217 protein-coding genes, 3 tRNA genes, 4 pseudogenes and 1 riboswitch are annotated in these 230,686 nt (G+C 55.2%); of the genes and pseudogenes, 114 read left to right on the top strand and 110 right to left on the bottom strand.

Going from position 1 to position 230,686, the window contains the following annotated elements; translation table 11 throughout:
- Positions 1-90 precede the first annotated feature (90 nt).
- Entirely contained in the window at positions 91-339 is a 249-nt protein-coding gene (locus HFD87_RS09935) for a hypothetical protein (RefSeq protein ID WP_167423315.1), read from the top strand.
- A gap of 65 nt (positions 340-404) precedes the next feature.
- Here the strand turns inward: HFD87_RS09935 and HFD87_RS09930 are convergent, their stop codons facing one another.
- Complete coding sequence (locus tag HFD87_RS09930; RefSeq protein ID WP_167423314.1) at positions 405-1,037, bottom strand: helix-turn-helix domain-containing protein; 633 nt, start codon at positions 1,035-1,037, stop codon at positions 405-407.
- A 136-nt stretch (positions 1,038-1,173) separates the two neighbouring features.
- Here HFD87_RS09930 and HFD87_RS09925 point away from each other — a divergent pair, with 136 nt between their 5' ends.
- The 3 genes from HFD87_RS09925 to HFD87_RS09915 all read left to right on the top strand — a co-directional run bounded on the left by HFD87_RS09925 (position 1,174) and on the right by HFD87_RS09915 (position 2,303).
- Positions 1,174-1,557, top strand: coding sequence for a hypothetical protein (locus HFD87_RS09925; RefSeq protein WP_010247627.1), 384 nt, complete (start codon positions 1,174-1,176; stop codon positions 1,555-1,557).
- Positions 1,544-1,885: a hypothetical protein gene (locus HFD87_RS09920; RefSeq protein ID WP_010670838.1), complete on the top strand. Its 342-nt coding sequence runs from the start codon at positions 1,544-1,546 to the stop codon at positions 1,883-1,885. The genes HFD87_RS09925 and HFD87_RS09920 overlap by 14 nt, the downstream gene beginning before the upstream one ends.
- Positions 1,886-2,036: 151 nt before the next feature.
- A complete protein-coding gene (locus tag HFD87_RS09915; RefSeq protein ID WP_010670837.1) occupies positions 2,037-2,303 on the top strand; it encodes a hypothetical protein in 267 nt (88 codons plus the stop codon).
- A gap of 38 nt (positions 2,304-2,341) precedes the next feature.
- Here the strand turns inward: HFD87_RS09915 and HFD87_RS09910 are convergent, their stop codons facing one another.
- Positions 2,342-2,581, bottom strand: a complete 240-nt coding sequence (locus tag HFD87_RS09910) for a DinI-like family protein (protein ID WP_003854508.1) — start codon at positions 2,579-2,581, stop codon at positions 2,342-2,344.
- Between the two features lie 174 nt (positions 2,582-2,755).
- Between HFD87_RS09910 and iraP the strand changes: the two genes are divergently transcribed.
- Positions 2,756-3,055, top strand: coding sequence for an anti-adapter protein IraP (gene iraP / locus HFD87_RS09905; RefSeq protein ID WP_010247621.1), 300 nt, complete (start codon positions 2,756-2,758; stop codon positions 3,053-3,055).
- 202 nt (positions 3,056-3,257) lie between these two features.
- Here iraP and HFD87_RS09900 read toward each other — a convergent pair whose 3' ends face one another.
- On the bottom strand, positions 3,258-3,581 hold the full coding sequence (locus tag HFD87_RS09900) for a DUF6388 family protein (protein WP_008926858.1): 324 nt from the start codon (positions 3,579-3,581) through the stop codon (positions 3,258-3,260).
- Positions 3,582-3,835: 254 nt separating this feature from the next.
- On the opposite strand from HFD87_RS09900, the gene yedD reads away from it, so the two are divergent.
- A complete protein-coding gene (gene yedD / locus HFD87_RS09895; protein WP_064691422.1) occupies positions 3,836-4,309 on the top strand; it encodes a lipoprotein YedD in 474 nt (157 codons plus the stop codon).
- A 100-nt stretch (positions 4,310-4,409) separates the two neighbouring features.
- On the opposite strand, the gene amyA is transcribed toward yedD, so the two are convergent.
- From amyA to fliD, 4 genes are all read right to left on the bottom strand, one after another.
- Positions 4,410-5,891: an alpha-amylase gene (gene amyA, locus HFD87_RS09890; RefSeq protein ID WP_064691421.1), complete on the bottom strand. Its 1,482-nt coding sequence runs from the start codon at positions 5,889-5,891 to the stop codon at positions 4,410-4,412.
- A 101-nt stretch (positions 5,892-5,992) separates the two neighbouring features.
- A complete protein-coding gene (fliT, locus tag HFD87_RS09885; protein WP_010247612.1) occupies positions 5,993-6,358 on the bottom strand; it encodes a flagella biosynthesis regulatory protein FliT in 366 nt (121 codons plus the stop codon).
- The gene (fliS, locus tag HFD87_RS09880; protein ID WP_010247609.1) at positions 6,358-6,765 is read right to left on the bottom strand and encodes a flagellar export chaperone FliS; all 408 of its coding nucleotides are present in this window, start codon (positions 6,763-6,765) and stop codon (positions 6,358-6,360) included. The genes fliT and fliS overlap by 1 nt, the downstream gene beginning before the upstream one ends.
- Positions 6,766-6,776: 11 nt before the next feature.
- Positions 6,777-8,189 (bottom strand): flagellar filament capping protein FliD, encoded by a 1,413-nt coding sequence (gene fliD / locus HFD87_RS09875; RefSeq protein WP_167423313.1) that lies wholly within the window; start codon positions 8,187-8,189, stop codon positions 6,777-6,779.
- A 335-nt stretch (positions 8,190-8,524) separates the two neighbouring features.
- Between fliD and HFD87_RS09870 the strand changes: the two genes are divergently transcribed.
- The 10 genes from HFD87_RS09870 (at position 8,525) to HFD87_RS09825 (ending at position 18,867) form a co-directional block, all read left to right on the top strand.
- Positions 8,525-9,724 (top strand): FliC/FljB family flagellin, encoded by a 1,200-nt coding sequence (locus HFD87_RS09870; protein WP_022625486.1) that lies wholly within the window; start codon positions 8,525-8,527, stop codon positions 9,722-9,724.
- 159 nt (positions 9,725-9,883) lie between these two features.
- On the top strand, positions 9,884-11,086 hold the full coding sequence (gene fliB / locus HFD87_RS09865) for a flagellin lysine-N-methylase (protein ID WP_163798620.1): 1,203 nt from the start codon (positions 9,884-9,886) through the stop codon (positions 11,084-11,086).
- 305 nt (positions 11,087-11,391) lie between these two features.
- Positions 11,392-12,360 carry an HNH endonuclease signature motif containing protein gene (locus HFD87_RS09860; protein WP_010247595.1) on the top strand — a complete coding sequence of 323 codons (969 nt, stop codon included), beginning with the start codon at positions 11,392-11,394 and terminating at the stop codon, positions 12,358-12,360.
- Between the two features lie 144 nt (positions 12,361-12,504).
- Positions 12,505-13,227, top strand: coding sequence for an RNA polymerase sigma factor FliA (locus HFD87_RS09855; protein ID WP_003854529.1), 723 nt, complete (start codon positions 12,505-12,507; stop codon positions 13,225-13,227).
- A 50-nt stretch (positions 13,228-13,277) separates the two neighbouring features.
- Positions 13,278-13,781: a flagella biosynthesis regulatory protein FliZ gene (gene fliZ, locus HFD87_RS09850; protein ID WP_010247591.1), complete on the top strand. Its 504-nt coding sequence runs from the start codon at positions 13,278-13,280 to the stop codon at positions 13,779-13,781.
- A 218-nt stretch (positions 13,782-13,999) separates the two neighbouring features.
- Complete coding sequence (locus HFD87_RS09845) at positions 14,000-14,986, top strand: D-cysteine desulfhydrase (protein WP_022625488.1); 987 nt, start codon at positions 14,000-14,002, stop codon at positions 14,984-14,986.
- A gap of 113 nt (positions 14,987-15,099) precedes the next feature.
- Positions 15,100-15,900 carry a cystine ABC transporter substrate-binding protein gene (gene tcyJ / locus HFD87_RS09840; protein ID WP_010247584.1) on the top strand — a complete coding sequence of 267 codons (801 nt, stop codon included), beginning with the start codon at positions 15,100-15,102 and terminating at the stop codon, positions 15,898-15,900.
- Positions 15,900-16,568, top strand: coding sequence for a cystine ABC transporter permease (gene tcyL, locus HFD87_RS09835; RefSeq protein ID WP_003854540.1), 669 nt, complete (start codon positions 15,900-15,902; stop codon positions 16,566-16,568). The genes tcyJ and tcyL overlap by 1 nt, the downstream gene beginning before the upstream one ends.
- Positions 16,565-17,317 carry an L-cystine ABC transporter ATP-binding protein TcyN gene (gene tcyN / locus HFD87_RS09830; RefSeq protein ID WP_010247571.1) on the top strand — a complete coding sequence of 251 codons (753 nt, stop codon included), beginning with the start codon at positions 16,565-16,567 and terminating at the stop codon, positions 17,315-17,317. Before tcyL ends, tcyN begins: the two co-directional genes overlap by 4 nt.
- A gap of 464 nt (positions 17,318-17,781) precedes the next feature.
- Positions 17,782-18,867: an acyltransferase family protein gene (locus HFD87_RS09825; protein ID WP_010247569.1), complete on the top strand. Its 1,086-nt coding sequence runs from the start codon at positions 17,782-17,784 to the stop codon at positions 18,865-18,867.
- Positions 18,868-20,620: 1,753 nt separating this feature from the next.
- Here HFD87_RS09825 and putA read toward each other — a convergent pair.
- A complete protein-coding gene (putA, locus tag HFD87_RS09820) occupies positions 20,621-24,568 on the bottom strand; it encodes a trifunctional transcriptional regulator/proline dehydrogenase/L-glutamate gamma-semialdehyde dehydrogenase (RefSeq protein ID WP_167423312.1) in 3,948 nt (1,315 codons plus the stop codon).
- Between the two features lie 451 nt (positions 24,569-25,019).
- Between putA and putP the strand changes: the two genes are divergently transcribed.
- From putP to phoH, 5 genes are all read left to right on the top strand, one after another.
- Positions 25,020-26,504, top strand: a complete 1,485-nt coding sequence (putP, locus tag HFD87_RS09815) for a sodium/proline symporter PutP (RefSeq protein WP_167423311.1) — start codon at positions 25,020-25,022, stop codon at positions 26,502-26,504.
- Positions 26,505-26,693: 189 nt separating this feature from the next.
- Positions 26,694-27,518: an iron uptake transporter permease EfeU gene (efeU, locus tag HFD87_RS09810; RefSeq protein WP_010258496.1), complete on the top strand. Its 825-nt coding sequence runs from the start codon at positions 26,694-26,696 to the stop codon at positions 27,516-27,518.
- Positions 27,519-27,570: 52 nt separating this feature from the next.
- Positions 27,571-28,686 (top strand): iron uptake system protein EfeO, encoded by a 1,116-nt coding sequence (gene efeO / locus HFD87_RS09805; protein ID WP_033757969.1) that lies wholly within the window; start codon positions 27,571-27,573, stop codon positions 28,684-28,686.
- A gap of 2 nt (positions 28,687-28,688) precedes the next feature.
- The gene (efeB, locus tag HFD87_RS09800) at positions 28,689-29,966 is read left to right on the top strand and encodes an iron uptake transporter deferrochelatase/peroxidase subunit (protein ID WP_167423310.1); all 1,278 of its coding nucleotides are present in this window, start codon (positions 28,689-28,691) and stop codon (positions 29,964-29,966) included.
- A gap of 571 nt (positions 29,967-30,537) precedes the next feature.
- Entirely contained in the window at positions 30,538-31,326 is a 789-nt protein-coding gene (phoH, locus tag HFD87_RS09795) for a phosphate starvation-inducible protein PhoH (RefSeq protein ID WP_010258505.1), read from the top strand.
- A 170-nt stretch (positions 31,327-31,496) separates the two neighbouring features.
- On the opposite strand, the gene HFD87_RS09790 is transcribed toward phoH, so the two are convergent.
- From HFD87_RS09790 to eptA, 6 genes are all read right to left on the bottom strand, one after another.
- Positions 31,497-31,584, bottom strand: a tRNA-Ser gene (locus tag HFD87_RS09790).
- A gap of 264 nt (positions 31,585-31,848) precedes the next feature.
- On the bottom strand, positions 31,849-32,382 hold the full coding sequence (gene msrA, locus HFD87_RS09785; RefSeq protein WP_031594591.1) for a peptide-methionine (S)-S-oxide reductase MsrA: 534 nt from the start codon (positions 32,380-32,382) through the stop codon (positions 31,849-31,851).
- Between the two features lie 59 nt (positions 32,383-32,441).
- The gene (locus HFD87_RS09780; protein WP_181955678.1) at positions 32,442-33,008 is read right to left on the bottom strand and encodes a flavin reductase family protein; all 567 of its coding nucleotides are present in this window, start codon (positions 33,006-33,008) and stop codon (positions 32,442-32,444) included.
- 310 nt (positions 33,009-33,318) lie between these two features.
- A complete protein-coding gene (gene pmrB, locus HFD87_RS09775; RefSeq protein WP_167423309.1) occupies positions 33,319-34,377 on the bottom strand; it encodes a two-component system sensor histidine kinase PmrB in 1,059 nt (352 codons plus the stop codon).
- A complete protein-coding gene (gene pmrA, locus HFD87_RS09770) occupies positions 34,374-35,054 on the bottom strand; it encodes a two-component system response regulator PmrA (protein ID WP_010670822.1) in 681 nt (226 codons plus the stop codon). Before pmrA ends, pmrB begins: the two co-directional genes overlap by 4 nt.
- Positions 35,054-36,682, bottom strand: a complete 1,629-nt coding sequence (eptA, locus tag HFD87_RS09765; RefSeq protein ID WP_167423308.1) for a phosphoethanolamine transferase EptA — start codon at positions 36,680-36,682, stop codon at positions 35,054-35,056. The genes pmrA and eptA overlap by 1 nt, the downstream gene beginning before the upstream one ends.
- Positions 36,683-37,136: 454 nt before the next feature.
- Here eptA and otsB point away from each other — a divergent pair, with 454 nt between their 5' ends.
- The 18 genes from otsB (at position 37,137) to HFD87_RS09675 (ending at position 58,054) form a co-directional block, all read left to right on the top strand.
- Positions 37,137-37,925 carry a trehalose-phosphatase gene (otsB, locus tag HFD87_RS09760; protein WP_167423307.1) on the top strand — a complete coding sequence of 263 codons (789 nt, stop codon included), beginning with the start codon at positions 37,137-37,139 and terminating at the stop codon, positions 37,923-37,925.
- Entirely contained in the window at positions 37,922-39,358 is a 1,437-nt protein-coding gene (gene otsA, locus HFD87_RS09755) for an alpha,alpha-trehalose-phosphate synthase (protein WP_060680405.1), read from the top strand. Before otsB ends, otsA begins: the two co-directional genes overlap by 4 nt.
- Positions 39,359-40,376: 1,018 nt before the next feature.
- On the top strand, positions 40,377-40,730 hold the full coding sequence (gene flhD / locus HFD87_RS09750; RefSeq protein ID WP_010258528.1) for a flagellar transcriptional regulator FlhD: 354 nt from the start codon (positions 40,377-40,379) through the stop codon (positions 40,728-40,730).
- Positions 40,727-41,305 carry a flagellar transcriptional regulator FlhC gene (gene flhC / locus HFD87_RS09745; RefSeq protein WP_010258532.1) on the top strand — a complete coding sequence of 193 codons (579 nt, stop codon included), beginning with the start codon at positions 40,727-40,729 and terminating at the stop codon, positions 41,303-41,305. The genes flhD and flhC overlap by 4 nt, the downstream gene beginning before the upstream one ends.
- A 133-nt stretch (positions 41,306-41,438) precedes the next feature.
- Positions 41,439-42,326 (top strand): flagellar motor stator protein MotA, encoded by an 888-nt coding sequence (motA, locus tag HFD87_RS09740; protein WP_003849139.1) that lies wholly within the window; start codon positions 41,439-41,441, stop codon positions 42,324-42,326.
- Positions 42,323-43,264 carry a flagellar motor protein MotB gene (gene motB, locus HFD87_RS09735; protein WP_010258536.1) on the top strand — a complete coding sequence of 314 codons (942 nt, stop codon included), beginning with the start codon at positions 42,323-42,325 and terminating at the stop codon, positions 43,262-43,264. The genes motA and motB overlap by 4 nt, the downstream gene beginning before the upstream one ends.
- A gap of 11 nt (positions 43,265-43,275) precedes the next feature.
- Positions 43,276-45,258: a chemotaxis protein CheA gene (gene cheA / locus HFD87_RS09730; RefSeq protein WP_181955681.1), complete on the top strand. Its 1,983-nt coding sequence runs from the start codon at positions 43,276-43,278 to the stop codon at positions 45,256-45,258.
- Positions 45,259-45,281: 23 nt separating this feature from the next.
- Complete coding sequence (cheW, locus tag HFD87_RS09725; protein WP_010258541.1) at positions 45,282-45,779, top strand: chemotaxis protein CheW; 498 nt, start codon at positions 45,282-45,284, stop codon at positions 45,777-45,779.
- Between the two features lie 161 nt (positions 45,780-45,940).
- Positions 45,941-47,614: a methyl-accepting chemotaxis protein gene (locus HFD87_RS09720; RefSeq protein WP_167423305.1), complete on the top strand. Its 1,674-nt coding sequence runs from the start codon at positions 45,941-45,943 to the stop codon at positions 47,612-47,614.
- Between the two features lie 194 nt (positions 47,615-47,808).
- On the top strand, positions 47,809-49,371 hold the full coding sequence (locus HFD87_RS09715) for a methyl-accepting chemotaxis protein (protein WP_022625501.1): 1,563 nt from the start codon (positions 47,809-47,811) through the stop codon (positions 49,369-49,371).
- A 106-nt stretch (positions 49,372-49,477) separates the two neighbouring features.
- Positions 49,478-51,154 (top strand): methyl-accepting chemotaxis protein, encoded by a 1,677-nt coding sequence (locus HFD87_RS09710; RefSeq protein ID WP_167423304.1) that lies wholly within the window; start codon positions 49,478-49,480, stop codon positions 51,152-51,154.
- A gap of 80 nt (positions 51,155-51,234) precedes the next feature.
- On the top strand, positions 51,235-52,107 hold the full coding sequence (gene cheR / locus HFD87_RS09705) for a protein-glutamate O-methyltransferase CheR (protein WP_010258551.1): 873 nt from the start codon (positions 51,235-51,237) through the stop codon (positions 52,105-52,107).
- Positions 52,107-53,156, top strand: a complete 1,050-nt coding sequence (locus tag HFD87_RS09700; protein WP_010258555.1) for a chemotaxis response regulator protein-glutamate methylesterase — start codon at positions 52,107-52,109, stop codon at positions 53,154-53,156. The genes cheR and HFD87_RS09700 overlap by 1 nt, the downstream gene beginning before the upstream one ends.
- Positions 53,157-53,195: 39 nt before the next feature.
- Complete coding sequence (cheY, locus tag HFD87_RS09695) at positions 53,196-53,585, top strand: chemotaxis response regulator CheY (protein ID WP_010258559.1); 390 nt, start codon at positions 53,196-53,198, stop codon at positions 53,583-53,585.
- A 9-nt stretch (positions 53,586-53,594) separates the two neighbouring features.
- Positions 53,595-54,236 (top strand): protein phosphatase CheZ, encoded by a 642-nt coding sequence (cheZ, locus tag HFD87_RS09690; RefSeq protein ID WP_003849160.1) that lies wholly within the window; start codon positions 53,595-53,597, stop codon positions 54,234-54,236.
- A 188-nt stretch (positions 54,237-54,424) separates the two neighbouring features.
- Positions 54,425-55,576 (top strand): flagellar biosynthesis protein FlhB, encoded by a 1,152-nt coding sequence (gene flhB, locus HFD87_RS09685; RefSeq protein WP_010258565.1) that lies wholly within the window; start codon positions 54,425-54,427, stop codon positions 55,574-55,576.
- Entirely contained in the window at positions 55,569-57,662 is a 2,094-nt protein-coding gene (gene flhA / locus HFD87_RS09680; RefSeq protein ID WP_010258569.1) for a flagellar biosynthesis protein FlhA, read from the top strand. The genes flhB and flhA overlap by 8 nt, the downstream gene beginning before the upstream one ends.
- Positions 57,662-58,054: a flagellar protein FlhE gene (locus HFD87_RS09675; RefSeq protein ID WP_010670816.1), complete on the top strand. Its 393-nt coding sequence runs from the start codon at positions 57,662-57,664 to the stop codon at positions 58,052-58,054. The genes flhA and HFD87_RS09675 overlap by 1 nt, the downstream gene beginning before the upstream one ends.
- A 162-nt stretch (positions 58,055-58,216) precedes the next feature.
- Here HFD87_RS09675 and HFD87_RS09670 read toward each other — a convergent pair whose 3' ends face one another.
- The 6 genes from HFD87_RS09670 to HFD87_RS23065 form a co-directional block, all read right to left on the bottom strand.
- The gene (locus HFD87_RS09670) at positions 58,217-58,549 is read right to left on the bottom strand and encodes a HigA family addiction module antitoxin (protein WP_010258577.1); all 333 of its coding nucleotides are present in this window, start codon (positions 58,547-58,549) and stop codon (positions 58,217-58,219) included.
- Positions 58,550-58,629: 80 nt separating this feature from the next.
- A complete protein-coding gene (locus HFD87_RS09665; protein WP_167423303.1) occupies positions 58,630-58,947 on the bottom strand; it encodes a type II toxin-antitoxin system RelE/ParE family toxin in 318 nt (105 codons plus the stop codon).
- 74 nt (positions 58,948-59,021) lie between these two features.
- Entirely contained in the window at positions 59,022-60,020 is a 999-nt protein-coding gene (locus HFD87_RS09660) for an aldo/keto reductase (RefSeq protein WP_167423302.1), read from the bottom strand.
- Positions 60,021-60,231: 211 nt separating this feature from the next.
- Positions 60,232-61,167 carry a LysR family transcriptional regulator gene (locus tag HFD87_RS09655; protein ID WP_167423301.1) on the bottom strand — a complete coding sequence of 312 codons (936 nt, stop codon included), beginning with the start codon at positions 61,165-61,167 and terminating at the stop codon, positions 60,232-60,234.
- Between the two features lie 87 nt (positions 61,168-61,254).
- Positions 61,255-62,985, bottom strand: a complete 1,731-nt coding sequence (gene argS, locus HFD87_RS09650; protein WP_010258588.1) for an arginine--tRNA ligase — start codon at positions 62,983-62,985, stop codon at positions 61,255-61,257.
- A gap of 209 nt (positions 62,986-63,194) precedes the next feature.
- A complete protein-coding gene (locus HFD87_RS23065; protein ID WP_009089698.1) occupies positions 63,195-63,317 on the bottom strand; it encodes a hypothetical protein in 123 nt (40 codons plus the stop codon).
- Between the two features lie 284 nt (positions 63,318-63,601).
- Between HFD87_RS23065 and HFD87_RS09645 the strand changes: the two genes are divergently transcribed.
- Positions 63,602-64,192, top strand: coding sequence for a VOC family protein (locus tag HFD87_RS09645; RefSeq protein ID WP_371742430.1), 591 nt, complete (start codon positions 63,602-63,604; stop codon positions 64,190-64,192).
- Here the strand turns inward: HFD87_RS09645 and HFD87_RS09640 are convergent.
- The gene (locus HFD87_RS09640; protein WP_167423299.1) at positions 64,189-65,334 is read right to left on the bottom strand and encodes a MalY/PatB family protein; all 1,146 of its coding nucleotides are present in this window, start codon (positions 65,332-65,334) and stop codon (positions 64,189-64,191) included. The genes HFD87_RS09645 and HFD87_RS09640 overlap by 4 nt on opposite strands.
- Before the next feature lie 85 nt (positions 65,335-65,419).
- Here HFD87_RS09640 and cutC point away from each other — a divergent pair, with 85 nt between their 5' ends.
- Positions 65,420-66,172 (top strand): copper homeostasis protein CutC, encoded by a 753-nt coding sequence (cutC, locus tag HFD87_RS09635; RefSeq protein WP_010258601.1) that lies wholly within the window; start codon positions 65,420-65,422, stop codon positions 66,170-66,172.
- Positions 66,173-66,595: 423 nt separating this feature from the next.
- Entirely contained in the window at positions 66,596-67,444 is an 849-nt protein-coding gene (locus tag HFD87_RS09630; protein ID WP_010258604.1) for a hypothetical protein, read from the top strand.
- Between the two features lie 30 nt (positions 67,445-67,474).
- On the opposite strand, the gene HFD87_RS09625 is transcribed toward HFD87_RS09630, so the two are convergent.
- Positions 67,475-68,572 carry a glycerol dehydrogenase gene (locus HFD87_RS09625; RefSeq protein WP_060680392.1) on the bottom strand — a complete coding sequence of 366 codons (1,098 nt, stop codon included), beginning with the start codon at positions 68,570-68,572 and terminating at the stop codon, positions 67,475-67,477.
- 154 nt (positions 68,573-68,726) lie between these two features.
- Between HFD87_RS09625 and HFD87_RS09620 the strand changes: the two genes are divergently transcribed.
- Positions 68,727-69,347, top strand: a complete 621-nt coding sequence (locus HFD87_RS09620) for a LysE family translocator (protein WP_010670807.1) — start codon at positions 68,727-68,729, stop codon at positions 69,345-69,347.
- 4 nt (positions 69,348-69,351) lie between these two features.
- On the opposite strand, the gene cmoB is transcribed toward HFD87_RS09620, so the two are convergent.
- The 4 genes from cmoB to HFD87_RS09600 all read right to left on the bottom strand — a co-directional run bounded on the left by cmoB (position 69,352) and on the right by HFD87_RS09600 (position 72,413).
- On the bottom strand, positions 69,352-70,320 hold the full coding sequence (gene cmoB / locus HFD87_RS09615) for a tRNA 5-methoxyuridine(34)/uridine 5-oxyacetic acid(34) synthase CmoB (protein ID WP_010258611.1): 969 nt from the start codon (positions 70,318-70,320) through the stop codon (positions 69,352-69,354).
- A complete protein-coding gene (cmoA, locus tag HFD87_RS09610; protein WP_010670806.1) occupies positions 70,317-71,045 on the bottom strand; it encodes a carboxy-S-adenosyl-L-methionine synthase CmoA in 729 nt (242 codons plus the stop codon). Before cmoA ends, cmoB begins: the two co-directional genes overlap by 4 nt.
- Positions 71,046-71,126: 81 nt before the next feature.
- Positions 71,127-71,522 carry an MAPEG family protein gene (locus HFD87_RS09605; RefSeq protein WP_010258617.1) on the bottom strand — a complete coding sequence of 132 codons (396 nt, stop codon included), beginning with the start codon at positions 71,520-71,522 and terminating at the stop codon, positions 71,127-71,129.
- A 69-nt stretch (positions 71,523-71,591) separates the two neighbouring features.
- Positions 71,592-72,413, bottom strand: a complete 822-nt coding sequence (locus HFD87_RS09600) for a DUF72 domain-containing protein (protein ID WP_033772006.1) — start codon at positions 72,411-72,413, stop codon at positions 71,592-71,594.
- Between the two features lie 211 nt (positions 72,414-72,624).
- On the opposite strand from HFD87_RS09600, the gene aspS reads away from it, so the two are divergent.
- The 6 genes from aspS (at position 72,625) to ruvB (ending at position 78,160) form a co-directional block, all read left to right on the top strand.
- Entirely contained in the window at positions 72,625-74,412 is a 1,788-nt protein-coding gene (aspS, locus tag HFD87_RS09595) for an aspartate--tRNA ligase (RefSeq protein WP_167423298.1), read from the top strand.
- Complete coding sequence (gene nudB, locus HFD87_RS09590) at positions 74,412-74,843, top strand: dihydroneopterin triphosphate diphosphatase (RefSeq protein ID WP_033769243.1); 432 nt, start codon at positions 74,412-74,414, stop codon at positions 74,841-74,843. Before aspS ends, nudB begins: the two co-directional genes overlap by 1 nt.
- Before the next feature lie 284 nt (positions 74,844-75,127).
- Positions 75,128-75,871 (top strand): YebC/PmpR family DNA-binding transcriptional regulator, encoded by a 744-nt coding sequence (locus HFD87_RS09585; RefSeq protein ID WP_010258633.1) that lies wholly within the window; start codon positions 75,128-75,130, stop codon positions 75,869-75,871.
- A gap of 37 nt (positions 75,872-75,908) precedes the next feature.
- Entirely contained in the window at positions 75,909-76,436 is a 528-nt protein-coding gene (gene ruvC, locus HFD87_RS09580) for a crossover junction endodeoxyribonuclease RuvC (protein ID WP_003849205.1), read from the top strand.
- A gap of 96 nt (positions 76,437-76,532) precedes the next feature.
- Positions 76,533-77,147: a Holliday junction branch migration protein RuvA gene (gene ruvA / locus HFD87_RS09575; RefSeq protein WP_010670803.1), complete on the top strand. Its 615-nt coding sequence runs from the start codon at positions 76,533-76,535 to the stop codon at positions 77,145-77,147.
- Between the two features lie 8 nt (positions 77,148-77,155).
- Complete coding sequence (ruvB, locus tag HFD87_RS09570; protein WP_010258640.1) at positions 77,156-78,160, top strand: Holliday junction branch migration DNA helicase RuvB; 1,005 nt, start codon at positions 77,156-77,158, stop codon at positions 78,158-78,160.
- Here the strand turns inward: ruvB and znuB are convergent, their stop codons facing one another.
- Positions 78,161-78,946, bottom strand: coding sequence for a zinc ABC transporter permease subunit ZnuB (znuB, locus tag HFD87_RS09565; protein WP_010258643.1), 786 nt, complete (start codon positions 78,944-78,946; stop codon positions 78,161-78,163).
- Positions 78,943-79,698, bottom strand: coding sequence for a zinc ABC transporter ATP-binding protein ZnuC (gene znuC / locus HFD87_RS09560; protein ID WP_022625516.1), 756 nt, complete (start codon positions 79,696-79,698; stop codon positions 78,943-78,945). Before znuC ends, znuB begins: the two co-directional genes overlap by 4 nt.
- Before the next feature lie 77 nt (positions 79,699-79,775).
- Here znuC and znuA point away from each other — a divergent pair, with 77 nt between their 5' ends.
- From znuA to lpxM, 3 genes are all read left to right on the top strand, one after another.
- Positions 79,776-80,723, top strand: coding sequence for a zinc ABC transporter substrate-binding protein ZnuA (gene znuA / locus HFD87_RS09555; protein WP_010670802.1), 948 nt, complete (start codon positions 79,776-79,778; stop codon positions 80,721-80,723).
- A gap of 13 nt (positions 80,724-80,736) precedes the next feature.
- Positions 80,737-82,068 (top strand): murein DD-endopeptidase MepM, encoded by a 1,332-nt coding sequence (gene mepM, locus HFD87_RS09550; protein WP_010258653.1) that lies wholly within the window; start codon positions 80,737-80,739, stop codon positions 82,066-82,068.
- A gap of 125 nt (positions 82,069-82,193) precedes the next feature.
- On the top strand, positions 82,194-83,168 hold the full coding sequence (lpxM, locus tag HFD87_RS09545) for a lauroyl-Kdo(2)-lipid IV(A) myristoyltransferase (RefSeq protein ID WP_022625518.1): 975 nt from the start codon (positions 82,194-82,196) through the stop codon (positions 83,166-83,168).
- Between the two features lie 120 nt (positions 83,169-83,288).
- Here lpxM and HFD87_RS09540 read toward each other — a convergent pair whose 3' ends face one another.
- The 3 genes from HFD87_RS09540 to HFD87_RS09530 form a co-directional block, all read right to left on the bottom strand.
- Positions 83,289-84,521, bottom strand: a complete 1,233-nt coding sequence (locus HFD87_RS09540; protein WP_022625519.1) for an MFS transporter — start codon at positions 84,519-84,521, stop codon at positions 83,289-83,291.
- Positions 84,522-84,605: 84 nt separating this feature from the next.
- Positions 84,606-86,048, bottom strand: a complete 1,443-nt coding sequence (pyk, locus tag HFD87_RS09535) for a pyruvate kinase (protein ID WP_031591426.1) — start codon at positions 86,046-86,048, stop codon at positions 84,606-84,608.
- Between the two features lie 107 nt (positions 86,049-86,155).
- Positions 86,156-87,034 (bottom strand): MurR/RpiR family transcriptional regulator, encoded by an 879-nt coding sequence (locus HFD87_RS09530; protein WP_167423297.1) that lies wholly within the window; start codon positions 87,032-87,034, stop codon positions 86,156-86,158.
- A 364-nt stretch (positions 87,035-87,398) separates the two neighbouring features.
- Between HFD87_RS09530 and zwf the strand changes: the two genes are divergently transcribed.
- A complete protein-coding gene (gene zwf / locus HFD87_RS09525; RefSeq protein WP_010258671.1) occupies positions 87,399-88,874 on the top strand; it encodes a glucose-6-phosphate dehydrogenase in 1,476 nt (491 codons plus the stop codon).
- Positions 88,875-89,088: 214 nt separating this feature from the next.
- Positions 89,089-89,727, top strand: a complete 639-nt coding sequence (locus HFD87_RS09520) for a bifunctional 4-hydroxy-2-oxoglutarate aldolase/2-dehydro-3-deoxy-phosphogluconate aldolase (RefSeq protein ID WP_010258674.1) — start codon at positions 89,089-89,091, stop codon at positions 89,725-89,727.
- Positions 89,728-89,761: 34 nt separating this feature from the next.
- Here HFD87_RS09520 and purT read toward each other — a convergent pair whose 3' ends face one another.
- Positions 89,762-90,940, bottom strand: a complete 1,179-nt coding sequence (gene purT, locus HFD87_RS09515; RefSeq protein WP_167423296.1) for a formate-dependent phosphoribosylglycinamide formyltransferase — start codon at positions 90,938-90,940, stop codon at positions 89,762-89,764.
- Between the two features lie 166 nt (positions 90,941-91,106).
- On the opposite strand from purT, the gene HFD87_RS09510 reads away from it, so the two are divergent.
- Entirely contained in the window at positions 91,107-91,763 is a 657-nt protein-coding gene (locus HFD87_RS09510) for a tellurite resistance TerB family protein (protein ID WP_010258682.1), read from the top strand.
- Positions 91,764-91,889: 126 nt separating this feature from the next.
- Positions 91,890-93,953 (top strand): prolyl oligopeptidase family serine peptidase, encoded by a 2,064-nt coding sequence (locus tag HFD87_RS09505; RefSeq protein WP_167423295.1) that lies wholly within the window; start codon positions 91,890-91,892, stop codon positions 93,951-93,953.
- Here HFD87_RS09505 and exoX read toward each other — a convergent pair.
- A complete protein-coding gene (exoX, locus tag HFD87_RS09500) occupies positions 93,947-94,618 on the bottom strand; it encodes an exodeoxyribonuclease X (RefSeq protein WP_022625523.1) in 672 nt (223 codons plus the stop codon). The genes HFD87_RS09505 and exoX overlap by 7 nt on opposite strands.
- Positions 94,615-94,848 carry a DNA polymerase III subunit theta gene (locus HFD87_RS09495; protein ID WP_010258692.1) on the bottom strand — a complete coding sequence of 78 codons (234 nt, stop codon included), beginning with the start codon at positions 94,846-94,848 and terminating at the stop codon, positions 94,615-94,617. The genes exoX and HFD87_RS09495 overlap by 4 nt, the downstream gene beginning before the upstream one ends.
- A gap of 151 nt (positions 94,849-94,999) precedes the next feature.
- Between HFD87_RS09495 and copC the strand changes: the two genes are divergently transcribed.
- From copC to HFD87_RS09470, 5 genes are all read left to right on the top strand, one after another.
- Positions 95,000-95,377, top strand: a complete 378-nt coding sequence (copC, locus tag HFD87_RS09490; protein WP_010258695.1) for a copper homeostasis periplasmic binding protein CopC — start codon at positions 95,000-95,002, stop codon at positions 95,375-95,377.
- A gap of 5 nt (positions 95,378-95,382) precedes the next feature.
- Positions 95,383-96,258, top strand: coding sequence for a copper homeostasis membrane protein CopD (gene copD / locus HFD87_RS09485; protein ID WP_167423294.1), 876 nt, complete (start codon positions 95,383-95,385; stop codon positions 96,256-96,258).
- Between the two features lie 28 nt (positions 96,259-96,286).
- Positions 96,287-96,634, top strand: a complete 348-nt coding sequence (locus HFD87_RS09480; RefSeq protein WP_010258700.1) for a YebY family protein — start codon at positions 96,287-96,289, stop codon at positions 96,632-96,634.
- A 564-nt stretch (positions 96,635-97,198) separates the two neighbouring features.
- The gene (locus tag HFD87_RS09475) at positions 97,199-97,861 is read left to right on the top strand and encodes a hypothetical protein (RefSeq protein ID WP_243207471.1); all 663 of its coding nucleotides are present in this window, start codon (positions 97,199-97,201) and stop codon (positions 97,859-97,861) included.
- Between the two features lie 21 nt (positions 97,862-97,882).
- The gene (locus HFD87_RS09470) at positions 97,883-98,323 is read left to right on the top strand and encodes a hypothetical protein (RefSeq protein WP_167423293.1); all 441 of its coding nucleotides are present in this window, start codon (positions 97,883-97,885) and stop codon (positions 98,321-98,323) included.
- Positions 98,324-98,477: 154 nt separating this feature from the next.
- On the opposite strand, the gene HFD87_RS23155 is transcribed toward HFD87_RS09470, so the two are convergent.
- The 8 genes and pseudogenes from HFD87_RS23155 to HFD87_RS09430 all read right to left on the bottom strand — a co-directional run bounded on the left by HFD87_RS23155 (position 98,478) and on the right by HFD87_RS09430 (position 103,021).
- Complete coding sequence (locus HFD87_RS23155) at positions 98,478-98,849, bottom strand: hypothetical protein (RefSeq protein WP_371742429.1); 372 nt, start codon at positions 98,847-98,849, stop codon at positions 98,478-98,480.
- A gap of 20 nt (positions 98,850-98,869) precedes the next feature.
- Positions 98,870-99,465: pseudogene (locus tag HFD87_RS09455) on the bottom strand (phage baseplate assembly protein V).
- Between the two features lie 76 nt (positions 99,466-99,541).
- Positions 99,542-101,062 carry a caspase family protein gene (locus tag HFD87_RS09450; RefSeq protein WP_167423292.1) on the bottom strand — a complete coding sequence of 507 codons (1,521 nt, stop codon included), beginning with the start codon at positions 101,060-101,062 and terminating at the stop codon, positions 99,542-99,544.
- 26 nt (positions 101,063-101,088) lie between these two features.
- Positions 101,089-101,535: pseudogene (locus HFD87_RS09445) on the bottom strand (phage virion morphogenesis protein).
- Positions 101,532-101,948: a phage tail protein gene (locus tag HFD87_RS09440; RefSeq protein ID WP_243207478.1), complete on the bottom strand. Its 417-nt coding sequence runs from the start codon at positions 101,946-101,948 to the stop codon at positions 101,532-101,534. Before HFD87_RS09440 ends, HFD87_RS09445 begins: the two are co-directional and overlap by 4 nt.
- Positions 101,932-102,148, bottom strand: a pseudogene (gene lysC / locus HFD87_RS22980) (Rz1-like lysis system protein LysC); the annotation flags it as partial. The gene HFD87_RS09440 and the pseudogene lysC, both read right to left, overlap by 17 nt.
- Positions 102,145-102,588, bottom strand: a pseudogene (locus HFD87_RS09435) (phage regulatory CII family protein); the annotation flags it as partial. The pseudogenes HFD87_RS09435 and lysC, both read right to left, overlap by 4 nt.
- A gap of 31 nt (positions 102,589-102,619) precedes the next feature.
- Positions 102,620-103,021 carry a hypothetical protein gene (locus HFD87_RS09430; RefSeq protein ID WP_167423290.1) on the bottom strand — a complete coding sequence of 134 codons (402 nt, stop codon included), beginning with the start codon at positions 103,019-103,021 and terminating at the stop codon, positions 102,620-102,622.
- Between the two features lie 71 nt (positions 103,022-103,092).
- On the opposite strand from HFD87_RS09430, the gene HFD87_RS23150 reads away from it, so the two are divergent.
- The 3 genes from HFD87_RS23150 to HFD87_RS09420 are packed head-to-tail and all read left to right on the top strand — an operon-like array spanning position 103,093 to position 105,591.
- Positions 103,093-103,365 carry a helix-turn-helix domain-containing protein gene (locus HFD87_RS23150; RefSeq protein ID WP_371742428.1) on the top strand — a complete coding sequence of 91 codons (273 nt, stop codon included), beginning with the start codon at positions 103,093-103,095 and terminating at the stop codon, positions 103,363-103,365.
- A 12-nt stretch (positions 103,366-103,377) separates the two neighbouring features.
- The gene (locus HFD87_RS09425; protein WP_371742432.1) at positions 103,378-103,977 is read left to right on the top strand and encodes a phage repressor protein CI; all 600 of its coding nucleotides are present in this window, start codon (positions 103,378-103,380) and stop codon (positions 103,975-103,977) included.
- A gap of 27 nt (positions 103,978-104,004) precedes the next feature.
- The gene (locus tag HFD87_RS09420; RefSeq protein WP_167423289.1) at positions 104,005-105,591 is read left to right on the top strand and encodes a P-loop ATPase, Sll1717 family; all 1,587 of its coding nucleotides are present in this window, start codon (positions 104,005-104,007) and stop codon (positions 105,589-105,591) included.
- Positions 105,592-105,851: 260 nt separating this feature from the next.
- Here HFD87_RS09420 and HFD87_RS09415 read toward each other — a convergent pair whose 3' ends face one another.
- Both HFD87_RS09415 and HFD87_RS09410 read right to left on the bottom strand, forming a co-directional pair.
- A complete protein-coding gene (locus tag HFD87_RS09415; RefSeq protein WP_045139896.1) occupies positions 105,852-106,151 on the bottom strand; it encodes a DUF1493 family protein in 300 nt (99 codons plus the stop codon).
- Entirely contained in the window at positions 106,145-106,603 is a 459-nt protein-coding gene (locus HFD87_RS09410) for an STM2901 family protein (RefSeq protein ID WP_033771981.1), read from the bottom strand. The genes HFD87_RS09415 and HFD87_RS09410 overlap by 7 nt, the downstream gene beginning before the upstream one ends.
- Before the next feature lie 966 nt (positions 106,604-107,569).
- Here HFD87_RS09410 and adhP point away from each other — a divergent pair.
- Both adhP and HFD87_RS09400 read left to right on the top strand, forming a co-directional pair.
- Positions 107,570-108,592 carry an alcohol dehydrogenase AdhP gene (gene adhP / locus HFD87_RS09405; protein ID WP_010258714.1) on the top strand — a complete coding sequence of 341 codons (1,023 nt, stop codon included), beginning with the start codon at positions 107,570-107,572 and terminating at the stop codon, positions 108,590-108,592.
- A 213-nt stretch (positions 108,593-108,805) separates the two neighbouring features.
- On the top strand, positions 108,806-108,943 hold the full coding sequence (locus HFD87_RS09400; protein WP_010258717.1) for a hypothetical protein: 138 nt from the start codon (positions 108,806-108,808) through the stop codon (positions 108,941-108,943).
- 97 nt (positions 108,944-109,040) lie between these two features.
- Here HFD87_RS09400 and HFD87_RS09395 read toward each other — a convergent pair whose 3' ends face one another.
- From HFD87_RS09395 to betI, 8 genes are all read right to left on the bottom strand, one after another.
- Positions 109,041-109,226, bottom strand: coding sequence for a hypothetical protein (locus HFD87_RS09395; RefSeq protein ID WP_033779017.1), 186 nt, complete (start codon positions 109,224-109,226; stop codon positions 109,041-109,043).
- 102 nt (positions 109,227-109,328) lie between these two features.
- Entirely contained in the window at positions 109,329-109,589 is a 261-nt protein-coding gene (locus HFD87_RS09390) for a hypothetical protein (RefSeq protein ID WP_010258727.1), read from the bottom strand.
- 180 nt (positions 109,590-109,769) lie between these two features.
- A complete protein-coding gene (locus HFD87_RS09385) occupies positions 109,770-110,912 on the bottom strand; it encodes an acyltransferase (protein ID WP_010258734.1) in 1,143 nt (380 codons plus the stop codon).
- A 200-nt stretch (positions 110,913-111,112) separates the two neighbouring features.
- The gene (gene mdtI, locus HFD87_RS09380) at positions 111,113-111,442 is read right to left on the bottom strand and encodes a multidrug/spermidine efflux SMR transporter subunit MdtI (RefSeq protein WP_010258739.1); all 330 of its coding nucleotides are present in this window, start codon (positions 111,440-111,442) and stop codon (positions 111,113-111,115) included.
- The gene (mdtJ, locus tag HFD87_RS09375) at positions 111,429-111,779 is read right to left on the bottom strand and encodes a multidrug/spermidine efflux SMR transporter subunit MdtJ (protein ID WP_010258741.1); all 351 of its coding nucleotides are present in this window, start codon (positions 111,777-111,779) and stop codon (positions 111,429-111,431) included. The genes mdtI and mdtJ overlap by 14 nt, the downstream gene beginning before the upstream one ends.
- Before the next feature lie 429 nt (positions 111,780-112,208).
- On the bottom strand, positions 112,209-113,891 hold the full coding sequence (betA, locus tag HFD87_RS09370) for a choline dehydrogenase (RefSeq protein WP_010258743.1): 1,683 nt from the start codon (positions 113,889-113,891) through the stop codon (positions 112,209-112,211).
- A 23-nt stretch (positions 113,892-113,914) separates the two neighbouring features.
- Positions 113,915-115,387, bottom strand: a complete 1,473-nt coding sequence (gene betB, locus HFD87_RS09365) for a betaine-aldehyde dehydrogenase (RefSeq protein ID WP_167423288.1) — start codon at positions 115,385-115,387, stop codon at positions 113,915-113,917.
- 14 nt (positions 115,388-115,401) lie between these two features.
- Positions 115,402-115,995, bottom strand: coding sequence for a transcriptional regulator BetI (betI, locus tag HFD87_RS09360; protein ID WP_010258750.1), 594 nt, complete (start codon positions 115,993-115,995; stop codon positions 115,402-115,404).
- Between the two features lie 255 nt (positions 115,996-116,250).
- On the opposite strand from betI, the gene HFD87_RS09355 reads away from it, so the two are divergent.
- The 4 genes from HFD87_RS09355 (at position 116,251) to HFD87_RS09340 (ending at position 121,060) form a co-directional block, all read left to right on the top strand.
- A complete protein-coding gene (locus tag HFD87_RS09355) occupies positions 116,251-118,281 on the top strand; it encodes a choline transporter (protein ID WP_010258753.1) in 2,031 nt (676 codons plus the stop codon).
- Between the two features lie 141 nt (positions 118,282-118,422).
- On the top strand, positions 118,423-119,772 hold the full coding sequence (locus HFD87_RS09350) for an MFS transporter (protein ID WP_167423287.1): 1,350 nt from the start codon (positions 118,423-118,425) through the stop codon (positions 119,770-119,772).
- Positions 119,773-119,919: 147 nt separating this feature from the next.
- Entirely contained in the window at positions 119,920-120,132 is a 213-nt protein-coding gene (locus tag HFD87_RS09345) for a DUF1272 domain-containing protein (protein ID WP_132499946.1), read from the top strand.
- Positions 120,133-120,412: 280 nt separating this feature from the next.
- Positions 120,413-121,060 carry a metallophosphoesterase gene (locus tag HFD87_RS09340; protein WP_132499947.1) on the top strand — a complete coding sequence of 216 codons (648 nt, stop codon included), beginning with the start codon at positions 120,413-120,415 and terminating at the stop codon, positions 121,058-121,060.
- A 1-nt stretch (position 121,061) separates the two neighbouring features.
- On the opposite strand, the gene rsmF is transcribed toward HFD87_RS09340, so the two are convergent.
- The 3 genes from rsmF to yebS form a co-directional block, all read right to left on the bottom strand.
- The gene (gene rsmF / locus HFD87_RS09335; protein WP_197904521.1) at positions 121,062-122,489 is read right to left on the bottom strand and encodes a 16S rRNA (cytosine(1407)-C(5))-methyltransferase RsmF; all 1,428 of its coding nucleotides are present in this window, start codon (positions 122,487-122,489) and stop codon (positions 121,062-121,064) included.
- Positions 122,490-122,651: 162 nt separating this feature from the next.
- Complete coding sequence (locus tag HFD87_RS09330; protein WP_045139900.1) at positions 122,652-125,285, bottom strand: PqiB family protein; 2,634 nt, start codon at positions 125,283-125,285, stop codon at positions 122,652-122,654.
- A complete protein-coding gene (gene yebS, locus HFD87_RS09325; protein ID WP_167423286.1) occupies positions 125,254-126,498 on the bottom strand; it encodes a membrane integrity lipid transport subunit YebS in 1,245 nt (414 codons plus the stop codon). The genes HFD87_RS09330 and yebS overlap by 32 nt, the downstream gene beginning before the upstream one ends.
- A 214-nt stretch (positions 126,499-126,712) precedes the next feature.
- Between yebS and HFD87_RS09320 the strand changes: the two genes are divergently transcribed.
- From HFD87_RS09320 to htpX, 4 genes are all read left to right on the top strand, one after another.
- Positions 126,713-127,213: a GAF domain-containing protein gene (locus HFD87_RS09320; protein WP_010258773.1), complete on the top strand. Its 501-nt coding sequence runs from the start codon at positions 126,713-126,715 to the stop codon at positions 127,211-127,213.
- Between the two features lie 96 nt (positions 127,214-127,309).
- Positions 127,310-128,011: an RNA chaperone ProQ gene (gene proQ / locus HFD87_RS09315; protein ID WP_010258776.1), complete on the top strand. Its 702-nt coding sequence runs from the start codon at positions 127,310-127,312 to the stop codon at positions 128,009-128,011.
- 19 nt (positions 128,012-128,030) lie between these two features.
- A complete protein-coding gene (prc, locus tag HFD87_RS09310) occupies positions 128,031-130,070 on the top strand; it encodes a carboxy terminal-processing peptidase (protein ID WP_010670770.1) in 2,040 nt (679 codons plus the stop codon).
- Between the two features lie 244 nt (positions 130,071-130,314).
- Positions 130,315-131,196, top strand: a complete 882-nt coding sequence (gene htpX, locus HFD87_RS09305; RefSeq protein ID WP_003852678.1) for a protease HtpX — start codon at positions 130,315-130,317, stop codon at positions 131,194-131,196.
- A gap of 262 nt (positions 131,197-131,458) precedes the next feature.
- Here the strand turns inward: htpX and HFD87_RS09300 are convergent, their stop codons facing one another.
- A complete protein-coding gene (locus HFD87_RS09300) occupies positions 131,459-132,829 on the bottom strand; it encodes an MFS transporter (protein ID WP_167423285.1) in 1,371 nt (456 codons plus the stop codon).
- A gap of 187 nt (positions 132,830-133,016) precedes the next feature.
- On the opposite strand from HFD87_RS09300, the gene kdgR reads away from it, so the two are divergent.
- Entirely contained in the window at positions 133,017-133,808 is a 792-nt protein-coding gene (gene kdgR, locus HFD87_RS09295; RefSeq protein ID WP_167423284.1) for a DNA-binding transcriptional regulator KdgR, read from the top strand.
- A gap of 30 nt (positions 133,809-133,838) precedes the next feature.
- Here kdgR and HFD87_RS09290 read toward each other — a convergent pair whose 3' ends face one another.
- On the bottom strand, positions 133,839-134,075 hold the full coding sequence (locus HFD87_RS09290; protein WP_010258788.1) for a YobH family protein: 237 nt from the start codon (positions 134,073-134,075) through the stop codon (positions 133,839-133,841).
- Between the two features lie 212 nt (positions 134,076-134,287).
- Here HFD87_RS09290 and HFD87_RS09285 point away from each other — a divergent pair, with 212 nt between their 5' ends.
- The 4 genes from HFD87_RS09285 (at position 134,288) to rlmA (ending at position 137,402) form a co-directional block, all read left to right on the top strand.
- A complete protein-coding gene (locus tag HFD87_RS09285) occupies positions 134,288-134,560 on the top strand; it encodes a YebO family protein (RefSeq protein ID WP_010258793.1) in 273 nt (90 codons plus the stop codon).
- Between the two features lie 18 nt (positions 134,561-134,578).
- The gene (locus tag HFD87_RS09280) at positions 134,579-135,577 is read left to right on the top strand and encodes an MBL fold metallo-hydrolase (protein ID WP_167423283.1); all 999 of its coding nucleotides are present in this window, start codon (positions 134,579-134,581) and stop codon (positions 135,575-135,577) included.
- A gap of 668 nt (positions 135,578-136,245) precedes the next feature.
- A complete protein-coding gene (cspE, locus tag HFD87_RS09270) occupies positions 136,246-136,455 on the top strand; it encodes a transcription antiterminator/RNA stability regulator CspE (RefSeq protein WP_003852684.1) in 210 nt (69 codons plus the stop codon).
- A 137-nt stretch (positions 136,456-136,592) separates the two neighbouring features.
- On the top strand, positions 136,593-137,402 hold the full coding sequence (rlmA, locus tag HFD87_RS09265) for a 23S rRNA (guanine(745)-N(1))-methyltransferase (protein ID WP_132499951.1): 810 nt from the start codon (positions 136,593-136,595) through the stop codon (positions 137,400-137,402).
- Here rlmA and HFD87_RS09260 read toward each other — a convergent pair.
- The 4 genes from HFD87_RS09260 to manX all read right to left on the bottom strand — a co-directional run bounded on the left by HFD87_RS09260 (position 137,399) and on the right by manX (position 140,636).
- Positions 137,399-137,857 carry a DUF986 family protein gene (locus tag HFD87_RS09260; RefSeq protein ID WP_022625541.1) on the bottom strand — a complete coding sequence of 153 codons (459 nt, stop codon included), beginning with the start codon at positions 137,855-137,857 and terminating at the stop codon, positions 137,399-137,401. The two genes, rlmA and HFD87_RS09260, sit on opposite strands and share 4 nt — an antisense overlap.
- A 91-nt stretch (positions 137,858-137,948) precedes the next feature.
- On the bottom strand, positions 137,949-138,794 hold the full coding sequence (locus tag HFD87_RS09255; protein ID WP_010260523.1) for a PTS mannose transporter subunit IID: 846 nt from the start codon (positions 138,792-138,794) through the stop codon (positions 137,949-137,951).
- A gap of 15 nt (positions 138,795-138,809) precedes the next feature.
- Positions 138,810-139,610 carry a PTS mannose/fructose/sorbose transporter subunit IIC gene (locus tag HFD87_RS09250; RefSeq protein WP_010670765.1) on the bottom strand — a complete coding sequence of 267 codons (801 nt, stop codon included), beginning with the start codon at positions 139,608-139,610 and terminating at the stop codon, positions 138,810-138,812.
- 63 nt (positions 139,611-139,673) lie between these two features.
- Positions 139,674-140,636, bottom strand: a complete 963-nt coding sequence (manX, locus tag HFD87_RS09245; protein WP_052270527.1) for a PTS mannose transporter subunit IIAB — start codon at positions 140,634-140,636, stop codon at positions 139,674-139,676.
- Between the two features lie 507 nt (positions 140,637-141,143).
- Here manX and HFD87_RS09240 point away from each other — a divergent pair.
- The gene (locus HFD87_RS09240; RefSeq protein WP_154210020.1) at positions 141,144-142,724 is read left to right on the top strand and encodes a TerC family protein; all 1,581 of its coding nucleotides are present in this window, start codon (positions 141,144-141,146) and stop codon (positions 142,722-142,724) included.
- Positions 142,725-142,864: 140 nt separating this feature from the next.
- Here HFD87_RS09240 and HFD87_RS09235 read toward each other — a convergent pair whose 3' ends face one another.
- From HFD87_RS09235 to pabB, 4 genes are all read right to left on the bottom strand, one after another.
- Positions 142,865-144,427 carry an EAL domain-containing protein gene (locus HFD87_RS09235; RefSeq protein ID WP_154210019.1) on the bottom strand — a complete coding sequence of 521 codons (1,563 nt, stop codon included), beginning with the start codon at positions 144,425-144,427 and terminating at the stop codon, positions 142,865-142,867.
- 224 nt (positions 144,428-144,651) lie between these two features.
- On the bottom strand, positions 144,652-146,016 hold the full coding sequence (locus HFD87_RS09230; protein ID WP_010260538.1) for an L-serine ammonia-lyase: 1,365 nt from the start codon (positions 146,014-146,016) through the stop codon (positions 144,652-144,654).
- Between the two features lie 182 nt (positions 146,017-146,198).
- Positions 146,199-146,762, bottom strand: coding sequence for a CoA pyrophosphatase (locus HFD87_RS09225; protein WP_022625545.1), 564 nt, complete (start codon positions 146,760-146,762; stop codon positions 146,199-146,201).
- Positions 146,746-148,125, bottom strand: coding sequence for an aminodeoxychorismate synthase component 1 (gene pabB, locus HFD87_RS09220; RefSeq protein WP_045139907.1), 1,380 nt, complete (start codon positions 148,123-148,125; stop codon positions 146,746-146,748). Before pabB ends, HFD87_RS09225 begins: the two co-directional genes overlap by 17 nt.
- 110 nt (positions 148,126-148,235) lie before the next feature.
- On the opposite strand from pabB, the gene HFD87_RS09215 reads away from it, so the two are divergent.
- On the top strand, positions 148,236-148,430 hold the full coding sequence (locus HFD87_RS09215) for a YoaH family protein (RefSeq protein WP_010260545.1): 195 nt from the start codon (positions 148,236-148,238) through the stop codon (positions 148,428-148,430).
- 11 nt (positions 148,431-148,441) lie between these two features.
- On the opposite strand, the gene HFD87_RS09210 is transcribed toward HFD87_RS09215, so the two are convergent.
- Entirely contained in the window at positions 148,442-148,786 is a 345-nt protein-coding gene (locus HFD87_RS09210) for a RidA family protein (protein ID WP_003852699.1), read from the bottom strand.
- Positions 148,787-148,853: 67 nt separating this feature from the next.
- A complete protein-coding gene (locus HFD87_RS09205; protein WP_010260549.1) occupies positions 148,854-149,213 on the bottom strand; it encodes a hypothetical protein in 360 nt (119 codons plus the stop codon).
- A gap of 350 nt (positions 149,214-149,563) precedes the next feature.
- Here HFD87_RS09205 and HFD87_RS09200 point away from each other — a divergent pair, with 350 nt between their 5' ends.
- Positions 149,564-149,731 (top strand): hypothetical protein, encoded by a 168-nt coding sequence (locus HFD87_RS09200; protein WP_010260551.1) that lies wholly within the window; start codon positions 149,564-149,566, stop codon positions 149,729-149,731.
- A gap of 382 nt (positions 149,732-150,113) precedes the next feature.
- On the opposite strand, the gene HFD87_RS09195 is transcribed toward HFD87_RS09200, so the two are convergent.
- Complete coding sequence (locus HFD87_RS09195) at positions 150,114-150,788, bottom strand: ATP-dependent Clp protease proteolytic subunit (protein WP_167423282.1); 675 nt, start codon at positions 150,786-150,788, stop codon at positions 150,114-150,116.
- A 1,857-nt stretch (positions 150,789-152,645) separates the two neighbouring features.
- On the opposite strand from HFD87_RS09195, the gene HFD87_RS09190 reads away from it, so the two are divergent.
- From HFD87_RS09190 to rnd, 6 genes are all read left to right on the top strand, one after another.
- The gene (locus HFD87_RS09190; protein WP_033771955.1) at positions 152,646-153,383 is read left to right on the top strand and encodes a carbonic anhydrase; all 738 of its coding nucleotides are present in this window, start codon (positions 152,646-152,648) and stop codon (positions 153,381-153,383) included.
- A gap of 242 nt (positions 153,384-153,625) precedes the next feature.
- A complete protein-coding gene (locus tag HFD87_RS09185; RefSeq protein WP_010260556.1) occupies positions 153,626-155,542 on the top strand; it encodes an ATP-dependent DNA helicase in 1,917 nt (638 codons plus the stop codon).
- Between the two features lie 44 nt (positions 155,543-155,586).
- Positions 155,587-156,285, top strand: coding sequence for a tRNA (adenosine(37)-N6)-threonylcarbamoyltransferase complex dimerization subunit type 1 TsaB (gene tsaB / locus HFD87_RS09180; protein WP_045139911.1), 699 nt, complete (start codon positions 155,587-155,589; stop codon positions 156,283-156,285).
- A 60-nt stretch (positions 156,286-156,345) separates the two neighbouring features.
- A complete protein-coding gene (locus tag HFD87_RS09175) occupies positions 156,346-156,942 on the top strand; it encodes a Slp family lipoprotein (RefSeq protein ID WP_167423281.1) in 597 nt (198 codons plus the stop codon).
- A gap of 209 nt (positions 156,943-157,151) precedes the next feature.
- A complete protein-coding gene (fadD, locus tag HFD87_RS09170; protein ID WP_010260565.1) occupies positions 157,152-158,828 on the top strand; it encodes a long-chain-fatty-acid--CoA ligase FadD in 1,677 nt (558 codons plus the stop codon).
- A 98-nt stretch (positions 158,829-158,926) separates the two neighbouring features.
- Complete coding sequence (gene rnd / locus HFD87_RS09165; RefSeq protein ID WP_061703877.1) at positions 158,927-160,048, top strand: ribonuclease D; 1,122 nt, start codon at positions 158,927-158,929, stop codon at positions 160,046-160,048.
- 53 nt (positions 160,049-160,101) lie between these two features.
- Here the strand turns inward: rnd and minE are convergent, their stop codons facing one another.
- The 3 genes from minE to minC are packed head-to-tail and all read right to left on the bottom strand — an operon-like array spanning position 160,102 to position 161,928.
- Positions 160,102-160,371: a cell division topological specificity factor MinE gene (gene minE / locus HFD87_RS09160; protein ID WP_008925314.1), complete on the bottom strand. Its 270-nt coding sequence runs from the start codon at positions 160,369-160,371 to the stop codon at positions 160,102-160,104.
- Between the two features lie 3 nt (positions 160,372-160,374).
- Positions 160,375-161,187: a septum site-determining protein MinD gene (gene minD, locus HFD87_RS09155; protein WP_010260569.1), complete on the bottom strand. Its 813-nt coding sequence runs from the start codon at positions 161,185-161,187 to the stop codon at positions 160,375-160,377.
- A 33-nt stretch (positions 161,188-161,220) separates the two neighbouring features.
- Positions 161,221-161,928, bottom strand: coding sequence for a septum site-determining protein MinC (minC, locus tag HFD87_RS09150; protein ID WP_010260571.1), 708 nt, complete (start codon positions 161,926-161,928; stop codon positions 161,221-161,223).
- 155 nt (positions 161,929-162,083) lie between these two features.
- Here minC and HFD87_RS09145 point away from each other — a divergent pair, with 155 nt between their 5' ends.
- The 3 genes from HFD87_RS09145 (at position 162,084) to HFD87_RS09135 (ending at position 163,847) form a co-directional block, all read left to right on the top strand.
- The gene (locus HFD87_RS09145) at positions 162,084-162,359 is read left to right on the top strand and encodes a YcgL domain-containing protein (protein ID WP_010260572.1); all 276 of its coding nucleotides are present in this window, start codon (positions 162,084-162,086) and stop codon (positions 162,357-162,359) included.
- Positions 162,360-162,675: 316 nt separating this feature from the next.
- Positions 162,676-163,335, top strand: a complete 660-nt coding sequence (locus HFD87_RS09140; protein WP_010260576.1) for a fumarylacetoacetate hydrolase family protein — start codon at positions 162,676-162,678, stop codon at positions 163,333-163,335.
- 65 nt (positions 163,336-163,400) lie between these two features.
- Positions 163,401-163,847: a YcgN family cysteine cluster protein gene (locus HFD87_RS09135; protein WP_010260578.1), complete on the top strand. Its 447-nt coding sequence runs from the start codon at positions 163,401-163,403 to the stop codon at positions 163,845-163,847.
- 643 nt (positions 163,848-164,490) lie between these two features.
- On the opposite strand, the gene HFD87_RS09130 is transcribed toward HFD87_RS09135, so the two are convergent.
- The 3 genes from HFD87_RS09130 to HFD87_RS09120 form a co-directional block, all read right to left on the bottom strand.
- A complete protein-coding gene (locus HFD87_RS09130; RefSeq protein ID WP_010671501.1) occupies positions 164,491-164,835 on the bottom strand; it encodes a hypothetical protein in 345 nt (114 codons plus the stop codon).
- Between the two features lie 22 nt (positions 164,836-164,857).
- Complete coding sequence (locus HFD87_RS09125; protein WP_010253425.1) at positions 164,858-166,204, bottom strand: sodium:proton antiporter; 1,347 nt, start codon at positions 166,202-166,204, stop codon at positions 164,858-164,860.
- A 61-nt stretch (positions 166,205-166,265) separates the two neighbouring features.
- Positions 166,266-167,468, bottom strand: a complete 1,203-nt coding sequence (locus tag HFD87_RS09120; RefSeq protein WP_010253427.1) for an MFS transporter — start codon at positions 167,466-167,468, stop codon at positions 166,266-166,268.
- 93 nt (positions 167,469-167,561) lie between these two features.
- Between HFD87_RS09120 and HFD87_RS09115 the strand changes: the two genes are divergently transcribed.
- Positions 167,562-168,530, top strand: a complete 969-nt coding sequence (locus HFD87_RS09115) for a LysR family transcriptional regulator (RefSeq protein ID WP_033766585.1) — start codon at positions 167,562-167,564, stop codon at positions 168,528-168,530.
- Between the two features lie 34 nt (positions 168,531-168,564).
- Here the strand turns inward: HFD87_RS09115 and HFD87_RS09110 are convergent, their stop codons facing one another.
- The 9 genes from HFD87_RS09110 to HFD87_RS09070 form a co-directional block, all read right to left on the bottom strand.
- On the bottom strand, positions 168,565-169,068 hold the full coding sequence (locus tag HFD87_RS09110) for a TIGR00645 family protein (RefSeq protein ID WP_010253431.1): 504 nt from the start codon (positions 169,066-169,068) through the stop codon (positions 168,565-168,567).
- A 54-nt stretch (positions 169,069-169,122) separates the two neighbouring features.
- Positions 169,123-171,798 carry a two-component system sensor histidine kinase KdpD gene (gene kdpD, locus HFD87_RS09105; RefSeq protein WP_010253433.1) on the bottom strand — a complete coding sequence of 892 codons (2,676 nt, stop codon included), beginning with the start codon at positions 171,796-171,798 and terminating at the stop codon, positions 169,123-169,125.
- A gap of 16 nt (positions 171,799-171,814) precedes the next feature.
- Positions 171,815-172,381: a potassium-transporting ATPase subunit KdpC gene (kdpC, locus tag HFD87_RS09100; protein ID WP_010253435.1), complete on the bottom strand. Its 567-nt coding sequence runs from the start codon at positions 172,379-172,381 to the stop codon at positions 171,815-171,817.
- 10 nt (positions 172,382-172,391) lie between these two features.
- Positions 172,392-174,440, bottom strand: coding sequence for a potassium-transporting ATPase subunit KdpB (kdpB, locus tag HFD87_RS09095; protein ID WP_010253438.1), 2,049 nt, complete (start codon positions 174,438-174,440; stop codon positions 172,392-172,394).
- On the bottom strand, positions 174,437-176,125 hold the full coding sequence (gene kdpA / locus HFD87_RS09090; RefSeq protein WP_010253440.1) for a potassium-transporting ATPase subunit KdpA: 1,689 nt from the start codon (positions 176,123-176,125) through the stop codon (positions 174,437-174,439). Before kdpA ends, kdpB begins: the two co-directional genes overlap by 4 nt.
- On the bottom strand, positions 176,125-176,214 hold the full coding sequence (gene kdpF / locus HFD87_RS09085; protein ID WP_167423280.1) for a K(+)-transporting ATPase subunit F: 90 nt from the start codon (positions 176,212-176,214) through the stop codon (positions 176,125-176,127). The genes kdpA and kdpF overlap by 1 nt, the downstream gene beginning before the upstream one ends.
- Before the next feature lie 108 nt (positions 176,215-176,322).
- Entirely contained in the window at positions 176,323-177,489 is a 1,167-nt protein-coding gene (locus HFD87_RS09080; RefSeq protein ID WP_010253446.1) for an HD-GYP domain-containing protein, read from the bottom strand.
- A 159-nt stretch (positions 177,490-177,648) separates the two neighbouring features.
- Positions 177,649-178,605, bottom strand: coding sequence for a 2-hydroxyacid dehydrogenase (locus HFD87_RS09075; protein WP_137241478.1), 957 nt, complete (start codon positions 178,603-178,605; stop codon positions 177,649-177,651).
- Entirely contained in the window at positions 178,586-179,977 is a 1,392-nt protein-coding gene (locus tag HFD87_RS09070) for an MFS transporter (protein WP_010253452.1), read from the bottom strand. Before HFD87_RS09070 ends, HFD87_RS09075 begins: the two co-directional genes overlap by 20 nt.
- Positions 179,978-180,397: 420 nt before the next feature.
- Here HFD87_RS09070 and HFD87_RS09065 point away from each other — a divergent pair, with 420 nt between their 5' ends.
- On the top strand, positions 180,398-181,315 hold the full coding sequence (locus tag HFD87_RS09065; protein WP_061704377.1) for a sugar ABC transporter substrate-binding protein: 918 nt from the start codon (positions 180,398-180,400) through the stop codon (positions 181,313-181,315).
- 35 nt (positions 181,316-181,350) lie between these two features.
- On the opposite strand, the gene HFD87_RS09060 is transcribed toward HFD87_RS09065, so the two are convergent.
- Positions 181,351-181,851: a GNAT family N-acetyltransferase gene (locus tag HFD87_RS09060; RefSeq protein ID WP_010253457.1), complete on the bottom strand. Its 501-nt coding sequence runs from the start codon at positions 181,849-181,851 to the stop codon at positions 181,351-181,353.
- A gap of 72 nt (positions 181,852-181,923) precedes the next feature.
- On the opposite strand from HFD87_RS09060, the gene HFD87_RS09055 reads away from it, so the two are divergent.
- A complete protein-coding gene (locus tag HFD87_RS09055) occupies positions 181,924-183,756 on the top strand; it encodes an ABC transporter ATP-binding protein (RefSeq protein WP_033759129.1) in 1,833 nt (610 codons plus the stop codon).
- Here the strand turns inward: HFD87_RS09055 and HFD87_RS09050 are convergent.
- Positions 183,753-184,877, bottom strand: coding sequence for a GNAT family N-acetyltransferase (locus HFD87_RS09050; RefSeq protein WP_010253462.1), 1,125 nt, complete (start codon positions 184,875-184,877; stop codon positions 183,753-183,755). The genes HFD87_RS09055 and HFD87_RS09050 overlap by 4 nt on opposite strands.
- A gap of 141 nt (positions 184,878-185,018) precedes the next feature.
- Between HFD87_RS09050 and HFD87_RS09045 the strand changes: the two genes are divergently transcribed.
- From HFD87_RS09045 to HFD87_RS09035, 3 genes are all read left to right on the top strand, one after another.
- A complete protein-coding gene (locus tag HFD87_RS09045; protein ID WP_132499631.1) occupies positions 185,019-185,930 on the top strand; it encodes a LysR family transcriptional regulator in 912 nt (303 codons plus the stop codon).
- Between the two features lie 98 nt (positions 185,931-186,028).
- Complete coding sequence (locus HFD87_RS09040; RefSeq protein WP_132499630.1) at positions 186,029-186,970, top strand: glutathione S-transferase family protein; 942 nt, start codon at positions 186,029-186,031, stop codon at positions 186,968-186,970.
- Between the two features lie 10 nt (positions 186,971-186,980).
- A complete protein-coding gene (locus tag HFD87_RS09035; RefSeq protein WP_167423279.1) occupies positions 186,981-187,586 on the top strand; it encodes an alpha/beta hydrolase in 606 nt (201 codons plus the stop codon).
- Here the strand turns inward: HFD87_RS09035 and HFD87_RS09030 are convergent.
- Positions 187,583-188,398 (bottom strand): sugar phosphate isomerase/epimerase, encoded by an 816-nt coding sequence (locus HFD87_RS09030; protein ID WP_167423278.1) that lies wholly within the window; start codon positions 188,396-188,398, stop codon positions 187,583-187,585. The two genes, HFD87_RS09035 and HFD87_RS09030, sit on opposite strands and share 4 nt — an antisense overlap.
- A 132-nt stretch (positions 188,399-188,530) precedes the next feature.
- Entirely contained in the window at positions 188,531-188,908 is a 378-nt protein-coding gene (crcB, locus tag HFD87_RS09025) for a fluoride efflux transporter CrcB (protein ID WP_010253476.1), read from the bottom strand.
- An 88-nt stretch (positions 188,909-188,996) separates the two neighbouring features.
- Positions 188,997-189,072, bottom strand: a riboswitch (Fluoride riboswitch).
- Between the two features lie 117 nt (positions 189,073-189,189).
- Here crcB and HFD87_RS09020 point away from each other — a divergent pair.
- On the top strand, positions 189,190-190,110 hold the full coding sequence (locus HFD87_RS09020) for a nucleoside hydrolase (protein WP_060681270.1): 921 nt from the start codon (positions 189,190-189,192) through the stop codon (positions 190,108-190,110).
- Positions 190,111-190,133: 23 nt separating this feature from the next.
- Here the strand turns inward: HFD87_RS09020 and HFD87_RS09015 are convergent, their stop codons facing one another.
- Positions 190,134-191,162 carry a zinc-binding alcohol dehydrogenase family protein gene (locus HFD87_RS09015; RefSeq protein ID WP_167423277.1) on the bottom strand — a complete coding sequence of 343 codons (1,029 nt, stop codon included), beginning with the start codon at positions 191,160-191,162 and terminating at the stop codon, positions 190,134-190,136.
- Positions 191,163-191,299: 137 nt separating this feature from the next.
- Here HFD87_RS09015 and HFD87_RS09010 point away from each other — a divergent pair, with 137 nt between their 5' ends.
- Both HFD87_RS09010 and HFD87_RS09005 read left to right on the top strand, forming a co-directional pair.
- Positions 191,300-192,202 (top strand): GntR family transcriptional regulator, encoded by a 903-nt coding sequence (locus tag HFD87_RS09010; protein WP_010671481.1) that lies wholly within the window; start codon positions 191,300-191,302, stop codon positions 192,200-192,202.
- Between the two features lie 170 nt (positions 192,203-192,372).
- Positions 192,373-193,725 carry an MFS transporter gene (locus HFD87_RS09005; RefSeq protein WP_010671480.1) on the top strand — a complete coding sequence of 451 codons (1,353 nt, stop codon included), beginning with the start codon at positions 192,373-192,375 and terminating at the stop codon, positions 193,723-193,725.
- A gap of 21 nt (positions 193,726-193,746) precedes the next feature.
- On the opposite strand, the gene HFD87_RS09000 is transcribed toward HFD87_RS09005, so the two are convergent.
- The 5 genes from HFD87_RS09000 to HFD87_RS08980 all read right to left on the bottom strand — a co-directional run bounded on the left by HFD87_RS09000 (position 193,747) and on the right by HFD87_RS08980 (position 197,699).
- Positions 193,747-195,138: a hypothetical protein gene (locus HFD87_RS09000; protein ID WP_167423276.1), complete on the bottom strand. Its 1,392-nt coding sequence runs from the start codon at positions 195,136-195,138 to the stop codon at positions 193,747-193,749.
- On the bottom strand, positions 195,131-196,042 hold the full coding sequence (locus HFD87_RS08995) for an alpha/beta fold hydrolase (protein ID WP_167423275.1): 912 nt from the start codon (positions 196,040-196,042) through the stop codon (positions 195,131-195,133). Before HFD87_RS08995 ends, HFD87_RS09000 begins: the two co-directional genes overlap by 8 nt.
- Positions 196,043-196,576: 534 nt before the next feature.
- Positions 196,577-196,789 carry an RNA chaperone/antiterminator CspA gene (gene cspA / locus HFD87_RS08990; protein ID WP_010671477.1) on the bottom strand — a complete coding sequence of 71 codons (213 nt, stop codon included), beginning with the start codon at positions 196,787-196,789 and terminating at the stop codon, positions 196,577-196,579.
- A gap of 346 nt (positions 196,790-197,135) precedes the next feature.
- Positions 197,136-197,282 (bottom strand): hypothetical protein, encoded by a 147-nt coding sequence (locus HFD87_RS08985; protein WP_167423274.1) that lies wholly within the window; start codon positions 197,280-197,282, stop codon positions 197,136-197,138.
- A gap of 153 nt (positions 197,283-197,435) precedes the next feature.
- A complete protein-coding gene (locus HFD87_RS08980; protein WP_010253502.1) occupies positions 197,436-197,699 on the bottom strand; it encodes a DUF2798 domain-containing protein in 264 nt (87 codons plus the stop codon).
- A 128-nt stretch (positions 197,700-197,827) separates the two neighbouring features.
- Here HFD87_RS08980 and HFD87_RS08975 point away from each other — a divergent pair, with 128 nt between their 5' ends.
- Positions 197,828-198,730 carry a LysR family transcriptional regulator gene (locus HFD87_RS08975; protein ID WP_022623963.1) on the top strand — a complete coding sequence of 301 codons (903 nt, stop codon included), beginning with the start codon at positions 197,828-197,830 and terminating at the stop codon, positions 198,728-198,730.
- Between the two features lie 227 nt (positions 198,731-198,957).
- Here HFD87_RS08975 and HFD87_RS08970 read toward each other — a convergent pair whose 3' ends face one another.
- The gene (locus tag HFD87_RS08970) at positions 198,958-199,971 is read right to left on the bottom strand and encodes an NAD(P)-dependent alcohol dehydrogenase (RefSeq protein WP_033759154.1); all 1,014 of its coding nucleotides are present in this window, start codon (positions 199,969-199,971) and stop codon (positions 198,958-198,960) included.
- Positions 199,972-200,139: 168 nt separating this feature from the next.
- On the opposite strand from HFD87_RS08970, the gene HFD87_RS08965 reads away from it, so the two are divergent.
- Positions 200,140-201,045, top strand: coding sequence for a LysR family transcriptional regulator (locus tag HFD87_RS08965; RefSeq protein ID WP_031292101.1), 906 nt, complete (start codon positions 200,140-200,142; stop codon positions 201,043-201,045).
- Between the two features lie 314 nt (positions 201,046-201,359).
- On the opposite strand, the gene azuC is transcribed toward HFD87_RS08965, so the two are convergent.
- Both azuC and mntP read right to left on the bottom strand, forming a co-directional pair.
- On the bottom strand, positions 201,360-201,437 hold the full coding sequence (azuC, locus tag HFD87_RS23145) for a stress response protein AzuC (protein WP_111534772.1): 78 nt from the start codon (positions 201,435-201,437) through the stop codon (positions 201,360-201,362).
- 117 nt (positions 201,438-201,554) lie between these two features.
- Entirely contained in the window at positions 201,555-202,130 is a 576-nt protein-coding gene (gene mntP, locus HFD87_RS08955) for a manganese efflux pump MntP (RefSeq protein WP_031593031.1), read from the bottom strand.
- Between the two features lie 316 nt (positions 202,131-202,446).
- Here mntP and HFD87_RS08950 point away from each other — a divergent pair, with 316 nt between their 5' ends.
- Positions 202,447-202,689, top strand: coding sequence for a DUF1158 domain-containing protein (locus tag HFD87_RS08950; RefSeq protein WP_010253517.1), 243 nt, complete (start codon positions 202,447-202,449; stop codon positions 202,687-202,689).
- On the opposite strand, the gene HFD87_RS08945 is transcribed toward HFD87_RS08950, so the two are convergent.
- A complete protein-coding gene (locus HFD87_RS08945; protein WP_167423273.1) occupies positions 202,679-204,115 on the bottom strand; it encodes a PLP-dependent aminotransferase family protein in 1,437 nt (478 codons plus the stop codon). The two genes, HFD87_RS08950 and HFD87_RS08945, sit on opposite strands and share 11 nt — an antisense overlap.
- 59 nt (positions 204,116-204,174) lie before the next feature.
- Between HFD87_RS08945 and HFD87_RS08940 the strand changes: the two genes are divergently transcribed.
- The 3 genes from HFD87_RS08940 (at position 204,175) to HFD87_RS08930 (ending at position 209,269) form a co-directional block, all read left to right on the top strand.
- Positions 204,175-204,630, top strand: a complete 456-nt coding sequence (locus HFD87_RS08940; protein ID WP_039389685.1) for a carboxymuconolactone decarboxylase family protein — start codon at positions 204,175-204,177, stop codon at positions 204,628-204,630.
- Positions 204,631-205,141: 511 nt separating this feature from the next.
- Positions 205,142-206,758, top strand: coding sequence for a malate dehydrogenase (quinone) (gene mqo, locus HFD87_RS08935; RefSeq protein WP_167423272.1), 1,617 nt, complete (start codon positions 205,142-205,144; stop codon positions 206,756-206,758).
- Positions 206,759-206,884: 126 nt separating this feature from the next.
- Positions 206,885-209,269, top strand: coding sequence for a phosphoketolase (locus HFD87_RS08930; protein ID WP_167423271.1), 2,385 nt, complete (start codon positions 206,885-206,887; stop codon positions 209,267-209,269).
- Here HFD87_RS08930 and HFD87_RS08925 read toward each other — a convergent pair.
- Complete coding sequence (locus HFD87_RS08925; RefSeq protein ID WP_031593770.1) at positions 209,266-209,853, bottom strand: LysE family translocator; 588 nt, start codon at positions 209,851-209,853, stop codon at positions 209,266-209,268. The two genes, HFD87_RS08930 and HFD87_RS08925, sit on opposite strands and share 4 nt — an antisense overlap.
- Positions 209,854-209,987: 134 nt before the next feature.
- On the opposite strand from HFD87_RS08925, the gene HFD87_RS08920 reads away from it, so the two are divergent.
- Complete coding sequence (locus HFD87_RS08920) at positions 209,988-211,475, top strand: PLP-dependent aminotransferase family protein (RefSeq protein WP_022623956.1); 1,488 nt, start codon at positions 209,988-209,990, stop codon at positions 211,473-211,475.
- Here HFD87_RS08920 and HFD87_RS08915 read toward each other — a convergent pair.
- Positions 211,442-212,065 carry a glutathione S-transferase family protein gene (locus HFD87_RS08915; protein WP_010253536.1) on the bottom strand — a complete coding sequence of 208 codons (624 nt, stop codon included), beginning with the start codon at positions 212,063-212,065 and terminating at the stop codon, positions 211,442-211,444. The two genes, HFD87_RS08920 and HFD87_RS08915, sit on opposite strands and share 34 nt — an antisense overlap.
- A 107-nt stretch (positions 212,066-212,172) precedes the next feature.
- On the opposite strand from HFD87_RS08915, the gene HFD87_RS08910 reads away from it, so the two are divergent.
- The gene (locus HFD87_RS08910; protein ID WP_010253539.1) at positions 212,173-213,021 is read left to right on the top strand and encodes a PhzF family phenazine biosynthesis protein; all 849 of its coding nucleotides are present in this window, start codon (positions 212,173-212,175) and stop codon (positions 213,019-213,021) included.
- A 44-nt stretch (positions 213,022-213,065) separates the two neighbouring features.
- Here the strand turns inward: HFD87_RS08910 and HFD87_RS08905 are convergent, their stop codons facing one another.
- On the bottom strand, positions 213,066-213,824 hold the full coding sequence (locus HFD87_RS08905) for an SDR family NAD(P)-dependent oxidoreductase (protein ID WP_010671464.1): 759 nt from the start codon (positions 213,822-213,824) through the stop codon (positions 213,066-213,068).
- 115 nt (positions 213,825-213,939) lie between these two features.
- On the opposite strand from HFD87_RS08905, the gene HFD87_RS08900 reads away from it, so the two are divergent.
- The 3 genes from HFD87_RS08900 to HFD87_RS08890 all read left to right on the top strand — a co-directional run bounded on the left by HFD87_RS08900 (position 213,940) and on the right by HFD87_RS08890 (position 217,508).
- A complete protein-coding gene (locus tag HFD87_RS08900) occupies positions 213,940-214,839 on the top strand; it encodes a LysR family transcriptional regulator (protein ID WP_010253546.1) in 900 nt (299 codons plus the stop codon).
- A gap of 45 nt (positions 214,840-214,884) precedes the next feature.
- Complete coding sequence (yhjD, locus tag HFD87_RS08895) at positions 214,885-215,904, top strand: inner membrane protein YhjD (protein WP_010671463.1); 1,020 nt, start codon at positions 214,885-214,887, stop codon at positions 215,902-215,904.
- A 272-nt stretch (positions 215,905-216,176) separates the two neighbouring features.
- On the top strand, positions 216,177-217,508 hold the full coding sequence (locus HFD87_RS08890) for an MFS transporter (RefSeq protein WP_010671462.1): 1,332 nt from the start codon (positions 216,177-216,179) through the stop codon (positions 217,506-217,508).
- Positions 217,509-218,003: 495 nt separating this feature from the next.
- Here the strand turns inward: HFD87_RS08890 and ilvC are convergent, their stop codons facing one another.
- On the bottom strand, positions 218,004-219,479 hold the full coding sequence (gene ilvC, locus HFD87_RS08885; protein ID WP_010253551.1) for a ketol-acid reductoisomerase: 1,476 nt from the start codon (positions 219,477-219,479) through the stop codon (positions 218,004-218,006).
- Positions 219,480-219,641: 162 nt separating this feature from the next.
- On the opposite strand from ilvC, the gene ilvY reads away from it, so the two are divergent.
- The gene (ilvY, locus tag HFD87_RS08880; RefSeq protein ID WP_008926355.1) at positions 219,642-220,523 is read left to right on the top strand and encodes an HTH-type transcriptional activator IlvY; all 882 of its coding nucleotides are present in this window, start codon (positions 219,642-219,644) and stop codon (positions 220,521-220,523) included.
- On the opposite strand, the gene ilvA is transcribed toward ilvY, so the two are convergent.
- From ilvA to ilvL, 6 genes are all read right to left on the bottom strand, one after another.
- Positions 220,524-222,071, bottom strand: a complete 1,548-nt coding sequence (gene ilvA, locus HFD87_RS08875) for a threonine ammonia-lyase, biosynthetic (RefSeq protein WP_159227149.1) — start codon at positions 222,069-222,071, stop codon at positions 220,524-220,526.
- A gap of 2 nt (positions 222,072-222,073) precedes the next feature.
- Positions 222,074-223,924 (bottom strand): dihydroxy-acid dehydratase, encoded by a 1,851-nt coding sequence (gene ilvD, locus HFD87_RS08870; protein ID WP_010253556.1) that lies wholly within the window; start codon positions 223,922-223,924, stop codon positions 222,074-222,076.
- A gap of 62 nt (positions 223,925-223,986) precedes the next feature.
- Positions 223,987-224,916 carry a branched-chain amino acid transaminase gene (locus HFD87_RS08865; protein WP_010253558.1) on the bottom strand — a complete coding sequence of 310 codons (930 nt, stop codon included), beginning with the start codon at positions 224,914-224,916 and terminating at the stop codon, positions 223,987-223,989.
- Positions 224,917-224,934: 18 nt separating this feature from the next.
- The gene (gene ilvM / locus HFD87_RS08860) at positions 224,935-225,192 is read right to left on the bottom strand and encodes an acetolactate synthase 2 small subunit (protein WP_008926359.1); all 258 of its coding nucleotides are present in this window, start codon (positions 225,190-225,192) and stop codon (positions 224,935-224,937) included.
- Complete coding sequence (gene ilvG / locus HFD87_RS08855) at positions 225,189-226,835, bottom strand: acetolactate synthase 2 catalytic subunit (RefSeq protein WP_050680328.1); 1,647 nt, start codon at positions 226,833-226,835, stop codon at positions 225,189-225,191. The genes ilvM and ilvG overlap by 4 nt, the downstream gene beginning before the upstream one ends.
- Positions 226,836-226,985: 150 nt before the next feature.
- Complete coding sequence (gene ilvL, locus HFD87_RS08850) at positions 226,986-227,084, bottom strand: ilv operon leader peptide (protein ID WP_072101316.1); 99 nt, start codon at positions 227,082-227,084, stop codon at positions 226,986-226,988.
- Positions 227,085-227,414: 330 nt separating this feature from the next.
- On the opposite strand from ilvL, the gene HFD87_RS08845 reads away from it, so the two are divergent.
- Entirely contained in the window at positions 227,415-228,935 is a 1,521-nt protein-coding gene (locus HFD87_RS08845; RefSeq protein ID WP_022623953.1) for a YifB family Mg chelatase-like AAA ATPase, read from the top strand.
- Positions 228,936-228,960: 25 nt separating this feature from the next.
- On the opposite strand, the gene HFD87_RS08840 is transcribed toward HFD87_RS08845, so the two are convergent.
- A complete protein-coding gene (locus HFD87_RS08840; protein WP_010253568.1) occupies positions 228,961-229,299 on the bottom strand; it encodes a DUF413 domain-containing protein in 339 nt (112 codons plus the stop codon).
- 120 nt (positions 229,300-229,419) lie between these two features.
- Between HFD87_RS08840 and hdfR the strand changes: the two genes are divergently transcribed.
- Positions 229,420-230,253, top strand: coding sequence for an HTH-type transcriptional regulator HdfR (hdfR, locus tag HFD87_RS08835; protein ID WP_010253571.1), 834 nt, complete (start codon positions 229,420-229,422; stop codon positions 230,251-230,253).
- Positions 230,254-230,370: 117 nt separating this feature from the next.
- Here hdfR and HFD87_RS08830 read toward each other — a convergent pair.
- Together HFD87_RS08830 and HFD87_RS08825 are read right to left on the bottom strand one after the other, a co-directional pair.
- Positions 230,371-230,446: transfer RNA gene (locus tag HFD87_RS08830), tRNA-Trp, on the bottom strand.
- A 7-nt stretch (positions 230,447-230,453) separates the two neighbouring features.
- A tRNA-Asp gene (locus tag HFD87_RS08825) sits at positions 230,454-230,530 on the bottom strand.
- Between the last annotated feature and the right edge of the window lie 156 nt (positions 230,531-230,686).

Below are 230,686 nucleotides of genomic sequence, written 5' to 3'. Positions count from 1 at the left end.
TTCCCGTCGATAAACAGATCGATAAATAAATTCGATTGAACGGATTAGCAAAAGGCATATAGTGGCCTGCGTTACCAGGAGATAGAAATTATGTTAAGAGACTATTTAAAGATTGAAGCTGAAGATCAGTTAATCGAACAACGCTCGCTGAGCCTGAAAAATCGTGGTCAGGAAGAGGTCACCGAATGGATTATTGTAAATAGCCAGGGAGTTAAAAAAGGCGGCGTAATCCTGTTCGATAAACTCAGTACCCGCCGCTCATGGCCCGTCAATTACCGCATTATGCAGACCGATCTGCAGGGCAAAGTGGTGGTAGATCAACTGACCGATGCCCTGTAGTTGTCCGGCTATAAACTCAGCCACTGTTGTACGATGAAAAGTGAACCCGCGCACGGCGGGTTTTTTTATGGCTGGCGGTAGCGTCGCAGTTCCACCAGCGTACCAATCAGCTTCAGGCTGTCCCGGCTGGATTGCAGCTCAGGGAAGTTGATATTGACCGGTGCCAGTTCAAACTGCATGACGCCATTATCACTGCCGCGCTGACGCCAGGTGCGTAGCAGCACGACCTGCTGCTGCAATGCCAGCACGCAGTCGCCGGGCTGAGGTGACTGCCTGGGATCGATGATCACCACATCATTCCGCAGAATCGCGGGCGTCATCGCCTGTTCTTCCACCCGGAAGGCAAAGCTCTGCTGTGAAAGCGCCATGTCGTTGTGCATCAGCAGTTCATGCCGGACGGAACCGGCCTCGCTCAGCCATCGCGGCACGTCGCGCTGTGCAAGCAGTGGGATCTGGTGCAGACCACTCCAGGCGCTTTCGCTGAAAACAGGACCATCCCCATCTATCAGAAAAGCCGGTGCGCAGCCCAGCGCTTCGGCGAGCCGCAGCAGGTTCTCACCGCGCGGCAGCGTCTCCTCTTTTTCCCATTGCGAAATCGCCACATGGGACACTTTTACCTGTTGCGCCAATTGCTTCTGCGTTAACTGCAGCGATTTACGTCGGAGTCGGATGCGGTCACCCAGCGTTTCGTTTTTCATAAGCTTGACTTTTTGGTTGAGAGTGACTTAAGTATACTTAAGCCTGGTATTTAAGCAATCTTAAATTTCATGCGGGGGACGTGGCTAAGCAGCACGCAGTAAGTTCCAGAGACCTTACCGTACAAAGGGGTGTGGCATGGAAAGTAGTCTGATTACCAGTATGGGTGCGTTAGTTCTGGGTGGGGGGGCAGCAGCACTGTTCTGGAAACCGTTATTGGCGGGAATTGCGTCAATCGTTACCAGTAATCGAGCCGGCGGCGAAATTATTACCAGCTACAAAGAGCAGGTGGTGTTGCTGAAAGAGAGCAACCTGCTGATACGGGAGGAGAACGATGAATTACGCGAACGGCACGACAGGAATCTGCGGCGTATCTCGACACTCGAAACCGATCTTCGGTTAATCAAGAATGCGGTAGGGATTTTACTGGCAATGACCGAAACCGATCAGAACGATAAATTTCGTAATGAGATTGATCGGCTTATCTCAACTCTGGAGGATCGCAGTGATGGCCACGATTAATAGCACTAAGGCACCTATGTCTTACCGGCGCAAAGTTATTCTCGGCTGCGTATTGCTGAGCTGTTCGATGATTTGCATCCTGATGACGATCATTTTTCTCTACGTCAGTAACACCGCAAACAAGCGGGTCGAGGAGATTCGGGCGGATTACCGCTTAATTGCGGCGCGGCGTGATGACAGAGTGGAGCTGCTGACCGATCAGGTTGCAGCAATACAGCACAAGCTGGATGCAATACCGGATCGCATAGCCGACAAAACGGTCATAAAAGTCAAAGAGGTCGTCACTGAGAGTGAGGTGCCAGCCGTGAAATCCGGTCATAAACCATAACTTCCGATTATTCTTAATGCGGCTTCGCTATTATCGACTAGTTTTAAATATCCGGGCAACATTTTGTACCTGAATGCAGGCCCGCTGATTGGCCGGTTGATGAACCGCTAAGCCTACTCACTTTGGATAGATGACCAGAAGGAAATTTAGCATGAGCGATTCAACAGAAACCAAGACCAAAACTGAATATCTGCGTGACGTGACTTCTCAGCTAAAAGAGATGCGTCACTATGCTCAGACCAACACCGAAACCCTTTCCAGCCAATGGTTAGCGTTTGATGCGGGTGAGTATAAAGACAAGACCAACGCCGACCGAATCGATGCGTTGCTTAATAAGCAGGGTAAACTGCTGGAAGATCTGGATGCCGCGATTCAGGACATCGAGATTGAAGTTAATCACAGCGAGCAGGAGAGCTAAGTCATCTCCCGCTAACTGATGTGGTGGCCGTTAAGGGATTAATCGGCCACCAGCCACATTTCCGCTTCGTCGAACATCTCTTCAACAATCCGCGCAACCGTCGCTTTATCGTTCTTACTCAAATCAGTATCAATCGCGTTACGTTCCATCGGCTTGACCTTAACTTCAATGTCAGGGAACACCCGATGCACCCGCTTTTCCAGCTCCTCACGAATCATCTCGCGAGCACCCGGTAAACCGGCAACGTTGCGCTTGTCATAAATCAACTCAACAAACATGATGGCAATCCATTCAGGGCAAAATCGCTGACATATAATACTGTAAATAAAAACAGTGGCAAGGCAGCGCGCCTGATTTCGTGTAAATTTTTATCTCGCATAAACCTCAATCTTCGACTAGCAAAATGCGCACGCATCGCGACATAATGGCGGCTTACTTTTAGGAGGTCCGCGATGCGACAACTGGTAATTGATATTCTGCTAAAACTGGCAAAGATGGACGTCGATGCAAAAGAGTTGACGGCGCAGCTTGAAGCGCAGTCCCTGCTGGTTGCGGCGCTGCTGGTGCAGGCGAAACAGGACAACTCGCTGACTATTTCAGAAACGGTGCAGGATGCCATTGTTACCGCTTCGCAATCTTCGACCGAGTTTCTGCAGTCTGATGTGGATCTGCTGCTGACGCATATTAATCGTCTGCTGGCGGTAGCGAGTTATGTTGAAGTAAAGGGTAAAGCGACGGAAGGTGAAGGGTAGGGGCGGATAAAAAAATTCGCCTCTGGAGGTGGAATTGAGACAACACCTGCAGAGGCAGTGCATCAGCACTATTCGTTAAAGGACAATCACGACCTGAGTCGCACGCCGAAGTTATACACTTTCCCCCGGTTAGTACAATTTTATCTGCAGTGCCGGAACTGGTTGGAGGTGTTTGCAATATACAACTTCAGCGCGGCCCTGATTAAAGCTCGTTTTTGATGCAAAACTCTTCCCAGCTCATCCCCAGCGACTCAGCATGAGATTTGAGATAAGTCTCGATAGCTTCAGCCGCCACCGCTTTATCCGGCTCAGCGAGCTGAATAGAAAAGATCATTCCATCCAGATTCTTCTGCCGCAAAAAGGCCGCATAGATGCGTTCGGCATGCCATTCGCGCAGCTGTCGCAGTGACAGGTTAGCTGCACGGGCGTCGCTCTCCGTTAATTCATCAAGTGCAGACTGAAAGTCGGGATGCGCGGTAAAAAACATCTCGCGCGCCTGGGCATAGTAGGCTTCTGGCGTTTTCATATTCATATTCCTGAAAGTCTGTTGCAGCGCGTCAGTGTAGCGGGTTGTCTTCCGCTTGTCAGGCGTGACAAAGGACGGAGTTTGCATCAGTTCAGCCTCTGAACTTCCGGTCAAAAACCTGACCGTGGAGCTCACTGCGGGATAAATTCTGGCGCAATCAGGGTCTGCGTGGTGTTTGAACACCCAGATACCTTGCGCAACGCGGTGGAAAAATTATAACGTAGCCGCCATTGATGGGATCTTAGGGATTAAACATGAAAAAGTGGATGCTGATTGCCGCGCTGGCACTGAGTGGCTGTGCACAAATCAACGATTATGAGAATGCGGTGCAAACACCGGCGCCCGCTGAACTGCAGGGAACCTGGCAAACCGTCGGCGCACAGAGCAGCCTGATCAGCGATAAGGCGATAGCCAGTGTGATCATCAATGCGGATGGCAGCACGCTGGACTGCCGTCAGTGGATGCGGGTGATTGCGAAGCCGGGCAAACTGACCCGGTTAAGCGGCGATTATGTCAACGTAACGCGTCAGGTGCGGGTGATGCCGCTGGTCGTGGAGAATGGCGAGCTTAGCTATGACAGGATGACTCTGCGTAAAGTGGCGCGTCCGACCGTTGAGTGTCAGCAGGCGCTGGAAGAGGTGGCGAAACAGCCGAAAGCCGCCGTGATTCAGAACATCGAACCGCAACTGCTGCGCACACCGATTACAGAAAACAACGCGAAGTCATAACAGCCGGACCATAACAAAACCGCCCCGACGGGCAGAGCGCACTTCACGCTTCTGTCTGCCGGGGCGGTTTTAGTTTTGAGTCATTTCTTCTGCAAGGACCTTATTCTGCAACCACCCAGACGCTGACACTGCCACCGTTACAGACAAAGACCGCCGTGCCGTGCTCGTCGGCAGTAATGGTCTCTTCCCGATTCCCCAGATGATCGCGCCAGACCTTACCGGCAAAACCTTCACCCATCGGCACACTTTTCTCACCGGCATCGCCGTTCGACATGATCACCACACAGCCTGGCTGTGTTTCGGTGCCGCTGCGGCTGAAGGCCACGCAATTTGGGTGATCAAAATAGTCGGTCTGCACGCCCCAGCCATACTGCTGGCGCGCCCGGATCAATCCTTCCAGTTCAGGGATCACCGGCATCTCAATTTTGTGCTTCTCGCCGTCGCCGCCTTCATCTTCATAGGTCGCCCCAAACAGGTCGGGATAGAAGATGGTGGGCACACCCTGTTCACGTAACAGGATCAGCGCATAGGCCAGTGGTTTAAACCAGGCTTCTACCGGCGCTTCCAGCGACTGCAGCGGCTGGGTGTCGTGGTTAGCCACGATCGTCACGGCATGCCACGGATCAGCGACCACCAGCGAGTTAGCAAAGATCTGGCTCATATCGTAGGCGCTGCCCGCAGTTGAAGCCTGGTGGAAGTTCATGTGCAGTGGCGCATCAAACAGCATGGTTTTGCCTTCCACCTGATGCACATACTCCTGCAGCTTCTCCGTTTCAAACGACCAGTATTCCGCGACGATAAACATCGGCTCCTCAGCAACCTCCTGAATATGGTCGATCCACTCTTTGTAGAACCAGGCCGGGATATGTTTTACCGCATCAAGACGAAAGCCGGTGCAGGGCACCTGTTCCATCACCCAGCGCGCCCAGTATTTCAGCTCTTCCCTGACCGCGTTGTTGCGAAAATCGATGTTGGCACCCATCAGATAGTCGAAATTACCCAGCTCGTTATCAACCTGGTCGTTCCAGCCTTCGGCGGTGTAGTCATTGATGATTTTGAATACACCGTTTTCATCCGGATTTTCGATGTGGTCTACGCCGCTAAAGCATTTGTGGTCCCAGACAAATTTCGAAAACTCCCCGGCGCGTGCCGGGAAGGTGAATTTTGTCCAGGCTTCGCACTCGACCACCTCTTCGTAAATTTCGTCGCGGTTATCCGGATTGACGCGGTTTACGCTGATCGCCTCTTTCTCGTCAGCACCCATCTTGTGGTTCAGCACCACATCCAGCAGTACCCCAACGTTGTGGCTTCGCAGGGCTTCTGTCGCCGCCAGTAATTGCTGTTTGTCGCCATATTTGGTGGCAACACCGCCTTTCTGATCAAATTCACCCAGGTCAAACAGATCGTAGCTGTCGTAACCAACAGAATAGCCACCCGAATCCCCTTTGTAGCACGGTGGCAACCACGCCATAGTGATACCGATTTCGCTGAGCCAGGCCGCACGATCGGCGACTTCCGGCCACAGTTTGCTGCCATCCGGGTAATACCAATGGAAAAACTGTAATAACGTTGGGTTTTGCATGTACCACACTCCAGGGGATGATGAAAATCAAGTATGGAGTAAGCGGCAAAAAAGAGACGCCGCGCAGAAAAATAAATCTGGCGGCGTGACAGAGCAGGGGATCAGGAGAGAGTTTCGTGCGGCACCATAACAACGCCGCCTTGATTGCTATAAGCGGACATCACCGATTTCTGGCGGCTGTTCTGACCCACCAGTGAGGCCAGCTCATCCATCCGCGCCTGCAGCAGACGTTTCACTTCACATTCGTTATCGAGAATACGGCGCAGCACCGGACGTAACTGCTCCTGAGTCTGTGCCGACGGCGACACGGCTTCTGTCGATTGGGCTAAGTTCTGCACCGCACTGACATACTCCATCTCCCTGCTGATCAATTCATCCCATTCGCCTTGTGCTGCATGACGCAGCATTCCCTGGCTGAGATCGAGTAACTGTTGGTAAACGGTAATCAGATGCGGTGCAGTAGTCATTAAACGGCGTCCTGAATCAGGTTAGGTTGAACCACTTCTTTCCACGCGTCAGCAATGTTGCGCAGCAGGCCTTCGACCTCCTCGACCGCTGCAACATCATTGTTCAGGTTGGCATGCAACAGGCGACGCGTCATGTAGTTGTAAAGATCCAGCAGATTATCGGCCAGCTCATCACCACGGTTTTCAGTCAGGCCCTCTTTCAGGCCCGCTTCGATAATATTGATCGCTTTGGAGATCGAGTTGCCTTTGCCTGCAATATTGCCATCCTGCATAAACAGGCGGGCGCGGATTAACGCGCTCAGTGCACCGTCGAACAGCATCACAACCAGCTGCTGCTGGCTGGCGCTCATCACGGCGCTTTCTACGCCAATTTTTGCATAGGCTTTGGTGCCTGTAGCGCTGTACATGGTCACTCCTGTTATTTTTTAGACGAATCGGACGTGTCGAACTGCTGCGTCAGATAGGTGCTGGTCGAGTTGAGTTTACTGATGGCCATATCCAGCTGAGTAAATTGCGTTTTATAGCGTGCGATATCGGCATCAATACGATCGCTGGTGGTGTTATAGAGGGTGGTTAACCTATTCAGTGTTTTACTCACGCCATCGGTGGCGGACTGAATAATCCCTTTAGTAGCCAGCCAGTCAGTCAGCTTGCTGTCGATTTTAGCGGCGATACCGGTTTTACCGTCACCTACGATCATCGCTTTCACACCTGCAGCATCTTTATCCAGTGCGCTGTTCAGCTTGGTCGAATCCAGTTTTAATGAACCGGTGGTGGGATCGGTGGTGACACCAATCTGACTCAGTGATTTAAAGGTAGATGTGCTCTGCGAATTAGTGAGCATGCTTTTCAGCTGCGTCTCAATCGTCCGTAACGTACTGTCACCCAGCAGGGCACCATTACTGGAGTCCTGTGCATCGCTGTTGGTATCCACTTTGGTGAATTTGGTCAGGGTATTGAACTGATCCAGCAACGTATTGTAGGCATCCACCCAGGCGCTGATGGCGCTGGAGGATTTTGAGGTGTCTTTGGTAATCGTCAGCGTCTCATCGCCAACTGTCTTCGCGGTCAGATTTAAAGTAATCCCTTCCAGCGCATCGCTAATCTGATTGCTGCTGTTTTCAATCGCAACATTGTTGACCGTCAGTTTGGCATTCTGCGCAGCGACGCTCTGGGTCATCACGTTGCTGCTGGCGGATGCGTCAAAGCCCACAATCCCCTGCAGCGTGCTGTCACCGGTGACGGCAATGGTCGCCACGGCATTATCACTGCCGGTTTTATTGGCGCTCATAGAGAGTCGGAAACTGCCGTCTGACACCTTAATAATACTGGCGGTGACGCCGGCATTGGCGCCGTTGATGGCGTCACGCATGCCGGTCAGCGAGGTCTGATCGCTGGAGAGCGTGATGCTTTTGCTGGTGCCATCTTTTAAGGTAATCGCGATGCTGCGGCTGGCCACGGAGCTGTCGCCCAGCGCGGCGGTGTTACTACTCTGTACGCCTGAGGTCAGAACCTGCGCCTGTGCCAGCTGCGAGACGTTAATGGCATATTTACCGGCTACGGTGCTGCCAGAAGTGGTCGCGCTGAACGCTGTGGAGCTACTGGCCGCAGTCGTAGCGGTAAACAGGTCAGCACTGTTCAGCTTGGTATTAGCAGCCTGGAAAGTTGTCAGTGAACTTTTCAGGGTGGCGTAAGCACTGAGCTTGGCCGTATAAGCTGTCTGCTGAGTAGAAATAGGTTTGAGTGAAGCTTTTTCAGCGGTGGTCAAACTGTCAAGCATGGTACTGAGTGGCAGGCCGGAACCCACACCGAGGTTGCTTATACTAGCCATATTAATTCCTTTATAAGGTCGACAGAAAATTGATACCTGGGTTATCGGCCTTGAATAAGGAAAGTTTAAGGTTATTTGCCTTAGGGTAATGAGGTAAATAAGCACTATAGAGAAGGGTAATTCAGCGGCTAGAAAATTAATGAATTAAGCCTAAAGAAGTTCGGGCGGGTGGCGATAACTTAAAACGTGACAGGTTGAAGCAGAAAAATTCGCCTGGTACTAAAAAAATTCTAAAGGTTGTTAAACGGCAGACGATAACAACTTTGACGGCGCTGAAGCCGGCGGGTTGAAGCCCACACCTTAACCGAAAGACTTGATTAACAGGAAAATTCATCATGGCCCAAGTCATTAATACCAACAGCCTCTCGCTGATCACTCAGAACAACATCAACAAGAACCAGTCAGCTCTGTCTACTTCAATGGAGCGTCTGTCTTCTGGTTTACGTATCAACAGCGCGAAAGATGACGCTGCTGGTCAGGCAATTGCCAACCGTTTCACCTCTAACATCAAGGGCCTGACTCAGGCTGCTCGTAACGCCAACGACGGTATCTCTGCTGCGCAGACTACTGAAGGCGCGCTGTCAGAAATCAACAACAACTTACAGCGTGTTCGTGAACTGACTGTACAGGCTAGCAGCGGTACCAACTCAGCTTCTGACAAATCTTCAATCCAGGACGAAATCAAATCCCGTCTGAGCGAAATCGACCGCGTATCTGGTCAGACTCAGTTCAACGGCGTGAACGTGCTGGCTAAAGATGGCTCAATGAAAATTCAGGTTGGCGCTAACGATGGCGAAACTATCACCATCGACCTGAAGAAAATTGACTCTTCTACGCTGAAACTGAACACTTTCAACGTGAATGGTCCACAGGGTACACCTACTGCTGCTGCAGCTGCTGACTTCCAGAGCGTTTACGGTTCTACCAGTAACGTATCTAAAGCCACTGTTGCTGAAGGCACAGCTGATAGCCTGGCGACTCGCCTGGGTGTTGCAGCCGCTAACGTCACTGTTACTGCAGATAAAGTGTATAAAGATGACAACGGCAACCTGTTCGCTAAAGTTAACGTGAAATCAGCCAGCGATGCAGAAACCAACAGCCTGAAAGCGAACGGTTTTGACATTGCTAACGGTGCAAACCAGGACTTCTACGTTGCAGTTGATGCGAAGGCTGCAGTAACGACTGCTGGTGGCGATACCGCTGCGTTCACACTGGATACGGCTAACATGAGCCTGTCTAACGTGACCTCGGGTTCAACTTCTGATCCACTGAAAAAGCTGGACGAAGCGATTGCCAGCGTTGATAAGTTCCGTTCTTCACTGGGTGCGATTCAGAACCGTCTGAACTCAGCCGTGACTAACCTGAACAACACCACCACTAACCTGTCTGCAGCACAGTCTCGTATTCAGGATGCTGACTACGCAACTGAAGTTTCAAACATGTCTAAAGCGCAGATCGTACAGCAGGCTGGTAACTCAGTGTTGGCTAAAGCTAACCAGGTTCCACAGCAGGTTCTGTCTCTGCTGCAGGGCTAATCACCCAACTTATAAAAGACAAACCCCGCTTCGGCGGGGTTTTTTTTATGCCTGCGATTAGCCTGTTTTTGCCCTGTTTCTCTGCCAATCAATCTCCCCGCGTTACTTTATCCTCACAGTAAGACTCTTTTTTAAATGCCTTTGTTGAGCAGGTAAATAATGAAAAATATTACTGTCGTGGAACCGCTCTTTGTCAGCGCCTTCAAATGTATTGGCAGTGAGTGTCGCGATCACTGCTGTAAGGGCTGGGATATCCACCTGGATAAGCCCACGGTCAATCGCTATTTAAAATCCTCGCTGATTGAAATCAAAACGCTGGCAGTTGAAAACATCACCACCACCCGCAAAAGCTTTGCCAGTTGGGGAACTATGAAGCTTAATGCTTCTGGCAACTGTGCATTTATGGATGAAAATCGCCTGTGCAAAGTGCATTCCCGGCTGGGTGCTGCCGCACTGAGCAACACCTGTGCGACCTATCCCCGAGCGGCGAACACCTTTAAATATGAACAGCAAAAAACGTTGGCGCTCTCCTGTCCGGAGGCGACCCGGCAATTATTAGCCTCACCTGACGCGATGCTGTTCGGGGAGAGCATCAGGCAACAACCTTATGGCAATAAAGCTAAAGATCTCGATCAGCAAAAGAAATTGCTGAATCTGATGTGTCTTAACATCATTAAATTCAGCGGCATTCATCTTGATGAAGGGTTTTACGCGCTGGCCAGCTTTCTGCTGGGTGCGGAAAGAGTAAGCCCTGAAGAAGACTGGCTGGTCCAGATGGAGCATCATTTTTCTGATGTCCTCAACAACCTGACACAGGGTGAAATCAGGCTGCAGCTTGACCAGGTTAAACCTGACTATAACCTGCAATGGTCTTTACTGTTGAGATTGCAAAGCTGGTTCAGCACCATGGCGGATAAGCGCGCCTTTCCTACCCTGAATCACTACGTTAATAAGCTGATTTACATTCAGGCCGAAGGGGCCAAAACCGATGACGTCAGTCAGCCAATGATCCGGCTGGACAACGTCTGGCAGAAGCAGGTTATGCCCTGGCTTGCTGAACGGCCATGGATAATGAATAACTATATTCAGTACCGCATTTATGATGATTTCTTCCCTAATAACGAAAATCACAGCCCGTTACTGAGCTTATATCTTCTGACGGCAGAATGGTTCCTGCTTAAATCACTGATTGCGGCCAATGTTGAGTTGGTCGGAACCGTCAGTGAAGAGGATATTATTAATATCATCTACAGCTACCACTCAATAACAAAACATACGCCACAATCGGTGATGGCGTTTCTGGCCGAGATTGATAAGGTCAAGGTCAATGACGATTTGTCGCTGATTTACCTGCTTAAATAATCTGAGGCGATGCAGCTTCGCATCATCGGCATCGCCCATTTGTCCCTGATAGCTACGGGCGGGCATTAGCTAATTGCTGAAAGAATTGCAGCTGGTGTGCTGGCTTATTTTTATGCCAGCAGCTCCAGGTAATGCAACGCAATTTAACACCCGCTTCCTTCAAACTGGTTTCCTGACCACAACCTTGCAGGCTGCCTGTCTCTCAATCCCAGGCAATCCCCCCAGCCCGTTACAGTTCCCCTCCAGACTGCCGATAACTCTTCACAGAACAACATCATTTTTGATTTTAACTTTGTGGAGTGTCTATGCGCTTCAATTATGACCTGTTACCGGGTGAGCGGCTGACCTTTGAAGAGATCGCCCGGCGTTATGCTCTGCAATACCCTGATGATAAAGAGCTGACGGCGCGCGCCTTGCTGAGTCCGTCAACCGGCCTGCGCACGCTGAAAATCCGCGCGGTGTTCGCGCAGGAAGAGAGCAACAGCCCGCTGGAGGATCTGCTGTTCATCTCCCATGACAACGAACGTAAAAATTACCTGCGTCGCTTTGAGCACTACCTTAAGCAGAATCTCTCCTTCCTCTATTTCCGTCGCAGCGATAGCGAGAAGCGCGACAACCTGTGGAAAGTGATGGGCAGCAGCCAGGTCTTCGCGATGATCGATCCCCAATCCGCCACGGCACAGAATCTGCTTAACAGTCGCGGCTATAAACTGGTGCTGATGCATCAGGATGATGAAGACGCTTACTGGCAGCTTTTCAATCCACAGGCGGATCCCTGTTTTCCGCAGTCGCAGCGCATTCAGTTCATCGTGGTGCTGAGTACGCCGCAGCACAAAGTCCCGGCGGCGGTGATGCCGGGAACTGAGGTCGGGCGTCGTGTCAAAGCCCGGGTGCTGCAGCGCGCCAGCCAGGCGGAATTCAGCGCCGGTGTCAAAGCCCGCTACGGCGCCTGTGTGATGACCGGCACCGAGCTGACCGAACGGCATAACTGGCCATGGGTGGAAGCCTGCCATATCGACACGCAGGAAGGGGATGACGGTGTACTGGCAGATAACAGCATCGATAACGGCCTGTTTTTACGCAGTGATTTGCAGCGGCTGTTTATTAACCGACTGATTAGCATTGATGGTGAATCGGGCGAGATTCTGGTGCATCCTGGTGAGGAGGCGCAGCAGCATCTGGCGCCCTGGTACCAGGAACTGGAAGGTCGCGTCTGCAGCCTGTGGGCGGCAGTGCCGCCCGCCACGCGGCAACGGCTGCGTGCCCGTCGTTAATCTTCACTGAAGAGTGCAGAAGGATCTGCACTCTGACGTAACAAAAATGAAATAGCCTCGTTTTACCCCGCCTATTCAGCCAATCGAAAACGCTACAGAATTGGATAATCATGCCGATAACTTCATTAACGCAGGGTAGTCAACGTGAACGATTTCTATACCGCCGAAGGCGTGATGGACAAGCATTCGCTCTGGCAGCGCTACGTGCCGCTGGTGCGCCATGAAGCGTTGCGTCTGCAGGTTCGCCTGCCGGCCAGTGTTGAGCTTGACGACTTGCTGCAGGCGGGTGGGATAGGGCTGTTAAATGCCGTAGAGCGTTATGACGCGCTCCAGGGTACAGCCTTTACCACCTATGCCGTGCAGCGTATTCGTGGCGCCATGCTCGACGAGCTTCGTAGTCGGGACTGGGCACCGCGCAGTGTGCGTCGTAATGCACGCGAGGTGGCCGGAGCAATGCACAGAGTGGAACAGTCGCTGGGGCGTTCTGCCTCTGAGCAGGAAGTGGCGCAGCAGCTGAATGTTTCCATGGAGGAGTACCGGCAGATCCTGCTGGACACCAACAACAGTCAACTTTTCTCCTACGACGAGTATCGGGAAGAGCACGGCGACAGCGCGGAGCTGGTGACGGAAGGCCATGAAGAGGCTAATCCGCTTCATCAGTTGCTTGAAGGGAGTCTGCGTGAGCGCGTCATTGAAGCGATCGAAGCGTTACCCGATCGTGAAAAGATGGTGCTGACACTGTACTACCAGGAAGAACTGAACCTGAAAGAGATTGGGGCGGTGCTTGATGTGGGTGAATCCCGTGTCAGCCAGCTGCACAGTCAGGCGATTAAACGCCTGCGTGCCCGACTTGCGGGAGCGCGCTAGCAGTATCAGTTCCTGGCGATTCAAAATTATAAAAAACCGGGGACTCAGTAATGGGAGCCAAGACCAAGGCCAGACCGTTAAGTCGTTATCTTAAAGACTATAAACACAGCCAGAGCAACTGTTCACACTGTGGCAAGGTATTAGATCGAATGGCGCTCGTTTTTCGTGGCCAGATCATCAATAAAGAGGCCATCGCTCGGATGGACCAGATGATTGATGAGCAGCTGTGGCTGAAACTTCAGCCCGAACTGACCGCGCTTTGTCGTTTTTGCAGTGATATTTTTTGTAATACCCATCCTAATTACTTCGACATAATGGCGTTTAAACAGTATCTGTTTGAACAGACAGAGATGAGCCCCAGCACAATTCGTGAATATGTGGTGCGGCTGCGTCGTCTGGATGAGATGCTGAAAGCCAGAAATTTCCCGGCCGACAGGCTTCAGGGAAATAGCTGGCATCAGTGTCTGGAAAGCGATCTGCCCGATGCCGGTAATAACAATTACCGCATCGCGCTGCGCAAGTACGATCAGTTCTTAGGCTGGCAGCAGGGTTAACCCTGATCTGCACCGATTGCTCCCCCGCGTGCCTGCGGCACGTTCCCCTTTTGCCCGCCAGCCGGGTAGAAGGGAAGGGGGAGCACGGCGCTTCTTTCTCCTGCAACTTTCACTACACATCTGTCTCACCGCATCTGCTGACACCTGAATCAGGGTGATCCTTTTCGCATCTTCTGCAACACTGTAAGGATAAATTGAATGCCCGAACGGAGGCAGCATTGTCTTTACATCTGTTACACCAATTCCCACGTCTTGAACTGCTGGGTGCACCCACGCCGTTAGAACATCTGCCTCGGCTCTCTGACTATCTGGGCCGCGATATTTTCATCAAACGCGATGATTTCACGCCGGTGGCGATGGGCGGCAATAAGCTGCGCAAGCTGGAATTTCTGGCGGCGGACGCGCTGCGTGAAGGCGCCGATGTGCTGCTGACCGCGGGCGCTATCCAGTCCAATCATGTGCGTCAGACGGCGGCAGTCGCGGCCCGGCTTGGCCTGAAGTGCGTGGCATTGCTGGAAAACCCGATTGGCACCCACGCAGAAAACTACCTGAGCAACGGCAACCGACTGTTGCTGGATCTGATGGACGCTGAAGTGGTTATGGTGGATGCGCTGAATAACCCTGCGGAACAGCTGGCTGAACAGGCCACGCGTCTGGAAGCCCAGGGTTATCGTCCTTACATCGTGCCGGTCGGCGGCTCAAATGCGCTGGGTGCACTAGGCTATGTAGAGTGCGCGCAGGAGATTGCTCATCAGAGCGAGGGTGTGGTCGATTTCGCCGCCGTGGTCGTGGCCTCGGGCAGTGCTGGTACCCATGCCGGACTGGCGGTGGGTCTGGAGCATCTGCTGCCGGAGACCGAGCTGGTGGGCGTCACCGTTTCACGCCAGGTTGAGGCGCAGTTGCCGCTGGTGGAGCGGCTGCGTCAGTCGCTGGCGGAGACGCTGGAAGTGCAGGCTAAGGCACCGATTACCCTGTGGGATGACTACTTTGCGCCACGCTACGGCGAACCCAATGATGAAGGCATGGCTGCGGTGAAACTGCTGGCGCGGCTGGAAGGGATCCTGCTGGACCCGGTCTACACCGGCAAGGCGATGGCCGGACTGCTGGACGGCGTCAGCCAGAATCGTTTCCGCCGTGAAGGTCCGTTGCTGTTTATTCATACGGGTGGCGCACCGGCGTTATTTGCTTATCATCCTTCGGTCTGAGACAAGCGAATAAAACAGTTTATACTCCGTGGGTTATCCTACTGGACTGGCAGCGACAAGCCGTGCTGCCCTTATAAGAACACACACACAATACTGTCAATAATGGGGTGAATATGTCCTTTTCTCGTGCAGGTCGTCAGATGATGATGGGCGTCATGGCCGTGGCGCTGATTGCTGGCGTCAACGTTAAAACCTTTGCAGCGGAAAATCTGCTGAACAAAATTAAAGAGCGCGGCACGCTGCTGGTGGGTCTGGAAGGCACCTATCCGCCATTCAGCTTCCAGGATGAAAAGGGCAAGCTGACCGGCTTTGAAGTGGAATTCGCGGAACAGCTGGCACAGCACATGGGCGTCAAGGCGAGCCTGAAACCGACCAAGTGGGACGGCATGCTGGCCTCACTCGACGCGAAGCGCATCGATGTGGTCATTAACCAGGTCACCATCTCTGATGAGCGTAAGAAGAAGTATGACTTCTCCACGCCATACACGGTCTCCGGCATTCAGGCGCTGACCATGAAAGCCAATGCGAACACCATCACCAAACCTGCTGACCTGGCCGGTAAAAAAGTGGGCGTCGGTCTGGGCACCAACTACGAGCAGTGGCTGCGTGAGAATGTGAAGGGCGTGGACATCCGTACCTATGATGATGACCCGACGAAATATCAGGATCTGCGTTCTGGCCGTCTGAATGCCATTCTGGTTGACCGTCTGGCCGCGCTGGATCTGGTGAAGAAAACGGGCGATACCATGGCGGTCGCGGGTGATGCGTTCTCCCGTCAGGAATCGGGCGTGGCGGTACGTAAAGGCAACGACGACCTGCTGAAAGCGATCGACCAGGCCATTGCTGACATGCAGAAAGATGGCTCGCTGAGCAAGCTGTCTCAGAAATGGTTTGGCGCGGACGTGACGAAATAATGCAGGAAAGTCTTCAACTGGTGCTGGATTCAGCACCTTTTTTATTAAAAGGCGCGCTGTTTACGCTGCAGCTCAGCATCGGCGGCATGTTCTTTGGCCTGCTGCTGGGCTTTATTCTGGCGCTGATGCGTCTGTCGCGCTTCTGGCCGGTTCGCTGGCTGGCGCGGATCTATGTCTCGATCTTTCGTGGCACGCCGCTGATCGCCCAGCTGTTTATGATCTATTACGGCCTGCCGCAGTTTGGCATTGAACTGGATCCGATCCCCTCCGCGATGATTGGTCTTTCCCTGAATACCGCAGCCTATGCCTCAGAGTCACTGCGCGGCGCGATTTCATCGATTGAGCGCGGGCAGTGGGAAGCGGCGGCAAGTATCGGCATGACGCGCTGGCAAACCCTGCGCCGGGTGATCCTGCCCCAGGCAGCTCGCACCGCGCTGCCCCCGCTGGGCAACAGCTTTATCAGCCTGGTGAAAGATACCTCGCTGGCGGCGACCATTCAGGTACCGGAGCTGTTCCGTCAGGCGCAGTTGATCACCTCACGCACGCTGGAAGTCTTTACCATGTATCTGGCAGCCTCGCTGATCTACTGGGTGATGGCAACGGTGTTATCTGCGTTGCAGAACCGGCTGGAACAGCATGTTAATCGTCAGGATTCGGAGTCGAAATGAGCGCCATCGAAGTCAGAAAGCTGGTGAAGTCTTTTAACGGCCAGACGGTGCTGCACGACATCGACCTTGATGTGGCCGCCGGTGAAGTGGTGGCCATTATCGGCCCCAGCGGATCAGGTAAAACCACGCTGCTGCGCAGTATCAATCTGCTGGAAGTGCCGGATAGCGGCACCATCCGGGTCGGAGAGATTACCGTTGATGCAGCGCTGGCACAGAGTAAGCAGAAAGAGCAGGTGCGTCGTCTGCGTCAGCAGGTCGGGTTTGTCTTCCAGAACTTCAATCTGTTTCCGCATCGTTCGGTGATGGAGAACATTATTGAAGGGCCGGTGATCGTCAAAGGCGAAGCGAAAGCGGATGCGGTAGCCCGCGCCCGCACGCTGCTGGAGAAGGTCGGGCTGCACGGCAAAGAAGAGAGCTATCCGCGCCGTCTGTCGGGCGGGCAGCAACAGCGCGTTGCGATTGCGCGTGCGCTGGCGATGCGGCCGGAAGTGATCCTGTTTGATGAACCGACCTCGGCACTGGATCCGGAGCTGGTGGGCGAGGTGCTCAGCACCATTCGCGCGCTGGCCGAAGAGAAACGCACCATGGTCATCGTCACGCATGAGATGAGCTTTGCCCGCGATGTGGCTGACCGCGCCATTTTTATGGATCAGGGGCGGATTGTGGAGCAGGGCGAAGCGAAAGCGTTGTTCAGTAACCCTCAGCAGCCGCGCACCCGTCAGTTCCTTGATAAATTTCTGAATCAGTAATCCACACTGCCTTCCCAGGAAGGCAGTTTTAACCTGTTTAAAACCCTCATCTTTTAAGCTGCAAATGGCTATGGTCACGTTATTAACAGGCGCAGTATCATAAATAATTCTGCTGCTGTTAAACCTTTTGGCACATCTGACAAATCTTTTCTTTTCATCGGGGATATATTGGCTTTTCCCGTTGCCACTTTCTCTTAATTATATTTTCTGAATTATGAAGCAACATTATCCTTTAAACAGGCTGCGGCACTGCTAATTAGTGTGTTGCGTCGATATTAATAAGTGTAAGGAAACGTTCTGCTGAGTAAATAACTGTGGTAACAGGGCCACTCAGCGGCTTTTAAGAGTTTCGCTACATTCATCACCGGTTCAATGGCGAATAATTGCCGGATAATCATAAAAGCAATACTGATTTCCTCGCTTTTACTTTCCAGCATTCTGACCTACACAGCAGGAGTCATTGAATGAACCAGACTAAGTCAGATCAGATATTGTGGGTAGATACCCTGAAGGGCGCCTGCATATTACTGGTGGTCCTGTACCACACAGTTTTACCCGGCTTTGAAGGGACGATGAAATATCTCTCTGCCGGATGGATCCCCGCCGAAATATGGATACAGTTTAATACGGTACTGTCGCCGCTGCGTATGCCCGCCTTCTTCTTTGTCTCGGGATTACTGGCGACCAATGGCATTCTGAACCGGCCATGGAAGCAGGTATTTACCAGTCGCATCACCAATCTTTTTTATCTCTATATTCTGTGGGGGTTTATTCAGTGGTGGTCAATTATCGGTATCTCCACTGAAATTACCGGCCAGCGGATTTCGCAGAATCTTAATGCCGCCTATGCGGGTTCACTATTCGAGTTTCTCAAGCTGACCTTTATGGCCATGAGTACCTCGTGGTATCTGTATGGGCTGGGACTCTATTTCCTCTGTGCCAAAGTTTTCCGTCAATATAAGCTGGCCCTGGTGGCGGTGGCGATCCTGCTGAATTATCTGGCGGCAGAAAAAGTGATCCCGTTCTGGGGACCACAGAGCCTGGCCCAATATTTTGTGTTCTTCCTGTTAGGGGCATTCTGGAGCCAGACGATGCTGCGCCTGAGTGAATGGCGGCGTGAGAATCTGATGCCCTGGGCGCTACTGGCGGCAGCCGCCGGGATTCATGTTCTATTCGGTCTGGATAAGAGTCTGTTCCTGTGTGTACTGGCGGTGTTATTCAGTATCGCGGCCTGTCGTTGGCTGAATCAGCACTTCAGCATGCGCTATCTCAACTGGGTTGGCCGCAATACGCTGCAGATTTACGTCATCCACCGTATTTTTATCGAGTTTTTTGGCATGTCTGCGATTCTGTTCGCGCAGCGGCATCATCTGTTCGAGCAGGCGTGGTTTTCGTTTCTCTGGGCCTGTTTCTATCCGGTGGCCATCGTGGGACTTTGCTCGCTCTGTTCAGTGGCCATCTGGTCGCTGACCAATCGCGGAGTCGGGCAGTCGCTGTTTGTGTTCCCGACGTTAATGAAAAGGGCGCCTGGCGGCGCGAGCGGTGGGTAAGTTACGCTTAGCAGCGGGGAAGTTACGCTTTGCAGCGGGCTTGCACTGAGCGGGTTTCGCCCGCCAGGCGATGGGGAGTTTCATGTCACTTAGCCGCGCGTTAGCACTGAGCGGGTTTCGCCCGCCAAGCGATGAGGAGTTTCAGGTTGCCCGAGCAGGCGGACGCGTCAAGGGGCGGACGCCCGCCCCTTAACAATCCCGGCGTCCGGCTGCCTGCGCGCCCCGCTGTGCGGGGTGCCTTCGTCACGCCCTGCGGCCGACGGACCGTCCGGACTCGCCATCCCTGGCTCGTGCCGTCCTTTCGCCGACGTCCTGTCGGCTCATCCTGGCCTCCGGTTGTTCCTCAGCGCTGCGGACGCCACTGGGAAACCCCCTGCCGGTGGGTTTGTCACCCGGACTGGCTGGGCTCCGGCCGCTGAAAGCGGGAAAAGATTCATAAGGTTTCGCTTTGTAGCGGGCTTGCACTGAGCGGTTTCGCCTGCAAGGCGATGGGGCGTCTTAGTTCACTTAGCCGCGCGTTAGCGCTGAGAGGGTTACGCCCGCCAGGCGATGGGGAGTTTCAGGTTGCCTGTGCAGGCGGACGCGTCAAGGGGCGGACGCCCGCCCCTTAACAATCCCGGCGTCCGGCTGCCTGCGCGCCCCGCGTAGCGGGGTGCCCTCGTCACGCCCTGCGGCCGACGGACCGTCCGGACTCGCCATCCCTGGCTCGTACCGTCCTTTCGCCGACGTCCTGTCGGCTCATCCTGGCCTCCGGTTGTTCCTCAGCGCTGCGGACGCCTCTGGCAAACCCCTGCCGGTGATTTCTTTGTGTTTTCTTTAGTGCAGCGTTGTCTGGTGACCCGAAAGCCAGTCTCAATTCCGGAAGCTTACCGCAACACTCTTAGTGACCTGAAAATGAGATAGCAGCGTGTAGGGTTGAATGCCATTCTATGTGCTGAGCCGAAAGTCAGAGGCAATCCCAAAAAACCACAGCGATAAAGCACTCAACATAAAAAGCAGAGATAACAGCGGGTGGGTTGAATAACATTCGGTCTGCTGAGCAAAAATTCAGAGGCAATCCCAAAAAATTACAGCGATAAAGCACTCAACATAAAAAGCAGAGATAACAGCGGGTGGGTTGAATAACATTCGGTCTGCTGAGCAAAAATTCAGAGGCAATCCCAAAAAATTACAGCGATAAAGCACTCAACATCAAAAGCAGAGATAACAGCGGGCGGGTGGAATAACATTCGGTCTGCTGAGCCGAAAGTCAGAGGCAATTTCCAAACTCACAGCGACAGCGAACCCAACATAAAAAGAAAAGATAACAGCGAGGGGGTGGGGAGGCCGTCAGAACCGCTGAGCGGATGAGGGATTTCAGGACGAGCGACAGGGATGTCGCGAAGAGGCGGGTTCGCGCCAGGGATGGCGCGTCCCGCTGGTCCGTGAGAAATCCTGAAGAGGCGAAGGAACCGCGAAGCGGCGGTGAAGCAGGCCGGAGCCCGGGGTCAAGGGGGCGCGGCGACTGGCGCCCCCTTGTCGGTCGCCTGCAGAGGCGAATCTGAAACTGCCTGGCTTACCAGGCGAACGAAACCTTCTCATAGCCCGTTCGCGCAGCGAACAACTCCAGCTCCAGCTCCGGACCTCAGCCCGTTCGCGCAGCGAACAACTCCAGCTCCAGCTCCGGACCTCAGCCCGTTCGCGCAGCGAACAACGCCAGCTTCAGCACCGCACCTCAGCCCGTTCGCGCAGTGAACAATCTCGCGAACGCCCCTTACCCTATGGTCATCAGGCTCGCATTACCGCCTGCCGCAGCGGTATTCACACTCAGCGAACGCTCAATCAGCAGACGCTCCAGCAGCAGATTGGTCTCGCCGCGGGCAAAGCCCTGCACCGACACAATCGCACCTTCACGTGCGGCAATCTGTTCACACAGGGTACGCAGCTGATCGGCATCACCGTGATAGATCACCGCATCAAACTCTGCCGCTAACGGGTCACGCGCCAGCGTGATGCGAGCTTTAACTGCATCCGGCAGCGAGGCCAGCAGGGTGCGATGCAGCTCATCATCCTGCCACAGTGCTTTACTGCCGACGCTGGTCACCGCGGCCAGCTGGATTAACGCATCCTGCTCGTTATCAGCCAGACAGAGCACCTGATCACGCGGCAACAGTGAGAAGGTATTGCGCTCGCCTGTCGGGCCAGGCAGCAGACGGACCACGCCCGCCTGCGCCAGATCGCCATAGTGCTGGCAGAGTTCAGCCAGTTCAGGCTTATCCTTAGCCCAGTTGCTAAGTGCCAGATGCGGGGCCAGCAGTGACTGACGCAGCGTGCTGTCCGCCGGGCGTTCTGCATCCTGACGATCAAAAGTCAGACGCAGCGCACTATCCGGACGATGCGCCAGCAAGCGGTAAAGATAGAGCGGACCGCCGGCTTTCGGACCGGTACCGGATAAGCCCTCGCCACCAAACGGCTGTACGCCGACCACCGCGCCCACCATATTGCGGTTGACGTAGAGATTGCCGACTCGGGCGTTCGCCGTAACCTGTGCAATCGTTTCGTCGATGCGGGTATGTACGCCCAGCGTCAGGCCATAGCCGGACGCATTGATCTGCTCAACCAGCTGCGGCAGGTTATTGCGGGTGAAACGCACCACGTGCAGCACCGGGCCAAAAATCTCTTTATCCAGATCGCTGACCTGGCTCAGCTCAATCAGTGTCGGTTTAACAAAGGTACCGCTATTCCACTCTTTGCTGTCCTGCGGGTTTTCCTGCACCGCCTGATAGACCGTGAAGCCTTTATTACGCATCGCCTGAATATGGCGATCGATATTGGCTTTCGCTTCGGCATCAATGACCGGGCCGATGTCGGTCGAAAAGCGTTCCGGATTGCCCATGCGGCACTCCGCCATCGCGCCGCGCAGCATCTTCAGGGTATGGTCGGCGACATCTTCCTGAATGCAGAGCAGGCGCAGGGCAGAACAGCGCTGTCCGGCACTGTCGAAGGCAGAGGCGACGATATCGATCACCACCTGCTCAGTCAGCGCGGAAGAGTCAACGATCATCGCATTCATGCCGCCGGTCTCAGCAATCAGCGGCACAGGACGACCGTGCTGGTCAAGACGACCCGCCAGATTACGCTGCAGCAGTGTCGCCACCGCAGTAGAACCGGTAAACATCACGCCACGCACCCGAACGTCACCGGTCAGCTGTGCACCAACGGTTTCACCCTGGCCAGGCAGCAGTTGCAGCACGCCTGGCGGCACACCCGCATCCAGCAGGATCTGAACCGCCTGTGCGGCAATCAGCGGTGTCTGCTCGGCCGGTTTGGCCAGCACGCTGTTGCCCGCTGCCAGTGCAGCCGCAATCTGACCGGTAAAGATCGCCAACGGGAAGTTCCATGGACTGATGCAGACCACCGGGCCCAGCGGACGATGGGTTTCGTTGTCGAAATCGTCACGCACCATTCCGGCGTAGTAATAGAGGAAATCAACCGCTTCGCGCACTTCCGCGATGGCGTTGTTGTAGGTTTTGCCCGCTTCACGCACCAGGATGCCGAGCAGCTGCTGCATTTGGCCTTCCATGATCTGTGCGGCGCGTTCCAGAATGGCGGCACGCTCCTGCGGCGGTGTGGCAAACCAGATCGGCCCGCTGTTCACCGCGGCATCCAGCGCCACAGAAACTTCCTGCTCTGTGGCTTCACGGACCTGACCTACGCGGTCGCCAGGCGCTGCCGGGTTCAGAATGTCGCGCAACTCGCCGGCACCCGCTTCACCGTCGATCATCGGCTCGGCCAGGCAGGGCTGTGCGGCGCTGCTCAGCAGGGCGCTGGAGAGTGAGGCAAGACGGTGTTCGTTGGCCATATCCAGACCCGCAGAGTTGACGCGGTTATCGCCATACAGATCGCGCGGCAGGGGGATTTTCGGATGCGGCAGACCAATGGCACCTTCGCTGGTACCCAGCTTCTCCACCGCGCTCACCGGATCGGCCACCAGTTCATCAATCGGCAGCGAGGTGTCAGCAATGCGGTTAACAAAGGAGGTGTTGGCCCCGTTTTCTAACAGGCGGCGCACCAGATAGGCCAGCAGGGTTTCATGGGTACCGACCGGCGCATAGATACGGCAGGGGCGGTTAAGTTTGCCGTCCGCCACTTTGCCGACCACCTGCTCATAGAGCGGTTCGCCCATGCCGTGCAGGCACTGGAACTCATACTGACCGGGATAGTAGTTGTTGCCCGCCAGCTGATAAATCGCCGCCAGGGTGTGGGCATTATGGGTAGCGAACTGCGGATAGATCAGGCTTGGCACGGCCAGTAGTTTGCGGGCGCAGGCCAGGTAAGAGATATCGGTGTAAACCTTGCGGGTGTAGACCGGATAGCCTTCCAGGCCTTCCATCTGGGCGCGCTTGATTTCGCTGTCCCAGTACGCGCCTTTCACCAGACGAATCATCAGGCGACGGCGGCTGCGCTGCGCCAGGTCGATCAGCTCATCAATCACAAACGGACAGCGTTTCATGTAGGCCTGAATCACAAAACCGATGCCGTTCCAGCCTTCCAGCTCTGGCTCGAAACAGAGTTTCTCCAGTAAATCCAGCGACAGTTCCAGCCGGTCCGCCTCTTCTGCATCGATGTTGATGCCGATGTCATAGGAGCGGGCCAGCAGCGTCAGCGATTTCAGAATAGGGTAGAGCTCTTCCATCACGCGCTCATACTGCGCACGGCTGTAGCGGGGATGCAGTGCTGAGAGCTTGATAGAGATGCCGGGACCTTCATAGATGCCGCGACCATTCGACGCTTTACCAATGGCATGGATCGCCTGCTGATAAGAGAGCAGATAGGCTTTGGCATCGCCTGCCGTCAGGGCCGCTTCGCCCAGCATGTCATAGGAGTAGCGGAAGCCTTTCTCTTCCAGCTTGCGGGCGTTAGCCAGCGCTTCGGCAATGGTTTCACCGGTAACGAACTGCTCGCCCATCAGACGCATCGCCATATCCACGCCTTTGCGGATCAGCGGTTCGCCACCTTTACCAATAATGCGGTTAAGCGAGCTTGAGAGATTCGACTCGTTGTGGGTCGAGACCAGCCGGCCGGTGAACAGCAGGCCCCAGGTCGCCGCGTTGACAAACAGTGACGGGCTGCGTCCCAGATGTGACTGCCAGTTGCCGTTGCTGATCTTGTCGCGGATCAGCGCATCGCGCGTTGGCTTGTCGGGAATACGCAGTAGCGCTTCAGCCAGACACATCAGCGCCACACCTTCATGGGAGGAGAGTGAGAACTCCTGCAGCAGGCTCTGCACCATGCCCGCGCGTCCGGTTGCCCCTTTCTGGTGCCGCAGCTTGTCGGCAAGCTGGTAAGCCAGCTGATGGGTTTTCTCTGCCAGCGCCGCCGGTAAACGTGCCTGTTCCAGCATCATTGGCACCGCATCAGTCTCCGGACGACGCCATGCGGCGGTCACCGCTGAACGGGTCACTGACTGAGGTAAAATCTGCTCTGCAAAATCAAGGAACGGCTGGTGCGTCTCCTCTGGCTGGGTGTCGTCGGACTCCGCGGCCGCCTGGGCAGAAAGCGGGATCTCAGGCACGGTATCGCCGGTTTCCAGCTGGCCCAGGTAGTTAAAGATCGCCTGTTTAATCAGCCAGTGTGGCGTGCGATCGATGCGCTGCGCAGCCAGTTTGATGCGCTCGCGTGTCGCGTCATCCAGTTTTACACCCATGGTAGTTGTAGCCATGACTCCAGAGCTCCTTGATAGTGGTTCGATACGGCGTTGGCTGCACTATCACTTAAGTTGCAACTTTGTGCAACCGTGTTAAATGTGAGCCAGTTAACACCCTTTTAACGTCGACGATTGTTAAATCCCGCAATGCGGCACGGATATTGCTGCAAGATCCTCGCCAGTCTGGCAGACCCGATGAAAAGCGGGTTTCAGGCAGGTAATGCGATGGTGCAACCGGATAACTGTGAGCGAGTGCAACCTATGAGCACGTTTTCACAAACGGTTAGTGAAATCACTGTAACGCCTGTGTTAAATCCATTGTGCGCACAACGCCTTTCCGGCAGGATACCGCGCCGCTGGGAAATGAGTGACGCCCTGACGAAGAAAATCGGCCCGCTTTGCCCCGTTCCGGCAGGCGGGTAGCTGGCGATTTCTCTGGGATATCAAATAATAAGTGGAGAGACAGATGAGTGTAAGTACACCTTTGCTGGTGACCTTTTTGGTTTATATTCTTGGGATGGTATTAATCGGGTTTGTGGCTTATCGCTCAACCAAAAACTTTGATGATTATATCCTCGGTGGCCGCAGTCTGGGTAGCGTGGTTACGGCACTCTCTGCCGGTGCATCCGATATGAGCGGCTGGCTGCTGATGGGCTTACCGGGTGCGATCTTCATCTCCGGTATCTCTGAAAGCTGGATTGCGATTGGCCTGATTATTGGTGCCTGGCTCAACTGGAAAATTGTGGCAGGACGTCTGCGGGTTCAGACCGAGCATCACAACAACGCGCTGACGCTGCCGGACTTCTTCACCAGCCGTTTTGAAGATCACAGTAAAATCCTGCGCGTGATCTCCGCCATTGTCATCCTGGTGTTCTTTACCATCTATTGCGCCTCGGGCGTGGTGGCCGGTGCGCGTCTGTTTGAAAGCACCTTTGGTATGAGTTACCAGACCGCTCTGTGGGCGGGCGCAGCGGCGACCATTCTCTATACGCTGGTGGGTGGTTTCCTGGCGGTGAGCTGGACCGATACCGTTCAGGCGAGCCTGATGTTTTTTGCGCTGATTCTGACGCCGGTGTTTGTGATTATCGCGGTCGGCGGCTGGTCTGATTCGCTGGCGGTGATTGAAGCGAAGAGCCTGGAAAACCTCGACATGCTGAAGGGACTGAACTTTGTCGCGGTAATCTCCCTGCTCGGCTGGGGCCTGGGCTACTTCGGGCAGCCCCATATTCTGGCGCGCTTTATGGCGGCAGATTCGCATCGTTCAATCCGTACCGCTCGCCGTATCGGTATGACCTGGATGGTGCTTTGTCTGGCCGGTGCCGTGGCGGTGGGCTTCTTCGGTATCGCCTGGTTCCAGAACAACCCGACGCTGGCGGTTGGCGTTAACGCCAATGCGGAGCGGGTCTTTATCGAGCTGGCGCGTATCCTGTTCAACCCATGGATTGCCGGTATTCTGCTGTCAGCGATCCTGGCAGCCGTGATGTCAACGCTGAGCTGTCAGCTGCTGGTCTGCTCCAGCGCCCTGACCGAAGATCTCTACAAAGGCCTCCTGCGTAAAAATGCCAGTCAGAAAGAGCTGGTATGGGTAGGGCGTCTGATGGTGCTGCTGGTGGCGCTGATCGCGATCGCGCTGGCGGCTAACCCGGAAAACCGCGTGCTGGGCCTGGTGAGCTACGCCTGGGCGGGCTTCGGGGCGGCGTTTGGTCCGGTAGTACTGTTTGGTGTCTGCTGGAAGCGGATGAACCGCAACGGTGCGCTGGCGGGCATGATCGTCGGTGCGCTGACCGTGCTGGTGTGGAAACAGTACGGCTGGCTGGGACTGTATGAAATCATCCCGGGCTTCATTTTCGCCAGCATCGCCATTGTAGTGTTCACGCTGATAGGCCGTGAGCCATCAGCAGAAGCGCAGCAGCGCTTTGCCGCTGCAGAGGCGGAGTTCCAGACAAAATAAGCGAGGCGTTAATCGCCTGGCCCGTCCCGAAAGGGGCGGGCTTTTTTGTTACAAAGATAAACCACTCAAAGATGAAATTATCTCCACCGGCAACTTGTTTTTTTCTCAGCGATAATGATAATCGGTATCGTTTACACTTTACCTTATTTTACTGTTTATTGACGCTGCTTAACATTCAAGAGGTTGGCGATGTTTGTTCCTTTTCTCATCATGCTGCGCGAAGGGCTTGAAGCCGCGCTGATAGTCAGCCTGATAGCCAGCTATCTCAAACGCACCCAGCGCACCCAATGGTTTCCCGCGATGTGGGCTGGCGTGTTTATTGCCGCCGGGCTCTGTCTGGGCCTGGGTCTGTTCATCAATGCCACCACCGGTGAGTTCCCGCAGAAAGAGCAGGAGCTGTTTGAGGGCATCGTGGCGCTGATTGCGGTGGTGATCCTCACCTCAATGGTTTTCTGGATGCGCAAAGTCGCCCGCAACATCAGGGTCGAGCTTGAACAGGCGGTCGATCAGGCGCTGCAACGCTCAGGTCGTGGCGGTCTGGCACTGGTGCTGATGGTGTTTCTTGCCGTGGCGCGCGAAGGGCTGGAGTCGGTGTTCTTCCTGCTGGCGGCGTTTACCCAGGATGTCGGTTATGCGCCGCCGATTGGCGCAGTGCTGGGTCTGGCAACCGCGGTCGTGCTGGGCATGCTGCTCTACTGGGGCGGTATCCGTCTTAACATGGCCCATTTCTTCCGCTGGACCAGCGTATTCATCCTGTTTGTCGCCGCGGGTCTGGCAGCGGGCGCCATCCGCGCCTTCCACGAAGCGGGTTTATGGAATCGCTTTCAGGATGTCGCCTTCGATCTCAGCAATACCTTATCGACCCATTCGCTGTTCGGCACCCTGCTGGAAGGGGTGCTGGGTTATCAGGAGTCCCCAAGCGTCAGTGAAGTGACCGTTTACTTTGCCTACCTGATCCCGGCGCTGATTCTGTTCTTTATGCCTGCGCGTTCTGCTGCGTCGGCCACTGTGTAATTTGACATTTAACGGGCGCATCTTACGCCTGCAACATGATAGGGAAAGAGAGATGACAATGCGTTTCCGCCGCAAGGCACTGCTGCTTCCTCTGCTGGCAATCTCCGCAACGGCGGCCGCGGCGGTTCCTCAGGTTACCGTAAGCGTCACCGACAAGCAGTGCGAGCCGATGAGCTTAACGGTCAAGGCCGGTAAGACCCAGTTCCTGATTAAAAACAACAGCCAGAAAGCGCTGGAGTGGGAGATCCTCAAAGGCGTGATGGTGGTTGAAGAGCGTGAGAATATCGCGCCGGGCTTCAGTCAGAAACTGACCGCCAATCTGGAGGCGGGCGAATATGAGATGACCTGTGGGCTGCTGAGCAATCCAAAAGGCAAGCTGATTGTGCAAGCCGGTGAGGGTGCGGCAAAAAGTGCCACCTCAGCACGTATGCAGCTGGAAGGCCCGATCACCGAATACAAAGCCTATGTGACCGATCAGGTGAAACAGCTGGTGAGCAACACCCAGGCCTTTACTGACGCCGTTAAAGCGGGTGACGTTGAAAAAGCCAAAGCGCTGTTTGCTCCGACCCGTCAGTATTATGAGCGCATTGAGCCGATTGCTGAGCTCTTCTCCGATCTCGACGGCAGCATTGACGCCCGTGAAGATGACTATGAGAAAAAAGCGGCCGATCCTAAGTTCACCGGTTTCCACCGTCTGGAGAAAGCGCTGTTTGCTGATAACAGCACGAAAGGCATGGCGGACTACGCTGAGCAGCTGAATAAAGATGTGAAAGATTTGCAGGTGCGCATCAGCGAACTGGCCTTCCCGCCAGCCAAAGTGGTCGGCGGCGCAGCCGGCCTGATTGAAGAGGTCGCTTCCAGCAAAATCTCCGGTGAAGAAGATCGCTACAGCCGGACTGACCTGTGGGACTTCCAGGCGAACATTGATGGCGCGCAGAAAATCGTTGAGCTGCTGCGACCCATGGTAAGCAAAGCCAATCCGCAGTTGCTGGCCAAGGTTGACGCCAACTTCAAAAAAGTGGATGCGATCCTGAGTAAGTACCGCACCCAAACCGGTTTTGAATCCTATGAGAAACTGACCAGCGCCGACCGTAACGCGCTGAAAGGACCGATCACCGCACTGGCGGAAGATCTTTCATTACTTCGTGGCACCCTGGGTCTGGATTAATCATGAGTCGCAAGGAAGATGACGCGCAGCCTGCGCGTCGTCGGTTACTAAAAGGGCTGGGGCTGCTGGGTGGCGCGGCAGCGCTGGGCGGCGGCTGTCCGTTCCATGCAGCCGCCGCCGACAGCTTTTCGCCGGGGACGGTTACGCCGCAGGCCCGACAGCAGATGCAGCCGTTTTATGGTCAGCATCAGGCAGGTATCACGACGCCACAGCAGGCATCGATGATGCTGGTGGCGTTTGATCTGCTCAGCAGCGATAAAACGGAGCTGGTGCGTCTGTTCCGGTTGCTGACCCAGCGTATTGCCTTTCTGACCACGGGCGGTCCGGCACCGGTAGTCACCAATCCGCGGTTGCCGCCAATGGATTCCGGCATTCTTGGGGCGACTATCGCGCCTGATAATCTGACGATTACCGTGTCGGTCGGCAATTCACTGTTTGATGAACGCTTTGGTCTGGCGCCGCACAAACCGAAAAAATTGCAGCCGATGACTCGCTTTCCCAATGATTCGCTGGATGCCAGTCAGTGTCATGGCGATCTACTGTTGCAGCTCTGTGCCAACACCCAGGATACGGTGATTCATGCCCTGCGGGATATCATCAAGCATACGCCTGACCTGCTTGGCGTACGCTGGCGGCGCGAAGGCTTTATCTCCGATCACGCTGCGCGCAGTCAGGGGCAGGAGACCCCGATCAACCTGCTGGGTTTCAAAGATGGCACCGCCAATCCGGATACCCACAACCCTGCTCTGATGAATCAGCTGCTGTGGGTGACCGACGATCAGGACGAACCGGTCTGGGCGCGCAATGGCAGCTATCAGGCTGTACGGTTAATCCGCTTTCACGTCGAAATGTGGGATCGCACGCCGCTGGGCGAGCAACAGACTATCTTTGGTCGCGAGAAATTAAGTGGCGCGCCGCTGGGGATGCAGCATGAGCGCGACGTTCCGGATTACGCCCGTGATCCGGACGGTGAGGTGATTGCACTGGATGCGCACATCCGTCTTGCCAACCCCCGCACGCCAGAGACGGCAAGCAGCCTGATGCTGCGGCGCGGCTACAGTTACTCTGCGGGAATCTCTGCATCGGGACAGCTGGAGATGGGGTTGCTGTTCGTCTGCTATCAGCACGATCTGGAACGCGGCTTTCTCACGGTGCAGCGGCGCCTCAACGGCGAAGCGCTGGAAGAATATATCCGGCCTTTTGGCGGCGGTTACTTTTTTGTTTTGCCCGGTGTACCAGACGCCAGCCATTATTTAGCGCAGTCATTGCTGGAAGCCTGATTAAAATTCAACCACTGTGGGCGTCCCTGTTCTGGTCGCCCACGTTTTACGGTTTTCGTGCTTTGCTGACTGAGGTTAAACTGAGTTTTAGCGGTTTTTTGATGTATATAAAATAAGGTAATACGCTGTAATTAAAAGCTTTTACATTTTGCCTTAAAAGAAATGCATACAGGTGATTAGCAATTCTTTTGCCAGCAGGTAAAATTACTATTGCAAAGGCCCAACAAAATGGTGCACTTTATTAAACAGGCGTAATCGGATGTGTTGATGTATCACACTGGAGTTCGCGCATGGGTCGAGTCTTTAATGGAAAGTCACTGTCAGTAAATAGATTGCGCCTGACCGCGAGGGCAATTCTGCCTCGTTATTTCTTCCTTCCTTCAACCATCTCTTTTGTCTTATCGCATCCTGTTTTATCCGGTGTTCAGCTACGCTATTGCGCTGCTGCATACCCACTATCCTGTCCTGTCATGGCTCAAAAGGAAGCCAACTGAAACCTCTAAAGCGTTCACGTTATCGCAACGGGCCACCGGCCTGACGCAGGAAATGAAACCAACTGAAAGGTGCCACTATGGGAAGACAGAAAGCAGTGATCAAAGCGCGTCGTGAAGCAAGAAGAGTGCTTCGTAGTGACTCAAGAAGTCATCGTCAGCGTGAAGAAGAGTCGGTCACTTCGCTGGTGCATATGAGTGGACTGGATGCCATTGGCATGGCGCGCGATACGCGTGACCGGTTGCCGATTGAAGCCCGTAATGAAGCTCAGGCGCACTATCTTAACGCCATAGAGAGAAAACAGCTGATCTTCGCAACCGGTGAAGCCGGGTGCGGTAAAACCTGGATCAGTGCCGCAAAAGCGGCTGAGGCCCTGATTAATAAGGATATCGACAGGATTATCGTTACGCGCCCGGTACTGCAGGCGGATGAGGATCTGGGATTCCTTCCCGGCGATATTTCTGAGAAATTCGCGCCTTATTTCCGCCCGGTTTATGACATTCTGGTTAAACGTCTTGGCGCATCCTTTATGCAATATTGTCTGCGTCCTGAAATTGCCAAGGTAGAGATTGCACCGTTCGCCTATATGCGTGGTCGCACCTTCGAAAATGCTGTGGTAATTCTGGACGAGGCGCAGAACGTCACCGCCGCGCAGATGAAAATGTTCCTGACCCGACTGGGCGAAAACGTCACGGTCATTGTTAACGGCGATATTACCCAGTGCGACTTGCCCGCTGGGGTGCCTTCCGGTCTCGCAGACGCGCTGGCGCGTTTCGAAGAGGACGAGATGGTTGGCATTGTACGCTTCGGCAAAGAAGATTGTGTGCGTTCTGCGCTGTGTCAGCGCACCCTGCACGCGTATAGCTAGCGTTTGATTGAGTAGAAGTGTAGCGCCCAAACCCGGCTCCGGCCGGGTTTTCTTATTGTGGGGCAGCGGCTGCGCACGTGGTCGTTCCCCGGCGGGAGTTATCACGCTCTCTCAGAGTGAAATATGCAAAAAAAAGAGCCTGAACAAAAGTTCAGGCTCTTCTTTGAAGATGGCGGTGAGAGAGGGGTTCGAACCCTCGATACGTTGCCGTATACACACTTTCCAGGCGTGCTCCTTCAGCCACTCGGACACCTCACCAGATTTACTTCGCTGACCGCGATGGGTCAACGGGGCGGTACTATAGGGAGTCGGTTGAAAACGGTCAAGCACTATTTTTCTCTTTTGATCTATTCGCTTAAGCTCTGAACGAATCGATTTACTGCGGCATAAAACCCGCCGTTTTACCGGCCACATCCCGCCATACTGATGAGCCCGGTCAGGTGAGTTTTATAGCAGCAAATAAACCGGGGCGGCGTTCTCACCCTCGTTACTGGTCAGACGCTGCCCCGACTGATGCCGGAATCAGCTCTTTACTCTGTTAGCGAAACTTTTCCGCAGCTTCTGTAATTTCGGTGGAATGACCGCCATGCAGTAGCCGTTGCGCTGGCCCGCGCCTTCCCAGTAATCCTGATGATAAGCTTCAGCGGGATACCACTCTTTCAGCGGCTCAATGGTGGTCACCACCGGCACATCATGGTCAGCCTGAGCGCGGGCAATGGCGGCGCGTGCTTCCGCTTCCTGCTCTGCATTGGCCGGGAAAATGGCGGAACGATACTGGGTGCCAATATCATTACCCTGACGGTTAAGCTGGGTCGGATCATGCGTCACAAAGCTGATATCCAGCAGATCGCCAAAGCTGACTTTCTCCGGGTCGAAGCCAATGCGGATCGCTTCCGCATGACCGGTCGCACCGCTGCAGACCTGCTCATAAGTCGGATTCGGCCGGGCACCGCCGGTATAACCGCTTTCTACCGACTCTACGCCGATCACATCCTTAAATACCGCTTCGGTACACCAGAAACAGCCGCCAGCGATAACTGCGTATTCGATTGCCATAATAATTTACTCCTGTCAGGTCGAAAGAGGTGAATGGGGGCGCGGAAGAGCGCTTTCAACTAAATCAGCATCTCCGGTTTAAAATCGCCGCTCTTATCCAGAATTTTGTCGCTCATCACGCTGAACCGGCCTTCGCCAGTGTAGTGCAGGGTAGTGGGATATTCCGGCTGCTCGGCAACGTGTGCTTTAACAATCTCAAAAATAAACAGGTTGTAGTTAGCGACCATCGAATCGTCATAAAGCTGACACTCAAAGCTGGCAAAACATTCGGCAATCATCGGCGCGCCAACCACCTCAGCGGGTTCCGGCGTCAGGCCAAAGGCCTCAAACTTATCAATGCTGTCGCCGTGGCTGTTGCCGATTGCCACAACTTCATCAATCAGCGAGGCAGAAGGAATATTCAGCACGCACTGACCGCTGTTGCGGATCAGCTCGTGGCTGTGGTTCATACCGGCAATCATGCAGCCGACCAGTGACGGAGAAAACTCCAGCACCGTGTGCCAGCCGAGCGTCATGATGTCATGTTGATCTCCGTACTGCGAACTGAGCAGCAGCACCGGTCCGGGTTCAAGGTATTTGCGGGCTTTGCTGACCGGAAAAGCATATTTGTGCATGCGTTGGCTCATGGCGTAACTCCTGTAACGGAACGTAGCCATTAAGTGTAGAGCACCGGGCGGATGCAGCAGGCGTGTCAGCGGGCAGAAATGCGAGGTTGATGGCGGCGTCCGGCAGCGCAGACATTTTTAGCGGCAGTGTCGCGAGCTTAAGGTTTTCTTAATATGCAATCGCGATACTGCCTGCTTTAACTGAGGATGATGCTATGAAAACTGCTCCTGTTGCCCTGTCTGTGACTGCTCCGCGTCCGATGAGTGAATATGCTGCACTGCTGATTGCCGCAGCCACGGTCGTTCTGTTCCTCTCCGCCTGGTTCAGCGCTTAAAACTTCACCACGGCACGACAACCGCTTCGGTCGCGGCGGTTCTCTAAGAAAAACTGAAACCGGTGTAACTGGACGATGCGGCTGACGATGCTCAGCCCGAGTCCGATACCGCCGTAGCGGCTGTCCATCCGGATAAACGCTTTACTCAGCTCGCCACTTTTACTCTCATCAATTCCCGGGCCCTGATCTTCCACCACCAGCATCGGCTGAGGAGCTAACACCAGCTGCACACTGATGGTGCTGTTATCCGGGCTGTAGCGATGGGCGTTTTCGACCAGGTTACGCAGCAACATCTTCAGCAGCGTGGCATCACCGCGCACAAACTGCTCCTGCGGCAGATCGAGCACCAGCGTCTGCTGATGCGCCTCCAGCATGATACTCAGCTCTGCCTCCATTGGCAGGATCACATCTTCAATCAGCCCCACGTTCTGATAGGTGCCAGAGGTAAAAGACTGTCCTGCGCGTGCCAGATTCAGCAGCTGCGACACACTGTGCGTCATCTGATCCAGGCGCTGCACCAGCGGCTGAACTTTGACATTGCTGTTACGTTCGATTAACTCCAGATGGAGCCGCAATCCCGCCAGCGGCGTGCGCAGCTCATGTGCCACGTCGGCGGTGAACAACCGTTCGCGCTCCAGACTGCTGTTCAGACGCGCGACCAGCTGGTTTATCGCCTGCGTCACCGCATCGATCTCCTGAACCTGACTGTGGCAGGCGACGGGATCAAGATTCTCTTCGCTGCGACTCTCCAGTTCGCGCTGCAGCTGATAAAGCGGCCGGGTAATCCACTTCACCGCCTGATAGCAGAGCAGCAGCGTCAGGGTAATCATCACCAGACTTGGCACCGCCAGGCTGGCTACCGCTTCATGCACTTCACGCTTAACATGACTGTCCATGTTGCGCTTCTGCAGCTGCGCTTCCACCAGAAACTGAATCTGCTCTTTGCTCTCATGCCATAGCCAGACCACGCTGATCACCTGGAAAACCAGCAGGATCAGACCGATGGTCAGGATGAGGCGAAAGCGCATACTGCGATGATCGAAACGTCTTATCATGTTGCCTCACGAACGCCATCCTGCGTCACCAGCGCATAGCCAAAACCGCGCACGGTGCGGATAGCGCTTTTGCCGATTTTGTCGCGCAGATTATGGATATGCACTTCCAGGGTATTAGTAGAAGGCTCGGTCTCCCAGTTATAGATATCCTGGTAGAGAATTTCACGGTGAACCGGATTCCCGGCCTTGAGCATCAGTCGTGACAGAATCGCAAACTCTTTGGGTGTCAGATCCAGCAGTACGTCGCTGAGCGTAATCTGGCGATGGGTCATATCCAGCGCCAGCGCACCCACTCTGACATGACTGTCGCCCTGATTGACGTGGCGGCGAATCAGGGCGCGGATACGCGCCAGCAACTCATCCAGCGAGAACGGTTTGATCAGATAGTCGTCCGCGCCTGCGTCGAGTCCGGCAATGCGTTCGCTGATGGTGTCGCGTGCGGTCAGGATCAGCACCGGCGTCATCTTCTTCTGCCGCCGCAGTCGTATCAGAAAATGCAGTCCATCTTCATCCGGCAGGCCAAGATCCAGCACCACCAGGCTATACAGGCCGCTGGCGAAATGCGCTTCAGCATCCCGCACCCGCGTAACGCCATCACAGACATAGCCTTCACCTTCCAGCGCCAGCATCAGACCCTGCAGCAGCAGGGCATCATCTTCAACAATCAGTATCTTCATTAAGGTTGGCTCCGACACGACGTCAAAATATCATCCGCAGGCACATATTCGTGGGTCGCGGTGCCGGTTAATCCCAGCATGGTTGAAAACAGATTATCCTGTGAAAAATCGTCTGTCGCCGCCAGTTTATTCAGACAGCCGCGATTAACCGCATAACGTTTCTGATAATCATCGGAAAGCCAGATCAGCAACGGCACATGTTTCTGGGTGTCCGGCGCAATAGCATAGGGCAGGCCATGCAGGTAAGCACCATTTTCACCCAGCGATTCGCCGTGGTCAGACAGATAGACCAGGCTGGTGGTAAAGCGGTCCTGATGTGCACGCAGTACGTTAATGGCTTTATCGACGATGTGATCCACATTGACCAGCGTGTTGTCATAGGTGTTGATCAACTGTTGTTGCGAACAGTCCTGGATCTGGTTGGTGTCGCAGGTCGGTTCAAACTGACGAAACTGTGGCGGATAGCGATGGCTGTAAGTCGGGCCATGACTGCCAATGGTGTGCAGCACAATCACTGCGTTGCCTTTTAACTGGCTGATGTAATCATCCAGACCGTGGAACAGCACGTCGTCGTAGCACTCACCATCAATACACATGCCGGGCAGGTTCAGGCTGGTCATGTCCTGATGCGGAACCCGATCGCAGGCACCTTTACAGCCTCCATCATTCTCATTCCACAACACGCTGATGCCGGCGCGCTGAATAACATCCAGCAATCCCTCCTGATGCGCGGCCAGCACATCATCATAGTGGGCGCGCGGCATGTTGGAGAACATGCAGGGCACGGAGACCGCCGTCGCCGTCCCGCACGAGGTGGTGTGCGGAAAATAGATCACATCATCTTTCGCCAGTAAGGGGTTGGTCAGACGACCGTAACCGCCCAGCGAGAAGTTTTGCGCGCGTGAGGTCTCTCCCAGCACCAGAATAGTCAGGTTAGGTTTGCCACTGCTGCGGCTGGGCTGCAGATGCGCATCTTCACCAATGCGTATCAGCGGCGCGTTCTGTAACTGCTCATGCTTATACCAGGAGAGCGTCGCCGCAATGCTGTTAGAGGGGCTAAGCGCCTTTACCAGTTCACGGTTGTTGCGGAACAGCGAGGCGTAATCTTTATAGAAGAGCAGGGCGACCAGCACAATCAGCGCTGCTGACAGCAGCACGCTGAGCAGTCGCGCCAGCACGCCACGCCACTGCTGCTTTTTAAGTCGCGGCCAGAACACCAGCAACGCCATCAGCACGCCTGAGCTGAGCAGGGTTACGAGTAGCTTTGGCGTAATCAGCGCAAAAGATTCCGAGGCAGTAGTATCCATCATGTTGGTGATCATCGAGCGATCAATCACGATGTTATAGGTATGAATAAAGAACTGTGCCGACGCGGAGAGCAGAATAAACAGCGCGGCCAGTAGCCGATCCAGCCAGATAAACGAGGCCAGTGTAATCACGATATTGATCACGCTAAAGGCGACCAGCGGCATCGATAAAAATACCAGGGTGGTGTGCAGGTCGTTCAGTGGCATCACCGCCAGCACCTGACGGTAATAGACAATGTTAAGGAAAACCGCGATATAAACCGCAGCCAGAATCAGCAACGTAAGGCGGCTAATCAGCGGCCTTTTCAGAGTAAACGCCATGTGAGCAGGAACCCGAGTAATAAAAGTGTCACGAGAATGCGCTTTCAATATTAGGAATACCTTAAGAAGCTTAAGGTTTGAGGAGTGCCGACTCTGCCGGGTGCGATACGTGTGCGACTCCAGTCAGCAGCGGATCGGGCCCGGCTTTATCATCGGAAGCGCAGCAGAATTGTGTGGCGCTTTTATGCTGACTTAACCGCAGCGGCTGGCATGAAACCTGCATCTTTCTGGCATAACCCCTGTTAATGACTACACTTACTGTGAAGATGTTCTCAGTTAGCCAGTATTGTCAGCAATGCGCTTGCAAGTTTGAGGAGAGTGACCTATCCCGTTACCGCGTTTTATCCCTCAATCACCGCTTTATCAGAATTTCCCGCTTGCTGACCTGACTGCGTCAGGACATTCTTGTTTTAACTCAATGTTTTATTAAAATTCGATTTTCAGGAGAAGTAACGTGACCCAAGCGGCAGACACCCATGCCAGGTACCCGACATTAAGCAGCGGGCAGTACGCCTTCTTTTTTGATGTCGACGGCACGCTGGCAGCGATTCAGTCCCGTCCCGAAGCGGTATTTATTCCTGAGCAGGTCATCGCGCAACTGCAGCAGCTCTCTGCACTCTCGCAGGGCGCGCTGGCGCTGGTCTCCGGCAGACCTATAGAACAACTTGATGCGCTGGCCGCTCCCTGGCACGGCCCGGCTGCGGGCGTACATGGTGCAGAGCGCCGTGATGCAGAGGGTAATCTGCAACGCATCAGCCTGCCGGTCGAGGTGGAGCAATCGCTCAGGGCGGAATTGCAGAATGCTATGGCATCCTGGCCTGGCACCCAGCTGGAGGTAAAAGGCATGGCTTTCGCTCTTCACTACCGCCAGGCGATGCAGCATGAGCAGGATGTGATGCGACTGGCTGAACAGTCAGTGAAACGTTTTCCCGGACTGGCGCTTCAGCCGGGGAAATGTGTGGTAGAGATTAAACCGGCAGGTATCGATAAAGGCGCCGCAATCAGCGACTTTATGCAGCAGCCCCCTTTTGCCGGACGTACGCCGGTCTTTATTGGCGACGATCTGACGGATGAGAAGGGCTTTCTGGCCGTGAACGCACGGCAGGGCGTCTCGATCAAAGTCGGAGAAGGTTCCACCCAGGCCCATTATCGGCTTCATGATGTCGATGCGGTTTACGGCTGGCTGGAAAGAACATTATTACTATCAGATCAAGACAACGTCGGTAAGGAGTTTAGGTTATGAGTCGTTTAGTGGTTGTATCTAACCGTGTCGCCATGCCCGATGGGTCAAAAACCAGCGCTGGCGGTTTGGCCGTCGGTATTCTCGATGCACTGAAAAGCACCGGTGGACTGTGGTTTGGCTGGAACGGTGAAATCAGCGAGTACACAGGCGAAGAGGTAGAAGAAGTCACGGTTCAGGAACATGAAGGTATTGAGTATGCCTCGTTCCCGCTGAGCCAGAACGATTACGATCTCTACTATTGCCAGTTCTCAAACACTGTCATCTGGCCCGCATTCCATTATCGCCTTGACCTGGTTCAGTTCCAGCGGGAAGCCTGGGAAGGGTATTGCGACGTTAACGATGCGGTGGCACAGCGTTTAAAACCGCTGATCAAGCCGGATGATATTGTCTGGATCCACGATTATCACTTTTTACCGTTTGCAGCCGCGCTGCGTCGGGCGGGCATTAATAACCGCATCGGCTTCTTCCTGCATATTCCGTTCCCGACGCCTGAAATATTTAATGCGCTGCCGCCGCACAAAGAGCTTCTGGAAATGCTGTGCGAATATGACCTGCTGGGTTTCCAGACCGAATCGGATCGGGTGGCCTTCCTCGACAGCGTCAGCCAGCTTACACAGTTGCAGAATAAGGGCGACAAAAAACATCGCGCCTTTGGCAACACCTTTATGACTGAGGTTTATCCTATCGGGATTGAGCCAGACAGTATTAAAGAGATGGCCGAAGGGCCGCTGCCACCAAAAATGGCCGCCATGAAGAAAGAGCTGGGCGATGCACGCAATATTATTGCCTGCGAACGTCTCGACTATTCCAAAGGTCTGCCTGAGCGTTTTCTTGCCTATGAAGCGCTGCTGGAGAACTTCCCGCAGCATCGCGGCAAAATTCGCTACTCGCAGATTGCACCGACCTCGCGCGGCGATGTGCAGGCGTATCAGGATATCCGTCATCAGCTGGAGACCGAAGCAGGGCGCATCAACGGTAAATACGGTACGCTGGGCTGGACCCCGCTCTACTACCTTAACCAGCATTTTGACCGTCGCCTGCTGATGAAAATCTTCCGTCTGACCGATGTCGGTCTGGTTACGCCGCTGCGTGACGGTATGAACCTGGTGGCGAAAGAGTACGTGGCTGCGCAGGACCCGGATGATCCCGGTGTACTGGTGCTGTCGCGCTTTGCGGGTGCGGCTAACGAGCTCACCTCCGCGCTGATTGTAAATCCGTATGACCGTGATGAAGTGGCAGCCGCGCTGGATAGGGCGATTACTATGCCGCGTACCGAAAGGATTTCACGCTACAACGACATGATGGCGGTATTGCGTAAAAATGATATTACCGCCTGGCGTGAAGGCTTCCTGAAAGACCTGGAGCGCATTGAACCGCGCAGCGTTGACCACAACACGGTTAACAAGGTCGCGACCTTCCCAAAACTCGCCTGATATCTGTTCTGACTCAGGTTATGAAAGCAGCGGCGCCTCTACGGCGTCGCTGTTTTTTTTCGGCCCAGGTCACAGAAAACTCGCCTGCTATCTGTTAATGACCGTTTGCTACGATTCTACGCTGATAACGTCAGTGGCTGCCCGGAGTGGCCCGATAAATGCAGGTAAGCCCGGAAATCCCCGTCCTGTCAGCCCCTGCCGCTTTCTTTACCTTCTTTACTCAAGTTTCTCTTCAGGCTGCCGATAGTGATAGTGCCAACGCATAACCCTTCGTTAATTCATTCGACTTTCTTATATAACCCCTTGTTACAGTGGGAATCAGAGTCTGTACACCCGGTCACCACTGTTAACGCCAGGTTGCCAGAAATCTGACCTGCTGCCGTATAAACCTTAACGATTTCATTACTCACCCTCTGCGATACTCCCCTTAAGTAACTAATTTAAAAGCAAATAACCGCACGTCGCAGCAGCATAATATGCTGATAACCTTTCTTTGGGTGGTTCTAAATAGGGTGTTAAAACGATTAACACCCGATATTCATTCCGGACTGCGCAAAGCGTCGAATAGCGATGCTTTTACCCCCTATTAAACCTTTCTCAGGACCAATTGGACTTAAAATCGGGCTTTTTTGCTCAAAAAATGACCAGTCGGTAAGTAATGGTAAAGGGTTGCTGAAGAAATTTGCGTTAAAAGTGTGATCTGCGTCACACTTTATCTAAAATTTCACATCACTGTCGTTGTATGTCGAAATCAGACGATATAGATTTGCGTTGTTTTCGGAATAGTCCTAAAAAATGTAAGAAGACGTCACGGAAGATGTCCAGAACTCGAAAATAAAATGGCATGGATTTTCGACCTTCGGTGGGTCTGAAACCCACACAAAAATGGAAGGCGAAAACGGTGACATTAACGTTACATAAAGTTTTTTTTGCCATCTTTTGATTTAACAAACAGCAGCTCGAACCGCAGATTTATTCTGCGATACAGTTACGTCGCATCTCTCAGGATGGAAAAATAATGGGCACCTCTGAAGTACTGAAACATATTTACGATCTCAACTTGTCTTATTTACTGCTTGCGCAGCGTTTAATTAACCAGGATAAAGCTTCTGCAATGTTTCGCCTCGGAATTGACGAGAAAATGGCGAATGCATTATCTGAATTAACATTGCCTGAGATGGTAAAAATGGCGGAAACCAATCAACTGGTTTGCCAGTTTCGTTTTACCGATAGCAGCACCATTAATCGCCTGACGCAGGAATCACGCGTGGATGATTTACAACAAATCCACACCGGCATTTTATTATCGAGCCGTTTACTGCGTAATGCGTCTAAAGATGATGCACCTGCTAAAAAGAGAGCAATGTCATGAGTGAGAAAAGTATTGTTCAGGAAGCACGTGATATTCATCTCGCGATGGAGCTCATTACATTAGGTGCCCGCTTGCAGATGCTTGAGAGCGAAACCCAGCTGAGCCGCGGTCGTCTCATCAAGCTCTATAAAGAATTACGTGGCAGTCCGCCACCGAAAGGTATGCTGCCGTTCTCTACGGACTGGTTTATGACGTGGGAGCAGAACATTCATGCTTCTATGTTCTGTAACGCCTGGAAGTTTTTGCTGAAAACCGGGTTGTGCAGCGGCGTCGATGCCGTGATTAAAGCTTACCGCCTGTATCTTGAACAGTGTCCTCAATCGGACGAGGGCCCGCTGTTGGCGCTGACTCGTGCCTGGACCCTGGTCCGATTCGTTGATAGCGGTATGCTGGAACTGGCAGATTGTAAAAGCTGCAACGGCAGCTTTATTAATCATGCGCATCAGCCGGTTGGCAGCTTTACCTGCAGCCTGTGCCAGCCACCATCACGGGCAGTAAAAAGACGTAAACTTTCTGCAGAACCTGCCGATATGTTTCCACAACTGCTGGATGAACAGGTTAAACACGCCGTTTAAGTTTGTTCGCACTGTGGAAGCCATCCAGCAGCGGTTAATACCGCTGCTTTTTTTTTGCTTGCGGTTCAGGAATAACATCTGCGGCTCTCTGGCTTAACTTCCACCAACACGTTACGGACGTAAGGATTTTTTTGTGCTGATAATTATAGGTTACCTGATTGTTTTAGGCTCCGTGTTGGGCGGATATGCGCTGGTAGGTGGCCATCTGGGCGCGCTTTATCAGCCAGCCGAATTATTAATGATCGGCGGTGCCGGTGCCGGTGCTTTTTTAGTCGGCAACAACGGTAAGTCGATTAAAAAAACGCTGAAGGCGCTGCCTAAGTTATTTCGCGGCTCCAAGTACAACAAAGCGGTTTACATGGATTTGATGGCGCTGCTTTATCGCCTGATGGCGAAGTCGCGTCAGCAGGGTATGTTATCGCTGGAACGCGATATTGAAGATCCCAGCCAGAGTGAAATTTTTGCTAATTATCCCCGCATTCTTGCCGATAAACAGTTAGTGGATTTTATTACTGACTATTTGCGCCTGATGGTGAGCGGCAACATGAACGCTTTTGAAATCGAAGCGTTGATGGATGAAGAGATTGAGACCTACGAACACGAGTGTGACGTACCAGCGCAAAGTATTGCTGCAGTAGGTGATGGTCTTCCGGCATTCGGTATCGTCGCCGCGGTAATGGGCGTGGTCCATGCACTGGCTTCGGCCGATCGTCCAGCCGCTGAACTCGGTGCGCTGGTCGCGCATGCGATGGTGGGCACCTTCCTGGGCATCCTGCTGGCCTACGGGTTTGTCTCTCCACTCTCGTCAGTGCTGCGTCAGAAGTGTGCGGAAACCACCAAGATGATGCAGTGCATTAAGGTGACATTGCTGTCGAGCCTGAATGGTTACGCGCCGCAGATTGCGGTGGAATTTGGTCGTAAGACGCTCTATTCCGCCGAGCGTCCGTCGTTCAGCGAACTGGAAGAGCACGTACGTAACGCCAAGAACCCGGCTAAACAGACTTCAGACGAGGCTTCATGAAACACGGCAATCGCCCAATTGTGCTGATCAAAAAGCGCAAACATAAAGGCCATGAAGGCAGCCACGGATCGTGGAAGATTGCCTACGCCGACTTTATGACGGCGATGATGGCCTTTTTTATGGTGATGTGGCTGCTCTCAATCGCCAACCCGCAGGAGCTGGTGCAGATAGCAGACTACTTCAAAACACCGCTGAAGGTAGCGATTACCGGCGGGGCGCGCAGCAGCGACAGCGAGAGCCCGATCCCCGGCGGCGGTGATGATCCGACCAAAAAGATTGGCGAAGTGAACAAAGTCGTCGATATGGACGCCCAGAAACGCAAGCTGGATGAGATTCGTCTTAACCGGCTGCGTGAAAAGCTCGACCAGCTGATTGAAGCGGATCCGCGTCTGAAAGCGCTGCGCCCGCATCTGATCATCAACATGGTGGAAGAGGGGCTGCGTATTCAGATTATCGACAGCCAGAATCGCCCGATGTTTAAGACCGGTCGGGCCGAGGTTGAGCCCTATATGCGCGATATTCTGCGTGCGATAGCGCCAGTCCTTAACGACATTCCGAACCGCATCAGCCTGGCCGGACATACCGATGATTTTCAGTATGCCAGCGGTGACAAAGGCTACAGCAACTGGGAACTGTCGACAGACCGTGCTAACGCCTCACGCCGTGAACTGGTGATGGGCGGCTTAGACAGCGGAAAAATTTTGCGGGTGTTGGGTATGGCCGACACCATGCGCCTGAAAAATCGTGGCGGTAATGACGCCGTTAACCGCCGCATCAGCCTGCTGGTGTTGAACCACGACACCGAAGCGGCAATAGAAAAAGAGAACGCAGAAAGTGATGCCGTCCAGATCAGCGATCCGGCGGCCATTGAACAGATTACCGCACCTGCAACACCAGGCGGCGCGGTGAATACAGCAGCCCCCTCACAGCCGAGGTGATTCCCGTGAGTATGGACATCAGCGATTTTTACCAGACGTTTTTTGATGAAGCCGATGAGCTATTAGCGGATATGGAACAACACCTGTTGGGCTTAGACCCGCAGGAGCCAGATTCGGAACAGCTTAACGCCATCTTCCGTGCCGCTCACTCCATTAAGGGTGGGGCCGGAACCTTTGGTTTTACGGTATTACAGGAAACGACTCATATCCTGGAAAACATTCTGGATGGTGCTCGTCGCGGCGAGATGCAGCTCAGCACCGACATCATCAACCTGTTTTTGGAAACCAAAGATATTATGCAGGAACAGCTCGATGCTTATAAAACCGCGCAGGAGCCTAACGCGGAGAGCTTCAAATATATCTGTGAAGCGCTGCGCCAGCTGGCGCTAGAGGCCAAAGGTCTGCCGGTTGATGTTCCGGCCAGTGTTGCCACTGCCAGCGCAGAACCGGCCAGCACCAGCGGCCTGCGTGTACAGCTGATCGATCTCAAAGAGAAAGAGGTCGATCTGATGCTGGAAGAGATGAGTAATCTCGGCACCCTGACCAACGTACAGAAAGGCAGCACCACGCTGGATGTCTGCATTGATGGCGTCGGTAAAGATGACATCGTGGCGGTGCTCTGCTTCGTCATCGACGAAGCACAGATCCGCTTCCCGGCAGCAGACGAAGCCGTTGCCGCGCCAGCTGCTGTTGCAACCGAGGCCGAACCGGTGGTGGAAGACGTTCACACTGCCACCGTCACCGAACTGCCGGTGGCCGCAGTGAAGCGTGAAAGTAAGCGCGTCGCGGCCCCTGCCAAATCGAGCGAATCCACCAGCATCCGTGTTGCGGTGGAGAAGGTCGATCAGCTGATCAACCTGGTGGGCGAACTGGTGATTACCCAGTCAATGCTCGCTCAGCGTTCCGGCGAACTCGATCCGGTCGCGCACGGTGACCTGCTGAACAGCATGGGTCAGCTGGAGCGTAACGCCCGCGATCTGCAGGAATCGGTGATGTCGATTCGTATGATGCCAATGGAATATGTCTTCAGCCGCTTCCCGCGTCTGGTGCGTGACCTGGCCAGCAAACTCGGCAAAGAGGTCGAACTGACGCTGCTGGGCAGCTCAACCGAACTCGATAAGAGCCTGATTGAGCGCATCATCGATCCATTAACGCACCTGGTGCGTAACAGCCTTGACCACGGTATCGAAACGCCAGAGAAACGTCTGGTGGCCGGTAAAGTGGCAACCGGTAACCTGACGCTTTCAGCGGAACATCAGGGCGGCAACATCTGCATTGAAGTGTCTGATGATGGTGCCGGTCTGAACCGTGAACGTATTCTGGCTAAAGCCCTCTCATCGGGCCTGCCGGTTCACGAGAACATGAGCGACGAAGAGGTCGGCATGCTGATCTTCGCACCGGGCTTCTCCACCGCAGAGCAGGTGACGGATGTTTCAGGACGCGGCGTCGGTATGGACGTGGTGAAACGAAATATTCAGGAGATGGGCGGTCACGTCGAAATCGCCTCGAAGCAGGGCAAAGGCACCACCATTCGTATCCTGCTGCCGCTGACCCTGGCCATCCTTGATGGGATGTCCGTTCGTGTGGCCGATGAAGTCTTTATTCTGCCGCTGAATGCGGTGATGGAGTCGCTGCAACCGCGCGCCGAAGAGCTGAAACCGCTGGCCGGTGGCGAGTGCGTGCTGGAAGTGCGTGGCGAATATCTGCCACTGGTCGAGCTGTGGAACGTCTTTGATGTGCAGGATGCCAAAACCGAGGCCACTCAGGGCATCGTGGTAATCCTGCAAAGCGCGGGCAAACGTTACGCGCTACTGGTCGATCAGCTGATTGGCCAGCATCAGGTGGTGGTGAAGAACCTGGAAAGTAACTATCGCAAAGTGCCGGGCATCTCTGCCGCCACCATTCTTGGCGATGGTAGCGTGGCGCTGATTGTTGATGTTTCAGCACTGCAATCACTTAACCGTGAAAAACGTGTGGCTGGCGCTGCCGCCTGATTGATAACGAAAGGGTAAATAACATGAATGGAATGGCAACCGTGACAAAAATCGCTGGCGAAACTGTGGGTCAGGAGTTTCTGGTCTTCACGCTGGGCGACGAAGAGTACGGCATCGATATCCTCAAAGTTCAGGAAATTCGCGGTTACGATCAGGTAACGCGTATCGCAAATACCCCTGAATTTATCCGCGGCGTCACTAACCTGCGCGGCGTTATCGTGCCGATTATCGATCTGCGCGTGAAGTTTGCGCAGCCTGATGTTGAGTACAATGAAAACACCGTGGTTATCGTGCTGAATCTGGAAAATCGCGTGGTCGGTATCGTGGTTGACGGCGTCTCTGATGTGCTGTCGCTGACCCAGGATCAGATCCGTCCTTCACCAGAGTTCGCTGTGACCATGTCCACCGAGTACCTGACCGGTCTGGGTGCGCTGGGCGATCGCATGCTGATTCTGGTCGACATTGAGAAGCTGCTGAGCAGCGACGAGATGGCGCTGGTGGATAACCTGCGTAGCGCGTAATTGAATCATCACGGGCCGGTTATGGCTGGCCCGTGATAGTTTCACAGAGCGATAATTCCTTTCTAATCATACAATAAAGCCGCATTGCACTCTAATTTCCCGCTGTCACCTGCCGATAATCCCTCAGTCACTTTAATTACCTACTTTCTTCAGGGTTACTCATGTTAACGAAAATCCGTGTTGTCACCAGCCTGTTACTGGTGTTGCTGGTGTTTGGGCTGTTACAGGCCTTCTCCGGTTCTGTTTTCTACTCCGCATTAAGCCACGACAAGCAAAGCTTCGCCGTGTCGCAGCTGGCGATGCAAAATACGCAGTCGCTCAACGACGCCTATATGAGTCTTAACCAGAGCCGGGTGCTGCTGACCCGTATTCAGCTGCGTTTCGCCACCAGTAAGCTGGAAGGCAAAACGGCCGATGTCGCCACGCTGTTTGACGACAGCAAAAACTTTCAGCAGGCGGCCGCCGGTTTTTTCAAAGTCTTTAAAGAGACACCCGATACGCCGGGACAGAATAGTGAGTTAAACAACCAGCTGGAGCAGCGCTACAGCGACTATGGCGCTGCGCTGGATCAGTTGCAGACGGCGCTACAGGCAAACGATCTGATTGCGGCCGGTAAAGCCCCGGTGGCGCCAAGTCAGAGTGCGTTTCTGACGCTTTACCGTGAATGGCGAGCCGATCAGAATCGCCTGACTACGCTTGGTGTTGAAGAGAACAGTTCTGCTTACAGCCGTATGATGTGGATCCTCTCCACCATCATGGCTGTCGTGGTCGCCGTGATCGTGCTCTGCTGGTTTGGACTGCGCAAAATCGTGATGACACCCCTCAACAGCAGCATTAATCACATCCAGCATATCGCCCAGGGCGATTTAACCCAGCCGATTGTGGTGGAAGGGCGCAACGAGATGACTCAGCTCGCGGCCAGTCTGCTTGACATGCAGCAGTCACTGGTGCGCACGGTGACCAATGTGCGTGACGGATCGGATGCGATTTTCACCGGTGCCAGCGAGATCTCTGCCGGAAACAATGATCTTTCTGCCCGCACAGAACAGCAGGCTGCGTCACTGGAGCAGACGGCGGCCAGCATGGAGCAGCTCACAGCCACGGTGAAACAGAACGCCGAAAATGCCCGCCAGGCGTCACAGCTGGCACTCAGCGCCTCAGAAACCGCAGAAAAAGGCGGCAACGTGGTGGCGGGTGTCGTGAAAACCATGAGCGAAATCGCTGGCAGCTCGAAGAAGATTGCCGATATCACCAGCGTGATTGATGGCATTGCTTTCCAGACCAATATTCTGGCGCTTAACGCCGCCGTTGAAGCGGCGCGTGCCGGAGAGCAGGGTCGCGGTTTTGCCGTGGTCGCGGGCGAGGTGCGTAATCTGGCGCAGCGCAGCGCCCAAGCGGCCAAAGAGATCAAAGGGTTGATCGATGACTCAGTAAACCGGGTCAATGTCGGTTCGCAACTGGTCGGCACCGCCGGGGAAACCATGAGCGATATCGTCAGTGCGGTTACGCGCGTCACCGACATCATGGGTGAAATCGCCTCGGCCTCGGACGAGCAGAGTCGCGGAATCGATCAGGTCGGGCAGGCGGTCACTGAGATGGATCGCGTTACCCAGCAGAACGCCTCGCTGGTGGAAGAGTCCGCTGCCGCAGCCGCCTCGCTGGAAGATCAGGCCAGCCGGTTAAGTCAGTCAGTGTCGGTCTTCAAAATTAAACGCGGCGCGTTGCAGCAGACGCTGACAAAGCATCTGCCGATTGCCGCACCCGCTACGGCGGCGCTGGCACCACGCAAAGCCCTGACGGCGCCGGTCAGTGATACTCACTGGGAAACCTTCTGATGTCACGCTGCGCATCCTGCGGGATGCGCAGCAACCCCTCGCGATTCCTCTGCGTAAAGCCAAACTCAGCAGCTCATGCTGATAAAAATAATTACAAAAGCCACTTCTCTCCTGAAAGCGCTGAATAGCGTTAATTAATCCTGTTACATCGCCGATATAGCCGCTGCACCTAAATTAACCTGCAGGGGAACAAGATGTTAAAAAAAATAAAAGTGGTGACCAGTTTAATCGCAGTCCTGGTCATCTTTGGCGCGCTCCAGCTAGTCGCTGGCAGCCTTTTCTGGTCAGCCCTCAATAAAGACAAAGAGTCCTTTGCGCTGTCTCAGGTCTCTAATCGCAATGTCACCGAGATGACTGACGCCTATATTTCACTGAACAACAGCCGTACCACGCTGAACCGCGGCATGCTGCGCTTACAGACCAGCATGGCCTCGCAGATGAACGGCGGTCAGCTTGATGAGCTGATCAACAAAGCCAATACCCAGTTAGCGGAAGCCGATCGCCACTTTAAAATCTATTACCATCTGCCAACCACGTCGGGTCTTGACGAAACCATGGGCGACACGCTTGAAGCCGATTACGCTAACTACGAAAACGGCCTGAAGGCGATGGTAAAAAGTCTGCAGGCGCGTGACCTGGAAGGGATGTTTAAACAGAACATTGAGCAGAAACAGGTCGCGATGCAGGAGAGCTACAACAAATGGCGTGCGCGTCAGACTGAGCTTTCCGATCAGGGAATGGCGCAGAACCAGAAAGCCTTTAAACAGATGATGTGGCTGCTGGCCGCGATTGGTGTTGCGGTGCTTGCGGTGATTATTACCTGCTGGTTTGGCCTGCGTCAGGTGCTGATTCAGCCGCTGCAACAGCTGCTGGCACAGATTCGCGCTATTGCCTCCGGCGATTTGACCCAGCCGATTGTGGTTGAGGGGCGTAATGAGATGAGCCAGCTGGCAGCAGGCATCCATGAGATGCAGCAGTCGCTGGTGATGACGGTGGGGAATGTGCGTGACGGCTCTGATGCCATCTTTACCGGTGCCAGCGAAATCGCCGCCGGTAACAACGACCTGTCGGCCCGCACCGAAGAGCAGGCCGCTTCGCTGGAGCAGACCGCCGCCAGCATGGAGCAGCTCACTGCCACGGTGAAGCAGAATGCTGACAACGCCCGTCAGGCATCCCAGCTGGCGCTGACCGCCTCCGAAACCGCGCAGCAGGGCGGTAAAGTGGTGAATGGCGTGGTCACAACCATGAAAGAGATCGCCGGCAGCTCGAAGAAAATCGCGGACATTATCAGCGTGATCGACGGCATCGCCTTCCAGACTAATATCCTGGCGCTGAATGCGGCGGTTGAAGCGGCACGTGCCGGTGAACAGGGTCGCGGTTTTGCGGTGGTGGCCGGTGAAGTGCGCAGTCTGGCCCAGCGCAGCGCTCAGGCCGCCAAAGAGATTAAAGGCCTGATTGAAGACTCGGTGTCACGCGTCAACAGCGGTTCACTGCAGGTTGAAAGCGCCGGCAGCACCATGAATGAGATTGTGGGTGCCGTGACCCGCGTTACCGACATCATGGGTGAGATCGCCTCGGCTTCCGATGAGCAGAGCCGCGGTATCGAGCAGGTCGGTCTGGCCGTTACCGAAATGGATCGCGTGACCCAGCAGAACGCCTCGCTGGTTGAGGAATCTGCCGCCGCTGCGGCCGCACTGGAGCAGCAGGCCAGCGTCCTGACCCAGGCCGTCTCCGTTTTCAAAATTTCCCGCGCCTGATTTTTTCCTCTTTCAACATGGCGGCGGCGTAAAGCCGTCGCCATGCATAAAGTTCCCCCCGTCTCCGCCGATAAATACACACGAATCGCCAACCAATGAGGTGTTTATGTTTAGTCGAGTACGAGTCGTCTCCGGCCTGCTGTGTGTGCTGGCGCTGTTTGCGCTACTGCAGCTGTTTTCCGGCGGAATGTTTTTCAAAACTGTCAGTTCAGATAAAGAGAATTTTGCCTACAACCAACGCCTGAATACTTTGCAACAGGCGATGGGCACCTCATGGGTTTCGCTGGTTCAGGCGCGCAACACCCTTAACCGCGCCGGTATCCGTTTTCTGCAGGATGCACAGATGTCGGGCTCGGGTGCCAGCGTGAAAGAGCTGGTCGCCCTGGCGGGCGAGGAGCTGAAGCAGGCTGAAGTCAGCTATCAGATATTCAACGATAACCTGTCAGAAGAAGGCAAAACGGCCGAAAACGTCCGGGCGTTACAGGCGAACTACAACGCCTATCACGATGCGCTGGCGGAGCTGATGGTCTTCTTCACCGCCGGCAATTTCAAAGGTTTTGTAGATCAGCCGACCCAGAGCTACCAGGACAAGTTCCAGAAAGATTACAGCGAGTGGCTTGAGCACAATAAAGCGCTGTCTCAGCAGGGTGTGGAAGCCAACCAGCACGCGTATACCCGCTCCATCACTATCGTTATCGCCACGCTGGCAGTGACCTTGCTGATGATTATCCTGGTGTGGAACGTGATGCGCTCGGTGCTGATCCGTCCGCTGCGTCAGAGCATTGAGCATATCCAGCACATCGCACGGGGCGATCTGACCCAGCCGGTTGAGATTAGCGTGCGTAACGAAATCGGGGAGTTACTCACTTCGCTGCAGCACATGCAGCAGGAGCTGGTCCGTACCGTGCGAACCGTTCGAGACGGCTCTGATGCCATCTATACCGGTGCGAGCGAAATCTCCATCGGCAATAACGATCTCTCTTCGCGTACCGAACAGCAGGCCGCTTCGCTGGAGCAGACCGCTGCCAGCATGGAGCAGCTCACCGCGACCGTGAAGCAGAATGCCGAAAACGCCCGTCAGGCGTCCAAGCTGGCGCTGACCGCCTCTGAAACCGCGCAGCAGGGCGGCAAAGTGGTGGATGGCGTGGTCACCACCATGAAAGAAATTGCCGGCAGTTCCAAAAAGATTGCCGATATCACCAGTGTGATTGATGGCATCGCCTTCCAGACCAACATCCTGGCGCTGAATGCGGCCGTTGAAGCGGCGCGTGCCGGTGAACAGGGTCGCGGTTTTGCGGTCGTTGCCGGTGAAGTGCGCAGCCTGGCGCAGCGCAGCGCCCAGGCCGCCAAAGAGATTAAAGGTCTGATTGAAGATTCGGTTAGCCGCGTTAATACCGGCTCGGTGCTGGTAGAGAGCGCCGGTGACACCATGAGCAACATCGTCAGCGCGGTCACCCGCGTCACCGACATCATGGGTGAGATCGCATCAGCGTCAGACGAGCAGAGCCGTGGCATTGACCAGGTGGGCCTTGCCGTGACCGAGATGGATCGCGTCACCCAGCAGAACGCCTCACTGGTCGAAGAGTCAGCGGCAGCGGCTGCAGCGCTCGAAGATCAGGCAAGTCACTTAAAACAAGCGGTATCAGTGTTCAATATTGGTAAAGAATTTGTCGCTCAGGCCGTTAACAAGACAACGGCGATGAAAACTCTCCAGTCAGATGCACCGTTAGCCGTTGGTCGTTCGCCTGCTACCCGCAGCGACGACAACTGGGAAACCTTTTAAACGCCCGTGGCCCGGCCGCTATTGAGCCGCCGGGCATCGCAGCAGACAAATAATGTATTGAGTTCGGGCCAGGTGCAGAGATGAAAAAATCGACAATTTTAGATCAAAATGAGACGACAACGCTGCTGTCGCAAATGGTGCAGCGTTTACCGCTCTCCGATACGCATTTTCGTCGTATCAGCCAGCTGATCTATCAGCGTGCCGGTATCGTACTGGCCGATCACAAGCGTGAGATGGTTTACAACCGTCTGGTTCGTCGCCTGCGTACGCTGAATATCGATGATTTCGGTCGCTACCTGGCGCTGCTGGAGTCCGATCCGAACAGTGCCGAGTGGCAGGCGTTTATCAATGCCCTGACCACTAACCTGACCGCGTTCTTCCGCGAAGCGCATCACTTCCCGATTCTGGCGGAGCATGCACGTAAGCGACAGGGCAACTTCAGCGTCTGGAGTACCGCAGCGTCAACCGGCGAAGAGCCTTACTCCATCGCCATGACGCTGGCGGAAGCGCTGGGCACCGGACCGGGCAAGTTCCAGGTTCATGCCAGCGATATCGACACCCAGGTGCTGGAAAAAGCGGTGGCGGGTGTTTATCGCCAGGAGGAGCTGCGCACGCTGTCACCCGCGCAAATGCAGCGCTACTTCCTGCGCGGCACCGGTCCTCATGCCGGTATGGTGCGTGCGCGTCCCGAGCTGACCAATATGGTCACTTACGCGCAGCTTAACCTGCTGGCCAATGACTGGGCGCTGCCGGGTCAGTTCGACGCTATTTTCTGTCGCAACGTGATGATCTATTTCGATAAAGAGACGCAGGAGAAGATTCTGCGTCGGTTTGTCCCGCTCCTGAAGCCGGGTGGCATTCTGTTCGCCGGGCACTCAGAAAACTTCAGTCAGATCAGTAAAGAGTTCTGGCTGCGCGGGCAAACCGTCTATGGACTGACGAAGGAAAGATGATGAGCAAAATCACCGTGATGTGCGTAGATGACTCTGCGCTGATGCGGCAGTTGATGACTGAAATCATCAACAGCCATCCGGATATGGAGATGGTCGCTACGGCGCCCGATCCGCTGGTCGCCCGCGATTTGATTAAGCAGTTCAATCCGCAGGTGCTGACGCTGGATGTGGAAATGCCGCGCATGGATGGCCTCGATTTCCTGGAAAAACTGATGCGGTTACGGCCAATGCCGGTGGTGATGGTTTCATCGCTGACCGGGAAAGGCTCTGAAATTACCCTGCGCGCGCTGGAGCTGGGAGCGGTGGATTTCGTCACCAAGCCACAGCTCGGTATCCGCGAAGGGATGCTGTCTTACAGTCAGATGATTGGCGACAAAATTCGTGCAGCCTCCCGTGCCCGACTGCACAACCGTGCAGCGATGCCGGTGCCGGCGACGCTGAAAGCGGGCCCGCTGCTGAGTAGTGAGAAGCTGATTGCGATTGGCTCCTCAACCGGGGGTACCGAGGCGATTCGCCATGTGCTGCAGCCGTTACCGGCGACCAGCCCGGCACTGCTGATTACCCAGCATATGCCGCCAGGCTTTACCCGCTCTTTCGCCGAGCGTCTGAACAAGTTGTGTCAGATCACGGTAAAAGAAGCTGAAGATGGTGAGCGTATTCTGCCAGGCCATGCCTACATCGCGCCAGGCGCAATGCACATGGAGCTGGCCCGAAGTGGCGCCAACTATGTGGTGAAACTGAATGAAGGGCCACCGGTTAACCGGCACAAACCCTCTGTGGATGTGCTGTTTAAATCGGTGGCAACTTACGCCGGACGAAATGCGGTGGGGGTCATCCTCACCGGCATGGGCAACGACGGTGCCGCCGGGATGCTGGAAATGCATCGGGCAGGCGCCTGGACTATCGCCCAGAACGAAGCCAGCTGTGTGGTATTTGGCATGCCGCGTGAGGCCATTGCCACAGGCGGCGTGAGCGAAGTCGTGGATTTAAGCAACATCAGCCAGCACATGCTGGCGAAAATTAGCGCCGGACAGGCATTGCGTATTTAACAGGCCCGTCCCGCCGGGCGAGACAACTCAGGAGTAGATATGGCTGATAAAAACATGCGCTTTTTGGTAGTAGACGACTTCAATACGATGCGTCGTATTGTGCGTAACCTGCTGAAAGAGCTGGGCTTCAATAACGTAGAAGAAGCGGAAGATGGTGTGGATGCCCTCGGCAAACTGAAAGCGGGTGGTTTCGACTTCGTGATTTCCGACTGGAACATGCCAAACATGGATGGCCTGCAGCTGCTGCAGACCATTCGTGCCGACGCGGCAATGAGTTCGCTGCCGGTGTTGATGGTGACCGCGGAAGCGAAGAAAGAGAACATTATCGCCGCCGCCCAGGCCGGTGCCAGCGGATATGTCGTGAAGCCATTCACTGCGGCAACCCTGGAAGAAAAGCTGGGTAAAATTTTCGAAAAACTGGGCATGTAAGGGGATGTGATGAGCGACTTTCCGAAACCAACTGAGGATGCCGCGGCACACGACATCATTTCACGTATTGGCTCTCTGACGCGCATGCTGCGCGACAGCCTGCGCGAGCTGGGGCTGGATAAAGCCATAGCCGATGCGGCTGAAGCCATTCCTGATGCCCGCGACCGTCTGGATTATGTTGTGCAGATGACGGCGCAGGCCGCCGACCGTGCGTTGAACTGTGTTGAAGCAGCACAACCCCATCAGGATAAGATGGAAGCCGGGGCAACCCAGCTGAAAGGGCGTTGGGATGAGTGGTTTGAGAACCCGATTGAACTGGGTGATGCGCGGGAGTTGGTGACGGATACGCGCGCATTCCTCACCGCCGTGCCAGAGCATACCGCCTTTACCAACAAGCAGCTGCTTGAAATCATGATGGCGCAGGATTTCCAGGACCTGACCGGTCAGGTGATCAAGCGCATGATGGATGTGATCCAGGAAATTGAGCGCCAGCTGTTAATGGTGCTGCTGGAGAATATGCCAGAAGTCAGCGCTGAGAAGCGTCAGGAAGGCACCAGCCTGCTGAACGGGCCGCAGATTCACGCCGATGCACCGGGCGTGGTGGCGAACCAGGATCAGGTTGATGACCTGCTGGACAGCTTAGGGTTCTAGGTTTCGTCCGCCTGCGGGCGGGCAAAACAGCTGCAGGTTATAATAAACAGGGTCACCTTCGGGTGGCCCCGTTCCGCATTGTCAGACCCATCCCCGAAAGAACGCCTGTTTTCTTCATCTTATCTCCGCTTTAACTTAAGCCAGATTTGGCATCCTATGCTCAGAATTCCTGCCAACCGAGGTTTGTCGTGGCTGAAGATAGCGACGAAGACAAAACAGAATCGCCCACGGCCCACCGACTTGAGAAAGCGCGTGAAGAGGGCCAGATTCCGCGTTCGCGCGAACTCACATCCGTACTGATGCTGCTGGCCGGCATCATGATCCTGTGGATGGGCGGCAACATGATGGCGCACCGGCTGGCGGCGATGGTCGCCACCGGACTCCGTTTTGATCACGGCATGGTCAGAGATGACAAAATTATCGTCAGCCACATCGGCAGCCTGATCACGCAGGCACTGATGGCGCTGCTGCCATTGATGGGCGGTCTGGTGCTGGTGGCAATCGCCGCGCCCATGCTGCTGGGCGGTATCGTTTTCAGCGGTAAATCGATCAAGTTCGACCTGAAGAAGATGAGCCCGATGGCTGGGTTCAAGCGAATGTTTGCGGCGCAGGCCTGGACCGAACTGTTTAAAGGCATCCTCAAGACTATTCTGGTTGGCTCGGTGGGCTGGTGGTACATCTGGAGCCACTGGCCCGAGATGCTGCGGTTGATCAGCGAAGCGCCCGTCACCGCGCTGATTCACGGCATGGAGATGATCGCAGTCTGCTGTTCGCTGGTGATGCTGGGGCTGATCCCGATGGTCGGATATGACGTCTTCTGGCAGCTGCACAGCCACTTTAAAAAGCTGAAGATGTCGATGCAGGAGATCCGCGACGAGCATAAGCAGCAGGAAGGTGACCCGCACGTTAAAGGGCGCATCCGCCAGCAGATGCGCGCCGCAGCGCGACGCCGAATGATGGCGGATGTGCCGAAAGCCGATGTCATCGTCACCAACCCGACGCACTACTCGGTGGCACTGCAGTACAACGAGAAGAAGATGAGTGCGCCGAAAGTGGTGGCGAAAGGCGCAGGTGAGATCGCCCTGAGAATTCGTGAACTGGCTGCCGAACACCGCATCCCGGTTCTGGAAGCACCGCCGCTGGCGCGTGCGTTATACCGACATACTGAAATTGGTCAGCACATTCCCGGCGCGCTCTATGCCGCCGTGGCCGAGGTGCTGGCGTGGGTCTGGCAGTCGCGTCGCTGGAAGCGAGAAGGCGGCCTGATCCCAACCAAACCAAAAAACCTGCCGGTTCCGGCAGAGATGGACTTTGCAGGAGAGAGCAAAAACGATGGCTAATAACCTGGCCGCAAAACTACGTTTACCGGGCAACTTTAAAGATATGCAGTGGCAGGTGCTGGCCGGGCCAGTACTGATCCTGATGATCCTGTCGATGATGGTTCTGCCATTACCGCCGTTCATCCTCGATCTGCTGTTCACCTTTAACATTGCGCTGTCGATCATGATCCTGCTGGTGGCGATGTTCACCCAGCGGACCCTGGAGTTTGCGGCGTTCCCGACCATTCTGCTGTTCTCTACCTTGCTGCGTCTGGCGCTGAACGTGGCTTCAACCCGTATCATCCTGATGGAAGGGCATACGGGTGCCGCCGCGGCAGGACAGGTGGTTGAAGCGTTCGGCCACTTCCTGGTGGGCGGTAACTTCGCCATCGGTATCGTGGTGTTTATCATCCTCGTCATCATCAACTTTATGGTTATCACCAAAGGTGCTGGCCGTATCGCCGAAGTGGGCGCGCGCTTTGTGCTGGACGGGATGCCCGGTAAGCAGATGGCGATCGATGCCGACCTCAACGCCGGTCTGATCGGTGAAGATGACGCCAAACGCCGCCGTGCCGAAGTGACCCAGGAAGCGGACTTCTACGGTTCGATGGACGGTGCCAGTAAGTTCGTTCGTGGTGATGCCGTCGCCGGTATTATGATCATGGTGATCAACGTCATCGGCGGCCTGCTGGTGGGCGTGGTGCAGCACGGTATGGATGTGGGTCATGCCGCAGAGACCTATACGCTGCTGACCATCGGTGATGGTCTGGTCGCGCAGATCCCGGCGCTGGTTATCTCTACCGCAGCCGGTGTTATCGTGACGCGCGTTGCCACCGATCAGGATGTCGGCGAACAGATGGTCACCCAGCTGTTCAAAGATCCGCGCGTGCTGATGCTGAGCGCCGGCGTGATTGGTCTGCTCGGTCTGGTGCCGGGCATGCCGAACTTCGTCTTCCTGCTGTTCACCGCCGCCTTACTGGGTCTGGCCTGGTGGCTGCGCGGCCGCGAAATGCAGCCGAAGAAGAAAGTGGAAGTCACGGGCGGCATCGCCAAAACGGCGGATACGCCAGCCGCCACCGAAGCGTCGTGGACCGATGTGCAGCTGGAAGATACACTGGGCATGGAAGTGGGCTATCGCCTGATTCCGATGGTCGATCATCAGCAAAACGGTGAGCTGCTGGGACGTATCCGCAGTATCCGTAAGAAAGTCGCTCAGGATGTCGGTTTCCTGCCGCCGGTAGTGCATATCCGCGACAACATGGAGCTGCCACCGGCACGCTATCGCATCCTGATGAAAGGGGTGGAGATTGGCAGCGGTGATGCCTATCCTGGCCGCTGGATGGCGATTAACCCGGGCACGGCTGCCGGAAGTCTGCCAGGCGAAGCGACCGTTGATCCCGCCTTTGGACTGGCGGCGGTCTGGATTGATAGCGCGCTGAAAGAGCAGGCACAGATTCAGGGCTTTACCGTAGTTGAAGCCAGTACCGTGGTGGCAACCCACCTTAACCATCTGATTGGCCAGTTCGCCAGCGAGCTGTTTGGCCGTCAGGAAGCACAGCAGCTGCTGGATCGTGTGACTCAGGAGATGCCGAAGCTGACCGAAGATCTGGTGCCGGGTGTGATCTCGCTGACCACCCTGCACAAGGTGCTGCAGAACCTGCTGGTGGAGCGGGTGTCGATTCGCGATATGCGCACCATTATCGAAACGCTGGCGGAACACGCGCCGGTGCAGAGCGATCCGCAGGAGCTGACCAGCGTGGTGCGTGTGGCGCTGGGCCGTGCGATTACTCAGCAGTGGTTCCCGGGTAATGACGAAGTGCAGGTTATCGGGCTCGATTCCACGCTGGAGCGTCTGCTGTTACAGGCGTTGCAGGGCGGTGGCGGACTGGAGCCGGGTCTGGCCGATCGGCTGTTAAGTCAGGCACAGGCGGCATTGCAGCGTCAGGAGATGCTGGGTGCGCCGCCGGTGCTGCTGGTCAATCATCCGCTGCGTGCGCTGCTGGCGCGCTTCCTGCGCCGCAATCTGCCACAGCTGGTGGTGCTCTCTAATCTGGAGCTGAGCGACAACCGTCAGATCCGTATGACTGCCACCATCGGAGGTAAATAATGCGCTGGCTGGTGATGGCATTCGTGATGCTGCCACTGATGGCGCAGGCGGCCGGTGGTGCCTGGAGTGCCACGGCCAATGGGCCGCTGCTGGCGAACCGCGGCAGCTGGCAACGGGCGCAGCCGCTGACGCCGCCCGCCGACATTGGCGGGGAGGTCAGCGTTATTAACTGGCGTTATCAGCTGAGCAGACCGGCCCCGTCCGGCCTGCAGGTGCGCTTGTGCGGCGAACAGCGCTGCACTTCCCTGGAGGGGGCAAGCGGCACCACGCGCGGGCTGGCACATCTGAGCGCCAGTGAGACCCTGCATATGGTGTTTGGTTTCGCCGGAAGCGGGGCGCTGCCACCCGGATTACGGGTGGTGAGCAGTGAAGTGATGGTCAATTACGAGTAAGGATATCGTTGCTGAATTGACTGAAGGCGAGCCAGAGATCGCCTCCTGGCTCCCTTGTTACGTGATGACCCTGGCTGTAAACCGATGCTAACCCTGACCCAGCGGCTGACAGATAATTGACCCGTTTCAAATCCCGTCATGACCAGTGCGTTATAAAGCTTTTCACGCCAGCTGATTCTCTTTCTGCACCAGAAAATCCTTCAACGGTGTTACGCGACTGATCTCCTCCTGTGCCCTGGCATCATGCATCACTTCCCAGATATCGACACTGTTTTGCAGATTAAGCCAGAACTCAACGCTGGTTTCGAAGGCTGCAGCCAGCCTGAAAGCCATATCCGGCGTCAGCTTCCGGTTATTGTTGACCAGGGCGCTGACGGTGTTGCGGTGCACTTTTAGCATCTCCGCTAAGTCGAGAATCTTCAGGCCGGTTGGCTCCAGATATTCGTAAAGTAATACGTCACCGACAGTGGTCGGTTTGCGGGTCGCCTGGTTCATAGTCTTGCTCTCTTTATTACTGACAGAGGTTGATGTGTTACATGCTGTCTTACAGCGCCTGATGCAGCCAGGCTCAGTTTTCATCGCTTGTGCGTTTTATAGCTATGAGCATCCAGATAAAGGTCAACGGCCTTACCTTCTATCCATTTAAAGATCAGCCGATATTGCTCATTGACCCTGATTGAAGCATATCCCTCGAGAGGCGGGTTTAGCTCCTCATAACGATTGCCAGGCGGCGACTTTAAATCCTTATAGCTAATCGCCGCATTGATGATGTCGAGCTTTCGCGCCAGCGCTGATGAGAGGCTTGACGGTATTCTTTTGGAAAATTTGCCATATAAAAAATAATCCTTAAGCCAGTCATCCCTGAAACTTTCAATATTCCTTAACGTTGCCACCTCATTACCTCCCTGTATCACACTGAAGACAATTTAACGCACCGATGCACAGTGCGCAAGTGCGTAGTTTGTATTCAGGCGTTCACCCCCTTCATTCCCTCCTCAGAGTAGCGACCGCCTTTAACTTCAATCTGCTGATGAACAGCGTTCAGCATCGCGATATCTTCCTCTTCCAGCTCGATATCTGCGGCCTGCGCGTTTTCAGTAAGGTAAGCGATCTGTTTGGTGCCCGGTATCGGCACAATTTTGTCATACTGTGCCAGTAGCCAGGCCAGCGCAATCTGCCCGGTGGTGGCGTGATATTTCTCAGCAAGTGGCGTCACCGCGTTAAGAAGCTGGAGATTGTGATCGATATTTTCCTGCCGGAAACGGTCATTATTTTTGCGGAAATCACCCTCGGCAAAATCGCTGTTTTTACGGTATTTACCCGTCAGGAATCCTCTGCCCAGCGGCGAATAGGGCACCAGTCCGATACCGAGCTTTTTCACCATAGGGAGAATCTCCTCTTCGATGTCACGCGTCCAGAGTGAATACTCCGTCTGCAGCGCGGCCACCGGATGGATCGCCTGCGCCCGATTCAACGTTGAAGCCGACGCTTCACACAGCCCAATCCGGGCAATCTTTCCCTCCTGCACCAGACGGCTGAGACACTGCATGCTCTCCTCAATCGGTGTCGCCGGACTGATCCGATGCAGATAAAAGAGATCGATGCGCTCAACGCCCAGCCGTTTCAGTGATGCATGGCAGCAGCGGGTAATGTAGTCCGGCTGATTGTTAATGGTGCGGGCATAGGCCTCGTCAGCAGGACGCTCAATCCCACATTTGGTGGCCACGGTGAACTTCAGCCGTTCGGCCTGATTGAGCCCGGCAAGAAACTGACCTATCAACTGCTCGTTGTGACCGCGCCCGTAAAGATCGGCGGTATCGATAAAGGTGATATCCAGATCGCGCAGCTTATTGAGCAGTTGCAGGGAATGACGGTCATCGGTCTGACCATAAAATTCGCTGAGCCCCATCGCGCCATAGCCGATTGCGCTGACGTCCAGACCCTGAGTTAACGTTCGCTTTTTCATTGTCGCTCCTCGTATGTGAGACGCGATTGTTTCACTCCGCGTGAAAGCAATGAATTGCTCTTTCCGTCATGCAAAAAAGGTATCAGGCGGATGAAAGGGCTTCAGACATCTATCCGGCGTGTCGACACACTAAGCCCTCAGCAACAGGCTGAGCGTGAATAAGAAGTAAGAAGAGTGTGGTGGTGCTTCGCTCTGTTTGAACGGCACGGCATCATGCGGACTTTATCGCATCCCCGGGATGAGAGAGTTCTCTCAGCGCATTAAGAACGGCCTCATTTTTTTCATCGGCGCGAATCGCCGCGTAAACATCAATCGCCAGCTGCTGTGCCGCATCTTCTGTCAGCGGGCGATAACAGAGACCTGCCTGATTAAAGGTGCATTTTGACTGCGGCATCAGGGCGAATCCTTTTCCTCTGGCGATGTGCGACAGCATCAGCAGGGAATCGTCCGGCTCTCTCACCCGTTTCAGCGTGACGCTGAGTGTGGCGAAGTAGCGCTCGCATTTATCGTAAAACAGCGGATTGGCGCTGCGGGCAAACCAGAACAGCGGCAGATCGGCCAGCGCTTCCAGCGAGACCCGTTCCGCCACACTGGCAGGATGCGCCGACGGTATGGCAATCAGCAGCGGCTCACGGTAAACCCAGGCGTACTGAATGGTGTCTTCCGTATCCGACCCCTTTTCTCCGGTGAGTATTAAATCCAGACTGTTTTTGGCCAGGCTTTGCAAAAGCTGAGGGGAGGTCAGGCGGGGCATCTCCATCTCTTCGCTGGCATGAAAAGCGGCGAGCTGCCGGTTAAGTGGCGCAATCAGTTCAAAGTTCAGCGTGCGGGTCAGCCCGATGCGTAGCCGTGCCGCGGCGGGCTGCGCATCCTGCTTCAGGGCATTCAGCGCAGTCAGGATCGCTTCCGCCTTCGCGACCAGCGCACGGCCAGAATCGGTGAGCGTTACCTCATGGGTCGTGCGGCTGAACAGCGAGTGGCCCAGCAGATCTTCCAGACTCTGAATCTGACGGGTCAGCGGCGGTTGCGTCATGCTGAGACGTTCTGCGGCCCGGCGAAAATTCAGCTCGTGCGCAACAGCCAGAAAGCACTGCAACTGTTTTATGGAGGGAAGGTGGCTGCTGATGAGGTGCGCGGCTACAGACATAACACCATCCTGCTGCGAAGATTTGGGGGATCAGAGCGGATATACGAATTCAGCAACGGAGAGGGAAACCCCTCTCCGTTTCAGAGATTACATGCGCTCGACGGTGTCGATGCCCAGCGTATCCAGACCCTGCTTCAGCGTCTTCGCGGTCAGCGCGGCCAGCTGCAGTCGGCTCAGACGTGTTGTGTCTGATTCTGCGGTGAGAATCGGGCAGTGCTCGTAGAATCCGGAGAACAGACCGGCCAGATCGTAGAGATAGGCACACATCACGTGTGGCGTGCCGTCACGAGCGACCTGCGTAATGACCTCTTCGAACTGCAGCAGACGGGTGGCCAGCTGCGCTTCACGCTCTTCGCTGATCACAATCTCCGCATCCAGCGAATCGGCATCAATGCCCGCCTTGCGGAACACGGAGAGTACGCGGGTATAGGCATACTGCATGTAAGGCGCGGTGTTGCCTTCGAACGCCAGCATGTTGTCCCAGTCGAAAATGTAATCGGTGGTACGGCTTTTTGACAGGTCGGCGTATTTCACCGCGCTGATGCCAACCACTTCCGCCAGCGTTTTCACTTCTGCTTCGCTCATCTCCGGGTTCTTCTCACGCACCAGCGTGTAGGCACGCTGATAGGCTTCATCCAGCAGATCGGAGAGCTTGATGGTGCCGCCGCTGCGGGTTTTGAACGGACGGCCATCTTTGCCCAGCATCATGCCGAACGCATGGTGCTCCAGCGGCACTGATTCCGGCACATAACCCGCTTTACGGACGATAGTCCAGGCCTGAACCAGATGCTGATGCTGACGTGAGTCGATGTAATAGAGTACACGATCGGCTTTCAGCGTTTCGTAACGATATTTCGCACAGGCGATATCGGTGGTGGTGTAGAGGTAGCCGCCATCCTTTTTCTGGATGATGACGCCCATCGGTTCACCCTCTTTGTTCTGGAATTCATCCAGGAACACCACGGTCGCACCTTCACTCTCTACCGCTAAGCCTTTCTGTTTCAGATCGGAGACGATGCCAGGCAGCATATCGTTATAGAGACTTTCACCCATAACATCGTTGCGCGTCAGCGTGACGTTCATGCGGTCATAGATTTTCTGGTTCTGACTCATGGTGATGTCGACCAGCTTCTTCCACATCTGGCGGCAATAATCATCGCCGCCCTGTAATTTCACCACATAACTGCGCGCGCGCTCGGCAAACTCAGGATCTTCATCATAAGTGCGCTTGGCTTCACGGTAGAAGCCTTCGAGATCGGCCAGCGCCATCTCTGCATGATCTTCATTCTGCTGCTTTTCCAGGAACGCGATCAGCATACCGAACTGCGTTCCCCAGTCGCCAACGTGGTTCGCTCGGATCACTTTATGGCCGAGAAACTCCAGCGTGCGCACCGCCGCATCACCAATGATGGTGGAGCGGACGTGGCCCACATGCATCTCTTTCGCAACGTTAGGCGCGGAGTAGTCGACGACGATAGTCTGGGGTTCGGCCAGCTGCACGCCAAGGCGCGGCAGACGCAGCGCTTCCCGGGCATGGCTGGCCAGCCAGTTGTGGTCAAGGAAGATATTGATGAAGCCCGGCCCGGCAATTTCGACTTTGCTGGCGATGCCGGTCAGGTCGAGGTGCTGAATCACCGTTTCCGCTAATTGTCGCGGTGCCTGTCCCAGCTTTTTCGCCACGGCCATAATGCCGTTGGCCTGATAGTCTCCAAACTGAACCCGGGCGGATTGGCGAACCTGGGGTTCGCAATCGGCGGGTGCGCCGGCTAAAACCATTGCCTGACTGACTTTTGCGGAAAGAAGTGCCTGAATATTCACCGAGTTACCTTCATGTGCTGAGCAACGCCCGGACCAGAAAGCCGGGCTGTCATCATCTTGCCTGAGCGCATCGCGTCACGAAGAGGCAGAAACGGATGGGGCAGACAAAACGGAAAAAAATGAGGGGAAAAGTATACGTGAAATGTCAGTGGGCGTCAGCAGTTGGATGAAGCGGGGAAACAGAGCTTAATAGATGTTTCCCTGAAGCATTAACGACGTCGCAGATGACGGCGTGGGTTCTTTACGCTTTTATCTTCACGCACCTTCCAATGGCGGGAGATTGCAAATCCCATCAGTGCGATCAGGACAGCGACAACGATGAGCATAGACATAGAGCCATTCCTTTTGGTTGTGTTAGGTCAAATTTATAGGAAGGCGGGGTGGGCTGCAATTGTTTGCCAGGTAAATGAGAGTTATCTTATTGTATTAAAGAAGTTGATATAAATCATATATTTAACATGCTTTCATCAAGGAACTCATGGTCCTAAACAGGAGATAAATCCGAAATGAAAGATGTTATTATGAGGATTAGCGTTAAATTTCGGGCCAAATAAGATGAATCTTATCATTATGTGATGCTCAGCACGCGGCGCGCCAAAAGGCAGGCGGGTTATAAATGCTAAACAAATTGAGAGGAAGTGGGGTAGTGAAGAGATCTTTTCCGGCAGAATTGGATGATTTAAAGACAGATTTAGGACGTTTTGAAGAATCGTTGCAAAGTTTTGCGCAGCGGCTCGGTTTGCGCCTTACCGATCTGGAGGTGGACCATATCGCCGTGCGTTGCCATCAGGACACAACGGCGATGCGCTGGCAGCAAGGTTTGCAGCAGATTGGCACGCAGTTTTCGGCGGCGATGATCAACGGCAGGAAGATTTGCCTGTTTAAACTCCATGACCCGCTGATTGTCGCAGGCAGGCAGATTGATGTGGTTGAACTGCCATGGCCGGGTGAAAAGCGTTATCGCCATGAAGGCTGGGAGCATATTGAGGTGGTGTTACGGGGCGATCATCAGACGCTGGGCGTGCGTGCGATGGCCTTGCTCTCAGATGAGGCACTGACGCAGCCGGGTATCTCATTTAAAACCAGTTCACCACAGGGCGAGAATGAGCGCCTGCCCAATCCGACCCTGGCGATTACGGATGGGCAGACGACAATCAAGTTCCATCCGTGGCGACTGGAGGAGATTGTCGCCAGCGAACAGAACTAAAGGCGGGCGGCTAACGCACGCTTCAGGCGCGCAACGGCTTCGTCGAGCAGCGCGCGGGTACAGCCGAAATTGAGCCGGACAAACTGGTCATTGCCAAACTCACGTCCGGCGGTTAAGCCCAGCCCGTGCTTTTCAAAATAGAGCGCCGGACTGGCCACACCCAGCGCGCTGGCGTCGATCCAGGCCAGGTAGGTCGCTTCCGGCGAGGCGAGTGACAGGCCGGTCATCTTATTGACCTGCGACACCAGCCAGTCACGGTTACTGCGCAGATAGGCATTCTGCGCATTCAGCCAGGGCTCACCCTCGCGCCATGCCGCTGCTGCTGCCGTGAGTGCCAGAATATCAACATCCGGGACAATGCCGCGTCGTACCCGGTTGAATTGCGCGCGCAGCCCGGCGTTAGGGATGATGGCGATGGAAGCCCCCAGACCGGCAATGTTAAAGGACTTTGAGGGCGACATCAGCGTCACGCTACGCTGGGCTGCATCTTCGCTCAGTGAAGCAAAGGGTATGTGCTTAACGCCGGGTTCCAGCAGCAGATCGCTGTGGATCTCGTCGGAACAGACAATCAAATCGTGCTTCTGCGCAAATTCCAGCTGCGCCTGAAGTTCCTCGCGGCGATAGACGGTACCGCCCGGATTCTGCGGGTTGCACAGCATTAACAGCCGCGCTTTATCGTCCAGCTGACCTTCCGGCGCAGCCAGATCCAGCAGCCAGCGTCCCTCTTGCAGCGTCAGTGGCAGCGTGATCTGACCGCGCTCTGCCAGTTTTGCTGCACCGCGAAACGGCGGATAGATGGGTGTTGGCGCAATCGTCAGCTCATCAGGCGCGGTGAAAGCGCGCACTGCCAGATTGAGCCCGCTTACGACACCCGGCAAAACCACAATCCATTCCGGATTAACGTGCCACTGATAGCGCGAGGCGAGCCAGGCTATCGCACTATCGATAAATTCAACTGGCGTGTCGCCATAGCCAAAAATCCCATGTTCGGCACGGGTTTTAATCGCATCGATGACGCAGTCAGGCGATCGGAAATCGGTGTCTGCCACCCACAACGGCAGAATGTCCTGGTCCGCATATTTGTTCCATTTAAGGCTATCGCTGTGACGACGGTCTATCCGTTGGTCGAAATTGAATGCCATAGTTAACTTTCCCGGTAAACTCATTCCAGCAGCCAGACTAACTGATGAATCTGCCTTGAACCAGAGTCATGTAAAGGAGAAGAGAATGACCACACTGGAAATTTGCTGCTATGGCGTGGATTGCGCTGTGACCGCACAACAGGCGGGCGCCGATCGGGTTGAACTCTGTGCCGCACCGCGTGAAGGCGGCCTGACCCCATCAGCGGGGATGCTGAATGCCGCCAGGCAAGAAGTTTCGATTCCGGTTCATCCTATTGTCCGGCCACGTGGTGGCGATTTTTGTTACACCGCACGCGAATTTGAAGCAATGAAATCGGATGTGGCGTTAATCCGTGAACTCGGTTTTCCTGGTCTGGTGATTGGGATGCTGGATGAAGATGCTCACATTCATCATGGTCAGATGCGGCAGATTATGGCGCTGTGTGACGGCCTGGCCGTGACCTTTCATCGCGCCTTCGATCTCTGTCACAGCCCTAAGCGTGCGCTGGAAGAACTAACCGATTTGGGTGTGGCGCGTATTCTGACATCCGGTCAGCAGCAGAGCGCTGAAAACGGAATTGCATTACTCAGGGAACTAAATGAGGCCAGCACCGGTCCTATTATTATGGCGGGTGCCGGGGTACGTCTCAGCAACCTGCAAAAGTTTCTCGACATGGGGATTGATGAAGTTCACAGCTCGGCCAGCCGCCTTGTCGCGTCGCCGATGCGCTACCGTAAAGCGGGGGTCTCCATGTGTTCAGAAGCCGAGACTGACGAGTTCAGCCGCTACTGTGTAGACGGCGATGTGGTTGAGGCGATGAAAAGCGTGATGCAGATGAGCACCGTTCGGGTCGCCTGAACCACAACAGATTTTGCCGCGCAGCACGCCGATCATTGACGTGGTGTTTGCAAGTACCAAACCCCAGTATCCTTGCTGGGGTTCTTTTTGTGTAAAGCACACGCCGTCCCGGCTAAATCTTTTTGCGCTTTCTCTGGCATGTTATTGATGTCAGAGGGATCTGAAATCTGGCTGCAGCGAAGTTATCACTCTTTCGCCTGGCTCGATAAAAATCACCTGCCCCTTATTAATCATTACATGTCATCCAGGACTTCCCGTCCCGGCAGCAACGTAATCATTCGTTTTCTTCGTTATGCTGATGCCGCGTCGCCTCTCCGGTCCTTAAAACCTTAAAAGGCGATGCAGGCTGAAATCTTCACAGATTGCCGCTGTTCATCACCGCAGCGTTTACACTGAAAGCAACGTCGCCTGGAAAAGTATCCTATGAAACCCAATCCGATTGCTGTCCTGACTCTGATTCTGACTGCTCTCTGCAGTGGCAGCGCTGCGGCCAGCGCATGCAGCCCGAACAACGCTGCTGTGGCTAACAGCAATAACCTGATTTTGCTGGGCGGGAATGCGAAAGGCGCGGTAAAGCAGGTGGTTGCGGGTGAGTTTGGTAAAGATGTGAATTCGCAAAAGCGCGTACTGGGGCAGTTTGACGCCTGTGGCGATCTGACGGTTGCCGACGTCAGCTATGACAAAAGTGAGCGCAACGTTATTCTCAGTATGGAGCAACACATTGCCCGGGTGCAGGGCGGCTGGGTGGCGGAATATGCGTATCTGGTAAAAGTGCTGAAAGAGGGCAAAGAGGTGGTGGTCGATAACCGACAGGGGACGATTAACTGGCAGAAAGGTCAGCATGGCAACATTACCAGCGCCTCCGACAGGTTTACCAGCATGGGTAAAAGCGGCTTTACCGACACGACTTACCGTTATGATCGGCAGTTCAGGCTGGAGAAGAGCGTGGCGCGCGGCAGCGATCCCCTGACTAACGGTGAAAATCATTACCACTGGAATCCGCAAGGTCTGGTGACCCGCACCACATCGGCCCGCAGCACCGACAGTTATACCTACGATCCCCAATGGCGTGAAGTGCGGCTCAACGGCACGGCGACCACACCGCTGAGCACCATCCGGTCAGTAGATGAGTGTCAGTCCTGGGATCAGGTGGGTAACTGTACCCTGAGCTATCTGCACGAGACCGAAATCTTCACACGCGGCACTATTGAGCGCCATCTCAGTTCCGCCTACAAATATGAGTACTGGGACCAGCCAGCGGCGGCGGAGTAAAAGGCGATCGGATGATCGCCTGTCGGGTGGTTATTTAACCGTCTGACTAAAGGCATCCAGCGCCAGCAGCGCGTTTGCAATATCTTCCGGTGAAAGGTTTGGATTAAGGTTTTTCAGCGTGTCGCCCTCACTGTTCGCCAGTGCACCCACTTTAACCAGATTCTCCCAGCTCTCATTTTCCAGATGCAGTTCCCGGAGCGTGGTCGGCATGTTGATCGCGCGATAGAAGCGGATATAGCGCGCAATGTCCTCATCCGGACGCTTCTCAAGCACCATCTGCGTCAGTGTGCCGTAGGCGACTTTCTCGCCATGGGTCAGATGGTGGATATCACCATCAATCGCGGTGAACCCATTATGAATAGCGTGCGCAGCTGCCAGCCCTCCGTTTTCAAAACCCAGCCCTGATAGCAGCGTATTCGCCTCAACCACCGCTTCCACGGCGGGCGTCACTCGTTTTTGGGTGACGGCAACATAGGCGCTGTAACCCCATGTAAGCAGCGTTTCTTCACAGGCACGGGCAATCGCCAGTCCGGCAATTGTCGGATCACCATTGACCATCGATTTTGAATGCGAACGCGCCACCGCCTGCGCTTCAACCCAGGTCGCCAGTCCATCGGCAATGCCGGAGGCAAAGAGTCGTGCTGGTGCACTGGCGCAGACTGCGGTGTCCACCAGCACCAAATCAGGATTTTTGCTGTAGAAGCGATAGCTCTCAAATACGCCGCTGTCAGAATAGATGACCGACAGCGCGCTACAGGGGGCATCAGTGGAGGCGATAGTAGGCACGATGGCTACCGGCTGCTTCAGCTCATCCGCCACCGCTTTAACCGTATCCAGCGTTTTGCCGCCGCCCAGCCCGACAACCACGTTACAGCCCTGGTTTTTCGCCAGCTGGCTCAGACGGGTGATCTCATTGCTCGACGCCTCGCCGTTGAACGGGTGCCAGTTGAAGGTAACGCCCGCCTTTTGCAGCGCCTGTTGGGCGCGTTCGCCGATCAATTTCCAGACGACATCATCCGCAACCAGGAAAGCGTTATCACCCAGTTCGGCCACGTAGGGGCCCAGCTCGTCCAGCACGCCCGCGCCCTGCACATATTTACGGGGTGAAGAGAAGATAAATTTACTCATAATCACAGCTCCTTAATATGAAGTTAAACCGCCCTTAGCCTGGCACACGCTGACGAACAGGGAGAGTGTCCAGGGTGAGATAATTCTATGGGCCTGTTACGCTGGCAGGACACCCATACGCTGCTGACCGGCTGTTACCTCCAGGGAGAACGCCATGACCACCACGCTGTTTTCATTTCTGTTTGCCATCACCATACTGACGCTGACGCCAGGCTTTGATACCGCGCTGGTGCTGCGCTCAGCAGTCGCTCAGGGCGCAAAGCGCGCCAGCGTGACGGCACTGGGTATCACGCTCGGCTGTCTGGTCTGGGGTGTCGCGGTGGGATTCGGATTAGGCGCGCTGCTGCTGGCCTCCGAAATGGCCTATAACCTGCTTAAGTGGCTGGGTGCCGCCTGGTTACTTTATCTGGGGCTGAAATTGTTGCTGAAACCCCGCCAGACAGCAATCGACACGCAACAACCGTCGCTGCAGCAGGGCTATCTTGCCTGCTTCAGCCGCGGGCTGCTGGGCAATCTGCTAAACCCCAAAGTGGGGATCTTCTATGTGAGTTTTTTGCCACAGTTTATCCCGGCGGGGGCGTCGGTGGCGCTCTGGTGTAGTCTGATGGCGCTGGCACACATGCTGCTGGGGCTGATCTGGAATGCGGTACTGATTGGCGGCAGCCACTATTTCGCCGGTCATTTGCGCAAACCGCGGGTGCTGAAGGTGATGGATCGCCTGACCGGCTGTGTGTTTATAGGATTTGCGGCGAAACTGGCGTTGTCTCGCCGCTAGGGCATTACGGTTTGGTGGCGACCAGCACGGCGCGCAGAGGCGCCGGATAGCCCTCGACCGTTTTGCTGGGGTCATCGGGATCGAGGAATTCAGCCAGAGACTCGCTGGTCATCCAGTCAGTACGGCGTTGCTCTTCAGTGGTAGTGAGGGCGAAATCGACAATCCGGACATCGACAAAGCCGCTTTTTTCCAGCCAGCTTTTCAGCGCTTCAGCTGACGGAATAAAGAAGACATTGCGCATCTGCGCATATCGCTCACCGGGCACCAGCACCTGATTTACATCGCCCTCAATCACCAGCGTCTCCAGCACCAGTTCGCCACCGCTGACCAGCTGATTCTTAAGCTGTAACAGGTGATCCAGCGGCGAACGGCGATGATAGAGCACGCCCATCGAGAACACGGTATCGAACGCCTGCAATACCGGTAACTGCTCAATGCCCAGCGGCAGCATATGCGCCCGGCGATCGTCGTTCAGCAGCTTACGCACCGCTTCGAACTGCACCAGGAACAGCTGCATTGGATCGATGCCAACCACCAGATGGGCACCCGCGCCAATCATCCGCCACATGTGATAGCCACTGCCGCAGCCCACATCGAGCACTGTGCGGCCGGCCAGCGGAGAGATGTGCGGTAGCACGCGCTCCCACTTCCAGTCAGATCGCCATTCGGTGTTGATGTGGGTGCCATAAAGGAAATAGGGCCCCTTACGCCACGGCATCAGGTTGCGCAGTAATTTCTCAATACCCTGACGATGGCGATCGCTGATGTCATCGCGGTCGGCAGTAACGCTGTGCAGCAGGTCAAGCTTTTGAGGCTCCAGCAGCGGCAGATACTCCAGCGACTTGTACCAGTCGCGGAAGTGCCCATGCAGGTTTTCACGCTGCCACTCGCTGATTTGCGCCGGTAAGACTTCCAGCCACTTCGCCAGCGGTCCCACCGCAATTTGCTGATAAAAACGGCCAAAGTCGATCATTTCAACGCCACCAGAGATCCAAAATTAAAGCACTGGAACCAGAGTTCGGCGTGCGAGAAACCGGCCTGTTTCAGACGGGATTTATGAGCTTCAACGCTGTCAGTCAGCATCACATTTTCCAGCATGCTGCGTTTCTGGCTGATTTCCAGTTCGCTGTAGCCGTTGGCGCGCTTGAAGTCGTGATGCATGTTAAACAGCAGCTCACCGACTTCGGCATCTTCAAAACTGAATTTTTCTGACAGCACCAGTGCGCCGCCCGGTTTCAGTCCGTGCCAGATCTTTTCCAGCAGCGCCAGACGCGCAGGCGGTTCCAGAAACTGCAGCGTAAAGTTGAGTACCACCAGAGAGGCGTTCTCAATCTCAATGTCGCGGATATCCGCTTCCAGCACCGTTACCGGTGTGTCCGCGCGAAACGCATCAAGATGGCGACGACAGCGCTCCACCATCGCCGGGGAGTTATCCACTGCGATGATCTGGCAACCCGGCACCTGAATATTGCGGCGCACCGACAGGGTGGCCGCGCCCAGCGAGCAGCCCAGGTCATAAACCTTGCTGTCCGGGGTAACAAAACGTTCTGCCAGCATGCCAATCATCGAAATGATGTTGGAGTAGCCCGGCACCGAGCGCTGAATCATGTCAGGAAAGACTTCAGCTACACGCTCGTCAAAAGTCCAGTCGCCCAGTTTTGCAATGGGCGCTGAGAAGAGTTGATCGCGGTCAGACATATCGAAAATCCGAAGAGACGACGGAAAGGGCGCTATTCTCGCAGAAAGTGGGGCGGGCTGCACCCCTTAACCCAGGCCAGCTTAATGCAGCGTCAGCACCAGTTCCCACGGCATATAGATCAGGTTAAAAATCACCATGCCGCAGAGGGAAAACAGCGTCAGCAGCATGCCATATTTGCGGCCTGCCATTGCGCTGCTGCGCAAACCCCAGGCGTGCAGCAGGCGACTGATAAAGAACAGCAGACCCGTGAGATGCACCATCCAGATATCGGCGCCGTTCATCTCCATCATCACCAGCAGAAACAGCGCCAGCGGAATGGTTTCGATGGCGTTGCCGTGAATGCGAATCGCCATTTTCAGGTCGTGGTAGCCGCCATCGCCATACGCCACACGGTAGAATCGGCGATAGCGGACCACGTCCAGCGTGAATTTCATCACCAGTAATGCACCCATCACCACATATAACGCGCTAACCATAGCCACCCCTGCGACTGTCCATAATGCTTCTATTCTAACGGGCGCATAGCCCGCTGTCCTGGGCAGGAATCAAAACAGTGACGTCTGCTGCGGCCAGTCCGGTCCGCTACCTATGCCGGGATCGATCTGCTGCAGCTGCGGCCAGAGCGCCTGCACCAGCGGAAAGACCTGGCCCATATCGGGCGTGTGCAGAAACAGCATGGCGTCGCCCTGTTGCTGCCATTCTGTCAGCTTGTCACGCCAGATCTGAAACAGCGGCACGCTCTCTTCCACGCTGTCACTGCCGATAAACCGCACCATCGGCTGTGAGCCGGTTCGCAGCGCATGAGGCGGCACCCGGGGTTTTTGCGCGCGGGCCACCAGCGCGGCCGGACTTTGCGAGGTAGAGGCGTGAACCGGACGGCTGTCGAGCATCACGCGATTGATGCCGCGCGCCAGCAGGCCGCGATTCAGCGCCCGTTCGGCATCCCCTTTAGCGAAGAAAGCGGGATGGCGGACTTCGACGCCGTAGTGAAAACGGCGCGGCAGACTGTCGAGAAAGCGCCACAGGTCGTCGAGCTGCGTCGGAGAGAAGCTGGCAGGCAGTTGCAGCCAGTATTGACCGATGCGATCGGCCAGCGGCTCCATCAGGCGCAGGAAATCGGTCAGCAGGTCGTCGCTGTGCTGCAGCGCCGCCTGATGGCTGATGGTATTGGGAAATTTAAAGCAGAAGCGAAACGCATCGTGCGTCATATCGCGCCAGCGCATCACCGTTTCCGGATTCGGCAGCGCATAGAGCGTGGTATTTCCCTCTACACAATGGAAATAGCGGGCATAGTCCGCCAGGCTTTCGATGCCCCAGCGTTTCCAGTGTGAATGCTGCCACTGGGGCAGGCCAATACGAAGTGTCACGCGCGCTCCTGGCTGCAGATTAAGATACCCCATTATCCGCTATGGTCAGGCTGGGGGGCAAATGCACAGAGGAAATCGGCGCTTTGGCGCGGATCTGCTTATCCTGTCTGGCTTTTTCCATTATAATGACCGCCATTTTTGCGACAGCATCGCAACAGGTAACGCGGCCGGATGCTGTCAGATGCAGCGGCGAAGTTAAAAGGATAGTGTTATGCGTACAGAATATTGCGGACAGCTCAATCTGTCTCATGTGGGTCAGCAAGTCACGCTTTGCGGCTGGGTAAACCGCCGTCGCGATCTGGGCAGTTTGATTTTTATCGATATGCGCGACCGTGAAGGCATCGTGCAGGTGTTTTTTGATCCCGATCGCCAGGACGCATTTAAGCTGGCTTCTGAACTGCGTAACGAATTCTGTATCCAGATCACCGGTACCGTGCGTGCGCGTGATGAGAAGAACAAAAACAGCGACATGGCGACCGGTGAAGTGGAAGTGTTTGCCCAGGCACTGACTATTATTAACCGCTCTGAGCCACTGCCGCTGGACTCGAATCAGACCAACAGCGAAGAAGCGCGCCTGAAGTACCGCTATCTGGATCTGCGCCGCCCTGAGATGGTGACGCGTCTGAAAACCCGCGCAAAAATCACCAGCTTCGTTCGTCGCTTTATGGATGACGAAGGTTTCCTGGATATCGAAACCCCGATGCTGACCAAAGCGACGCCGGAAGGCGCGCGTGACTATCTGGTGCCAAGCCGGGTACATAAAGGCAAATTCTATGCGCTGCCGCAGTCACCTCAGCTGTTCAAACAGCTACTGATGATGTCCGGTTTTGACCGCTACTATCAGATCGTTAAATGCTTCCGCGACGAAGATTTACGCGCCGATCGTCAGCCAGAATTTACCCAGATCGACGTGGAAACCTCCTTTATGACCGCGCCACAGGTGCGTGAAATCATGGAGCGTTTAATCCGCAATCTATGGCAGGACGTGCAGGGCGTTGATCTCGGTGAGTTCCCGCAGATGACCTTTGCGGAAGCGATGCATCGCTACGGTTCTGATAAACCGGATCTGCGTAACCCGATGGAGCTGGTGGACGTCGGCGACCTGCTGAAAAACGTGGAGTTCCAGGTCTTCTCTGGCCCGGCTAACGATGAAAAGGGCCGTGTTGCCGCGCTGCGCGTACCGACCGGCGCACAGCTGAGCCGTAAGCAGATTGATGAATATGGCAAGTTCGTGGAGATTTACGGCGCCAAAGGTTTGGCGTGGATGAAGGTTAACGTCCGTGCTGACGGCCTGGAAGGCGTGCAGAGCCCGGTTGCCAAATTCCTGAATGCGGAGATTGTAGAAGGCATTCTGAGCCGCACCGGTGCTCAGGATGGCGACATTATCTTCTTTGGTGCCGATCGCGCCAAAGTGGTCGCGGATGCACTGGGTGCGCTGCGTCTTAAAGTGGGCCGCGAGCTGAACATCACTGATGAGAAAGCCTGGGCACCGCTGTGGGTGATCGACTTCCCGATGTTCGAAGAGGACGAAGAGGACGAAGAGGGCGGTCTGGCTGCGATGCACCATCCGTTCACGGCGCCAAAAGAGATGAGCGCAGAAGAGCTGGCCGCCGATCCAACCCGTGCCGTGGCGAACGCCTACGACATGGTGATCAACGGTTATGAAGTGGGCGGCGGTTCAGTGCGTATCCACAACGGCAAAATGCAGCAGACGGTGTTCAGCATTCTGGGTATCGAAGAGCATGAGCAGCGTGAGAAGTTTGGCTTCCTGCTGGATGCGCTGAAGTTCGGTACGCCACCGCATGCGGGCCTGGCCTTTGGTCTGGATCGTCTGACCATGCTGCTGACCGGCACCGATAATATTCGTGACGTCATTGCGTTCCCGAAAACCACGGCGGCCGCCTGCATGATGACCGAAGCGCCAAGCGAAGCTAATCCGGCTTCCCTGCTGGAGCTCGGCATTCAGGTCGTTAAAAAAGAAAAGCCTGAGCATAAATAATGGGCTATAAACACCCGGTTTCAGTGCTGGTCGTCATTTCGGCGCGCGATACTGGCCGGGTGTTGATGCTGCAGCGGCGTGACGATCCCACGTTCTGGCAGTCGGTCACCGGCAGCCTGGAGGCGGGAGAGTCACCGCTGGCGACCGCGTGTCGTGAAGTGAATGAGGAAATCGGCATCGACGTGCTGGCCGAGCGGCTGGAGGTGGAGGATTGTCAGCGTCAGATCGACTTTGAAATCTTTCCCCATTTCCGCCATCGCTATGCCCCTGATGTCACCCATAATCACGAGCACTGGTTTCGCCTGCAACTGCCGACGGAGCGCGATGTGATGCTCACCGAGCATCTGGCGTTTCGCTGGATGGCACCCGCTGACGCTGCAGCATTAACCCGATCATGGAGTAACCGCCAGGCAATTGAAGAATTTATCTGAATGCTCGCCATCGCCCGGTATTCCGGCGGCGGATAGATTAAATTTTATGAATCTGGTGAGTTTTAACAGGACTTCACCAACATATTGAACAGTCAGGCGTAATCGGCACCGTGAGGTTGTTCACCGTCCGCGCGACGTCGTCAGCGTACGCTTGTACGTGAGGATGCTTCGCGACGCTCGCCCTCGGGGCATTCAGGTTGTCAGTCACCTGTATGCGTACGGACGGTAAACAGGCTCGCAAGCAGGATAGCCTGCACCCTGTAAAAGATCGGAGAAAATTTAAAATGGCAGGACACAGTAAGTGGGCAAACACCAAACACCGTAAAGCGGCGCAGGATGCCAAGCGCGGCAAAATCTTCACCAAAATCATTCGTGAGCTGGTGACGGCGGCCAAGCTGGGCGGCGGCGATCCGGGCTCAAACCCGCGTCTGCGTGCAGCAATGGATAAAGCACTGGCGAACAATATGACGCGTGACACCATGGATCGCGCTATCGCGCGTGGTGTGGGCGGCGATGACAATGCCAACATGGAAACCATCATCTATGAAGGCTACGGTCCTGGCGGCTCGGCCATCATGATTGAATGCCTGAGTGACAACCGTAACCGTACCGTGGGCGAAGTGCGTCACGCCTTCACCAAAACCGGCGGGAATCTCGGCACCGACGGCTCCGTGGCTTACCTGTTCAACAAGAAAGGCGTGATCTCCTATGCGCCGGGTCAGGATGAAGATGCGGTGATGGAAGCGGCTCTGGAAGCAGGCGCAGAAGATGTGGTCAGCTATGACGACGGCGCGATTGATGTCTTCACCGCATGGGAAGAGATGGGTACGGTGCGTGATGCACTGGAAGCACTCGGCCTGAAAGCGGACACTGCAGAAGTGGCGATGATCCCGACCACCAAAGCAGAGATGGATGCGGAAACCGCACCTAAACTGCTGCGTCTGATCGACATGCTGGAAGATTGCGACGATGTGCAGGAGGTCTATCACAACGGTGAAATCTCCGACGAGGTAGCGGAAACGCTGTAATGGCGTCTACCGTAATCACTTTAACCAAAGAGGCGTAATGTCGATTATCCTGGGTATTGATCCCGGCTCACGCATCACCGGTTATGGTGTTATTCGTCAGACTGGCCGCCAGCTCACTTATCTGGGCAGCGGCTGTATCCGCACCAATACCACCGAGTTGCCCGCCCGTCTGAAGCTGATTTATGCGGGCGTCTGTGAAATCATTACGCAGTTTTCACCCGACTTCTTCGCCATTGAACAGGTGTTTATGGCGAAGAATGCAGACTCCGCGCTGAAGCTCGGCCAGGCGCGCGGTGCCGCGATTGTTGCCGCGGTAAACCACGATCTGCCGGTGTTTGAGTATGCCGCCCGTCAGGTAAAACAGACCGTGGTTGGCATCGGCAGCGCCGAGAAAAGTCAGGTGCAGCACATGGTGCGAACCCTGCTGAAGCTGCCGGCGAACCCGCAGGCAGATGCCGCCGATGCGCTGGCAATTGCCATTACGCACTGTCATGTGGCTCAGAATGCGGCTCGCATGAGTGACAGCAAGCTGGTGCTGACGCGCGGACGGTTACGCTCAGGTTAGCCGTCATCGCTCAGGTCGCACTCACAGGCTGGATATTCATCCAGCCTTTTTTATGTTATAAAATCCGCCACATTCGTTAGTTAAGGAAGCGTTCAGGTGATAGGTCGTTTACGGGGCAATATTCTGGAAAAGCAGCCGCCACTGGTGCTGCTTGAGGCACACGGCGTCGGCTATGAAATTTATATGCCCATGACCTGTTTTTATGAGTTGCCTGAACTTCAGCACGAAGCGGTGATTTTTACCCACTTCGTGGTGCGTGAAGATGCGCAGCTGCTGTTTGGTTTTAACAGCAAGCAGGAGCGCGCGCTGTTTCGCGAACTGATTAAAGTGAATGGCGTCGGACCCAAGCTGGCGCTGGCGATCCTCTCCGGCATGTCGGCGCAGCAGTTTGTGACCGCTGTCGAGAAAGAGGAGATCGCGTCACTGGTGAAACTGCCAGGCGTGGGCAAAAAGACCGCTGAGCGTCTGGTGGTCGAGATGAAGGACCGCTTCAAAGGAATGCACGGCGACCTGTTTGGCGGCGATTCTGCCTTTACGCTGACCACGCCAAGCGCCGAGCCGGAAACCAATGATGCGGAAGCCGAAGCGGTTGCAGCGCTGGTATCACTGGGTTATAAACCGCAGGAAGCGAGCCGTATGATCAGTAAAGTCGGTCGACCGGATGCGGATTGCGAAACCCTGATCCGCGAAGCGCTACGCGCCGCCATTTGAGGTAATTCATGATAGAAGCCGACCGCCTGATCTCCGCTGCCAGTATCAGCGAAGAAGAGGTTATTGACCGCGCTATTCGCCCGAAGATGCTGACCGAGTATGTCGGTCAGCCGCAGGTGCGTGAGCAGATGGAGATTTTCATCAAGGCAGCGCAACTGCGCGGCGATGCGCTCGATCATCTGCTGATCTTCGGTCCGCCGGGACTGGGTAAAACCACCCTGGCGAACATCGTGGCCAACGAGATGGGTGTCAATCTTCGCACTACCTCAGGTCCGGTGCTGGAAAAGGCGGGCGACCTGGCGGCAATGCTGACCAACCTTGAACCGCATGACGTCCTGTTTATCGATGAAATCCATCGCCTCTCACCGGTGGTGGAAGAGATACTCTACCCGGCGATGGAAGATTATCAGCTGGATATCATGATTGGCGAAGGCCCGGCTGCGCGCTCAATCAAGCTCGATCTGCCGCCGTTTACCCTGATTGGTGCCACCACGCGTGCTGGCTCGCTGACCTCGCCGCTGCGCGATCGTTTCGGCATTGTGCAGCGGCTTGAGTTCTATCAGGTTAAAGATTTGCAGCACATCGTAGGCCGCAGCGCCGCCTGTCTGGGTCTGGCGCTGAGTGACGAAGGGGCGTTAGAGATCGCCCGTCGCGCCCGCGGCACGCCGCGTATTGCCAACCGCCTGCTGCGCCGCGTTCGTGACTTCGCAGAGGTGCGGGCAAACGGTGACCTGAGCGGTGAAGTCTCCTGCAGCGCGCTGGATATGCTTAACGTAGACAGCGAAGGGTTCGATTATATGGACCGTAAACTGCTGCTGGCGATCATCGACAAATTTATGGGTGGGCCGGTGGGACTGGATAACCTGGCTGCGGCCATTGGTGAAGAGCGCGAAACCATCGAAGATGTGATTGAACCCTTCCTGATTCAGCAGGGCTTCATTCAGCGCACACCGCGTGGCCGTATGGCCACGCAGCACGCTTATCGTCACTTCGGCATTACGCGCGAAGAGTAACTAGACTGCTGGTTTCCGGACCATGCTGAAAATAAACAGGATGGCGGCGCAGAGCACCACTGACGGCCCGGCAGGCGTGTCGTAGAAGGCGGAGAAGGTCAGGCCGCCGGTGACGGCAATCACCCCGATGACTACGGCGACGGCCGCCATGCCTTCCGGTGAACGCACAAAGCGACGAGCGGTCGCAGCGGGGATAATCAGCAGTGAGGTGATAATCAGCGCACCCACGAACTTCATTGCCACTCCGATAGTCAGTGCCGTGACCAGCATCAGAATCAGTCGGGTACGCTGGATATTGACGCCGTCCACCTGTGCCAGTTCCGGGCTGATGGTCATCGACAGCAGCGACCGCCACTGCCACGCCATCACCAGCAGCACGATCACCACGCCGCCACCCATCATCCAGAGGTCGTCTGGCGTCACCGCCAGCAGATCGCCAAACAGATAAGCCATCAGATCGACGCGAACGTTCTTCATCAGGCTGACCACCACCAGGCCCAGCGACAGCGCGCTGTGTGCCATAATCCCCAGCAGGGTATCGATAGCCAGATGTGGACGACGCTCCAGCCAGACCAGTCCCAGCGCCAGGCAGACCGTAACCAGAATCACCGCGTAGTAAGGATTCACGTTAAACAGCAGGCCAAATGCCACGCCAAGCAGAGAGGCATGCGCCAGGGTATCGCCGAAATAGGACATCTTGCGCCAGACAACAAACGATCCCAGCGGACCGGCAGCCAGCGCTAACATCACACCGCCTATCCAGCCCGGTAATAACAACTCAATCATGATGGACCCTGTCCTTTGCGTAAAACGATACGTCCCTGAAGGTCGTGACGGTGATTATGATGATGACGATAAATCGCCAGCTCCTCCGCGCCGCGCGGACCAAACATGGCGATAAATTCCGGATGCTGCGATACCGCTTCCGGGGTGCCGGAACAACAGATGTGATGGTTAAGGCAGAGCACTTCGTCGGTTTTGGCCATCACCAGATGCAGATCGTGGGAGACCATCAGTACGCCGCAGTTCAGTTCAACGCGTAACTGATTGATAAGGTCATAGAGTGACACCTGACCATTCACATCCACACCCTGGGTAGGCTCATCGAGTACCAGCAACTGAGGCTGATTCAGCAGGGCGCGCGCCAGCAGCACACGCTGGGTTTCACCACCGGAAAGCTTTTGCAGCGGGGCGTTGAGCAGGTGACCCGCCTGCACGCGTTTCAGTGCCGGCAGGATCTCGGCGTTTTTGCTGCCACGAGTCAGACGCATAAAGCGTTCAACCGTCACCGGCAGGGTCGGGTCGATGTGCAGCTTCTGTGGCACATAGCCAATTCGCAGGCCGGGATCACGCTTAACGCTACCGGTGGTGGGAGCGAGCAGTCCCAGCACCACACGCACCAGCGTTGATTTTCCGGCACCGTTAGGACCCAGCAGGGTGAGGATGCGGCCAGGCTGCAGTGCCAGGCTGACACCGGATAACACATTGCGCTGGTTAAACTTTATCGAAACATTATCGAGTGTGACAAGTGAGGTCATAGTATTTACAGGTTGCACAGAATTTCGAATGTTATAATATCACATTCCACCTCATGGTCACGATGGAATGACGCAATATGTTACATAATAAAAAGGGCGCAATTTTCGCCTTAACTGCTTTCTCCGTTACAGCTTCGTTAACCCTTCCAGCTCAGGCGAATGTCGTGGCTTCACTCAAACCGGTAGGGTTTATCGCTGCGGCCATTGCCGATGGTGTCACACCGGTTGATGTTCTGCTACCGGACGGTGCCTCTGAACACGACTATTCCCTGCGGCCCTCAGATGCAAAACGCTTAAAAAACGCGGACTTAGTCGTATGGGTCGGGCCTGAAATGGAAGCCTTTATGGCGAAGTCTGCGGCTGAACTTCCGGCCCAAAAAAACCTCGCGATGGTGAACATCGACGGGGTAAAACCGTTATTGATTAGCGGTGGTGAAGATGAAGATGAACACACAGCGGAAAAATCCGAAGAACAGGACGCCGATGCCCATCACCATCATCACGGCGAGTTTAATATGCACCTGTGGTTGTCGCCAGAGATTGCGCGCAAGACCGCGGTTGCAATCCATGGAAAATTATTGGAACTTATGCCGCAAGATAAAGCCAAACTTGACGCCAACCTCCAGCAGTTTGAGGTAGCTTTGGCGGACACGGACAAACGCGTTAGCGCACAACTCGCTCCGGTCAGAAATAAAGGATATTTCGTTTTTCACGACGCTTACACGTACTTTGAAAAACAATACGGTCTCTCGCCCACCGGGCACTTTACCGTCAATCCTGAAATTCAACCGGGCGCTCAGCGTTTACATCAGATACGAACACAGTTGGTTGAGCAAAAGGCGGTCTGCGTCTTTGCTGAGCCACAATTCAGGCCAGCAGTCATCGATGCTGTCGCCCGCGGAACGCAGGTGCGTAAAGGCACGCTCGATCCCCTGGGAACAGACATCAGCTTAGCCAAAGACAGCTATGTGAAATTCCTCTCACAACTGTCGAGCCAGTATGAAAGCTGCCTGAATGGAGCATGAGGAATAGGTAAAAGTGCAGCAGATAGCCCGCTCTGTCGCCCTCGCATTTAATAATTTGCCGCGCCCCCACCGCGTAATGCTGGGTTCTTTAACTGTAGTCACTCTGGCCGTCGCTGTCTGGCGGCCTTACGTTTATCATCCTTCGGATGATGTGACGCCCATCGTCAAAAACATTGAACTGGATAAGAACACCTTCCGCACGCTGTTGCCGGAAGCCAGTGAGCCTATCGATCAGAGCACACCGGAACCGGAAGAAGAATTGCCTGCGGACGATGTGGACACTGACGTGCCCGAAACGGCCGGTGTTCACGACTACACCGTTTCATCCGGCGATACCCTGAGCAGTGCCCTGAATCAGTATGGCATCGACATCAGTGACATTAATGCGCTGGTGATGAGCGACCGCGATCTGCGTAATCTGCAGGTTGGTCAGCAGCTGAGCTGGACGCTGGATGATGATGGCGGCCTGAAAACCCTGAGCTGGGAAATTTCCCGCCGTGAAACCCGCACCTATGAGCGCACCCCTAAAGGTGGCTTTAAGATGGATGCGGAGATGCAGAAGGGCGAATGGCGCAACAGCGTGATGCAGGGCGAAGTGCGCGGCAGTTTTGCCGCCAGCGCCCAGCGTGCCGGGCTGAGCAGTGCCGAAGCCAGCGCCGTGATCAAAGCGCTGCAGTGGCAGATGGATTTCCGTAAGCTGCGTGCGGGTGACCAGTTCAGCGTACTGATGTCCCGCGAAATGCTGGATGGCAAGAGTGCGCAGAGTCAGTTGCTGGGTGTGCGCCTGCGTAGCGGGGGTAAAGACTATTACGCTTTCCGCGCTGAAGATGGCAAGTTCTACGATCGCAGCGGCTCCGGTCTGGCGCGCGGCTTTATGCGCTTCCCGACCGTTAAGCAGTATCGTGTCTCCTCTAACTTTAATCCGCGTCGTCTCAACCCGGTTACCGGCCGCATTGCGCCTCATAAAGGCGTCGACTTTGCGCTGCCGATCGGTACGCCGGTGCTGGCAGTGGGTGATGGTGAAATAGTGGTGGCGAAGAACGGCGGTGCCGCGGGTAACTACGTCGCCATTCGTCATGGCCGTCAGTATATGACGCGCTATATGCACATGAAGAAAGTGCTGGTGAAGCCAGGTCAGAAAGTGAAGCGTGGCGACCGTATTGGACTGTCAGGCAACACCGGACGTTCCACCGGGCCGCATCTGCATTTCGAAATCTGGATCAATAATCAGGCGGTCAACCCCTTAACGGCGAAACTGCCGCGCATGGAAGGCCTGACCGGTAAAGATCGCAGCGATTACATGGCACAGGTTAAATCCTGGCTGCCTCAGCTGGGTCTGAAGTAAGCGAATTTCGTCAAATCGCGCAAAAACCGACGGGTTTCCCGTCGGTTTTTTGCTATATGGCGCAGGATGATTGCAAATTTTCAGGTCGTCACTATCATTAGCCGGTCATTGCTTGAGGCGAGTGCATGGAAACCCGTAAAAAAAATAACACTGAATTTATTCCCGTTTTTGAACGTTCTTTTCTCAAACCTAAATACTGGGGCAGCTGGCTGGCGATTGGTGGTCTGGCCGCGATGGCGATGCTACCGCCGAAAGTGCGCGATCCTCTGCTGGGTCGGTTAGGCAAATTCGCCGGTAAGCTGGCAAAGGGTGCACGGCGCCGTGCGCTGATTAACCTCTATTACTGTCTGCCGGAACTCAGCGAGGCGCAGCGTGCGACGCTGGTCGATGAGATGTTTGCGACGGCACCGCAGGCGATGGCAATGATGACCGAGCTGGTGCTGCGCGATCCGGCACGTATCCGTGAACGTGTAGAGTGGCATGGTCGTGAAATTATCGACCAGATGAAAGCGGAGCAGCAGAATGTGATTTTCCTGGTGCCGCACGGCTGGGCGGTGGATATCCCCGCCATGCTGCTGGCGTCAGAAGGTCAAAAGATGGCGGCGATGTTCCATAACCAGAGCGATCCGCTGATGGACTATGCGTGGAACACCGCACGCCGCGGTTATGGCGGACGGCTGCATGCGCGCAACGACGGAATCAAACCCTTTATCAGTTCAATCCGCCAGGGCTACTGGGGCTACTACCTGCCCGATCAGGATCATGGCCCGGAGCAGAGTGAGTTCGTCGATTTCTTTGCTACCTATAAAGCGACGCTGCCTGCGGTAGGGCGACTGATGAAAGTCTGCCGCGCGCGTGTGGTGCCGCTGTTCCCGGTTTATAACAGCAAAACGCATAAGCTTGAGATTTATGTGCGTCCGCCGATGGACGATCTGCTGGAAGCCGACGATCACCAGCTGGCTCGCCAGATGAATGCAGAAGTGGAAGTGTTTGTCCGCCCGCATCCCGAGCAGTACACCTGGATCCTCAAGCTGCTGAAGACCCGTAAAGAGGGTGACATCGAGCCCTATTCGCGCAAAGATCTCTATCCGCGCAAATAGCAAAAAGGCCGCGAAAGCGGCCTTTTCTTATCTCTTAATCGCTGGCTACAGGCATATACTTCCATCGCTTTGAGCTTCTGAGCTGCCTGCTCAGGGCAAACCTGTGGCTGCGCTGCCTGTTTATAATGCTTCCAGCCTGCTGCGACGTTTACGCTCGCGCATAAACAGGATCACCAGGCCAAACCAGAGCACGCCGCTGATAAAATTGACCAGGCAGAACCACAGCGTGCCGCCGCTGAAGTAGCCACTTTTCGCCAGCTCAATTCCCACCGCCAGCGTCATAATACTGATCATTCCCAGCATCGCAGCCACGCTGCCTTTGCCTTCGTTGCTGGCGTAGAGCGTCAGGCGATACAGTCCGGCATTGACCATGCCCGCGCCAAAGGCGTAGAGGCTCAGACCAGCGGTTATCAGCAGATAACCGTGGCTGTTCATCAGGCTCGCCACCAGCGCCAGGCTCAGACCAATCAGAATCGGCCAGGCGGCGAACTTCACCGGCTGTTCAATCGGCACGCGTCCCGCCAGCTTACTCAGCGTCAGGTTACCGGCGATCATCGCCAGAAACACCGGCAGCTGCAGCAGGGCGTACTGCATACGCGACAGACCTTCGTCGTGCATCAGGATCACCGGCGAAAGGGCAACCCAGGTGAGGATCGGGATAAACACCAGCCCGATAGCGAAGGAACCAAACATTACCAGCCGGTCTTTCATCAGCCGGCCATAGTTGCGTGCCAGATTGGGCAGGGCGATGGAGTGACTGCGGTCACCCGCGGTTTCGGGCATCACACGCCACAGCACCACAAAGGCGACCAGGCTGCAGGCGGCAAACAGCCAGAACATGCTGCGCCAGCTGCCAATGGTGAGCCAGGCTGCACCGGCAAGCGGACCCGCCAGCGGAGCCAGCAGCGCCACGTTGGCCATCAGCGCCATCATGCGCACCGCCAGCGCCTCATCAAAGGCTTCCTGAATTGCGGCATAGCCGACCGCGCCGATAAAGCAGAGGCTGATGCCCTGAATAAAGCGCAGGCTGACAAATTCTTCAATCGAGCTGACCCAGTGCATCAGCATGCAGGCGACGGCAAAAAACAGGATGCCGAAGAGCATCACCGGTCGCCGGCCAAACTTATCAGAGAGAGGACCCAGCAGCCATTGCAGCACCACGCCGCCAATCAGGTAGGCGGTCAGGGAGGTGGAGACCCATTCAGGGCCGACGGAAAATTCGCTGGTGACGATCAGCATGCCAGGCTGGATCATGTCATGAGCAATATAGGTGGCAAACTCGAACAGCACTAACGCCAGAGGAAAGAGTAAAATTCGGCCGGTAAGCTGGCTGATGGGGTGGAAACGGGCCATCTGGCCTCCTTGTCAGAAAAGAAAACGCGACTGGCAGGCAGTCGCGTCGTTTATTCTACACCGACAATGTAAACCCGGGCTCAATTAATCCACGCGCAGCACACGTGTGGTATTGGTGGTGCCGGTGGCGCCCATCACATCGCCCTGCGTCACAATGACCAGATCGCCAGAGACCAGGAAGCCTTTGTCGCGCAGCAGGTTAACCGCATCGTGCGCGGCAGCCACACCGTCGTTATTGCTGTCGAAGAACACTGGCGTCACGCCGCGATAGAGCGCGGTGAGATTCAGTGTGCGTTCATGGCGTGACATGGCAAAAATCGGCAGGCCTGAGGTGATACGTGAGGTCATCAGCGGGGTACGGCCCGACTCGGTCATGGTGATGATCGCGGTAACGCCCTGCAGGTGGTTCGCGGCGTACATGGATGACATAGCAATCGCTTCTTCGACATTGTCGAACTGCACGTCCAGACGATGCTTGGAGACGTTGACGCTCGGGATCTTCTCCGCGCCCAGGCAGACCTTCGCCATCGCTGAGACAGTTTCAGCCGGATACTGACCCGCTGCGGTTTCCGCAGAGAGCATCACGGCATCGGTGCCATCCAGCACGGCGTTCGCCACGTCCATCACTTCTGCGCGGGTCGGCATCGGGTTAGTGATCATCGACTCCATCATCTGGGTCGCGGTAATGATGGTGCGGTTAAGCTGGCGGGCACGACGAATCAATGCTTTCTGAATGCCGACCAGTTCCGGATCGCCAATCTCAACGCCCAGATCGCCACGCGCCACCATCACCACATCAGAGGCCAGAATGATGTCATCCATCGCTTCCTGGCTGGCGACCGCTTCGGCACGTTCCACTTTTGCGACCAGTTTGGCGTCACAACCCGCTTCGCGCGCCAGACGACGTGCCAGATTCATATCTTCACCACAGCGTGGGAAAGAGACGGCCAGATAGTCGACCCGGATTTTGGCGGCAGTGATGATATCCGCTTTATCTTTTTCGGTCAGCGCTTCAGCTGAGAGTCCGCCGCCCAGTTTGTTAATGCCTTTGTTGTTCGACAGCGGGCCGCCCACGGTGACTTCGGTGAACACTTTCATTTCCTGAACTTCCAGCACTTTCAGCTGCACGCGACCATCATCCAGCAGCAGGATATCGCCCGGCACCACATCTGCCGGCAGGCCTTTGTAGTCGATACCCACGCGCTCTTTATCACCTTCGCCTTTACCCAGATTGGCATCCAGCAGGAAACGGTCACCGATATTCAGGAAAACTTTGCCTTCTTTGAAGGTTGAAACACGAATTTTTGGACCCTGGAGGTCACCGAGGATGGCCACGTGGCGACCCAGTTTTGCGGCAATCTCACGCACTTTATCGGCACGGATCTGGTGATCTTCTGGCGTGCCGTGAGAGAAGTTGAGTCGTACAACGTTCGCGCCGGCAGCGATGATTTTTTCTAAATTATTATCACGATCGGTGGCCGGGCCGAGGGTTGTAACGATTTTGGTTCTTCTGAGACGTCTTGACATCGAGGACTCCGTAAACATTTAAGCGTGCCCTGGTCTGTGGACACAGCATGGTTATCTATTCTATATGATCGACGGGTTGTGATACGACTCACATTGTAAATGTGATGTTAATTTTTTTGCTGATCATCCTTTTCCCGAATGGTGTGCTTTTCGTAACGCGACGCTTTCAACGCCTCTTTCACGCGTTTCAGGTTTTCCCGGAAGGGCGCACCCCGTTCCAGAGTGAAACCGGTCGCCAACACATCGATCACGGTCAACTGCGCCAGGCGCGATACCATCGGCAAATAGATATCCGTATCTTCCGGTACATCAAGCACTAAAGCTATCGCTGCTTCATGGGCAAGGGGAGAATCGGCAGAGGTGATGGCTATAACGGTGGAACCGTTTACACGGGCCAGGCGAGCCAGTTCTACCATATTTTTTGTGCGTCCAGTATGCGAAATGAGAACAAAAACGTCACCGGCTCGACTATTTATGCAACTCATGCGCTGGATCACAATATCGTCTGACCAGATGACCGGCAGATTAAAGCGCAGAAATTTGGTAAAGGCGTCATGTGCTACCACAGCGGAAGCCCCCAGCCCGAAAAAGGCGAGTTTGTCAGCCTGAGTAAGCAGGGTGACGGCCTGCTGCAGTTGGGCGCTATCCAGCTGATCCCGCACCCGCTGCAGCCCTGCCAGCGCCGAGTCAAAGATTTTGTGGCTGTAGTTCTCCACACTGTCATCGTCCTCCACGCCCCGGCTGACCCAGTTGCTGCTTTTCACCAGGCTCTGCGCCAGTTGCAGCTTAAAGTCGGGAAAGCCGCGCGCGCCCAGTCGATGACAGAAGCGATTTACCGTGGGTTCGCTGACGCAGGCTCCGCGCGCCAGGGTCGCAATGCTGGAGTGCATCGCCGCCTGAGGCGCAGTCAGAATCTGCCGGGCGACTTTCTGTTCCGCATTGCTGAGCGCGGCGAACTGCGCCTCAATTTTTTCCAGCATATTCATAAGCCGATGACCATAATCACTTTTACCAATTTCAATTATCCCTGTCGTCAGAGTCGATTAACAGAGACTATATCGTGTCAGCACCTGCCAGGCGCAACGGCGGACAAGTCGATTGCCCTTTTTTTTGGGATACTTTGACCGGTGCCTGATTTTCCTGACACCAACAGACACAGAAAAAACCGGCAATCCGCACGTGTCATCACACGCACTTAGCACATCCGGTACAGAGTTAATGCGGTTGACCCGGCGAGTCGGTTTACCTGGCGCGGGGAAAAAAGTACATTGTGCTCAAAGAAAATAATAACCTGGACCCGGTGGCAGAGGATGCATCACCACCGGACTATCCTGCAACGAGGAGAGGAAAATGGCGGTAACACAAACAGCCCAGGCATGCGATCTGGTGATTTTCGGTGCCAAAGGCGATCTTGCACGCCGTAAACTGTTGCCTTCACTGTACCAGTTAGAGAAAGCGGGGCAGATCCACGAGGAAACCCGCATTATTGGTGTCGGCCGTGCCGAGTGGGATAAAGCGGAATACACCAAAGTGGTACGTGAAGCGCTGGAAACCTTCATGAAGGAGAAGATTGACGAAGCGCTGTGGGACAAACTCAGCAATCGTCTCGACTTCTGCAACCTCGATGTCAACGACACCACGCACTTCCCGAAACTGGGCAAGATGCTGGACCAGAAAAATCGCACCACCATCAACTACTTCGCCATGCCACCCAGCACCTTTGGCGCCATCTGTCAGGGTCTGGGCACCGCGAAGCTGAATGCTAAACCGGCGCGCGTAGTGATGGAGAAGCCGCTGGGTACCTCACTGGAAACCTCGCAGGAGATCAACGACAGCGTTGGTGAGTACTTTGATGAGAGCCAGGTGTTCCGTATTGACCACTATCTCGGCAAAGAGACCGTGCTTAACCTGCTGGCGCTGCGCTTTGCTAACTCTATCTTCGTAAATAACTGGGATAACCGCACCATCGACCACGTCCAGATTACCGTGGCCGAAGAAGTGGGTATCGAAGGCCGCTGGGGTTACTTCGATAAAGCGGGCCAGATGCGCGACATGATCCAGAACCACCTGCTGCAGATTCTGACCATGATCGCCATGTCACCGCCGTCCGACCTCAGCGCCGACAGCATCCGTGACGAAAAAGTTAAAGTGCTGCGCTCGCTGCGCCGCATCGATCAGACCAACGTGCGTGAGAAAACTGTTCGCGGCCAGTACACCGCCGGCTTTGTGCAGGGCAAAAAAGTGCCTGGCTACCTGGAAGAAGAGGGTGCCAATAAGTCGAGCGCCACAGAGACCTTCGTGGCAATTCGTGTCGATATCGACAACTGGCGCTGGGCGGGTGTGCCGTTCTACCTGCGCACCGGTAAGCGTTTGCCGACCAAGTGTTCAGAAGTCGTGGTCTACTTCAAAAACCCGGAAATGAACCTGTTTAAAGACTCCTACTCCGAGCTGCCGCAGAACAAGCTGACGATTCGTCTGCAGCCGGACGAAGGGGTGGATATCGAGATCCTGAACAAAGTGCCGGGCCTCGATCACAAGCACAAGCTGCAGACCACCAAGCTGGATCTGAGCTACTCCGAGACCTTTAACCAGTCGCACCTTGCCGATGCTTACGAGCGTCTGCTGCTGGAGAGCATGCGTGGTATCCAGGCGCTGTTTGTGCGCCGCGATGAAGTTGAAGCCGCGTGGACCTATGTCGATTCTATTATCGACGCCTGGGCTGCGGATGGCGACTCTTCCAAGCCGTATCAGGCGGGCACCTGGGGCCCGGTGGCCTCAGTGGCGATGATTACCCGCGATGGCCGCTCGTGGAACGAGTTCGAATAACGGAAGTGATGATGAAGCCCGCAGCGCGGGCTTTTTTTTCGCCCTTAAACCGGGCCAGCCGATACGAATAAAATTGAACTGCCGTTTCAAAATGGTCGCAGGATGATAGACGCTCAGGAAGCTGATCATGTATGGTAGTGACGCAATTTACAGGGCAGGAGCCGATGCTCCATGACCGGGTCGCAATCCCGGTGTTATCAAGCAAGGGGAACTGATGAAAAACTGGAAAACGAGTGCAGAACAGATTCTGACCACCGGACCTGTGGTGCCGGTCATCGTTGTGAACAAACTGGAACACGCCGTGCCGATGGCAAAAGCGCTGGTGGCAGGCGGTGTCAGAGTGCTGGAAGTGACGCTGCGCACGCCAGTGGCGATGGATGCCTTACGTGCGATGATCAAAGAAGTGCCGGATGCGATCGTTGGTGCGGGAACGGTGATTAATCCGCAGCAGTTACAGGAAGTGACCGATGCCGGTGCGCAGTTTGTGATCAGTCCTGGCGTCACCGAGTCGCTGCTGAAAGCGGCGGTTGAAGGGCCGGTACCGTTGATTCCCGGCATCAGCACCGTTTCTGAGTTAATGACCGGTATGGACTACGGTCTGCGCGAGTTCAAGTTTTTCCCGGCAGAAGCGAACGGCGGCGTTAAAGCGCTGCAGGCAATTGGCGGACCCTTCCCGCAGGTGCGATTCTGCCCGACCGGCGGCATCTCTCCGGCGAACTACCGTGACTATCTGGCGCTGAAAAGCGTGCTGTGCATCGGCGGTTCCTGGCTGGTGCCCAACGACGCACTGGAAGCGGGCGACTGGGATCGCATCACCCGCCTGGCACGCGAAGCTGTTGAAGGCGCGAAGTAAGTTATGGCGGTGAGCGTCTGCTCACCGCACACGTTTATCCCTGAACCGTGACCGCTGCTGCGCTGGCAACGGCACGCGCAATAGCCTGATCGGTGCTGTCACCGCTGGCGAGCGCCACGCCCAGACGACGCTGACCGCTGATTTCCGGCTTGCCGAACAGACGCAGTTGCAGACCGGCACCCAGCGCCGCTTCGACATTCACAAACTGCACATTCTGGCTGGTGAGTTGCGGCAGAATAACGGCGGACGCTGACGGACCATACTGGCGAATCGCGCCAATCGGCAGACCGAGAAACGCCCGCACGTGCAGCGCAAACTCTGACAGATCCTGCGAAATCAGCGTCACCATGCCGGTGTCGTGAGGACGCGGCGAAACTTCGCTGAATACCACCTCATCACCGCAGACAAACAGCTCAACGCCAAACAAGCCATAGCCTCCCAGCGCCTTAACCACCTGCGCGGCAACCTCCTGCGCCCGCTGCAGCGCCACATCACTCATCTGCTGCGGCTGCCAGGATTCACGGTAATCGCCATCCTCCTGACGGTGACCAATCGGCGCACAGAAATGAATGCCATCGACTGCGCTGATGGTGAGCAGGGTGATCTCGAAATCGAAGTCGACAACGCCTTCTACAATGACGCGTCCGGCACCCGCGCGGCCACCCTGTTGCGCATAGTCCCAGGCGTTATCGAGCTGGCTGGCATCGCGGATAAAGCTCTGACCTTTGCCGGATGAACTCATTACCGGCTTCACAATGCAGGGAAAGCCGATTTCGGTAGCCGCTTCATCAAAGCGCGCCTTGCTGTCGGCAAAGCGATAGCGGGAGGTCGGCAGAGAGAGCTCTTCAGCCGCCAGCCGACGAATGCCTTCGCGGTTCATGGTCAGCCGGGCGGCACGGGCAGTCGGCACCACGCGCTGGCCTTGCTGCTCCAGCTCAACCAGGGTCTCCGTGGCGATAGCTTCGATTTCCGGTACGACAAAATCAGGCTTCTCTTCAGCAATCAGCGCAGCCAGTGCCGCGCCATCCAGCATGTTAATCACATGGCTGCGATGGGCGACGTGCATCGCCGGGGCATCGGCGTAACGATCAACCGCGATCACTTCCACACCCAGACGCTGACACTCCAGCGCCACCTCTTTACCCAGTTCACCTGAACCCAATAGCATCACACGCGTTGCTGCCGGACGCAGCGCTGTTCCGAGAGTCGTCATTTCTTCACCTAAGCAGTCAAAATTCGCGCGCAAGTATAAACGAAAACGTTTGCGTTCTCATCTTTCGTCCATCTGACGCGACCTTTTGCCTTACTTTTCCCGCTCTGACGTTTCCTGACATCCTTTTCGTCAGGATAGCGGACTGACATCTTAAAAGGAGTGGATGATGAATAACTGGTTGCAACAAATTCAGTCGGTACTGACGAAGAAGGGCGGTGAGGGCAAATCGGGCGGCGGCTTAAGCGACATGCTGGCGCCGGGTGCGCTGGGCGGCCTGGCCGGTATGCTGATTGCCAGTAAATCGTCGCGAAAACTGCTGACAAAATATGGCGGCAAGGCGCTGATTATCGGTGGCGGTGCGGCTGCGGGCGCGGTGTTATGGAACAAATACAAGCAGCGGGTCAGCGAAGCGCACCAGAATGAACCTGACTTTGGCGTGGCGCAGACGCCGGTTAACCTGCGGGCCGAACGTCTGGTGACGGCGCTGGTGTTTGCCGCCAAAAGCGACGGGCACATTGACGATCAGGAACGGGCAGCCATTGAGCAGAATATTCATCAGTCCGGTTACGGTCAGGAAGCGGAACAGCTGATCCAGAAAGCGATGAACCGCCCGCTGGATCCGCAGTGGCTGGCCGCCGATGTGAAAAACGAGGAGGAGGCGCTGGAACTCTACTTCCTGAGCTGTGCCGCCATCGACGTTGATCACTTCATGGAGCGCAGTTATCTCTCCGCGCTGGGCGACGCGCTGAAAATCCCCCAGGATGTTCGCGACGGTATCCAGCAGGATCTTGAGGCTGAGAAAGCCCGTTTACCCGCCAGTTAATCCCTCTGATATTCCGCTGGCGGGTCACAGGATGTGATCCGCCAGCGGCTGCTTCTCAACCTATACCTGGCTTCCCGCTGCTGAAGTGTTACGCTTACAGATCATTACGTTCACGGAGACGGATGGATGAAAGCACCCATCGCAAAAAAAATACCCCATGAGATGACGCTGCACGGCGAGACGCGCGTTGACGACTACTACTGGCTGCGCGACGACAAGCGCGAAAACAGCGAGGTCCTTGATTACCTGCGTGCCGAAAACAACTACGGCAAAAAAATCATGTCGTCACAGCAGCCACTGCAGGACCGGGTATTAAAAGAGATTATCGATCGGCTGCCGCCTGAAGATCACTCAGTGCCCTATGTGAAAAATGGCTACCGTTATCAGAGCCGCTACCAGAGCGGTAACGAATACCCGGCCTATTACCGCCAGCCTGCCGCGAGCGATGAGTCTGGCGAGTGGAGCCTGCTGCTGGATGCCAACCAGCGCGCCTCGCACAGTGATTTCTATACCATGGGCGCGCTGCATATCAGTCCGGATAACCGGGTCATGGCGCTGGCTGAAGATTTCCTGTCTCGCCGGCAATATGGCATCCGCTTCCGTAACCTGAAGAGTGGCAGCTGGTACCCTGAAGTGCTGAGCAACGCCTCTTCCAGCTTCGCGTGGGGTAATGATTCGCGCACCCTCTACTATGTGCGAAAACACCCGCAGACGCTGCTTTCTTATCAGGTGTGGCGACACGAACTGGGTACGCCGCAGTTCGACGACCAGCTGGTCTATGAAGAGCAGGATGACACTTATCATCTCAGCGTACATAAGACCACCTCCAAGCAGTTCATCATGATTGCCCTCTACAGCACCAACACCAGCGAAATTCAGCTGATTGATGCGAACTTCCCCGACGCGCAGCCCCATGTGTTTCTGCCGCGCCGCCGCGATCATGAGTACAGCATCGACCACTACGATCATCAGTTCTTCATTCGATCCAACCGGGAAGGCGAAAACTTCGGGCTGTACCGCAGCCGCTATCTGGACGAGTCACGCTGGGAAACCCTGATCCCGGCACGGGAACAGGTGGTGATGGAAGATTTTCAGCTGTTTCGGGACTGGCTGGTGGTCGAGGAGCGCCAGCGCGGCTTGACCAGCCTGCGGCAGATCAACTGGGCCAGCGGTGAAACCAGCGGCATCGCCTTCGACGACCCGACCTATGTGACCTGGCTGGCCTACAATCCGACGCCGCGCACCAGCAAACTGCGCTACGGCTATTCATCGATGACCACGCCGACCACGCTGTTTGAACTGGATATGGATACCGGTGAACGCCGCATCCTCAAGCAGAGCGCGGTGAAAGGCTTTAACGCGGAAGATTACAAAAGCGAACACCACTGGATCAAAGTCAGCGATGGCACCGAAGTGCCGGTATCGCTGGTCTATCACCGCAAACATTATCAGCCCGGTCAGAATCCGATGCTGGTGTATGGCTACGGTGCCTACGGCAGCAGTATGGATGCCGACTTCAGCGTCAGCCGCCTGAGCCTGCTGGATCGCGGATTTGTCTATGCGCTGATACAGGTGCGCGGCGGCGGTGAGCTGGGGCAGCAATGGTATGACGGCGGTCGCCTGCTGAACAAAATGAACAGCTTCACCGATTTTATCGATGTCACTAACGCGCTGGTGGCGCGTGGCATCGGACACCCGGAACGACTCTATGCCATGGGTGGCAGCGCGGGTGGCTTACTCATGGGCGGGGTGATTAACCTGGCACCGCAGCGGTTCCACGGCGTGGTTGCCCAGGTGCCGTTTGTGGATGTGGTCACCACGATGCTGGATGAGTCGATTCCGCTGACCACTGGCGAGTATGACGAGTGGGGCAACCCTAATGATCCTGAGTACTACCGTTATATCCGCCAGTACAGCCCTTATGACAACATCGAGGCGAAAGCCTATCCCCACCTGCTGGTCACCACCGGCCTGCATGATTCGCAGGTGCAGTACTGGGAACCAGCCAAGTGGTTGGCGAAGCTGAGATCGATGAAAACCGACAATAACCTGCTGCTGCTCTGCACCGACATGGATGCGGGTCACGGCGGCAAGTCGGGGCGCTACAAAGCCTATGAAGGGATCGCGATGGAATACACCTTCCTGCTGGGGCTGGCGCAGGGCACCTTACCGCCAGCCCAGGATTACTGAGATTCGGTCAGGTACTTACGCAGCGCCTGCCGCAATGGCGGGCGCAGATCGCTGACGTTATCCAGCATCCACTTCAGATAGCCCGGATCCTTGCGCGCGACCACCGCGATCGCCTGGCCGCGGTATTTGCCAAAGGGCAGAACGTCGTCGCGCTGGGCTGCCGGTTGTGACCGCACAATCATCTCGGAGGCACTCCAGCCGGAGGTCTCCATAATACGAATCAGCAGCGCCGCCGTAACATAGCAATCATAGAGCGCGCGGTGGGCATGCAGGTCGGCGGGCGGCGTGACATCCAGCTTCAGCGAATGACGCAGTGCCTGGTTACCATATTTAATGCCCGGCCAGAGCTGACGCGCCAGCTGCATGGTGCAGATCCACTCTCCGTACATCTCCGGCAGCATCCGGCGATCAAAACTGGCGTTGTGCGCCACGTAAAAAGCACTGCCGTGATAGCGTGGGATCGCCTCTTCAATGGTCGGCTTACCGGCGACCATTGCTTCGGTGATGCGATGCACGGCCATCGCCTGACGGCTGATAGGGCGGTCGGGCAGGGTGAGATCGCTCATCGGATTCACAATCTGGCCGTTGACCACATCCACGGACGCCACTTCGACTACGCCACCCTGCAGGCCGCAGGTTTCGGTATCAATAACGCGAAATATCATTGCTTCATCTTCGGTTCATAAGGAAGGCGCGACAGGCTGAGCGACGCCTGGCGGTAGTGCATCAGACGCTGACGAAACCAGTCACGCAGCGCTTCGGGCTGCTCCTGCGCCACCATTTCGGCGACGATCGGCATGTTATAGCGCTCTTTAAACGCCACACCCGCTGCCGCCAAATCGACATTAATTTTGTCTTTCTCTTCCTGGGACAGCAGGGCAAGGTTATGGCTCATAATATTCTCCTGACGATAGCGGGCAAAAGTAATGTTTTCGGCGGTCTGAATCAAGGATAAAGGATCGCATCGCTGGCCTCGACAGTGCAAATACAGCAGCGTATCCTTTTGCCACGTTTATCGCCCTGGCGGCGGTTAAAAGGATGATCTTATGCATAAAAAACTGATTTCCCGCATGGTTATTGCGCTGGCGACAGCCGGACTGATGACATTCAGTTCGCTGGCAGCGGCGCATGCGCATCTCCAGTCTTCTATCCCGGCGGCCAAAGCGCAGGTAACGACATCCACCGATGCGCTGACGCTGAACTTCAGTGAAGATATTGAAGCGGCATTCAGCGGCGTTACTCTGCTGGATAGTGAACAGAAGCCTGTCGCCACTGCTAAAGCCCGCGTTGAATCTGGCCAGAAAAACCGGTTGATTGTGGGCCTGTCTCAGCCGCTGCAAGCGGGCAGCTATCAGGTTAACTGGCATGTGCTGTCAGTGGATGGACATAAAACCGCAGGAAGCTATCGCTTTAGCGTGAAGTAACTCCGGTGACCACCCTCTGGATCCTGTTACGCGCGCTGCATTTTGCCGCCGTGATGCTGCTGACCGGCAGCGCCTGTTACAGTGCGCTGCTGGCACCCGGACGCTATCGACCCCTGCTGGCGCTAAGATTAAACCCGCTGGTGAAAGGGAGCGCCTGGCTGGCGCTGCTGAGTGCACTGGCGATGCTGGCCTGCCAGAATGTGTTGATGAGCGGCGACAGCGCCAATCTGGCCAATGTCGATATCTGGCTGGCGGTGATTGGCACGCACTTCGGTGGCGTGTGGCTGTGGGAAATCCTGTTTAGCCTGCTGGCCGTTGCCGGTTTGTTACTGACCGGGCGGCTGCGTCAGCAGGTGTTACTGCTGGCGGGTGTTCTGCAACTGGCCTGCATGGCTCTGATTGGTCATGCCGCGATGCGCGATGGCTGGCCGGGATTGTTTCAGCAGCTCAATCATGCACTGCATCTGATTGCCGCGGCGTTCTGGACGGGCGGATTATTGCCTCTGTTGCTGTTGATGCGGGAGGCGCGCCAGATCGATCGCCGCACCGACGCTATCCGCACCATGATGCGCTTTTCGCGCTATGGCCATCTGGCGGTGGCGTTAACGCTGCTGAGTGGCCTGATAAACAGCGTGATGATCGCGGGCTGGCCGCTGACGTGGCACGATTCACGCTACATTGTATTGTTACTGTGTAAAGTGCTGCTGGTTGCCCTGATGGTGCTGGTAGCGCTGATTAACCGATACTGGCTGGTACCGCGATTCCGCCTGGCGGGCAGCGGGACGCAGCAAAAATTTATTCGCATGACGCAGCTTGAACTGCTGCTGGCGTGTGGAGTGGTTGGGCTGGTCAGCGTATTTGCCACGCTGTCGCCAGCCTGAATGTGGTTTAAGAGAGAAAAGGGTAGTTATGTTGCTGAAGAAAGTGATCCCCGCAATCCTGTTGTTATCCGTATGCGGCCAGGCGCTGGCGGCACAAATCATTACCGTCAGCCGCTTTGAGATCGGTAAAGAGAAGTGGCCGTTTAACCGTGAAGAGGTGATGCTGACCTGTGAGAAAGATGGTGCGATGTTTGCCATCAACCCGAGCACGCTGATGACATACCCCCTGAACGATATCGCCGACACACTGTTCAAAAACAAACAGGTGAAAGCGCAGCCGATCAGCGTGATTCAGGTTGAAGATAAAGCGCATCCGGGCCAGATGATGAGTCTGCAGCCGATTGTTGAGCGCACCCAGGCGCTGTGCGGTAAATAAACCTGTCGGGTGCAGCACCGCGCTGCGCCCAACCCCTCTTTTTTGCCGTTGCGATCACAAACTGATCCGGTTTATGGTCCTGCGGCTCCCGTTTGCTGGCAATTCCACCGCGCTGTTCTAATGTTAAATGGCAAGGCGACATCGCCTTCATAAATGCCAACTTTTAGCGCACGGCTCCTTGAGAGCCATTTCCCTGGACCGAATATAGGAATCGTATTCGGTCTTTTTTTGTCAGATGCCGCCCATCAGTTAATGATTTTCAATCAATAACTTAGTCTTTTCCGTTGTGTTCTTCTGCAAGACGCCATTCCATTATGTCATTGCCCTTTCTCCTATTCATATAAGTTACAACCCTGCTTTATTACCTCTCTATGAAAGGGACACCGTGGCGATAATCTGCCAGCTTTTTTACTCATGGCTGAAGCCCTGTCAGGAGCATCAGGTATAGGCTGTACAGCCCGTGCGAGAGAAGTTTGCTGAGTGAACGGCGTTGCAGTACTCGGTAATGACCGCTCTACTATCCTGTGGCACTCTATTAAGTCACATGAAAATGAGGGAACGATAATGAATGCAGGGAATGCAATCACAGAACCTGGCAGATATTACACATTTCAGTCACCACTTTCGGGCAACGTATTTTTTGAATTGAGACCACGTGTGCTGCCACGAAACGCACAGCCGGTGCTGGATGAGTCCAGCGGCATGTGCATTGGTTATTCTGTGGCTCAGGCTCCCGGTCTGTGGCAGATATACGATGTGCAGGGGCATTTTGTTCGACTTGAAGAGGCACCTCTCGAAACGCCACTGATTGATCCTACAGACATAGCGCTTCTTGCGTTTGGTGTATTTCGAATTTTCCGCGCTGGCCGCGCATTATTGGAGGCTGGTACACGAGCTGCTATAAGTGCCAGACTCAGCCAGGCAACAATAATGTTCCTGCGTGCCAGGTTAAAAACGGGTTTATCGGCGTGTAACCTGAAAATGACCGAAACAGCGGCGAGGCACATGTATGAGCCGGGTCGCTATGTTCCGTTACATATTCAGGAAAGAGCTATCCGCTATGGCAGACGCATGGCCGATCCTCGCAACGGAGAGGGTATGTATCGTTATGAAACGGAAATGTATAAATTACACCATAAGAAAAATATCACTGAGTATAAGAAGTACACTCTTGAGGTTGTGGTAAGGGTATCAGATTGGACGATAACTCATTTTAAGTATTTTTGATTAACCGACAGGAACGTACATATGTTTGATATCAGAGATGAAGAATTCGTTTTTGCGGTGTCGCCTTTTGAACGGGTTGTCGATAACGAAGTCGATCCGGTTAATCATCACTGGGATTGGATACAGTCCTGGATAGAATTCTCGGTAAGCGGCCTGAAGGTGGCGTTTAAGACTAAGTTCACTGTTGGAGAGTTGAAAATGTTGAAAAAAGAATTTTCAGCTTTTCATCAGGCGATAATTGCTCAGCAAAAGTTAAAGTCGTTTAAATATCAGAGCGATATTCATCAGCTTGATATGATACTGACAAATGAAAATACTATTGATAGCGTAACTATTGATTTTATCCTCCGACCGGAACCCCATGCCGACAGCGTTCAGGTTAAAGGCAGCTTTGGCCTTAATGAAAGCTATTTCCCTGACATTCTGAAGAGGCTGGATGAAATGATTCAATGGCAGAATTAAAGATTTCGCCATTGAAAATTTTTACTGAAAAATTCGGGCGTAGAATGGATTTTAATTCAGTCCTTTACGTCTATGCACTATTCGATGCGGCAGTATCAAGTACCTGTACTGCTTGCATGTAGTTCATCCATGCCGTAAGCAATGCCTCCCAAGGTCAGCGTGTAACCCGTGCAGTAAGCGGTCTGCGTTTGTCGAGCACCACGTCAGCGGAAGGCTTGATAAGGTTGACGCGCTGCACGCTCTCAACGTGTATGGCGGCATAGAGCGCAGACAGGCGAATGGTCGCGGCCAAGTCGTTTTTGCGCGATAACGTATGCGGTGAGCTTCGCCTCAAAGGCACTCTATAGTCAGCCGACATAATCTGCAGGCGCAGCTCCTCGTTTTGCGCCTGGTCAATCAGCGTGGATAAAAGCGAACCATACTGGCGGTGCATCACTCTGGTGCCGACAGGGGGCAGCAGAATGTCACGCACGGATTGCTGGATGTGATCGAGGTCGGTCAGCATGCCGCCGGTTTCCCTTTCCATGCCGATGTATTATACGGTTGTCATACTGGCGCTCCCGTTTTTCCGTCTTTGTCGTCCGGATATAAATGCGAACGCCATACCTTGCTGTTGGAGGAAAGATTGCCGCCGGTATGCTTACGTTGCCTTTCATCGTGCCGCCTTGGGTGACTTCTAACTGCGCAGTTTTGAGTAGCGCTGTGCATGCCACTTCTGGCGAGTAAAACAGGATTTTTACCGACGCTTTGATGGTTGCCGTCTTTATTCCGGTTGCGGTCAGCGCGCCGGTTTACGGCTCGTACTCGATCACCGCGCCATCAGGAAACGACCATTACAGCGCATCGGCCGAGGCAAACAGAACAGGGTATGATCTGAGTAATGCCCGGAAGCACTAGACCGGTATCGAGTTCGCAGCCCAGGCACAGAATGAGAACCTGCTCACCAACTGACGACGCACTTCAAGAACGGGTTTTAAACGCGCGGGCGCTCAGCCACTACAACCAGTGCAGCTAGTTGGTTGTGTTTTTCCTGTAGCGACATGGCATAGAACGCCATCAAGATTGACGGCCTATACGGTTCCGATGAGGATCAGGTTGCGCAGCAGGCGCTGAATTTCTGCGAGTTGTTCGTATGATTTCATAAAGTGAAGCATGCTTCATTTGAAAACATGCTTCACTACAAGAGTGTTTGACTACCGACTACCAGGCACAGTTTGGCTATTTAGTGTTTTTACCGTTTTTCTGTGGCTTAGCTACGTTAGGGTTTAATGCAGGTACTTCACGAACAATATCAGTGTTCAGTCTTTTTATTATTGGCTCCAAAGAGAAATCCTTAAATCTTAAATAAACACTCGAAATGTAATTTTTAATTTCATCCGCATTTGTTAAATCAAATGCTTTTGAAGTCCACTTTGCATATTCTTTTAGGGCTATTTCTTTATCCCAATCTGTTGTCTTAAATGCTATGAAGGTTGTTAGAATGGCAATTCTTGTCTCTGATATAAAAAAAAGCCAAATACATTCACATGAATTAATGTTGGGGAATCTCCTCTCAGCTTTACTAATAATATTGCAGAAAGGTATTTCGGTTGTATTTGTTATATCGGTACATACTTCCTCATCTACTTCCTTATACTCATATTCAGCAGGGACCCCCATTACCGACATTGTTATGAGGTTATGAATTCCTTGTTTACGGACTTGTTTCTTTACTTTGTGTGTTTCCCAATAAGGCGCTACAAAAAAATCATCTGAAGAAGACTTCAACCATTCCGCTGCATGGGTTAATTTTGGCAACGATGAGTTGTATTGGTTTGTTATGTGACTTAGCTGGAAAAGTTCTTTTGCATCATGGTCTTCAAATTTTTCCTTTGATTTTATCATATCCTCTATTTCAAGTAGCAAATGTATAGCACTATCTTTATCGAGATATCTTTTTGCATCTGCTTTTATTTTTTCGAGTAGAGATGCCAATGATGCCTTGTTAGCATCAGGGATTAAATCAAGGTTTGCACTTAAAGTTTTATTTATCAATTCTTTTAAGGCTACATCTACAGAAATAAATGTTTCTGTAAAGCTTGCCTGGCTAATAAATAAAGGAGTTTGGTTCTTGTTACCTTGGAATGAATCAGAAACATAGTCCATTATTTCTTTATACCTTATCTCTCCCGAGTTACATGAGGTTATTGCCTCGACTATGTATCGAGTAAAATAGCTAATTAAAGGTGAGGCATATGAGTTTTGGTCACTATTAGAGGACAGCATAAAGTAACACTTACTCAGCTCTTTAATTTTCTGTTTCATGAGCTTTTCTAACTCATGATCCGCACTCTTGATATAGTCCACTCCGGATTGACATGCATCAACAATCTTAATGGTCAATTCTGGAGATAAACTTCTTATAAGCTGATCTAACTCACTATTTTCAAGAGATGTTTGTTTTAGTTTTTGAGTGTCTGCGTCACTTAATGCGTAGTGAAATTCATTGTTCGCAAATAACCCATGACCGCTAAAATAAAAAAACAACTCTTCAATGTCATTACCTCTATTCTCGGTAATGAATTTTGTAATGGCAGGCTTGACAATATAACTATTTGTGTTTTCAGAGAGATAAAGAATCTTATCAAACTTTCCAGATTGACTGACTATATTATTTATTATACTTGCATCATTTTTACAAGCTGGAAGTGAGCTAACTAGGCTGTAATCACTAACTCCAATAACTATAGCTAATCTCATGTTGCATTCTCTTTAAGCATAAAAAGCTAGTTTATACTTTTGAAAAGGATTATTTCAATCATTTTTAAATCGTTATAATTTATACCTAATAAAGCCCTTGCTTCATATTTTACTTCTTTTCGAGTATTACTCGGCCGGTCGCGTAACCAGTAATGATGCACGCGGGCCATGCGCTACACGTTACCCGCAAACTCGATCGAGGTCTTTTACGGGCTGGCCTGCGTCTTCATGTATTTAGCGGTGCGCAGCTTTGCGAACATCTCGCGTTTTATGCGGCCCTTTTTGCTGCGCACTGGCTGCGTTTTTAGGGCTTTAAAGGGCGTTCCGTCAGGTGCCTGCTGTTGCTTGATGTTCTACTGTTGACTCGCGCGCAGCTTGCGGCCAATGCTGCTCGCCATCTCTTTACATGCCGGGGCTGACAGGCTGCTGATAAGCGCCTCCAGGCGACCATTTACCAGCTGCAGGTCGCTCATGACTGCCACTCGCTCATAAGCTCGCCCTTAACATAAAGCTGCACCAGCCGGGCGTCATTCAACGGCTGAGGGGGCTCGCCGACGTGAGTCACATGCAGCCCGTGGTCTGCCTGCTTCAAGATCACGTGCTCGCTCAGCTGCAGCTCAATGCTGATATCGCTGGCCGTGTCACTGATAACATCCGCCTGAAAAGTAAACCCCGTCCGGCGCTTTTCCTCGGTTGCCATAATGTCGGGTTCATTCGTCCGCAGCCATGCCAACAGCGGCACGATCAGCAGGTCGATGTTACCAGCGTAGTCGGTAATGACCATGTTAAACCGATATTGGTATTGAATTGACAGCGAGCTGGCGAGCGTCGAGACGATGCGCCCGCTGTCGATAAACACGCTGAGCGCGTCAGGGTTTCGCTGCAGTTACGGCACGCTGTCGGTCAGTGTCTAACGCAGCAGTTATGGTTTCAGCATCGGGTTGTTCCTGGCAGTCTTTGATGATTTCGACCTGCAGCCCGCAGGCGGCGAGCGCGGCCTGCGGGCTGGCGATTATTCGCCGCCAGATCGCCCGCCGTTTTAAGGCTGTTTCCCGGCACCGGGCAGCTTGTCACGCGCGGACAGCCTGAATGCGTGCATGTACTACCATTGCGGCCAGCGTTAAACAGCGAATACCGCTATTAACATTCTGCAGCAGGCCGCGTTTACAGTTGGCGGTCATAGGTTCTTTAGAGATTGCGCCAGCTGCTAACTAGCCTACTTCTGCGGTGGCTTTCATGACATACAAGGGGAATTTTTCATCTGCGACTTCGTTTACCGGCACGCAGGGGAGGCACTGTATTTGCGCCAGCAAGCCATCAACTAACGTTGCATCCTCAGTGACATCGGTAAGGGCTAAAACCTCTAAGACGGTAAGCTGATGCGGCTGGTCTGGATTCAGTTTATTACGCAGCGTTTGCGCACGCATGCCGGACTGCTTAGCTACATCTTCCATATTGTGAGCTAACGCGAATTTACGGCAGGCATCGTTATAATGGGTATGGGTAGAAACCTTGAAATCAAATATGCTCAGATCCTTCTTAACTTGCAAAATCAAGTTATGGTTTGATGTAGCGGCATTTGATTGCTTGCTGGCGGTTCTTCTCACGCCAGGCAGCAACATTGATAAGCGGATTGCCATGTTTCGTCATGGTGGTTTCTACCACTTCGCCGGTCTTACGATTGGTGCGGTTCTGCGTGTAGGTGAAAGATGGGGTAGAAGCGAGCAGCACAACCCCATTAGCAATCCATTTCTCCAGCACCGACAAGCTAATACGGTTGGCTGCAGCAAAGTCTTGTTTGGACATTGTTGGGGAGGTTGCAAGTGTTACGGCTTTGTTTACAGCGTCGTTCACTGCTTCGCTGATGAACGGCATCAAAATCACTGCGACATTGGCAATAAAATCTTGAGATTGCACTAAGTCAAATGCGTTCTGGATGTTTGCATTTTCAGTATGCATAACGCAGTATCTCCTCATGGCCGTTTTGTTCTACGGTGTTTCATGTGGTGTGCTACATCCTGGATCAACAAATGACATTCAGTAAACAACATTTGTTATTTTTGTGGTGGTTTATGGATTTTAGCGAAGGCTCAGCTTTAGAAATTGTTGCTCGTCTCTGTACTGCATATGGCGTTACCACTCAGAAAGCTTTAGCCGGATGCCTTGGTATACCTGCAGTCAATGTAAGTAATTGGATACAGCGGGACAGCGTACCTGGTAGCGCTTTCGTGAAATGTGCTTTAGATACAGGGAGCAATCTTAGCTGGCTTGTAGTCGGGAAGCATTGCAAATGCAAACTCTGAGGGGAATTCAGAATTTTTAAAGGTGCCTCTCTTTACAACGAAATAACTTCCAGTGGCGGCAAACCTGTATTACGTCGCATCATGGACGCCTACGGTTTTACTCTCCAAAAACAACTTTGTGATCTACTAGGGATCTCGTCTGGAACTGTCAGCACCTGGATTCGGAGAAATTATTTCCCCGGCGATGTTGTTGTGACATGTACTCTTGACACGGGCGTATCACTAAGATGGCTTGCGACGGGAAGGGAGGGGTATAAGAGTAGTAGTGAAAAAGCCAAATCTTCTGAATATATTTTTCATAAGAGGTTGGCTGCGGGTGTACTAAAGGATGCGGGAACTTGGCTCGCCGATTTAAGTTTTATTCACTATCTACCCGATGAACCTTTGTTCATAACAAGCAGCAATGGGGCTTGGATTGTTGATTTAAGTATAACAGCAATAAGTAATGGTCGATGGCTGGTAGGCATTAATGATCGGTATGATATATATGATATTGCTCTATTGCCTGAGCATAAATTAAGCGTGATGTCTAAAGGTAATAACTTTATTTGTGGAGTTGAAGATATTGAATGTGTGGGGAAAGTTGCTTTGACAATCTCATACGATAGTTGAATTATTTTTTAGTCTAAAAGGAATTGTATGAAAAAAATTAACGAACTAGTTATTCCTTCTGTTGATGCTATCGACTATACATCAGAAGACAAAAAAGATTTTTTCAAAGATTCATATCTGGCTACAAGCTTTTCTGAAAAGGCCTGCAATCCAAGTTGTTATTATTTTGTCGGCGAAAAAGGCACTGGAAAAACAGCGCTTGCATTTCACATTCAGAATGATGAGCCCAAAGGTATAAACGCTAAGTTGTTACCTATATCAGAGGCTCAATACACTCGATTCATAAACTTAAAAATGTCAGGTAAATTAGCTTACACTGATTATCCATTAATATGGCGCGCGACAATACTTTATTTAATGTGTAAGTTGATAATTAGCAAGAGGAAGCGCTGGTATCATAAAATAACAACAAAATTTAGCAAGCTGGAAGCTGCCATAACAGCTTATGATAAAGGTGCGCATATACCTGACTTGGAGTATGTTATTGAATTTGCAACATCTTTAACTGAAGGGGGCAAACTGTCTGCAGATGTTCCTGAGGTATTTAAAGTCGCATTAGAATCTAGTGAAACGAACTCAGTCAAAACCACTCAGACATCTATCAAAGCTTCGTTATTAGAATGTGAGAAAGCTTTAAAAGAGAGCTTGGTTGAATTAAAACTAAACCATCAAATGGTTCTCTTTTTAGATGGTATTGATGCAAAACCAGGCGAGGTGGAATTTAATGAATACCAGAAGTGTATTGCGGGTTTAGCTGAGGCGTCATGGAGTTTAAATAAAGATTTTTTTACAAAACTAACCCACTCTACTCATAAGCCTCGCGTAGTGTTATTGCTTCGTCCTGATGTATTTGATTCTTTAAACCTTCACAATTCGAATTGTAAGTTAAGCGATAATTCTGTTGTGTTTGATTGGAGTACATCAAACGTGAGTTACAAATCATCTGATTTGTATAAAATGTCTGATAAGTATTTTAGCTCTCAAAATGGCGGGAACTATGGTTGGGAATTTTATTTCAATGACAATAACACTAACACTAGATACAAAACATACAAACGACTGTTAAGAAACTCCTACCAGCGTCCAAGGGATATCTTCTCTGCAATAAAAATACTTATAAGTATCCATAAGAGAAATAACGTCAATCAAAATCTTCTTTTTTATCCTAACGACATTAATAGCCCGGAGTTTACTAAAATATACTCTCAATATCTTTTAGGAGAAGTAAAGAATTATGCAAATTACTATATCTCTAATGCACAGTTTGATATGCTAATATCATTTTTTCAACACTTTGATGGTAAAGGTAATTTTAGTGAAAAAGAGTTTGAAGACGCATTTAATATTTTTATCAACAGGTTAGATCAAAGTGTAAGGGAAAAAATATCAATACTTCAAGATTACGACTCATTCCTTCAGTTTTGGTACGATGTTAATGTAATAGGTTATAAAGAACAAACAGATCGTAATGGGAACAGTTTTTATCATTGGTCATACAGAGAAAGAAATACAATGAATGTTATGCCAAGGATAAAGAAAGGGTGTAACTACATAATTCATTCGGGGATTTCTAAAGCTCTTGATATAGGAAAACCTACGATTAAAAATAATTAAACCTATGCGATGGTGAGTTGCTCTTGCCATCGCAGTTCTGGTTAAGCCAATTACTCGCCATTCACGCATTTAAATTATTGATTTTAAAGTTAAATAATAGTATTCGGTCTTTTTTTGTGTGTAAAGTTCACAAACTACTCCAGAACGCCTGAAGAAGATGAATTACTGGAGAGGGTAAGAGATTATCGCGATCCACTCTTGTCCTCTGGAAGAGGCCGCAACAAACAGAAGAGATAGGCGCCTGCATTAGCAGGCGTTAATTATTTACCCAACCAGCGTCCGGCCTGTGCAGACTCAATTAACAGACGAATAGTCAGCGGATCGTGCGGCGCGGTGAAATCTTCCGGGAAATATTCGGCAAACGTGATAGTACTAGGATTAATGCCAAATGTTTCAGCATACCGCTCTAGCAATTCATACGCGTCAAGAGGATCCATGCGAAAGTCATTGTTCAGATCGGTATCCCGCTCAAGCTTATAACGTCTTAACGTAAACAAACTTCTGCCGTTATAATCTTCAACCAGCGCAAATACAGCTTTCTCTATATCCTCGTTTACCATATCTTGTCTTCCTTATGAGCAAGAAGGTTATATTTTGCCGTAGTTTTCCAGCCAATTTCTGCCACATCAGCGGCCATAATTACCCAGCCTAAAACCGGGATTGTACGACCGACGAACGTCCCCAGCTTGTGAGTCATTAACATTTTAATTTGAAGAGGGTTTTTAGGGTTCTGTATCCACGTAGGTAATCTGAATGGAAGACGGTAATCCCGTAACAGCTTTCGAGAATAGACCGAAGCATAAGAGGTGCCTTTCCATGCTCCGTTTAGCTTACCGGATACGTCAATCGTATTTTGCCCCGAGTAAATCGCAACCAGAGCGATGATATCCTTTTTACCGCTGAAGTGCTCTGCAGTCACATCAATCATTATCCAGAAATAAAGCTCTCCTGCAGAAAGGTTAGTAAGTCCGCCATAGAAGTAAGTTCCGTTTAACTGCTCCGTTGTATCCATACCATTCCCTTAAATGGGTACTGTAATGGTCAAAACTGTATCACATCAATTCCGGTCACTGCCAGATGCTGGCTGGCGCTATCTGATGCATTTTGCGACTCTCAAAGCCATAGTTGTCGCTCCGCTGGTATCAAACGATCACGATGCGCACGCTCGGGTCGTTGACGCAGCATGATCTATGCATCTTATTCCTCAGCCCACAGTAGCTAGCATCGCAATGGCGGATCACTTGATGCATGCTTTGAATGCAGTTTTACTAACGTTCATCTCATCATTGCTACTATGGCAGGTTTTGCCAGCGAGAAGAAAAAGCAAAGAGTCTGTCAATATATAAAGGTCAACGCGCCTCATAACAGATATTTAGTTATTGTGAAACCAATAGGTTGATTTGTGAAAAAAGTAAATATAAGTTATGGGGTGCTCTATGGCTGCATTACAGGATGTTTACTTATGAAATCTTTAATTCATATAGGTTCTTGAAATTGAAGGTAAACATCAAAAAATATTGGGTGCAGGCTATGTTTAACAGCGAAGGGAAAATTTCTGATGCTCTATATGGGATTCTGAATAAATGAAGCGTGATATTTTATGGCTGATTCAGTCATTTTTCTATTTAGTTCCTTCTGCAGTTATTGTGGCTGGCGTGTATATCTTCATCTGCTTTGTTCCGCAGTATGCAGCACTTCTTAGTTTTGCATGGGTTATTGTAGTTTCTTATGTGTATATTAAATTTAACCGATGGTGTTGATAAAATCCTGACATATTAGTGAGCTTAAAATTTGGGTTGAAAAGCGAACGCAAAATAACCCTATTAGCTTAAGGTGCCCGGTCTCCATCCCAAAAACCCACTCCACTCTGCAACAACAGAAACAACCCTGCCAGCCTCGCACCCAAAGCTTACCTGTCATCTTGTCATCACCGCGGTTTGGCTTATCCTTAAAGCTTCAATCAAAAGGAGCATCGTTTATGAAAGCGGCAATTGCTAACAGTGAACACAAGGTTGAAGTGGTTGAGAAGACGCTGCGTCCTCTCAAAACGGGCGAAGCACGGCTCAGGATGGAATGCTGTGGCGTATGCCATACCGATCTGCATGTGAAGAACGGGGATTTCGGTGATAAAACCGGCGTGACGCTGGGTCATGAAGGTATCGGTATTGTTGAGGAAGTCGCGCCAGATGTGACCTCACTTAAGCCTGGCGATCGTGCCAGCGTGGCATGGTTCTTTAAGGGCTGCGGGCACTGTCAATACTGCAACTCCGGTAACGAAACGCTCTGCAGAGAGGTCGTCAATGCCGGTTATACCGTCGATGGCGGCATGGCTGAAGAGTGTATCGTCGTTGCAGACTATTCGGTGAAAGTCCCCGACGGGCTTGATCCTTACGCCGCCAGTAGTGTCACCTGCGCCGGTGTCACCACCTATAAAGCGGTGAAAGTGTCCGAGGTAAAACCGGGTCAGTGGCTGGCGATTTACGGTCTGGGCGGGCTGGGAAACCTCGCTCTGCAATATGCGAAAAACGTCTTTAACGCCAAAGTGATCGCGGTTGATGTGAGCGATGGGCAACTGGCACTGGCGAAAGAGATGGGTGCCGACCTGGTCGTAAACTCGGCCAGCGAAGATGCGGCTCGCTTTATTCAGGAGCAAACCGGTGGGGCGCATGCGGCTGTGGTAACGGCGGTTGCCAAAGCAGCGTTTAACTCTGCTGTCGATGCGGTCAGGGCCGGTGGTCGGGTGGTGGCTGTCGGACTGCCGCCGGAAGCGATGAGCCTGAATATTCCACGTCTGGTGCTCGATGGCATTCAGGTAGTAGGATCGCTGGTCGGGACGCGTAACGATCTGGCGGAAGCTTTCCAGTTTGCGGCAGAAGGGAAGGTGGTGCCGAAGGTGACCAAAAGGAAGATTGGTGAGGTCAATGCCATCTTCGATGAGATGATTCAGGGCAAGATCCGCGGCAGGATGGTAATCGACTTTAGCGGTCAGTCTGCTGAATAATCCGTGCTGATAATCGCAGAAGCCCGCGCCGTGCGGGCTTTTTTATGCCTGTAAGGCCAGTTCCCTTCCTCTGAATGCGTAAGCGCACATTCCGTTAAAGCATTAATAAGCGCGGCTTTATGTTTCATGATGTGATTTTCACTTGAACTTTACCGGTAACATTATAGTTTATGGGGTGAAGTCTGATTACACACATCTGAAGGAGGGTTATTTATGGCTAAGCATCACTTACTCAAATCCATTGAAATTGCAGCGATTGTGCTGTTTGTCCTGATACTGGCGTATCTGGCGGTTACCGGTCTGCTTTCATCAACTGGCGTTGATCACGCCTGGCCGTATCCCAGTAAGTAATTGAGTGCCGCACCAGGGAAATTATAAATAATATAAATAGATAACCGATCCTGATACAGGACATAAAAAACCCCGCAATCGCGAGGTTAATCAGAGTCTACACCAGGCTCACCGAAAGCAGAGTCAGCTCTTCGGTTTCCAGCGACAGGTTTTTTTTGGTTTCGAACATAAAGGCTTCCAGCGCCTCCTCGACATCGTCGCCCTCGATAAAGGCGTGAGTCGTGACATGATTTTCACCTTTGGGCTTAATCACGTAAGAAACAAACCACTTCTTCTTTTGCATAATGCTTATCCTCTTCTGAATAGGTAAATGCCGCACACCGGCAATAATGAGCTTTCCCGCCAGCAGTTCAGCGGAACATGTACGGGTTCGGTCTGACAAAGACTAATCGAGCGGGGCCGGATGCAGCAGGTCGATCACGTCGTCAATTTCATTACTGGCCGCATGACGATCAAGTGCAACCGCATAGTAGCGTCCCTTGCAGTAGTGCTTTGTTACCGCCACCCGATGGCCGGTATCGCTGTCAGCTTCACCGCCGGTCAGGGTCTGCAGGTGGGGCGGGATAACCAGCTCACTTTCGAGTTGTTCTGCTTCAATGATCACTGCGCCACCGTCGGTGGATAGCAGCAGATGCTGAATACTCATGTTCTCTCCTCTGAGTCAGATTGCTAACCGGCAAAGTGTAGTTCACCTCAGCGGGTGTGCTGGCGACGGGCTTAATCAATGCCTGAGCAGGCTCGTTATCACAGCCAATTGCGCTTTTCCTGGCAAAAAAAAGCCCCGAAGTCGGGGGCTTTTAAGAAAGGGATGGCCTGCGTTAAAAACTCAGCTGGTCTGATCGGCCAGCTTCGGCTTAAGCACGCGCTTACCAATCTGAATGCCGGGCTTCTCAACATACTTATAGAGTAAAGAGGCCAGCGCATAGGTCACCGGGATGGCAGAGACGCAGACAATCAGGAAACGCATCATGTCGCTCTTAAACTCGATGTCGGTGTGATTGAGCAGCAGTGCGATCAGCGGGATTACAATCAGCAGATGCAGCAGGTAGACCGAAAACGACACGTCGCCCAGCCAGGTGCTGAGACGGTTGTTCAGCAGCTTACGCGGCAGAGCAATCAGCGTTGCCATCAGGCTGCCCTGCGGGTATTGCCACAGAATCGCCGTCATACCGACGATCATCAGCGCCTCCATAATCACCTGCAGCTTAATCGCACCCAGGCCCATCGCCACGCTGGCGACCGGGCCGAGCAGCGCAAAGGCGACGTAGAGCAGGGATTTACGGCGGATCGCCTCGGCCAGCAGCATGCCCGACAGGAACATATTAAGCTTTATCAGGATCATTGAAGGCATCTCAAACGCCTCATAATAATCTGCCAGCACATATCGGCCAGCGCAGCAGAGCGCCATGATGCCAATCAGCGATGCGGCATAACCAAAGCGCAGCGTCACCAGCATGATGAACGGGAACAGCAGATAGAACTGCATCTCCAGCCCGATGCTCCAGTCAGGCAGCACGGTATTAAAACCATATTCGGGCAGCAGGCCGAACAGGAAACTGAAGTGGGTCAGGATGTTTGCCAGCGACTGGTCGTTGTAACGCGACGACTCAGTGGCGGTGCCGGAATAGAAATGAGCAATGGTGTCACGCATCTCGCCAAACCACGGGCCATAAATCAGGGCGATGATTAACAGCAGATAGTAGAGCGGGGCGATGCGGAAGAAGCGCCGGATCCAGAACTTCTTGATGGTCTCTGTGCTCTGCCACGGCTCTTTCTGCTGACGCTCGACGTAGTTTTTCGCCATCAGATAACCCGATAACAGAATAAACAGATCGACCCCGATGCCAGGGGATGAAATAAGCGTGATGTGGCAATGAACCAGTAAGCTGATATGGCCAACTAATACCCAGAGAGAAGCGATGCCGCGTAATCCCTCCAGCTCCGTAGACCAACCTCGTGTTGCAGACATAACTATTCCTCGTTTTTATCCGACCTTCGGCGCTCACTAAGCCTCAAGGCAACAGATATGTAAACGGGCCTTTACAAAAGTAAGAAGATTCCGAGCACAGATAGGAGTGAAAAATCAACCGAAACAGGGCGGGAAAGCACAGGAAGTTAAGGGCGTGCAGCGGCACACCCTTAATCAATAGCACTGATTGAGAGGGCCGATCAGGCCAGTTTTAACAGGATCATACCGGCCAGCAACAGGGTCAGGCCGGCCCAGCCTTTGCGGTTCAGCCGCTGGCCAAACAACACCCATCCGGCCGCGACAGTAGCGATAATCCCAAAACCGCCCCAGACCGCATAGGCGATCGAGAGATCGATACCTTTGACCGCCTGAGCGAGTGCGCTGAATGCGAGCAGGACACAGCAAAGGGAAAGCAGACCGTACAGCGGTTTCTTAAACCCATCAGAATATTTAAGGAATATGTTAGCGGCAATCTCCAGCACGATAGCCAGCGCCAGCCAGGACGCATGAACAAGATCAGCGATGAGCATGATTAACCTCCGCTGATGATTGGGTGCCGGTTTTGATCAACACAATTCCGACGATCAGCGTCACCAGCCCACAGATTTTCAGCGCTGACAGCGTTTCACCAAACAGCTGCACGCTGAATAACGTAATCAGCATGATGCCGATACCTTCCCACAGCGCATAAGCCACGCCCAGGGCGATACGTTTAATGGCGAAACTCAGCAGAATATAAGAACAGGCAATCATGCCCAGCATCATCAGGTAGCCGGAATGGCTGCCATTGAGGCTGGACCATTTCATAAAAAGGGTACCAATAATTTCAGTAACAATAGCGAGTGATAATAAAACCCAGGCGCGCATGGGTGCTCTCCAGCAACGATAAATGACGACCTGCAACAACGCACAACGTGCGGGCAGACTCAGAACAGTTCGAAGTGGTGAGGGGACTACAGGGCGTTACGCCAGTGCTGATCGGCGGCGTTCCAGCCAGAAAGGCAAGAGGGGGAATGCAGGGGGTTTGACATGAACATTCTGCTCATAAAATTTACAACACATCCACATTGTTGCTTCTCATCAGTGGACGGATAGTGCCTCCGGTTAAATAGACGCTGGATTTATAGCATTCTGCACATCACCAAATCAACAGCAGATGCTGCTATGTTTGATGTCTGTTAAGGTTTGATGATTTGAAAAGGGTGACGTGTGGGAAAGGATGTGTGGTAAACCGTAATGAAAAAAATAGCCGGGCAACAGAAGTGCCCGGCAATTATTAAGTGACGCTGTCACGTATCATTCAGCGCGCTGCGGAACCGTGCGAACGGGCGCATCACCCGCAACATAGTAAGCGGCGGTGCTGCGCGGCAACGGATCGCGTCCACGAATCTTATCGGCAATCTTCTCGCCAATCATGATAGTGGTGGCGTTCAGGTTACCGGTGATGATCAGCGGCATAATCGACGCATCCACTACGCGTAAGCCTTCCAGTCCATGCACACGACCTTCGCCATCAACGACGGACATCGGGTCGTTACCCATCTTACAGGTGCCGCACGGGTGATAAGCGGTTTCGCCGTGGTTACGCACGAACTCATCCAGCTGCTCATCTGTCTGGCAATCCAGTCCCGGACTGATTTCACGGCCACGGTACTTGTCCAGCGCCGGCTGATTGATGATCTGGCGCGTGATGCGAATCGCATCGCGGAACTCATGCCAGTCCTGCTCATGCGACATGTAGTTAAACAGAATGGCCGGATGACGACGCGGATCGCGTGACTTCAGGCGTACATGACCGCGGCTTGGAGAACGCATCGAGCCAACGTGACACTGGAAGCCGTGGGCATCAACCGCGTTGGAACCGTTGTAGTTAATCGCCACCGGCAGGAAGTGATACTGAATGTTCGGCCAGCTGAACTCTTCGCGGCTGCGGATAAAGCCACCCGCTTCAAACTGGTTGCTGGCACCAATACCGGTGCCGTTAAACATCCACTCCGCACCGATTTTCGGCTGATTCCACCACTTCAGAGCCGGATAGATTGAGACCGGTTCTTTACACTCATACTGAAGATACATCTCCAGATGGTCCTGCAGGTTTTCACCCACGCCCGGCAGGTCGTGAACCAGCGGGATGTCGAACTGTTTCAGCAGCTCAGGAGAACCCACGCCAGAACGCTGCAGGATCTGCGGCGAGGCGATAGCGCCGGCACACAGCAGCACTTCACGGCGCGCGGTCACTTTGTTGATGGTGTTGCTGTCGCCCTGCAGGTACTCCACGCCGACTGCACGCTTGCCATCGAAGATGATGCGATCGGTGGTGGCATGCGTGATGATCTTCAGGTTGGCGCGGCCTTTGGCCATATCGAGATAGCCACGCGCGGTGCTGGAGCGACGACCATTTGGTGTGACGGTACGATCCATCGGACCGAAACCTTCCTGCTGATAGCCATTAAGGTCGTCAGTGCGCGGATAACCTGCCTGCACGCCCGCCTCAATCATCGCTTCAAACAGCACGTTATTGCCCGCTTTAGGCGTCGCAACACACACCGGGCCGTCGCCGCCGTGGAAATCGTTCGGGCCGATATCGCGGGTTTCCGCTTTACGGTAGTAGGGCAGGCAGTCCAGATAGCTCCAGTTCTCCAGTCCAGGTTCGCTGGCCCAGTTATCGAGATCCATCGCGTTGCCGCGGATATAACACATGCCGTTAATCAGTGATGAACCGCCCAGACCTTTGCCGCGACCACACTCCATGCGGCGATTGTTCATGTAAGGCTCAGGCTCGGTTTCATAAGCCCAGTTATAGCGTTTGCCCTGTAACGGGAAGGCGAGGGCCGCAGGCATCTGGGTGCGAAAATCAAAGCGGTAATCCGGGCCGCCCGCTTCCAGCAACAGGACGCTCACGTTGCTCTCTTCGGTCAGACGGGTAGCCAGAACGTTTCCTGCGGATCCGGCTCCAATAATAATGTAATCAAATTCCATTCATCGTTCCTCAGGTTAAGTGATTAAAAGACTGACTGAAAACGCGTCAGCTCAACCTGCACGGACTTCACCTGGGTGTAGCTCTGCAGCGTCATCAGGCCATTCTCACGGCCAATGCCGGAGTGCTTGTAACCCCCCACTGGCATCTCTGCGGCCGATTCGCCCCAGGTATTAATCCAGCAGATTCCTGCTTCGAGCTGATGAATCACGCGGTGCGCCTTATTGAGATCCTGCGTCACCAGCCCGGCGGCCAGACCAAATTCGGTGTCGTTGGCGCGGCGGATCACTTCTTCTTCACTTTCGTAGCTCAGGATCGACATGACCGGTCCGAAGATCTCTTCACGCACAATCTTCATCTCATCACGGCAGTCGGTGAACACGGTTGGTGCAACCCAGGCACCCTGGTCGAAATCGCCACCGGTCAGACGTTTGCCGCCGCACAGTACGCGTGCGCCTTCAGCGATGCCGGATTCGATATAACGCATCACATTGTCGCGATGGCTGAAGCTGACCAGCGGACCAAAGTTGGTCGCCGGGTCACGCAGATCGCCTGCCTGAATGCGGGCAACGCGTTCGCTGATTTTCGCCTCGAATGCGGCCTGCAGTTTTGCAGGAATAAAGACGCGGGTGCCGTTGGTGCAGACCTGACCGGAGCTGTAGAAGTTCGCCATCATGGCGATGTCGGCGGCCAGATCGAGATCGGCATCATCAAAGATGATCAGCGGTGATTTACCGCCCAGTTCCATGGTGACCTCTTTCAGCGTTGAACCTGCTGCATTGGCCATCACTTTTTTGCCGCTGACGACGCCACCGGTAAAGGAGACTTTGTCGATGCCAGGATGCTCAGTGAGCAACTGACCGGTGACCGAACCGATGCCCGGCAGCACGTTGAATACGCCATCCGGCAGGCCCGCTTCGGTGTAAATTTCCGCCAGCTTCAGGGCAGTGAGCGGGGTCATCTCACTCGGTTTGAAAATCATCGCGTTACCCGCTGCCAGCGCGGGCGCGGATTTCCACAGGGCGATCTGAATCGGGTAGTTCCAGGCACCGATACCGGCTACCACGCCCAGCGGTTCGCGGCGGGTGTAAACAAAGGAGGTTTCACGTAGTGGGATCTGCTGACCTTCCAGCGCCGGAACCAGACCGGCGTAATACTCCAGTACGTCTGCGCCGGTGACAATATCGACCGCTGAGGTTTCGCTGTAAGGCTTACCGGTATCGAGCATTTCCAGCTCTGCCAGCTCATCATTACGCTCACGCAGAATATCGACGGCGCGACGCAGGATGCGCGAGCGCTCCATGGCGGTCATCGCGGCCCAGACTTTCTGGCCTTTTCTGGCGGCAGCAACGGCGCGATTGACATCTTCCTGGCCGGCGGCATGAACCTCTGCCAGCACTTCGCCGTTGACCGGGTTAATCGTCTGGAACGTTTCGCCAGACGTTGCGGCAACATAAGCGCCATCAATGTAGAGTTTCTGCTCGGTGAATCGGGACATGTTTTCTCCTTCCGTTATTCGTGCTCGCCAGCCAGTTGCTGACGGATGAATTGGGTGGTCAGTGTGAGGGCGATGACCGGATTAAATGGCTTACCGCTCAGCGCGGCGCGCAGCCACAGACCATCTATCAGGGCAGCCAGCCCGTGTGCGGCCAGACGTGCCTTCTCCAGCGGCAGTTCACGCCGGAATTCGACCACCAGCGTTGAGTAGAGCCGCCGGCTGCTGACCCGCTCCAGGCGATTAAGCTGGGGCTGATGCATGCTGCTCGACCAGAAGTCGAGCCAGGCTTTCATCACTGCCGTGTGCACCTGGGTATCATCAAAATTACCCTCAACGATGGCACACAACCGCTGTTCTGCAGAGGCACCGGCCAGCGGTTCTAACCGCGACAGTACCGCCTCCCGCAGTTGACGCGTCACATCACGCATCGTGGCTTCCAGTAAGCCGTTCTTATCCTTGAAATAGTGACTGATGATGCCGGTGGATACCCCCGCCCGACGGGCGATCTGGGCGATAGTGGCATCATTAATCCCCACTTCATTAATCGTGCTCAGGGTCGCATCAATCAGTTGCCGACGACGTATCGGCTGCATCCCTACCTTTGGCATAGCTCCAGCTCCACCCTCAAATCGAGCCCCTATTTAAACTTTTTTTGATTGCACGTTCAATATAAAAAGAAACTTTGTTAGGATGCTGTTCTTTAAGTGTAGCGAAAGCGAAACGGCAATGAGTGCTAAAATAGGCTGGTTTGCCTGAGCGATTAACAGGAAGTGACAGAACGAAACAGGGCCGCACGGCCGGAAAGCCGTGGACGGCAAGACTTATCCATTGCGTATTTTCAGGACATTAACCAGAGGTAACCGATGAATAATCCACCTGCCGGTGAAAAAGACAGACTCAATCCCGTTGTATTTTATACCTCTGCCGGATTGATTCTGACGTTTTCACTTGTGACGATTCTCTATAGTGAACTGGCCGCGAGCTGGATCCTCAAGGCGGTAAACTGGGTTTCCGCCACCTTCGGCTGGTACTACATGCTGGCTGCCACGCTCTATATTGTTTTTGTGTTGTATATGGCCTGCTCACGCTTTGGTTCGATCAAGCTCGGGCCTGAGCACTCCAAACCCGAGTTCAGCGTCCTTAGCTGGTCTGCCATGCTGTTCGCCGCCGGCATCGGCATCGACCTGATGTTCTTCTCTGTCGCCGAGCCGGTGACGCAGTATATGCAGCCGCCGGAGGGAGCAGGGCAGACGATGGAAGCGGCCCGCCAGGCGATGGTCTGGACGCTGTTCCACTACGGATTGACCGGCTGGTCAATGTATGCGTTGATGGGCATCGCGCTAGGCTACTTCAGCTATCGCTATAACCTGCCGCTCACCATCCGTTCCGCGCTCTATCCCATCTTTGGTAAACGCATCTATGGCCCGATTGGCCACACCGTGGATATCGCCGCTGTGGTCGGCACCATCTTTGGTATCGCCACCACGCTCGGCATCGGGGTCGTGCAGCTTAACTATGGCCTCAAAGTGCTGTTTGATATCCCGGAAGGCCTGACCGCGCAGGCCGCGCTGATTGTCCTCTCCGTGGTGATCGCCACCATTTCTGTCACGTCGGGCGTCGATAAAGGGATCCGTATTCTCTCTGAGCTGAACGTGGTGATGGCGCTGGGCCTGATTCTGTTTGTGCTGTTCTTCGGCAACACCGAGTTCCTGCTGAATGCGCTGGTGCTGAACGTCGGGGATTACATCAATCGCTTCATGGGCATGACGCTCAATACCTTTGCCTTTGATCGTCCGACCCAGTGGATGAACAGCTGGACGCTCTTCTTCTGGGCGTGGTGGGTGGCCTGGTCGCCATTCGTCGGCCTGTTCCTGGCGCGTATCTCACGCGGTCGTACCATCCGTGAGTTCGTGCTGGGCACGCTGATTATTCCGTTCACCTTTACGCTGTTGTGGCTGTCAGTGTTCGGTAATGCCGCGCTGTATCAGATCATCCACGGCAATACGGAGTTTGCGCAGGAAGTGATGAACCATGCGGAGCGCGGCTTCTACAGCCTGCTGGCGCAGTATCCGGCGTTTAAACTCAGCGCCTCGGTCGCGACTATTACCGGTATGCTGTTCTACGTCACCTCGGCGGATTCCGGCTCGCTGGTGCTGGGTAACTTCACCTCGCGCCTGAAAGACATCAACAGTGATGCACCGAACTGGCTGCGTATCTTCTGGTCTGTGGCAATTGGGGTGCTGACCCTGAGCATGCTGATGACCAACGGTATCACTGCCTTGCAGAACACCACGGTGATCATGGGGCTGCCGTTCAGCTTTGTTATCTTCTTTGTCATGGCGGGGCTGTTTAAATCCCTGAAGATTGAAGATCACCGTCGGGCCAGCGCCACGCGCGACACCGCGCCCTATCTGGCTCATGCGACCGATCGCCTGACCTGGAAGAAGCGTCTGTCGCGCCTGATGAACTACCCTGGCTCGCGTTATACCCAGCAGATGATGGAAAAAACCATCTATCCGGCGATGCAGGAAGTGGCGAAAGAGCTGGAGCTGCGGGATGGCCGGGTCACGCTGGAGAGCGTTGAGGCGGATGAAAGCAACCCGATTGGCTATCTGGATCTGCGCGTCCATCTGGGCGAGGAGCAGGACTTTATCTATCAGGTCTGGCCGCAGCAATATTCGATTCCGGGCTTTACCTATCGCGCCCGCAGCGGTAAGTCGACCTACTACCGGCTGGAAACCTTCCTGATGGAGGGCAGTCAGGGTAACGACTTAATGGATTACAGCAAAGAGCAGGTGATCATCGACATACTGGATCAGTATGAGCGACACCTGAACTTCATCCATCTCAACCGTGAAGCGCCGGGCAGCAACATCAGCTTCCCAAGCGCTTAAATCAGGGCCCGTCAGTGAGCAATTGCTGGCGGGCTTTTTTTTCGCTACCGTCGTCATGAACAATACCGCTTCACCTGCCGAAATCGACTATCTTTAGGGCTTTGCTGGCCTGATGCCTGAAAAGCGTAGACAGGGAGTCATATGGGAAAAATATTCAGTACGTTTCTGCCGCTCTATACCACTACGCTTCTGATGCTGCTGGGTTCCGGTTTACTGACTACCTACGTCTCGTTACGGCTGGCCAGTGAGCAGGTTAATGGTGCGCTGATCGGCGCGATTATTGCGGCCAACTACATCGGGCTGGTGATTGGCGGCAAAGTGGGACACAACCTGATTGCCCGCGTCGGCCATATCCGTGCCTACGTGGCCTGTGCCGGGATCATTACCGCCTCGGTTGTAGGTCACGGGCTGACGGACTTTATTCCGCTGTGGGTCTTTCTGCGTCTGATTATCGGGCTCTGCATGATGTGCCAGTACATGGTGCTGGAGAGCTGGCTCAACGATCAGGCGGAATCTTCCCAGCGCGGCATGATTTTCGGCCTCTATATGGTCGCCACCTACCTTGGACTCAGTGGCGGACAGGTGATACTGAGCCTGCAATCGGGGTTTGGGGTGAGCACGCTGCTGATTGTGGCGCTCTGTTTCGCGCTCTGTCTGGTGCCGATTGCACTGACCACCCGCACTCACGTCCGGCCCATGACACCGGCGCCGATGGAGCTGGGCTATTTTATCCGCACTATTCCCAAACTGCTCGGCACCACCCTGGTGACCGGCATGGCCATTGGCGCGTTCTATGGCCTGGCACCGGTTTATGGCAGCAGTAAAGGCTTCACCACCAGCCAGACCGGTTATTTTATGAGTCTCACGATTTTTGCCGGGCTGGTGTCGCAGTTTCCGCTAAGCTGGCTCTCTGACCGCTACGACCGCCAGCGGCTGTTATTCATTATTGCCATGCTCTTTGCCGTGGCCTGCGTGCCGCTGGTGGTGCTGCCGCATCTGACCTTCCACTGGATGATTGGTATCGCCTTTGCCGCCAGCATGATGCAGTTTGCGCTCTATCCATTGCAGGTGGCGCTGGCCAACGATCAGGTCGCCGCCGATCGTCGTGTCTCGTTAACCGCCTGTCTGCTGATGGCGTTTGGTATTGGCGCCAGTATCGGCCCGCTGGTGGTCGGTGCGCTGATGCAGCCGCTGGGCAGTAATATGCTCTATCTCTTCTTTATGCTCTGTGCGCTGGTGATTGGCGGACTGAGTTATGTGCGTGCGCCGGGTCCGCTTCCGACGACCGAAGTACCGTTGCCGCATGTGGTGATGCCTGACAGTCTGGCGACCTCGCCACTGGGTGCCGCGCTGATCCCGACGCTGGAAGAGGAGGTGATTCATGCGTCGATGGGCGGTCAGGAGCCGGAAGAGGAGAGTGCTGAGTTCGATGACACAGCTGACGAAGAGGATTTGCCCGATGACCTTCCTGATGATCAGCGGCACAAATAGCAGCGACAAAGCAGGATGCCACTCGCCGCTGGCTGTACCGTTAAAGCAGGATGTCCGGATCTGACACACTCTTGTCCGGTTGCTGGCTCGACATTGGGGTCAGCAACCGCGAAGCTGGCGCATAACGCTTTTTTAAGGAGTCACACCATGCTGGAACTTCGCCCCAATTGTGAACGCTGCGACGTTGATCTGCCGCCATCTTCTCTGTCGGCACGCATCTGCTCGTTTGAATGCACGTTCTGCGCTGACTGTGCTGAGCATCTCACTCATCTTTGCCCCAACTGCGGCGGTGAGCTGGTGCGCCGCCCGGTGCGTCCGGCAGAGAAACTGCAGAAATATCCGGCTAAAATGCGTAGCTGATCCCAAATGACTACAGATATGGTGGGGGCAGAATAGCCTGTCGCGCCTGATCGCTTTATGATGTATTTCGTCCCTGACAGAGCTACCACCTTTACTGAGTGCCGGAGATAAGCGCCGGGAGGGACGTACCTTTTATCTCTCTTTAATCGCTTCGCCCGACCCCTTGCACCCTTTCAGCCAGCCTCCTTTGCATTCTGCTTGCCAGCGCGTCATGCCATTACAGGGTCAGCCCTGACTATACTCTGAAGATGTTTTCAGCAGACAAAGGCCGGGTGCAGCGATGTATTACCAATCCCTGAATGGCGCAGCGTGGCGACGGATCTGGGTGGTCGGCGATCTGCATGGCTGCCGCCGCGAACTGGATGCGCTATTGCAGCAGCATCAGTTTGACCTGCAGCAGGACTTACTGATTTCGGTGGGGGATATCATCGATCGCGGTCCCGACAGCCTGGGTTGTCTGGCGCTGCTGGAGGAGCCCTGGTTTCGCTGCGTGCGGGGGAATCATGAGGAGATGGCGCTTTCAGCACTACAGGGGCAGGAAATGGCGCTCTGGCAGATGAACGGTGGCGACTGGTTCTTTCGGCTGCGTGGTGCAGCGTTGATTGCGGCGCGTCACGCGTTGCAGCGTTGCCGTGAGCTGCCGCTGATTCTCCATCTGCAGCTCGATGAGCGAATTATTGTGATTGCTCATGCTGATTATCCGGCCCGGGAATATGCGTTGAATAAGCCACTCGACTGGCAGCAGGTGGTCTGGAGCCGTCAGCGGCTGGAGGCGATGGAGTCAGGCGAACGGGCGGGCATCCGTGGCGCAGACGCCTTTTACTTCGGACACACGCCGCTGAAACGGTCGCTGACGATTGCCAATCTGCACTACATCGATACCGGCGCAGTGTTTGGCAATCATCTGACGATGCTGCAAATAAAGTGACTCAGCGGAACAGGCGTCCGTCGCGCACCAGCTCCCGCGGATAGCTGTTCTTGATACGGCTGCCGACTTTTTTAGCCAGCCCCAGCGGCTGCTGCTGATAAGTGACAATCATCTCATTACGGGTGGGTTCCGTTTCCGGGTAGATATCCCGGCCGCGATACCACTCTTCCGCCTCTGCTGCGGTGAGCTCAAAAGTCTGCGCCGCATCGGGTTTTGCCAGCGCAATCACCGCTTCATGCTGCCAGCGATAGCCTTTAGCAAAAGTTTCTGCCAGCTTCAGGCCGATGCGCGAGAACCGCACTTTGCCCAGCAGCGGGGTGACGGCCTTCGGGAACAGCCAGATCTCTTTATCACGCTGCCACAGCTCCAGCGACGCATCCCATTTAAGAGAGACAGCGGCGGCGGCCTGGGCTATCTCACTTTCCAGCTTGCGGCTGAGGTGGGAGAAGGGCAGTTTACCCACTTTGTAGCCCGGCAGCGGTAAGGGCTCGACCGACGCGGTTTTACGCAGCCGCGCAACGAAAAAGCCTTCGCTGTCGAACATCTGCGGGAAGACATGCAGATAGCCCTCGGGCGTCGCGGCCTGTCCGGCACCCTCAAACAGCCCATCGAGCGCTACAACCTCAACAGCGTCCGGATAGCGCTCCAGCAGCCAGGCAATGACCTGCTGATTCTCAATCTGATTCAGGGTGCAGGTGGAGTAAACCAGCGTGCCGCCGGGTTTGAGGGCGTGGAAGGCACTGTCGAGCAGATCGCGCTGGGTCGCGGCGATCTCATGCGTACTTGCCAGCGACCAGTTTTTCAGCGCATCAGCATCTTTGCGAATCACCCCTTCGCCGGAGCAGGGAGCGTCGAGCAGGATGGCGTCGAACTGTTCCGGCAGGGCTGGCCCGAAGACCCGTGCGTCAAAGTGCGTTAAGGCACTGTTGCTGACGCCGCAGCGGCTGATATTGGCGTGCAATACTTTTACCCGGCTGGAGGAGAATTCGTTAGCCAGGATAACGCCCTGATTGCCCATCCGCGCAGCAATCTGGGTCGTTTTAGAACCCGGTGCCGCCGCCATATCCATCACGGCGCTGACCTCTGGCTGAGCATCAAACAGGGCAGTGACCGGCAGCATGGAGCTGGCCTCCTGAATGTAGAACAGGCCACTGAGATGCTCAGCCACGCTGCCCAGCGGCAGGCTCTCATCTTCCCGACTGATCCAGAATCCCTCTTCGCACCACGGCACCGGCGTCAGCTGCCAGTCATAATTAGCCGTCTGACTCAGAAAGTCAGCCACGCTGATCTTCAGGGTATTGACGCGAATACTGCGGCGCAGGGGTTGCTGACTGTAGGCAATAAATTGCGCGAGGCTCGCCTCATCGGGCAGGCTCTGGCGAATTAACGAGAGAAAATCGGCGGGGAAAAGCGAAGAAGCATCTGACACGGGCACATTCCAGTTAAGGCAAAGGCGGCAGTGTATCATGAGGAAAGGAAACGGGCAGCCAGGCTGCCCGTTTGAGGGAGTGAATAAGGCGTATGATCCCTGAGCCGGTGCTGACTTTAAACGCCTAAAAGGGCAGAACAGTCTGCCCGTTTGAGATAGCCTTTAGCGCGGAGACGGGATCGCCGTTCCCCAGCTACGCCAATCTTTCGGCGCTTCATCCTGCAACAGGAAGTGTTTATCCGGATTCGCCTGTGGCGCCAGCGGCACCGTCGGCGGCGTCGCAAACTGAATGCCACCGCGAATAAACTGCTGGAAGGTTCCAGTTTTCACTACGCCACCCACCAGACCGAAGTCCAGGTTATAGCCGGATGCCAGCCAGAACACCGAGTTATTACGCACCAGATGCTGGTACTTCTTACTGATGCGCAGGGCGATCTGCACACGATCCGCCATATTACCCAATGAGGTGCCAGTCACGGTACCCACTTCCACACCACGGAACAGCACCGGTGTACCCAGCGACAGTGAACCGGCCTCAGTGGCATCAACATAAATGTTCAGACCATTAAGGTAGCGGGAGTCGGTAATGGTGCTCTCCTGCAGCTCAAACGTGCGCGCGGCGCCGCCTTTGCCTGGATCCACGTTGACGTAAGGCTGCAACAGGGTTTCCAGATGATTCACGCCGGTAGCGGAAATCTCCGGTGAGACCACCGAGAAACGGCTGCCGAGACGGGCGAAATCGTTCACATACTCCGGATAGAGTACCGCTTTCGCCACCACCTGATTGTTATCTTTGCTTAACGACAGTGACTCCACCTGGCCGACATTAATACCCAGGTAACGAATCGGCATCCCGGCAGAGAGCTTGCTGGCGTCATAGGTGTGCAGCGTAATCTGGCTACCCACCGCGCGGGCGGCGGTTTCAGACGGATAGAGGACGCGTTTGGCCCCTTTGGCCGACTGCGCACCACTCATATTGTCGAAACTGATCGCGCCTTTCAGCGCGCGGTTAAGCGGCGATGCCTGCACCGTCAGGCCGCTGCCGTTAAGGCTGACGCGTGCGCCACCCTCAGCCCAGAACACGCTTTCGCTGGTCAGCAGCTTGCGATACTCCGGCTGAATATGTACCGCAATATCAAAGGCGTCAGCGCGTGGCGTGACTTTGACAATCTCACCCACCTGAAATTTGCGGTAAAGCACGACAGAGCCGGCCTGCACGTCAGGCAGACTGTTGGCGGTCAGCATCAGCGTGGTAGAAGGGCCATCGCCGGTAATGCCTTCTTCCGCTTTTTCAGCATCCGCAAACAGCGGGTAAGCACTTTTTGGCTCACCCTTTTTGCCCGGATCCAGCCGGATACCGCCATCCACCCATTCACGGGCGCTGGCACCTAATACCTGCATGCCATCAAGACCGAACTTCACATCCAGCCGACTGTTAACGATAAATTTGCTGTCGCCATGCACCAGATTGCGATTTTCAGGATTGACCGCTACCACGAAATTCACGCCATTTTCATCCAGCGTACGCGACATCACCTGACCAATCTGCATGCCGTGCAGCATCAGCGGCTGGCCCTGATCGATACCATAGCTCTCTGGCGCGCTGAGTTTTACCGTCAGTACATTGGGCTTCTGCAGCAGAGTCTCATTGGACGCCAGCACGGTGTAGTGCTGCTGCGGCTCGCCTTCGCCCGGCACCAGTTCCAGCGTGTTGCCGGTCAGCAGCGCGCTGAGGCTGGTATCCGTCAGGCTGATTTTCGGACTGTGCATCTCAATGCGGGTGCCGCTGCGCATCAGACCGACAACAGAGGGATCGATCGTCAGCTCGCCGGTGACCTTGCCGCCATCCTGCAGGTTCAGTTTGGTCAGCGTGCCGACCTCCAGTCCCTGATACATCAGCGGAGTGCTGCCCGCCTTGAGATTGTTGCCGTTAGGCAGATCCAGTGTGATCTGCACGCCACGCTGACTATGTGCCAGATCGGGGTAGAGCCGGTAATTCTGCTCAGCTTTGGCCGTTTCCGCACCCTGTGGCGAGTCAAACGCGATCGCGCCATTGACCAGCGCCGCCAGACTCTCCAGCTGCACTTTAGCCCCGCTCAGGCTGACGTCAGCATTCATGCCTGACACATTCCAGAAACGGCTGTTGGTTTTCACCAGATTGATAAAGCGACGGTCAATCAGCACATCAATCGACACGCCATCGGATTTGCTGTTAATGCTGTAGTCATAGACCCGGCCAACCGGAATTTTGCGGTAATAGACCAGCGAGCCGGTGTTGAGCGAGCCGAGATCGGGCGCATGCAGATGGATCATCAATTCGCCGGTATTCACCCGATATTTGGGCTGCGTATCCAGCGCGGTAAACGACTCGCTGGGTTTACCTTTACCTGGCATCATCCCGATGTAGTTACCACCGACCAGCGCATCCAGCCCCGACACACCCGCCAGCGAGGCTTTAGGCGTCACCAGCCAGAACTGCGTATCTTCACGCAGCGCATCGCGCATGTCGCTCTTGATGCTGGCTTTAATCTGAATGCTGCGATAATCATCACTGAGATTAATGCCCTGCACGGTGCCCACTTCCACGCCCTGATAGCGGATCGGGGTGCGACCCGGCACGATACCATCCGCCGTCTGGAAATTGATGGTGATGGTGGTGCCGCGCTCCTGATAATTGGTCCAGAGCAGCCAGCAGGCGATCAGCATCGCAATAATCGGCAGCAGCCAGAAGGGCGAAATTTTGCGCTTATTGCGCAGCGTTGCGTTAGTCGGTGTAGTCGGCGTTTCCTGTTGCATGTGCATCCCAGAGCAGGCGGCTGTCCAGCCACTCAACAGACATAATGGTCAGGATGACGGCCGCGCCAAAAAATAGCGCCGCCGGTCCCATGGTAAAAGCCAGCAGCTGATCACGGTTGACCAGCGACATGGTTAACGAAATGACAAACAGATCGAGCATTGACCAGCGGCCAACCCAGGTGACAAACCGCAGTAACCGGATGCGGGTTCTCAGCCCCTGTTCACAGCGAAAATGAATACTGAGCAGCAGAGTCAGCATCACCAGCACCTTGATAAACGGCACCAGAATACTGGCGATAAAAACAATCGCCGCCACCGGAATATTGCCTTCGCCCAGACCCAGGATACCGGAGAAGATGGTGTCCTCACGCCGTGAGCCATTAAGGTAGACCACGGAGATCGGCATCAGATTCGCGGGGATTAACAGCACAATTGATGCGATGAGCGCGGCCCAGGATTTCTGCAGGCTGTGGCGGCGTCGGAAGTCGAGCGGCGTATGGCAGCGCGGGCAGCGGCCCCGTTCATCGGGTATGCTGGTGTTGTGACAGTTCAGGCAGACCTGCATATCGTCACGGGCCATATTGCCAGGCGTCTGTGGGTAGAAATGCTCCCACAGCTGCTCCATATTCAGATGGATCAGTGTCAGCACGCTCAGCACCGTGAGGGAGACGTAAGCCGCCAGCCCGTAGCCAATCTCAAGCGAAGCATAGTCCTGCACTTTAATTGACGCCACGGCGATGCCGATCAGATAGATATCGAGCATCACCCACTCTTTCAGCTTCTCCAGCATCAGCAGCACGGGACGCAGGTTCATGCCCAGCCGGTGGCCGATACCGAGATAACAGATACCCGCCACCAGCGTCACCGGCGCGCCGATGGTGCAGAACGCCACCATTGAGGCCGTCAGTACATCACCCTGCTGGGTCATCTGGATGATGCCTTCCAGTACGCTGGCATTGATGCGCATGCCAAGCAGCCGGATATCTACCAGCGGCAGGGAGAAAGCAAAGGGCATTAACACAATCATGGTGGCGGCCATCGCCATAAGACGGGTCATCGGCCAGTCGCGACCACTGAGAATTTCGGCGTTACAGCGTGGGCAATGTGCCGACTGATGCGATTTCACATCCGGTAAGGAAAAAAGGGTATCGCATTGCGGGCAACGCTGATAACGTGCGTGAGGCAATGTCTGGCTGATAGCGTGAATTTTCATAGGGTGATGCAATCTTCGCTCTTCAGAAGTAACAGATATCGGTCGTAAAGACATTGTCTGTGTGCCTGTCTCGGGCATCACGCTTCGATCCACAGAATGCTAAGGGTATAGCAACTAACGCTATGATTCACCTTGTGGCTCTGGATATTTAAAACTTATTTTTAACGAACGGTCTTTAATGCCCCGTTCAGATGTCATTGGTAACGGTTAAATAATGAACAAAACTGCCTTTTACGCCGATTTGAATCGCGATATGCGCGCCTTACTGGCGGGAGAAACGGCGTTCCTCGCCGCGATGGGAAACTTTAGCGCGCTGCTGTACGAACGTCTCGATGGCGTGAACTGGGCAGGTTTCTACCTGCTGACGGAAGCGGATACGCTGGTGCTGGGCCCGTTCCAGGGCAAAATCGCCTGTGTGCGCATTCCGGTCGGTAAAGGTGTGTGTGGCACGGCGCTGGCAGAAGAAAAAGTGCAACGCGTAGATGATGTGCATGCCTTCCCGGGCCACATCGCCTGTGACGCTGCCAGCAATGCTGAGATTGTGATTCCTCTGAAAGTGAATGGCACTGTGGTTGGGGTGCTGGACATCGACAGCGTGGCGTACAATCGCTTTGACAGCGACGACGAATCGGGGCTGGTCACACTGACTGATGGGCTTTGTGAAGTGCTTGCGAACAGCGACTTAGAAAAATATCTGCAGCTGACGCGCAGCTAATCGACTGGATCACATGGCATTTAGCGATGTTGTCATTATAATGTCGCCTGTTCATGCCTGCGCTGGTCGGCAAACCCGTTGTAATCAGGAAATTTCATGGAAAATCAACCTAAGTTGAATAGCAGTAAAGAAGTCATCACTTTTCTGGCGGAGCGCTTTCCGCACTGCTTTAGCGCTGAAGGTGAAGCGCGTCCGCTCAAAATCGGTATCTTTCAGGATCTGGTCGAGCGTGTTCAGGGCGAAATGGGTCTGAGCAAAACACAGCTGCGTTCCGCGCTGCGTCTCTATACGTCAAGCTGGCGTTATCTGTACGGCATCAAAGCCGGTGCTATCCGTGTCGATCTCGACGGTAACGCCTGTGGCGTGCTGGATGAGCAACACGTTGAGCATGCACGCAAGCAACTGGAAGAAGCGAAAGCACGCGTCCAGGCGCAGCGTGACCAGCAGCGCGCCGCGCGTCGTGAAGCAGGCGAAAGCGAAGAGGGCGCGGCACCGCGTCGTCCACGCAAGCCCGCGGCACGTAAGCCTGCAGAAGGCGAAGCCGCGCGTAAACCGCGTCCGCAGACCACTGCACCGCGTGCGACCGCCTCACAGCATCGCAAGCCAGCCCCACGTCCGGAGCAGGAAGCCCGACCCATCACTGATACCTCAACTTTGCAACCCGGCCAGAGTATTAAAGTTAAAGCAGGCAAAAGTGCGATGGACGCTACCGTTCTTGAAGTATCAAAAGACGGCGTTCGGGTCCAGCTCGCTTCCGGCATGGCAATGATTGTGCGCGCAGAACACTTGCAGTTCTGAAACGGAGGCTAACCCCGGCATGAACACCCTTTTTAAAGTTGGACTTATTGCGGGCCTGCTATTAGCAGGCCCAACCTTCGGCGCGGAGAACATTACCCGCGCCGATCAGATTCCCCAGCTTCACGAAGATCCGCAGGATCCGACGGTCAGTGAGCGCGTAACCTCGCGCTTTACCCGTTCCCACTATCGCCAGTTCGACCTGGATCAGAACTTTTCAGCGAAAATTTTTGATCGCTATCTGAACATGCTCGACTACAGCCACAATGTGCTGCTGGCGTCAGATGTGGCGCAGTTTGCCAGCAAAAAAACCACCGTCGGCGATGAGCTGCGCAGTGGCAAGCTGGATCTCTTTTACGATATTTATAATCTGGCGCAGAAACGCCGTTTTGAGCGCTATCAATATGCGCTGACGGTGCTGGCTCGTCCGATGAATTTCAGCGGCAATGACACTATCGACATTGACCGCGCTAAAGCACCCTGGCCAAAAGATCAGTCTGAACTGAATGCGCTGTGGGATGCCAAGGTCAAATATGATCAGCTGAGTCTGAAGCTGGCGGGCAAAGATGATAACGAGATCCGCGACGTTCTGACCAAGCGTTACAACTTCGCTATCCGTCGTCTGGCCCAGAGCAACGGTGAAGATGTTTTCCAGCTGGTGATGAACGCTTTTGCCCGCGAAATCGATCCGCACACCAGCTATCTGTCGCCGCGTAACACCGAGCAGTTCAACACCGAAATGAGCCTCTCCCTGGAAGGCATCGGTGCGGTTCTGCAGATGGATGACGATTACACCGTGATCAACTCGATGGTCGCAGGCGGCCCGGCCGCGAAAAGCAAAGCCATTACCGTTGGCGATCGCATCGTCGGTGTGGGTCAGCCAGGCAAGCCGATGGAAGATGTGATCGGCTGGCGTCTGGATGATGTCGTGGCAAAAATTAAAGGACCTAAGGGCAGCAAAGTGCGCCTGGAAGTTCTGCCAGCCGGTAAGGGCACCAAAACCCGTACTGTGACGCTGACGCGTGAGAAAATTCGTCTGGAAGATCGCGCGGTTAAATTGACCATCAAAAATGTCGGCAAGCAAAAAGTGGGCGTGCTCGATATTCCTGGTTTCTATGTCGGCCTCACCGACGACGTGAAAGTACAGCTGCAGAAACTGCAGAAACAGAACGTCGACAGTGTGGTAATCGATCTGCGTACCAACGGCGGCGGCGCGCTGACCGAAGCAGTCTCGCTTTCCGGTCTGTTTATTCCGAGTGGTCCGGTGGTTCAGGTACGCGACAACAATGGTCGGGTTCGTGAAGACAGCGATAACGACGGCGTTGTCTACTACAAAGGACCGCTGGTGGTGCTGGTCGATCGCTTCAGCGCCTCAGCTTCTGAGATCTTTGCTGCCGCGATGCAGGATTACGGTCGCGCGGTGATTGTTGGCGAGCCAACCTTTGGTAAAGGCACCGTTCAGCAGTATCGCTCCCTGAACCGCATCTACGATCAGATGCTGCGTCCGGAGTGGCCTGCGTTAGGCTCCGTTTCTTACACTATTCAGAAGTTCTATCGCATTAACGGCGGCAGTACACAGCGTAAAGGCGTCACGCCGGATCTGCTGATGCCAACTGGCGTTGAAGCGGCTGAAACCGGTGAGAAATTTGAGGATAACGCACTGCCGTGGGACAGCATCAAAGCGGCGACCTATGTCAAAACCGGTGATGTGAAACCGCTGGTGGTGCAGCTGACTAAGCAGCATGCTGACCGCATTGCTCAGGATCGCGAGTTCCAGTACATCATGAAGGACATTGCCCGTTACAATGCCCTGAAAGATAAGCGCAACATCGTGTCGCTTAATCTTGCTCAGCGCGAGAAAGAGAATCACGAAGATGATGCGTCTCGTCTGGAGCGGATCAACGCGCGCTATCAGGCCGAAGGCAAAAAACCGCTGAAAAATCTGGATGAGTTGCCGAAAGATTATAAAGAGCCGGATCCCTATCTTGATGAGACGGTGAAGATCGCTAACGATCTTGCGCAACTGGAGAAATCCCAGCCAGAGGCGCCAGCGGCTAAATAATCCGCTGTTGCCAGAAAAAGCACCGCTCAGCGGTGCTTTTTTTTGTACTCAGAAAAGTTTCCAGTAAGCAATGATTAGCGCTGGTGAAGGTGCCTGAAGGCTGGGCTCCTCATCAGGCGTGTCAGAATGTAAAGTTATGTCTTTTTAGGCACTTAAACGTTAAGGTTGCTTGAAAAGCAGCCCAATGCCCATAGGATATGGATCCGCGTATAGGCGCGTGAACTACTGAGGAAGATTAACAAAAATGATGCGTATTGCTCTTTTCCTGATGACCAACCTGGCTGTGATGTTGGTATTCGGGCTGATTCTCAGCCTGACAGGGATCCAGTCAAGCAGTGTTCAGGGCCTGATGATCATGGCAGGCCTGTTTGGCTTCGGCGGTGCGTTTGTTTCACTGCTGATGTCGAAGTGGATGGCACTGCGATCGGTTGGCGGTGAAGTGATTGAACAGCCACGCAACGAAACCGAGCGCTGGCTGGTGGATACAATTGGCCGTCAGGCACAGCAGGCGGGTATTGCGATGCCACAGGTGGCGATCTATCACGCACCTGACATCAACGCCTTCGCAACTGGCGCACGGCGTAACGCCTCACTGGTTGCTGTCTCAACCGGTCTGCTGCAGAACATGAGCCGTGATGAAGCGGAAGCGGTGCTGGCACACGAAGTGTCACACATCGCCAACGGCGACATGATCACCATGACGCTGATTCAGGGTGTGGTGAACACCTTTGTGATTTTCGTTTCACGTATTCTGGCGCAGATCGCGGCGGGCTTTATGTCCGGCAACCGCGATGGTGAGGAGAGCAGCAACGGCAACCCGCTGGTCTACTTTGCGGTGTCGATGGTGCTGGAACTGGTGTTTGGTATTCTCGCCAGCATCATCACCATGTGGTTCTCGCGTCACCGTGAGTTCCATGCCGATGCCGGTTCAGCGAAGCTGGTAGGTCGTGAGAAGATGATTGCGGCGTTACAGCGCCTGAAAACCAGCTACGAACCGCAGGAGCCGAGCAGCATGATGGCGTTCTGTATCAACGGTAAGGGCAAATCGTTCAGCGAGCTGTTTATGTCGCATCCGCCGTTAGATAAGCGTATTGAAGCACTGCGCAGCGGTCAGTATCTGAAGTAGCGTTAAGCAGAGCAAAAAAGGCGACCCTGGGTCGCCTTTTCTGTTTAGAAACCATAATCAGACTGAATCTGACAGCAATATCTTAGCCCAACATGCAGGGAACCCGGGCAGAGGAGGAAAGCGTCCCGCGCCATGGATGGTGCGGGCCGACCGTCATGGATGACAGAAGTCTTTCCGATCTGACCGGGTTCCCTGTGAAGGCTCGGCCTTACAGCGAATCGGGTCACACTCTGTCAGGTGGTCGCCTTTTCTGTTTCTGCCATCAGGCGCGGGTCTGCGTCATCCGTGACACACTGACCAGCGCGGCCACGGCGGCAAAGCTGCCCGCCAGCAGCAGCGAAGCGTGCGTCCCGCGTTCATCAAACAGATTAAACATCAGCGCGACCAGTGCAGCACCCATACTCTGGCCCAGCAGGCGCGCGGTGCCCAGCATGCCGCTGGCGCCGCCGCTGCGATGACGCGGAGCAGAGGTGACAATAGTGTGGTTGTTGGGTGACTGAAACAGTCCAAAACCGGCACCGCACAGCATCATGCGCCAGATAATATCGCCATCACCCGGGTTGGCCGGAAGCCAGGCGAGCAGAAACAGCCCCAGGGCGAACATAGCCAGCCCGATGCCGCCCAGCAGCCCGGCATGCACCCGTTCAATCAGCCGGCCGGCAATCGGCGCAAACACCATGGTTGCCAGCGGCCAGGGCGTCAGCAGTAACCCGGTTGCCACCTCATCACGCTGCAGGACGTTTTGCAGAAAGAAGGGCAGCGACACCATCGCCAGCATCTGCGCGCAGAACGAACAGACCGACGTTCCCATCGACAGGCTGAAAATCGGGATACGCAGCAGATCAACCGGCAGCAGCGGCACCGCCATGTTTAACTGACGACGAATAAAGAACCAGCCCACAACCAGCAGAGCAATGACCTCCGACAGCACCAGCAGATGACTCTGTCCCTGTGCAAACCCGCTCAGCGCAGAGATGATCAGACCAAAGAACAGGGCGTTCATGATCGCGCTGGGAACATCAAATTTCTGCGCCGTCGCTTTCTGCGGATTATCAGGCAGCGTGCGCAGCGCCAGCCAGAGCGCAATGGCACCCAGCGGGACGTTAATCAGAAACAGCAACTTCCAGCTTGCCACCGAAAGAATCGCTGCGGCAACCGTCGGGCCTGCCGCGGTTGAAACCGCCACGACCAGCGAGTTGATCGCCATGCCGCGTCCCAGATGACGCTGCGGATAGATAATGCGTATCAGCGCGGTATTCACACTCATCAGCGCTGCACCCCCTAACCCCTGCAGCACGCGGGCGAAAGTCAGCATGGTCAGGGTGGCGGAGAAGGCGCAGAACAGCGAAGTGGCAATAAACAGCGCCAGGCCCGCCTGATAGACGCGGCGATAACCCAGCATGTCGCCCAGAAAGGAGAGCGACAGCAGCGAGACGATAATCGCAATCTGATAGGCGTTCACTATCCAGATCGACTGCGCCGGGCTGGCATTCAGTTCGCGCGAGATAGTGGGCAGGGCGACATTGGCTATCGCGCCATCCAGCACCGCCATGGTCAGACCCAGCGCGATGGTGACGATTGCCATATAGCGCTGACGCGCGGGTAATCCATCCTGAGGAGGGGAGAGTGTCATAAGTTAATTACTAAAGAGGGTGAATATCATCATGCTAATGAAATTAACGCTGAAATACAGCGATCGGATGGATAAAAAACTGTCTTTAAATATGACGTAATGGTTAAAGCATTGCTGCCTTCGTATGCCTCACTCTATACTGACAGTCCGTTCCATTTTTTTTGAAACAGGTTTAACAAGGTGCGCGATGTCCTCTGCTGAAAATGATAAACAGCCCGATTCCGTCTCTTCGGTACTCAAAGTGTTCGGCATTCTGCAGGCGCTGGGTGAAGAGCGCGATCACGGTATTACTGAGCTCGCGCAGCGCGTGATGATGTCAAAAAGCACCGTTTACCGTTTCCTGCAGACCATGAAGTCGCTGGGTTATGTCACGCAGGAAGGTGAGAGCGAGAAGTACTCACTGACACTGAAGCTGTTTGAACTGGGCGCTAAAGCGCTGCAGAACGTCGATTTAATCCGCAGTGCGGATGTGCAGATGCGTGAGCTTTCGCGTCTGACCAAAGAGACCATTCACCTGGGGGCGCTGGAAGAGGACAGTATTGTCTACATCCACAAAATCGACTCCCTCTACAACCTGCGTATGTATTCGCGCATTGGCCGTCGTAATCCGCTGCATACCACCGCGATTGGGAAAGTTCTGCTCGCCTGGCGCGATCGCAGCGAAGTTGAGGAGATCCTGCGGGACATCGAGTTCAAACGGAGCACGGCCAATACGCTGTTAAGCGCGGAGGCGTTGATTACGGCGCTGGATCAGGTAAGAACGCAGGGCTATGGTGAAGATAACGAAGAGCAGGAAGAGGGCTTACGCTGCCTCGCTGTGCCGGTGTTTGACCGTTTTGGCGTGGTGATTGCGGGACTGAGCATCTCTTTTCCTACCATTCGCTTTTCAGAAGATGCCCGCCAGGATTACGTGGCCATGCTGCATCGGGCGGCGCGTACGCTCTCCTCAGAGATGGGCTATCACGACTATCCGTTCTGAAAACAGCGGGCCATGTGGCCCGCTGTTTTGTTAATTATCGATCACTTCTCCGCTTTTCTTCAGCAACGGACAATCAGTCACGCCCACCACGCCACTGTCAGTATGCAGATACTGCGCACTGATCACACCGCGAGCGGTCAGATAGCTGCACTGCAGGCCAAGGCCGGCGGCATTTTTAGTACTGCCGGTTAATACGCCATAGCCGGTAAACAGCATCGCCAGCCAGATCACCGCCAGCAAGCCTACCGTACGAATAAACAGTTTCATTATGTCTCCTTGTGAAAGATAACTCAGCGCTCCACCTGGTGCCGCCGGTTATGATGATATCAGCATGCCTCGCTTTTCTGGTGGGATCGATCAGAGATAACTGAAACGGCAAATTCTGCATTGATGTTAACCCCATTATCTTTTGCGATGGCGACAGGTAGAATAGGCGGTTGCCATGTTCTGGCGTTTCCACTTAGTTTTACGAGGCAGTTATGAATGAGTTAGCCGCAAATTCGGGCCCACTGGTCAGCTATGGCCTGCTGGTCATTATTTTGATTGTGGCGTTTATCGCCTGGTTCTTTGTCAACCGCGCCAGCGTGCGCGCCGGTGAGCAAATCCGCTTACTGGAATCTTTGCTGGAAGAGCAGAAGAAACAGAATCAGCTGCTGCGCCGTCTGATTGAGATGCAGCCAGGGGCAGAGAGTAAAAAAACCGATGACGATCGCGAGAAACGCGACTTTATCCGGTTGATTCCGGAACGATAATCACAGCAGAGAGACGGGATGGTCTGGAAAAATCCGTGGTATGACAGCAGCAAAGCGCATCACACGCCCGAGGGATTCTGCAATCCTGAACCGGAACGGCGCAAGCCGGGCGATCTGCAGCGCTGGCGCAGGGAGCGCAAAGCGCAGGGGCTGCCGCTGCCACCGCAGCAGGGCTACGGGGCTTTCACCGAACAGTGGTGGCAGCCCGCCGATATCAGCGGCAGTGACGATCGCATCTGGTGGCTGGGCCATGCCGCCGTGCTGCTGCGACTGAACCAGCAATATATCCTGATCGATCCCGCACTCTCGTCACGCGCCTCGCCACTCTCTTTTGCCGGGCCGCAGCGAAAAACGCCCGCACCGCTTAGCATTGCTGATCTGCCGCGTCTGGATGTCGTGCTTATTTCACATAACCATTACGATCATCTTGATCGGCCGACGGTTAAAGCGATCGTCCGGCGTTTTCCGCAGGCGACCTTCATTGTGCCGCTGGGCCTGGAAAAATGGTGCAGGGCGCGGGGCGTGAAACAGGTCCATCAGCTCGACTGGTGGCAACAGTTTACTGTCGGCGACCTCTGTTTTGATGCGGTGCCGGCACGTCACTGGAGTATGCGAACGCCGCGCGATCGAAACCGTTCGCTCTGGTGCGGCTGGGTCGTGCGTTCTGCCTCCGTGCGCTTCTGGTTCTCGGGCGACAGCGGCTACAGCGATAGCCTGCCGGAGATTGCGGCCCGACTCGGCCCGTTCAGCCTGGCGGCTTTGCCGATTGGCGCTTATGCACCTGAATGGTTCATGGCGGGCCAACATATGAATCCCGATCAGGCGGTGGCGCTGTGGCAGGCAGCAGGCAGGCCGCTGACGCTGCCCATCCACTGGGGCGTGTTCGAACTGGCCGATGAGTCGCTGGATACGCCACCCAAAGAACTGGCGGATGCGCTGCTGCGGGCAAACGAGCAAAAGGGCGGTTTCGCACCATGGCGAATAGGCGAAAGCCGCGGGCTGAATAAGGATACCTAGGAATTATCCTAAAACATCAGAGTTAAAACAAAAGCCCGTTTTTATTATCTGATATCAATTTTTCAAATCAAAAGTTAAATTCTTAATAAGTAAAATCGGGCTCAATGCTTTTATTTGGAGCAGGACGACTGTCTGGCTCCTGCTTTTGGTGCAAAAAAATTGTTATCTGTACGAAATAAAAGGCGCTGTACAGGATTGACGCCGGATTATAGATATTTTCAACTTTTCGCGCTTCGCTTATTCATTCTGTTATTGCCATATTTGTGAAATATTAATTTCTTATGGTATCCATTGGGTTAGACCCGGCAACAGAGGCCGGAGAGGGGTCTGGCCGGAGAGCGTGCTTAATTTGCATCGGCATTTGTAAGCGCCACAGAACAGGCAATGTGAGCCTTCTGGCAATTATGTGCGCAGGCTGGCTGAGGCCTTTAAAAATGGCTTGCCATTGTTTTTAGGATATGTGATAACAAATCCTGAGTTAAACGAGGTACAGTTCTGTTTATGCATGGCATCTTCTGTAAAGAAGTCTGTAAAGAAGAACGAGTAAAGACGTTGACGTTGAATACCGCTTCCTTGCCGAACCTTAATTAGTGCCTCATGCAGTAATGTCTCTGGTTTTTCTGTACGACAGCCTTCGGGCTAAATAAACATCTAAAGGAATTTGCAAAATGGCAAAGATTAAAGGTCAGGTTAAGTGGTTCAACGAGTCTAAAGGTTTTGGTTTTATCACCCCTGCTGACGGTAGCAAAGATGTGTTCGTACACTTCTCCGCTATTCAGGGCAATGGTTTCAAAACCCTGGCTGAAGGCCAGAGCGTTGAGTTCGAAATTCAGGACGGCCAGAAAGGCCCGGCAGCCGTTAACGTTACGGCTATCTGATTCAACTCCGCCTCGGTGCATTGCACCCTGACATGAAATCTCAAAGCCCTGGCTTCTCAGCCGGGGCTTTCTTTATGCTTCCGATGCGTAAACGTTAAGGTTACACTGCGCCGCGTTATCTGATGCCGGAGCACCCTATGTCCCTGATTTGCCCTCTTTGTCACTCTCCTCTCGCCTTTACTTCGCGCAGCTGGTGCTGCGAGAATCGCCATCAGTTTGACCAGGCGAAAGAAGGGTATGTCAATCTGCTGCCCGTTCAGCATAAACGGTCGCGTGAACCGGGTGACAGTGCAGAGATGATGCAGGCACGACGCGAATTTCTTGAGGCAGGCTACTACCAGCCGCTGCGTGATCGGGTCGTCAGCCTGCTTGCGCCCGCGCTGAGCCAGCCGGAGTGCAAAATCCTGGATATCGGCTGTGGCGAAGGTTACTACACCGCCGCACTGGCTGACGCAGCAGGCGAGGATGGGCAGGTCTATGGGCTGGATGTCGCCAGAATGGCGATCCGGCTGGCAGCAAAGCGCTATCCGGCGGTACGCTTCTGCGTCGCCTCCAGCCAGCGCTTACCCTTTGCCGATCACGCGCTGGATGCGGTTGTCCGAATCTACGCACCCTGCAATGAAGCGGAACTGGCGCGCGTGCTGAAGCCGGGTGGCCTGGTACTGACCGTGACACCGGGCCCGCATCATCTGCAGCAGTTCAAGGCGCTGATTTACCGCGAAGTGCAGTTGCATGTGCCGGAGCAGAAAGCGTATCCCGGATTCCATCAGGTGGCGCAGCATGCGCTGCGTTACCCGATGGCATTAACCGGCGCAGCCGCGACGACCCTGCTTCAGATGACGCCGTTCGCCTGGCGGGCGCGTGAAGAGGTCTGGCAGACCCTGCAGCAGAGCGAGCAGTTCAGCTGCGACGCAGACTTTACCCTGACTGTGTGGCAGCGCGACTAGCGCGCCTCGACCAGGGTGTTATAGATGCGCTCCAGATCGTCGAGTTGCTGCACCGCGATCAGCAGCCGACGCTGTTCCAGCTGAATCACCAGAATGCCATCCTCAGAGAGATTCATGCCCTGAATTCGCCGGTAATCGATCCAGACACCGGCGTAAAACAACCCCTCACTTTTCATCAGCAGCGTTGGCTTTCGCAGCCAGAATAACCAGAACGCCAGAAAACTCAGCACCATCAGCAGTGAGGTGGTGAGCTGCGGGCCGTGATGGCTGACGTTGTTCCACAGCAGGATCAGCAGCAGGCCGATGAAAATCAGGCTATCCAGCTTATGCTGCCTGCGCAGCGCAACCCGTAAGCGGGTCGGGCCGTGGCGACGCGGCAGAATCGCCTCATGATAAATGGCAAACCCCATCAGGGCGGCAATACAACACGCAATCAGCGCATCGGTTAATGACATCACAGCTACCTCAAACAGGGTGAGCTCAGCCGGTTGTGGCTCAGCTCACCACGCTTAAAAGCCGGGAGCACAGGCTCCCGGCCGGGTGAAATTACAGACCGAGCAGGCCGATCCAGTAACCAAAGATACCGATGGCAAAGAAGCCGACGATAATCCACAGCGCGTTCACTTTACGGCGTAACAGCCACATACAGCCAAAGGTCAGCAGCAGCGGCACCACGCCCGGCATCAGCTGATCGAGGATCGACTGTACGGTGGTGACGGTGGTTTTACCGGTCGAGTCGGTAATACGTGACACCACCAGCGGAATATTAACGTGTGTCCACTTGTTGACCAGCGCCCCCATGACAAACAGGCCGAGAATCGACGCGCCCTCCGTGAGTTTCTGCAGGAAACCGCCGCCCATATCACTGACGATATCTATCCCTTTGCGATAGCCATAGGCCACGCCGTAGTAGCGGGTCAGCAGACGTGCCAGGTTAAACAGCACAAAGAAGAGCAGCGGACCCAACAGACTGCCACTCATGGCGATACCGGCTCCCAGCGCGGCAAACACCGGGCGCACCGTACCCCAGAAGATCGGGTCGCCAACACCGGCCAGCGGTCCCATCAGGCCGACTTTAAGGCCGTTAATCGCGCCATCGTCGATCGGGGCGCCGTTAGCACGCTGCTCTTCCATCGCCATAGTCACGCCCAGAACCGGCGCGGCCACATAAGGATGGGTATTAAAGAACTCCAGATGACGCTTGATCGCCTGCTTACGATCATCATTGTTCTCAGGATAGAGACGGCGGATCACCGGCACCATTGAGAAGCAGAAGCCCAGCGCCTGCATGCGTTCAAAGTTCCATGAACCCTGGAACAGATTAGAGCGCAGAAAGACGGCGCGAACATCACCGGGTGTCAGTTTCTTTTCGACTTTCGTAATATCAACCATGTGCTCACCTGTTCCTTAATCGAGTTCGTTATCAAGATCGTTTGCGGTCGCTGCACCTGTTGGTGCTCCCGCCACACGGTTGTATTTCGGGCTGAGCTGAATGTAGAGCACCGCCATGACCACGCCAATGACGCCCAGCGCCACCAGGTTAAAGTTGGTGAAGGCCGCGGTGACGAAGCCCAGGTAAAAGAACGGCATCAGGTAGCCTGCGCGCATCATGTTGATGACCATCGCATAACCGACCACCACAATCATGCCACCGGCGATATTCAGGCCGTTGGTAACCACGTCCGGAATAGAGCTGAGTAAGGCGTGAACCGCACTGGTGCCGACCGAAATCGCCACAATCAGCGCCGGGATGGCGATACGCATCGCCTGTAACAGCAGGGCAGAGACGTGGATCCAGGAGATGGCCGTGAGATTACCTTTCTCTGCGGCTTTGTCAGCCGCATGCTGGAAGGCGACGGTCAGCGTACGCACGATAATGGTCAGTACCTGTCCGGCGGCGGCCAGCGGAATCGCCAGCGCAATACCGGCACCCACACTTTGACCGCCAGCGATAACCAGGATGGTCGAGATAATGGAGGCGAGGGCGGCATCAGGCGCAACGGCGGCACCGATGTTCATCCAGCCCAGCGCAATCATCTCCAGCGTACCGCCGATAATAATGCCGGTTTTCATATCACCCAGCACCATACCAATCAGGGTACAGGCCACCAGGGGGCGGTGAAACTGGAACTCATCCAGAATCGACCCCATACCGGCAATACAGGCGACAATAAAAATCAAAATAATTTGTAGCGAGGTTATTTCCATCATACTTCTTGTCCTCAGCAGGATAACCAGGAGCCCGGAAACGCAGGCGCATAAGTGCTTCTGTTACGCGTTAACTTTCGCGATCAGATCCATCATTTTCAGTTTCTGGTCACTGGAAACTTTACGCACTTCCAGTTCAATATTGCGTTCATTGAGTTTGCGGAATGCGGCAATATCTTTTTCATCGACCGAGACCGCATTATTGACCTGGGTTTTCCCCTGGCGGAACGCCATACCGCCGATGTTGACGGTTTTAATATCGACACCCTGTTCCACCACGCGCAGTACATCGGTGGGGTTGGTAAACAGCAGCATCACGCGATCCTGACCATACTTCGGGTTGTTCCACACCCGCACCATCTTATCGACATCCACCACATGGGCCGTGACGCCGGGCGGAGCGACCTGCGTCAGCAGAGTCTTGCGCACATGATCGTTGGCCACTTCATCGCTGACTACGATAATGCGCTGAACGTTGGTCTCTTTGGTCCAGCGCGTTGCCACCTGCCCATGAATCAGACGGTCATCAATGCGTGTCAGCCCGATTTTCATGTGGTCACCAGGCGCCATCGGCTTAGCCGGTTGCACCGCAGCGGCCGGTTTCACCGCGGCTGGCGCCGGCGCTTCTTCTTTGGCTTTCAGGGCTTTGACGCCTTCACGGCCGGTCTCCACCGCCACGGCGACCAGCTCGTCAAAACCGGGATTGTCATCGCGCGCCATCAGGGTTTCGACCAGCATCGGGATATTGACCCCGGCGATGACCTCATACTGCGGTTTGTCGACCACGATGCGACTGGCCGCATTAAACGGACTGCCACCCCAGGTATCAACTAAAAACAGGACTCCCTGCGTCGTATCAAGTTCTGCCAGTCGTGCCTGATATTTTTCAATCAGCGTTTCTGCATTTTCACCGGGGACAAAATCTATCCAGCCGACATTGTCCTGCTCGCCCAACAGCATTTCTGCAGTTTTCAGCAGTTGTTCCGCTGCCCAGCCGTGTGTACCAATTACTATCGCAATGGTCACGTGCTACCTCCGTTCGCTAGAGATGCTCATCTGAGTCAATGAACTGTATTGAAGTGCTTTGATGATCTGTTTAACCGGATGATTCGAATTATCGGTATAGCCTCGAAAAAACATGGGTTAACTACGTCAAGGCGGTAAAGTCGCGATTTATTTTAGTGATCGAAAAAATAAATTATGTGATGTCTGTCAGCTATTCATCGTGTGAAGCGGCCAGTAACCCTTTTTATGCGCCTGATCATCCGTCAGGCAGATTGTAAAAATAAGAAAATTTTTTGACGCAATTCGCCGACCTGATACATTAACGTTCTGTTTATTACTCAGGAGTAACGGGCTTCAGCCCACCTTTATGGATCGTCACCGACGTCGCTTAATCTGTTCTTTGCGCCTGCTGGCGCGTCACCCTTCGCCTCACGGCGTTTTCACCGCTTTCCCGACTACCTGCATGTCACGCATTGCTGCGCTGATAAGCAGCACCGCGTTCTGTTCCCTGTTCTGGAGTCATAAATAATGGAATTTTTATTCGACCCCTCAATCTGGGCGGGTTTACTGACGCTCGTGGTGCTGGAAATCGTACTCGGCATTGATAACCTGGTGTTTATTGCCATCCTGGCCGACAAACTGCCGCCGAAGCAGCGTGATAAAGCACGCCTGATTGGCCTGTCACTGGCGCTGGTCATGCGTCTGGGTCTGCTGTCGCTGATCTCCTGGATGGTGACGCTGACGACGCCTCTCTTTAGCGTAGGCGGTTTCAGCTTTGCCGGTCGTGATTTAATTCTGCTGGCGGGTGGTCTGTTCCTGTTGTTTAAGGCGACCATGGAGCTGCACGAGCGGCTGGAGAACCGGCAGCTCGACGGATCCGGTAATCGGGGATATGCCAGTTTCTGGGCTGTCGTGACGCAGATTGTGGTACTGGACGCCGTCTTCTCGCTGGATGCTGTGATTACCGCCGTGGGTATGGTGAACCACCTGCCGGTGATGATGACCGCCGTGGTGATTGCGATGGGTGTGATGCTGCTGGCATCTAAGCCGTTAACCAACTTTGTTAACGCGCATCCGACTGTAGTGGTGCTCTGCCTGAGCTTCCTGCTGATGATCGGTCTGTCGCTGGTGGCAGAAGGCTTTGGTTTCCATATTCCTAAAGGCTACCTCTATGCGGCGATTGGCTTCTCGATTCTGATTGAGCTGTTCAACCAGGTTGCACGTCGTAACTTTATCCGCCATCAGTCAAATCGCCCGATGCGTGAACGCACCGCCGAAGCGATTTTACGCCTGATGGGGGGCCGCAACCGTGCCCAGACCGCCAGCAATGGCAACACCAGCAGCAGCGAAGAGTCTGCGCTGGCGGAAGCGATGCCGCAGGAAGCGTTTAAAGATGAAGAGCGCTATATGATTAATGGCGTGCTGACGCTGGCTTCCCGCTCGATTCGCAGCATCATGACGCCGCGCGGTGAAATCTCCTGGGTCGATGCGAATCGTCCGGTAGATGAGATTCGCGGTCAGCTGCTTGATACGCCTCACAGCCTGTTCCCGGTCTGTCGGGGTGAACTGGATGAAATTGTCGGCGTAGTGCGAGCCAAAGAGCTACTGGTGGCGCTGGAGCACGGTGTGGATGTGGCGACTTTTGCGGCCAATACACCCACCATCGTGGTGCCGGAGACGCTGGATCCGATCAACCTGCTTGGCGTGCTGCGTCGTGCCAAAGGCAGCTTCGTGATTGTCACCAATGAGTTTGGTGTGGTTCAGGGTCTGATTACGCCGCTGGACGTGCTGGAAGCGATTGCGGGTGAATTCCCGGATGAAGATGAAACGCCCGATATTATTGCGGATGGTGATGGCTGGTTAGTGAAAGGAGGGACCGATCTGCACTCGCTGCAGCAGTTGCTCGACTTCCATGAACTGGTCGATCCGACAGAAGACCACGCCTCGCTGGCGGGCCTGCTGATTGAGCAGAAAGGGCAGTTACCGCTTCCTGGCGATGTGATTGATATTACTCCGCTGCACTTCCAGATTATCGAAGCGACCGACTACCGTATCGATCTGGTGCGTGTCACTAAAGATAAACCGCATGATGAGGATGAAGAGGGCTAATCGTTCTCGTTGATGCAGCGGCGCTGCCGGGCTTACCGGCCGCGCTGAATTCTCCGACAGCCGCTGGCTCATTGCCGCGGCTGTTTTTTTGTCTGTGGCGTAAGGTCATCAGGCAGGGCGAAACGGGGCTCAGGCGATTGTCACCTGCGGGCATCAGCCTGATGCTGCGCCAGCCACGCCGGGAAGTCCTGCAGCGGCATCGGGCGGGCAAAATAGTAGCCCTGCAGATGATCCACGCCGCGTTCGCGCAGATAGGCCGCCTGCTCAGCTGTTTCCACGCCTTCGGCCACCAGACTGATATTCAGGCGCTGGGCTAGCGAAATCACCATATCCGTCACCGTGGCATTAATCGCGTCAGTGCCGATGGCTGCGGTGAAAATCTTGTCGATTTTCAGCACATCTGGCTGCAGATCTTTCAGGTAGGAGAGCGAGCTGTGACCGGTGCCAAAATCATCAATCGCCAGCCGGACACCGATGTCGTGCAGTTGCGCAATCACCGACTGGTCCACGACCGGCAGGGCATCGCGCTCGGTGAGCTCCACCACCAGTTTCGGCACCGGATTGGCAGGCCACCACAGGTTGTGCAGATCTTCCAGAATGGCGTGGTCGCGGAAGTGGCTGGCGGCAACGTTAATGGCGATATGGAACGCGGGATCGTCGGGCAACTGCGGTAACTGACTCACCACCTCATTCAGTACAAAGCGCGTCAGCGGTTTGATCAGGTTCTGTCGTTCGGCCAGGGGAATAAAGACATCCGGGGCAATCCAGCCCTGACGGGGATTATGCCAGCGCAGCAGTAACTCAATACCGTCGCACTCACCACTTTTGGTGTTGATCAGCGGCTGGCAATAAACCATAAACTCACGGGCCGTAATGCCATAACTGATTTGCCAGCTCAGGCTCATACGATTTGCGGTCGCCAGCCAGATGATGTAACCCATAAGCAGGCTCAGCAGCAGCGCCAGCGGGAGCTGTGAGGGAAGCGTCGCCAGCGCCAGGCGGGTCGGAGAGGGGCCATAGAGGGTAAGCGTAAACGGATAGCGCAGCGAGCCCTGCTCATAGCTCACTTCATCATCTGCCGGCACCGTGGGCTCGATCAGTGGATTGCCATACTCCAGGCTCTCCCCGTTGACGTTAAAGACAGCGCGTTCCACCCAGGGCAACTGCGGCTCCAGCAGATAATTGCTCATCATTTCGATGTTGATCACCTGCAAAATCCCGGAGCGGTTATCCAGGCTCTTTGGCGTCCACAGCAGTAAAATGGGCGAGCCTTTCAGCAGGTACTCATCGGTTGCCAGCGTCATGCGCTGACTGTTAAAGGCTAAGTCAGGGTAAGTCTGGCTAAAGGGGATGGTGCGCGGCCCATAAATACTGGAGCAGTAGAGCACGTCGTTATCCACCAGCAGGATCGCCCGGACCGTCTGCAGGGAAGAGATTTTTTCGATGAGTGGAAAGCGAACATCCTGACAGGGAACGCCGACCAGACCCAGCGTATTATTGGCTGAAACCTCCAGCGGTGAAAACATCCGGTCAAACCGCATAATCGCTTTATCGGCGAAATCCATCGCCTGCTGCTCGATACGTGACTTCTCTTCGATATAGCGAAAGGCCAGGGTTAATATCAGCACCACGGTGGCGATCGACAGCGCTATCAGCACACGCTTGCGTCTGAATTGTCCAACATTTTGCTGGGCCATAAACATCTGTATCCACCTTCCCAAAAGCCAGTAAAAAGCAAAACACAACGGGGTGAGTATCGGCACGGTCAGATCAACATTGAGGCCGGAATGCAGAAAAGCGGGTCTGGAAAGTTGCGTAAGCCGGACGGCTGCGCGGAAATCACTCTACCGGTTAAACCTGCGCTGAGATAGCGCAGGATGCGGATTTTATTACGTTTGCACGTTTTTTAGTCAGTTAATCGTTTCGCTTAATCACACTGAACTTTAATCGCCAGACCGCCACGCGAAGTTTCACGGTATTTGGCGTTCATATCTTTGCCGGTTTCATACATTGTCTCGATAACCTTATCCAGCGAGACGCGGGGTTCGCTGGTGCGCCTAAGTGCCATGCGCGCCGCATTAATCGCTTTAACCGAGGCGATAGCATTGCGCTCAATGCAGGGCACCTGAACCTGACCGGCTACCGGGTCACAGGTCAGTCCAAGGTTATGTTCCATGCCGATTTCAGCCGCCACGCAGACCTGCTCCGGACTGCCGCCCAGCAGTTCAGCCAGACCGGCCGCCGCCATAGAACAGGCGACACCCACTTCACCCTGACAGCCCACTTCCGCGCCTGAAATAGAGGCGTTCATTTTGTACAGCACGCCGATGGCGCCAGAGGCGAGGAAATAGCGCAGGAAAATGTCGGGTGTCACTGGCTCAATGAAGTGATCGTAGTAAGCCAGCACCGCAGGCACGATACCGCAGGCACCGTTAGTTGGCGCAGTCACCACGCGGCCTCCCGCGGCGTTCTCTTCGTTAACGGCCAGCGCATACATATTGATCCAGTCGATTACAATCATCGGATCGCTGGAGTGCTTGTCAGAGGAGGTCAGCAGACGACGCAGGGAGGCGGCGCGACGGGGCACGCGCAGTGGCCCTGGCAACACGCCTTCGGTATTCAGACCGCGATCGATACAGGCCTGCATCGTCTGCCAGATGTTAGTGAAATAGGCATGGATCTCATCGCGGCTGTGCAGCGCCAGCTCATTTTTCATCACCAGACCTGAGAGTGACAGGCCGGTTTCACGACAGTGAGCCAGCAGATCTTTGGCGGAGTGGAACGGCCAGGGCACAGAGACTTCATCCAGTGCCGACTGCCCGAAGTGCTCTTCATCAACAATGAAACCACCGCCAACGGAGTAATAGGTTTTTGACAGGATCAGCAGGTCGCCCGCAAACGCGAGCAGGCGCAGGCCATTTTCATGCAGCGAGAGGTTCTCACTGCGAAATACCATGCCGCCTTCGCGCGGGAAATCCACTTCGTGTGCGCCTTTCGCCAGCAGCAGTCGCTCACGCTGCTCAACATCTTTAATAAAGGCGGGGATCGCATCGATATCCACCGTGTCCGGCGATTCACCCGCCAGACCCATAATAATGGCGATATCAGTGTGATGGCCTTTGCCGGTCAGAGAGAGAGAACCGTAAACATCCACGGCGATCCGGGTGACCTCCTGCAGCTTTTCCTGTTCGCACAGCAAATCCACAAACTGTTTACCTGCTTTCATCGGGCCGACAGTATGCGAACTTGAGGGGCCGATGCCCACTTTGAACATGTCAAAAACACTAATCACAGGTGACACTCCTCACAATTATTCTCAGTCTGCCGGGGCAGTTTATGGCGCCCATAGTAATGGTCATGCACCAGGAAAGAGCAGCTTTTCGCATGAAATAAACTTATCAAAACTCATAGAAAAAATTATAGTGCAGCGCGCCAGTAACCTGACGGGCTGGAGAGAGAAAAACGAGAAAGGTTTCAGAATGCGATCTGAGCACTCAGTGAGCGGATAATACCCGCGGTCATGCCCCACACCAGATAATCCTGATAGCGCGACAGCCAGACCGGGTGGCGAACGCCAGCCCGATGCACCTCCAGCGCGCTGTAGCGGCTGAGCTGCAAAGCCTCGGCCAGCGGCATCTCAAAGGCGCTGCTTACCTCATCCGGATTAATCGTTAATCGCAGATCGGCCGGAATGATCCCCAGTACCGGCGTCACCTGAAAGCCGGTGCTGCTGGTCACGGCGGGCAGTGCGCCTAATACCTCGACCTGATGCGGCTCAATGCCAACCTCTTCCTGTGCTTCACGCAGTGCTGTGGCGATGAGCGATGCGTCAGTGTCATCCTGCATCCCGCCGGGAAAAGCGACCTGTCCGGCATGTTTGCGCAGGGCGTGTGAGCGCTGCGTCAGCAACAGACCGGGTTCAGGCCGTGCCACAATCGGCACCAGCACCGCCGCATGGCGCCCGGATAGCAATTGTGTGCTGCGGGCAGGCTGCTGCAACAGAAAACGGCTGCGGAAATCATCAAGCGTCAGGGCCAACTGAACCTCCGGTTTGTTCCAGTGCCGGTAAGATCCGGCTGACTTTGTCGAGTGTTTCCTGATACTCCGCTTCGGGATCGCTGTCTGCAACAAGCCCGCCGCCCGCCGCACAGTAGAGCTGCTGACCTTCAGCGATCAGCGTGCGAATGGTGATGCTGGTATCCATCCGGCCACACAGGCTGAGATAACCGATGCTGCCGCACCAGGCATTGCGCCGCTGCGGCTCCAGTTCATCAATAATCTCCATCGCCCGAATCTTGGGCGCACCGGTAATCGAGCCGCCCGGAAAACAGGCGCGCAGCAGATCGGTGGCCTGCAGGGTATCAGGCAGCTGCGCCCGCACCGTGCTGACCAGGTGGTGCACGGCGGGGAAGGGTTCAACCACAAACAGTTCAGGCACCGTGACCGAGCCGGGTAGCGCCACTCGGCCAATATCGTTGCGCAGTAAATCGACAATCATCAGATTTTCGGCCCGATCTTTTTCTGCATGGCGCAGCGACTCAGCCTGTTGCGCATCAGCAATCGGATCGTCACAGCGTGGCCGGGTACCTTTGATCGGTCGGGTTTCGATCTGCTTATTATTCAGCGACAGAAAGCGCTCCGGCGACAGGCTGAGGATCGCGCTCTCCGGCAGACGCAGAAAAGCGCTGAACGGCGCGCGGTTAGCCGCATTGAGTATACTGAACGCCTGCCACTCATTACCCTGGTAACCGGCCTGAAAGCGCTGCGCCAGATTAACCTGATAACAGTCACCCGCCTGAATATAGGCCTGAACCGCCGCAAAACGCGCAGCGTAATCTGCATAGCTCAGGTTGGAGCGCCAGCGGCTGGTCAGTGAAAAGGGCACGGCCTCGCGCGCCGGCCATTGCGCCAGCCAGGCGGCGCGTTCTTCTGCGTTCTTTAACGCCACCAGCGTCAGGGTCTGCTGATGATGATCGGCAATCAATGCCCAGTCATAGATACCCACCGCCATGTCAGGCGTGGTGAGATCGGCTGCGGCCTGCTGAGGCAGGGACTCAAACCGGCGGCCCAGATCATAACCAAACAGGCCCAGCGCACCGCCCTGAAACGGCAGGGCATCGCTGGCAGCCGGCGTCACGCCCAGCGCATCACACTGCTGCTGCACCAGCAGCAGGGGATCGGCGGTTGATTCGGTTGTGCCGGTCGGGTCGCTGAGCGTAGTCATCGCACCGCGGGTCACCAGGGTGGCGCGGGGATCGGCGGTCAGAATATCAAAGCGGTTGTCGCTGTGGTTCGCCTGCGCGGAGGAGAGCAGCATCGCCCATGGCAGATGGGCAATCGGGGCAAAACGCTGAGTCAGCGCATCCGGGGTATAATCAAGACTGAGGGTTTCAACAATCATCGGGCAGAGAAATCAGAGAGCAAAGAGGCGGTCAGACTGCCATATTTTTTCCTGACTGGCACCTGTTAGTTCCGCGTGGGATACTGTCTGCCCCAACGCAGGAGTGAAACATGTTTATAGGAATACCGGCTCTCTCTCATGAGCAGCAGCAGCAGGCCGTCGAACGTATTCAGGAATTGATGGCGGGAGGTTTGTCGAGCGGTGAAGCGATCACCCAGGTGGCGCAGGAGATCCGACAAAATTTCAAGGGCGAACGGATTCGGGCGCTATTCGAAGACGAAGATGAAGAAAACGAAGAGGAATAACGCCCGGCGTTTTAACGTGCAGCGATAATTTTAATTTCGATTTTGTACTTCGGATTCAACAGACCGGCCTGTACCGTGCAGCGCACCGGCGCATTACCTGGCGAGACCCATGCGTCCCATGCGCGGTTCATCGCAGGGAAATCGGCCTTATCCACCAGAAACAGTGTCGCATCAAGGATTTTGCTTTTATCGCTACCGAGCCGTGTCAGAATCGCATCAATCACTGCCAGCGCATTGGCTGTCTGCGCTTCTGCGTCGGCATCCAGGTTCTCAGGCACACTGGTGTAATAGATTGTGTCGTTGTGGATCACGGCTTCGGACATACGGTGTTCCGGGTCAATGCGGGTAATACTCATCGGTTTCTCCCTGGTTAATTGCGCATTAGCCTGGCACACTCCCGACATCGCTGTCACCCCTTACGCTTTACAGGCAGCGCTCAACAATCGCCTGTCTGTCCGCCATCACCTGAGGCGCCATCCGGAAAGTCGTGAAATATTTCACCTCAGCCCCTTTTCGGCGGGGCGACACATCCGCAAAAATCGAATCTTCCCAGGTAAAAACGCTGATCTCGCTGCCGTTGGGCTGGGTGTGGGTGGTGTTATCTCTGGCAATGACGCTGGTGGTGGACCAGCCGCGATAAATACAGTCGCTGAGCTGAGGGACGGTGCGGGTGCTTTGACCCTGAAAAACAGGCTGCTGCAGACGAGCCTGATCAGGCGTGGGTGCCTGGCAGCCGCAGAGCAGCAGCACGCCAGCCAGAGAGCCGATGCGGAAACAGTTCATACATTCCTCCGCCTGAGTCAGGCAGTCGGGTTAAGGCCATCTGTTTAACACCGCCTGATCGGCAATGTTAAACCAGTCTCAGCACGTCAGCCTACGGGTGCCACATCCCAACGGTAAGCTGATTTAATCATTATAATCCGCGCGTTTGTTTACTCGCTGCGTTCCTCTGCATTTGCTAACTGCATCACACTGTCTGCATCATGATAATTGGCCGCGGACGTTGTCACTGTTGCAGCCCTGCTGCGCTAAAGCAGCATGAAGCGTCGAAAGAGCGGGAGAAGTGAGGGCACGCGCGGCATAAAAATGTTATAAAACAGCAGATAAATCGCGCTACGGATGAGGATTCAGGCATGGCGAATACGCAGTATCTTTTTTGGGTGATGGTCGGCGCACTGACGCTGCTGTTTATTGTGGTTTCGGCATTTGTTGGATTGTCCCGTGGCAGTAAGCAGGGCTTTATTACCTTCGCTATTCTGTTCATCGTTATGCTGGCGGGCGCGTTGTACGTCCGCTTATAAGCAGGTCGCAAGAGCAGCGTCGCCAATAATCGTGATATCAGGTCACCAGCCAGAAACAGATAAACGCCCAGTACCAGAATGAGCCGTATCTGGCTGAGCGGCCTGCTTTATTTGCCGCTTTTTATCTGGCCAGTGTTGAATCAACCCTGCTATAGCTGCTCAAAAAACTCACCATGCAAGGGTAGCGCTTACTGCGAAAATCCACCGTGATATTGATGGTGAGATCCTGCGGCGCCCCATCTGAACGTCGTCTGCGTTATGTTCTTCTCTGGATTACCCACCAGCGGATCGATATGTCTCCCCGCCAGCACGCCCATCTGTCCAGGCGGCGCATATCTGATAAAAGGTATTCTTCCAGCAGGCATACATAACGTTATTTTTGCTAGCCGCTGGCCTCTGAAGTGAAAATGTAATAAGCGACATCAGCGGGGGCGATTCCTTCAACACGTTTTTGTGCAATACCCTGTTTTACAGATTCTGGAAAACGCAGGTAAATACGGTTGTCTTCACTGAATAAGGCTTTATCTATCTCTATCCCGTCATCTTTGAAACAGGATGCATAGGTGTCCCTGAATATTTTACTGACATTATCGATATCTCTGCTGAGTAAAATGACTTCATTTTTTTTTAGATAGTTGCTCTGAATGTTTTGACTCGCTGCAGGGTGGATTAAAAACGTTGCGCTGGGTAATGTTTCCCTTTGCGCCCCTGAGCAATAAATCAGGGTAGCCGCCGAACCCGTCATTGCGGCATTGATGGTTTTTATCGGAATCCTTGACCCTCTGACGGCCTGGCCGCCCATATAGCCAGCTTCCATGTCGCCGCCAAAGCTGTTTATATAAAGCGATATTTCTTTTACAGCAGGGTAACTTACATTAATATTATCGATGCCTGCCATCAATTCTGCCACTTTAGTGCCATTAACCTCGCCAATGTAAACAATTTTTGCCGATTTTATCTCTTGCGCTTTCAGGGTGTTATTTATCACCACTGACGTTTTTGCTATGCAGCAAGCGGAAGTGACGCCCAGTAACAGAAAAGTGAAATAACGCACCATAAAAACTCCATTTAAGGGTGTGACGCTGTCAGTTTAAGGATCAGTAATGTTTAAAAAGAAAATAGCCCGTTGTAACTTCCAGGGTGATGATATAGAAGATAAGTACGATGAATATCAATAATAAACTCGCTCTGGCGTAGTTTTTCTTTGAACGTTTAGTCCTTCGGTTTAAGGACCAGTAAAGCAGCATGAAAAGATTTAATACGGGTATGCCGGTTAAAATTAATGTGACAATCCAATCCCATAGGGAGACATCATCGACGTGTTGATTATTTTCCACAGTGTTTTTTACGCTATGTGAGTGGTGGAGTAACGACATTAACTGCTACGACGTGCAGATCATTTCCTGACAGCTGACGAGTTTTTATTGATTCGCTGAGGATAAACGTCAGACCAGTCTGGTTGTTCGCCGGACATAATCGCGCGCCGCTGTGCAGGGCTGATTCCCTGATTTATATGCGGCATGACAGGTTCACTATGTTGACCAACTGGGTTAAGTTTGACCTCATCGTTGGTAACGCAACCGCTCAGCGTCAGAATCACTAAGCTATACCGGGGTAATTTTGGGAACAATGATATTTCTCCTTGTTGAGATAATGGTGTCCATTTTGACGGATAGATGCAACAGGGCAGCAACAGCCAGACTACATCCCACTTCACTTATAATATAAAACCCCACTTCATTTACATTAACGGATATCTTTAGCGAGATAGTCTTAAACGGCCTTTTAAAGAGGACGGATGCCGTGGGGCATGGTTTCTATTGTGATGTGACTTATCCAGCGACAAGTTTTTATTGCCTGTGAAAGATAACATAATTTCTGAATTTTTAATTACCTCTCTACCATCTGTTAAGTCAGATTGGCTGCATCAGAGGAAATATTCAATCCGCTAATGCTCACAGATTGCGTTTAAATTCTGTCTCTTTTATATCAGGGATTTTTTCTTATAACAACAAAACGATGTTTAATGCTACTCCTGTTGAGTTTTTATTTAATGTTACCTTTCTTTGTGCATAATTGTGCTTTGAATCGCATCATTAACTTTTCGTGTCCCTATATTATAGGCAGTTAAGTTTCGGCCTTTTATTCATTAAACGAGTAACAGGTTTTTTTAAAAACACAGTTTTTTCAGCGGCGAATTATTAAACCCGCTATCAGACTGACGTCAATGATAACGCGGCTGGAGGAGGCGAATGGGCATCCGATTAACCGGTACGCTATCAGCACCGGCTGTGACGCAAGGCTGTTTCACGCAGTGGCGAAGCTGAGTCTGCGGCAGCGCCTGCATTTCTGATATCTTTTGCGAGCCTTGCAAAACAGATGGCAAGAGTAAGCTACACTCAAAGGGCATAGCAAAATTGCTATCTGACACCGGAGGAAATTATGTCTGAACGCCCTGATTACGATGAGCCGCTGCCCGATGACGCTGAGATTTATCCTGAAGATGAGGAAGAAGATGAAGAAGAGGAACCATTAGAAAAGGATGTCTAGCGTCACCTGCATAATCTTTTATGACGCGTTATCGCGTTGCACCGCAAAACCGCCTGCGTGCAGTTTTGCGGTTTCTTACGTCGCCTGAATTTAGTGCAAAATTTCCCTCCCGGCTCGTTTCGACGATCAAAATGATAAATACAGAAAAATGAAACTCTTTTATTCAGAGAGATTGATATCAACCCTTTCCTGAAGTGCTTAAAAACGTCACATCGTGATGTTTGTTAATTAAATTAACATTGATTGTAATTATAAACTCTTTATTCGTTCTGATTTTGATTTAACGCATTTTGTCACCTTGCTGATTCAGTAGTCAGCGGAATAGTATCCCTGCCGCAAATAAGCTTATAAAGCAGGGATAAAAATGAAATTACCAAAAATGTTAAGTCTGGTTGTGGCGCTTTCTACCCTCAACGTAGCCGGTGCGGCGGAACCGCACTGGACGTACGAAGGCAAAGCTGGCCCGGAACACTGGAGCGAACTGACCAGCGACTTCCACATCTGCCACGAAGGTAAGTCCCAGTCGCCTATCAATATTAAAGATCCGATTGAGGGACATTTACAGGCACTCGATCTGGCCTACCATACGTCGGCTGAGAAGGTGATCAACAATGGCCACACGATTCAGGTGACCGTTGATGAAGAAGATGATTTTGTACTGGATCGGGAAAAGTTCACACTGCGTCAGTATCACTTCCATACGCCGAGTGAGAACCAGATCAATGGGCACACCTTTCCCCTGGAAGCCCACTTTGTACACAGCAAAGAGGATGGCGATCTGGCCGTGGTCGCGGTGATGTTTAAGGTCGGTGAAGAGAATCCGGCGCTGGCACCGTTGATCGACGCTATGCCGAAACAGGAAAACCAGCAGGTAACCATTAATCGCCAGGTAAACTTACGCGATCTCTTCCCGGAAGATCTGCACTATTATCGTTTCAGCGGCTCCCTGACGACGCCGCCCTGCAGCGAAGGGATTCGCTGGCTGGTGCTGAAACAGCCGGTTTCGCTCTCTCAGGCGCAGCTCGACGCCTTTAAACAGGCGCTGAAAACCACCAATAATCGTCCGTTGCAGCATCTCAATGGGCGCATGATTGTAGAGTAGTCACAGCGATTTCTACTGCCTTTCGCGGTGCAACTTCTCATCAGGTATCCCGGTGCTGCGAGCGCTTCTCTTCAGGCGGCCACGTGCCGCCTTTTTCCCCATCTTTCAAACGCGATCCAGAGTCTTTACCTGCCACGCCCCCAACGGCTGGAAATAGATAAGTTATTGATAATTATCAATTTTGCTTTGTTGATCCAATACTGACATAATTACAGTGTTTTTGCCGTTCTTAGTGAGGGTATGTGGCAGACGATTTTGCAGTGGATGGCGCGCTGGCGCTGGCGATCGCAGGCTTTAAGCCGCGTGAAGCACAGCGTGAGATGGCGCAGGCGGTATCTGAAGCCGTAAAACAGCAGGGTGAACTGGTGGTCGAGGCCGGTACCGGCACCGGAAAAACTTATGCCTACCTGGCTCCCGCTCTGCGGGCCGGTAAAAAAGTAATTGTCTCCACCGGATCCAAGGCGCTGCAGGATCAGCTCTATGGCCGCGATCTGCCTACGATGATCAAGGCGCTGGATTTCAAAGGTAAAACGGCCTTGCTGAAAGGGCGCTCCAACTACCTTTGCCTGGAACGCATGGAACAGCAATCGATGGCGGGTGGCGATCTCACCGCGCAGGGGCTGACCGATCTGGTGACGCTGCGCAGCTGGTCATCGCAGACGGAAGATGGCGACATCAGCAGCTGTGCGGGCGTGACCGAAGACAGCCCGGTCTGGCCGCTGGTCACCAGCACCAACGATAACTGCCTCGGCACTGACTGCCCTCGCTATAAAGAGTGCTTTGTGGTCAAAGCGCGTAAGCGCGCGATGGACGCCGATGTGGTGGTCGTGAACCACCACTTGTTTCTTGCTGACCTGGTGGTGAAAGAGGGCGGCTTTGGCGAACTTATTCCCGAAGCTGATGTGATGATCTTCGATGAAGCCCATCAGCTGCCCGATATCGCCAGTCAGTATTTTGGTCAGCAGCTCTCCAGCCGCCAGTTACTCGATCTCGCCAAAGATATTATTACCGCCTACCGCACCGAGGTGCGTGATGCTCAGCAGCTGCAGAAATCCGCTGACCGCCTGGCGCAGTGCGCGCAGGATTTTCGCCTGTCATTAGGCGATCCCGGCTATCGCGGTAACCTGCGTGAACTGCTGAGCGATAACAACATCCTGCGGATGTTTACGTTGCTGGATGATGCGCTTGAGCTCTGTTACGACGTTATCAAACTCTCACTGGGCCGTTCAGCCCTGCTGGATGCCGCCTTCGAGCGGGCCGCGCTCTACCGTGGCCGGTTAAAACGGCTGCGGGCGATTAACGAGCCGGGCTACAGCTACTGGTATGAATGTACCTCACGTCACTTTATCCTGGCGCTGACGCCGCTCTCGGTGGCAGAACGCTTCCGTGAAGTAATGGATAATCGTAAGGCTGCATGGATCTTCACCTCAGCCACCCTGGCGGTGGATGAGAAAATGGCACACTTCGCCGAACGGCTGGGTGTGAATGCAGCAAAAAGCCTGATTCTGAACAGCCCGTTCGATTTTGCGAAGCAGGCGCTGCTCTGCGTTCCGCGCAATCTACCTGAGCCTAACCGTCCGGGTGGTGCACGCCAGCTGGCCGCAATGATGAAGCCGCTGATTGATGCTAATAAAGGCCGCTGTTTCTTTCTCTGCACGTCGCACCTGATGATGCGTGAGCTGGCCGCAGAATTTCGCGCCTCAATGACGCTGCCCGTGCTGGTGCAGGGTGAAACCAGCAAGGGTCAGTTGCTGAAACAGTTCATCGATAAGGGCAATGCCCTGCTGGTGGCGACCAGCAGCTTCTGGGAAGGCGTGGATGTGCGGGGTGATGCGCTGTCGCTGGTGATCATCGATAAACTGCCGTTCACCTCACCGGAAGATCCGCTGTTGAAAGCCAGAATGGAAGATTGCCGGATTCGTGGCGGCGATCCCTTTACGGATGTGCAGCTGCCGGATGCGGTGATCACCCTGAAGCAGGGCGTGGGACGTTTAATCCGCGATACCGACGATCGTGGCGTACTGGTGATTTGCGATCAGCGTCTGGTTTCTCGTCCTTATGGCGCGCTGTTTCTCAATAGCCTGCCACCGACGCCGCGCACCCGGGACATTGCCCGCGCCATCGCCTTTATCCGCCAGCAACCCGAACCAGACGCGTAATTTTATGCTAAGATGCGCGCCGTTTTCTTTCTTCTGAGGTAGTCATGTCAGCCCGAATTTTAGCGCTGGATACGGCGACAGAAGCCTGTTCAGCCGCCTTGCTGAATCAGCAACAGATTGATGCCCGATTCGAAATTGCCCCGCGCGATCACACCCAGCGTATTTTACCGCTGATCGAAGAGCTACTGCTGGCACAGCAGCTGGAACTGACCGACCTGGACGCGCTCGCCTTTGGTCGCGGCCCTGGCAGTTTTACCGGCGTGCGGATTGGCATTGGTATTGCGCAGGGACTGGCACTGGGCGCTTCTCTGCCAATGATCGCGGTTTCCACGCTGGCAACGCTGGCGGAAGGCGCATGGCGTCTGCACGGTGCTACCCGGGTATTAACCGCTATTGATGCGCGGATGGGCGAGGTCTACTGGGCCGAATATCAGCGTGATGAACAGGGTGCCTGGCAGGGTGAGGCCAGCGAAAGCGTGCTGTCGCCCGAAGCGGCACTGGCCCGGATGCAGGCGCTTTCTGGCGAATGGATGACCGCAGGCACCGGCTGGCAGGCTTATCCTGCCCTGCAGCAGGGACACGAGCTTACCCTGAAAGCCAGTGACGTTACGCTGCCCGCTGCAGAAGATATGCTGCCGCTGGCGACCCTTGCGCTGGCGCAGGGGAAGACGCTGCTGCCGGAAACAGCGGAGCCCACTTATCTGCGTAATGAAGTCGCCTGGAAAAAATTACCTGGCCGGTAAAATGCACGCAACTTATTGTTATGCGTCCAGTCTAACTCTTTACCTAACGGGAGAACGTCTATGTCGTCAATGTGTGGTAAAGGGCTTTCAGGTCTTCTGCTGACCTGTGTGCTGGCGTTAACCGGTTGTGTCTCAATTCCTGACACGCTGCAGGGCAGCTCACCTCAGCCGCAGCAGGATCTGTTGCGGGTCATGAGCAATCCTTCGCTCTTTGTTGGGCAGGAATCGCGCTTTGGCGGCAAGGTAGTGAATGTCACTAACCTGAACGGCAAAACCCGGCTTGAGATTGCTGCGCAGCCGCTGGATGATAGCGCCAGACCACGTCTGGGTGCGGCCTCGGTCGGTCGGATTTATGCCGATATTCGCGGGTTTGTTGATCCGGTGGATGTCAGAAATCAGTATGTGACGGTGCTGGGTACCCTGAAGGGTACAGAGCAGGGCAAAATTGGTGAAGCGGATTATAAATTTGCGGTCATCGATGTGCGCGGTTATCAGCGCTGGCGACTTACCCAGCAGGTGACAGCGCCACCCCAGCCGATGGATCCCTGGATCTGGTATGGTCCGACCCGCCATCGCGGTGGATACTGGGGCCCGAATCCCTACTGGGGAATGATGAACAGTGGGCCGACAGAGGTGCAGACCATTCTGACTGAGTAAGTGCAAAAAACATTTAAGTATCAGCCCGGTCGCGGTGCTCGCTGCCGGGCTTTTTATTTGCCTGTTTTATCAGCACGAAATTTAGTGATGCACTTCGCAACCTCAACATGCCAAAACAGGCAAACTGGTACAATCAGTTAAAATATTGTTAACAAACCAGATTGGCTGAGGCAGCGATGGAAATACAACATAATTATCGGGGTGGATCCTTGAATAAGGTTTGGCTGAAACGCTACCCGGCAGATGTGCCTGCCGAAATAAGTGCAGATCGTTACACCTCGCTGGTGGATCTGTTTGAGCAGGCCGCAAAACGCTACGCCGATCAACCCGCGTTCCTGAACATGGGTCAGAAGATGAGTTATCGTCAGCTGGAAGAGAAGAGCCGCGCTTTTGCCGCCTATCTTCAGCAACAGCTGGGTCTGAAAGCGGGTGACCGTGTGGCGCTGATGATGCCGAATTTACTGCAGTATCCGGTGGCCCTGTTTGGTGTGCTGCGTGCGGGTATGGTGGTGGTCAATGTGAATCCGCTCTATACGCCGCGCGAACTGCAGCATCAGCTCAATGACAGTGGGGCCAGTGCGATTGTCATTGTCTCGAATTTTGCGCACACGCTGGAAAAAGTGGTGGCGAAAACCGCTGTGCGGCACGTCATCCTGACCCGGATGGGCGATCAGCTGGCGCCAATAAAAGCGACACTGGTTAACTTTGTCGTTAAGTATGTGAAGAAGCTGGTGCCCAAATACCATCTGCCGGGGGCAATCTCATTTCGCCACGTACTGGAAGTCGGCGAAACGCTCAATTATCAACGCCCGACGGTCTCCAATGACGATCTCGCCTTCCTGCAATATACCGGTGGCACCACTGGCGTGGCCAAAGGGGCGATGCTGACCCATCGAAACATGCAGGCGAATCTTGAGCAGACCCGCGCGACCTACGGCAAAGTGCTGCGCGACGGTAAAGAATGTGTCGTCACCGCGCTGCCGCTTTATCACATCTTCGCCTTAACGGTGAATGGCCTGCTGTTCCTGGAGCTGGGCGGTCAGAATCTGTTGATCACCAATCCGCGCGATATTCCCGGCTTTGTTAAAGAGCTGGGGAAATTTCCGTTTACCGCCATTACCGGCGTGAACACGCTGTTTAATGCGCTACTCAACGATGAGCAGTTTAATAAACTCGATTTTTCAACGCTGCGTCTTTCCGCCGGTGGCGGAATGGCGGTGCAGAAAGTGGTGGCCGAGCGCTGGGAAAAACTGACCGGACACTATCTGCTGGAAGGCTATGGCCTGACAGAGTGTTCTCCGCTGGTGTCGGTCAATCCCTATGACATCAGCTGTCATACCGGCAGTATTGGTCTGCCGGTGCCCTCGACCGATGTGCTGATTCTGGATGACGACGGCAATGAAGTTCCTCCGGGTGAACCGGGCGAACTTTGCATCAGCGGCCCGCAGGTGATGCTGGGCTACTGGCAGCATCCGGAAGCGACAGCGGAAGTGCTGAAAAATGGCTGGCTCCACAGCGGTGATATTGTTACCGTTGACCAGGAAGGCTTTATTCGCATCGTTGACCGCAAAAAAGATATGATTCTGGTATCAGGTTTTAATGTCTATCCGAATGAAATCGAAGACGTGCTGATGCAGCATCCTAAAGTGCGTGAAGCCGCGGCTATCGGTGTGCCCAGCGATCTTTCTGGCGAAGCGGTAAAAGTCTGCATCGTGAAAAAAGATGCATCGCTCACCAAAGAAGAGGTGCTCGATCACTGTCGCCGTCAGCTGACCGGTTACAAGGTGCCGAAAATCATTGAGTTTCGTGATGAGTTGCCTAAAACCAACGTCGGCAAGATCCTGCGGCGTGAGCTGCGCGACGAGGCGAAACCCGGCGCGAGCTGAATCCGGGCAGAAATTGAGGTTGAACGCCGGCATGTCCGGCGTTTTTATTGTTTTTAACATGGAGCGCCGCGCGTTGTTGGCTGCGGTGGAAATCAGACGTGAACTATTCCCTTATCGACCAGGATGATCAACTGGCAGACGTGTGTCAGAAAGCGCGCCAGCACGCGGCGGTGGCCCTGGATACCGAATTTGTCCGCACCCGCACTTACTACCCTCAGCTTGGCCTGATCCAGCTGTTCGACGATCAGCAACTGGTGCTGATTGACCCGCTGAATATCCGTGACTGGTCACCCTTTATTGCCTTGCTGACCGACACCAGCGTCACCAAATTCCTGCATGCCGGGGGTGAAGATCTGGAAGTCTTCCTGCACCGTTTCGGCGTGCTGCCGACGCCCATGATCGATACCCAGATTCTGGCTGCCTTTTCTGGCCAGCCGCTCTCCTGGGGTTTTGCCTCAATGGTGGCACATTTCACTCAGGTCGAACTCGATAAAAGTGAATCACGCACGGACTGGCTGGCGCGCCCTCTGACCCAGCGTCAGTGCGAGTATGCGGCGGCGGACGTTCACTATCTGTTGCCAATTGCGCGTCAGCTGATGATCAATACGGAAGAGGCCGGCAATATGTCGGCGGCACTCAGTGAGTGCGATAACCTGTGTCAGCGTCGTCTGGATAGCCTGTCGCCGGATGAAGCCTGGCGGGATATTACCAATGCCTGGCAGTTGCGTCCGCGTCAGCTGGCGGCGTTGCAGCGACTGGCGGCCTGGCGTCTGAAGCTGGCGCGTGAAAAGGATATGGCCGTTAACTTTGTGGTGCGCGAAGAGCACCTGTGGAAAGTGGCGCGCTTTATGCCTGGCTCGCTGGGTGAGCTGGATCATCTGGGGCTGTCAGGCCATGAAATTCGTTTCCACGGCAAAGCGCTGGTGGCGCTGGTGGCAGAAGCTGAGGCGCTGGATGAGAGCGAACTGCCGGCTCCGCTGGGCAATCTGATTGACCATCCGCACTACAAGCCAGTGTTTAAAGCGATGAAAGCGCTGGTGCAGCAGGTGAGTGAGCAGAGTGGATTCAGTCAGGAGCTGCTGGCGTCACGACGTCAGATTAATCAGGTATTAAGTCAGCACTGGGGCCTGAAGCCACAGGGACGTCAGCCGGAGTTACTCACCGGATGGCGGGGCGAACTGCTGAAACCCGGCATTGAGGAGATTCTGGCGGGTTGTTAACCGGTTAAATTTCCCCTGCCAGAGCGCAGGGGAAATTCAGCAAACGGTCAGCGTCATTTAGTCACTTCATCCGTTTCCGGCAGCGTCACGTTCAGCTCCAGAATCGAGATATCATCACCTTTCTGGTCGAGCTGAACCGTTACCATTTCTGGATCGATCTTCACATATCTGCAAATCACTTCCAGAATGTCGCGCTTAAGTTGCGGAAGATAGTGGGGCTCACTGTCGCCCCTTCTCCGTTCTGCCACGATAATCTGCAGCCTTTCCTTGGCTATGTTGGCAGTGTTCTTCTTCCGGGATAAAAAGAAATCAAGTAATGCCATGGTTTATCCCCCGAACAGGCGTTTCAGGAAACCCTTCTTCTCTTCTTCGATAAAGCGGAAGGGGCGTACTTCACCGAGCAACCGTTCAACGGTATCGGCATAGGCTTTGCCAGCATCAGATTCGCCGTCAAGAATCACCGGTTCGCCCTGGTTAGAGGCACGTAACACCGATTGATCTTCAGGGATCACGCCGACCAGAGGAATGCGCAGGATCTCCAGCACATCTTCCATGCTCAGCATATCGCCACGGTTCACCCGGCCAGGGTTATAGCGGGTCAGCAGCAGATGCTCCTTCACCGGGTCCTGACTGTTTTCAGCGCGACGGGATTTGGATGAGATGATGCCGAGGATGCGGTCGGAGTCGCGGACAGAAGAGACTTCCGGGTTGGTGGTAATAATGGCTTCATCGGCAAAGTAGAGCGCCATCAGTGCGCCCGTTTCAATCCCTGCCGGTGAGTCACAGACGATGAAATCGAACTCCATCTTAGCCAAATCGTTCAGAACTTTTTCTACACCCTCACGGGTCAGCGCATCTTTATCACGGGTCTGCGACGCAGGCAGAATGTAGAGCTGCTCCGTGCGTTTGTCGCGAATCAGCGCCTGGTTCAGTGTGGCATCGCCCTGGATTACATTAACAAAGTCGTAGACCACACGGCGCTCACAGCCCATGATCAAATCCAGGTTACGCAGACCGATATCAAAGTCGATCACAACTGTCTTTTTGCCTTTCTGCGCTAAACCGGTGGCGATGGCCGCGCTTGACGTGGTCTTACCAACGCCCCCTTTACCGGATGTAACTACAATAATGCGTGCCATAAATGTTGATTTCCTTAACAAAAGAAAAGGGGCCTAATTAAGTGTCTGGATAGTCAGCGCGCCATCCTGCAGGCACAGGCGCGCAGCTTTACCAAAAAATTCTTGCGGGATCTGATCCATGATCCAGTACTCTCCGGCAATCGAGACCAGCTCGGCAGCCAGGTTGGTACAAAAAATCTGGCAGTTGCGGTCACCGCTGGCACCCGCCAGGGCGCGACCGCGCATCATGCCGTAAATGTGAATATTGCCATCGGCGACCAGTTCAGCGCCGGCGCTGACGCTGCTGGTGATGATCAAATCGGCATCACGCGCATAAATCTGCTGGCCCGAGCGCACCGGGGTGTTCACGATGCGGGTTTTCGTTGCTACCGTTTCGGTTACAGCCGGCAGAGGTTCAGGTATCGGCTGCGGCGCGGCGGCTTGCGGTCTGGCCTCTTTACCTTCTGCCAGCACGGGCAGGCCGGCACGGGCGATCATACGTTTCAGCGCTTCGTCTTTGCAGCCGCTTACGCCGACAATGCGTAAACCGGTGGCGAGAACCGCCTGTTGCAACAGTTTCCAGTTAACATCGGCACTTAATGTCGAGACGTTAAGTACCACCGGCGCGTTTTTCAGGAAATCTGGAGCCTGGTCAATCTTGTCCTGGAGTGCCTTGCGAATCACCGCAGGGTCATGGTGATGCAAATGGACGACAGACAGGGTGAAACTGCTACCTTTGAATTCGATTGGCGTTTGCGACATCTGTCCCGACTCAGTCCTGTTTTCACTACCGAAAGCCTGGCGATGATAAAATCATCGTGGAAGCGCTAACGGTGAATATTCGAAGTTCTGCAAGCATGTTATAGTTACAGCTATATTCAGACAAGCCTCAACGCCGGTTAATTCGAGTAAAAAATATGTTTTGTGTGATCTACAGAAGCCCGTTACGTGACCAGACTTATCTCTATGTTGAAAAAAAGGACGATTTCTCGCGCGTTCCGGAAGAATTGCTGAAAGGCTTTGGCAAGCCGCAGCTGGCGATGGTGCTTAAGCTGGCGGGGCGGGACAGGCTGGCTAATGCGGATATCAATAAAGTTAAGCAGGGATTGAGCGAGCAGGGCTATTATTTACAGCTCCCTCCGCCGATTGAAAGTCTCCTCAACATTCATTTACAGGCCGATAAAAAACTTTAACTCGGATTCTTCTGTAAATATAAATCCTGTCGGTGCGATCCTGGCAGGATAATATTGCCCTGAAGCTGCGCAAAATTAACGGTGCAGCTTATCTGTTTCACCCCTTTTTAAATTCCCTGCTCAATTTTTTCTCCCGATTTGTACGATTATTCAGCGCTTCAACCCCTGCATTTACGCTTTCTGACAAATTACGCACCCTGGACCGTTAAAAGGATCTTATTATCACGCTATGAGGTTGGCATTTCGATCAACGCATGAGCAAACATCAACCCGCCAGCAGCGCTGGCATCACACCTAACCTGAACAGGGGATGAGCATGTATCAGCATCGTAACTGGCAAGGCGCTCTGTTAGATTTTCCGGTCAGCAAAGTGGTTTGCGTCGGGAGTAATTATGCAAAGCACATTAAAGAGATGGGCAGCGCAACCCCAACCGAACCGGTGATCTTTATCAAGCCGGAAACGGCGCTGTGTGATTTACGTCAGCCGCTCTCTATTCCCGACGCGTTCGGCGAGGTCCATCATGAAGTTGAACTGGCGGTGCTGATCGGCGCGACACTGAAGCAGGCGACCGATGCGCATGTGGCTAAGGCGATTGCAGGTTATGGCGTGGCGCTGGATCTGACACTGCGTGACCTGCAGGCCGGGCTGAAAAAAGCGGGCCAGCCGTGGGAAAAATCCAAAGGCTTTGATAACGCCTGTCCTGTCTCTGGTTTTATCCCGGTGACGGAATTCAGTGGCGATCCGCAGAACGTCGAGCTTAAATTGCTGGTGAACGGTGAAGTGCGTCAGCACGGCAACACCGAAGACATGATTCATAAAATCCTGCCGCTGATTGCCCACATGAGCCACTACTTTACCCTGCGGGCAGGCGATGTGATTCTGACCGGTACGCCAGAAGGGGTAGGCCCGATGCGCTCGGGTGATCAGCTGGAAGTTTCACTGGCGGGTCACGGCATCAGCACGCGCGTACTCTAAAAACTTGCATCACCGCCGCATAGGCTTTATAAGGTGCGGTTTAGGCACAATCCGGACAAATCATCATGACTGACACCCCTTTCTGGCAACAAAAACGCCTGGCACAAATGAGCGATGAGGAATGGGAATCCTTGTGTGATGGTTGTGGGCAGTGTTGCCTGAACAAATTGCAGGACGCCGACACCGATGAGATCTACTTCACCAATGTCGCCTGTGATCAGCTCAATATTAAAACCTGCCAGTGCCGTAACTATGAGCGCCGCTTCGAGCTTGAAGAGGATTGCATCAAGTTAACGCGCGAAAATCTGACGACCTTCAACTGGCTGCCGCGCACCTGCGCTTACCGGCTGCTGGGCGAAGGCAAAGATTTACCCGTATGGCATCCGCTGCGGGCCGGTTCGAAAACAGCGATGCATGCGCAGCGTATTTCGGTGCGGTATATTGCGGTGCGTGAGAGTGAAGTGCGGGACTGGGAAGATCACATCATTGATCGCCCCGATCGCAACGGCTGAGTGCCGCGCTATCAATCGGAACAGAAAAAAGGCTGCCAGTGGCATAATACCAGTCAGTTAAGCGACAGGTGATAACGCAGTCTGGTGCCGGGCAGGGGCTGGCGGTCCTCGCGCCGCTGGGCGGTTCCTTCACTCCATTCCTCTGCCTGACGGACCGCCGGGGATGGCACATCCTGTGCCGCCCCGACTTTCGCCCGCGTCCTGCGGGCTCTCCTGGCAGACTCATTCTGTTCAGCGCTGCGGATTGCCTGCCCCAGCCCGGCCCCGGCCTGCTCTGAAACTTCAGTGTGTATTGTTAAAAAGGGCACGAGAGTGGAGGCCTGAGCGCCTCTGCTGCTGAAAGGGCTATCCGCAGCGCTGAGGCGTGACGGTGGGCCAGAAGTCCACGCCGGGAAGCGTGGACAGTTCGGGGCCGGCCAGGGAGGGCCGATCCCCGAACGGTTCGTCGGCACGCCGTCAAAGCCGAAGGTACCGCGTGAGCGGCGCGAGGACGGCCCGGCAGCAGCAGAGGTGCGCAGGCACGCACTGCTGCTTGCTCGCCTGGAAAAAAAGCTGCCACGTTTGACCGTGACAGCCTTTACAAATTTAATCTTAACTGATCAGTATTAGCCCGGCAGGCGCGTTTTTATTAAATCCGATGCGGTTAATCTTCCTGCTGGAACTGCGCCATCACGGCCTGCTCACACTGCTGTTCGTTAACGCGCAGTTTGGCACGCTCATCATCTCCCAGCTGCAGCCAGGCACTGGCCACTTCACGCGCGGACTCTTCATCAAATTCAGGCTGATTCATCGCCGACGGCGACTGACTGCGCGCCACGGTCGATTTCATCTGTTCGACATACTGATCCGCGCTGGCGACCTTTTTCTCGCCGCTGACAATGTGACACAGCTGACTGGCATAAACATTCTGCTCAGTGTCAGCCTCGTCCGCCGCCAGCGCGCTGCCGGTGGCGAGGATGCTCAGCAGCACTATCTGAGTTACTTTCATTCTTAACTCCTGTTAGTTCGGGTTAAACCTTACGCTGAAGGGCTTCAAGGCGTTTCTGACGCCAGTTCAACAGCGGCGACACGGTGGTGCCGTGGACCACCACGCTGCAGACCACCAGCGTTAACGCCATATTGGTCATAATTTCCATCTGCGGGCCTTCCATACCGTGCGTCCAGGCATAGGCGATGTAGTTCAGACTGCCAATCCCGCGGATGCCCAGCCAGCCAATCAGCAGACGCTGCCCCAGCGGCAGTCCGGCGCGCAGCGTCACCAGCCAGACGGCCAGTGGCCGCACCACCACAAACAGCACCAGGCCAATCAGCACGCCGTAGATGTTCCAGTGCTGCGCCAGCGTCACGCCCAGCACCACCATCATGCCAGCCGCCAGTAAACGTTCAATAGTATCGCCAAAAGAGAGGGCGTCGCCTACCACAAACCCTATCGACTTCACCATATTGTTGTCGCCCTGATGCGCCAGGCGTTTGTTGGGATTCACCAGCGCCTCAGAGGGCAACACGCGCTCGTCGTCAGAGAGATCGTCCGGCTGATGGCGACGGAATACGCCCATCTCAGCACGGCGTAATCCCAGCCCGGCGGCGAAGGCAGCCAGGAAGCCGGAGGCACCCAGCCACTCCACCAGTGAATAACTCAGCGCAATCAGCGCCAGCGCCAGGAAATCGTTGGGCGCCACATCGCCATTGGCATTGCGCAGTCGGGTCGCCAGCAGGCCAATCAACTGCCCCAGCACGAAACCGATGATCAGACCGCCGCCAATTGCCCAGAGCACCTCGACCGCACCCCAGTGCCCCAGCATCGCCACGCTCAGGCTTTCGCCATTAAACAGCAGCAGCGCCAGCATCAGCAACGGCAGCGCGGAACCATCATTCATGCCCGCTTCGCTGGAGATCGCCACGCGCAGCGAGTCATCATCCTGCGCATCGTTGACCGAGATTAAGCTCGCCAGCACCGGATCGGTCGGCGCGACAATGGCACCAAACGCCAGTGCAATCGGCCAGTCTAATCCCACCAGGAAGTGCGACAGCAGGGTCATCGCGGCCACGGTCAGCAGCATGGCGGGAAAAGCCAGTTTCAGCCCGGTGTGCCAGCAGTTATTTTGCAGCGGCTGACGCAGCTTGAGGCCGGTGATGAACAGCGAGGCAGCCATGGTGATTTCAGTGATGTGCGCCACGGCTTCGGAATGGGTAACAATATCAATGTGGATAACATCAAATCCCCACGGGCCGCACAGCATGCCCGCGATAAGGAACAGACCAAATGAGGTGACTGGCCCCCGGTGAATCCAACCGGAAGCCAGCGACATCAGCAGCAAGAGGCCGCCCGTCGCTGCTGTCCAGGCTAAAAAGTTCATAACACTCCAGATTATTTCGGGTTTATGAATAAGCCTGGCACATTTTTTGACGGGCGAGGTGTCAGTTTTTCAGGTGTCGACTGGCGAAGCGAACCGCCAGCGCGGCGGCACCGGCTAAGGTCGAGAGCGCAACCACGCCATTCCAGCCCCAGTGTGCCAGCGCCAGACTTCCCAGCGCCGCACCGGTGGCCATACCGATAAACACCACGGTAAACAGCAACGCATTCAGGCGACTGCGCGCTTCCGGCGCCAGGCCATAGACCAGCGTCTGATGCGCCACCAGCGTGGCCTGCACTCCTAAATCGAAGCCGATGGTGCAGAGGACAATCAGCGCCAGCTGGGCCGGCATCGGCAGCAGCGGCAGCAGAAACATCAGCGCAAAGGAGATCGTTACCAGCGCGGCGCCAGCCTGCGTGACCCTTGCCGGACCGATGCGGTCAGCAAAACTGCCCGCCAGCGGTGCCGCCATGGCACCCGCCGCACCGGCTAAACCAAACGCCCCGGCCACGGCACTGTCCAGATGAAAGCGGTCGCTGAGCATTAACGCCAGCGTCGACCAGAAGGCGCTAAAACCCACTGACAACAGCCCCTGAGCCAGTGCGGCACGACGCAGCGTCTGATGGTGACGCCACAGGTGCACCAGCGACAGCAACAGGCGCGGATAGCTCACCGAGGTGCCTGGCGCGAAACGCGGCAGTACCCGCCACAGCGTCAGCGTAATCAGCAGCACCGCCAGCGCGGCAATCATATACATGGTGCGCCAGCCGAAATACTCTGCCACCACCCCGCTGACCACCCGCGACAGCAGGATGCCCACCAGCAGCCCGGTCATCACCGTGCCGACTGTTTTACCCCGGCTGCGTTCCGGCGCCAGCGCCGCCGAAGCGGGCACAATATCCTGCGCCACGGTGGCGGTCAGGCCGGTGATAAAACTGGCAATCAGCAACGCGCTGAGTCCACCGGAAAAACCACACAGCAGCAGCGCCGCCACCAGCATTAAGCCTTTGATAAAGATAATGGTGCGCCGGTCATGGCGATCGCCCAGCGGAGCCAGCAGCAGGATGCCCAGCGCATAGCCCGCCTGGGTCAGCATCGGCACCATGCCGACCGCGCCGATACCGGCGTTAAACTGCTTGCTGATGATATCCAGCATCGGCTGGCTGTAGTAGATCGACGCGACGCTGAGTCCGGCACCGGCGGCCAGGGTAAACACCAGCGGCGCAGAGAGCGGTTCATTTTGAGTCTGGGTCTGTATGGCTGACATGCTGTAATCCTCATCATTTCGTCCTGCCATTAAAGCGCATTGCGGTTATACGCGGTAGACTGACATCAGGCAAAACCGTTATACATGGTGCGTATGAACAATCCTAACAGCAGCGATCGCATCGATCTGATGCAGACTTTTATCCGTATTGTGGAGAGCGGCAGCTTATCCGCCGCCGCCGCGCAGCTCGGCACGACACAACCCACCGTCAGCCGCCGACTGCAGAGCCTGGAGCAGCGGCTGGGCCTCAAGCTTATCCTGCGCACCACCCATGCGCTGAAGCTTACCGATGATGGCGAGCGCTGCTACGCCCAGGCGCGGCAGCTGCTGGCGACCTGGCATGCGCTGGAAGATGAGCTGACCGGGGCCAGCGATGACCCGGTCGGTACGCTGCGGGTTCGCGCCCCACACGCCTTTGGTCAGGATCAGCTGATCGCCCCGCTGGTGGACTATCTGCACCGCTACCCCCGGCTCAATATTGAGTGGATGCTGAATGACCGCACGCCCGACTTTATGGCAGAGAATGTGGACTGCGCCATTCAGGTCGGTGCGCCAACCGATCCTTCGGTGGTGGCGATACTGCTGGCAGAAGTGCCACGTATTGTGGTGGCCGCCCCGCACCTGCTGGCGCAGCAGCCGCCGATTGAGCGGGTTGAACAGCTGCGCGACCTGCCGTGGCTGGCACTGACCAGTTTTTACCGTAACGAAGTGGCGTTGCAGAAGATTGACGATGGCCAGCCGGTGAACCTGGCGATTACGCCCCGGCTGAGCAGCGACAGTTTATATGCGGTGCGTAAAGCGGCACTGGCGGGGATGGGAGCCGCGATCGTCTCCTCATGGGCAGTGCAGGAAGATCTGGCGGATGGCAGCCTGGTTCAGCTGATGCCTGCGTGGCAGGCACCGCCGCTGCCGGTGTGGCTGACCTATCCCTGGGCGAGTTACTACCCGGCCAGGCTGCAACACTTTTTTGCCATGATCAAAGAGGTGATGCCGCAGCTGGCGGGCACGCGTCCGGCCTCACAGCCAGCGGGTCGTTCAGGGGGAACAGAGCGGAAAGGGTAAAGCAGGCGCCCGCCTCAGCGGGCCGCCAGAGAGGTTACTTCGGTTTTTTATCGCTGCGCGACATCTGATCCAGCCAGCCCATCACAAAGGCGGAGAGCACAAAGGTCAGGTGGATAATCACGTACCACATCAGCTTGTCGTTTTCGACGTTGCGCGCTTCCATAAACACCCGCAGCAGGTGAATTGAGGAGATGGCGACAATGGAGGCGGCGACTTTGTTTTTCAGCGAGCCGGAGTCCATCTTGCCCAGCCAGCTCAGCTTCTCTTTATCTTCGTCGATATCGAGCTTAGAGATGAAGTTCTCATAACCCGACAGCATCACCATCACCAGCAGGCCGCCAACCAGCGTCATATCCACCAGCGACAGCAGCAGCAGGATCAGATCGTTTTCCGCAATGCTGAAAATGTTGGGCAGCAGGTGGAAAATTTCCTGGAAAAATTTAATGGTCAGCGCCAGCAATCCCAGCGAAAGTCCAATGTAAACCGGGGCCAGCAACCAGCGCGATGCATACATCAGGTTTTCGGTAAAACGTTCCATACAATCCCACGAATAATCAAACAGGTCCGGGAGTATAACCGATCAACTGTGAAGTTATTTCAGCCCTTCGTCAGAAATTTCAGGGACCGGCGGCAGCGGCAGCGAGAGACGAAATGCCGCGCCACCTTCGGCCCTGTTCTCTGCCCAGATCTGACCGCCGTGGCTCTCGATAATGGTTTTACAGATTGCCAGACCCAGCCCGACGCCCGGCACCGCCGACTCTTTGTCGCCCCGCCAGAATTTATCGAATATCCGGCTTAAATCGTCTTCGGCAATGCCCGGTCCGCTATCCCAGACCGAGATCTCCAGCCGTGATGCCGCACGCCAGGCGCGAATGCCGCGTGGTGCGCTGTTACCGGCATACTTCAGGCTGTTCTCAATCAGGTTGGTGAAGACCCGCTCCAGCAGCGTGCTGTCGCCTTTGATCAGCACAATGTCGTCCGGCAGATCGAGCCGGACCTCATGCCCTTTCAGCGACGGTGCCATGCTGCTCAGCGCCCCGCCGACCACCTCTTCCAGCGCCAGCCACTCCTCACGCAGATTGAGGCCGCCCGACTGAATGCGCGCCATATCCAGCATGTTGCTCACCAGCCGGATGGTGCTCAGCGTCTGCTCGCGGATCTGACTGGCCTGCGGCACATATTTTGAGTTATCGCTGGCCAGGTCGAGCATCAGCATTTCCGCCTGACCAAACAGCACGGTCAGTGGGGTGCGCAGGTCGTGGGACAGCGCCGACAGCAGCGCATTGCGCAGCTGTTCACGCTCCGCCGAGAGCCGGGACGCCGCCTCGCTATGCGACAGCGCCATTCGCTCCAGTGCGTTAGCAATCAGCACCGTAAAGGTTTCCACCAGCCGCTGCTGCTCGGGGATCATCAGCTGACGCAGGTTCTGCGGCTCCACCACCAGCAAACCCCGGCAGTGCGCGCCACTTTTCAGCGGCAGGATCTGATAAGGCACCGCCGGTAAGGTATCAGTGCCCGCACCCGCAGGCTGGCCTTTGCTGTAACTCCATTTAGCAATCGCGCGATCCGGCTCGCTGGCCGGTAACGCATCGCCCACCGGTTGCAGTTCGCCCTGCTCATCAGGCAGCAGCAGCAGGCAGCGCGCCTGTAACGTGGCATCCAGCACCCGCTGGCTGGTGGCGGCGATATCCTGCGGCGTTAACGCACTGCCCAGCGATTTCGCCATCTCATAGAGCTGGCGCGCCCGCTGCTCGCGGTAGCGCGCCACCCGCGCCTGATAACGCACGCCTGCCGTGAGGTTGCCGACGATTACGCCCACCGCCAGCATCACGCCAAAGGTCACCAGATATTGCAGATCGGAGACCGCCACCGTGCCGGTGGGGGCAACAAAGAAGAGGTCAAAGGCGACGATATTCATCACCGTGGCGATCACCGACGGCCAGCGACCATAGCGTAGCGCCACGATCACCACCGCCAGCAGATAGATCATCACGCAGTTGGCGGGATCGAAACCGATCAGTACCGACTGCCCGGCGGCGGTTACAAGGATACAGAGCACCAGCGCCATCATTACGCCGCGCAGCTGAATACGCCATTTTTCGCTGGTGACGCGGCCATCCGGCAGCGGATGCGGCGCATCCTTCAGCGGCTCATCCAGCGCCACCACCAGCAGATCGAGATCCGGCCCCAGCTGGCCGAGCCGTTCGGCAAAGCTGTCACGCCGCCAGCGCCGCAGCGGGCGACGACCGGTAACAATTTTGCCCAGATTGTGCGCGCGGGCGTAACCCAGTACCGCTTCGGCTTCATCGGGCTCAGATAGAGTCGCGGTTTCCGCGCCCAGCTCCTGCGCCAGCTGTAACGTACGGAGAATCGCCCGTCGCCGCGCTTCCGGCAGCCGGTGCAGCCGGGGCGTTTCGACATAGACCGCGTGCCATTCACTGCCAAGCCGCGCCGCCAGTCGGGCGGCGGTGCGCACCAGCTTTTCACTGCCGCTGTCGTCGCCAATGCAGAGCAGAATGGCGTCGCGGGTGTGCCAGACGCGCTCCCGTCCCTGCTGATCGCGCCAGGCGCGCATCTGATCATCCACCCGATCGGCAGTGCGACGCAGGGCCAGCTCACGCAGGGCGAACAGGTTACCTTTGCGGAAAAAGTTTTCGATGGCGCGTTCCGCGCGGTCGCCAATGTAGACTTTGCCCTCTTTCAGCCGCTGCCGCAGATCGTCGGGCGGCAGATCGACCAGCACCACTTCGTCGGCGCTGTCGAAAAAGGGATCGGGCACGGTTTCGCGCACCTGAATGCCGGTGACGCCGCCCACCACATCGTTGAGGCTCTCAAGATGCTGTACGTTGACGGTGGTCAGTACATCGATGCCCGCTTCCAGCAGCTCCTCAATATCCTGCCAGCGCTTGGGATGGCGCGAGCCCTGCACGTTGGTGTGCGCCAGCTCATCCATCAGGATCACCGCCGGATGGCGAGCCAGCGCGGCATCAAGATCAAACTCCGCATGACGCGAGCGCCCGGTTGCGCGACGCGGCAACAGGGTTAACCCTGTCAGCAGCTGCGCGGTTTCCGGCCGGTCATGGGTCTCTACCACACCGATTAAGACATCCAGACCCTGCGCGCGCAGCCGCTGTGCCTCCTGCAGCATGGCATAGGTTTTACCCACGCCCGCACAGGCACCAAAGTAAATTTTCAGCTGCCCGCGATGACTTTCGCGATTAGCCTGCAGTAGCGCGTCGGGATCGGGACGCTGGGGTTCGTGGTTCATCGCTTCCTTTACACCATTACAGTTCGTTGAGCGCCATATTCAGCTGCAACACGTTGAGGGTCGGTGTGCCGAGGAATGGCAGCAGCGGACGATGCGTCATCTTATCTATCAGCGCCTCGACCTGCGGCAACGGCAACTGGCGGCTGGCGGCGATACGCGGGGCCTGCCAAAGGGCGGCCTGTGGCGAAATATCCGGATCCAGCCCGCTGGCTGAGGCGGTGACCAGTTCAACCGGGACGGCGGCCGGTGCCTGCGGATTGGCGGCCCGCAGCGCAGCGACGCGATCGGCTACCGCTTTGTCCAGCGCCGGGTTGCTGGCGGCCAGATTGCTGCCCCCTGAGGCCAGCGGATTATAAGGTTTATCGCCACTGGCTGAAGGGCGGCCCCAGAAATAGTTGGGCTGGGTAAAGTTCTGGCCAATCAGCGCCGATCCGCGCGCCACGCCATCCTCCTCCAGCAGCGAGCCGCTGGACTGGGACGGAAACAGCCACTGCGCCAGACCGGTGGTGAGCAAAGGATAAACCACGCCGGTAACAAGCGTAAGCAGCAACAACAGTAAAATTGCCGGACGTAACTGACTCATTTTTCTCTCCTCAGGCCATGCCTGAAAACACTAACAGCAGATCGATCGCTTTGATGCCGACAAACGGCACCAGCAGGCCACCCAGACCGTAAATCAGCAGGTTGCGGCGCAGCAGCGCAGCAGCGCTCAGTGGGCGGTAGCTGACACCTTTCAGGGCCAGCGGGATCAGGAAGACAATCACCAGGGCGTTAAAGATCACCGCCGACAGAATCGCACTGGCTGGCGAGTGCAGGTGCATCACGTTAAGCATGTTGAGCTGCGGATAGGTCGCCGCAAACGCCGCCGGAATGATGGCGAAGTATTTCGCCACGTCGTTGGCGATACTGAAAGTGGTCAGCGAACCGCGCGTCATCAGCATCTGTTTACCAATGTGCACCACTTCCAGCAGCTTGGTCGGGTTCGAGTCGAGATCGACCATGTTGCCCGCCTCTTTCGCCGCCTGGGTACCGGAGTTCATCGCCACCGCCACATCCGCCTGCGCCAGTGCAGGCGCATCGTTGGTGCCGTCGCCGGTCATCGCCACTAAACGCCCTTCCGCCTGATACTGGCGGATCAGCGCCAGCTTGGCTTCCGGCGTGGCCTCTGACAGGAAGTCATCCACGCCCGCTTCCGCAGCAATCGCCGCGGCCGTCAGCGGGTTATCGCCGGTGATCATCACCGTTTTGATACCCATTTTGCGCAGTTCGGCAAAGCGCTCTTTGATGCCGCCTTTGACGATATCTTTCAGCGCCACCACGCCCAGCACGTTCGCGCCCTCTGACACCACCAGCGGCGTGCCGCCACTGCGTGCCACCTCTTCCACCTGCGCATTGACCTCGGCCGGGAAACGGCCATGGTTCGCTTCGATGTGGCGCCGTACCGCATCGACCGCGCCTTTGCGGATCAGTCGATCCTGCACGTTCACGCCGCTCATGCGGGTCTGCGCAGAGAACGGAATAAAGCTGGCACCCATGCTGCTGAGATCGCGCTCACGCAGATTAAATCGCTGTTTGGCCAGCACCACGATGCTGCGCCCTTCCGGCGTCTCATCGGCCAGCGAGGCGAGCTGAGCGGCGTCGGCCAGTTGCTCTTCGCTGACGCCCGGCGCGGGCAGGAACTGGGTCGCCTGACGGTTACCCAGCGTGATGGTGCCGGTTTTGTCCAGCATCAGCACATCCACATCGCCCGCGGCTTCCACCGCACGCCCGCTGGTCGCAATGACGTTAGCACCCAGCATCCGGCTCATCCCCGCCACGCCAATCGCCGACAGTAAGCCGCCGATGGTGGTCGGGATCAGACAGACCAGCAGCGCCACCAGCACCGTGATGCTGACCGGCGTTCCGCCCCATGCCGAGAACGGCCAGAGTGTCACGGTCGCCAGCAGGAACACGATGGTCAGTGACACCAGCAGGATGGTCAGGGCGATCTCATTCGGGGTTTTACGGCGTTTCGCGCCTTCCACCATGGCGATCATCCGGTCAAGGAAGGTTTCGCCCGGGTTGGCGCTACAGGTGATCACCAGCCAGTCAGAGAGAATGCGGGTCCCGCCGGTGACGGAGGCGAAGTCACCGCCCGACTCGCGGATCACCGGTGCGGACTCACCGGTAATGGCGCTCTCATCCACAGAGGCACCGCCCTCCATCACTTCACCGTCGCAGGGGATGATGTCGCCCGCTTCCACCAGCACGGCATCGCCTTTGCGCAGCTCATCGGCACTGACCTGCTGCCACTCGGCGCCATAGCGCGCCGCTGAGAGTTTTTTAGCAAAGCTGGTCTTTTTCACCCCTTTCAGGCTGCTGGCCTGGGCCTTACTGCGCCCTTCTGCCAGCGCCTCCGCCAGGTTGGCAAACAGCACGGTGAACCAGAGCCAGACCGCAATCGCCCCGGTAAAGCTGGCGCTGCCGCTGATCCGGCCGGTCAGCATCGCCAGCGCCAGCAGCGAGGTCAGAATGCTGCCGAGCCAGACGACAAACATCACCGGGTTACGGAACTGCACCCGGGGATCGAGCTTTTTCACTGCATCCCAGGCCGAGGTACGCAGCAATGCTGCGTCAAATAACGCCTGTTGTTGACGACTCATGAGGATTGTCCCTGAACAAGTTGCAGATGCTCAGCCACCGGGCCCAGCGCCAGAGCAGGAATAAAGGTCAGTGCACCCACCAGCAGCACCGTGCCGATCAGCAGTCCGATAAACAGCGGACCGTGGGTTGGCAGCGTGCCGTTACCCACCGGCTGCACTTTTTTCACCGCCATCGCACCGGCAATCGCCATCACCGGAATGATGATGCCGAAGCGGCCCAGCAGCATGCAGGCAGCCAGTAGCAGGTTCCAGAACGGCGTGTTAGCACTCAGTCCGGCAAAGGCGCTGCCGTTGTTGTTAGCCGCCGAGGAGACCGCGTAGAGCACTTCGCTGAAGCCGTGAATGCCGGGATTGGCCATGGCACTGCGTCCGGCGTCGGTCATCATCGCCAGTGCGGTACCGATCAGCACCAGCGCCGGTGTGACCAGAATCGCCAGCGCGGTCATTTTCATCTCCCAGACGTCGATTTTTTTACCGAGGAATTCCGGGGTACGACCGATCATCAGCCCGGCGATAAACACCGCCAGCAGCACAAACAGCAGCATGCCGTAGAGACCGGCACCGACGCCGCCAAACACCACTTCGCCCAGTTGCATCAGCCACATCGGCACCATGCCACCCAGCGCAGTAAAGGAGTCGTGCATGGCATTCACCGCACCGCAGGAGGCGGCAGTGGTGATAACCGCGAACAGGCTGCTGTTAAGAATGCCAAAGCGCGTCTCTTTACCTTCCATGTTGATGGCGCTGTCAGCACCCAGCTGGAGGAAGTGCGGGTTGCCCTGCAGTTCGGCCCACATGACGACCGATACCGCCGCCACAAACATCAGCGTCATCGCCCACAGCAGCATGTGGCCCTGACGACGGTCACGCACGCTTTCGCCAAACGCGAAGCAGAGCGCCGCCGGGATCAGGAAGATGCTCAGCATCTGCACCAGGTTAGTCAGCACCGTCGGGTTTTCAAATGGATGGGAGGAGTTGGCGTTAAAGAAGCCGCCACCGTTGGTGCCCAGCATTTTGATCGCTTCCTGCGACGCCACCGGCCCCATCGACAGCGTCTGCTGCACGCCTTCCAGCGTGGAGAAACTGTGATAAGGCGCGAAGTTCTGGATGCTGCCCTGGCTGACAAAGAACAGCGCCATCAGCAGGCTGATAGGCAGTAAGACATAGAGCGTGATGCGCGTCAGGTCGCGCCAGGCGTTACCCAGGGTCGCAGAGCTGCGATTAGCGAAGCCACGGATCAATGCAAACGCCACGGCGATACCGGTCGCGGCTGAGAGGAAATTCTGCACCGTCAGGCCCACCATCTGACTGAAATAGCTCAGGGTGCTTTCGCCGCTGTAGGATTGCCAGTTGGTGTTGGTGACGAAGCTCACGGCGGTGTTAAGCGCCAGATGCCAGCTCAGGCCAGGCAGCTGCTGCGGATTCAGCGGCAGCGCGCCCTGCATCAGCAATATTGCCAGCAGCACCACGAAACCCAGCGCATTAAACAGCAGAATGGCCAGCAGGTAGTGAGGCCAGCGCATGTCCGATTGTTGCGCGCCCAGCAGTCGCCACAGCGGCGCTTCCAGGCGGGCAAACACTGGCTTGTCAGCCACTAACGAGGCCAGACCCCGTCCGAGCGGCTGCGCCAGCACCATCAGCAGCAGCAGATAGAATGCGATGAGTAAAAAAGCATTGGCCGCCATCAGAAGGCCTCCGCATTTAACAGGGCACAGATCAGATAGCCCAGTAACAACACCACCAGCACAATGCCGGTTATTACGCCCACGCTCACAGGAACCTCCAGAGGATTGGATTTATGGCTTAGCTTGCGCGGAGGCGTATAAAGAAGGGGTTAAAATGCAGCGGGCGGGCGTAAAAATAGTGTAAAAATGGCGAAAAATCAGGCGACTTCCAGCGCCCAGATACGATTGAGATCGACGTTACCCCACAGCGTACTGTCCTCTGCGCCCACAATGCTGTCGGTGCAGAAGCTGTCGCCAAGGTCGAGCTCTTCCGGTTTCACTTCACGCTGGGCGTGCAGCGACCAGAAGACATGCACGCAGGGACGCATCAGCGATTTTTCGCCCGCTTTCACCACCAGCGCCACCCGGCCGGAGGCCAGACGCACCAGCGATCCCACCGGATAGATGCCGATGGTCCGTACGAAGGTGTGCAGCAAGCCAGGGTCGAAATGGCCGCGCCAGCTCAGCATCTGGTGCATCGCCTCGGCGGGTGTCCAGCCGTTGCGATAGGAGCGGGTCGAAGTGACGGCATCATAGACATCGCACACCGCCGCCATGCGGGCGTAGAGCGAAATCGCCTCGCCTTTCAGGCGGTGCGGATAGCCGCTGCCATCATATTTCTCATGATGATGCAGGGTGATATCGAGCAGATCGTCATCGGCGTCGGCTTCTATCAGCATCTGCGCACCGACCACCGGATGCTCACGCATCACCCTGAACTCCTCTTCAGTCAGCTTGCCCGCTTTGTTCAGGATCGCCAGCGGCACGGCCGCTTTGCCGACATCATGCAGTAAACCGCCCATGCCCACCCGACGCAGCTCCTGCTCATCCAGTCCAAGTTTTTTACCCAGCGCAATCATCAGCCCGCAGACCGCCATGGAGTGCAGATAGGTGTAGTCATCATGATTTTTCAGTCGCGCCACGCTCAGCATGGCGGAGGGTTCACGCGTGATCGATCCGGCGATTTCATCCACCAGATCCATCATATAATCGAGCTTCAGGCCGTTACCCAGCCGCGCTTCGTTGAACATCGCCAGCACTTTCGGTTTGCCCTGCAAAAAGATCTGCTGTGCCTGATCCAGTTCCTGGAAAAACGGGGTGCGGCCAATGGTTCTCTTCGCGACCGTGGAGGCGATCGGCGCCTGCACCGATCGATCGAGGTCGATCCAGAGCTGGCGGATCCCTTCAGTGCGAAGCATGGCGATTTGTCGGGGATCGGTGATCAGCATCTCATTATGAATGCGCTGGTCTTTTATCCACCAGACCTCCAGCTTGTGGATAAACATCCCTGGGCGCAATTCATCAATGGTAATCAGCTTTATCACGCTATCACTCTTTAATATCAGCGGGTGGTAAGGTGATATCGGCAGCCGGACAAATTTTCTTCAGGCTGTTTTGTGCGAAGGTGAGGGTCTGGTGAGTGGTCAGAGGAGAGGCGTCCTGCCTCGCCCCGTTTCAGCAGGGGGGTTAAGACGCCGCTGCGGTTACACTACCCGGGTCAGCACCGGCTCGCCACGGGCAAACGCCAGCATATTCTCAAAGACCAGGTCAGCCATCGCCGCCATGGTTTCGCGGGTGCTGCTGGCGATATGCGGCGTGATCACCACATTGTCGCGCTGGCGCAGTGCGTCAGGCACCTGCGGCTCCTGTTCAAACACATCCAGCCCGGCACCGGCGATCTGCCCGGTTTCCAGCGCATCCACCAGCGCCTGCTGATCCACCACGCTGCCGCGCGCAATGTTAATCAGATAGCCCTGCGGTCCCAGCGCCTGCAGTACTTCCGCATTGATAATGTGGCGCGTCGCGGCACCGCCCGGCAGGGTCAGCACCAGAAAATCGGCCTGCTGCGCCAGCGCCACCAGGCTCTCATGACGGGTGTAGGGCACATCGGGACGTGAACGCGGGTTGTAATAGTGAATCGCCATATCAAACGCCTGCGCGCGCCTTGCCACCGCCTGACCGATATTGCCCAGCCCGACGATTCCGCACACCTTGCCACCGATTTTGCTGCTCAGCGGAAAGCGGCCCTGTGACCAGTGACCGGCGCGTGTGAAGCGATCGGCCTCGCTGATGCGGCGCGCCACATCCAGCAGCAGCGCCATCCCCAGATCGGCGACGCAATCATTGAGCACCTCCGGCGTGTTGGTCACCACAATGCCGCGCGACCGGGCGGCTTCCGTATCGATGCTGTCATAACCGACGCCGTTACTGCAGATCGCTTTCAGGTTTGGCAGCGCGGCGATCAGCGCGGCCGGTGCGCCCATCACCGCGTTGCCGCTGGTGACCAGCATGTCGATATCTGCGCCCTGCTCAGCCAGAAAGGCTGCCTCATCTTCCGCCTCCCACAGCCGGAACGCGGTGAACGTCTTTTCAATGTTCTCTATCAGCTGCGGTGGCAGGAATTTCCCTCTGATCAGCACCTTACATTGCTTTAATGCCATCTTCTTTCTCCTGATTGTTATAGGATGCCGGGCGATCGCTCTCTTCACCAACGCGTTCAATCGGTCCCATCACCAGCAGGAACAGCAGGGCCGCTACCACGCAGTGTGCCGCCACAAACGCCAGCCCGATGCTGTAGCTGCCGGTCAGACCGACGATGATGCCGAACAGCAGCGGCGTGGTGAAACCGGCAATATTGCCGATGCCGTTAAAAATGGAACCTGCCAGGCCCACCGCCTCTTTGGGTGCGGTGTCGCTGATCACCGTCCAGGTGCCTGCCCCGGCCGCTATGCCTTTACCGAAAAAGGCGAAGGACATAATGGCGATAATGCCGCTATTGCCCGGAATGATTGCCGCCAGCACCAGACTGGACGCCATCAGCATGCCGACGATATAGGGCGTTTTACGCGCCCAGGAGACGCTCCAGCCCCGGGCGATTAACTTGTCTGACAGGTAGCCGCCGCTGATCCCGCCCAGAAAACCAAACAGCGCCGGAGCAACGGTGGCGAAGCCCGCCTCCATGATGTTCATGCCGCGCGCCTGCACCAGATAGATCGGAAACCAGGTAATAAAGAAGTAGCTGAGCGCGATGATGCAGTACTGGCCGAGATAGGCGCACCAGAGCATGCGATTAGTGAGCAGCTTTCTGAACATCGCTTTACTGACCGGTGGCCGCGCTTTCAGCGTCTGCGCCGAGTCGATATCCACCAGCGCACCACCGTCGACGATGTGGCGCAGTTCACTCTCTGACACGCCAGGGTGATTGCGCGGCTCGCGCATCCAGGCAGCCCAGACAAACACCGCCAGCAGGCCGATGCCGCCCAGCACAAAGAACGGCCACTCCCAGCCAAAGCGCGACACCAGCCAGCCTGACAGCGGCGAGAAGATGGCGACGGCAAAATATTGCGCCGAGCTGAACAGCGATGAAGCCCGTCCCCGCTCTGCGCCAGGGAACCACATAATCACCACGCGCGCATTGGCGGGAAAGCTGGGTGCCTCGATCAATCCCAGCATAAAGCGCAGACCAAACATCAGCATCAGCGCGCCGGTCATGCCGCTGGAGAACTCGCCAACGAATCCCATCGCCAGCGTCGAGACTGACCAGAGCGCCAGCGTGACGCCATACACTTTTTTAGCCCCGAAGCGGTCAAGAAACAGCCCGCCGGGAATCTGACCGATAACGTAGGCCCAGCTGAAGGCAGAGAGGATCAATCCCAGCTGGATCGCTGACAGGCCGAACTCCTCTTTGATCGCCGATCCGGAGATCGAGAGGATCGAACGGTCGGCATAAGCCACGACCGACAGAAAGAGGATCAGGCAGAGGATCCAGATGCGCACATGAGACGTCCGGTGAGTCGTTTGGTCTTTAAGCATGAGCTGAATTCCTTAAAAAGCGGCAGGTTGCGCCACGAGGTTTTTTTCAGGAATAACGCTGAGATTTCCCGCTTAAGGAAATATAGATAGGAGGCTAACGATGGATCATTGTGCGGATGTTGAGATCGTCAGGCCCGATTGAACGATTTTCTGACAACCACCACAAAGGCCAGTGCGATGCTGCACAAAAGCGCAAAAAGCCGCGGCTGCCTGCCGCAGAGTGTGCGCCACGTCGAGGATTTCATCGGCGCTGGCAGCTATGACGCGGCGATTTTACGGCAAAGTGTGGCGGCGCTAGCAAGAGTGAAAAGGGCCGGTTGTCAAACCCGGCGACTGTTCATAAGCTGCAAATGATAATCTTTGTCCATTTTTATAATAAATGAAAAATCTATTCCACTCAGTTAACCTCGGGAGTCTGCAATGAAAAAACGTGCATGGGCAATACTCTGTCTGCTCTCTCTTTCCACGTCGGCGCTGGCAGAGAAAATTGGCGTCTCAATGGCCTATTTCGACCAGAACTTTCTGACCATTATCCGCCAGTCGATCGAGAAAGAGGCCAAAGCGCGTCAGCTGGATGCGCAGTTCGAAGATGCACGCGGCGACGTGGGCCGTCAGACCGATCAGGTGCAGAGTTTTATCAGTTCCGGGGTGGACGCGATTATCGTCGATCCGGTCGACTCCGCCAGCACCCCTGCCCTGACCAGACTGGCGCAGCAGGCTCACATTCCGCTGGTCTACGTTAACCGCACACCGGGCGATAAAACCCTGCCGCCGGGCGTGGTGTTTGTCGGCTCTGACGAACGCGAATCGGGCACGTTGCAGATGGAAGCGCTGGCGAAGCAGGCGGGTTATCGTGGCAAGGTCGCCATTATCATCGGTAACCTCAGCGATGCGGGTGCGCTGCAGCGCACCAAAGATGTCGAGCAGGTGGTGGCAAAGTATCCCGACATGAAAGTGGTGCTGAAGCAGACCGCCAACTATTCGCGTAATGAGGGCATGGATTTAATGCTCAACTGGCTGTCGAACGGGGAAGAGATCGATATTGTCGCCGCCAACAACGACGAAATGGCGATTGGCGCAACCATGGCGATTGCCCAGGCGAAACCGAAGAAAACCATTCTGGTGGGCGGCATTGATGCCACGCCGGATGGCCTGAAAGCCCTGGCAAGCGGCAAACTGGCCGTCACCGTATTCCAGGATGCCGTAGGCCAAGGCAAAAAATCGGTCGAGGTGGCGCAGCAGATGATCAAAGGGGAAAAAGTCGATTCCCACCAGTGGATCCCGTTTGAACTGGTGACGCAGCAGAACATGCAGCAATACAGCAATAAAAATCCGTAATGAAAAGCGGAGCGGCAGCGCTGCCGCTCCGGTTATCACTTCTCGTGCAGCAGTTTCGCCATCATCACCACATCGCGCAGCTGACCGTCGCGCAGGGCGGCCTGCCGCATCACCCCTTCACGCTCAAAGCCCAGCCGCTCATAGAGCCGCAGCGCCCGTTCGTTGTCGTGAAACACCTCCAGCTCCATACGCGTAATCCCCAGCCAGTTACGGGAATAGTCGAGCGCGGTGCGGATCAGGCGCTCACCGACGCCGCGACCGGCGTAATCGGGATGCACACCCAGCCCAAAGCTGATGCAGTGGCGGGTGCGCGGCTTGTTATCCACAAACAGCGTCAGCTCACCGGCCAGCACGCCCTCGATCTCCGCGACAAAGGCGATAAACCCCTCGGCATCCATTCTGGCGATTTTTTTCTCCCAGGTGGCAACGCTGGGAAACGGCAGCTGCAGCGTCCAGGGATAGACATCGGGATGACTGTAGAGTCGCTGATAGGCGGCGGCATCCTGCGGTTCCCGTGCCCGAATAATGATTTCCATATTTTCTCCTTTTAGCCGAACGGGGTTCATGCACTAAGCTGTAGCTCTTTACCGGACGGAAAGAGTATCGCTATGTTGTATCGCCGTTTTGAGCGTTTTATCAATATTTTTCATGACGCGCCCACCGACTCGCCCCCCTCAACGGTCTGGTCGTTTTACCTCTACTATCTGCGGCAGGTCTGGCCGAGTTTTGCGGCACTGCTGGTAGTGGGACTGGCGTCAGCCCTGATTGAAGTGTCGCTGTTCAGCTATCTGAGCCGCATTATCGATATGGTCAATCACTCCACGCCCGCCAGCCTGTTTCGGGATAACTGGCCGATACTGCTGTGGATGGGGGCGGTGGCGCTGATTCTGCGGCCGATTTTTATCGCCCTGCACGACATGCTGGTGCATCAGAGCATCAGCCCGAGCATGACCAGCATGATCCGCTGGCAGAATCACAACTACGTGCTGCGCCAGAGCCTCAATTTCTTCCAGAACGATTTCGCGGGTCGCATCGCCCAGCGCATTATGCTGACCGGCAGTTCACTGCGCGATTCCGCTGTGCAGCTGGTGGATGCCATCTGGCACGTGCTGATCTACGCGGTGACTTCACTGGTGCTGTTTGCCGGTGCCGACTGGCGGCTGATGATCCCGCTGATTCTGTGGATGGTGGCCTACAGCGCCTCGCTGCGTTTCTTTGTGCCGCGCGTTAAAGCGCGTTCGGTGGTCTCCTCAGAGTCGCGATCTAAGCTGATGGGCACCATTGTCGATGGTTATACCAACATCGCCACCATCAAGCTGTTCGCTCACAGCGATCTGGAACGGCAGTATGCGCGTGAGGCGATTCAGGAGCAGACCGAAAAAACCCAGAACGCCGGTCGCATGGTCACCAGCATGGATCTGACCCTGTCGGCGCTGAACGGCCTGCTGATTGTCTCGACCTCCGGGCTGGCGCTGTGGTTATGGAGCCAGTCGCTGATTAGCGTCGGGGCGATTGCACTGGCGACCGGTCTGGTGATCCGCCTGGTGAATATGTCCGGCTGGATCATGTGGGTGGTCAACGGCATTTTCGAAAATATTGGTACGGTACAGGATGGCCTGAAAACCATTGCGCAGCCGCTGAGCGTGCAGGATGCGCCGCAGGCGAAGCAGCTTAAGGTGACGCGCGGCAACATCCGCTTTGAGGATGTGCGCTTCGATTATGGCGGTGGCCGTCAGGTGATTAACGGCTTTAATCTTGACATCAAACCTGGTGAGAAGATTGGGCTGATTGGTCCCTCGGGCGCCGGTAAATCGACGCTGGTGAACCTGCTGCTGCGCCTCTATGACCTGAACGCAGGGCGGATTGTGATCGACGATCAGGATATCGCCGCCGTGACGCAGGAGAGCCTGCGCAGCCAGATTGGCATGATCACCCAGGACACCTCGCTGCTGCACCGCTCAATCCGTGAAAACCTGCTGTATGGTCGTCCCGACGCCAGCGAAGAGGAGCTGCAGCTTGCGATTCACCGCGCCCGCGCCGATGAGTTTATCCCGCTGCTCTCTGACTCACTGGGCCGCACCGGGCTGGACGCGCACGTGGGCGAGCGCGGCGTGAAACTGTCAGGCGGTCAGCGTCAGCGTGTGGCGATAGCCCGCGTGCTGCTGAAGGATGCGCCGGTTCTGATCATGGATGAGGCCACCTCGGCGCTCGACTCTGAGGTGGAAGCGGCGATTCAGGAGAGCCTGGAGTCACTGATGCAGGGTAAAACCGTTATCGCCATCGCGCACCGCCTGTCGACCATCGCGAAGATGGATCGGCTGGTGGTGCTGGATAAAGGCGGCATTGCCGAGATGGGCAGCCATCACGAGCTGCTGGCGCAAAACGGTCTCTATGCCCGGCTGTGGCAGCATCAGACCGGGGGTTTTGTCGGCATCGATTAATCGCCGCGTCGATAGGGTAAGGCGTCGCGTGCTTCTTCCGCCCAGCCGCGCACGCCTTCCCGCTCCTGCACCAGAAAATCTGCCACGGCATCGCGCAGGCCGGGATGCAGCAGATAGTGCCAGGAGTGGGTAATCTGCGGCTCAAAGCCGCGCACCAGCTTGTGCTCGCCCTGCGCGCCAGCATCAAACCGCGTCAGCCCCTCATCAAGGGCCAAATCCATTCCCTGATAGAAACAGGTTTCGAAGTGCAGCCGGTCAAACTCCGCCAGACAGCCCCAGTAGCGGCCATAGAGCGCGTTGCTGTCCCGCAGATAAAACGCCATGGCGGCCGGTTGCTGCTGTAAACGGGCGATCACCACCACAATATTCTGCGGCATGCGTTCCGCCAGCAGGCTGAAGAAGTCACGCGTCAGATAGGGACGCTGACCGCGCACCGCATAGGTGTTAGCGTAACATGTGTAGACAAAATCCCACTGATCTTCGCGCAGCTGGTAGCCCAGGTAGCGGTCAAACTCAAAGCCGCTCTGCATCACCTGCTCACGCTCTTTACGCAGCTGTTTGCGCTTGCGCGACATCAGCGAATCCAGGAAATCCTGAAAATCGCGGTAGCCACGGTTATGCCAGTGATACTGACAGCCGAGCCGGGAGAGCCAGTCGGGCTGATCGGCCAGCAGCTGGTTAGCCTGCGCATCGGTAAAGTTGATATGTGCCCCGCTTAAGCCCTGCTGTAACAGGCTCTCAGGCAGGGCCGACAGCAGTTGCGCTGCGGCAGCGGTTTCGCCCAGCAGGCGCGCGCCGCTGACCGGGCTGAAGGGGATCGCGCCCAGCCATTTCGGGTAGTAGCGGATCCCGGCGCGCTGGCTGGCATCCGCCCAGGCGTGATCAAAGACGTACTCGCCCTGTGAATGGCGTTTGCGGTAGCCTGGCAGCGCGGCGCGGGTCACCCCCTCCTCCCGCCACAGCAGATGATCGGGCTGCCAGCCCGCCTCTAACCGCACGCTGCCGCTCTGTTCTAACGTGAGCAGAAAGGCGTGGCGCAAAAAGGGCTGGTCATCAGGCAACAGCGCATCCCACTCGGCGGCCGGGATCTCCGCCAGTGACGTCAGGTGAATCAGCGACATGAATTACTCCAGAGAACGTCGGGCAGAGAGTCAGTCAAGCAGGTTTTCCGCGTCAGCGAAAGGGTTAAGGCACGCAAAGTGAAGGCTGCATCAGCGGAGCACAGCTTCTATACTGCGACTTTATCTCCACAGGACACCGCCATGGATCGACTCGATTGTGACCGGATGTTTGTCACGGTGCTGGAAACCGGCAGCTTTTCTGCGGCGGCGTTACGTCTCGGCACCAGCAGCAGTCAGGCTTCCAAGCTGGTTTCAAAGCTGGAGCAGCGGCTCGGCGTCCAGCTGTTTAAGCGCAGCACGCGCGCCCTGTCGCCCACCGATGTCGGGCGCAGCTATTATGAGCGGGTCAAAAATCTGCTTGATGCGTTTGAGACGCTGGATGCCAGCGTGCGTGAAAGCGCCACCACGCCCACCGGCAGGCTGAAAATCAGCGCCCCCGGCTCCTTTGGTACTGTGGTGTTGTCTGAGGTGCTGGTGGCGTTTGCCCGGCGCTATCCGCTGATTGAACTGGATGTCAGCTTTTCAGACCGGTCCGTCAACATCGTCGATGAAGGCTTTGATATGGCGATCCGTATCGGCACCCTCAGCGACAGCAGCCTGGTCGCGCGCAAGCTGGGTGAGGTGCATGTGCGCATCGCCGCCTCGCCGGTCTATCTTGAGCAGTTTGGCACGCCGCAGCACTGGCGCGAGATGCCCCAGCATCAGTGCATCATCGACACCAATTTTCGCGATCCCTGGCACTGGCCGTTTGCCGGCGGCGGCGGCGGCGGCGGCGGCGAGATTGTCACCGTACCGGTCCGCGGGCGTCTGCGCTTCGCCAACACCGAAGCCTGCCTGCAGGCCGCGATGGCCGGACTGGGCATTGCGCGGCTGCCCGGTTTTATCGCGGCTCCCGCGCTGCAACGCGGTGAGATTGTCCGGCTGCTGGAGAATTTTGACACGCCACCACTTGGCCTGTTTGCGGTTTATCCGCCCGCCCGTCATCTGGCACACCGGGCGCGCCTGCTTATCGACTTCCTGGTGAGTCACTTTACCCGTTTTCCGCCCGCGTAATTTCTTCCAGAATGGAAGAAATGATTGTCTTTATGACCGCATTATCAGCCGTTTAGTCATCAGTTAAGCTGCTTCTCACATTACAGAGGAGTCGCGCGATGTTAGTAGAAGGCAAATGGAGTAGTGACTGGCACCCGGTGCAGTCGACCGATAAACAGGGCGGATTTGTCCGTCAGACGTCCGGTTTCCGGCATTTTATCAGCAGCGATGGCTCCACTGAATTTGCGGCAGAAGCGGATCGCTACCATCTTTATGTGGCGCTGATCTGTCCATGGGCGTCGCGCGCGTTAATTGCCCGCAAGCTCAAAGGGCTGGAGTCGCTGATTAGCGTGACGGTGGTTGAACCGCAGCTCGGTGCCCAGGGCTGGCGCTTTGGCAATTTTCCCGGCGCACAGCAGGACCCGCTGAATCACGCGCAGTACCTGCATGAAATCTATACCCGCGTCGCGCCCGATTACACGGGCCGGGCCACCGTGCCGGTCTTGTGGGACAAGAAAACCGGCACCATTGTCAGCAACGAGTCCGCTGACATTGTGCGTATGTTCAACAGCGGCTTTGGCGATCTGGCCGATAACCGCATCGACCTCTATCCCGCCGCGCTGCGTTCTGAGATTGATGCGCTGAATGAGAGTCTCTATCCGCGTCTGAATAATGGCGTTTACCGCGCCGGGTTCGCCACCACATCGATCAGCTACCAGCAGGCATTTAATGACGTCTTCAGCCAGCTCGACGAACTGGAAGCCCTGCTCAGTGATGGTCGCACCTTCCTGCTGGGTGAACGGCTGACTGAAACCGATATTCGCCTGTTCGTCACCCTGATTCGCTTTGACGTCGCCTATCATGGCCTGTTCAAATGCAACCTGCGCCGGATACGCGACTATACGCTGCTGAATCGCTATCTTAAGAGCGTGCTGTCAGTCTCCGGCGTGCGTGAGACGGTCAGCATCGATCATATCAAACAGGGTTACTACTCAATCAAGGCACTGAACCCGAACGGGATCGTTCCGGCAGGCCCGGATCTGAGCGAGTACGGCCTATAAAGGAGCAATAATGGCAAAAGCACTGGTGATTTTTCTGCATGGCGTAGGCAGTAACGGCGACGATCTGGCACCGATTGGCCGTCACTGGGCGATGCTGTTGCCGGATGTGATTTTTGCCTCACCCAATGCGCCCGAACGTTTTACCGCCGGTTTTGGCTGGCAGTGGTTCAGCCTGGAGGAGGTGACGCCAGAGAACCGGCCAGGTCGGGTACGGGCCGCGCGGGCGGCGTTTGACGCGACCCTCAGCGACGTTATCGCACAGCACGGCTTCGCCGACCGCTGGCAGGATGTGGTGCTGGTCGGCTTTTCACAGGGGTCGATCATGGCGCTGGATGCGCTGGCATCTGGCCGTTATCCGCTGGCGGGCGTGGTCGCCTTTTCGGGTCGTCTGGCGGTTGACGGTGAACTGACGCCACAGCCTCATCTGCCCGCGCTGCTGATCCACGGCCAGGCCGATGAGGTGATCCCGTGGCAGGAGAGCGAATCTGCCGCAGCACGACTCAGGGCCGCATTGGTACCGGTAGAAGCGCGATTTGAACCCGCCACCGGCCACACCATTTCCGCTCAGGGTGCCATGCACGCCGCCGCGTTTATCGGGCAGTGCTTACAGGATTAACCCCAGCAGCGCTTTAATGCCTGCCAGGCATGACGGGCAGCGACCTCAGGCGGCAGGCGTTTCAGCGCATCATTAAAAACTTCAATGCCCACCGGCCCCTGATAGCCCGCGCTTTTGAGCTTATCGACAAAGCGTTCAATGTCGATAATGCCATCGCCGGGCAGCAGACGCTGATGCTTTGCCATCGCCATCAGGCTCTGCTTATCCTGCGCGGGAACGGCGGCCATGTCACACAGCTGTACTTCATAAATGCGATCGGCAGGGATACCGTCCAGCTGTGAGGCATCGCCGCCCAGCGCGCAGATATGAAACAGATCGACCACCAGCCCGATATTGGGCTGATCGAGCCGCTGCAATCGCTGCCACGCCAGCGGCAGGGTGTTATCCACGCTGCACCAGGCCATCGGCTCATACATAATGCGCATGTTGTAGCGCGCAGCTTCAGAGGCCATCCAGCGCAGGTCATCATCAATCTGGTCGGCGCAGCAATCCTCACGGGTGCTGGCCGGCGCCTGAATGGTGTCGCAGCCCAGCGCCTGGGCAATCTGAATAAACTGGCGCAGCTCTTCGCGCTTCTGTCCGCGCAACGCGCTGGGTGCCCCGGTGAAATCGCGCAGCACCTGGAGATTGGTAAAGCCAGGTCCCTGCCGGGCAGCGATCTGAGCCAGTGCCGCCGCGCCGCCCTCGCACGCCTCGACATCCTCGCGCCAGATCTCCACCTGATCGAAACCGGCGTCACGCGCCGCCTGGAGCTTCTGGCCGGGTTCACCGTTTAACAGCACCAGGTTAAGGAATGTGGGGTTAGTTCGCATTGCTCGGCTCCTTAATCGTCCGGAATAATCGGTGACGTTCAGCTTCTGCGCCCGTTCATGCAGGATGGTCGGGCGTAAAACCTGAAACAGTATCTACCTCTTAAGGAGTATGACAAGCGCCGCTTCGCCGGATCAGCCCAGCATCGTGACCAGTGCGAAACCGGCAAACGCCATCAGCAGCGAACCGATCACATGCACCAGCGCGCTGGTCATCGCCCAGAGATAGTTCCCTGATTGTAGCAACCCCATTAATTCCGCCGTAAAAGAGGAGAAGGTGGTCAGCCCGCCGCACAGTCCGGTGACGATCAGCAGTTTCCAGAATGGGTCGAGGTCGGGATGGCGAACAAACCAGGCCATCGCGCCGCCGATCACCAGACCGCCGATCAGATTCACCAGCAGTGTGCCAGGTGGCAGATTGGGAAAGAGCGAATTAAAGCGCATCGCAAAGAGCCAGCGCAGTACACAGCCGGCAGAGCCGCCGATCATCACAGCCAATAACGGTTTCAACATGTCTTGCTCCTGATTGCAGATTGACGCCGGGCTGAGGGGGAAAGGCAGAGATAAACTGCGCCTGACACCTCAGCTCCCGCGAAAGGATTGAGTGTCAGGCGTCATCAGCCGGTGTAAAGCCCACCGGCGGTTGGGGAAGGTGGCACGCCATCACCTTGAGCCGGTGATAATACGACGCCCGTTTCAGGCTGGCAACAGTGAGGTCATGGCGGCTGAAAACCTTGACGCGCACGCCACAGACGGAGTAATGCTGATGGTTTACAGCCTGTTGCGGAGACCCTATGCGTACCCTGATTTTTGATACCGATATCGGCGTGGATGACGCCTTTGCGCTGGCCTATGCGGCGCGGACGCAGCATCTGCTGGGGATTACCACGGTCTTCGGCAACGTGGCAGTGGGTCAGGCGGTGAAAAACGCCCGACTGTTTTGCGGGAAAATGGCGATTAACGCGGAGGTCTATCGCGGCTGTTCACGACCGCTGGCGCTGCCACCCTCTGCGCCTGCCAGACTGCACGGTGAAGATGGGCTGGGCGATGCGTTTGATAATACCTGCAGCGATCAGGCGCCGGGCGCGGTGCAGTTTATTATCGACAGCGTGCGGGCGCAGCCGCATCAGATCACCCTGGTGGCGATTGGTCCGCTGACCAATATCGCCACGGCCATTAATCAGGCGCCGGATATTATTCCGCTGGTGAAAGAGCTGGTGATCATGGGTGGCGCATTTGGCACCGACGGGCACAGTGGCAACGTGACGCCCTTCAGCGAATTTAATATCTGGAAAGATCCGCATGCTGCCGATCAGGTGCTCGCCTCGGCACTGAATGTGGTGGTGATCCCGCTGGATGTCACGCACAAGGTGCTGATCAGCGGCGATGAGGTTCAGCGTCTGAACCAGCCGGTGCTGAGTGCGATCTGTCGCCCTTACCTGGCTTACAGTCTGGAGAAAGAGGGGTTCGAGGGAATGGCGCTGCACGACACCCTGGCGGTGGCGTGGCTCACTCTGCCACAGGCGTTTACCCTGACCGAAAGCCCGCTGCGGGTGATCACGGAGGGCATCGCCTGCGGTCAGACGGTGCGTAAGCTGAGCGCGCTGGCATCCCGTCAGGATCCCTTTAACGGCCTGCCCGCCCAACGCATCGCACTTGGCGTGGATGCTGACGCGGTGCGGGCGCACTTCTTTCAGACTCTCACCGCGCCCTGAACCACGCGAACCGACTGGCCGCGTTACCGGTCGAAATGAATCACGCCTTTGATCAGCTCGCGGTTGTTGATGATTTGCGCCTCAAAGGCTTCATCCAGCGTGGAGAAGGCCAGATGGTGATTCAGCATCATTTCGGCGCGCAGCTGGCCGCTGGCCATCAGCGCACGCACCCGATCGAAATCTTCACGGGTGGCGTTGCGGCTGCCCATCAGGGTGGTCTCTTTTTTATGGAATTCACTGTCCGGGATCACCAGATCGCCTTTGTGCAGACCGACATAAACGATCGTGCCGCCGTGTCGCATCAGGTTGACCGCATTGTTCATCGCCGCCGGGCTGCCGGTGGCGTCGATCACCTTCAGCGCCAGACGGCCACCAAACTGCTCGCGCAGCGCGCTGTAAAACGCTTCATCAGCCGGATTCAGTGCCGCCAGGCCGAGCTGGTCAGCAACATGCTGGCGACGAAATTCGCTGGTATCCGCCACCACCACCTGCGCGCCGCTGGCGGCGGCGATAGCGGCAACACCCAGCCCAATCGGTCCGGCACCCACCACCAGCACCTGCTCATCCGCCACAATTGCGGCACGACGCACTGCATGGGCGCTGATGGCAAAGGGCTCAATCAGCGCAGCCGCTTCCGGCGCGACATCATCCACCGCCAGCAGCGTGCTGACTGGCACGCTCAGGTAGTCGCAGAACCCGCCATCCTGATGCACACCAATCACTGAGATCTGCTCACAGCAGTTGGTCTTGCCGCTCTGGCAGGCGTCACAGCGCAGGCAGGAGATGTAAGGCATTAACGCCACCCGCTGGCCCGGCTGAAAGCCCTCCACATCACTTCCCGGCGCCACGACTTCGGCACAGATTTCATGGCCCAGCACCCGTGGATAGCTGAAGAATGGCTGATTACCGGACCAGGCGTGGATGTCGGTGCCGCAGATTCCCGCGGTGAGGATTTTAATCACTACCTCGCCAGCGGCGGGCGTGGGGATATCGCGGGTGGCCCATACCATCTTACGTGGTTCAGCGATGACCAGTGCTTTCATTGTTGTCATGGTGATTCTCCGGTTGTCCTGCAGGCAGTTATGGCGAATCCTGCACGCGCTGCGGTGTTCGTTTGCGGGAAGTGTGAAGCACCGCGATTTTTTTGGGCTTTGAATGGTTTTTAATGCATAAAAAACCGGAGAGTGAGATGAGCCGCAGCCAGAATTTGCGCCAGAACGTCATCAACCAGATGCTGGAAAGCATCGCTCAGCACCACATTCGTTCACCGCTGCCGCCCCAGGCGGCACTGGCGGAAATGTTTAATATCAGCCGGACTACGGTGCGTCACACCCTGCACTATCTGCATCAGTGCGGCGTGCTGGATAAGGTGGATCAAACCTGGGTTATCGTGCGCGATCCGCGCGAAGATGACGGTTTTAGCGCGTTAACGCCGCCGATTGAGCAGCAGGCCAGCCACTTTGAGCAGATGTTTTTTAATATGATTAATCAGCGGCAGCTGGTGCCCGGCGATACCTTCAGCGAGCTGCAACTGGCGCAGCAGGTGAAAGTCAGTCCGGTGGTGGTGCGCGAATTCCTGCTGCGCTTTATGCGCTATGACCTGCTGGAGCCGGTCAGACGCGGCCAGTGGCGGATGAAAAAATTCACCCAGGATTACGCCGAGAAGCTGTTTGAACTGCGCGAGATGCTGGAAACCCACGCCCTGAGCCGCTTCCTGAATCTGCCCGCAGGCGACGAGCGCTGGGTTCAGGCGCGGGATCTGCTGGATCGTCACCGATCGATGCGCGATACCATCGCCAGCAACTATCGCCACTTTGCCGCGCTGGATCGTCAGATGCATTCGCTGATTTTATCCGCCGCCAACAACCCGTTTTTCAATCAGTCGCTGGAGATTATCTCGGTGATCTTTCACTCGCATTATCAGTGGGATGAGAGCGACCTCAAGCAGCGAAATATTGTGGCGCTGGAGGAGCATATGGCGATTCTGACCGCGCTGATTGGCCGTCAGGATGTCGACGCCCTCTGTGCATTACATAACCATCTGGCGACCGCTAAAACCTCGATGGTGCGCTCAATCGGTCAGTACAATTAAAAACCGATTAAAAACCACAAAGCATTAGCTCCCGCACGATTCAGAAACATCTTTGCAACATCCTTAACCCTTTGCTCTTAGTCTCGACTGCAACGTCACGGCGGCCTTTTGCCGCTGCGCGCAGACCCCTTCTCACCATAACGATAAGTACCCAGTTTCGGGAGAGTGCAATGGAAAAGACTTCAGTAACCGGCCGCGACAGCGCAGCTGGCGACACGCCATCAGACCAGGATTTCGTGCCGATGCGTAGCGACGTGGTGCGCTCACCGCGTATCCGCAAGATTCAGATCACGGCGATGCTGCTGTTGCTGTTCGCCGCCATCATCAACTATCTGGATCGCAGCTCGCTGTCGGTCGCGAATATGACCATCCGCGAGGAGATGGGGCTGAGCGCCACCGAAATCGGCTTCCTGCTCTCCGCCTTTTCGCTGGCTTATGGCCTGGCGCAACTGCCGTGCGGCGCGCTGCTGGATCGTAAAGGGCCGCGCATTATGCTCGGCATTGGCATGTTTATCTGGTCGCTGTTTCAGGCCGCCTCTGGCCTGGTGCATAACTTTACCCAGTTCATCCTGGTGCGCATCGGCCTCGGCATTGGTGAAGCGCCGATGAACCCGTGCGGCGTGAAGGTAATCAACGACTGGTTCAACATTAAAGATCGCGGCATGCCGATGGGGATGTTCAATGCGGCTTCGATGATTGGACTGTCGGTGGCTCCGCCGATTCTGGCGGCGATGATGCTGGTGATGGGCTGGCGTGGCATGTTTGTCACGATCGGTATCCTCGGCATGTTCCTCGCTATCGGCTGGTATATGATCTACCGCGACCGCGACAACAACACCCTGAGCGCTGAAGAGATCCACTATCTGCAGGCGGGCAGCGTCGCCTCGCGTAAAGAGCCGATCAGCTTCAAAGAGTGGCGCGGCCTGTTTAAGCAGCGCACCATGTGGGGCATGATGATTGGCTTCAGCGGCATCAACTACACCGCCTGGCTCTATATCGCCTGGCTGCCGGGCTACCTGCAGTCGACCTATCATCTCGATCTTAAAAGTACCGGCCTGCTGGCGGCGATTCCGTTCCTGTTCGGTGCGGCGGGCATGCTGCTGAATGGCTATGTGGTCGACTCGCTGGTACGTCGCGGCTTTAACGCGGTGAAAACCCGCAAAGTCTGCATCGTCAGCGGGATGCTGCTGTCCGCCGGCTTTACCGCCGTGGTGACCCGCGCGACCGACACCACCAGCGCCGTAACGCTGATTGGGATGGCGCTGTTCTGTATCCACTTCGCCGGAACGTCGTGCTGGGGATTGATCCACGCCAACGTCACCGCCCGTATGACAGCGTCTGTCGGCAGCATCCAGAACTTCGCCAGCTTTATCTTCGCCTCGTTTGCACCGGTCATCACCGGCTGGGTGCTCGACACCACCAAATCGTTCAGCATGGCGCTGATGATTTGTGCCTGCGTGACGCTGGTTGGCGCACTCGCCTACCTGCTGCTGGTGCGCCAACCGATCACCGACGGCGAATAATCACGACTGACGGCGCGACTGCTACGTCAGCGCCGTCAGGGTGACCCCATGTTTTGCACCATAACGCTGAATACCCGTCATCACCTTCTCCGCGCTCAGCGCGGGTGGTGGTGGCAACAGCGGTGCCCGTTCACGCAATGCCGAGTCGAAGCGGGCAAACGTCGCGAAATCACGCGGGAAACGTTCCTCATCCACGCCAATCAATACGCCTTCATCACGTGCATGGGAGAGCAGCGCCCGCCAGCGGTCAATCTCCGCCAGCCCGATGCTGTCGGTGCCGTGAGAAAAGAGCATCATGTCGATGTTGCGGAACGGCGGCTGTTTTTCCAGGAAGCGTTGCAGGGCCGCGGCCGAAGGCTCGGTGCAAAAGACCAGCCAGAACGGGATGGCGTGCTGATGCATGCTGCACCACGGGTCCATCAGCAGGAAGCTGTCCACCGTCAGCCGGGTCGGTAAAATTCCCGCCGCCAGATACCAGTCGCGGTAGATCTCAGCCACCACATAACTCATCGCTTCCGGATCCTCGTAACGAATCTCCATCAGCTTCCAGTTCTGCGCCGCCGCCAGCTTTTTCAGCGGCGGGATCAGATAGCCATCCAGCCCCCACTCCGCTTCCGGCACGTGGTCAGTAATGGCCGGCGGCGTCCAGCGCTCGCGATCGATGCCATAGCGTGCCAGATATTCCGCCACCCGCGGGCCGCCCTGTAAGTACTCTTTTTCGGTTGCGCCGCCGAGCGCACCAAACTGGAAAAACGAGCGATCGCTGGTGCGGGTTACCGGCCACTGTCGGGTACAATGATTGATAAACAGCGTTGATCCGGCGGGCAGACTTCCCATCAGGAATTCGTTGAAGGCCAGCGGCAGCTCGCGCAGTTTTAGCCGGAAGTAGCGCATCTGATCGAGCATCAGCCGATCCTGATTCGGGTCATGCATATGGTGAACCGCAAGACGCGGCCAGGCGGCCAGCAGTGCCGCCGCCACCTCTTTACCCTGCTCAAAACTCGCCTGTACATCATCGGGATCGCTATTGGCCGCGCGTACCGGACAGAGAAAGGTTTGCGGCAGCCAGGGCACACTCATCGCCGACGCCAGATGCACCAGTGCACCGTTCGACGAGCCGATAAAGGCCGCCGGATAATCCTGCTGCGGGTATTCGCTCACCATCCATTCGGCGATCCCTTCCACATCCAGCTCACCCGCCTGACGCAGGCTGATGCCTTCTGCCATGCCGCCCAGCGCATAGCCCCACTCGCGCAGTCCGGTCGGCAGCCGGTTAAGCGACGGCAGCAGTCGGTCCAGCGTCGGTGACTGGCTGGGGCTGGCAAAGGGGCGATCGTGTAGCGCATTCGCCAGCGCCAGCAGCATGGCGGCGGCAGAGTCAAAACGGGCGATGCCCTTGGGCGGTTTACTCATGTTGATCCTCCTGCTGGATACGTGCCAGGAACGGGCGGATGGCGTGACAGAAACTCCACGGGTAGACGTAGTGCAAAGTGTGCGTCCCGTCGCGTAATGTCAGTCGTTCACTGCGCGGCATCAGGGCGGCGAGTTCATCCAGCCAGCGGGCCGGACAGACGGGATCGCGCGAGCCCCGCAGCAGCAGCGTGGGCGCATTAATATAAGTAAGGCGATGCTCAATGTGGTCGCGCATCATCACGCGCAGCGTGCCAAATGCGCGCCACAGACCCGCTTTGGCATAATCAATTCGAGCCAGCGAACCCGGCGAGCGATGCGCCTCCAGTTGGGTATTGCGCCAGTTGCGCCAGAGCTGACGCGGCAGACTGCGGGCATGACGATCGACCGTCGGCCCCTGCAGCACCAGTCCCGCCACAGCCTGTGGATGTTTCACCGCCAGCGCGGCCAGAATCTGGCAGCCAAACGAATTGCCGACCCAGATAGCGCGCTGGAAACCGTTATGCTGTAACCACAGCCACAGCGCATCCGCCAGCTGATCCACCGACATGATCGGCGAAGAAGGGGGCAGTGTGCTGGCGCCAAAACCGGGCAGATCCGGCACCAGCACGTGATAGTCGCGCCCCAGCGCCAGCGCCAGTGGCTCCATCGCCCGGCCCGACATCACCAGACCGTGGATTAACACGACAGGCAGTCCCTGAGCCTCATTGGGCGTAACGCGGGTAAACATGCGCCAGTCACCAATCTGCTGATAATAACCGGCCAGACCGGCGTGATGACTGTTCGGCGACACCGGCGGCGTCTCCTTAAGTTGCCGCCAGCGTTTCATACCCCATAACGTGGCCGCCACACCCAATCCAACACCTGCCACAATCGCTGCCTGTTTTCGTCGATGCTTCTGGATCATCCGCTGCTCCTGGTTTGGGGAGAATAATTCAGTGTAGGTCGGGATCAGGCAGCAGGCGGGTTATCCGCGCGATGGTGTGAAAAAGTATGGGGTTTCGCCTAAGAAGACGCTGGCATTGCGGGTGATGAACTCTGGCGGGGGATGTGTCTGGTGTAAGCGGGAAGGCAGTGACTGAAACACCCGAGGAGTATCGCTTTACATTCAATGCCCGATATCCAGCGTTAGCAAAAGAAAGGGATGACTTGCTGGCAATCAGTAATACACCTCAGGGGAGCATCGCTGATTTCAAAAGGCGCGTTATGGCTTTTGCCCGATGGCTTAACGTAACATTTCATCACGGGCAGGGCTTATGAAGAGAGGATTAACATCGGGGTAGCCTGATAAACGTGGAGCAGGTCAACGGACCAGAGATAATACGAATTTCAGGCAATAAAAAACCCGCACTGGGCGGGTTTCTTTTATTATCAGCAGAGCTTATCTGCTCAGACTTATGTCTTCATCGCTATTGTAAGCATCGCTGATAATGAGCGCGGCTTACTGCGCTGTGACGTTGCCAGCTGCAGGGCCTTTGGCGCCATTTTCAATGGTGAAGGAGACTTTCTGACCTTCATCAAGCGTTTTGTAGTTATCACCCTGGATAGCAGAGAAATGCACGAATACATCTTTGCTGCCATCATCGGGAGTGATAAAGCCAAAACCTTTATCTGAGTTAAACCATTTTACTAAACCAGTCATTTTGTTAGACATAGATATTTCCTTAATCGATTAGCCACTAAGAGCGGCGAAGATGGCCTGTAGTTAGAGATTTACTTATTGGGCACTTAGGAGGAGGCTCTCGAAGAAGGATATCTGTGGATAACACTTGAACTGAGGACTACTTTACTAAAACTGCTTTCATAAGGTCTGTGTTCCAAACCGATGACGCATTAAGACATAGCGATAATAATTTAGCAATGTATATGTTTATTTATTTTAACCATTTAAACGCTCAGATGGCTGAATGGCTGTTTTATTTTGACTGCTCAGGAAGTGCTTCAGGCTCCGCTGTGTGCGAAGAGGAGCAGGCTAATCCTGTCATAATGACGGTGCCGATTTAACCTTGATGCTTAACAATAAACAGAGCCAGTAAGGTCACATTGCGTAAAAATTTCCGCATGGCCAGCGAAGCGCTGTCATCGCCCTCTTCATCTGTGAGCTTTACCTGCTGCATATCGTACGCCCGGCTTTCGGTATCTTTCATCCTGATATCGGTCAGTATCCGGACGACCTGCCCACCCTCACCCTGCATCTGAAATGCTGGAGATTTGCCACCCGCCTCCATTCTGGTGCAGAAGCAGCCTGCCGCGATGAGCGAGAAGCGGGCTAAACGCCCAATTTGGGCATGCTGACTGTCTCAGTGACCGTGAACGGTCAATCCCACGAGCCGGATAACAACAGGACGGACAACCAGTATGCAAAAGAAAGCCGCTGGCATGGCGACCCGGTAAGCATTCATCACATTTGTCATGTAATGAGGCCCCATTCCGAATTCGGCTAACGTGATGACCAGACTCATCAGGAACGCCATGATGATCGCCATATAAAGCGCAAATATGTAAGGTGTCGTGCGCACCGGCAAGCGGGTTCGTAAGGTTTTTTTTGTTGCAGCATCAGTCATCTGAATATCCTGTTTAACAAAAGTAGATAAGACTGTGGCTAACTTAACAAGCTTATGCGGGGGGTTGTAGAGCGGTTATGCTTTAATCATTATTAAGTAAAAGTGACGAATTAACGGTTGAGGATACGATGGACATTTTAGGGCTGATTAGCACTTTTATTCGCGTGGTGGAAAACGGCAGTATTGCAGCGGCGGCACGCGCTAAAGGTATGAGTCCGGCAGCAGTCAGCCAGAGTCTTTCCCGTCTTGAAGCGCATCTGGGCGTGCGACTGCTATCGCGCACCACCCGCAGCATGACCTTAACGGAAAACGGTAAACGCTATTTCGAGAAAGTCCGTCACATCCCACATGATATCGAACTCGCCTCTCAGGCTGCTGCGAATGAAACCAAACCACAGGGGCCACTTTGTATCGCTACGACAGCCGCGTTTGGTCGGTACGTTCTGGCTCCCCTTATGCCCGCTTTCAAAGCGTCTTTCCCCGATATAGATATTGAACTGATCAGTACCGATCGCAACGTCGATCATCGCCTGGAAGGCGTCGATGTCAGTATCCGCATCGAAGCACAGCTGAATGATCAACTAATCGCCAGAAAAATTGCATCGTTACCCTTTATATTCTGTGCGGCTCCCGCTTACCTTGATCGCGCTGGTACGCCTCAGACGCCTGGAGAACTTAGCCAGCACGCCTGCCTGGTTTTCCGCTATCCCACCGACAGACGGTTTCTGCCATGGACGTTTATGGTCAACGGACAGCCTGTTAATGCAAAACTTAACCCCAGTTTTATCAGCGATGATATTGATATCATCGCCAGAATAGCCGTAAACGGCGGCGGCATTGCCCGTCTGGCAAGTTTTGTTGCTCAGCCACTGATAGACAGCGGTCTGCTAAGGCCTTTGTCCTGGTCAGGTCACAGTGGCGAGAGCACCATTGAGTCCCTGCCGATGAATATCTATGCCTGTGTCACCGAACGTTCGGCACTCAATTCGAAAGTACGGACATTTATTGAATTTGTGGCCGATGCGATTTAAGACAGGAGCGTTTTTGCCGGGCGAAAATTGTCCGTACTTTTCGGTTTATCCACCCGCAAAAGTAATTCACCGCTGCCGGTCGCGGTTATACAGAAAGCGGCCCTTTTGACGATGTGCAGAAGGAATATAAGCACGCTTTGAGAAGGGGTTTAACGCGGTGAGAGTGGGATTAAAAAGTATCTGGCAGTCAGTAAAAACTGCCAGAATTGAGGAATAAAAAGTCGTTATCAGTCACTAATTCTGATGACGATTTTGCCAAATGCACCACGGGAGAGGTGCCGGAAGGCTTCAACCGCCTCATTAAAGCTGTAAACCTGTTCAATGACGGGTTTGATATTATGTTTATTGAGGAACGGATTCATCCGATCAAATGAGGAGCGTGGTGCAACCGCAATGCCCCGGATTGTTGTCTGACGGAAAATTAACGGCATCAAATCAAGTTGTGCTGTCTGGCCGGTAAGAAATCCTACCTGAGCAATCGTACCGGCAACTTTTGTCGCAGCAATTGACTGATTGATGCCATTGCCCCCGGCGACATCTATCGTTACGTCAGCGCCTTTACCATCAGTCATTTCAAGCACTTTTCTTTCCCACTCAGGGTATTTTTTATAGTTAATCCCTTCATCTGCTCCCAGTGATTTAATGCGCTCAAGGTTTGCATCGTTACTGGAGGTGGCAATGACACGTGCACCATAGGCATGCGCTATCTGAGCAGCGAAGACCGATACGCCACCGGTTCCCTGTACGAGCACGGTCTGACCGGGCTGCAGATTGCCGATATCCATTAGCGAGTACCATGCCGTAAGCGCAGCGATGGGAAGTGTAGAGGCTTCTTCATCTGTCATGCTGTCAGGCGCTTTAACTGCGCTGTCCTCATGAATGATCATGTACTCAGCCAGCCCGCCGGGTAACGGCATTCCAATACACCATGCTGGCTCATCGGCTGCAGGTTCACCCTCTAACCAGCGTGAATAGAGATGCGAGTTAACGCGATCACCCGTGCTAAAACGGGATACACCCTGTCCCGTGGCAACAACGGTGCCCGTGGCATCCGAGACAGGAATCAGTGGCTTTGGAACCAGATGAGGCTCATAGAAGCCCTCTACTATTGCCTTATCCCTGAAGTTCAGAGACACCGCACCAACTTTAACCAGAAGTTCACCCGGACCCGGTACAGGCGTTTCCACCTCTTCAAGCTTTAAGTTTTCAAGGCCAAAATCTTTCAGTAACCATGCTTTCATTTTGTCATTTCCCATGTGTATGCATCGAATAGGACGATGATAAAAAAAGCAGGCAGGCGTAAAAAGCCACGTAAAAGGACTTCAGTGTTACTGCAGGAGAAACAATCGGAATGAGATATAATCCGCAATACACTATTTCGGCAGGAATATTTTTTGCGGAGTTAAATGATGCGCTCGAACATGCTGGAATTGATGGATATTTTTGTTCACGTCGTTGAATTCCGTAGTTTCACCCGGGCCGCTGACGCCTTGCAGCTGCATCGCCCTGCGGTCAGTAAGTCCGTACAACAACTGGAAGACAAGCTTGGCGTTAAGCTATTGCATCGCACCACGCGCAGTCTGAGTGTGACCGTTGAAGGGGAGGAAATTTACCAGCGGGCTAAAACGCTGCTGAGTGATGCCAGCGATATAATGGCTTCTTACTCTTCAAATCAGCGACCTCGTGGGCAGCTGCGCATTGATGTTCCACTGGCGCTGGCGCACAGTATCCTGATCCCACAATTAAGCGAGTTTCAGGCTTTATATCCTGAAATTGAAATAGTCTTAACCGCTTCAGATCGCCTGACCCATTTAATTACAGAGGGTGTGGACTGTGTTATTCGTCTCGGTGAGCTTGCTGATTCGAATTTTATTTCGCGCAGAATGGGCAGCCTGCAGATGGTCACCTGTGCAGCCCCCTCTTATCTGGATAAATATGGCACTCCTTTAACACCTGATGACCTTAAAGATCATAAAGCCATTTATTTTTTTAATGAACACAGTCGGGACATCCAGGAATGGAAATTTGTCATGAACGGCGAAATTGTTTCACGGCATCCGGGAAGCAGCGTACGAGTTAACAATTCTGACGTCCTTCTTTCCTGTGGCGTGGCGGGCCTCGGCATGCTTCACGCATTATATACGGCATTAAAGCCCTGTCTCGAAACAGGCCAGCTGAAGGAAGTATTATCGGGTTATGCGACTGTGACGAAACCGGTTTCAATACTCTACCCTGACCGACGCTATCTTCCGCCTAAGGTCCGGGTCTTTATCGAATGGTTTACTGAAATATTCAGGAAGAATCATCAGGGTTAACCGTGAATCTTAGCTTCGGCACAGGCAATCCCGTGACCCATTAAAAGTGCATGTTTCCTGTTTAAGGTATGCCGCCATTTTGTCTGGCATCCGGAAATCTCCCGGGCAGATTGGATCGCTACAGCAACGTCCGTTTCTGGCACAAAGTGGCGCATAACGGGAAATCAGAAGGAGAGGAGTAGCAACAAACAGGATGCACCCGAAGTGCAAAAACGCGGGTTTAAATCAGCAGAAGCAAAGGCAGAAAAAGCAGAAAAGGTGATAATCACAGGTCGATCCCTGACCGCGATTATCGAGGGTTTCTTGCGGGGTGCTTAGTACATGGCACCCGGCGGTACGTGTTTGAACGTCTCAACGTAAGCGCGGAACACGTGTTTAAAAATACGTTTCATGGAACACCTGATTCAAATTTAGTTGAACATATACCGAAAAAGTATAGCTCCTGAGCGTTTTAACAGCAAATAAATTTGAACCAGATCACAAAAATGACGGTTTTATGTGCAAAAGCCCTACGCGGTGTAGCCGAGATGCTGCAACAGAATGGTGGAGCCGACGGCAATCAGCACGACTCCACCCAGCACTTCAGCCCATTTGCCCAGGACCGGACCGATAAAGCGCCCGACTAATACGCCAGTCGTCGCCATCACCGTAGTGGCTGCACCAATGGTCAGCGCGGTAGTAATGATATTCACCTGCAGGAAAGCCAGACCCACACCAACAGCCAGCGCATCCAGGCTGGTCGCTACCGCGGTGGTCGCCAGTACCATAAAGCCATGGCTTTGCGGGGCTTCACAGGGTTCTGCGACGGCAGTCTGACGGAAGCCTTCCATCATCATACGGCCACCCAGAAACGCCAGCAGGATGAAGGCGACCCAGTGATCCCACGCCATGATGTAACGGCTGGCGGCCAGGCCAAGCGCCCAGCCAATCAGCGGCGTCAGCGCTTCAATTGAGCCGAAAATCAGACCGGTACGCAGCGCTTCTTTAAAACCGGGACGATGCAACGTGGCACCTTTGCCCAGAGCAGCAGCAAACGCGTCCATCGACATGCCCAGCGCAAGAATTAAAGTGGCAATAAAGGTCATGATTTATTCACCTGGGGCGAAAAAGCGGCAATTCACGCTGAATTCACCACACAAAGTGTTCAGTTATGAAAAAGTGGGCGCAGTCTACCATGCAAACCCAAAGATAAAAAGACAGTAAAATCAGGGATTTAAGTATAGCAAAGGCTATAACTCTTATCATCCGCTATGAATCGCGCTAAGTCGATGGTAGCAAAGCGTTTTCTGACCATTTCTCTGGCCATGTAGCATGCCGGATGCGCACGAAGCAGCGCGCCACCATTGAACCGTGTCGCCGTTTACCGGAAAATGCCGGGCTGATAAATATGGGATACCGGTTATGAATAACCCTTTTGAAACGTTGATCGTGCCTGGTGGCATTTTACTGCTGGGCTTTCTCTCGGCGCTGCTGCTGCCCGCGCCCGCCTTTAGCGTGACGGTGGCGCAGCATCTGTTGCAGATGTTCCATTTGCAGGACCTGAATCAGCTCTACACGGTGGTGTTTTGCGTCTGGTTTTTGCTGCTGGGCGCACTGGAGTTTTTTGTTATCCGTTTTGTCTGGCGTCGCTGGTTCAGGGGCTGACCGCCTGCGCATCGACCAGCGCCTTTAGCCGTTCGGCACTGCGCGCATAACCTTCACGTGGCAGATGGGCCGTCCCCAGTAACAGGCCCGCACCGCGCTGATCCGCCTGCTGATACCAGATCGACAGCGGCGACGGTGCCATGCCCCACTCCACCGCCTGCTGCGCAATCACCTGATCCGGTGAACCGGCGGGTAAACGGACAATCACCGCCAGCCCGGCGCGTTGCAGGTCAGGAAAGTGAGGATGCAGCGCCGCGATCATCTGCTCCAGCCGCTCATGATAGACGCGCTTCATGCGCCGCAGATGCCGCATAAAGTGGCCATCCCGCAGAAATTCCGCCACCGCATTATGCAGCAATCCGGAGGAGGCAGGCGAAAGCAACGCGCAGACCTCGCCGAACCGGGCCGTCAGCGCGGGTGGCACCACCATAAAACCGAGCCGCAGTTGCGGCGTTAGCGTCTTGCTGAACGTGCCGATGTGCAACACCCGCCCCTGGCTGTCGAGCGCGGCCAGTGCCGGCGCGGCGCGATTGCCGGGCTGAAGCTCGCCGAGATAGTCATCTTCGATAATCCAGCGCTGCGCGCGGCTGGCCCAGTTAAGCAGGGCATGCCGGCGTGCCAGGCTCATCGTCATACCAAGCGGCGCCTGCTGTCCCGGCGTGACCAGCGCAAAAGCGGCATCCGGCGCGCGGGCAATCCCGGCCTCAACCTGCAACCCTTCGGCATCAACCGGCACGGCAACCGGCGTGACGCGCAGCGCTTCAACCGCGCGACGCGCCACCCAGAATCCGGGATCTTCCAGCCATGCTGTTTTACCCTGAAAATTCATCGCCAGCCCAATCAGTCCCATTGCGCCAGCATAGCCGCTGGTAATAATGATCTGGTCCGCCTGACAGCGCAGGCCGCGTGCCACCGCCAGGTAGGCCACCAGCGCCTGCCGCAACGCTAAGCTGCCGCGGGGATCGGGATAGCTGGCCGGTCTGCTGACCTGCATGCGCGTCTGATGCTGCAGAATGCGCAGCCAGACTTTGGCCGGGAATGCATCGCTGGCAGGAATGCCCATCTGGAAGGTCAGCGGTGGCGCTTCATACTCCTCTGCACCCTCCAGCAGCTGGCGTTCAGCCTCGGCATTGACCGGTTTTAACGGCGGTAATGGGCTGACGAAGGTACCCGCTGCGCCTCTGGCCTGCAGAAACTGACCATCAACCAGCATGTCATAACTGGCGCGAACGGTGCCACGCGCCACGCCGAGCTGAGCGGCCAGATCGCGGCAGGAAGGCAGACGTGCGCCAGGTTGTAAACGTCCTTCACCAATCGCCTGTTCAATCAACTGGCGCAGTTGTTCACTGAGGCCACGTGACGCGCCGCGCTGCAGTGTCAGCGTGGAAAGCGGCGATGGACCAGTCAGACTCTCATTTTTTGGCACTTTATCTGCTCCATTGAAAGGCTGAAAATCGCCTTATCAACCCTGAATGAGGCAATAAGATGAGCGAACGTATCGATTTTCACAGTGCAGCACCGGCAGGCATGAAAGCGCTGGGCGGCGTATACAGTTATCTGGCACAAACCGATCTGCCGCTCACTTTACTGGAACTGCTGTTCCTGCGCATATCGCAGATTAATGGCTGTGCCTACTGCATTGATTTACATACCAAAGCACTGAATAAAGCGGGCATGGGCTGGGATAAGATCGTGCTGACCTCGGTCTGGCAGGAATCCGGTACGCTGTTCAGTGATAAAGAGAAGGCTGCCCTGCACTGGGCTGAATGCCTGACCCTTATTGCTCAGCAGGGTGCGCCAGACGACCGCTATACCGCACTGAAAGCGCACTTCAGTGAAAAAGAGATTGTCGATCTGAACATCGCGATTGGTCTGATGAACACCTACAACCGCATGGCGATAAGTCTGAAAAAGTTGCCCGCCAGCGCCAGTCTGTCATAAGTGAATCCGATGCGTGCGCCGGTGTGCACGCATTTTCGGACTCACAAAAATGTAACATTATTTTTACACAAGCGGCCTTTCAGGCGCTCTGCTCCCGATTCCCGTTATTCCTTACTGCATAATAAATCGCTAAATTTCAGCGGATTAAATAATTCCGCACGGTTCATATCCATTCCGTCGTTGCACCAGCATGGGGCTTTTCAGCAACATGTCATTTCCGTTAACCCACTGACTTCAAACTAAAAAACCCCTAATACGCTGCTGGCCCTGATGATTAATTCTTATGCTGAATCATTTCTGCATTTAAAAAATAAACAAATGTTTAATTCAGATGCGAGAATGTTATATTCAGATGACAAAGCATAACGTGCAGTTAACGCGTTATTACCGCTTTAACCCTATACCTGAGACTTAACCTTTGAGAAATAGCGCAACGCGCTCGTAAGAAGCGTGACTATTTCGCCTGCAAAACTGTTGGGCTTCAGGTCAACAGAAGAGGAGATGTCGCCTCATGTGCAATTCAGCTGTAAACCTTGCGCTCGCGATGAGTGCCATGGCAAAGGACACAACTACTACCGCGCAGGAGCGCAAAGACGTTGACGTGCTGCTGATTGGCGCAGGTGTGATGAGCGCCACCCTTGGCGCGTGGCTGCAGGATTTAGAGCCGGACTGGTCCATCGAAATGGTGGAGCGGCTGGATAGCGTGGCCGAAGAGTCGTCAAACGGCTGGAATAACGCGGGCACCGGTCATGCGGCGCTGGCAGAGCTGAACTATACGCCTCAGCAGGCGGATGGCAGCATCGACATCTCTAAAGCGGTGACGATCAACGAATCGTTCCAGATTTCCCGCCAGTTCTGGGCTTATCAGGTCCAGAAAGGCAACCTGCGCAACCCTAAAAGCTTTATTCACAGCACGCCGCACATGAGCTTTGTCTGGGGTGACGACAATGTCGACTTCCTGCGCAAGCGCTTTAAGGCGCTGCAGAAAAGCACCCTGTTCCGTGGCATGGCCTACTCCGAAGATCCGCAGCAGATTGCCCGCTGGATCCCGCTGGTGATGAATGGCCGTGACCGCAGCCAGAAAGTAGCCGCGACCTGGACGGAGATGGGCACCGACGTGAACTTCGGTGAAATCACCCGTCAGCTGATCGCCTCGTTAGAGAAGAGAGCGAATTTCCAGCTACGTCTGCGCCAGGAAGTGCGTGAGCTGAAGCAGCTCGCCGACGGTCGCTGGCAGGTGACGCTGCAGTGTCTGAACAGCGGCACGCGTCGCACACTGACGGCGGGTAAAATATTTATCGGTGCTGGCGGCGCAGCGTTACCGCTGTTGCAGAAGGCTGGCATCCCGGAAGCCAACGGTTACGCTGGTTTCCCGGTGGGCGGTTCATTCCTGGTAACGGAAAATCCGCAGGTCGTCGCGCAGCACATGGCTAAGGTCTATGGCAAAGCCAGCGTCGGTGCGCCGCCGATGTCCGTGCCGCACGTTGACACCCGCGTGCTGGATGGCAAGCAGGTGCTGTTGTTTGGCCCGTTCGCCACCTTCTCGACTAAGTTCCTGAAGCAGGGTTCGCTGATGGATATGTTCACCTCACTGAACAGCAGCAATATGCTGCCGATGGTGAAAGTGGGGCTGAAAAGTTTTGATCTGGTGAAATACCTGATGGATCAGGTGCTGCAAAGCGATCGCGACCGGATGGACGCCCTGCGCGCCTATGTGCCGCAGGCGAAGCAGGAGGACTGGCGCTTAGTGACTGCCGGTCAGCGTGTGCAGATCATCAAGAAAGATGAGAAAGAGGGCGCCGTGTTACGGCTGGGCACCGAAGTGGTCGCCTCACAGGATGGCTCGATTTCAGCACTGCTGGGTGCATCGCCTGGCGCTTCTACGGCGGCACCGATCATGCTGGAGCTGCTGCACAAGGTCTGTCCTGAGCAGATGGCTTCGCCGGAATGGCAGAACAAAATCCGTGCGGTGATCCCATCCTGGGGACGTAAGCTGAACGGCGACGTAGCGCTGACAGAGAAAGTGTTAGCCGAAACCAGCCGGATTCTGCAGCTCGACTATTCGCCGGTTACCCCGATGGCAGCAAACGATGAAGGACGGGAAACCGCGTTCGTCGTCGGCAAATAATTCAGCGCCATTGATAAAAAGGCTCCGCACTGCGGGGCCTTTTTTATTGGCCGGTTACCTGGTCGATCCGGGCATTCTCTATTAGGGTTAAGGCATCTTTTAGCTGCACGATCAGGAGGAAACTGCATGTCTTACTCCCCTGCTTCACCGGAATTCACGCTGCTCGACCGCTACTGGCGGGCCGCGAACTACCTCTCCGTCGGACAAATTTACCTGATGGATAACCCGCTGTTGCGTGAGCCACTCAGGCCTGAACACATTAAACCGCGTCTGCTGGGTCACTGGGGCACTACGCCAGGCCTGAATTTTATCTATGCCCACCTCAACCGCGTTATCCGGAAGCAAAACCTGGATATGATCTACATCTGCGGACCAGGACATGGCGGCCCCGGCATGGTGGCGAATACCTGGCTTGAGGGCAGCTACAGCGAGATTTATCCGCACATCACGCAGGATGCGGCGGGCATGCAGCGTCTGTTCAAACAGTTCTCCTTTCCGGGGGGCATTCCCAGTCACGCGGCACCGGAAACGCCTGGCTCGATTAATGAAGGCGGTGAACTGGGCTATTCGCTCTCCCATGCGTTTGGCGCGGCCTTCGATAATCCCGAACTGGTTGTACCCTGCGTGATTGGCGACGGCGAAGCGGAGACCGGTCCACTGGCCTCCAGCTGGCACGACATTAAATTCCTGAATCCTGAACGTGACGGCGCGGTCCTGCCGATTCTGCACCTCAATGGCTACAAAATCGCCAACCCGACGCTGCTGGGTCGCAGCAGCGATGAAGATTTGCACCAGTTGTTCAGTGGCTACGGCTATGAGCCGCTGTTCGTCTGCGGGCATGAGCCTGAAAAAATGCATCCGCTGATGGCGGAGGCGCTGGATAGTGCTTTCAGTAAAATCGCCGCTTATCAGCGCGAGGCGCGCCAGGGCAAAGCCACCACCGGGGTGCCGCGCTGGCCAATGATTATCCTGCGCAGCCCCAAAGGCTGGACCGGCCCCAAAACGGTCGACGGCAAGAAAGTGGAAGATTTCTGGCGGGCGCATCAGGTGCCGGTCGCGGCCTGTCGCGAAGATGAAGGACATCGCCAGATCCTTGAGACGTGGATGCGGAGTTATCAGCCAGACGACCTGTTTGATGAACAGGGGCGCTTAAAGCCGGAACTGCAGGCGCTGGCACCGGAAGGTGATAAACGCATGGGGTCTTCGCCTTATGCCAATGGCGGCCTGTTGCGCCGTGAGCTGGATACGCCTGAACTCGCGGAGTTTGCCTGCGATGTCAACGAGCCAGGCGCACAGATGGCGCAGGCCACTGAGCATCTGGGCCGCTATCTCAGCGTGCTGTTCCAGCGCAACCGCGATAATTTCCGCCTGTTTGGCCCGGATGAAACCGCCTCTAACCGCCTGACGCCGGTCTTCGACGTGACCAGCCGTACCTGGCTGGAACGAACAGAGCCTTACGATGAGCAGCTGGCGCGTGATGGTCGGGTGATGGAAATTCTCAGTGAGCATCAGTGTCAGGGCTGGCTTGAGGGCTATCTGCTGACCGGCCGCCACGGGCTGTTTAACTGTTATGAAGCTTTTATCCACATCGTCGATTCGATGTTTAACCAGCACGCCAAGTGGCTGAAAGTCTCACGTAAACTGGGCTGGCGTAAGCCGATCTCGTCGCTGAACTATCTGCTCTCTTCGCACGTCTGGCGACAGGATCACAATGGCTACAGCCATCAGGATCCGGGCTTTATCGATCACGTTGCCAATAAAAAAGCGGACATTGTGCGCATCTATCTGCCGCCCGATGCCAATACGCTACTGTGGGTTGGCGATCACTGCCTGCGCACCTGGGACCGCATCAATGTGATTGTGGCGGGCAAGCAGCCTGCGCCGCAGTGGCTGGATATGGCGAGTGCGGTGACCCATTGTGAAGCGGGCATGGGCGAGTGGCGCTGGGCGGGCACCACCCCAGAGCATGAGGAGCCGGATGTGGTGATGGCCTGTGCCGGTGATGTGCCGACCATGGAGACGATGGCGGCGGTGGATCTGCTGCGCGGTATGCTGCCCGAACTGCGTATCCGCGTGGTGAACGTGGTCGATCTGCTGGCGCTGCAGCCGCAGGATCAGCATCCGCATGGCAAATCTGATGCGGAATTCGACGCGCTGTTTACTCAGGATAAACCGGTGATCTTCGCCTTCCACGGTTATCCGACCCTGATACATCGCCTGACCTATTCGCGTACCAACCACCGCAACTTCCATGTGCGCGGCTTCAATGAAGAGGGAACCACCACTACGCCATTTGATATGACGGTGCTGAACGAGCTTGACCGCTATCATCTGGCGCAGGAGGCGATTCTTCGCGTGCCTGGCCTGGCCGATGCGCATCCTGAGCTGCTGGACGATCTGCAGGAGCGCATCGCTGAACATCATCGCTATGTGCGAGAACACGGTGAAGATGTGCCGGAGGTGCAGAACTGGAAATGGCCGTCGGCCACAGCACCTGGTGCACCCGATTAAGCGGCCAGCAAGGCGTCGGTCAGCATCCAGATGGTAGTCGCCACCAGCGACAGCGCCATCAGGCTGTTGAATAACTGACGCTTCCAGGCAATCTGCAGATGGCTGCGCAGGCGATCGCCCAGCGCAGCCCAGATCAGAATGCAGGGCAGGTTCAGCAGCATAAAGCCGATCATCACCGTCAGCACGCCGCTGCTGGCGCTGTACAACAGCGCCACATTGGTCGCCATCAGCCAGGCTTTGGGATTGATCGCCTGGAAACAGGCTCCGCCCAGCAGCGTCATGGGCTGCGGCTTGCTGCGCACTTCAGGTGCTGCCGCACGGAAAATCTTCCACGAGAGCCACAACAGATAGGCACAGCCTGCCAGCGTCAGCGGCAGGCGAATCGCCGCCATCCAGTGCAGTAAGACCTCCAGTGCGACGCCGGCGATCACCGTTTGCAGCGCACAACCTACCAGTATGCCAAACACCATCGGCAGCGTGCGGCGCATGCCGAAATTGACGCCTGAGGTCGCCAGCAGCAGATTGTTCGGGCCTGGCGTAATCGACATGACGGTAACGTAACTGAAGAAAGAGGGATCGAGCATGGTGACTCTCCTGAAAACAGACAGAGTTCTATGCTAAGGCGGCAAAAGGGATGGTAACAGTTACACAAAATCACTATTGTTATGGTTACAATTCCCGTTAACAGCAATTGTACCCATCCAATCCGGAGGCTACTGTGTCCCTTGCTCCTACTTCCGATCAGCCGCTCTATCAGCAGCTGGCAGACAGCTTCGCTGAGGCTATCCATCAGGGCACGCTGAAACCCGGCAAACGTCTGCCGGCGATCCGCCGCGTCGCCCAGTCACATCAGGTCAGCGTCAATACGGTACTGAATGCCTGGCAGTTACTGGAAGATCGCGGGCTGATTGAGGCGCGTCCCCAGTCGGGCTATTACGTGCGCGGCGTGTTGCCCGCCGTGACCCGCCATGGTCAGCATAAAACCCGGGTACGCGACCCCAGCAGCAGCAAGCTCGACCTGATCGATAAGGTATTTGCGGCGCAGAACCATCCCGACTACATCAATATTTCCCTGGCCTGTCCCCAGGATAGCGAGCTGTTTCCTGCGGCGCGTATTGCCCGGATTACCGCCTCACTGCTGCGCCGTCATCCGAACATGATTGGGCGCTATGCGCTTCCGCCCGGTAGTGAGCGCTTACGGGAGGAGATTGCGCGACGGGCGCTGCACGCCGGACAGACGCTCACCGCCGATGAGATCACTCTTACTCACGGCTGCATGGAGGCGCTTCAGCTGGCGCTGCGGGCGGTCACGCAGCCCGGCGACTGCGTCGGACTGGAGTCGCCGACCTACTTTTTCCTCTTCCCGCTGCTGGCTTCACTGGGCCTTAAGGCGCTGGAAATTCCCACCGATCCGCAGCATGGGCTGTCGCTGGATGCGCTGGAGATGCTGCTTCAGGAGCAGCGAATTAAGGCGCTGATTGCGATGCCGAGCGCGCAGAACCCGCTGGGCTGCGGCATGTCGCTGGAGAACAAGAAGCGGCTGGCGAAGTTAGTGAATACTTACCACGTTCCGCTGATAGAAGATGGGCTGTATGACGAGTTACAGTTCGACTGGCCGCTCTCGCCCGCGGTAAAAGCCTTTGATCGCGACGGCTGGGTGATCTACTGCACCAGCTTCACCAAAACCGTGGCGCCCGATTTCCGTATTGGCTGGACCGCCGCTGGCCGTTTTCATGATGCGATTGCCCGACTGAAAGCGGTGTCGTCGATGGCAGAATCCGCCCTGCTCTCTGAAACGCTGGCGGAGTTTCTTGCTTCCGGCGGTTATGACCACCATCTGCGCACGCTGCGCCGTCGCTACGCGGCCAACCTGGATGAGGCGCGGGGGCTGATCGCCCGCTACTTCCCGGAGGGCACCCGCGCGACGCTGCCGCGCGGTGGCTTCGTCTTCTGGGTCGAGTTACCGGGCGGCGTAAATACCACCGAGATGTTTGATCGGCTGCTGCAGGAGCAGATTTGCGTCACGCCCGGCGCGCTCTATTCGCTGAGCGAGCGCTACAACCATGCACTGCGCCTCTCCTGCTGCTATCCGTTTGATGCGCGCTATAGCTGGGCGATCAGACGCGCGGGCGAAATCGCCTGTGAACTGGCGGGAGTATCCTGCGGCGAGGCTCAGGGTGTGCCGTTGCGACCCCAGACGGTATAGCCGTGGCGTTCAGTCAGGCGTTCGTAATAGGTGCGTACCGCCGGATAATCAGGGTGTTCGAGCGGCGTTTCAAACCAGCGGTTCACCGCCAGACCAATCGGAATGTCTGCCAGCGTGAAATTACGTCCGGCAACGTAGCGACCGGTTTTTTCCAGCTGCTGATTGAGAATGCTCATGGTGTGTGCCCAGCCTTTGCTGGCCGCGGCCAGCAGACGTGGATCCTGATGAGCCGGTGAATTTCGCACCAGCGACATAAATGCGTAGCGCCATGAGGTGTTGAGTTCAGTGGACTGCCAGTCCATCCACTGATCGACAGGCGCACGCGTTTGAGGATGATGAGGATAGAGCCACTCGCCGCCATAGGCATTCGCCAGATAGCGCAGGATGGCGTTGGATTCCCACATCACAAAGTCATCATCTTTCAGTACCGGCACCATCGCATTGGGATTAAGTGCCATAAATTCGGGCAGGTGCGTTGAGCGAAATCCATCGCCCCACTCTTCGCGCTGGTAATCAAGGTCAAGCTCGTCACACAGCCATAATACTTTGCGCACGTTGATTGAGGAGGCGCGTCCCAGGATCGTTAGCATTCACAGTCTCCGGTAAAATCTTTAACTTATTGATAACGCTGTTAGCTGTTATAAGCAATCATCCGGCAGAGAAAAGGCCGCACTGAACCCAATCGCAAGGAGTCATCATGAAGGTCGCGTTTAAGCAAGTCGATGTGTTTACCTCAGCAGCCTTTAATGGCAATCCGCTGGCGGTGATTATGGATGCTCAGGGGTTGAGCGACAGCCAGCTGGCGGCGATTGCCCGCTGGACTAACCTGTCGGAAACCACCTTTGTGCTGCCGCCACAACATGAAGAGGCGGACTACCGGGTGCGTATTTTTACCGTGGAAGGCGAACTGCCGTTTGCCGGTCATCCGACGCTGGGCACCGCACACGCGCTGCTGGAGGCGGGCTGGCCAACCCGTACGCCGGGCGAAATCGTGCAGGAGTGCGGCGTCGGTAACGTGACGGTGAAGATTAATGAGACGGGCGGACTGGCCTTTGCCGCGCCTGCTGCCACCCTGATGCCATGGCAGGATGCGCTGATGGGTAACGCCTTAAACAGCGATGCGTTCGATTTGACGCAAAGCCCCACCGTGGTGGATATGGGTATCCGCTGGCTGCTGGTGCCAATGGTCAGCGCCGAGGCCGTGCTGGCGCTGCAGCCCAATGTCAGCGATTTGCAGCGCCTGATTAAACATGCGGGTGTCTCGGGCGTGATGCCTTTTGGCCGTTTGCCCTCGGGCGAGCATGAACAGTATGAAGTGCGTGGCCTGCTGGTGGAAAATGGCAGCCTGACCGAAGATCCGGTGACCGGCAGCGCCAACGCCTGTCTGGCGCGGTATTTTGCAGCCGCAGGCCATACCACCTCCTATCGCGTGCGTCAGGGTACTGCCCTGCAGCGTGCCGGTCGGGTGAACGTAACCTTTAATGGTGAGACCATCTGGATTGGCGGTAATACTGTTACCGTCATCGATGGCACCATTACGCTGTAAAAGACGGCGACGTCGCGGGGTGCTTTCCGCGACGCCACCAGCGGTTAAATCCCCTGCCCGCCTGAGGCTTCAATACGCTGAGCGGTGATCCAGCCGGTTTCGTCACTGAGGATCGCGCTGATGGCGTCGCCGATATCATCCGGCAGTCCGACCCGGCCCAGCGCCGTCAGCCCGGCAATCTGATGGTTAATCTCGGGGGTATCGCGCACCCGGCCACCGCCAAAGTCAGTCTCTATCGCGCCAGGTGCCAGTATATTGACGCGAATGCGCCGTTCGCCCAGCTCCTTCGCCTGATAGCGCGTCAGTACCTCCATCGCCCCTTTCATTGACGCATAGGTCGAGGAGCCAGGATAGATCAGCCGGGTCAGACCGCTGGAGATATTCAGGATGCGGCCACCGTCGTTGATCAGCGGCAGCAGCTTCTGGGTCAGGAAGTAAGGCCCTTTGAAATGCACATTAACCAGCGCATCAAATTCCGCCTCGGTTGTGTCGGTAAACGGCTTGTAGTGTCCGTGTCCGGCGTTGTTCACTAAATAGTCAAAGCGCTCACGCTGCCACTGCTGTTGCAGTGCCTCTTTCACCTGGCCGACAAAACGATCGAACTGACCGGTTTCGCCGACGTCCAGCGCCAGCGCCACTGCACGTCGCCCCAGCGCCTCGATCTCCTTCACCACCGTCTGTGCCTCATCGGCATGGCTGCGGTAAGTCAGGATAATGTCTGTCCCCCTGGCCGCCAGTTTTAACGCGCCATTACGGCCTAAACCGCGGTTTGCACCGGTAATTAACGCCACTTTCTGATTCATCTCTCGCACCTGTTGAAAAATTGAACACAGGTTAAGGATATTCGCGAATTATTGATCTATAAACAGTGTTAAATGCGCATCACTGTTTCAATAAAAACAACAATCGGTGAACAACATGGACAAAATTCACGCAATGCAGGTGTTTGTGCGGGTGGCCGAAATGGGCAGTTTTACCCGCGCGGCAGAGAGTTTAGGTGTCCCCAAAGGCAGCGTTTCGCGGCAGATACAGGCGCTGGAGAATCAAATGGCAACACGTTTGCTGCATCGCACCACGCGCCGGGTGCAACTAACCCAGGACGGGTTGGTCTATTACGATCGCTGTCTGGATTTATTGTCGATGATTGACGATATGGACAGCCTGTTCCAGCACGAGCCTGCCTCGCTCAGCGGTAAGCTCCGGATTGATATGTCTGTGGCCATGGCCACCAGTTTTATCCTGCCACGGCTGCCGGAATTTTTGCAGCACTACCCCGGCGTAGAGATTGAGCTGAGCAGCAGCGATCGTCAGGTGGATGTGATCCGGGAAGGGTTTGACTGCGTAATCCGCGTCGGCGAGCTCAAAGATTCTGGCCTGATTGCGCGAAAAATTGGTACCCATACCTTGATCAACTGCGCCAGCCCTGGCTACCTTTCGCGTTTCGGCATGCCGATCCGGCTGGAAGAGCTGTCGCAGCATGCGATGGTGCATTACAGCCAGCAACTGGGTCAGGCCTCACCGGGTTTTGAATATTTTGATGGCAGGCAGTGTCACTATGTTCACACCGGCGGTGTGGTCACCGTGAACAGCACCGAAACCTATCGCGCCGCCTGTCTGGCGGGGTTAGGCATTATTCAGGTGCCTGCCGCCGGGATTCAGACATTACTGGAAAGAGGCGAGCTGGTAGAAGTGCTGCATCGCTTTCCCGCCAGACCGATGCCGATCCACCTGCTCTATCCGCACCGGCGCAATGTGGCGCGTCGCGTGCGGGTTTTTATGGAGTGGCTGAGTCAGGTGTTACAGGAGTACGTCACCTGAGCGGCTATACTTTGATTTTAATGATAAACAGGACAGTGAAGGTCTATGACAGACAAGCAGGAAAACCCACAGGATACGCAGCCGCAAAAGCCACTTATCGATATTAAAACCGGCAACGAGACGGTTGATCATTCGATAGTGCGCGTGTCGCGTTTTGCCGCCTGGTTTCAGGCGATCCCGGCAGTGGCGCATTTTATTCGCGCCCTTGACCGCTTTAACGATCGGCTCGGCAGCCAGTTTGGCGCGGCCATTACCTATTTCTCTTTTTTATCGCTGATCCCCATTCTGATGGTGTCGTTTGCCGCCGTGGGTTTTGTGCTGGCATCGAACCAGGATCTGCTGACCGATATCATCAACAAAATCGTCAGCAGCATCAGCGACCCGACGCTGGCAACCACGCTGAAGAATACGGTAAATACCGCCATTCAGCAGCGTGCCACCGTGGGTATTACCGGTTTACTGCTGGCGCTCTACTCCGGTCTTAACTGGATGGGTAACCTGCGCGAAGCGATTCGTGCCCAGTCGCGCGACGTGTGGGAACGCAAACCGGATGACAAAGAGAAGATCTGGAAGCGTTATATTCGCGATTTCCTGTCGCTGACCGGTCTGATGCTGGCGCTGGTGATTACGCTGTCGCTGACCTCGGTAGCCGGTTCGGCGCAGGCAATGATCGTCAGCGCACTGGGGCTGGATGGCATCGACTGGTTACGGCCCGCCCTGACCATTATCGCCACCTCGATTTCTGTTATGGCTAACTACCTGCTGTTCCTGTGGATTTTCTGGATCCTGCCGCGTCATAAGCCGCGTAAGAAAGCGCTGTTCCGCGGCACTCTGCTGGCGGCAATCGGTTTTGAGGTGATCAAGTTTGTGATGACGCTGACGCTGCCGAAGCTGGCGACCTCGCCTTCCGGTGCGGCCTTTGGTTCCGTGCTCGGCCTGATGGCGTTTTTCTACTTCTTCGCCCGTCTGACGCTGTTCTGTGCGGCATGGATCGCCACCGCCAAATATAAAGACGACCCACAAATGCCTGAAGCGGGCAGCGCGTCACGACACAAATCATCGTAATCCGTTAACAACAGCGGAAAATATTACCTCTCGGCTATTTTTTAACCATATAACAGGATGAATAGCTGAGGGGTCACTTTTATTTAGCCCTTTCGTAGAGTATCCCGCCAGATATCGTCCGGATTACCCCGGTATCCCCCGACATTCGTCGTACCTCAGAAATTATCCTCTTTTTGCCCGCTGAAGCCAGACGCGGCGCGGGTTTTCATCATTGAATGCGCTCTGGCAGATGCGTAAGATTCTTTGTCTGTATTTACAAATAAGAAACAGTTATGCAAGCCTCCCTCACAGACACGCTCGACAAACAGCAGGATCCCACGCCGGTTAACTCACGCAGTAAAGTGGTGATTGCCTCGCTGGTCGGAACGGCCATCGAGTTCTTCGACTTTTATATTTATGCCACTGCTGCGGTGATTGTTTTCCCGCACATTTTCTTCCCGCAGGGTGATGCCACGGTCGCGACGCTACAGTCGCTGGCCACGTTTGCTATCGCCTTTATCGCGCGTCCGATTGGCTCCGCCGTGTTTGGTCACTTTGGCGATCGCGTGGGTCGCAAGGCCACGCTGGTTGCCTCGCTGCTGACCATGGGGATTTCCACCGTGGTGATTGGTCTGCTGCCCGGCTATGAAACCATCGGCGTGATGGCTCCGTTGCTGCTGGCGCTGGCGCGCTTTGGTCAGGGACTGGGACTGGGTGGTGAATGGGGTGGCGCAGCGCTGCTGGCGACGGAAAATGCCCCGGCGAAGAAGCGTGCGCTTTACGGTTCCTTCCCTCAGCTGGGTGCGCCGATTGGCTTTTTCTTCGCTAACGGCACTTTTCTGCTGCTTTCGTGGCTGCTGACCGACGAGCAGTTTATGCAGTGGGGCTGGCGCGTGCCGTTTATTCTCTCTGCCGTGCTGGTGCTGATTGGCCTGTATGTGCGCGTTTCGCTGCATGAGAGTCCGGTGTTTGCCAAAGTACAGAAAGAGAAGAAGCAGGTTCGGGTGCCCATTGCGGCGCTGCTGAGCAAGCATCTGACTGCCACCATTCTCGGCACCTTTATCATGCTGGCGACCTATACGCTGTTCTATATCATGACCGTCTATTCGATGAGCTACGGCACCACGGCAGCACCGGCCGGTCTGGGTATTCCGCGTAATAGTATGTTGTGGATGCTGATGCTGGCGGTGATTGGCTTTGGAGTGATGGTGCCGATTGCCGGTTTGCTGGCTGACCGTTTTGGTCGCCGCAAGACGATGATTACCATTACGCTGATGATTATCGCGTTTTCGTTCCTGTTCCCGGCGATGCTCGGTTCCGGATCGCAGGCGCTGGTGATGGCGTTTCTGTTGCTGGGTCTGAGCATTATGGGCCTGACCTTTGGTCCGATGGGCGCGCTGCTGCCGGAGCTGTTTCCGACCGAAGTGCGTTATACCGGCGCATCGTTCTCTTATAACCTCTCATCGATTCTGGGTGCCTCTGTTGCGCCTTATATCGCGACCTGGCTGAATGCGCATTATGGTTTGCAGGCGGTGGGACTTTATCTGGCGTCGATGGCCGTGCTGACGCTGATTGCATTGCTCGCCTGTAAAGAGACGCGTAATCAGACGCTGTATGACGTTTAATCCGGCTGGATGAAGGTCAGTGAAAACCCGGCGGCTGCCGGGTTTTTTTATGGAGCAGGCTCACAGAGTACAACCGCTCTGAAGGGCTAAACAATATCAGGCGACAGGCTCAGGGAGCATACGCCTTAAGCGGGTTAGCTTTCTGTTTGAAAAAACCGGACCTCGCTGAAAGGCGTATTGATATTGGCAGCAATAAAGAAGCTTAAGGGCACAGGGAATACGGTCAGAAGAGGAAAGCGTCCCGCGCCAGGGACAAAAACGCCGGGAGCGTTTTTGAACAACGCAAAGCGTTGGCCCGGAAACGGGCGCACCTCAGGGATGAGGTGCGTAATCGCGCGGGCCGAGCATGCCATGGATGGCGGTTTTGCGTCTTTCCGATCTGACCGTATTCCCTGTGCAGGCACGGTCTCACAGAGAACCGTCCAGCCGTTGTTCACCAACAAAAAACCCCGGCAAGCCGGGGTTTGTTTTGCTGAAAACTGTGTTGCCGGTTTATTAGCCCGCGACAGCGATACGCTTCATGTCGGTCATGTAGCCACGCAGCTTGCGGCCAACGGTTTCAATCGGGTGCTGGCGAACCGCTTCGTTAACGTCACGCAGCTGCGCGTTATCAACCTGCGTGCCTTCAACCGCTTTACCCAGATCGCCTGGCTGCAGCGTGGTCATGAACTCTTTCAGCAGCGGCACCGCGGCGAAGGAGAACAGGTAGTTACCATATTCGGCGGTATCGGAAATCACCACGTTCATTTCATACAGGCGCTTACGGGCGATGGTGTTCGCGATCAGCGGCAGCTCATGCAGTGATTCGTAGTAAGCAGACTCTTCAATGATGCCGGCGTCTACCATGGTTTCAAACGCCAGCTCAACGCCCGCTTTAACCATCGCAACCATCACCACACCTTTGTCGTAGTACTCCTGCTCTTCAATTTTGCCTTCATACTGTGAAGCGGTTTCGAACGCGGTCTGGCCGGTCTCTTCACGCCAGGTCAGCAGGTTTTTATCATCGTTGGCCCAGTCCGCCATCATGCCGGAAGAAAATTCGCCGGAGATGATGTCATCCATATGTTTCTGGAACAGCGGTGCCATGATGGTTTTCAGCTGCTCTGACAGCGCATAAGCGCGCAGTTTGGCTGGATTAGAGAGGCGATCCATCATCAGTGTGATGCCGCCAAACTTCAGTGATTCGGTGATGGTTTCCCAGCCGAACTGGATCAGTTTTTCTGCGTAAGCCGGGTCAGTGCCTTCAGCCACCAGCTTGTCGAAGCAGAGCAGTGAACCAGCCTGCAACATGCCGCACAGGATGGTCTGCTCACCCATCAGGTCAGATTTCACTTCAGCAACGAAAGAGGACTCCAGCACGCCAGCACGATCGCCGCCAGTTGCTGCTGCCCAGGCTTTGGCAATCGCCATGCCTTCGCCTTTTGGATCGTTTTCCGGGTGAACCGCGATCAGCGTCGGTACACCAAAGCCACGTTTGTACTCTTCACGAACTTCTGTACCCGGACACTTCGGTGCCACCATGACCACGGTGATGTCTTTGCGGATGCTTTCGCCCACTTCAACGATGTTGAAACCGTGCGAGTAGCCCAGCGCAGCGCCATCTTTCATCAGCGGCTGAACAGCCTGAACTACAGCGGAGTGCTGCTTGTCTGGCGTCAGGTTAACCACCAGATCAGCCTGCGGGATCAGTTCTTCGTAGGTGCCCACTTTGAAACCGTTATCGGTCGCTTTGCGCCATGAAGGGCGTTTTTCCGCAATTGCTTCAGCACGCAGTGCATAGGCCACATCCAGACCGGAATCACGCATGTTCAGACCCTGATTCAGGCCCTGCGCACCACAGCCAACGATAACGACTTTTTTGCCTTTCAGGAAACTGGCACCATCCGCGAATTCATCGCGCGCCATGAAACGGCATTTACCTAATTGCGCCAGCTGGTTGCGCAGGTTCAATGTGTTGAAATAGTTAGCCATGGGTACTCCGGTAAGGTTGTGTTTGCTTTTTTTGTTCAGGAACGGCGTGTCATGCAGCGCCGCGAATGACCCCATCATATGACAGGAATTCTGTTGCTTAAATTGATATATTAACAACGTCACATTGCAATAAATGCAACACCACCCAGAGGCGACGCGCACATGGATTTACGGGATCTGAAACTGTTTCTTCATCTGGCAGAAAGCTGCCACTTCGGGCGCACTGCGCGTGCTATGCACGTCAGCCCTTCCACGCTGTCACGCCAGATCCAGCGGCTTGAAGAAGATGTCGGCCATGCGCTGTTTCTGCGCGATAACCGCACCGTGACGCTGACAGAAGCGGGCGAACGCCTGCGCCAGTTTGCCCAGCAGACGCTGTTGCAGTATCAGCAACTGCGCCATGTGATGGATCTTAACGGTCCCTCGCTCAGCGGCGAGCTGCGCCTGTTCTGCTCAGTGACGGCGGCCTACAGTCATCTGCCGCCCATCCTGGACCGCTTTCGCGCTGAACATCCGCAGGTCGAAATCAAACTGGATACCGGCGATGCTGCGGATGCGGTGGAAAAAGTGCACTCCGGCGATGCCGATCTGGCCATTGCCGGCCGTCCTGAAACGCTGCCCGCCAGCATTGATTTTATGCCACTGGGGCTGATCCCGCTGGTGCTGATCGCGCCTGCACTGCCCTGTGCCGTTCGTACCCAGGCAACACAGCCGCAGCCCGACTGGTCAAAAATTCCGTTTATCCTGCCGGTGCAGGGACCGGCACGGCGACGTATCGATCTCTGGTTCCGCCGCCAGCGCATCCCGAATCCGGTGATTTACGCCACGGTCTCGGGGCATGAGGCGATTGTTTCGATGGTGGCGCTGGGCTGCGGTATTGCACTTTTACCGGATGTGGTGCTGGAAAACAGCCCGGATCCGGTGCGTAACCGCGTGCTGCTACTGGAGAATATTGACTCGGTTGCGCCGTTCGAACTCGGCATCTGCGTGCAAAAAAAGCGGCTCGGAGAGCCGCTGATCAGTGCTTTCTGGAGCCAGCTGTAATCAGTTGCCTGACAGGAAGAAGCGGAACGCCGGGTTCTGGCTTTCGTCATGAAAGTCGTAACCCAGATCGGTGAGATGCTCTTCGAAGCGTGGCTCATCGCTGCCAAGTTCAAAAGCGGCCAGCACACGGCCATAATCGGTGCCGTGGCTGCGATAATGAAACAGCGAGATATTCCAGTGGGTGCCCAGCGTTTGCAGGAACTTCAGCAACGCGCCGGGTGCCTCCGGGAATTCAAAGCTGAAGAGGCGTTCACGCAGTGGTTTAGAAGGGCGTCCGCCCACCATGTAACGCACGTGCAGTTTCGCCATCTCATCATCCGAGAGATCGACCACCTGATAACCGCCGCCGGTGAGCTCGCTGATGATCTCGCTGCGCTCTTCCACGCCGCGCGTCAGTCGTACGCCAACAAAGATGCAGGCTTTGTCCGCATCGGCGTAGCGGTAGTTGAACTCGGTAATCGACCGTCCACCCAGCGTCTGGCAGAAACGCAGGAAACTGCCCTGCTGTTCCGGGATCGTTACGGCCAGCAGCGCTTCTCGCTGTTCGCCCAGCTCGCAGCGCTCAGAAACGTAGCGCAGGCCGTGGAAATTGACGTTGGCCCCGGATAACACATGCGCCAGCCGCTCGCCTTTGATCCCATGCTGCTGGATATACTTTTTCATGCCCGCCAGCGCCAGCGCGCCAGAGGGCTCCGCCACAGCACGGACATCTTCAAACAGATCTTTCATCGCGGCACAAATGGCATCGCTGTCGACGGTGATGATGTCATCAATGTATTCCTGACAGAGCCGGAAGGTTTCGCTGCCAATCCGTTTCACCGCCACCCCTTCGGCAAACAGCCCGACGCGCGGCAGATCGACCGGATGACCCGCCTCCAGCGCTGCTTTCAGACAGGCTGAATCTTCTGACTCCACCGCGATCACTTTGATTTGCGGCATCAGCTGCTTGATCAGCACCGCGACGCCGGCTGCCAGACCTCCACCGCCAACCGGGACAAAGACCCGGTCGAGATGCGCATCCTGTTGCAGCAGCTCCATCGCCAGCGTGCCCTGTCCGGCAATGACGGCAGGATGGTCAAACGGCGGCACGAAGGTATAGCCGCGCTGTTCAGAGAGTTCTATCGCTTTGGCTTTCGCCTCGTCAAAGTTGGCCCCGAACAGGAAAGCCTCACCGCCAAATGCGCGCACCGCATCAACCTTGATGTCTGCCGTCGCCAGCGGCATCACAATCAGTGACTTGATGCCCAGCTTAGTGGCGGAGAGCGCCACGCCCTGCGCATGGTTACCGGCTGACGCCGTCACCACGCCGCGCGCTTTCTGCTCTTCGTTCAGACCGGCGATCATCGCGTAGGCACCGCGCACCTTGAAACTGTGCACTGGCTGGCGATCTTCCCGCTTCACCAGAATGGTGTTGCCGAGACGCGATGAGATTTTTTCCATAACCTGCAGCGGCGTCACCTGTGCCACTTCATACACCGGTGAACGCAACACTGCGCGCAAATACTCGGCGCCACAAGGCGCCTCGGGTAGCGGTTGAGACTCGGCCATTGTTAGCCTCCCAGCTTGCTCTTATCGCGGACGGCGCCTTTGTCAGCACTGGTCGCGAGTAATGCGTAGGCACGCAGCGCAAAGGAGACTTCACGCTGACGATTGACCGGCGTATACGCCGCATCGCCACGTGCCTGCTGCTCTTCACGACGGGCGTGCAGTTCGTTATCCGGTACGGCGAGTTTGATACCGCGGTTAGGGATATCGATTTCGATGGTGTCGCCATCTTTGACCAGCGCAATGGTGCCGCCGTTGGCTGCTTCAGGCGAGGCGTGACCAATAGAGAGGCCCGACGTACCGCCAGAGAAACGGCCATCGGTGATCAGCGCGCAGCTTTTGCCCAGCCCCATCGATTTCAGATAAGTGGTCGGATAGAGCATCTCCTGCATGCCTGGCCCGCCTTTTGGACCTTCGTAGCGAATGACGACCACATCGCCCGCAACGACTTTGCCGCCCAGAATCGCTTCAACGGCGTCATCCTGGCTTTCATAGACTTTGGCCGGACCGGTGAAGGTCAGGATCTCTTTGTCTACGCCCGCAGTTTTTACGATACAGCCATCTTCCGCGATGTTGCCGTAGAGCACGGCCAGACCGCCATCCTGCGAGTAAGCATTTTCACGGGTACGGATACAGCCTTCGGCACGGTCATCATCCAGCGTGTCCCAGCGGCAGTTCTGTGAGAACGCCTGAGTGGTACGAATACCCGCCGGACCCGCGCGGAACATATCTTTTACCGCCTGATCTTTGGTCAGCATGATGTCGTACTGATCCAGCGTTTCACGCATGGTCTGCTGCAGGATATTACGGGCGCTGCTGTCGAACAGGCCGGCACGATCCAGCTCGCCGAGAATGGCGAAGACGCCACCCGCGCGATGCACATCTTCCATGTGGTATTTCGGGGTACTTGGCGCCACTTTACAGAGCTGAGGCACTTTGCGTGACAGGCGATCGATGTCGGAGATATTAAAGTCGATATCGCCTTCCTGTGCGGCTGCCAGCAGGTGGAGCACGGTGTTGGTGGAGCCACCCATGGCGATATCCAGCATCATGGCGTTCTCAAAAGCGGCCTTGTTCGCGATGTTACGCGGCAGCATGTTGACATCATCCTGCTCGTAATAGCGCTTGGTCAGGCTTACGATGCGCTTACCGGCATTGATGAACAGCTCTTTGCGATCGGCGTGCGTAGCCAGCAGTGAACCGTTGCCAGGCTGCGACAGACCGAGTGCTTCAGTCAGGCAGTTCATCGAGTTGGCGGTGAACATACCGGAGCAGGAGCCGCAGGTCGGACAGGCAGAGCGTTCGATCTGCTCGCTGTCGGCATCGCTGACGTTCGGGTTGGCACCCTGAATCATCGCATCCACCAGATCCAGCTTGATGATCTGGTCAGAAAGCTTGGTTTTACCCGCTTCCATCGGTCCGCCTGAAACGAAGATCACCGGAATATTGAGGCGCAATGACGCCATCAGCATACCCGGGGTGATTTTGTCGCAGTTAGAGATGCAGACCATGGCATCGGCACAGTGGGCGTTGACCATGTACTCGACCGAGTCAGCAATCAGCTCACGCGACGGCAGTGAATACAGCATGCCGCCATGACCCATGGCAATACCGTCATCCACCGCAATGGTGTTGAACTCTTTAGCCACACCGCCTGCCGCTTCGATCTGCTCGGCGACAAGTTTACCAAGATCACGCAGGTGAACGTGGCCCGGCACAAATTGGGTGAATGAGTTAACCACAGCGATAATCGGCTTGCCGAAATCGTCGTCGGTCATTCCTGTCGCGCGCCATAAGGCACGGGCACCCGCCATATTGCGGCCGTGGGTGGTGGTGGCGGAACGGTACTTAGGCATACTCTATTTACTCCAGTAAGAATAAGCTCGCGGACGTCAGATGACGCCCGCGCTGTATCTGATTATGGGTTAACCGGATCTAACCAGCCCCATTTGTCTTCGGTTTCGCCGGTGAACAGGCCAAAGAAGGCCTCCTGGATGCGTTTGGTCACCGGGCCACGTTTGCCTTCGCCAACCTGAATGCGGTCAACGCTGCGCACCGGTGTAATTTCTGCCGCGGTGCCAGACATAAAGACTTCGTCAGCCAGATAGAGAGATTCACGCGACAGGGTCTGCTCACGCACTTCAATGCCCATATCGCGCGCCAGCGTGATGATGGCATCGCGGGTGATGCCCGGCAGTGCTGAAGAGGTAAATGGCGGGGTAAAGAGCACGCCATCTTTAACTTCAAACAGGTTTTCGCCTGCACCTTCTGAGATCAGGCCATTAGTATCCAGCGCAATCCCTTCCTGATAGCCGTGACGACGGGCTTCGCTGCCCACCAGCAGTGAGGAGAGGTAGTTACCGCCCGCTTTAGCGGCGGTTGGCAGGGTGTTCGGTGCTACGCGGTTCCATGAGGAGACCATGGCATCGATGCCGTTCTCAAGGGCTTCAGCGCCCAGGTATGCGCCCCACGGGAACGCCGCAATGATCACATCGGTGGTGAAGCCGTCTGGCGGGTTCACGCCCAGGCCCACATCGCCGACAAAGGCCAGCGGACGGATATAAGCACTTTTCAGTTTGTTCACGCGGATGACTTCGCGGCACGCTTCCATCAGCTCATCAACGCTGCTTTTAATCGGGAAGCGATAGATTTTGGCGGAGTCGTGCAGACGTTGCATGTGTTCGCGATGGCGGAACACAACCGGTCCTTTGTGAGAGTCGTAGCAGCGCACGCCTTCAAATACCGACGTACCGTAGTGCAACGCGTGGGACATGACGCTGACCTTCGCCTCTTCCCACTTAACCATCTCACCATTGAACCAAATAAAGTCTGCTTTCTTCGTGCTCATTGTTATTCCCTCTCGCGGCTAAGCGCGGATTTGTTGTGTTGTCTGTTGTTGAATCTGAACGCATGCAACGTCGATCAATTTGCTTAACTGCGAAGACAGTAAATCGACGGAACGCTGACTGGCAACGGTCATTTCAATATTAATGTTTTCTGCGTTGGCGACTGAGGCCATGTTCATAGAACAGACCTGAAAACCGCGGTGACGCACTACGCGTAAAATGCGCTCCAATATTTCAGGGCGGAAACGGGCTTCGATAGACAATTGATGCTGGTTCATACAGTTTTCTCCATCATGTTTGCATTGCTGGCACCCGGCGGTACCAGTGGCCAGACGTTTTCATGCTCATCAATTGCAACATGCAGGAAGTAAGGACCTTCGCTGTTCAGCAGAGCATCAAGGGCGGCGTCGACCTGATCTTTACGGGTAATGCGCTGGCCGGGAATATTGAAAGCGCTGGCCAGCGTGAGGAAGTCGGGGTTGTCGGACAGATTGGTTTCACTGTAGCGGCCATCGAAAAACAGCTGCTGCCACTGACGCACCATGCCCAGACGCTGGTTATCCAGCAGTACGATTTTGACCGGCAGTTTGCCGCGCTTGATGGTGCCCAGCTCCTGGATGTTCATCATGATGGAGCCATCGCCCGAGACACAGATAACCGTATCTTCCGGGCGTGCAACCTGCGCACCGATGGCGGCGGGTAAACCAAAGCCCATGGTGCCTAAGCCGCTGGAGGTGATGAAGTTCTCTGGCGCGCTGAATGCCATGTGTTGCGCCGTCCACATCTGGTGCTGACCGACGTCGGTGGTCACTACGGTATTGGCCGGTTTGCGATCGGAAAGCTGCTTCAGCAACAGCGGTGCATAGATCGCTTCGCCCGGATGGTCGTAGCGCCATGGGTGACTGGCCTTAAGCGCTTTCATCTCATCGCGCCAGGCGTTGATATGCAGAGGCTGACTCAGGGCGGGCAGCAGTTCGTTGAGATCACCCTGCAGAGAGACGTGTGCACGACGTAATTTGTTTAACTCAGCGGGATCGATATCGAGATGAATTACGCTGGCATGGGGGGCAAAGGTGTCCAGCTTGCCGGTCACGCGGTCATCGAAACGGGCGCCGACCGCGATCAGTAAGTCACAACTCTGCACCGCCAGGTTGGCGGCTTTAGTACCGTGCATCCCCAGCATGCCGAGATACACCTCGCTGTGGGGATCTACGCTGCCCAGCCCCTTTAAGGTGGCCACTGCCGGGATGCCGGTCTCTTCTGCCAGCGCGCGCAGTGCCGGAACAGCCTGTGCCAGGCCAACGCCTCCACCAACATAGAGCATTGGTTTTCTGGCCTGCGCCATCAGTGCGCGTGCTTCCTGAATCGCCTGATGCGGCAGCGCGCTTCCTTCTTCTACCGGAACCAGATGCGGGGCAGGTTCTCCCTGCGCAATCTGAATATCTTTAGGAATGTCCACCAGTACCGGACCCGGACGGCCCGACTGCGCCAGCGCAAAGGCTTCTGCCATGATGGCGGGCAGCTCATCCAGCGATTCAACCAGGAAGCTGTGTTTGGTGCAGGCCAGCGATAAGCCCAGTACGTCGATTTCCTGAAAGGCGTCGGTACCAATAAAAGCGGAAGAGACCTGACCCGTTACGGCAACCACCGGAACCGAATCCATCATGGCATCTGCCAGGCCGGTAATCAGGTTGGTCGCGCCAGGGCCAGAGGTGGCGATACAGACACCGGTTTTGCCGGTTGAGCGCGCATAACCGATCGCCGCCATCACAGCGCCCTGCTCGTGGCGACACAGTAGGTGTTCCACGCCGCCGTCGTAGAGCGCGTCGTATACCGGCATGATTGCGCCGCCAGGGTAACCAAATACGGTATCAACACCCTGCGCGCGTAAAGCCTGAACTACCCACTGTGCACCTGTCATCGCTATTCTCCTGTGTCCTGACCGGAACAACAGAATTTTATGCTACTGTTCATTGTTTGTTCCTTGTGGATTTACTGATATTTCCTCTGGTCGAAAAAAAACCCCCGGACCTTTCGGTGCGGGGGTTTTTTCGGATTCGAGGCTTGATTTCTAAGCCTTTCTTTCTCCAAGCGTTGCCCCGCACGGTAGGTTAATAACCACCACCACGCTAATCACGACCAGGCTAATCACTTGTAGAAGGGCTTTCATGTGTTGTTCAATTCTTTCGCTTGTTCGAAGTAATGCCTACAGAGTTATCATAGTCAGGGGGCATGACACAACTTTTTTTACAGAGTTTTTTTAGCGCCAGGCGCTAAATCGCGGTCTATCAATTTGTAATACAAGAAATAATTACATGATGATAATTATTCATCACTTTACTGACGTAATAATTTTTTGGTGAATTTGCGCGCAGACACGCAGCGTTTTAACAGGTTGTGAAAAAACTTCTGATAGGTTGTGCAATGACCCGAATAGTGCTGATGATGCCCTGGCTTTCCTTTGATGCTGTCACCAGACTGACGGTAACAAGGAGCGAGTATGTCATTGTCAAAAGTTCTGACCCGGGCAGCGCTGGGAGTGGAAGCCCCGCTGGTGACCATCGAGGCACACATCAGTAACGGACTGCCTGCGTTAACGCTGGTGGGGCTGCCTGAAACCACGGTGAAAGAGGCGCGTGAGCGGGTACGCAGCGCCATTATCAACAGCGGTTTTGCCTTCCCGGCAAAACGCGTCACCATCAATCTGGCACCCGCAGATTTACCCAAAGAGGGCGGGCGGTATGACTTACCCATGGCGATTGCCATTCTGGTGGCCTCTGAGCAGCTTCCTGCCGACAAGCTGACGCACTATGAGTTTCTGGGTGAGCTGGCACTCGACGGTGCACTGTGCGGTGTACAGGGCGCGATTCCAGCGGCCATGGTAGCCATTCAGGCTGGACGACAGCTGGTCCTCTCCGCTGAGAATCAGTGTGATGCCGGGCTAATCCGTCAGGGCTCGTCGCTGGTTGCCTCTCACCTCAGCGAAGTGTGCGCCTTTCTGCGCAATGAACTCACATTACCGACAGCCCAATATCCTGAGCATCAGGGCGATGCACCTGCTGACGATCTCGCTGATATCATTGGTCAGGAACAGGGACGCAGAGCACTGGAGATCACTGCGGCTGGCGGGCACAACCTGTTGCTGATCGGGCCCCCTGGCACCGGTAAAACCATGCTCGCTACCCGGTTGCCCGGCATCATGCCCTCCTTAAGCGATCAGGAAGCACTGGAGTGTGCGGCAATCGCCAGCCTGGTGAACAGCAATACACTGCATCGACAGTGGCGCACCCGGCCTTTCAGGTCACCTCACCACAGCGCCTCTCTCTATGCTCTGATTGGCGGCGGCTCACTGCCACGGCCCGGTGAGATCTCCCTGGCGCATAACGGCGTGCTGTTTCTGGATGAATTACCGGAATTTGATCGCAAGGTGCTGGACTCCCTGCGCGAACCATTAGAGTCGGGCGTCATCGCTATTTCACGCGCTCGGGCAAAAGTTACCTACCCGGCCCGGTTTCAGCTGATTGCTGCGATGAATCCAAGTCCAACCGGACACTATCAGGGACAGCATAACCGCTGCTCACCCCAGCAGGTGCTGCGTTATCTCAGTAAGCTATCCGGCCCTTTTCTTGATCGTTTTGATCTTTCGCTGGAGGTGCCGCTACTCCCCAGCGGCATGCTCAGCGGTCAGCGCGCCAAAGCGGAAGCATCTGAGCAGGTTCGTCATCGGGTGGTCGCAGCACGTGACATTCAGCTGACCCGTGCAGGAAAAATAAATGCGCATTTAAACAATGCAGAGATTATGCGCTGGTGTCAGCCTGCTAAAGAGGATGCGGAGTGGCTGGAGTCAGTGCTGGAGAAACTGGGTTTATCTGTACGGGCATGGCAGCGGATTTTAAAAGTGGCGCGTACCCTGGCCGATCTGGCTGGGGAAACAGACATCACCCGGCATCATCTGCAGGAAGCTGTCAGCTATCGCACGATAGATCGATTAATGATCCATCTGCATAACAGCCTGCAATAAAAAAGGGGCTTTCGCCCCTTCTCTGTTAATCGTCGCTGTCGGTGAAGTCTTCAACGGTGTCCATCTGCGGTTTACCGCCAGACAGCGTATGAAAACGTTTAGGACGCTTAATGCGGGTCATATACTTAGACCATACACGTTCAGCTTCCGTTTGCGGCTCACGCACGCCACGACACACTTCAATAAACAAACGTTCTTCTTCGGTTGCAGGCTCACGCTTTGATAAATCCAGCTCATTAAAGGCAAAACCGTGGCGTTCAAGAAGCTGAGCTTCTTTAATAGTAAAGTCACCGTGGCGTGAGAAACCACGCGGGTAATGTTTGTTATCAAAGAAACGATTCTCTGTTGAGAAGCTTTCCGCCATGTTACACGCTCCTGATTTTCTAATGCCGTGCTGTTAATGGCGCGGAGTATTAGATAGGCTTGACAGAGTGTAAAACAAAACATTTAAATCTATACGACAAACATTTTTTGGGAGAACGCTGTGGATACGGAATTACTGAAAACTTTCCTGGAAGTGAGCAGAACTCGCCATTTCGGGCGTGCTGCAGAAGCACTTTACCTCACGCAATCTGCTGTCAGTTTTCGCATCCGTCAGTTAGAGAATCAGCTTGGCGTTAACCTTTTTACACGGCATCGCAATAACATACGTCTGACGGCGGCCGGAGAGCGACTGCTCCCTTATGCTGAAAGCCTGATGAGCACCTGGATGATGGCGAAGAAGGAGGTCTCTCACACTCAGCAGCACCATGAGCTTTCAATAGGTGCCAGTGCATCACTATGGGAGGCTTATCTGACGCCATGGCTACAGACGCTCTACGAGAATCGGGAGAGCCTGCACTTAGAAGCGCGCGTGGCACAACGACATCTGCTGGTTAAGCAACTCCATGAGCGCCAGCTGGATCTGTTGATTACCACTGAAGCACCTAAGATGGATGAGTTAACCAGTCAGCAGATTGGTCATATTTCACTGGCGCTTTTCTGCGCCCGGCAGAGCGAGAAGCGTGAAAAATATGATTATATCAAGCTGGAATGGGGAGCAGATTTTCATCAGCATCAGAGCTATCTCTCCGGAGCTGATGATGTACCGGTACTGACCACCACGTCGGCACATGTCACCCGTGAACTGCTGCATACCACCGGAGCGTGCGCATTTCTGCCGGACTTTTGGCAGAGTGTGTACAGTGAGTTGATGGTGATTCCGGATACGCCCGTCGCCGTGCGTCCGCTCTATGCTGTCTGGTTGCAGAACAGCGATCAGCAGGCACATATCCGTCAGTTGCTTAAATTCCCGATTCTGGTCAGGCAAAATAGCTGAATTTGCAGGCAGGACAGTAGGCAGGGAAGATCAGAAGCCAGTTAGATTTAGCTGGTTTTTCTTTTTTGCTTTTTTAAAGGCAAAAAAAATCCTTTGCCGAAGCAAAGGATCGTTTTCTGGCAGGGGCGGAGGGACTCGAACCCCCAACACCCGGTTTTGGAGACCGGTGCTCTACCAATTGAACTACGCCCCTAATAGGGTGGCGGAACGGACGGGGCTCGAACCCGCGACCCCCTGCGTGACAGGCAGGTATTCTAACCAACTGAACTACCGCTCCACCGATTCTTTCACAGCTGTCAGCAACTGGCTGATGGCCGTCTGTTCCTGTTATTTTCCTTGTCAGGGGAAAAGGAACGAATTTGATGCCTGGCAGTTCCCTACTCTCGCATGGGGAGACCCCACACTACCATCGGCGCTACGGCGTTTCACTTCT

The organism is Pantoea sp. EKM21T, from assembly GCF_011800405.1.
Lineage (GTDB): Bacteria > Pseudomonadota > Gammaproteobacteria > Enterobacterales > Enterobacteriaceae > Pantoea > Pantoea agglomerans.
The sequence above is the reverse complement of the archived record's forward strand: the minus strand, read 5'-3'. Positions and strand labels throughout refer to the sequence as shown.

Bases quoted from the DNA above. Each gene is read 5' to 3' on its own strand.
- flhA (WP_010258569.1), top strand. From the start codon at position 55,569: ATGGCTAATAACCTGGCCGCAAAACTACGTTTACCGGGCAACTTTAAA.
- HFD87_RS09330 (WP_045139900.1), bottom strand. From the start codon at position 125,285: ATGCAACAGGAAACGCCGACTACACCGACTAACGCAACGCTGCGCAAT.
- HFD87_RS09825 (WP_010247569.1), top strand. From the start codon at position 17,782: ATGAACCAGACTAAGTCAGATCAGATATTGTGGGTAGATACCCTGAAG.
- HFD87_RS23150 (WP_371742428.1), top strand. From the start codon at position 103,093: ATGACATTCAGTAAACAACATTTGTTATTTTTGTGGTGGTTTATGGAT.
- HFD87_RS09920 (WP_010670838.1), top strand. From the start codon at position 1,544: ATGGCCACGATTAATAGCACTAAGGCACCTATGTCTTACCGGCGCAAA.
- exoX (WP_022625523.1), bottom strand. From the start codon at position 94,618: ATGATATTTCGCGTTATTGATACCGAAACCTGCGGCCTGCAGGGTGGC.
- ilvD (WP_010253556.1), bottom strand. From the start codon at position 223,924: ATGCCTAAGTACCGTTCCGCCACCACCACCCACGGCCGCAATATGGCG.
- fliZ (WP_010247591.1), top strand. From the start codon at position 13,278: ATGGGAGCCAAGACCAAGGCCAGACCGTTAAGTCGTTATCTTAAAGAC.
- kdpD (WP_010253433.1), bottom strand. From the start codon at position 171,798: ATGAACCACGAACCCCAGCGTCCCGATCCCGACGCGCTACTGCAGGCT.
- HFD87_RS09290 (WP_010258788.1), bottom strand. From the start codon at position 134,075: ATGAAACTGTTTATTCGTACGGTAGGCTTGCTGGCGGTGATCTGGCTG.
- HFD87_RS09055 (WP_033759129.1), top strand. From the start codon at position 181,924: ATGTTGTATCGCCGTTTTGAGCGTTTTATCAATATTTTTCATGACGCG.
- HFD87_RS09240 (WP_154210020.1), top strand. From the start codon at position 141,144: ATGGAATTTTTATTCGACCCCTCAATCTGGGCGGGTTTACTGACGCTC.
- cheR (WP_010258551.1), top strand. From the start codon at position 51,235: ATGAAAAAATCGACAATTTTAGATCAAAATGAGACGACAACGCTGCTG.
- HFD87_RS09620 (WP_010670807.1), top strand. From the start codon at position 68,727: ATGACCACCACGCTGTTTTCATTTCTGTTTGCCATCACCATACTGACG.
- HFD87_RS09530 (WP_167423297.1), bottom strand. From the start codon at position 87,034: ATGAATATGCTGGAAAAAATTGAGGCGCAGTTCGCCGCGCTCAGCAAT.
- HFD87_RS08980 (WP_010253502.1), bottom strand. From the start codon at position 197,699: ATGACTGATGCTGCAACAAAAAAAACCTTACGAACCCGCTTGCCGGTG.
- HFD87_RS09015 (WP_167423277.1), bottom strand. From the start codon at position 191,162: ATGACAACAATGAAAGCACTGGTCATCGCTGAACCACGTAAGATGGTA.
- HFD87_RS09420 (WP_167423289.1), top strand. From the start codon at position 104,005: ATGAAAAAAATTAACGAACTAGTTATTCCTTCTGTTGATGCTATCGAC.
- flhD (WP_010258528.1), top strand. From the start codon at position 40,377: ATGGGCACCTCTGAAGTACTGAAACATATTTACGATCTCAACTTGTCT.
- HFD87_RS09655 (WP_167423301.1), bottom strand. From the start codon at position 61,167: ATGTCTGTAGCCGCGCACCTCATCAGCAGCCACCTTCCCTCCATAAAA.
- HFD87_RS09235 (WP_154210019.1), bottom strand. From the start codon at position 144,427: ATGTTTATGGCCCAGCAAAATGTTGGACAATTCAGACGCAAGCGTGTG.
- HFD87_RS08975 (WP_022623963.1), top strand. From the start codon at position 197,828: ATGGACATTTTAGGGCTGATTAGCACTTTTATTCGCGTGGTGGAAAAC.
- minC (WP_010260571.1), bottom strand. From the start codon at position 161,928: ATGTCGCAAACGCCAATCGAATTCAAAGGTAGCAGTTTCACCCTGTCT.
- HFD87_RS09670 (WP_010258577.1), bottom strand. From the start codon at position 58,549: ATGAACCAGGCGACCCGCAAACCGACCACTGTCGGTGACGTATTACTT.
- HFD87_RS09385 (WP_010258734.1), bottom strand. From the start codon at position 110,912: ATGTCTGCAACACGAGGTTGGTCTACGGAGCTGGAGGGATTACGCGGC.
- tcyJ (WP_010247584.1), top strand. From the start codon at position 15,100: ATGTCCTTTTCTCGTGCAGGTCGTCAGATGATGATGGGCGTCATGGCC.
- HFD87_RS08840 (WP_010253568.1), bottom strand. From the start codon at position 229,299: ATGGCGGAAAGCTTCTCAACAGAGAATCGTTTCTTTGATAACAAACAT.
- betI (WP_010258750.1), bottom strand. From the start codon at position 115,995: ATGCCAAAGGTAGGGATGCAGCCGATACGTCGTCGGCAACTGATTGAT.
- mntP (WP_031593031.1), bottom strand. From the start codon at position 202,130: ATGACCTTTATTGCCACTTTAATTCTTGCGCTGGGCATGTCGATGGAC.
- cheY (WP_010258559.1), top strand. From the start codon at position 53,196: ATGGCTGATAAAAACATGCGCTTTTTGGTAGTAGACGACTTCAATACG.
- HFD87_RS09900 (WP_008926858.1), bottom strand. From the start codon at position 3,581: ATGAAAACGCCAGAAGCCTACTATGCCCAGGCGCGCGAGATGTTTTTT.
- kdpC (WP_010253435.1), bottom strand. From the start codon at position 172,381: ATGAGTCAGTTACGTCCGGCAATTTTACTGTTGTTGCTGCTTACGCTT.
- HFD87_RS09280 (WP_167423283.1), top strand. From the start codon at position 134,579: ATGGTCTGGAAAAATCCGTGGTATGACAGCAGCAAAGCGCATCACACG.
- pmrA (WP_010670822.1), bottom strand. From the start codon at position 35,054: ATGAAGATACTGATTGTTGAAGATGATGCCCTGCTGCTGCAGGGTCTG.
- HFD87_RS09645 (WP_371742430.1), top strand. From the start codon at position 63,602: ATGCTAAACAAATTGAGAGGAAGTGGGGTAGTGAAGAGATCTTTTCCG.
- HFD87_RS08950 (WP_010253517.1), top strand. From the start codon at position 202,447: ATGAATAACCCTTTTGAAACGTTGATCGTGCCTGGTGGCATTTTACTG.
- putA (WP_167423312.1), bottom strand. From the start codon at position 24,568: ATGGCTACAACTACCATGGGTGTAAAACTGGATGACGCGACACGCGAG.
- HFD87_RS09000 (WP_167423276.1), bottom strand. From the start codon at position 195,138: ATGAGTAAACCGCCCAAGGGCATCGCCCGTTTTGACTCTGCCGCCGCC.
- znuC (WP_022625516.1), bottom strand. From the start codon at position 79,698: ATGACCTCACTTGTCACACTCGATAATGTTTCGATAAAGTTTAACCAG.
- azuC (WP_111534772.1), bottom strand. From the start codon at position 201,437: ATGAAACGTATTTTTAAACACGTGTTCCGCGCTTACGTTGAGACGTTC.
- HFD87_RS09260 (WP_022625541.1), bottom strand. From the start codon at position 137,857: ATGTCATTAACCGATGCGCTGATTGCGTGTTGTATTGCCGCCCTGATG.
- putP (WP_167423311.1), top strand. From the start codon at position 25,020: ATGAGTGTAAGTACACCTTTGCTGGTGACCTTTTTGGTTTATATTCTT.
- HFD87_RS09070 (WP_010253452.1), bottom strand. From the start codon at position 179,977: ATGCTTAAAGACCAAACGACTCACCGGACGTCTCATGTGCGCATCTGG.
- cheA (WP_181955681.1), top strand. From the start codon at position 43,276: ATGGACATCAGCGATTTTTACCAGACGTTTTTTGATGAAGCCGATGAG.
- ilvL (WP_072101316.1), bottom strand. From the start codon at position 227,084: ATGAAAGCCCTTCTACAAGTGATTAGCCTGGTCGTGATTAGCGTGGTG.
- HFD87_RS09430 (WP_167423290.1), bottom strand. From the start codon at position 103,021: ATGCATACTGAAAATGCAAACATCCAGAACGCATTTGACTTAGTGCAA.
- HFD87_RS09510 (WP_010258682.1), top strand. From the start codon at position 91,107: ATGAATAACTGGTTGCAACAAATTCAGTCGGTACTGACGAAGAAGGGC.
- HFD87_RS09495 (WP_010258692.1), bottom strand. From the start codon at position 94,848: ATGAGCCATAACCTTGCCCTGCTGTCCCAGGAAGAGAAAGACAAAATT.
- crcB (WP_010253476.1), bottom strand. From the start codon at position 188,908: ATGTTGAAACCGTTATTGGCTGTGATGATCGGCGGCTCTGCCGGCTGT.
- HFD87_RS09930 (WP_167423314.1), bottom strand. From the start codon at position 1,037: ATGAAAAACGAAACGCTGGGTGACCGCATCCGACTCCGACGTAAATCG.
- znuA (WP_010670802.1), top strand. From the start codon at position 79,776: ATGTTACATAATAAAAAGGGCGCAATTTTCGCCTTAACTGCTTTCTCC.
- HFD87_RS09175 (WP_167423281.1), top strand. From the start codon at position 156,346: ATGTCGTCAATGTGTGGTAAAGGGCTTTCAGGTCTTCTGCTGACCTGT.
- HFD87_RS09625 (WP_060680392.1), bottom strand. From the start codon at position 68,572: ATGAGTAAATTTATCTTCTCTTCACCCCGTAAATATGTGCAGGGCGCG.
- pmrB (WP_167423309.1), bottom strand. From the start codon at position 34,377: ATGATAAGACGTTTCGATCATCGCAGTATGCGCTTTCGCCTCATCCTG.
- HFD87_RS08970 (WP_033759154.1), bottom strand. From the start codon at position 199,971: ATGAAAGCATGGTTACTGAAAGATTTTGGCCTTGAAAACTTAAAGCTT.
- mdtI (WP_010258739.1), bottom strand. From the start codon at position 111,442: ATGCTCATCGCTGATCTTGTTCATGCGTCCTGGCTGGCGCTGGCTATC.
- HFD87_RS09205 (WP_010260549.1), bottom strand. From the start codon at position 149,213: ATGAACTGTTTCCGCATCGGCTCTCTGGCTGGCGTGCTGCTGCTCTGC.
- HFD87_RS09120 (WP_010253427.1), bottom strand. From the start codon at position 167,468: ATGTCAGCCATACAGACCCAGACTCAAAATGAACCGCTCTCTGCGCCG.
- HFD87_RS09040 (WP_132499630.1), top strand. From the start codon at position 186,029: ATGTTAGTAGAAGGCAAATGGAGTAGTGACTGGCACCCGGTGCAGTCG.
- pabB (WP_045139907.1), bottom strand. From the start codon at position 148,125: ATGATTGTTGAAACCCTCAGTCTTGATTATACCCCGGATGCGCTGACT.
- HFD87_RS09630 (WP_010258604.1), top strand. From the start codon at position 66,596: ATGAAACCCAATCCGATTGCTGTCCTGACTCTGATTCTGACTGCTCTC.
- ilvA (WP_159227149.1), bottom strand. From the start codon at position 222,071: ATGGCCGAGTCTCAACCGCTACCCGAGGCGCCTTGTGGCGCCGAGTAT.
- HFD87_RS09720 (WP_167423305.1), top strand. From the start codon at position 45,941: ATGTTAACGAAAATCCGTGTTGTCACCAGCCTGTTACTGGTGTTGCTG.
- HFD87_RS09320 (WP_010258773.1), top strand. From the start codon at position 126,713: ATGAACAAAACTGCCTTTTACGCCGATTTGAATCGCGATATGCGCGCC.
- HFD87_RS09345 (WP_132499946.1), top strand. From the start codon at position 119,920: ATGCTGGAACTTCGCCCCAATTGTGAACGCTGCGACGTTGATCTGCCG.
- HFD87_RS09030 (WP_167423278.1), bottom strand. From the start codon at position 188,398: ATGCGAACTAACCCCACATTCCTTAACCTGGTGCTGTTAAACGGTGAA.
- HFD87_RS09300 (WP_167423285.1), bottom strand. From the start codon at position 132,829: ATGACACTCTCCCCTCCTCAGGATGGATTACCCGCGCGTCAGCGCTAT.
- HFD87_RS09005 (WP_010671480.1), top strand. From the start codon at position 192,373: ATGGAAAAGACTTCAGTAACCGGCCGCGACAGCGCAGCTGGCGACACG.
- HFD87_RS09400 (WP_010258717.1), top strand. From the start codon at position 108,806: ATGGCTAAGCATCACTTACTCAAATCCATTGAAATTGCAGCGATTGTG.
- mqo (WP_167423272.1), top strand. From the start codon at position 205,142: ATGTGCAATTCAGCTGTAAACCTTGCGCTCGCGATGAGTGCCATGGCA.
- lpxM (WP_022625518.1), top strand. From the start codon at position 82,194: ATGGAAACCCGTAAAAAAAATAACACTGAATTTATTCCCGTTTTTGAA.
- efeO (WP_033757969.1), top strand. From the start codon at position 27,571: ATGACAATGCGTTTCCGCCGCAAGGCACTGCTGCTTCCTCTGCTGGCA.
- rlmA (WP_132499951.1), top strand. From the start codon at position 136,593: ATGTCCCTGATTTGCCCTCTTTGTCACTCTCCTCTCGCCTTTACTTCG.
- nudB (WP_033769243.1), top strand. From the start codon at position 74,412: ATGGGCTATAAACACCCGGTTTCAGTGCTGGTCGTCATTTCGGCGCGC.
- HFD87_RS08925 (WP_031593770.1), bottom strand. From the start codon at position 209,853: ATGCTCGATCCCTCTTTCTTCAGTTACGTTACCGTCATGTCGATTACG.
- ilvC (WP_010253551.1), bottom strand. From the start codon at position 219,479: ATGGCTAACTATTTCAACACATTGAACCTGCGCAACCAGCTGGCGCAA.
- HFD87_RS08865 (WP_010253558.1), bottom strand. From the start codon at position 224,916: ATGAGCACGAAGAAAGCAGACTTTATTTGGTTCAATGGTGAGATGGTT.
- betA (WP_010258743.1), bottom strand. From the start codon at position 113,891: ATGGAATTTGATTACATTATTATTGGAGCCGGATCCGCAGGAAACGTT.
- cspE (WP_003852684.1), top strand. From the start codon at position 136,246: ATGGCAAAGATTAAAGGTCAGGTTAAGTGGTTCAACGAGTCTAAAGGT.
- HFD87_RS09060 (WP_010253457.1), bottom strand. From the start codon at position 181,851: ATGGAAATCATTATTCGGGCACGGGAACCGCAGGATGCCGCCGCCTAT.
- HFD87_RS09140 (WP_010260576.1), top strand. From the start codon at position 162,676: ATGTATCAGCATCGTAACTGGCAAGGCGCTCTGTTAGATTTTCCGGTC.
- kdpA (WP_010253440.1), bottom strand. From the start codon at position 176,125: ATGGCGGCCAATGCTTTTTTACTCATCGCATTCTATCTGCTGCTGCTG.
- yedD (WP_064691422.1), top strand. From the start codon at position 3,836: ATGAAAAAGTGGATGCTGATTGCCGCGCTGGCACTGAGTGGCTGTGCA.
- pyk (WP_031591426.1), bottom strand. From the start codon at position 86,048: ATGTCAAGACGTCTCAGAAGAACCAAAATCGTTACAACCCTCGGCCCG.
- minE (WP_008925314.1), bottom strand. From the start codon at position 160,371: ATGGCATTACTTGATTTCTTTTTATCCCGGAAGAAGAACACTGCCAAC.
- HFD87_RS09395 (WP_033779017.1), bottom strand. From the start codon at position 109,226: ATGCAAAAGAAGAAGTGGTTTGTTTCTTACGTGATTAAGCCCAAAGGT.
- HFD87_RS09250 (WP_010670765.1), bottom strand. From the start codon at position 139,610: ATGGAAATAACCTCGCTACAAATTATTTTGATTTTTATTGTCGCCTGT.
- HFD87_RS09020 (WP_060681270.1), top strand. From the start codon at position 189,190: ATGCGTACCCTGATTTTTGATACCGATATCGGCGTGGATGACGCCTTT.
- cutC (WP_010258601.1), top strand. From the start codon at position 65,420: ATGACCACACTGGAAATTTGCTGCTATGGCGTGGATTGCGCTGTGACC.
- HFD87_RS09910 (WP_003854508.1), bottom strand. From the start codon at position 2,581: ATGTTTGTTGAGTTGATTTATGACAAGCGCAACGTTGCCGGTTTACCG.
- minD (WP_010260569.1), bottom strand. From the start codon at position 161,187: ATGGCACGCATTATTGTAGTTACATCCGGTAAAGGGGGCGTTGGTAAG.
- HFD87_RS09135 (WP_010260578.1), top strand. From the start codon at position 163,401: ATGACTGACACCCCTTTCTGGCAACAAAAACGCCTGGCACAAATGAGC.
- HFD87_RS09870 (WP_022625486.1), top strand. From the start codon at position 8,525: ATGGCCCAAGTCATTAATACCAACAGCCTCTCGCTGATCACTCAGAAC.
- HFD87_RS09035 (WP_167423279.1), top strand. From the start codon at position 186,981: ATGGCAAAAGCACTGGTGATTTTTCTGCATGGCGTAGGCAGTAACGGC.
- purT (WP_167423296.1), bottom strand. From the start codon at position 90,940: ATGACGACTCTCGGAACAGCGCTGCGTCCGGCAGCAACGCGTGTGATG.
- htpX (WP_003852678.1), top strand. From the start codon at position 130,315: ATGATGCGTATTGCTCTTTTCCTGATGACCAACCTGGCTGTGATGTTG.
- fliT (WP_010247612.1), bottom strand. From the start codon at position 6,358: ATGACTACTGCACCGCATCTGATTACCGTTTACCAACAGTTACTCGAT.
- ruvB (WP_010258640.1), top strand. From the start codon at position 77,156: ATGATAGAAGCCGACCGCCTGATCTCCGCTGCCAGTATCAGCGAAGAA.
- fliD (WP_167423313.1), bottom strand. From the start codon at position 8,189: ATGGCTAGTATAAGCAACCTCGGTGTGGGTTCCGGCCTGCCACTCAGT.
- tcyN (WP_010247571.1), top strand. From the start codon at position 16,565: ATGAGCGCCATCGAAGTCAGAAAGCTGGTGAAGTCTTTTAACGGCCAG.
- ilvM (WP_008926359.1), bottom strand. From the start codon at position 225,192: ATGAACCAGCATCAATTGTCTATCGAAGCCCGTTTCCGCCCTGAAATA.
- HFD87_RS09215 (WP_010260545.1), top strand. From the start codon at position 148,236: ATGTTTATAGGAATACCGGCTCTCTCTCATGAGCAGCAGCAGCAGGCC.
- HFD87_RS09350 (WP_167423287.1), top strand. From the start codon at position 118,423: ATGGGAAAAATATTCAGTACGTTTCTGCCGCTCTATACCACTACGCTT.
- HFD87_RS23155 (WP_371742429.1), bottom strand. From the start codon at position 98,849: ATGGAAAGGGAAACCGGCGGCATGCTGACCGACCTCGATCACATCCAG.
- HFD87_RS09780 (WP_181955678.1), bottom strand. From the start codon at position 33,008: ATGAGCCAACGCATGCACAAATATGCTTTTCCGGTCAGCAAAGCCCGC.
- HFD87_RS09660 (WP_167423302.1), bottom strand. From the start codon at position 60,020: ATGAAAAAGCGAACGTTAACTCAGGGTCTGGACGTCAGCGCAATCGGC.
- tcyL (WP_003854540.1), top strand. From the start codon at position 15,900: ATGCAGGAAAGTCTTCAACTGGTGCTGGATTCAGCACCTTTTTTATTA.
- ilvG (WP_050680328.1), bottom strand. From the start codon at position 226,835: ATGACAGGTGCACAGTGGGTAGTTCAGGCTTTACGCGCGCAGGGTGTT.
- HFD87_RS09050 (WP_010253462.1), bottom strand. From the start codon at position 184,877: ATGTCGCTGATTCACCTGACGTCACTGGCGGAGATCCCGGCCGCCGAG.
- yebS (WP_167423286.1), bottom strand. From the start codon at position 126,498: ATGAAAATTCACGCTATCAGCCAGACATTGCCTCACGCACGTTATCAG.
- HFD87_RS09145 (WP_010260572.1), top strand. From the start codon at position 162,084: ATGTTTTGTGTGATCTACAGAAGCCCGTTACGTGACCAGACTTATCTC.
- HFD87_RS09915 (WP_010670837.1), top strand. From the start codon at position 2,037: ATGAGCGATTCAACAGAAACCAAGACCAAAACTGAATATCTGCGTGAC.
- HFD87_RS09710 (WP_167423304.1), top strand. From the start codon at position 49,478: ATGTTTAGTCGAGTACGAGTCGTCTCCGGCCTGCTGTGTGTGCTGGCG.
- msrA (WP_031594591.1), bottom strand. From the start codon at position 32,382: ATGGCAATCGAATACGCAGTTATCGCTGGCGGCTGTTTCTGGTGTACC.
- HFD87_RS09355 (WP_010258753.1), top strand. From the start codon at position 116,251: ATGAATAATCCACCTGCCGGTGAAAAAGACAGACTCAATCCCGTTGTA.
- HFD87_RS08965 (WP_031292101.1), top strand. From the start codon at position 200,140: ATGCGCTCGAACATGCTGGAATTGATGGATATTTTTGTTCACGTCGTT.
- HFD87_RS09115 (WP_033766585.1), top strand. From the start codon at position 167,562: ATGAACAATCCTAACAGCAGCGATCGCATCGATCTGATGCAGACTTTT.
- proQ (WP_010258776.1), top strand. From the start codon at position 127,310: ATGGAAAATCAACCTAAGTTGAATAGCAGTAAAGAAGTCATCACTTTT.
- cheW (WP_010258541.1), top strand. From the start codon at position 45,282: ATGAATGGAATGGCAACCGTGACAAAAATCGCTGGCGAAACTGTGGGT.
- HFD87_RS08900 (WP_010253546.1), top strand. From the start codon at position 213,940: ATGGACAAAATTCACGCAATGCAGGTGTTTGTGCGGGTGGCCGAAATG.
- HFD87_RS09640 (WP_167423299.1), bottom strand. From the start codon at position 65,334: ATGGCATTCAATTTCGACCAACGGATAGACCGTCGTCACAGCGATAGC.
- adhP (WP_010258714.1), top strand. From the start codon at position 107,570: ATGAAAGCGGCAATTGCTAACAGTGAACACAAGGTTGAAGTGGTTGAG.
- HFD87_RS09470 (WP_167423293.1), top strand. From the start codon at position 97,883: ATGTTTGATATCAGAGATGAAGAATTCGTTTTTGCGGTGTCGCCTTTT.
- HFD87_RS09675 (WP_010670816.1), top strand. From the start codon at position 57,662: ATGCGCTGGCTGGTGATGGCATTCGTGATGCTGCCACTGATGGCGCAG.
- HFD87_RS09450 (WP_167423292.1), bottom strand. From the start codon at position 101,062: ATGAGATTAGCTATAGTTATTGGAGTTAGTGATTACAGCCTAGTTAGC.
- HFD87_RS08910 (WP_010253539.1), top strand. From the start codon at position 212,173: ATGAAGGTCGCGTTTAAGCAAGTCGATGTGTTTACCTCAGCAGCCTTT.
- HFD87_RS08890 (WP_010671462.1), top strand. From the start codon at position 216,177: ATGCAAGCCTCCCTCACAGACACGCTCGACAAACAGCAGGATCCCACG.
- HFD87_RS09480 (WP_010258700.1), top strand. From the start codon at position 96,287: ATGTTGCTGAAGAAAGTGATCCCCGCAATCCTGTTGTTATCCGTATGC.
- HFD87_RS09285 (WP_010258793.1), top strand. From the start codon at position 134,288: ATGAATGAGTTAGCCGCAAATTCGGGCCCACTGGTCAGCTATGGCCTG.
- znuB (WP_010258643.1), bottom strand. From the start codon at position 78,946: ATGATTGAGTTGTTATTACCGGGCTGGATAGGCGGTGTGATGTTAGCG.
- HFD87_RS09415 (WP_045139896.1), bottom strand. From the start codon at position 106,151: ATGGTAAACGAGGATATAGAGAAAGCTGTATTTGCGCTGGTTGAAGAT.
- HFD87_RS09130 (WP_010671501.1), bottom strand. From the start codon at position 164,835: ATGAAAGTAACTCAGATAGTGCTGCTGAGCATCCTCGCCACCGGCAGC.
- HFD87_RS09390 (WP_010258727.1), bottom strand. From the start codon at position 109,589: ATGAGTATTCAGCATCTGCTGCTATCCACCGACGGTGGCGCAGTGATC.
- cmoA (WP_010670806.1), bottom strand. From the start codon at position 71,045: ATGTCTGACCGCGATCAACTCTTCTCAGCGCCCATTGCAAAACTGGGC.
- HFD87_RS09340 (WP_132499947.1), top strand. From the start codon at position 120,413: ATGTATTACCAATCCCTGAATGGCGCAGCGTGGCGACGGATCTGGGTG.
- HFD87_RS09190 (WP_033771955.1), top strand. From the start codon at position 152,646: ATGAAATTACCAAAAATGTTAAGTCTGGTTGTGGCGCTTTCTACCCTC.
- flhC (WP_010258532.1), top strand. From the start codon at position 40,727: ATGAGTGAGAAAAGTATTGTTCAGGAAGCACGTGATATTCATCTCGCG.
- HFD87_RS09715 (WP_022625501.1), top strand. From the start codon at position 47,809: ATGTTAAAAAAAATAAAAGTGGTGACCAGTTTAATCGCAGTCCTGGTC.
- fliB (WP_163798620.1), top strand. From the start codon at position 9,884: ATGAAAAATATTACTGTCGTGGAACCGCTCTTTGTCAGCGCCTTCAAA.
- HFD87_RS09210 (WP_003852699.1), bottom strand. From the start codon at position 148,786: ATGAGTATTACCCGCATTGACCCGGAACACCGTATGTCCGAAGCCGTG.
- HFD87_RS09505 (WP_167423295.1), top strand. From the start codon at position 91,890: ATGAAAGCACCCATCGCAAAAAAAATACCCCATGAGATGACGCTGCAC.
- HFD87_RS09075 (WP_137241478.1), bottom strand. From the start codon at position 178,605: ATGGCATTAAAGCAATGTAAGGTGCTGATCAGAGGGAAATTCCTGCCA.
- HFD87_RS09200 (WP_010260551.1), top strand. From the start codon at position 149,564: ATGGCGAATACGCAGTATCTTTTTTGGGTGATGGTCGGCGCACTGACG.
- HFD87_RS09605 (WP_010258617.1), bottom strand. From the start codon at position 71,522: ATGGTTAGCGCGTTATATGTGGTGATGGGTGCATTACTGGTGATGAAA.
- HFD87_RS09195 (WP_167423282.1), bottom strand. From the start codon at position 150,788: ATGGTGCGTTATTTCACTTTTCTGTTACTGGGCGTCACTTCCGCTTGC.
- HFD87_RS09935 (WP_167423315.1), top strand. From the start codon at position 91: ATGTTAAGAGACTATTTAAAGATTGAAGCTGAAGATCAGTTAATCGAA.
- HFD87_RS09255 (WP_010260523.1), bottom strand. From the start codon at position 138,794: ATGGTTGATATTACGAAAGTCGAAAAGAAACTGACACCCGGTGATGTT.
- HFD87_RS09010 (WP_010671481.1), top strand. From the start codon at position 191,300: ATGAGCCGCAGCCAGAATTTGCGCCAGAACGTCATCAACCAGATGCTG.
- HFD87_RS09045 (WP_132499631.1), top strand. From the start codon at position 185,019: ATGGATCGACTCGATTGTGACCGGATGTTTGTCACGGTGCTGGAAACC.
- efeB (WP_167423310.1), top strand. From the start codon at position 28,689: ATGAGTCGCAAGGAAGATGACGCGCAGCCTGCGCGTCGTCGGTTACTA.
- HFD87_RS09410 (WP_033771981.1), bottom strand. From the start codon at position 106,603: ATGGATACAACGGAGCAGTTAAACGGAACTTACTTCTATGGCGGACTT.
- phoH (WP_010258505.1), top strand. From the start codon at position 30,538: ATGGGAAGACAGAAAGCAGTGATCAAAGCGCGTCGTGAAGCAAGAAGA.
- prc (WP_010670770.1), top strand. From the start codon at position 128,031: ATGAACACCCTTTTTAAAGTTGGACTTATTGCGGGCCTGCTATTAGCA.
- ruvC (WP_003849205.1), top strand. From the start codon at position 75,909: ATGTCGATTATCCTGGGTATTGATCCCGGCTCACGCATCACCGGTTAT.
- efeU (WP_010258496.1), top strand. From the start codon at position 26,694: ATGTTTGTTCCTTTTCTCATCATGCTGCGCGAAGGGCTTGAAGCCGCG.
- HFD87_RS08905 (WP_010671464.1), bottom strand. From the start codon at position 213,824: ATGAATCAGAAAGTGGCGTTAATTACCGGTGCAAACCGCGGTTTAGGC.
- HFD87_RS08930 (WP_167423271.1), top strand. From the start codon at position 206,885: ATGTCTTACTCCCCTGCTTCACCGGAATTCACGCTGCTCGACCGCTAC.
- yhjD (WP_010671463.1), top strand. From the start codon at position 214,885: ATGACAGACAAGCAGGAAAACCCACAGGATACGCAGCCGCAAAAGCCA.
- mdtJ (WP_010258741.1), bottom strand. From the start codon at position 111,779: ATGCGCGCCTGGGTTTTATTATCACTCGCTATTGTTACTGAAATTATT.
- cspA (WP_010671477.1), bottom strand. From the start codon at position 196,789: ATGTCTAACAAAATGACTGGTTTAGTAAAATGGTTTAACTCAGATAAA.
- HFD87_RS09585 (WP_010258633.1), top strand. From the start codon at position 75,128: ATGGCAGGACACAGTAAGTGGGCAAACACCAAACACCGTAAAGCGGCG.
- HFD87_RS09475 (WP_243207471.1), top strand. From the start codon at position 97,199: ATGAATGCAGGGAATGCAATCACAGAACCTGGCAGATATTACACATTT.
- motB (WP_010258536.1), top strand. From the start codon at position 42,323: ATGAAACACGGCAATCGCCCAATTGTGCTGATCAAAAAGCGCAAACAT.
- ilvY (WP_008926355.1), top strand. From the start codon at position 219,642: ATGGATTTACGGGATCTGAAACTGTTTCTTCATCTGGCAGAAAGCTGC.
- HFD87_RS09520 (WP_010258674.1), top strand. From the start codon at position 89,089: ATGAAAAACTGGAAAACGAGTGCAGAACAGATTCTGACCACCGGACCT.
- otsA (WP_060680405.1), top strand. From the start codon at position 37,922: ATGAGTCGTTTAGTGGTTGTATCTAACCGTGTCGCCATGCCCGATGGG.
- HFD87_RS09925 (WP_010247627.1), top strand. From the start codon at position 1,174: ATGGAAAGTAGTCTGATTACCAGTATGGGTGCGTTAGTTCTGGGTGGG.
- HFD87_RS08985 (WP_167423274.1), bottom strand. From the start codon at position 197,282: ATGAAAGATACCGAAAGCCGGGCGTACGATATGCAGCAGGTAAAGCTC.
- HFD87_RS09065 (WP_061704377.1), top strand. From the start codon at position 180,398: ATGAAAAAACGTGCATGGGCAATACTCTGTCTGCTCTCTCTTTCCACG.
- HFD87_RS08915 (WP_010253536.1), bottom strand. From the start codon at position 212,065: ATGCTAACGATCCTGGGACGCGCCTCCTCAATCAACGTGCGCAAAGTA.
- iraP (WP_010247621.1), top strand. From the start codon at position 2,756: ATGCGACAACTGGTAATTGATATTCTGCTAAAACTGGCAAAGATGGAC.
- zwf (WP_010258671.1), top strand. From the start codon at position 87,399: ATGGCGGTAACACAAACAGCCCAGGCATGCGATCTGGTGATTTTCGGT.
- aspS (WP_167423298.1), top strand. From the start codon at position 72,625: ATGCGTACAGAATATTGCGGACAGCTCAATCTGTCTCATGTGGGTCAG.
- amyA (WP_064691421.1), bottom strand. From the start codon at position 5,891: ATGCAAAACCCAACGTTATTACAGTTTTTCCATTGGTATTACCCGGAT.
- HFD87_RS09860 (WP_010247595.1), top strand. From the start codon at position 11,392: ATGCGCTTCAATTATGACCTGTTACCGGGTGAGCGGCTGACCTTTGAA.
- kdgR (WP_167423284.1), top strand. From the start codon at position 133,017: ATGTCCTCTGCTGAAAATGATAAACAGCCCGATTCCGTCTCTTCGGTA.
- HFD87_RS09125 (WP_010253425.1), bottom strand. From the start codon at position 166,204: ATGAACTTTTTAGCCTGGACAGCAGCGACGGGCGGCCTCTTGCTGCTG.
- tsaB (WP_045139911.1), top strand. From the start codon at position 155,587: ATGTCAGCCCGAATTTTAGCGCTGGATACGGCGACAGAAGCCTGTTCA.
- copC (WP_010258695.1), top strand. From the start codon at position 95,000: ATGCATAAAAAACTGATTTCCCGCATGGTTATTGCGCTGGCGACAGCC.
- HFD87_RS09110 (WP_010253431.1), bottom strand. From the start codon at position 169,068: ATGGAACGTTTTACCGAAAACCTGATGTATGCATCGCGCTGGTTGCTG.
- betB (WP_167423288.1), bottom strand. From the start codon at position 115,387: ATGTCCCGATTCACCGAGCAGAAACTCTACATTGATGGCGCTTATGTT.
- HFD87_RS08940 (WP_039389685.1), top strand. From the start codon at position 204,175: ATGAGCGAACGTATCGATTTTCACAGTGCAGCACCGGCAGGCATGAAA.
- HFD87_RS08995 (WP_167423275.1), bottom strand. From the start codon at position 196,042: ATGATCCAGAAGCATCGACGAAAACAGGCAGCGATTGTGGCAGGTGTT.
- HFD87_RS09540 (WP_022625519.1), bottom strand. From the start codon at position 84,521: ATGGCCCGTTTCCACCCCATCAGCCAGCTTACCGGCCGAATTTTACTC.
- HFD87_RS08845 (WP_022623953.1), top strand. From the start codon at position 227,415: ATGTCATTGTCAAAAGTTCTGACCCGGGCAGCGCTGGGAGTGGAAGCC.
- HFD87_RS23065 (WP_009089698.1), bottom strand. From the start codon at position 63,317: ATGTCTATGCTCATCGTTGTCGCTGTCCTGATCGCACTGATGGGATTT.
- kdpB (WP_010253438.1), bottom strand. From the start codon at position 174,440: ATGAGTCGTCAACAACAGGCGTTATTTGACGCAGCATTGCTGCGTACC.
- cheZ (WP_003849160.1), top strand. From the start codon at position 53,595: ATGAGCGACTTTCCGAAACCAACTGAGGATGCCGCGGCACACGACATC.
- fliS (WP_010247609.1), bottom strand. From the start codon at position 6,765: ATGTACAGCGCTACAGGCACCAAAGCCTATGCAAAAATTGGCGTAGAA.
- cmoB (WP_010258611.1), bottom strand. From the start codon at position 70,320: ATGATCGACTTTGGCCGTTTTTATCAGCAAATTGCGGTGGGACCGCTG.
- eptA (WP_167423308.1), bottom strand. From the start codon at position 36,682: ATGGCGTTTACTCTGAAAAGGCCGCTGATTAGCCGCCTTACGTTGCTG.
- HFD87_RS09700 (WP_010258555.1), top strand. From the start codon at position 52,107: ATGAGCAAAATCACCGTGATGTGCGTAGATGACTCTGCGCTGATGCGG.